This window comes from Nitrospirillum guanabarense, assembly GCF_034653355.1.
GTDB lineage: Bacteria > Pseudomonadota > Alphaproteobacteria > Azospirillales > Azospirillaceae > Nitrospirillum.
In genome coordinates this window covers 1,309,950-1,540,635 of the sequence record NZ_JAYEER010000003.1, presented here as the reverse complement: position 1 = coordinate 1,540,635, position 230,686 = coordinate 1,309,950, and the positions used below count along the sequence as shown (strand labels likewise).

The 230,686-nt window shown below is 68.3% G+C and carries 203 protein-coding genes and 1 riboswitch (2 of these 204 only partly in view); of the genes, 119 read left to right on the top strand and 84 right to left on the bottom strand.

The window, feature by feature from the left end; genetic code table 11:
- The 9 genes from UAA55_RS16105 to UAA55_RS16065 form a co-directional block, all read left to right on the top strand.
- Positions 1–2,138 carry the 3' portion of an Rne/Rng family ribonuclease gene (locus UAA55_RS16105; protein ID WP_322953983.1) on the top strand. 1,036 nt of this gene lie to the left of the window's left edge, so 2,138 of the gene's 3,174 nt are visible here — the last part of the coding sequence; its start codon lies off the left edge, out of view; its stop codon occupies positions 2,136–2,138.
- A 214-nt stretch (positions 2,139–2,352) separates the two neighbouring features.
- Entirely contained in the window at positions 2,353–3,012 is a 660-nt protein-coding gene (gene pncA / locus UAA55_RS16100) for a bifunctional nicotinamidase/pyrazinamidase (protein ID WP_322953982.1), read from the top strand.
- Between the two features lie 214 nt (positions 3,013–3,226).
- Positions 3,227–3,940, top strand: coding sequence for a glycosyltransferase family 2 protein (locus tag UAA55_RS16095; RefSeq protein ID WP_322953981.1), 714 nt, complete (start codon positions 3,227–3,229; stop codon positions 3,938–3,940).
- A 3-nt stretch (positions 3,941–3,943) separates the two neighbouring features.
- Positions 3,944–4,279, top strand: a complete 336-nt coding sequence (locus UAA55_RS16090) for a lipid-A-disaccharide synthase N-terminal domain-containing protein (RefSeq protein ID WP_322953980.1) — start codon at positions 3,944–3,946, stop codon at positions 4,277–4,279.
- A 162-nt stretch (positions 4,280–4,441) separates the two neighbouring features.
- Positions 4,442–6,088, top strand: a complete 1,647-nt coding sequence (locus tag UAA55_RS16085) for an ArnT family glycosyltransferase (RefSeq protein WP_322953979.1) — start codon at positions 4,442–4,444, stop codon at positions 6,086–6,088.
- A complete protein-coding gene (locus tag UAA55_RS16080; protein ID WP_322953978.1) occupies positions 6,085–6,759 on the top strand; it encodes a phosphatase PAP2 family protein in 675 nt (224 codons plus the stop codon). The genes UAA55_RS16085 and UAA55_RS16080 overlap by 4 nt, the downstream gene beginning before the upstream one ends.
- Positions 6,760–6,776: 17 nt before the next feature.
- Positions 6,777–7,244 carry a RidA family protein gene (locus UAA55_RS16075; protein WP_322953977.1) on the top strand — a complete coding sequence of 156 codons (468 nt, stop codon included), beginning with the start codon at positions 6,777–6,779 and terminating at the stop codon, positions 7,242–7,244.
- 85 nt (positions 7,245–7,329) lie between these two features.
- Positions 7,330–8,562 (top strand): GNAT family N-acetyltransferase, encoded by a 1,233-nt coding sequence (locus UAA55_RS16070; protein WP_322953976.1) that lies wholly within the window; start codon positions 7,330–7,332, stop codon positions 8,560–8,562.
- Entirely contained in the window at positions 8,559–9,299 is a 741-nt protein-coding gene (locus UAA55_RS16065; RefSeq protein WP_322953975.1) for an alpha/beta fold hydrolase, read from the top strand. The genes UAA55_RS16070 and UAA55_RS16065 overlap by 4 nt, the downstream gene beginning before the upstream one ends.
- On the opposite strand, the gene UAA55_RS16060 is transcribed toward UAA55_RS16065, so the two are convergent.
- Both UAA55_RS16060 and UAA55_RS16055 read right to left on the bottom strand, forming a co-directional pair.
- On the bottom strand, positions 9,296–10,069 hold the full coding sequence (locus tag UAA55_RS16060; protein ID WP_322953974.1) for a sulfite exporter TauE/SafE family protein: 774 nt from the start codon (positions 10,067–10,069) through the stop codon (positions 9,296–9,298). The two genes, UAA55_RS16065 and UAA55_RS16060, sit on opposite strands and share 4 nt — an antisense overlap.
- Positions 10,070–10,153: 84 nt before the next feature.
- A complete protein-coding gene (locus tag UAA55_RS16055; protein WP_322953973.1) occupies positions 10,154–10,921 on the bottom strand; it encodes a LuxR family transcriptional regulator in 768 nt (255 codons plus the stop codon).
- A 129-nt stretch (positions 10,922–11,050) separates the two neighbouring features.
- Here UAA55_RS16055 and UAA55_RS16050 point away from each other — a divergent pair, with 129 nt between their 5' ends.
- Together UAA55_RS16050 and UAA55_RS16045 are read left to right on the top strand one after the other, a co-directional pair.
- On the top strand, positions 11,051–11,662 hold the full coding sequence (locus tag UAA55_RS16050; RefSeq protein WP_322953972.1) for an acyl-homoserine-lactone synthase: 612 nt from the start codon (positions 11,051–11,053) through the stop codon (positions 11,660–11,662).
- 14 nt (positions 11,663–11,676) lie between these two features.
- Positions 11,677–13,005: a cytochrome P450 gene (locus tag UAA55_RS16045; RefSeq protein WP_322953971.1), complete on the top strand. Its 1,329-nt coding sequence runs from the start codon at positions 11,677–11,679 to the stop codon at positions 13,003–13,005.
- A gap of 12 nt (positions 13,006–13,017) precedes the next feature.
- Here UAA55_RS16045 and UAA55_RS16040 read toward each other — a convergent pair whose 3' ends face one another.
- The gene (locus UAA55_RS16040) at positions 13,018–14,247 is read right to left on the bottom strand and encodes a cyclopropane-fatty-acyl-phospholipid synthase family protein (protein WP_322953970.1); all 1,230 of its coding nucleotides are present in this window, start codon (positions 14,245–14,247) and stop codon (positions 13,018–13,020) included.
- A 13-nt stretch (positions 14,248–14,260) separates the two neighbouring features.
- Positions 14,261–15,124 (bottom strand): DUF1365 domain-containing protein, encoded by an 864-nt coding sequence (locus tag UAA55_RS16035; protein WP_322953969.1) that lies wholly within the window; start codon positions 15,122–15,124, stop codon positions 14,261–14,263.
- 120 nt (positions 15,125–15,244) lie between these two features.
- Here UAA55_RS16035 and UAA55_RS16030 point away from each other — a divergent pair, with 120 nt between their 5' ends.
- The 4 genes from UAA55_RS16030 (at position 15,245) to UAA55_RS16015 (ending at position 18,030) form a co-directional block, all read left to right on the top strand.
- Positions 15,245–15,967, top strand: a complete 723-nt coding sequence (locus UAA55_RS16030; protein WP_322953968.1) for a sigma-70 family RNA polymerase sigma factor — start codon at positions 15,245–15,247, stop codon at positions 15,965–15,967.
- A complete protein-coding gene (locus UAA55_RS16025; RefSeq protein WP_322953967.1) occupies positions 15,964–16,641 on the top strand; it encodes a ChrR family anti-sigma-E factor in 678 nt (225 codons plus the stop codon). Before UAA55_RS16030 ends, UAA55_RS16025 begins: the two co-directional genes overlap by 4 nt.
- Before the next feature lie 3 nt (positions 16,642–16,644).
- Positions 16,645–17,460, top strand: coding sequence for a DUF1295 domain-containing protein (locus tag UAA55_RS16020; RefSeq protein WP_322953966.1), 816 nt, complete (start codon positions 16,645–16,647; stop codon positions 17,458–17,460).
- An 81-nt stretch (positions 17,461–17,541) separates the two neighbouring features.
- Positions 17,542–18,030, top strand: a complete 489-nt coding sequence (locus tag UAA55_RS16015; protein WP_322953965.1) for a hypothetical protein — start codon at positions 17,542–17,544, stop codon at positions 18,028–18,030.
- On the opposite strand, the gene UAA55_RS16010 is transcribed toward UAA55_RS16015, so the two are convergent.
- The 3 genes from UAA55_RS16010 to UAA55_RS16000 all read right to left on the bottom strand — a co-directional run bounded on the left by UAA55_RS16010 (position 18,009) and on the right by UAA55_RS16000 (position 20,420).
- Positions 18,009–18,428 carry a DUF2177 family protein gene (locus UAA55_RS16010; RefSeq protein ID WP_322953964.1) on the bottom strand — a complete coding sequence of 140 codons (420 nt, stop codon included), beginning with the start codon at positions 18,426–18,428 and terminating at the stop codon, positions 18,009–18,011. The two genes, UAA55_RS16015 and UAA55_RS16010, sit on opposite strands and share 22 nt — an antisense overlap.
- A gap of 95 nt (positions 18,429–18,523) precedes the next feature.
- Positions 18,524–18,760 (bottom strand): hypothetical protein, encoded by a 237-nt coding sequence (locus UAA55_RS16005; protein WP_145610207.1) that lies wholly within the window; start codon positions 18,758–18,760, stop codon positions 18,524–18,526.
- A gap of 52 nt (positions 18,761–18,812) precedes the next feature.
- Positions 18,813–20,420 (bottom strand): DEAD/DEAH box helicase, encoded by a 1,608-nt coding sequence (locus UAA55_RS16000; RefSeq protein WP_322953963.1) that lies wholly within the window; start codon positions 20,418–20,420, stop codon positions 18,813–18,815.
- Between the two features lie 395 nt (positions 20,421–20,815).
- Positions 20,816–21,040: riboswitch (cobalamin riboswitch) on the top strand.
- A 136-nt stretch (positions 21,041–21,176) separates the two neighbouring features.
- Here UAA55_RS16000 and UAA55_RS15995 point away from each other — a divergent pair.
- Complete coding sequence (locus UAA55_RS15995) at positions 21,177–23,219, top strand: TonB-dependent receptor (RefSeq protein ID WP_322953961.1); 2,043 nt, start codon at positions 21,177–21,179, stop codon at positions 23,217–23,219.
- Here the strand turns inward: UAA55_RS15995 and UAA55_RS15990 are convergent, their stop codons facing one another.
- On the bottom strand, positions 23,220–23,939 hold the full coding sequence (locus UAA55_RS15990) for a 4'-phosphopantetheinyl transferase family protein (protein ID WP_322953960.1): 720 nt from the start codon (positions 23,937–23,939) through the stop codon (positions 23,220–23,222). It lies immediately after the preceding gene.
- A gap of 225 nt (positions 23,940–24,164) precedes the next feature.
- On the opposite strand from UAA55_RS15990, the gene UAA55_RS15985 reads away from it, so the two are divergent.
- On the top strand, positions 24,165–24,893 hold the full coding sequence (locus UAA55_RS15985) for a hypothetical protein (protein WP_322953959.1): 729 nt from the start codon (positions 24,165–24,167) through the stop codon (positions 24,891–24,893).
- Here UAA55_RS15985 and UAA55_RS15980 read toward each other — a convergent pair.
- The 3 genes from UAA55_RS15980 to UAA55_RS15970 form a co-directional block, all read right to left on the bottom strand.
- Positions 24,890–25,264 (bottom strand): hypothetical protein, encoded by a 375-nt coding sequence (locus tag UAA55_RS15980; RefSeq protein WP_322953958.1) that lies wholly within the window; start codon positions 25,262–25,264, stop codon positions 24,890–24,892. The two genes, UAA55_RS15985 and UAA55_RS15980, sit on opposite strands and share 4 nt — an antisense overlap.
- Before the next feature lie 18 nt (positions 25,265–25,282).
- Entirely contained in the window at positions 25,283–26,191 is a 909-nt protein-coding gene (locus tag UAA55_RS15975) for a hypothetical protein (RefSeq protein WP_322953956.1), read from the bottom strand.
- Positions 26,192–26,333: 142 nt separating this feature from the next.
- Positions 26,334–27,875, bottom strand: coding sequence for an acid phosphatase (locus tag UAA55_RS15970; RefSeq protein WP_416235197.1), 1,542 nt, complete (start codon positions 27,873–27,875; stop codon positions 26,334–26,336).
- A 16-nt stretch (positions 27,876–27,891) separates the two neighbouring features.
- On the opposite strand from UAA55_RS15970, the gene UAA55_RS15965 reads away from it, so the two are divergent.
- The 3 genes from UAA55_RS15965 (at position 27,892) to UAA55_RS15955 (ending at position 31,047) form a co-directional block, all read left to right on the top strand.
- A complete protein-coding gene (locus UAA55_RS15965; RefSeq protein ID WP_322953955.1) occupies positions 27,892–29,232 on the top strand; it encodes a cytochrome-c peroxidase in 1,341 nt (446 codons plus the stop codon).
- 209 nt (positions 29,233–29,441) lie between these two features.
- On the top strand, positions 29,442–30,500 hold the full coding sequence (locus UAA55_RS15960) for an EAL domain-containing protein (protein WP_322953953.1): 1,059 nt from the start codon (positions 29,442–29,444) through the stop codon (positions 30,498–30,500).
- A gap of 175 nt (positions 30,501–30,675) precedes the next feature.
- Positions 30,676–31,047 (top strand): catalase-related domain-containing protein, encoded by a 372-nt coding sequence (locus UAA55_RS15955; RefSeq protein WP_322953951.1) that lies wholly within the window; start codon positions 30,676–30,678, stop codon positions 31,045–31,047.
- Positions 31,048–31,086: 39 nt separating this feature from the next.
- On the opposite strand, the gene UAA55_RS15950 is transcribed toward UAA55_RS15955, so the two are convergent.
- The 3 genes from UAA55_RS15950 to UAA55_RS15940 all read right to left on the bottom strand — a co-directional run bounded on the left by UAA55_RS15950 (position 31,087) and on the right by UAA55_RS15940 (position 34,394).
- On the bottom strand, positions 31,087–32,586 hold the full coding sequence (locus tag UAA55_RS15950) for a DHA2 family efflux MFS transporter permease subunit (protein ID WP_322953950.1): 1,500 nt from the start codon (positions 32,584–32,586) through the stop codon (positions 31,087–31,089).
- A gap of 106 nt (positions 32,587–32,692) precedes the next feature.
- Positions 32,693–33,838, bottom strand: coding sequence for an HlyD family secretion protein (locus UAA55_RS15945; RefSeq protein ID WP_322953949.1), 1,146 nt, complete (start codon positions 33,836–33,838; stop codon positions 32,693–32,695).
- A 13-nt stretch (positions 33,839–33,851) separates the two neighbouring features.
- Positions 33,852–34,394: a winged helix-turn-helix transcriptional regulator gene (locus UAA55_RS15940; protein WP_322953947.1), complete on the bottom strand. Its 543-nt coding sequence runs from the start codon at positions 34,392–34,394 to the stop codon at positions 33,852–33,854.
- A 128-nt stretch (positions 34,395–34,522) separates the two neighbouring features.
- On the opposite strand from UAA55_RS15940, the gene UAA55_RS15935 reads away from it, so the two are divergent.
- The 3 genes from UAA55_RS15935 (at position 34,523) to UAA55_RS15925 (ending at position 37,099) form a co-directional block, all read left to right on the top strand.
- On the top strand, positions 34,523–35,023 hold the full coding sequence (locus tag UAA55_RS15935) for a MaoC family dehydratase (protein WP_322953946.1): 501 nt from the start codon (positions 34,523–34,525) through the stop codon (positions 35,021–35,023).
- A gap of 107 nt (positions 35,024–35,130) precedes the next feature.
- Positions 35,131–35,562: a 6,7-dimethyl-8-ribityllumazine synthase gene (locus UAA55_RS15930; protein ID WP_246134332.1), complete on the top strand. Its 432-nt coding sequence runs from the start codon at positions 35,131–35,133 to the stop codon at positions 35,560–35,562.
- A gap of 130 nt (positions 35,563–35,692) precedes the next feature.
- Entirely contained in the window at positions 35,693–37,099 is a 1,407-nt protein-coding gene (locus UAA55_RS15925) for an MFS transporter (protein ID WP_322953944.1), read from the top strand.
- On the opposite strand, the gene UAA55_RS15920 is transcribed toward UAA55_RS15925, so the two are convergent.
- On the bottom strand, positions 37,084–38,010 hold the full coding sequence (locus tag UAA55_RS15920; protein ID WP_322953942.1) for a Gfo/Idh/MocA family protein: 927 nt from the start codon (positions 38,008–38,010) through the stop codon (positions 37,084–37,086). The two genes, UAA55_RS15925 and UAA55_RS15920, sit on opposite strands and share 16 nt — an antisense overlap.
- 357 nt (positions 38,011–38,367) lie before the next feature.
- Here UAA55_RS15920 and UAA55_RS15915 point away from each other — a divergent pair, with 357 nt between their 5' ends.
- Complete coding sequence (locus tag UAA55_RS15915; RefSeq protein WP_322953940.1) at positions 38,368–39,117, top strand: SDR family NAD(P)-dependent oxidoreductase; 750 nt, start codon at positions 38,368–38,370, stop codon at positions 39,115–39,117.
- 27 nt (positions 39,118–39,144) lie between these two features.
- Here UAA55_RS15915 and UAA55_RS15910 read toward each other — a convergent pair whose 3' ends face one another.
- On the bottom strand, positions 39,145–42,204 hold the full coding sequence (locus UAA55_RS15910) for an ATP-binding protein (RefSeq protein WP_322953938.1): 3,060 nt from the start codon (positions 42,202–42,204) through the stop codon (positions 39,145–39,147).
- A 510-nt stretch (positions 42,205–42,714) separates the two neighbouring features.
- Between UAA55_RS15910 and UAA55_RS15905 the strand changes: the two genes are divergently transcribed.
- Both UAA55_RS15905 and UAA55_RS15900 read left to right on the top strand, forming a co-directional pair.
- Positions 42,715–43,359 (top strand): helix-turn-helix domain-containing protein, encoded by a 645-nt coding sequence (locus UAA55_RS15905; protein WP_322953937.1) that lies wholly within the window; start codon positions 42,715–42,717, stop codon positions 43,357–43,359.
- A gap of 327 nt (positions 43,360–43,686) precedes the next feature.
- A complete protein-coding gene (locus UAA55_RS15900) occupies positions 43,687–44,328 on the top strand; it encodes a YbhB/YbcL family Raf kinase inhibitor-like protein (RefSeq protein WP_322953936.1) in 642 nt (213 codons plus the stop codon).
- A 26-nt stretch (positions 44,329–44,354) separates the two neighbouring features.
- Here the strand turns inward: UAA55_RS15900 and UAA55_RS15895 are convergent, their stop codons facing one another.
- Both UAA55_RS15895 and UAA55_RS15890 read right to left on the bottom strand, forming a co-directional pair.
- Positions 44,355–44,810: an MFS transporter gene (locus UAA55_RS15895; protein ID WP_322953935.1), complete on the bottom strand. Its 456-nt coding sequence runs from the start codon at positions 44,808–44,810 to the stop codon at positions 44,355–44,357.
- Positions 44,729–45,652 (bottom strand): MFS transporter, encoded by a 924-nt coding sequence (locus UAA55_RS15890; RefSeq protein WP_322953934.1) that lies wholly within the window; start codon positions 45,650–45,652, stop codon positions 44,729–44,731. Before UAA55_RS15890 ends, UAA55_RS15895 begins: the two co-directional genes overlap by 82 nt.
- Before the next feature lie 405 nt (positions 45,653–46,057).
- On the opposite strand from UAA55_RS15890, the gene UAA55_RS15885 reads away from it, so the two are divergent.
- Together UAA55_RS15885 and UAA55_RS15880 are read left to right on the top strand one after the other, a co-directional pair.
- Positions 46,058–48,193, top strand: coding sequence for a TonB-dependent receptor (locus tag UAA55_RS15885; protein ID WP_322953933.1), 2,136 nt, complete (start codon positions 46,058–46,060; stop codon positions 48,191–48,193).
- A 12-nt stretch (positions 48,194–48,205) separates the two neighbouring features.
- On the top strand, positions 48,206–49,951 hold the full coding sequence (locus UAA55_RS15880; RefSeq protein WP_322953932.1) for a tannase/feruloyl esterase family alpha/beta hydrolase: 1,746 nt from the start codon (positions 48,206–48,208) through the stop codon (positions 49,949–49,951).
- A 5-nt stretch (positions 49,952–49,956) separates the two neighbouring features.
- On the opposite strand, the gene UAA55_RS15875 is transcribed toward UAA55_RS15880, so the two are convergent.
- The 4 genes from UAA55_RS15875 to UAA55_RS15860 form a co-directional block, all read right to left on the bottom strand.
- Positions 49,957–50,931 carry a DMT family transporter gene (locus UAA55_RS15875; protein ID WP_322953931.1) on the bottom strand — a complete coding sequence of 325 codons (975 nt, stop codon included), beginning with the start codon at positions 50,929–50,931 and terminating at the stop codon, positions 49,957–49,959.
- 92 nt (positions 50,932–51,023) lie between these two features.
- Positions 51,024–51,188 carry a type II toxin-antitoxin system RelE/ParE family toxin gene (locus UAA55_RS15870; RefSeq protein ID WP_322953930.1) on the bottom strand — a complete coding sequence of 55 codons (165 nt, stop codon included), beginning with the start codon at positions 51,186–51,188 and terminating at the stop codon, positions 51,024–51,026.
- Positions 51,121–51,516 carry a type II toxin-antitoxin system RelB family antitoxin gene (relB, locus tag UAA55_RS15865; RefSeq protein ID WP_322953928.1) on the bottom strand — a complete coding sequence of 132 codons (396 nt, stop codon included), beginning with the start codon at positions 51,514–51,516 and terminating at the stop codon, positions 51,121–51,123. The genes UAA55_RS15870 and relB overlap by 68 nt, the downstream gene beginning before the upstream one ends.
- On the bottom strand, positions 51,513–52,352 hold the full coding sequence (locus UAA55_RS15860; RefSeq protein WP_322953927.1) for an AraC family transcriptional regulator: 840 nt from the start codon (positions 52,350–52,352) through the stop codon (positions 51,513–51,515). The genes relB and UAA55_RS15860 overlap by 4 nt, the downstream gene beginning before the upstream one ends.
- Before the next feature lie 573 nt (positions 52,353–52,925).
- On the opposite strand from UAA55_RS15860, the gene UAA55_RS15855 reads away from it, so the two are divergent.
- Positions 52,926–54,518, top strand: coding sequence for a porin (locus tag UAA55_RS15855; protein ID WP_322953926.1), 1,593 nt, complete (start codon positions 52,926–52,928; stop codon positions 54,516–54,518).
- Here the strand turns inward: UAA55_RS15855 and UAA55_RS15850 are convergent.
- Positions 54,508–55,047, bottom strand: a complete 540-nt coding sequence (locus UAA55_RS15850) for a hypothetical protein (protein WP_322953925.1) — start codon at positions 55,045–55,047, stop codon at positions 54,508–54,510. The genes UAA55_RS15855 and UAA55_RS15850 overlap by 11 nt on opposite strands.
- A 341-nt stretch (positions 55,048–55,388) precedes the next feature.
- Between UAA55_RS15850 and UAA55_RS15845 the strand changes: the two genes are divergently transcribed.
- A complete protein-coding gene (locus tag UAA55_RS15845; protein ID WP_322953923.1) occupies positions 55,389–55,571 on the top strand; it encodes a hypothetical protein in 183 nt (60 codons plus the stop codon).
- A gap of 7 nt (positions 55,572–55,578) precedes the next feature.
- Here UAA55_RS15845 and UAA55_RS15840 read toward each other — a convergent pair whose 3' ends face one another.
- The 4 genes from UAA55_RS15840 to UAA55_RS15825 are packed head-to-tail and all read right to left on the bottom strand — an operon-like array spanning position 55,579 to position 61,589.
- Positions 55,579–57,675, bottom strand: a complete 2,097-nt coding sequence (locus UAA55_RS15840; protein WP_322953922.1) for a 3-hydroxyacyl-CoA dehydrogenase NAD-binding domain-containing protein — start codon at positions 57,673–57,675, stop codon at positions 55,579–55,581.
- A gap of 31 nt (positions 57,676–57,706) precedes the next feature.
- Positions 57,707–58,900 (bottom strand): beta-ketothiolase BktB, encoded by a 1,194-nt coding sequence (bktB, locus tag UAA55_RS15835; protein WP_322953920.1) that lies wholly within the window; start codon positions 58,898–58,900, stop codon positions 57,707–57,709.
- Positions 58,901–58,927: 27 nt separating this feature from the next.
- Positions 58,928–60,760, bottom strand: coding sequence for an acyl-CoA dehydrogenase (locus UAA55_RS15830; RefSeq protein WP_322953919.1), 1,833 nt, complete (start codon positions 60,758–60,760; stop codon positions 58,928–58,930).
- Between the two features lie 25 nt (positions 60,761–60,785).
- Complete coding sequence (locus UAA55_RS15825) at positions 60,786–61,589, bottom strand: SDR family oxidoreductase (protein WP_322953917.1); 804 nt, start codon at positions 61,587–61,589, stop codon at positions 60,786–60,788.
- Between the two features lie 295 nt (positions 61,590–61,884).
- Between UAA55_RS15825 and UAA55_RS15820 the strand changes: the two genes are divergently transcribed.
- The 8 genes from UAA55_RS15820 (at position 61,885) to UAA55_RS15785 (ending at position 70,144) form a co-directional block, all read left to right on the top strand.
- Positions 61,885–62,652, top strand: a complete 768-nt coding sequence (locus tag UAA55_RS15820) for a FadR/GntR family transcriptional regulator (RefSeq protein ID WP_322953915.1) — start codon at positions 61,885–61,887, stop codon at positions 62,650–62,652.
- Between the two features lie 653 nt (positions 62,653–63,305).
- Positions 63,306–64,202, top strand: a complete 897-nt coding sequence (cyoA, locus tag UAA55_RS15815) for a ubiquinol oxidase subunit II (RefSeq protein ID WP_322953913.1) — start codon at positions 63,306–63,308, stop codon at positions 64,200–64,202.
- A 3-nt stretch (positions 64,203–64,205) separates the two neighbouring features.
- On the top strand, positions 64,206–66,185 hold the full coding sequence (cyoB, locus tag UAA55_RS15810; protein ID WP_322953912.1) for a cytochrome o ubiquinol oxidase subunit I: 1,980 nt from the start codon (positions 64,206–64,208) through the stop codon (positions 66,183–66,185).
- A gap of 4 nt (positions 66,186–66,189) precedes the next feature.
- Positions 66,190–66,828, top strand: coding sequence for a cytochrome o ubiquinol oxidase subunit III (cyoC, locus tag UAA55_RS15805; protein ID WP_322953910.1), 639 nt, complete (start codon positions 66,190–66,192; stop codon positions 66,826–66,828).
- Entirely contained in the window at positions 66,828–67,205 is a 378-nt protein-coding gene (cyoD, locus tag UAA55_RS15800; RefSeq protein ID WP_322953908.1) for a cytochrome o ubiquinol oxidase subunit IV, read from the top strand. Before cyoC ends, cyoD begins: the two co-directional genes overlap by 1 nt.
- Before the next feature lie 238 nt (positions 67,206–67,443).
- Positions 67,444–68,772, top strand: a complete 1,329-nt coding sequence (locus UAA55_RS15795; protein WP_322953906.1) for an ATP-binding protein — start codon at positions 67,444–67,446, stop codon at positions 68,770–68,772.
- Positions 68,759–69,316, top strand: a complete 558-nt coding sequence (locus tag UAA55_RS15790) for a response regulator transcription factor (protein WP_322953904.1) — start codon at positions 68,759–68,761, stop codon at positions 69,314–69,316. Before UAA55_RS15795 ends, UAA55_RS15790 begins: the two co-directional genes overlap by 14 nt.
- A 63-nt stretch (positions 69,317–69,379) precedes the next feature.
- Entirely contained in the window at positions 69,380–70,144 is a 765-nt protein-coding gene (locus UAA55_RS15785; protein ID WP_322953902.1) for an SDR family NAD(P)-dependent oxidoreductase, read from the top strand.
- Positions 70,145–70,160: 16 nt separating this feature from the next.
- Here the strand turns inward: UAA55_RS15785 and UAA55_RS15780 are convergent, their stop codons facing one another.
- The 3 genes from UAA55_RS15780 to UAA55_RS15770 all read right to left on the bottom strand — a co-directional run bounded on the left by UAA55_RS15780 (position 70,161) and on the right by UAA55_RS15770 (position 74,120).
- Positions 70,161–70,682: a hypothetical protein gene (locus UAA55_RS15780; RefSeq protein ID WP_322953900.1), complete on the bottom strand. Its 522-nt coding sequence runs from the start codon at positions 70,680–70,682 to the stop codon at positions 70,161–70,163.
- Complete coding sequence (locus UAA55_RS15775; RefSeq protein ID WP_322953897.1) at positions 70,595–73,093, bottom strand: ATP-binding protein; 2,499 nt, start codon at positions 73,091–73,093, stop codon at positions 70,595–70,597. The genes UAA55_RS15780 and UAA55_RS15775 overlap by 88 nt, the downstream gene beginning before the upstream one ends.
- An 88-nt stretch (positions 73,094–73,181) precedes the next feature.
- Positions 73,182–74,120, bottom strand: a complete 939-nt coding sequence (locus UAA55_RS15770; RefSeq protein WP_322953895.1) for a LysR family transcriptional regulator — start codon at positions 74,118–74,120, stop codon at positions 73,182–73,184.
- A 149-nt stretch (positions 74,121–74,269) separates the two neighbouring features.
- On the opposite strand from UAA55_RS15770, the gene UAA55_RS15765 reads away from it, so the two are divergent.
- From UAA55_RS15765 to UAA55_RS15755, 3 genes are all read left to right on the top strand, one after another.
- A complete protein-coding gene (locus UAA55_RS15765; protein ID WP_322953894.1) occupies positions 74,270–74,968 on the top strand; it encodes a pirin family protein in 699 nt (232 codons plus the stop codon).
- Positions 74,969–75,216: 248 nt separating this feature from the next.
- A complete protein-coding gene (locus tag UAA55_RS15760) occupies positions 75,217–75,678 on the top strand; it encodes a Dps family protein (protein WP_322953892.1) in 462 nt (153 codons plus the stop codon).
- A 164-nt stretch (positions 75,679–75,842) separates the two neighbouring features.
- Positions 75,843–76,910 (top strand): alpha/beta fold hydrolase, encoded by a 1,068-nt coding sequence (locus UAA55_RS15755; protein WP_463667849.1) that lies wholly within the window; start codon positions 75,843–75,845, stop codon positions 76,908–76,910.
- On the opposite strand, the gene UAA55_RS15750 is transcribed toward UAA55_RS15755, so the two are convergent.
- A complete protein-coding gene (locus tag UAA55_RS15750; RefSeq protein ID WP_322953890.1) occupies positions 76,900–77,799 on the bottom strand; it encodes a helix-turn-helix transcriptional regulator in 900 nt (299 codons plus the stop codon). The two genes, UAA55_RS15755 and UAA55_RS15750, sit on opposite strands and share 11 nt — an antisense overlap.
- Positions 77,800–77,946: 147 nt before the next feature.
- Between UAA55_RS15750 and UAA55_RS15745 the strand changes: the two genes are divergently transcribed.
- Entirely contained in the window at positions 77,947–78,675 is a 729-nt protein-coding gene (locus UAA55_RS15745; RefSeq protein WP_322953888.1) for an SDR family oxidoreductase, read from the top strand.
- 85 nt (positions 78,676–78,760) lie between these two features.
- Here UAA55_RS15745 and UAA55_RS15740 read toward each other — a convergent pair whose 3' ends face one another.
- Positions 78,761–79,987 carry a glycosyl hydrolase family 28-related protein gene (locus tag UAA55_RS15740; RefSeq protein ID WP_322953887.1) on the bottom strand — a complete coding sequence of 409 codons (1,227 nt, stop codon included), beginning with the start codon at positions 79,985–79,987 and terminating at the stop codon, positions 78,761–78,763.
- Positions 79,988–80,758: 771 nt separating this feature from the next.
- Here UAA55_RS15740 and UAA55_RS15735 point away from each other — a divergent pair.
- The 16 genes from UAA55_RS15735 (at position 80,759) to UAA55_RS15660 (ending at position 100,937) form a co-directional block, all read left to right on the top strand.
- Complete coding sequence (locus tag UAA55_RS15735; protein ID WP_322953885.1) at positions 80,759–81,250, top strand: hypothetical protein; 492 nt, start codon at positions 80,759–80,761, stop codon at positions 81,248–81,250.
- On the top strand, positions 81,186–82,070 hold the full coding sequence (locus UAA55_RS15730) for a response regulator transcription factor (protein ID WP_322953883.1): 885 nt from the start codon (positions 81,186–81,188) through the stop codon (positions 82,068–82,070). The genes UAA55_RS15735 and UAA55_RS15730 overlap by 65 nt, the downstream gene beginning before the upstream one ends.
- Positions 81,997–83,541, top strand: a complete 1,545-nt coding sequence (locus UAA55_RS15725) for a sensor histidine kinase (RefSeq protein WP_322953881.1) — start codon at positions 81,997–81,999, stop codon at positions 83,539–83,541. The genes UAA55_RS15730 and UAA55_RS15725 overlap by 74 nt, the downstream gene beginning before the upstream one ends.
- Before the next feature lie 151 nt (positions 83,542–83,692).
- Positions 83,693–85,693 (top strand): sulfatase-like hydrolase/transferase, encoded by a 2,001-nt coding sequence (locus UAA55_RS15720; RefSeq protein ID WP_322953879.1) that lies wholly within the window; start codon positions 83,693–83,695, stop codon positions 85,691–85,693.
- A gap of 264 nt (positions 85,694–85,957) precedes the next feature.
- A complete protein-coding gene (locus UAA55_RS15715; RefSeq protein ID WP_322953878.1) occupies positions 85,958–87,421 on the top strand; it encodes a mannose-1-phosphate guanylyltransferase/mannose-6-phosphate isomerase in 1,464 nt (487 codons plus the stop codon).
- Between the two features lie 186 nt (positions 87,422–87,607).
- Positions 87,608–88,924 (top strand): outer membrane beta-barrel protein, encoded by a 1,317-nt coding sequence (locus UAA55_RS15710; protein WP_322953877.1) that lies wholly within the window; start codon positions 87,608–87,610, stop codon positions 88,922–88,924.
- Positions 88,925–89,118: 194 nt separating this feature from the next.
- Entirely contained in the window at positions 89,119–89,799 is a 681-nt protein-coding gene (locus UAA55_RS15705; protein WP_322953876.1) for a polysaccharide biosynthesis/export family protein, read from the top strand.
- Complete coding sequence (locus tag UAA55_RS15700) at positions 89,799–92,048, top strand: GumC family protein (RefSeq protein WP_322953875.1); 2,250 nt, start codon at positions 89,799–89,801, stop codon at positions 92,046–92,048. Before UAA55_RS15705 ends, UAA55_RS15700 begins: the two co-directional genes overlap by 1 nt.
- Before the next feature lie 110 nt (positions 92,049–92,158).
- Positions 92,159–93,430: a glycosyltransferase family 4 protein gene (locus tag UAA55_RS15695; RefSeq protein WP_322953874.1), complete on the top strand. Its 1,272-nt coding sequence runs from the start codon at positions 92,159–92,161 to the stop codon at positions 93,428–93,430.
- Positions 93,420–94,073 (top strand): hypothetical protein, encoded by a 654-nt coding sequence (locus UAA55_RS15690; protein ID WP_322953872.1) that lies wholly within the window; start codon positions 93,420–93,422, stop codon positions 94,071–94,073. Before UAA55_RS15695 ends, UAA55_RS15690 begins: the two co-directional genes overlap by 11 nt.
- Positions 94,070–94,681, top strand: coding sequence for a glycosyltransferase (locus UAA55_RS15685; RefSeq protein WP_322953871.1), 612 nt, complete (start codon positions 94,070–94,072; stop codon positions 94,679–94,681). Before UAA55_RS15690 ends, UAA55_RS15685 begins: the two co-directional genes overlap by 4 nt.
- Before the next feature lie 182 nt (positions 94,682–94,863).
- Positions 94,864–96,375 (top strand): undecaprenyl-phosphate glucose phosphotransferase, encoded by a 1,512-nt coding sequence (locus tag UAA55_RS15680; protein ID WP_322953870.1) that lies wholly within the window; start codon positions 94,864–94,866, stop codon positions 96,373–96,375.
- Between the two features lie 184 nt (positions 96,376–96,559).
- Complete coding sequence (locus UAA55_RS15675; protein ID WP_322953869.1) at positions 96,560–97,759, top strand: glycosyltransferase; 1,200 nt, start codon at positions 96,560–96,562, stop codon at positions 97,757–97,759.
- Positions 97,756–99,180 carry a hypothetical protein gene (locus UAA55_RS15670; protein ID WP_322953867.1) on the top strand — a complete coding sequence of 475 codons (1,425 nt, stop codon included), beginning with the start codon at positions 97,756–97,758 and terminating at the stop codon, positions 99,178–99,180. Before UAA55_RS15675 ends, UAA55_RS15670 begins: the two co-directional genes overlap by 4 nt.
- A gap of 60 nt (positions 99,181–99,240) precedes the next feature.
- Positions 99,241–100,671 carry a hypothetical protein gene (locus UAA55_RS15665; RefSeq protein WP_322953866.1) on the top strand — a complete coding sequence of 477 codons (1,431 nt, stop codon included), beginning with the start codon at positions 99,241–99,243 and terminating at the stop codon, positions 100,669–100,671.
- Positions 100,672–100,697: 26 nt separating this feature from the next.
- On the top strand, positions 100,698–100,937 hold the full coding sequence (locus tag UAA55_RS15660) for a hypothetical protein (protein WP_322953864.1): 240 nt from the start codon (positions 100,698–100,700) through the stop codon (positions 100,935–100,937).
- Between the two features lie 87 nt (positions 100,938–101,024).
- On the opposite strand, the gene UAA55_RS15655 is transcribed toward UAA55_RS15660, so the two are convergent.
- The 7 genes from UAA55_RS15655 to UAA55_RS15625 all read right to left on the bottom strand — a co-directional run bounded on the left by UAA55_RS15655 (position 101,025) and on the right by UAA55_RS15625 (position 108,548).
- On the bottom strand, positions 101,025–101,528 hold the full coding sequence (locus UAA55_RS15655; RefSeq protein WP_322953863.1) for a hypothetical protein: 504 nt from the start codon (positions 101,526–101,528) through the stop codon (positions 101,025–101,027).
- 2 nt (positions 101,529–101,530) lie between these two features.
- Positions 101,531–102,460 (bottom strand): hypothetical protein, encoded by a 930-nt coding sequence (locus tag UAA55_RS15650; RefSeq protein ID WP_322953861.1) that lies wholly within the window; start codon positions 102,458–102,460, stop codon positions 101,531–101,533.
- Positions 102,461–102,547: 87 nt separating this feature from the next.
- A complete protein-coding gene (locus UAA55_RS15645) occupies positions 102,548–103,345 on the bottom strand; it encodes an FkbM family methyltransferase (protein ID WP_322953860.1) in 798 nt (265 codons plus the stop codon).
- Positions 103,346–103,377: 32 nt separating this feature from the next.
- Entirely contained in the window at positions 103,378–104,922 is a 1,545-nt protein-coding gene (locus UAA55_RS15640; protein WP_322953859.1) for a lipopolysaccharide biosynthesis protein, read from the bottom strand.
- A 145-nt stretch (positions 104,923–105,067) separates the two neighbouring features.
- Positions 105,068–106,042, bottom strand: a complete 975-nt coding sequence (fcl, locus tag UAA55_RS15635) for a GDP-L-fucose synthase (protein WP_322953858.1) — start codon at positions 106,040–106,042, stop codon at positions 105,068–105,070.
- Positions 106,011–107,114 carry a GDP-mannose 4,6-dehydratase gene (gmd, locus tag UAA55_RS15630; RefSeq protein ID WP_322953857.1) on the bottom strand — a complete coding sequence of 368 codons (1,104 nt, stop codon included), beginning with the start codon at positions 107,112–107,114 and terminating at the stop codon, positions 106,011–106,013. Before gmd ends, fcl begins: the two co-directional genes overlap by 32 nt.
- 147 nt (positions 107,115–107,261) lie before the next feature.
- Positions 107,262–108,548: a glycosyltransferase family 4 protein gene (locus tag UAA55_RS15625; protein WP_322953855.1), complete on the bottom strand. Its 1,287-nt coding sequence runs from the start codon at positions 108,546–108,548 to the stop codon at positions 107,262–107,264.
- Positions 108,549–108,891: 343 nt separating this feature from the next.
- Here UAA55_RS15625 and UAA55_RS15620 point away from each other — a divergent pair, with 343 nt between their 5' ends.
- Together UAA55_RS15620 and galE are read left to right on the top strand one after the other, a co-directional pair.
- A complete protein-coding gene (locus tag UAA55_RS15620; RefSeq protein WP_322953854.1) occupies positions 108,892–110,262 on the top strand; it encodes a glycosyltransferase family protein in 1,371 nt (456 codons plus the stop codon).
- Between the two features lie 78 nt (positions 110,263–110,340).
- Positions 110,341–111,378, top strand: a complete 1,038-nt coding sequence (gene galE / locus UAA55_RS15615) for a UDP-glucose 4-epimerase GalE (protein ID WP_322953853.1) — start codon at positions 110,341–110,343, stop codon at positions 111,376–111,378.
- Between the two features lie 10 nt (positions 111,379–111,388).
- On the opposite strand, the gene UAA55_RS15610 is transcribed toward galE, so the two are convergent.
- Positions 111,389–111,577 carry a Rieske (2Fe-2S) protein gene (locus UAA55_RS15610; RefSeq protein ID WP_322953852.1) on the bottom strand — a complete coding sequence of 63 codons (189 nt, stop codon included), beginning with the start codon at positions 111,575–111,577 and terminating at the stop codon, positions 111,389–111,391.
- Positions 111,578–111,767: 190 nt separating this feature from the next.
- Positions 111,768–112,961: an amino acid aminotransferase gene (locus UAA55_RS15605; protein ID WP_322953851.1), complete on the bottom strand. Its 1,194-nt coding sequence runs from the start codon at positions 112,959–112,961 to the stop codon at positions 111,768–111,770.
- Positions 112,962–113,116: 155 nt separating this feature from the next.
- Between UAA55_RS15605 and UAA55_RS15600 the strand changes: the two genes are divergently transcribed.
- The 8 genes from UAA55_RS15600 to UAA55_RS15565 all read left to right on the top strand — a co-directional run bounded on the left by UAA55_RS15600 (position 113,117) and on the right by UAA55_RS15565 (position 119,457).
- Positions 113,117–113,587: an Lrp/AsnC family transcriptional regulator gene (locus UAA55_RS15600; protein ID WP_145610276.1), complete on the top strand. Its 471-nt coding sequence runs from the start codon at positions 113,117–113,119 to the stop codon at positions 113,585–113,587.
- 219 nt (positions 113,588–113,806) lie between these two features.
- The gene (hmgA, locus tag UAA55_RS15595) at positions 113,807–115,126 is read left to right on the top strand and encodes a homogentisate 1,2-dioxygenase (protein WP_322953850.1); all 1,320 of its coding nucleotides are present in this window, start codon (positions 113,807–113,809) and stop codon (positions 115,124–115,126) included.
- An 8-nt stretch (positions 115,127–115,134) separates the two neighbouring features.
- Entirely contained in the window at positions 115,135–116,442 is a 1,308-nt protein-coding gene (fahA, locus tag UAA55_RS15590; protein WP_322953848.1) for a fumarylacetoacetase, read from the top strand.
- Positions 116,443–116,462: 20 nt separating this feature from the next.
- Complete coding sequence (locus UAA55_RS15585) at positions 116,463–117,158, top strand: SDR family NAD(P)-dependent oxidoreductase (protein ID WP_322953846.1); 696 nt, start codon at positions 116,463–116,465, stop codon at positions 117,156–117,158.
- A gap of 11 nt (positions 117,159–117,169) precedes the next feature.
- Positions 117,170–117,454, top strand: coding sequence for a 4a-hydroxytetrahydrobiopterin dehydratase (locus tag UAA55_RS15580; RefSeq protein WP_322953844.1), 285 nt, complete (start codon positions 117,170–117,172; stop codon positions 117,452–117,454).
- Between the two features lie 92 nt (positions 117,455–117,546).
- Positions 117,547–118,137 carry an ANTAR domain-containing response regulator gene (locus tag UAA55_RS15575; RefSeq protein WP_322953842.1) on the top strand — a complete coding sequence of 197 codons (591 nt, stop codon included), beginning with the start codon at positions 117,547–117,549 and terminating at the stop codon, positions 118,135–118,137.
- Positions 118,134–119,165, top strand: coding sequence for a CmpA/NrtA family ABC transporter substrate-binding protein (locus UAA55_RS15570; RefSeq protein ID WP_322953840.1), 1,032 nt, complete (start codon positions 118,134–118,136; stop codon positions 119,163–119,165). The genes UAA55_RS15575 and UAA55_RS15570 overlap by 4 nt, the downstream gene beginning before the upstream one ends.
- A 127-nt stretch (positions 119,166–119,292) precedes the next feature.
- Complete coding sequence (locus UAA55_RS15565; RefSeq protein WP_322953838.1) at positions 119,293–119,457, top strand: type II toxin-antitoxin system CcdA family antitoxin; 165 nt, start codon at positions 119,293–119,295, stop codon at positions 119,455–119,457.
- Here the strand turns inward: UAA55_RS15565 and UAA55_RS15560 are convergent.
- A complete protein-coding gene (locus UAA55_RS15560) occupies positions 119,454–121,151 on the bottom strand; it encodes a protein kinase domain-containing protein (RefSeq protein WP_322953836.1) in 1,698 nt (565 codons plus the stop codon). The genes UAA55_RS15565 and UAA55_RS15560 overlap by 4 nt on opposite strands.
- A gap of 434 nt (positions 121,152–121,585) precedes the next feature.
- On the opposite strand from UAA55_RS15560, the gene UAA55_RS15555 reads away from it, so the two are divergent.
- The 10 genes from UAA55_RS15555 (at position 121,586) to UAA55_RS15510 (ending at position 132,409) form a co-directional block, all read left to right on the top strand.
- Complete coding sequence (locus UAA55_RS15555; RefSeq protein ID WP_322953834.1) at positions 121,586–122,797, top strand: nitrate/nitrite transporter; 1,212 nt, start codon at positions 121,586–121,588, stop codon at positions 122,795–122,797.
- Positions 122,798–122,842: 45 nt separating this feature from the next.
- The gene (gene nirB / locus UAA55_RS15550) at positions 122,843–125,314 is read left to right on the top strand and encodes a nitrite reductase large subunit NirB (RefSeq protein ID WP_322953833.1); all 2,472 of its coding nucleotides are present in this window, start codon (positions 122,843–122,845) and stop codon (positions 125,312–125,314) included.
- Positions 125,315–125,320: 6 nt separating this feature from the next.
- Positions 125,321–125,653: a nitrite reductase small subunit NirD gene (nirD, locus tag UAA55_RS15545; protein ID WP_322953832.1), complete on the top strand. Its 333-nt coding sequence runs from the start codon at positions 125,321–125,323 to the stop codon at positions 125,651–125,653.
- Positions 125,654–125,664: 11 nt separating this feature from the next.
- Entirely contained in the window at positions 125,665–127,239 is a 1,575-nt protein-coding gene (locus tag UAA55_RS15540; protein ID WP_322953831.1) for a molybdopterin-dependent oxidoreductase, read from the top strand.
- On the top strand, positions 127,233–128,351 hold the full coding sequence (locus UAA55_RS15535; RefSeq protein WP_322954470.1) for a molybdopterin dinucleotide binding domain-containing protein: 1,119 nt from the start codon (positions 127,233–127,235) through the stop codon (positions 128,349–128,351). Before UAA55_RS15540 ends, UAA55_RS15535 begins: the two co-directional genes overlap by 7 nt.
- A complete protein-coding gene (cobA, locus tag UAA55_RS15530) occupies positions 128,332–129,138 on the top strand; it encodes a uroporphyrinogen-III C-methyltransferase (protein WP_322953830.1) in 807 nt (268 codons plus the stop codon). The genes UAA55_RS15535 and cobA overlap by 20 nt, the downstream gene beginning before the upstream one ends.
- 23 nt (positions 129,139–129,161) lie before the next feature.
- On the top strand, positions 129,162–130,130 hold the full coding sequence (locus UAA55_RS15525) for a glycosyl transferase family protein (protein WP_322953828.1): 969 nt from the start codon (positions 129,162–129,164) through the stop codon (positions 130,128–130,130).
- 122 nt (positions 130,131–130,252) lie between these two features.
- A complete protein-coding gene (locus UAA55_RS15520; RefSeq protein WP_322953826.1) occupies positions 130,253–131,347 on the top strand; it encodes a hypothetical protein in 1,095 nt (364 codons plus the stop codon).
- On the top strand, positions 131,344–131,799 hold the full coding sequence (locus UAA55_RS15515) for a type II toxin-antitoxin system VapC family toxin (RefSeq protein ID WP_322953824.1): 456 nt from the start codon (positions 131,344–131,346) through the stop codon (positions 131,797–131,799). The genes UAA55_RS15520 and UAA55_RS15515 overlap by 4 nt, the downstream gene beginning before the upstream one ends.
- A 142-nt stretch (positions 131,800–131,941) precedes the next feature.
- Positions 131,942–132,409 (top strand): YybH family protein, encoded by a 468-nt coding sequence (locus UAA55_RS15510; protein WP_322953823.1) that lies wholly within the window; start codon positions 131,942–131,944, stop codon positions 132,407–132,409.
- Here UAA55_RS15510 and UAA55_RS15505 read toward each other — a convergent pair.
- Positions 132,377–133,285, bottom strand: a complete 909-nt coding sequence (locus UAA55_RS15505) for a sigma-70 family RNA polymerase sigma factor (protein WP_322953821.1) — start codon at positions 133,283–133,285, stop codon at positions 132,377–132,379. The genes UAA55_RS15510 and UAA55_RS15505 overlap by 33 nt on opposite strands.
- A 159-nt stretch (positions 133,286–133,444) precedes the next feature.
- On the opposite strand from UAA55_RS15505, the gene UAA55_RS15500 reads away from it, so the two are divergent.
- Complete coding sequence (locus UAA55_RS15500; RefSeq protein WP_145610290.1) at positions 133,445–134,080, top strand: glutathione S-transferase family protein; 636 nt, start codon at positions 133,445–133,447, stop codon at positions 134,078–134,080.
- Between the two features lie 39 nt (positions 134,081–134,119).
- On the opposite strand, the gene UAA55_RS15495 is transcribed toward UAA55_RS15500, so the two are convergent.
- Both UAA55_RS15495 and UAA55_RS15490 read right to left on the bottom strand, forming a co-directional pair.
- Positions 134,120–134,761, bottom strand: coding sequence for a GntR family transcriptional regulator (locus UAA55_RS15495; protein WP_322953820.1), 642 nt, complete (start codon positions 134,759–134,761; stop codon positions 134,120–134,122).
- A 278-nt stretch (positions 134,762–135,039) separates the two neighbouring features.
- A complete protein-coding gene (locus UAA55_RS15490; protein WP_322953818.1) occupies positions 135,040–136,632 on the bottom strand; it encodes an alpha-N-arabinofuranosidase in 1,593 nt (530 codons plus the stop codon).
- 127 nt (positions 136,633–136,759) lie between these two features.
- Between UAA55_RS15490 and UAA55_RS15485 the strand changes: the two genes are divergently transcribed.
- Positions 136,760–138,523, top strand: a complete 1,764-nt coding sequence (locus UAA55_RS15485) for an alpha-amylase family protein (RefSeq protein WP_322953816.1) — start codon at positions 136,760–136,762, stop codon at positions 138,521–138,523.
- A gap of 71 nt (positions 138,524–138,594) precedes the next feature.
- On the opposite strand, the gene UAA55_RS15480 is transcribed toward UAA55_RS15485, so the two are convergent.
- The 3 genes from UAA55_RS15480 to araD1 all read right to left on the bottom strand — a co-directional run bounded on the left by UAA55_RS15480 (position 138,595) and on the right by araD1 (position 144,621).
- Positions 138,595–140,010, bottom strand: coding sequence for an amino acid permease (locus tag UAA55_RS15480; protein ID WP_145615147.1), 1,416 nt, complete (start codon positions 140,008–140,010; stop codon positions 138,595–138,597).
- A 250-nt stretch (positions 140,011–140,260) separates the two neighbouring features.
- Complete coding sequence (locus tag UAA55_RS15475; RefSeq protein ID WP_322953814.1) at positions 140,261–143,200, bottom strand: TonB-dependent receptor domain-containing protein; 2,940 nt, start codon at positions 143,198–143,200, stop codon at positions 140,261–140,263.
- Between the two features lie 425 nt (positions 143,201–143,625).
- Entirely contained in the window at positions 143,626–144,621 is a 996-nt protein-coding gene (araD1, locus tag UAA55_RS15470; RefSeq protein ID WP_322953812.1) for an AraD1 family protein, read from the bottom strand.
- 337 nt (positions 144,622–144,958) lie between these two features.
- Between araD1 and UAA55_RS15465 the strand changes: the two genes are divergently transcribed.
- Genes UAA55_RS15465 through UAA55_RS15435 form a run of 7 tightly spaced genes read left to right on the top strand, consistent with a single transcriptional unit; the run spans position 144,959 to position 152,149 of the window.
- Complete coding sequence (locus UAA55_RS15465) at positions 144,959–145,912, top strand: ABC transporter substrate-binding protein (RefSeq protein WP_322953811.1); 954 nt, start codon at positions 144,959–144,961, stop codon at positions 145,910–145,912.
- Positions 145,912–146,631, top strand: a complete 720-nt coding sequence (locus UAA55_RS15460) for an ATP-binding cassette domain-containing protein (RefSeq protein WP_322953810.1) — start codon at positions 145,912–145,914, stop codon at positions 146,629–146,631. Before UAA55_RS15465 ends, UAA55_RS15460 begins: the two co-directional genes overlap by 1 nt.
- The gene (locus tag UAA55_RS15455; protein ID WP_322953809.1) at positions 146,628–147,443 is read left to right on the top strand and encodes an ATP-binding cassette domain-containing protein; all 816 of its coding nucleotides are present in this window, start codon (positions 146,628–146,630) and stop codon (positions 147,441–147,443) included. Before UAA55_RS15460 ends, UAA55_RS15455 begins: the two co-directional genes overlap by 4 nt.
- Complete coding sequence (locus UAA55_RS15450; protein ID WP_322953808.1) at positions 147,440–148,453, top strand: ABC transporter permease; 1,014 nt, start codon at positions 147,440–147,442, stop codon at positions 148,451–148,453. The genes UAA55_RS15455 and UAA55_RS15450 overlap by 4 nt, the downstream gene beginning before the upstream one ends.
- A complete protein-coding gene (gene yjfF / locus UAA55_RS15445; protein WP_322953807.1) occupies positions 148,453–149,523 on the top strand; it encodes a galactofuranose ABC transporter, permease protein YjfF in 1,071 nt (356 codons plus the stop codon). Before UAA55_RS15450 ends, yjfF begins: the two co-directional genes overlap by 1 nt.
- A gap of 25 nt (positions 149,524–149,548) precedes the next feature.
- Complete coding sequence (locus UAA55_RS15440; RefSeq protein WP_322953806.1) at positions 149,549–150,283, top strand: FadR/GntR family transcriptional regulator; 735 nt, start codon at positions 149,549–149,551, stop codon at positions 150,281–150,283.
- A gap of 57 nt (positions 150,284–150,340) precedes the next feature.
- The gene (locus UAA55_RS15435) at positions 150,341–152,149 is read left to right on the top strand and encodes an IlvD/Edd family dehydratase (protein WP_322953804.1); all 1,809 of its coding nucleotides are present in this window, start codon (positions 150,341–150,343) and stop codon (positions 152,147–152,149) included.
- Between the two features lie 309 nt (positions 152,150–152,458).
- Here the strand turns inward: UAA55_RS15435 and UAA55_RS15430 are convergent, their stop codons facing one another.
- The 3 genes from UAA55_RS15430 to UAA55_RS15420 form a co-directional block, all read right to left on the bottom strand.
- Entirely contained in the window at positions 152,459–152,953 is a 495-nt protein-coding gene (locus tag UAA55_RS15430) for a YybH family protein (protein WP_322953803.1), read from the bottom strand.
- 421 nt (positions 152,954–153,374) lie between these two features.
- On the bottom strand, positions 153,375–154,301 hold the full coding sequence (locus UAA55_RS15425; protein WP_322953801.1) for a Gfo/Idh/MocA family protein: 927 nt from the start codon (positions 154,299–154,301) through the stop codon (positions 153,375–153,377).
- Positions 154,302–154,372: 71 nt separating this feature from the next.
- Positions 154,373–155,950, bottom strand: coding sequence for an aldehyde dehydrogenase (NADP(+)) (locus UAA55_RS15420; RefSeq protein WP_322953800.1), 1,578 nt, complete (start codon positions 155,948–155,950; stop codon positions 154,373–154,375).
- Between the two features lie 311 nt (positions 155,951–156,261).
- Between UAA55_RS15420 and UAA55_RS15415 the strand changes: the two genes are divergently transcribed.
- The 4 genes from UAA55_RS15415 to UAA55_RS15400 are packed head-to-tail and all read left to right on the top strand — an operon-like array spanning position 156,262 to position 158,509.
- Positions 156,262–157,011 carry a hypothetical protein gene (locus UAA55_RS15415; protein ID WP_322953799.1) on the top strand — a complete coding sequence of 250 codons (750 nt, stop codon included), beginning with the start codon at positions 156,262–156,264 and terminating at the stop codon, positions 157,009–157,011.
- A 15-nt stretch (positions 157,012–157,026) separates the two neighbouring features.
- On the top strand, positions 157,027–157,365 hold the full coding sequence (locus UAA55_RS15410) for a PadR family transcriptional regulator (RefSeq protein WP_322953797.1): 339 nt from the start codon (positions 157,027–157,029) through the stop codon (positions 157,363–157,365).
- Positions 157,358–158,113, top strand: coding sequence for a permease prefix domain 1-containing protein (locus tag UAA55_RS15405; RefSeq protein WP_322953795.1), 756 nt, complete (start codon positions 157,358–157,360; stop codon positions 158,111–158,113). The genes UAA55_RS15410 and UAA55_RS15405 overlap by 8 nt, the downstream gene beginning before the upstream one ends.
- Positions 158,114–158,143: 30 nt before the next feature.
- Positions 158,144–158,509, top strand: coding sequence for a hypothetical protein (locus tag UAA55_RS15400; RefSeq protein WP_322953794.1), 366 nt, complete (start codon positions 158,144–158,146; stop codon positions 158,507–158,509).
- A 76-nt stretch (positions 158,510–158,585) separates the two neighbouring features.
- On the opposite strand, the gene UAA55_RS15395 is transcribed toward UAA55_RS15400, so the two are convergent.
- The 12 genes from UAA55_RS15395 to UAA55_RS15340 all read right to left on the bottom strand — a co-directional run bounded on the left by UAA55_RS15395 (position 158,586) and on the right by UAA55_RS15340 (position 170,081).
- Positions 158,586–159,437, bottom strand: coding sequence for a hypothetical protein (locus UAA55_RS15395; RefSeq protein ID WP_322953793.1), 852 nt, complete (start codon positions 159,435–159,437; stop codon positions 158,586–158,588).
- Complete coding sequence (gene gspD / locus UAA55_RS15390) at positions 159,434–161,689, bottom strand: type II secretion system secretin GspD (protein WP_322953792.1); 2,256 nt, start codon at positions 161,687–161,689, stop codon at positions 159,434–159,436. Before gspD ends, UAA55_RS15395 begins: the two co-directional genes overlap by 4 nt.
- Positions 161,686–162,468 (bottom strand): hypothetical protein, encoded by a 783-nt coding sequence (locus UAA55_RS15385; protein WP_322953791.1) that lies wholly within the window; start codon positions 162,466–162,468, stop codon positions 161,686–161,688. Before UAA55_RS15385 ends, gspD begins: the two co-directional genes overlap by 4 nt.
- Positions 162,446–163,021 (bottom strand): GspMb/PilO family protein, encoded by a 576-nt coding sequence (locus UAA55_RS15380; RefSeq protein ID WP_322953790.1) that lies wholly within the window; start codon positions 163,019–163,021, stop codon positions 162,446–162,448. The genes UAA55_RS15385 and UAA55_RS15380 overlap by 23 nt, the downstream gene beginning before the upstream one ends.
- Before the next feature lie 30 nt (positions 163,022–163,051).
- Positions 163,052–164,083 carry a PilN domain-containing protein gene (locus UAA55_RS15375; protein WP_322953789.1) on the bottom strand — a complete coding sequence of 344 codons (1,032 nt, stop codon included), beginning with the start codon at positions 164,081–164,083 and terminating at the stop codon, positions 163,052–163,054.
- A complete protein-coding gene (locus UAA55_RS15370) occupies positions 164,059–164,754 on the bottom strand; it encodes a prepilin-type N-terminal cleavage/methylation domain-containing protein (RefSeq protein ID WP_322953788.1) in 696 nt (231 codons plus the stop codon). Before UAA55_RS15370 ends, UAA55_RS15375 begins: the two co-directional genes overlap by 25 nt.
- Positions 164,751–165,173, bottom strand: coding sequence for a type II secretion system protein (locus tag UAA55_RS15365; protein ID WP_322953786.1), 423 nt, complete (start codon positions 165,171–165,173; stop codon positions 164,751–164,753). The genes UAA55_RS15370 and UAA55_RS15365 overlap by 4 nt, the downstream gene beginning before the upstream one ends.
- 16 nt (positions 165,174–165,189) lie before the next feature.
- Positions 165,190–165,627 (bottom strand): prepilin-type N-terminal cleavage/methylation domain-containing protein, encoded by a 438-nt coding sequence (locus tag UAA55_RS15360; protein WP_322953785.1) that lies wholly within the window; start codon positions 165,625–165,627, stop codon positions 165,190–165,192.
- A 9-nt stretch (positions 165,628–165,636) separates the two neighbouring features.
- A complete protein-coding gene (gspG, locus tag UAA55_RS15355; protein WP_322953784.1) occupies positions 165,637–166,098 on the bottom strand; it encodes a type II secretion system major pseudopilin GspG in 462 nt (153 codons plus the stop codon).
- On the bottom strand, positions 166,082–167,314 hold the full coding sequence (locus UAA55_RS15350) for a type II secretion system F family protein (RefSeq protein WP_322953783.1): 1,233 nt from the start codon (positions 167,312–167,314) through the stop codon (positions 166,082–166,084). Before UAA55_RS15350 ends, gspG begins: the two co-directional genes overlap by 17 nt.
- Before the next feature lie 4 nt (positions 167,315–167,318).
- The gene (locus UAA55_RS15345; protein ID WP_322954469.1) at positions 167,319–168,968 is read right to left on the bottom strand and encodes a GspE/PulE family protein; all 1,650 of its coding nucleotides are present in this window, start codon (positions 168,966–168,968) and stop codon (positions 167,319–167,321) included.
- 600 nt (positions 168,969–169,568) lie between these two features.
- A complete protein-coding gene (locus UAA55_RS15340; RefSeq protein WP_322953781.1) occupies positions 169,569–170,081 on the bottom strand; it encodes a hypothetical protein in 513 nt (170 codons plus the stop codon).
- A gap of 180 nt (positions 170,082–170,261) precedes the next feature.
- On the opposite strand from UAA55_RS15340, the gene UAA55_RS15335 reads away from it, so the two are divergent.
- From UAA55_RS15335 to pyk, 10 genes are all read left to right on the top strand, one after another.
- A complete protein-coding gene (locus UAA55_RS15335) occupies positions 170,262–172,085 on the top strand; it encodes a hypothetical protein (RefSeq protein WP_322953780.1) in 1,824 nt (607 codons plus the stop codon).
- Positions 172,086–172,142: 57 nt separating this feature from the next.
- Complete coding sequence (locus tag UAA55_RS15330; RefSeq protein ID WP_322953778.1) at positions 172,143–172,652, top strand: ester cyclase; 510 nt, start codon at positions 172,143–172,145, stop codon at positions 172,650–172,652.
- Positions 172,649–174,217: an MFS transporter gene (locus UAA55_RS15325; protein ID WP_322953777.1), complete on the top strand. Its 1,569-nt coding sequence runs from the start codon at positions 172,649–172,651 to the stop codon at positions 174,215–174,217. Before UAA55_RS15330 ends, UAA55_RS15325 begins: the two co-directional genes overlap by 4 nt.
- Positions 174,214–175,293 (top strand): HlyD family secretion protein, encoded by a 1,080-nt coding sequence (locus tag UAA55_RS15320; RefSeq protein WP_322953776.1) that lies wholly within the window; start codon positions 174,214–174,216, stop codon positions 175,291–175,293. The genes UAA55_RS15325 and UAA55_RS15320 overlap by 4 nt, the downstream gene beginning before the upstream one ends.
- A complete protein-coding gene (locus tag UAA55_RS15315; RefSeq protein WP_322953775.1) occupies positions 175,293–176,666 on the top strand; it encodes an efflux transporter outer membrane subunit in 1,374 nt (457 codons plus the stop codon). The genes UAA55_RS15320 and UAA55_RS15315 overlap by 1 nt, the downstream gene beginning before the upstream one ends.
- A gap of 339 nt (positions 176,667–177,005) precedes the next feature.
- Positions 177,006–179,258 carry a DUF3141 domain-containing protein gene (locus UAA55_RS15310; RefSeq protein WP_322953774.1) on the top strand — a complete coding sequence of 751 codons (2,253 nt, stop codon included), beginning with the start codon at positions 177,006–177,008 and terminating at the stop codon, positions 179,256–179,258.
- Between the two features lie 31 nt (positions 179,259–179,289).
- Positions 179,290–180,273: a phosphate acetyltransferase gene (locus tag UAA55_RS15305; RefSeq protein ID WP_416235196.1), complete on the top strand. Its 984-nt coding sequence runs from the start codon at positions 179,290–179,292 to the stop codon at positions 180,271–180,273.
- A 4-nt stretch (positions 180,274–180,277) separates the two neighbouring features.
- Positions 180,278–181,495 (top strand): acetate/propionate family kinase, encoded by a 1,218-nt coding sequence (locus UAA55_RS15300; RefSeq protein WP_322953773.1) that lies wholly within the window; start codon positions 180,278–180,280, stop codon positions 181,493–181,495.
- Entirely contained in the window at positions 181,492–182,286 is a 795-nt protein-coding gene (fabI, locus tag UAA55_RS15295; protein WP_322953772.1) for an enoyl-ACP reductase FabI, read from the top strand. The genes UAA55_RS15300 and fabI overlap by 4 nt, the downstream gene beginning before the upstream one ends.
- A gap of 216 nt (positions 182,287–182,502) precedes the next feature.
- Positions 182,503–183,921, top strand: a complete 1,419-nt coding sequence (gene pyk / locus UAA55_RS15290; protein WP_322953771.1) for a pyruvate kinase — start codon at positions 182,503–182,505, stop codon at positions 183,919–183,921.
- 100 nt (positions 183,922–184,021) lie between these two features.
- Here pyk and UAA55_RS15285 read toward each other — a convergent pair whose 3' ends face one another.
- The 4 genes from UAA55_RS15285 to UAA55_RS15270 form a co-directional block, all read right to left on the bottom strand.
- Positions 184,022–184,405, bottom strand: a complete 384-nt coding sequence (locus UAA55_RS15285) for a VOC family protein (RefSeq protein WP_145610327.1) — start codon at positions 184,403–184,405, stop codon at positions 184,022–184,024.
- 125 nt (positions 184,406–184,530) lie between these two features.
- Complete coding sequence (locus UAA55_RS15280) at positions 184,531–185,835, bottom strand: MFS transporter (RefSeq protein WP_322953770.1); 1,305 nt, start codon at positions 185,833–185,835, stop codon at positions 184,531–184,533.
- On the bottom strand, positions 185,832–187,328 hold the full coding sequence (locus UAA55_RS15275; RefSeq protein WP_322953769.1) for a M81 family metallopeptidase: 1,497 nt from the start codon (positions 187,326–187,328) through the stop codon (positions 185,832–185,834). Before UAA55_RS15275 ends, UAA55_RS15280 begins: the two co-directional genes overlap by 4 nt.
- Complete coding sequence (locus tag UAA55_RS15270; protein ID WP_322953768.1) at positions 187,325–188,974, bottom strand: serine hydrolase domain-containing protein; 1,650 nt, start codon at positions 188,972–188,974, stop codon at positions 187,325–187,327. The genes UAA55_RS15275 and UAA55_RS15270 overlap by 4 nt, the downstream gene beginning before the upstream one ends.
- Positions 188,975–189,232: 258 nt before the next feature.
- Between UAA55_RS15270 and UAA55_RS15265 the strand changes: the two genes are divergently transcribed.
- The 7 genes from UAA55_RS15265 to UAA55_RS15235 all read left to right on the top strand — a co-directional run bounded on the left by UAA55_RS15265 (position 189,233) and on the right by UAA55_RS15235 (position 198,885).
- A complete protein-coding gene (locus UAA55_RS15265) occupies positions 189,233–190,393 on the top strand; it encodes an NAD(P)/FAD-dependent oxidoreductase (protein ID WP_322953766.1) in 1,161 nt (386 codons plus the stop codon).
- A gap of 19 nt (positions 190,394–190,412) precedes the next feature.
- The gene (locus UAA55_RS15260; RefSeq protein WP_322953765.1) at positions 190,413–191,159 is read left to right on the top strand and encodes a helix-turn-helix domain-containing protein; all 747 of its coding nucleotides are present in this window, start codon (positions 190,413–190,415) and stop codon (positions 191,157–191,159) included.
- Complete coding sequence (locus UAA55_RS15255; RefSeq protein WP_322953762.1) at positions 191,135–192,673, top strand: cation:proton antiporter; 1,539 nt, start codon at positions 191,135–191,137, stop codon at positions 192,671–192,673. Before UAA55_RS15260 ends, UAA55_RS15255 begins: the two co-directional genes overlap by 25 nt.
- 60 nt (positions 192,674–192,733) lie before the next feature.
- Positions 192,734–193,642 carry an alpha/beta fold hydrolase gene (locus UAA55_RS15250; RefSeq protein ID WP_322953761.1) on the top strand — a complete coding sequence of 303 codons (909 nt, stop codon included), beginning with the start codon at positions 192,734–192,736 and terminating at the stop codon, positions 193,640–193,642.
- Positions 193,643–193,911: 269 nt separating this feature from the next.
- Positions 193,912–194,547 (top strand): TetR/AcrR family transcriptional regulator, encoded by a 636-nt coding sequence (locus UAA55_RS15245; RefSeq protein WP_322953760.1) that lies wholly within the window; start codon positions 193,912–193,914, stop codon positions 194,545–194,547.
- Positions 194,548–194,644: 97 nt separating this feature from the next.
- Complete coding sequence (locus UAA55_RS15240; protein ID WP_322953758.1) at positions 194,645–195,781, top strand: efflux RND transporter periplasmic adaptor subunit; 1,137 nt, start codon at positions 194,645–194,647, stop codon at positions 195,779–195,781.
- Positions 195,778–198,885, top strand: a complete 3,108-nt coding sequence (locus tag UAA55_RS15235) for an efflux RND transporter permease subunit (protein WP_322953757.1) — start codon at positions 195,778–195,780, stop codon at positions 198,883–198,885. Before UAA55_RS15240 ends, UAA55_RS15235 begins: the two co-directional genes overlap by 4 nt.
- A gap of 68 nt (positions 198,886–198,953) precedes the next feature.
- Here the strand turns inward: UAA55_RS15235 and UAA55_RS15230 are convergent, their stop codons facing one another.
- The 4 genes from UAA55_RS15230 to UAA55_RS15215 form a co-directional block, all read right to left on the bottom strand.
- A complete protein-coding gene (locus UAA55_RS15230; RefSeq protein WP_322953755.1) occupies positions 198,954–201,056 on the bottom strand; it encodes a S9 family peptidase in 2,103 nt (700 codons plus the stop codon).
- Positions 201,057–201,166: 110 nt separating this feature from the next.
- The gene (locus UAA55_RS15225) at positions 201,167–201,358 is read right to left on the bottom strand and encodes a hypothetical protein (RefSeq protein WP_322953754.1); all 192 of its coding nucleotides are present in this window, start codon (positions 201,356–201,358) and stop codon (positions 201,167–201,169) included.
- 74 nt (positions 201,359–201,432) lie between these two features.
- Positions 201,433–203,382: a methyl-accepting chemotaxis protein gene (locus UAA55_RS15220; protein WP_322953753.1), complete on the bottom strand. Its 1,950-nt coding sequence runs from the start codon at positions 203,380–203,382 to the stop codon at positions 201,433–201,435.
- A gap of 275 nt (positions 203,383–203,657) precedes the next feature.
- Positions 203,658–204,596, bottom strand: a complete 939-nt coding sequence (locus UAA55_RS15215; protein WP_322953752.1) for a GlxA family transcriptional regulator — start codon at positions 204,594–204,596, stop codon at positions 203,658–203,660.
- 107 nt (positions 204,597–204,703) lie between these two features.
- On the opposite strand from UAA55_RS15215, the gene UAA55_RS15210 reads away from it, so the two are divergent.
- Positions 204,704–205,396, top strand: a complete 693-nt coding sequence (locus UAA55_RS15210) for a DJ-1/PfpI family protein (RefSeq protein WP_322953750.1) — start codon at positions 204,704–204,706, stop codon at positions 205,394–205,396.
- Here UAA55_RS15210 and UAA55_RS15205 read toward each other — a convergent pair.
- Genes UAA55_RS15205 through UAA55_RS15185 form a run of 5 tightly spaced genes read right to left on the bottom strand, consistent with a single transcriptional unit; the run spans position 205,393 to position 213,186 of the window.
- On the bottom strand, positions 205,393–206,760 hold the full coding sequence (locus UAA55_RS15205; protein WP_322953749.1) for a sensor histidine kinase: 1,368 nt from the start codon (positions 206,758–206,760) through the stop codon (positions 205,393–205,395). The two genes, UAA55_RS15210 and UAA55_RS15205, sit on opposite strands and share 4 nt — an antisense overlap.
- 1 nt (position 206,761) lies before the next feature.
- A complete protein-coding gene (locus UAA55_RS15200) occupies positions 206,762–207,445 on the bottom strand; it encodes a winged helix-turn-helix domain-containing protein (RefSeq protein WP_004272521.1) in 684 nt (227 codons plus the stop codon).
- Positions 207,446–207,471: 26 nt separating this feature from the next.
- Positions 207,472–210,603 (bottom strand): multidrug efflux RND transporter permease subunit, encoded by a 3,132-nt coding sequence (locus UAA55_RS15195; RefSeq protein WP_322953748.1) that lies wholly within the window; start codon positions 210,601–210,603, stop codon positions 207,472–207,474.
- A complete protein-coding gene (locus UAA55_RS15190) occupies positions 210,600–211,808 on the bottom strand; it encodes an efflux RND transporter periplasmic adaptor subunit (RefSeq protein ID WP_322953747.1) in 1,209 nt (402 codons plus the stop codon). The genes UAA55_RS15195 and UAA55_RS15190 overlap by 4 nt, the downstream gene beginning before the upstream one ends.
- Before the next feature lie 4 nt (positions 211,809–211,812).
- A complete protein-coding gene (locus UAA55_RS15185; RefSeq protein ID WP_322953746.1) occupies positions 211,813–213,186 on the bottom strand; it encodes an efflux transporter outer membrane subunit in 1,374 nt (457 codons plus the stop codon).
- Positions 213,187–213,585: 399 nt separating this feature from the next.
- Between UAA55_RS15185 and UAA55_RS15180 the strand changes: the two genes are divergently transcribed.
- From UAA55_RS15180 to UAA55_RS15165, 4 genes are read left to right on the top strand one after another with little or no spacing between them, the layout of a single operon-like run.
- Positions 213,586–214,596 carry an ABC transporter substrate-binding protein gene (locus UAA55_RS15180; protein WP_322953745.1) on the top strand — a complete coding sequence of 337 codons (1,011 nt, stop codon included), beginning with the start codon at positions 213,586–213,588 and terminating at the stop codon, positions 214,594–214,596.
- Positions 214,597–214,601: 5 nt separating this feature from the next.
- Entirely contained in the window at positions 214,602–215,438 is an 837-nt protein-coding gene (locus UAA55_RS15175; RefSeq protein WP_322953744.1) for an ABC transporter ATP-binding protein, read from the top strand.
- Complete coding sequence (locus tag UAA55_RS15170) at positions 215,431–216,252, top strand: ABC transporter permease (RefSeq protein ID WP_322953743.1); 822 nt, start codon at positions 215,431–215,433, stop codon at positions 216,250–216,252. Before UAA55_RS15175 ends, UAA55_RS15170 begins: the two co-directional genes overlap by 8 nt.
- Positions 216,249–217,157 carry a TauD/TfdA dioxygenase family protein gene (locus UAA55_RS15165; protein ID WP_322953742.1) on the top strand — a complete coding sequence of 303 codons (909 nt, stop codon included), beginning with the start codon at positions 216,249–216,251 and terminating at the stop codon, positions 217,155–217,157. The genes UAA55_RS15170 and UAA55_RS15165 overlap by 4 nt, the downstream gene beginning before the upstream one ends.
- A gap of 4 nt (positions 217,158–217,161) precedes the next feature.
- Here UAA55_RS15165 and UAA55_RS15160 read toward each other — a convergent pair whose 3' ends face one another.
- From UAA55_RS15160 to UAA55_RS15150, 3 genes are all read right to left on the bottom strand, one after another.
- Positions 217,162–218,094: a DUF2268 domain-containing putative Zn-dependent protease gene (locus UAA55_RS15160; RefSeq protein WP_322953740.1), complete on the bottom strand. Its 933-nt coding sequence runs from the start codon at positions 218,092–218,094 to the stop codon at positions 217,162–217,164.
- 61 nt (positions 218,095–218,155) lie between these two features.
- A complete protein-coding gene (locus UAA55_RS15155; protein WP_322953739.1) occupies positions 218,156–218,785 on the bottom strand; it encodes a glutathione S-transferase family protein in 630 nt (209 codons plus the stop codon).
- A gap of 457 nt (positions 218,786–219,242) precedes the next feature.
- On the bottom strand, positions 219,243–219,881 hold the full coding sequence (locus UAA55_RS15150) for a TetR/AcrR family transcriptional regulator (RefSeq protein ID WP_322953737.1): 639 nt from the start codon (positions 219,879–219,881) through the stop codon (positions 219,243–219,245).
- A gap of 252 nt (positions 219,882–220,133) precedes the next feature.
- On the opposite strand from UAA55_RS15150, the gene UAA55_RS15145 reads away from it, so the two are divergent.
- Positions 220,134–220,949 carry an AraC family transcriptional regulator gene (locus tag UAA55_RS15145; RefSeq protein WP_322953736.1) on the top strand — a complete coding sequence of 272 codons (816 nt, stop codon included), beginning with the start codon at positions 220,134–220,136 and terminating at the stop codon, positions 220,947–220,949.
- 119 nt (positions 220,950–221,068) lie between these two features.
- Positions 221,069–221,758: an O-methyltransferase gene (locus UAA55_RS15140; RefSeq protein ID WP_322953734.1), complete on the top strand. Its 690-nt coding sequence runs from the start codon at positions 221,069–221,071 to the stop codon at positions 221,756–221,758.
- Between the two features lie 10 nt (positions 221,759–221,768).
- On the opposite strand, the gene UAA55_RS15135 is transcribed toward UAA55_RS15140, so the two are convergent.
- Positions 221,769–222,737, bottom strand: a complete 969-nt coding sequence (locus UAA55_RS15135; protein WP_322953733.1) for a sugar phosphate isomerase/epimerase family protein — start codon at positions 222,735–222,737, stop codon at positions 221,769–221,771.
- 267 nt (positions 222,738–223,004) lie between these two features.
- Between UAA55_RS15135 and UAA55_RS15130 the strand changes: the two genes are divergently transcribed.
- Complete coding sequence (locus tag UAA55_RS15130; RefSeq protein ID WP_322953731.1) at positions 223,005–224,012, top strand: LacI family DNA-binding transcriptional regulator; 1,008 nt, start codon at positions 223,005–223,007, stop codon at positions 224,010–224,012.
- A gap of 11 nt (positions 224,013–224,023) precedes the next feature.
- Here the strand turns inward: UAA55_RS15130 and UAA55_RS15125 are convergent, their stop codons facing one another.
- The 4 genes from UAA55_RS15125 to UAA55_RS15110 form a co-directional block, all read right to left on the bottom strand.
- On the bottom strand, positions 224,024–224,509 hold the full coding sequence (locus tag UAA55_RS15125) for a hypothetical protein (protein WP_322953729.1): 486 nt from the start codon (positions 224,507–224,509) through the stop codon (positions 224,024–224,026).
- Entirely contained in the window at positions 224,506–225,357 is an 852-nt protein-coding gene (locus tag UAA55_RS15120; RefSeq protein ID WP_322953728.1) for an FAD:protein FMN transferase, read from the bottom strand. The genes UAA55_RS15125 and UAA55_RS15120 overlap by 4 nt, the downstream gene beginning before the upstream one ends.
- Positions 225,338–225,859: an FMN-binding protein gene (locus UAA55_RS15115; protein ID WP_322953726.1), complete on the bottom strand. Its 522-nt coding sequence runs from the start codon at positions 225,857–225,859 to the stop codon at positions 225,338–225,340. Before UAA55_RS15115 ends, UAA55_RS15120 begins: the two co-directional genes overlap by 20 nt.
- A gap of 85 nt (positions 225,860–225,944) precedes the next feature.
- Positions 225,945–226,922, bottom strand: coding sequence for a DUF6662 family protein (locus UAA55_RS15110; RefSeq protein WP_322953724.1), 978 nt, complete (start codon positions 226,920–226,922; stop codon positions 225,945–225,947).
- A 445-nt stretch (positions 226,923–227,367) separates the two neighbouring features.
- Here UAA55_RS15110 and UAA55_RS15105 point away from each other — a divergent pair, with 445 nt between their 5' ends.
- The 3 genes from UAA55_RS15105 to UAA55_RS15095 all read left to right on the top strand — a co-directional run.
- Positions 227,368–228,366 (top strand): MBL fold metallo-hydrolase, encoded by a 999-nt coding sequence (locus UAA55_RS15105; protein WP_322953723.1) that lies wholly within the window; start codon positions 227,368–227,370, stop codon positions 228,364–228,366.
- A gap of 139 nt (positions 228,367–228,505) precedes the next feature.
- On the top strand, positions 228,506–229,738 hold the full coding sequence (locus UAA55_RS15100) for an MFS transporter (RefSeq protein WP_322953722.1): 1,233 nt from the start codon (positions 228,506–228,508) through the stop codon (positions 229,736–229,738).
- A gap of 3 nt (positions 229,739–229,741) precedes the next feature.
- On the top strand, positions 229,742–230,686 hold the 5' portion of the coding sequence (locus tag UAA55_RS15095) for an FAD binding domain-containing protein (protein WP_322953721.1). It continues 171 nt past the right edge of the window; 945 of the gene's 1,116 nt are visible here — the first part of the coding sequence; the start codon lies at positions 229,742–229,744; the stop codon falls past the right edge of the window.

The window sequence follows — 230,686 nt, the reverse complement described above, 5'->3', positions numbered from 1 at the left end:
GGGGCGGCGGCATCTCCCGCAAGATCACCAACCCGCAGGACCGCAAGCGCCTGAAGGAGTTGCTGGAGGAGCTGGACATCCCGAAGGGCATGGCCGTCATCCTGCGCACTGCGGGCATGGAACGGTCCAAGCAGGAGATCAAGCGCGACCTCGAGTACCTGATGCGCCTCTGGGACAACATCCGCGAGCAGACCATGCAGGCGGTCGCCCCGGCGCTGATCTACGAGGAAGCGAACCTCATCAAGCGGTCCATCCGCGACCTGTACGCCAGCGACGTCGACGAGGTGCATGTGGAAGGCGAGGCGGGCTACCGCACCGCCAAGGACTTCATGCGCATGCTGATGCCCAGCCACGCCAAGAAGATCCAGCCGTACAAGGACGACATTCCGCTGTTCCACCGTTTCCAGGTGGAAAACCAGATCGACGCCATGTTCAACCCGGTGGTGCAGCTGCGCTCGGGCGGGTACATCGTCATCAACCAGACGGAAGCCCTGGTCGCCATCGACGTCAACTCCGGCCGCGCCACCAAGGAGCGGAACATCGAGGAGACAGCGTTGCGCACCAACCTGGAGGCCGCCGAGGAGGTCGCCCGCCAGCTGCGCCTGCGCGATCTGGCCGGCCTGGTCGTCATTGATTTCATCGACATGGAGGACGGCCGCAACAACGCCGCCGTCGAGAAGCGCCTGAAGGAGGCCATGAAGGCCGACCGGGCGCGCATCCAGCTGGGCCGCATCTCGCCCTTCGGCCTGATGGAGCTGTCGCGGCAGCGCCTGCGCCCCAGCCTGCAGGAAATCAACTTCGAGCGCTGCCCGCACTGTGAGGGCACCGGCATGGTGCGGTCCCTGGAAAGCGCCGCGCTGGCCGTTCTGCGCGCCATCGAGGATGAGGGCATCCGCCGCCGCTCCACCGAGATCACGGTGACGGCCGCCAGCTCGGTGACCCTGTACATCCTGAACCAGAAGCGTGACGCCCTGACGGCCATCGAGCGCCGCTACGGCTTCCGCGTGTTCCTGTCGGCCGACGACAGCCTGGTGCCGCCGGACCACCGTCTGGAGCGTATCCGCGCCCGCACGGCCGCCGACGACCAGCCCGCCGCCGCCGTCAGCGCCGAGCGCGTCTACGCCGAGACCGACCGCGCGCTGGAGCATGTGGACGAGGTGGAAGACGAGGTCGCCGAGGACGAGGTCGAGGAGACCACGGCCGAGGCCACCCATGGTGAGGGCAATGGCCAGGATCGCCGCCGTCGCCGCCGTCGCCGCCGTGGCGGCGGCCAGGACCGGTACGAGGGCGCGCCACACGCCGGTGAAGCGGCCGAGGGCGAACAGCCCGCCGAGGAAGCCAGCCTGGCTGGTGGGGAGGACGCCGACGGCGAAGGCGCCGAAGCCGTGGAAGCGGCCGAGGGCGACGATGCCAATGGCGAGCGCAAGAAGCGCCGGCGCGGCAAGCGCGGCGGTCGCCGTCGTGGCCGCCACGGTGCCGAGGGTGAGGAGATCGAGGCCGGTGCCGAAGGCGAGGAGGGCGTTGGCGCCCAGGGCGTGACCGCCCCGGCCGACGGCGAGGCCGCCGTGTCCATCCCTGCCACCGAGCCGGTGGCGCAGGCCGCTTCGGCCGAAGCGGTCCTGGTGGAAACGCCGGCCGCCGAGACCCAGGTGGCGGACGCCGCCCCCGTGGAAGTGGCCCCGGCCGCTGAGCCGGTCGCGGAGGAAGCCCCCGCCAAGCCCAAGCGCGCCACCCGCAGCCGCAAGAAGGCCACCCCGGTGGCCGATGAGGCACCGGCGGTGACCGAGGCTCCGGTCGCGGAAGCCGCCCCGGCCGAAGCGGCCCCGGCCGCCGAGCCGGTCGCGGAGGAGGCCCCCGCCAAGCCCAAGCGCGCCACCCGCAGCCGCAAGAAAGCCGTCCCCGCCGCTGAGGAGGCGCCGGTTCAGACGGAGCCCGCCGCCCCCGAGGCTGCGGTGGCCGAGGCCGCCCCGACCGCCGAGCCGGCGGCCCCCGTCGCGGCGCCCGAGTCCGTGGTGGTCGAGCCGGTGGCCAAGGCCGCACCCGCCGAGGACGCCGCCCCGGCGGTCCATCCCTCGGTGGAGCTGAACCCCATGGTGGAACAGCCCAAAAAGGGCTGGTGGAACCGTATCCTGAAGTAAGCCCTCGCTGGACAGAGGGCCTAGTGCCATAATCCTAAAAGAATCAGCCCTCCCGAACTGCGGTTCGGGAGGGTTTTTTCATGTACGATGCGTTTCAGGTGAATGGATCCCGTGTGAAGGCGACAGCGCCTTTGGGCGTGAAAATCACTGAACGCCGTCCCGCGACCCTGCCCCCATCGCGGAAACCGCCCTTTTGAACGCCAGGTCGTCCTCCATGCACACTGACACCGATGCCTTGATCCTGATCGACATCCAGAATGACTTCTGCCCCGGCGGCGCCCTGGCAGTTGCGGACGGCGACGCGGTGGTGGGGCCGGCCAACGAGCTGGCCGCCCATTTCAATACCGTGATCCTGACCCAGGACTGGCACCCGGCCGGCCACCACTCCTTCGCCAGCGCCCATCCCGGCCATCGGCCCTACGACATGGTGCAGATGCCCTATGGCCCCCAGATGCTGTGGCCCGACCACTGCGTCCAGGGGACATCCGGCGCGGCGTTCCACCCCGGCCTGGCGCCGGCGATGGAAAAGGCGCAGCTGGTGGTGCGCAAGGGCTTCCGCCCCCAGATCGACAGCTACTCCGCCTTTTTCGAGAACGACCGGGTGACGCCCACCGGGCTGGCCGGCGCCCTGCGTGAGCGGGGTATCCACCGGGTCTACCTGGCGGGGCTGGCGACGGACTATTGCGTGGCCTACTCCGCCACCGATGCCGCCCGCCTGGGCTTCGAGGCGCTGATCGTCGAAGACGCTTGCCGCGCCATCGACCTGCACGGCTCGCTCGCCGCCGCCCGCCGAGACTGGATGGCGGCCGGCGTGCGCGGCGTCAGCGTGGCCGATGTGCTGGCCATGGCCACCCCCCTGGCCTCGGTGGCCTGACCGGCCCGTCCCTCACACGCCGGGAGATCCCGGGGCGGCGGCGTTGAAGGCGCCCCGCCGCAGGGCACCCCTGCCCTATGCGGCCGGCGGGACAAGGCCGCCCTTGTTGACGCTGGCGGCAATCTGTAGCTTTCTGGCCCAAACGATCCGGGCCGCCCTTGCCGGGCGGCGGCCCGGCCTATTTCTGTGCCCTTCGTGCCCCGAGGTGATGGGTTTGCGCTACACCATCCTGATTTCCGTCCTGAACGAGCAGGGGAACATCCTGCCGCTGCTGGAAGAACTGCAAGCCGTCGCCCCCTATCCCGGGGAATATGAGGTTCTGTTCGTCGACGACGGCAGCACGGACAACACGCCGGATGAGCTGCAGCGGGCCAAGGCCAAGTACCCCTTCGTGCGTGTCATCCGCCATGGCAGGCGGGCGGGCAAAAGCCGCGCCATCCGCACGGGCTGCCACGCCGCCAGGACCGACTGGATCATGATGGTGGACGGCGACATGCAGAACGATCCCCGTGACATCGCGCCCATGCTGGCGGCGGTGGAACGGGATGCGGAGGTGAAGGTGGTATGCGGCATACGCCGCCGCCGCGACGACACCCTGGCCAAGAAGGTCACCTCGCGCCTGGGCAATGGCATCCGCCGCGCCCTGCTGCGCGATGGATGCCCCGACACGGGCTGCGGTTTCAAGCTGGTGCACCGCGCCGCCATGCTGGAACTGCCGCAGTTCGACGCCGTGCACCGCTTCATTCCCACGGTCGCCACCTACAGCGGCTGGAAGATGGCCAACGTGCCCATCAACGACCGCAAGCGCCACGCCGGCCGGTCCAAATACACCAACATCGGCCGCGCCTTCGTGGGCTTCTTCGATCTGCTGGGCATGCTATGGATGCTGCGGCGGAACACCATGCCCGGCACGGCGCGGGAGGTCTGACCCATGGTATGGGACCACATCGCGCAGTTCCTGATGCACTGGTGGCAGGAAGCGCTGGGCAAGAACGGCTGGATCGCCGCCTTCGGCCTGTTCGGCCAGGCCATGTTCATGTCGCGCTTCATCGTGCAGTGGATTTCCAGCGAGCGGGCCGGCCGCAGCGTCGTGCCCGTCGCCTTCTGGTATTTCAGCCTCGCGGGCGGCGCCCTGGTGCTGCTGTACGGCCTGCTGAAACCCGACTTGGTCATCATCGCCGGCCAGTTGCCGGGCCTGGTTGTCTACACCCGCAACCTGCACCTGATCCACAAGCATAAGCGCGCCGAAGCCGCCACCGCGACCTGACGGGACCGCCTGATCGATGAACGACACCTTCCGCCCCGCCGTCCTGCGGCCCGTGCACTATGTCATCCTGGCGCTGCTGGCGCTGGCGACCTTCCTGCCGGGTTTCACCACCATCCCCCCTTCGACCGGGACGAGAGCCGTTTCGCCCAGGCGACGCGGCAGATGCTGGAAACGCGCGACTTCGTTTCTATCCGTTTCCAGGACGAGGCGCGGAACAAGAAGCCGGTGGGCATCCACTGGCTGCAGAGCGCCACGGTGACGGCGGTGCAGGCCGTCACCGGCGAGCATGACCCCGAGACCACGCCCATCTGGGCCTACCGCCTGCCCTCGCTCATCGGGGCCGTCGCCGCCGTGCTGCTGACCGCCTGGGCGGGACAGTTGCTGTTCGGCGCCACCGCCGGCTTCGGCGCCGCGCTTCTCATGTCGGTCTGCGTGCTGCTGGGCGTCGAGGCGCGCATGGCCAAGACCGACGCCGTGCTGCTGGCCAGCGTCGTGGCGGCCATGGGCGCCCTAGGCCGCGTCTATCTCGACCGGCGCAAGCCCATGCCCCCCACCTGGGGCCTGACACTGACCTTCTGGATCGCCCTGGGCGTCGGCATCCTGATCAAGGGACCGGTCATCCTGCTGCCCGTGCTGGGCAGTGTCGTCACCCTGGGCTTCGCCGACCGGGACTGGTCCTGGTTGAAGGGGCTGCGTCCCCTGCCCGGCCTGGCCATCGTGCTGGCCATGGTCCTGCCCTGGGCCATTCTGATCGCCATTGCCACCAAGGGGCAGTTCTTCGCCGACGCCATCGGGCATGAGTTCCTGGGCAAGGTGAATTCGGGGCAGGAGAAGCACGCCGGCCCGCCGGGCTATTACCTCATCACCTTCTGGCTCAGCTTCTGGCCGGGCAGCCTGCTGGTGGGCCTGGGCGCCGCCTGGGCGTGGCGCCGCCGCCATGACGACGCCGTGCGCTTCTGCCTGGCCTGGATCGTGCCCACTTGGCTGATCTTCGAGGCGGTGGCGACCAAGCTGCCCCACTACGTCCTGCCCACCTTCCCCGCCCTGGCATTCCTGGGCATGGCCGCCCTGCTGTCGCGCATCGACGCCAGGGCGGCGGCGGAAAAGGCGGCCAACCGCAACATCCCCCGGCAGGAACGTGCCCGGCCCGCCATCGCCGGCCGCATCGGCCGCTGGGCGATCATCGTCCTGTACCTGGCCGTCACCGGCGCCGTGGCCGTGCTGGGCGCCGGCGCGCCCCTGCGGCTGGAAGGCACCAACCTGCCAGCCGGCTTCGTCGCCGGCGGCCTGGCGCTGGCCACCGGCATCGCCTTCGTGGTGCTGGAGCGTATCGGCTGCCTGAAGCGGCTGACCCTGGGGGTCGCCGCCGGCGGCGCCCTCAGCATGATCACCATCCTGGGGCTGGTCATGCCAAGCCTCAAGGCCATGTGGCTGAGCCCCGCCATCGCCCAGGCCGTGGCCGATCACCGCCTGTGCCCCACCACCGTGCTGGCGGCGGCCGGCTACACCGAGCCCAGCCTGGTCTTCCTGGTAGGCACCAAGACCAGGCTGGGTGAACCCGACATGGTGGCCAACCACCTGGCGGACGACCCCGGCTGCGCCCTGGCGCTGGTACGTGACAAGGAGGAGCCGGCCTTCGCCGCCCAGTTGGCCGCGCGCGGGCTGTCGCCGGAGTTGATCAAGCACTTCCGGGGCTTCAACTACTCCCGCGGCAACTGGGCCAACCTGGCCCTGTACCGCGCCGGCGCGCCGGTCAACGCCCCCCAGCCGCCCGTGGACCAGCCGGCACCGGCGACGCCGCAGCCGTGAGCCGCAGTACGTTGATGATCTGGGCCGGCTTCCTGATGCTGGAGGCGGCCCTGATCCTGTGGGTCGACCGGCCCTTCACCCTGTGGGCGGCCGAGCTGCCGCCGTGGACCAGGGCCCTCAGCCACCATCTGACACGGACGGGCGACAGCCTGTACAGCCTGGTGCCCCTCGGCCTGGCGACCATCGCCCTGGTGACCGCCCGCGCCCAGGCGGAGGGGGCGCAGCGTGAACGGCTGGGCCGCTGGCTGGGTGCCGTGACCTTCGTCTTCCTGGCCGTCGCCCTGTCCGGCCTGGCGGTGGACGCCGTCAAGGCCATGGTGGGCCGTCCCCGGCCGGTCATGTTCCTGACCGAAGGCATCGTCTGGCCCCAACCCTTCCACATGGGCTTCCGCTATTATTCCTTCCCCTCCGGCCATGCCGACACGCTGGTGGCGCTGGCTCTGTCGGTGGGCATCCTGTGGCCGCGCGGACGACTGGGGCTGCTGGCGCTGGCCTTGGCGCTGTCCACCACTCGGCTGTGGGTGGGCGCGCACTATCCGTCCGACGTGTTGGGGGGCGCGGCCATGGCGGTGCTGACCACCCGATTTTTACGCGATAGCTTCACACGCCGCGGCTGGCTGCCGGCGCCCGATGGCGCTATGGTCCGGCCCCAAGAACCGTTTCAATCGTAGCCCTTTAGGAGGAAGACATGGCCGGCCGTATCGACGCCCGTCTGAAAGAACTCGCCATCGAGCTGCCGACCCCGGCCATTCCGGTGGCGGCCTATGTCCCGGCCGTGCGCACCGGCAACACCCTGTTCCTGTCCGGCCAGGTGCCGTTCTGGAATGGCGAGTTGCGCGGCGTCGGCAAGCTGGGCGACGGGTTCACCATCGAGCAGGGCCAGGAAGCGGCCCGCCTGTGCGCCCTGAACCTGATCGCCCAAGCCAAGGCCGCCCTGGACGGCGACCTGGACCGTGTGGTGCGGGTGGTGAAGCTGGTGGGCTTCGTCAATTCCACCGGTGACTTCACCGACCAGCCCAAGGTCGTCAACGGCGCCTCGGAGACCTTCGTCCAGGTGTTCGGCGACGCCGGCCGCCACGCCCGCTCCGCCGTCAGCGCCGCGGCCCTGCCGTTGGGCGTGGCCGTCGAGGTCGAGGCCATCTTCGAAGTGCTCTAAAACCGCGCACTGGTTCGCCCACCCTTGTTAAATGCCGGCCGGCACCCGACTATTAACGTCGGTACCGGCCGGAATGGATTTAGCGATGGCGGATGGAAGCAGTGACTGGACAGCGGGTCTCAAGGTGGCCGTGGCCCCGCGCATCGACGCGCTGGACGCGGCGGATTGGGACCGCCTGGCGGCCGGCGACGCCTATCCCGGCCATCCGTTCACCCGTCACACCTTCCTGCGCATCCTGGAGGACAGCGGCTCCGTCGGGCGCAAGACCGGCTGGCTGCCGCAGCACCTGACGGTGCGCGACGCCCAGGGCCGCCTGGTGGGGGCCGCGCCCCTGTACCTGAAGTCCCATTCCTATGGCGAATACGTGTTCGACCAGGGCTGGGCCAACGCCTATGAGCGGGCGGGCGGGGAGTATTATCCCAAGCTTCAGGTCTCCGTCCCCTTCACGCCCGTGACCGGGCCGCGGCTGCTGGCCGATCCCGGCTGCCCCGACCCCGACGGCGTCCGCCGCCTGATGGTGGCGGCGTTGCGCAGCGCGGCGGTGGACAACAAGCTGTCGTCCGTCCATGTCACCTTCCCCACGCCGGAGGATCGCGCCACCCTGACCGGCGCCGGCTGGCTGGACCGCCACGGCATCCAGTACCACTGGGAGAACCGGGACTATCGCGACTTCGCCGACTTCCTGGCCGCCTTCAGCAGCCGCAAGCGCAAGGCGGTACGCAAGGAACGCCAGGCCGTGGCCGACAGCGGCGTGGAAGTCCTGACACTCACGGGCGCCGATCTGCGGGAGGAACACTGGGACGCTTTCTTCCGCCTGTACAACGCCACCAGCGACCGCAAATGGGGCTGGGCTTACCTGACGGAGGATTTCTTCCACCGGCTCGGGGCCGAGATGGCGGACAGCGTCGTTCTGGTCATGGCCCGAGACCCCGCCCGCCTGGACGATGGGGGCAAACCCACCTGGGTGGGCGGTGCGCTGAACCTGATGAGCGATGACACCCTGTACGGCCGCAACTGGGGTTCGGCCGGCGACTACCCCTTCCTGCATTTCGAGGCCTGCTACTACCGCGCCATCGAATTCGCCATCGAGCGCGGGCTGAAACGGGTGGAGGCGGGCGCGCAGGGGGAACACAAGGTGCAGCGGGGATACCTGCCGGTCACCACCTACAGCGCCCACTACATCGTCGATCCCGCTCTGCGCCGCGCCGTGGCCGATTTCGTGGAACGGGAACGGGAAGGCGTCGCCGCCGATATCGGGGCGCTGATGGCCGAAAGCCCCTACCGCCAGGGCGACGGCGGGTGCGGCGGTTCGGAATGAACCTGGTTCACCGGCTGTCCGTCGGTGTCCACGGCCTGAGCGTCCTGGCCGCCGGGCCCGACCCGGTGGAACAGGCCGCGCGCCCCATCATCATGGTGCACGGCACGCCGGGCAGCGCGGGCGGCTGGCGCTGGTTCCTGGGCCACGGGCCCCAGGGCGTGTCACTGCTGGCGCCGAACCGGCCGGGCTTCGGCCGCAGCGAGCCGAAACAGGCGCTGATCGGCCTGAAGGCGCAGGCGGGACGCCTGGCGCCGCTGCTGTCGCTGAACCCCGCGAACCCGCCGGCCATCCTGGTGGGCCATTCGATGGGCGGCCCGGTGGTGGCCCGCCTGGCCCTGGAGCAGCCCCACCGCGTGGCGGCACTGGTGCTGGTCGCGACCTCCTTCGATCCGGACCTGGAGCACCAGCACCCGCTACAGCCCTGGGCGAACCGGGAGCCGTGGCGCCGCCTGCTGCCCCGCCCCCTGCGCAATGCCAACCGGGAACTGTTGACCATCGTGCCGGAGCTGCGCGCGCTGGCGCGCGACCTGGGCCAGTTGCGCTGTCCCGTCGTCATCCTGCACGGCACCGCCGACCGGGAATCGCCTTACGGCAACGTCGCCTATCTGCAGCGCCACCTGACCCATGCCATGGTGGAGGTGCGCACGCTGGAGGGGGCCGGGCACTTCTTGCCCTGGACCCGGCGGCGGGCCGTCCTGGCCGCCATTGAGCGGGCGCGCGCCCTCTGCGCCGCTTAAAATGGCGACCGGTCCAGCACGCCGAAAGCCAGGCTGAACAGCAGGGCGGCGTTCAATAGCATGAGCGGCGGCGTGACCCAGGCGGCCAAGCCGGCGAACTGCCGGCCCACCGCCCGCCCCGCCACCGCCACGGTCACCAGGCTGGGTACCGTACCCAGCGCGAAAGCCGCCAGGACCAGGGCGCCGCCGGCGGCGGACCCGCTGCTGACCGCCACCGCCAGGGCGGCGTAGACCATGCCGCAGGGAATGAAGCCCAGCAGCACGCCCAGGAAATAGCCGTTGAGCCCGCGCGGGTCGGCGAACAGCCGCCGCAGGGGCCGTGCCAGCACGGCCGTCAGACGGGCGGCCCCGGTCGTCCCCAGGCTGAACCGCCCCGCGGGAACCAGGCGCAGCAGCCGCGGCGCCATCCGGCCCAGGCCCGCCAGCCCTTGACGCAGGAACAGCAGCGCCGCGATCCCGAGGAACAGGGCCAGCAGCCAGCGGTACTCGGTTGCCCGCATCACCAGGGCGGACAGGCCGCCCGCCACCGCGCCCAAGGTGGCATAGGTGGTCATGCGCCCCAGATGATAGGGCAGCAGCAGGGCGCCGCCAGGCCGCGCCAGCGTCGGGCCGGACGCCACCCCCGCCGCGCCCACCTGGGCCAGCACGAAGGGGCCGCACATCCCGACACAATGGCCAAAACCGCCGGTCAGGCCGGCCATGAACACGGCGGCCATCAGCGCGGGCAGGCTGAGGGGGGCGGATTGCAGCATGGATAGATGGTCGTGCATGGGCGACGTCCGGATCAGGATCTGCCTCCAGCCATAAACCATGCGCCGGCCGCATCACTTGATCCGGATCAGTCGCCGCCCTTTTTAAGGCGCGATCAGCCGCAACTGCACCGCGACCGCGATGGCGTGATACTTGCTGTGCACCCCCAGCTTGCGCATGGTGTTGGTCAGGTGGAATTCCACCGTGCGATCGGAAACCCCCATGATGTCGGCGGTTTCCGCCCGCGTCTTGCCTCGGCAGGCCCACACCAGGCATTCCCGCTCCCGATCCGTCAGCGAGGGCGGGACCAGCGGGGGCGGCGACATGTCGCGGCGCAGGTCCAGCGCCCGCTCATGGTAGAAGGAACCGGCCAGCCGCAGCCAGGTCGGCCGGTGTTCCGACCGGTCCAACAGGTCCGGGTCCTGCCGCCAGAACAGGCTGATCAGGGCGGAGGCGGGGAAGCCATGACCGTCCACCGCGTGCAGCGGCAGCACGAAGCCCTGGCGGTAGCCGAAGTCCCGGGCGATATCCATGACCTGCCGCGCCCGGTTGCGCGCCCCACGACCGCCACCCCTGGCCGGTCGGAATTCAGGAACATCGGCCCAGGTGAAGGGTGAATTGGTGGTGGCCGCCCGGGTGACCACGGGGTCGTACCCCAGAAGATCCTCTGCCAGATACGTCTCTAGAAAGTCCGCCCGTAACGACGTTTGGTAGAACGGAACAGGCTCATCGGCAATCGGAAGGCGTCGCAAATCAACATAACTGGTGGCGGCGAAGCCCAAATCGGCGACCTGCCGATCCAGGGCATTTTTCAAATCGGCCAACGTTCCGGCGGATGTGAAGGCCGACAACATATCCTCGATCTTTCGCATGGCCATCTCTTCATCGTGGGTGGATGCCTCGACACGGCCGGCGCGAGGGAATACCCCGGCATTTGCCCAGCTTTTTCGAGACCCCTAACGATGTCGTACTGACCCCGGAAAAACGGGCGGAGTTGGACCATGTCATCGTTGCGCGTCGTGAGTTTTTCAGGACCGGAGTCGCCGGAACTGCTGGCCCAAGCCTGGCGGTTGCGGCACCGGGTTTTTCGTGAAGGCTTAGGCTGGGACGTGGCCTCGGTCGACCTGCTGGAGTTCGACGGATTCGACCGGAAGGCCTGGCACTGCGCGGCCCTGCAAGGGGGGCGCATGGTGGGCTATTGGCGTGCCCTGCCCACCACCGAACCCTATCTGCTGGAACGTGACTTTCCCATGCTGTTGGGGGATAGACCGGCCCCCCGGGCCCCCGACGTGTGGGAAATCAGCCGCTTCGTCATTTGCCCCGACGTGACCAATCGGCGCGCCGTGGGCAAAGTGCTGGTGCAGGCCATCGGCGCCTTCGGCGTCGCGCGCGACGCCAACCGCCTGATCGCGGTGGTGGAGCCCGCCTTCGGCCGCTTCGTGCGCCTGTGCGGCTTGCCGGTGGCGGAGGAGACGGCCCCTGTCCATGTCGGACAGGGTCACAAGGGCGACATCCACGCCGTGATCATCGCCCTGGACGTGCCGTCCTACGCCGCCAGCCATGCCCTTCCCTCACCCGAGATCACCACCGGCGCCGACCCGCGCGCCGCCTGACGGAGACCAATCCCATGAGCCTCATCACCCGCCTGCGGCGCGTCCTGCTGGGCGATCTGCCCGATTTCGCCGCCGATCCCATCGGCTTCGTCGAGCGCCACGGCATCGGCGCCGATGCCCCCGTGGCCCTGCGCCTGGGGCCCAAGCCGGCCTTCCTGATCAGCCACCCGGCGGGTTTCCAGCGCGTGCTGGTGGAAAACCGTGAGGCCTATGGCAAGGGGGCGGAACAGGCGCGCCTGCGCCCCCTGTTCGGCGATGGCCTGGTCACCGCCAACGGTCCGCGCTGGGAAGCGGCCCGCCATGCCGCCAAGGCCGCCTTTTCACAAAGCCGCCTGAACCATGGCCTGGAACTGGCCCTGTGCGTGCTGGCGCAAGAGGCCGGGCGCCTGGCCCGGATGAGCGGGGCGGAGGTCGACCTGCACGGCCTGATGGGCCGTCTGACCATGCGCATGGTGGTGGCGGCGCTATTCCATGAACGGCTGGAGAATGAAGCGGCCGCGGACGCCATTTATCAGGCGGGCTGCGTCGCCCACCGCCATCTCAGCCTGTCCATGTGGCGGCTGGTGGACCTGGACATGCACCTGCCCACGCGCGAGGGTCGCGCCTTCCGCGGCGCCATCGCGGAGATGGAGCGCCAGATCGCCGGCTTCGCCCAGGCGCCCAAGGGCTTCCTGGCCGCCCTGCACCCCCTGGTCGAGGCGTACGGCCCGGCGGTCATGCGGGACGAGGCCATCACCGCCCTGGTGGCGGGGTTCGAAACCACGGCGACCGCCGGCTGCTGGCTGGCCTACGCCCTGGCCCAACGTCCCGATCTGGCCGCTTGGCTGCGCCAGGAGATTGAGGAGAAGTTGCCTGCCGATGGCGAACTGCGCCCCGGCCTGTTGCGCGACCTGCCCCGCACCCGCGCCATGGTGCAGGAGGTGTTGCGCCTCTATCCCAGCGCCTGGTGGTTCGCGCGCACGGCCCTGACGGACGACACGGTCTCCGGCGTCGCCATTCCCAAGGGGGCCTCGATCCTGCTGTGCCCCTGGACGCTGCACCGCCAACCTGACCAATGGGCCGATCCCCTGGATCTCGAGCCCGCCCGCTTCCTGGACGGCGCGCCACAGGACAAGTTCGCCTATGTGCCCTTCGGCGCCGGCCCGCGCACCTGCATCGGCGCGCAATTGGCGACGGCGGAGCTGACGGCCCTGGCCGCGATGCTGGTCACCGCCTTTGATATCGAGGCGCTGTCCGGTCCGCTGGCGGCCCAGATGCCGGAGGGCGGCATCACCCTTGGCGCCCCCCGCGCCGGCATGAAGGTGCGCCTGTCTGTGCGGGAGCCCTTGCGCAAGGTGGCTTGACGCCCTTGTATTTCAAACGCCCGGCGCCGCCGGAACCAGGCGGTAGAGCCCGACATCGATCAGGCCGGCGCGGAAACCCGCCTCGCAATACGCCAGGTAATAGTCCCACAGCCGGCGGAAGCGGGGCGGGAATCCCTGGTCCTGGATGTCGGTCCAGGCGGCGTGGAAGCGGCGTCGCCATTCCGCCAGCGTACGGGCGTAGCTGTCGCCGAAGGTTTCCACCCCGTCCAGTCGCAGGCCGGCCGCCGCCGCCTCCCGTTCCAGGCGGGTGGGCGACGGCAGCATGCCGCCGGGAAAGACGTGGCGCTGGATGAAGTCGACCTCGCGGCGGTACTGCTCGAAGCGGGCGTCGTCGATGGTGATGACCTGCAGGACCGCCACCCCCCGGTCAGCCAAGCGCTGGCGCAAGGTGCGGAAATAAAGCGGCCAGTACCGTTCCCCCACCGCTTCCAGCATTTCGATGGAGACGACGCGGTCATAGGTGCCGGTGACATCGCGATAGTCCTGCAGGCGCAGGTCGGCGCGGCCGCCCAGATCGGCGTCGACCAGCCGGTCCTGCGCCGCCGCCAACTGCGCGGGCGACAGGGTCAACCCGGTGACGTGGCAGCCTTCGCGCGCGATCCGTTCCGCCAGGCCACCCCAGCCGCAGCCGATCTCCAGCACCCGTTCCCCGCCGCTGATGCCCAGCAGTTGGACGATGCGGTCCAGCTTGGTCCCCTGCGCGGCCTCCAGCGACTGGTCCGGGGCGGTATACAGGGCCGAGGAATAGGCCATGCCCCGGTCCAGCCAGCGGGCATAGAAGTCGTTGCCCAAATCATAATGGGCGATGATGTTGCGCCGGCTGCCAGCCCGCGTGTTGGCGCGGCCGCGGTGCACCAGCCGGTTCATCATGCGGGCCAGCGGCGTGCCGGCCATGGCGCCGTCCAGCCAAGAAATGTTGCGCGCCGCCAGTTCCAGCAAGGCCGGCAGGTCGGGACTGGACCAGTCGCCATCGGCGTAGGCGTCGGCAAAGGCGATGTCGCCGCCGAGGGCCAACCGCCGCACGGCGCGCCAGCGATGCAACTCCAGCACCCCCTCCGGTCCCGGCCGCGCCGCCCGCCGCGTCAGCCGGGTGCCGTCCGGCAATCGCACCGTGACCTGCCCCACGGCCAGCCGTGCCATCATGCGCGACAGCAGGACGGCCGCCAGGCGCCGCAGGGGTAGGAACGAGGCCAGAGGGGTCGGGGAAACATCCAGTGACATGGGTGGTGAAGTCCTAGAGGCCCGGATCGGCGGAGGTGACGATGGTGACGAAACGGGGCGGTGGTGGCGGGCTGGGCCGGAAGCCCACACCCTTCAGCCACAGCTTCAGGGCCTGCCAATGGATGGCGGCCACGACCTTCCAGGTCAGCAGCGGCTGCGCCGCCCAGGCGGCCAGGATGCCGGCATCGCTCAAGGCATGGCGCCGCCCGCTGAAACAGGCGGAAAGAATGGGCGCGCAAGGCCCATCCCGGCCGTCACCTGGGCGCACCTGGACCGCCACGGTCAGGCCGTCCGCCGGCGGCGACACGCGGAACTCGTAGCGCGCGTCCATGTCCAGGAAGGGGGAGACGTGCAGGCGCTTGGCGCAGCGCTGGCGCACCACCCCGCCGGCCGCCGCCTGGCCATCCACGGGAATGACGTAGCTGTGCCGTAGGCCGAAGGTGTTGTTCACCTCATGCACCAGGGCGCACAGCGTCCCGTCGCGGCGGTGGCAGAAATAGATGCTGATGGGATTGAAGACGTAGCCCAACACGCGGGGCATGCACCACAGCCGGATGGCGCCGCCGTCGTAGCCGGCGCCGGCCTCGGCCAGCAGACCCGCCACCTGGTCGGCCAAGGGCCGGCCGGACCCGTCGCCATGGTCGGCGTCGTGGAAGGACAGCAGGTTGAACCGGTTGTGGGAGAAAAGGCGCAGCCGCAGGTCAAGGGCCGGCAGTTCATCCAGGTCCAGCAGCATGGACCAGACGCGATACCGCAGGTGGTGGCGGCGCGGCCAGGCGCGGCGGTGGGCCACCCACCCCCGGTAGAAGACGCTGTGGCCGGACGATGGGGCGAGGGGTTTCCCCGCAACCGCCATGTCCGTATCCATGTCCGACATCCGCCCCATGCCTCCCACGCCCGGCAGTAAACGCTTGCGGTCCCTATACGCGCCAGGGTGAATACTGGATCAGTCGATACGGCGACTGATCCGAACCCGTCGTGGTTCGTATAGGATGGCATGCATGATGCCCGCACCCTTCGAAGCCCATCCCCCCGCCGCCGGCCATCACCCGGCCGGCTGGGCGCGTCCTGGGTTCGGCCCAAGGGTGGCCGCGTGAACAGCGGCGGCGACGGAAGCGCGCCGGAAGGCCGTCCGGCGGCCGGGGCCGCGCCTGGCACGGTGGTGTTGGAGGATGTGCACGCCCGCCATCTCCGGGCCATCGCCACCCAGGGCGACCGCGCCGCCTTCTCGGCCTTGTTCCGGCACTACGCCCCGCGCATCAAAAGCTATCTCCTGACCACCGGCCTGCCGGCCATGGAGGCCGAGGAACTGGCGCAGGAGGCCATGCTGATCGTCTGGCGCAAGGCCGCCATCTTCGACCCGTCCCGCGCGCACGCCGCCACCTGGATCTTCACGATCGCCCGCAACCTGCGCATCGACGCCGCCCGGCGCAGCCGCGCGGCCGAGGCCGCCGTGGCGCAGGAAAGCCTGACGCCGCCCGAACCGGAGCCGGCGGACGATCTGGTGTTCGCCACGGAGGCGGCGGACCGCCTGCGCGCCACGCTGGACACCTTGCCGCCGGATCAATTGGCTGTGGTGCGGCTTTCCTTCTTCGAAGACGCGCCCCATCCCGACATCGCCCGCCGCCTGGGCATCCCGCTGGGCACGGTCAAGTCGCGCCTGCGCCTGGCCATGGTCCGCCTGCGCGGCCTGATCGATCCGACGGGAACCGAACCATGACCGCCGCCCTGCGCCCGCCGCCGCCGCCGCCCTGCCCCACCCACCATCCCGATGCGGATCTGCTGTCGCGCCATGCCGCCGGCACGCTGCCCGATGGCCCGGCGCTGGTGGTCGCCACCCATCTTGATTTCTGTCCCGCATGCCGCCGCCAGGTGCGGGCGTGGGAGGCGCTGGGCGGCGCCCTGCTGAACAACCAGCGCCCGGTGGCCCTGGCCGACGACGCGCTGGAGCGCACGCTGGCCAAGCTGGATGGGGTCCGGCTAGCCGGGGCGCCGCCGGATGCGCCGGCGCTCGACCCCGATCCCGTGCTGCCGCCCACCCTGCGCCGCCAACGCCTGGGCCCGTGGCGGTTCGTGGCGCCCGGCATCCGGGGACGTGCCGTGCGGGTCGACCCCGCGGAGGGCTACAAGGTCATGCTGTTCCGGGTGGCGGCGGGCATGACCATTCCCAAGCACGGCCATCGGGGCCAGGAATACACCTGCGTCATCGACGGCGCCTTCAGCGACACCTTCGGCCGCTTCGGCACCGGCGACATGGCGGCGGTGGACGCCAGCGTGGAACACCAACCGCTGGCGGCGCCTGACGGCGATTGCCTGTGCTTGATCGCCGTGCGCGGCCGGCTGCGCATCCACAGCCTGTTGGGCCGCCTGGTCCAGCCGCTGGTGGGACTCTGACCCTTGGCGCCGGCCATCCCGCTGGCGGCCATCACGCTCGGGCAGTGCGCCGTCATGGCCCTGGCCTGGGTGGTCCAGCGGCGGACCCGCCAATCGGGCTGGGTGGATGCCTGCTGGTCGCTGGCCGTCGGCGCGGGCGGCCTCGCCGCCGCGCTGGCGCCCTTGGACGGAACGCCCCCCAGCGCCCGGCAGATACTGGTCTCCACGCTGGTGGGGATATGGTCGGCGCGGCTCGCCGCCCACATCGCCGTTCGCACCCGGGGCGGCGGTGATGATCCGCGATATGCCCAGCTGATGCGGGTATGGGGATCGCGGGCCGCCATCCGCCTGTTCTGGTTCCTGCAAAGCCAGGCGCTGGCCGCAGCCTTGCTGACGGTTGCCGTTTACGCCGCCGCCCGCAACCCGGCACCCGGCCTCGGCGGCTGGGACGTGTCGGGCACGGTGGTGCTGTTGGTGGGGATCGCCGGCGAAGGGGTGGCCGACGCCCAACTGGCCCGCTTTCGCCGGCGGCCCGATGCCCACGGGCGGGTGTGCGATGCCGGCCTGTGGCGCTGGTCGCGCCATCCCAACTATTTCTTCGAATGGCTGGGATGGCTGGCCTACCCCTGCTTCGCCCTGGCGCCGGGACCGGAAGGCGTCTGGCCCTGGGGCTGGCTGGCGCCCGGCGGCCCCGTCCTGATGTATGTCCTGCTGGTCCATGTCTCCGGCCTGCCGCCGCTGGAGGGGCATATGGCGCGGTCGCGGGGCGCCGCGTTCGCCGACTATCGCCGGCGCACCAGCGCCTTCTTCCCGTGGCCGCCACGGCGGGACACGGAATAGATCCTTGACCCTCCGCCGCCCCTCGGGCGATTAGCTGACGTGGGGATCGACCGCCCCGGGGACACCACATCGGGGGATGGCATGCGAAACGGGATGAAGATGGGGGCCGCCCTGGCCCTGGGCGCCGGCCTGGCGCTGGGTGGCTGTTCCAGCGAGGACCCGATGGGTCCCGGGCCGGACCAGAAGATGCTGCAGGCCGCCTGCGCCCTGGAACTGCACACCACCCGCCCCACGGGCACCGACGTGCTGACCATGTACCGTATCGAATTGCCGCTGACGCCGGTGGACGTGCGCCGCGTCGAATCCACCGTCCTGGCCGATGGGCGCGATACCTATTACGTGCGGGCCAAATTCAACGGCCAGGACTGCATCGGCGGCGACGTCACCCTGGTGTCATTGGCGGGCGGCAAGGTCCATGTGCATTATGAGATCGCGGACCTGGCGCATCTGGACATGATGGGCAAGCCCATTTTCGTGCGCCTGACCCTGGACGACACCTTCGACTACACCCCCGGCCAGACGGTCAACCGCACGGCCGGCGGCCGCCACTACGGATTCCTGCTGAAATAAAGGGCGGCGACGCAGCCGGCCGCGGCGGCCACGCCAGTCAGGACCGCCCCCCAGGCCATGTCCAGCGCGCTCAGCCGCGCCGACCACAGGCGCAAGGTGGCATGTTTGGTCAGGTCGTAGGTGCCGTAGGTGAGAAGGCCGAACAAGGCGCCGCGCAGCAGCGCCTGCACCACCGGCGCGTCCGTACGCGTCGCGGGTTCCACGCAGAAGAAGGCGATGCCGCCCGCCATCAGCAGATAGAACAGGGCCGCCGGCCCCAGGCGCGGCTGGGCCGCCACCATGTCGCCCATGACCTGGCGATAGAACCCGACCATGCGGGTCAGCCAGACGGCGTCCAGGGCGACGAAGGCGATGAGGGTCGCCGCGTAGATCGCGGCCTGGCGTAGCACCGGTCCCATGGGCTCTTCCCCCGCCACACAGCCAAAGAAAAACGCCCCGGGCTTGCGCACGGGGCGTTTCTCAATACGCGTCAGCGATCCGGACGGATCAGCCCTTACCGAACCGGCGAGCGGGTCAGCGACTTGATGCGGCCGCGCGGGTTGCCGGACATGGCAGCGATTTCGCGGTCCTGCGCCTCGATGATGGCGCGGGCGGGCTCATCGCCGTCCAAGCCGCCCAGTTCGGACGAGGGAACGCGGCGGTTGGACGACCGCGAACCGTCGTCGTACAGGACGTCAAACAGGACGAATTCGCTGACGGACTTGGATTTCGGCTTGCTGCTGCGGCCCATGGGGACCTCCTCTTCCTAAAGAACCATCAAAACTCAGGCGTAGGGGTACGGCTCAGCGGCGGCGGCGCGGACGGTTGCGATCCTCGCGCGCCGGCTGCTGCTGGTCTTCGTTGGCGTTCAAGGCCGCCACGAAACTGGAGAACTGGGTGCCGCGGCCGTCCTGCGCCGGACGCGGGGTGTTGGGCCGCGGGGCGTTCGGACGGGCGGCGTTGGGACGCTGGCCCTGCGGCGGCTGGGCCGGGCGCTGGCCGTGGGGGCGGGCCTGCTGCTGCGGGCGGCCGCCCTCGGGACGCGGACCCTGGCCCTGCGGACGGTTGCCCTCGGCGCGAGGCGGACGCTGGCCCTCATTCCGGGCGGGCCGCTGGCTCTCATTCCGGGCGGGCCGCTGGCCCTGGGGCCGAGCCTCCGCCTGGCCCTCGGAGGCACGCTGGGCACGGGGCTGGCCACGACCGCCATTGCCATTGCGCGGCGGACGGGCCGGCAGCGGCGGACGGCTGACCGGGGCGGCGGCGGCCTGGGGCGTGGCCTCGGGCCGCTCGCCCACCGGGATGGACTTGCGGATCAGCTTCTCGATGTCGCGCAGGTAGGCGCGCTCGTCCCCATCGGCGGTGCACAGCGACACGGCGACGCCGGAGGCGCCGGCGCGGGCGGTGCGACCGATGCGGTGAACATAGGTCTCCGGCTCGTTGGGCAGCTCGAAGTTCACCACATGGGTGACGCCATCCACGTCGATGCCGCGGGCGGCGATGTCGGTCGCCACCAGCACGCGCACGGTGCCGGCGCGGAAGCCGTCCAGCGCCTTCTGCCGCGCGTTCTGCGACTTGTTGCCGTGGATGGCGGCGGCCTCGATGCCCGCCTGCTCCAACTGGGCCGACACGCGGTTGGCGCCGTGCTTGGTGCGGGTGAAGACGATGCTGCGCTGCATGCCGGCGTCACCCCGGATCAGGTCGACCAGCACATGGCGTTTTTCCGCCGCCGGCACGAAGATGACCTGCTGCGTGATGCGCTCCGCCGTGGTGGAGACGGGCGTGACCTCGACCCGCAGCGGGTCGCGCAACATCTTGTTCGCCAGCTCCGACACATCGGCCGGCATGGTGGCGGAGAAGAACAGCGTCTGCCGGTTGGCCGGCAGCTTGGCCATGATCTTCCGCAGGCTGTGGATGAAGCCCATGTCCAGCATGCGGTCGGCCTCGTCCAGCACCAGCACCTCGACCTTGTCCAGGCGCACATGGCCCTGGGTCATCAGGTCCAGCAGGCGGCCTGGCGTGGCCACCACGATGTCGATGCCGCCGGTCAGCGCCTTCACCTGGCTGCCCTGGCCGACGCCGCCCAGGATGACGGTGTGGCTGAGCTTCAGGCCCACACCGTAGTTGGTGATGCTCTCGCCGATCTGCACCGCCAGCTCACGCGTCGGGGTCAGGATCAGGGCGCGGGGCATGCGCAGCGGCAGGGCCGATGGGGCGGCCCCCAGGCGCTGCAGGATGGGCAGGGTGAAGGCGGCGGTCTTGCCGGTGCCCGTCTGGGCGATGCCCAGGATGTCGCGACCCGCCAGCGCATGGGGAATGGCCCGCGCCTGGATGGGGGTGGCGGTGTGATGGCCCAGCTGGGCCAGGGCGGCCTGAATCTCAGGCCGCAGGGAAAGGGTGTCGAAAGCGGTCAATGTCTTGGAATCCCAGGGCGACGCGCCGGCCGCGTTCGTTTCTCGCGGCCGCGGATCGCGGTCAAGCCCTTGCCCGGGCGCGTGCCGGCAGGCATGTGTCAGAAGGTCGAGTATGCCCTGGGTGCTACAGGGGCGATTTGGTCGCCACCGCTACGCGCCACCCGGGGGATACCGCCGGGCCCAGCGGCCCGGCATGGGAACGGATGATGCCATCCATTCCTTAAGACCGCATAAGTGGCTGTGACCGGTCCCAGGTACAAGGGAAATCGCACAGGCCGCCCCGAATTGCTGCCATGCCCACGCATGGGTGGGCGTTGTCACACAACCGCCAAGCTTGTGAGCCAGGGTGCTTACCCCCGCGCCGCGACAGGGCGTTTGCGCCCGTCCGCAATTCCTCGTAGAAAGACGGCGACGGTTCCAGACCCTGGACGGGCTGGATGAAAAGGGAACGCGGAACGGGGCATGTCCCCTAAGCCGCGGCTGCCCCCGCAACTGTGAACGGCGAGCCCGACACCACCCTGCCAATCATGCGGCAGGGTCGACGCCACTGGGAAACCGGGAAGGCGGTGCCAGGGCCAGGACCCGTGAGCCAGGAGACCTGCCGTCACGCCGTGGTCACGCACGGGCACATTGGGCGGGGTGCACCAATGGGGACTGGCGCCCGCCATCCGGCCATCTGGGATATCCAGGCCGGCGGGGGGGTGATCCATTCTTTGGCCCGTGGTGACGTGTCACGTTGCCAAGAGGCCAACAATCATGGGTCGTTTCGTTCCCAGAATAATAATATCACTACTGTCGCTGACCAGCTCGGCGGCCCTGGCCGCCGGTATGGAGGGCGACGCGTCATCCCCCGCCACCCTGGACGATGTGGTGGTCACCGCCGCCCGCCGCGACCTGATCGGCACCGCCGCCACCTCCAGCCAAGGCGTGGTCGTGAAGGAAGAGCTGGACCTGCTGCCCGCCTACCGCGTGGGCCAGATGCTGGAAACGGTGCCCGGCCTGGTGGTCACCAGCCACAGCGGTGAAGGCAAGGCCAACCAGTATCTGTTGCGCGGCTTCAACCTGGACCACGGCACCGACATGGCCACCAGCGTGGACGGCATGCCGGTGAACATGCGCACCCACGCGCATGGCCAGGGCTACACCGATTTGAATTTCGTGGTCCCCGAACTGGCCAGCGGGATCAGCTATACCAAGGGCCCCTACTTCGCGGCCCAAGGCGACTTCTCCGCCGTCGGCTCCATTCAGATGGGCTACAGTGACCAAGTGGCGACTCAGGTGGCGCTGACCGCCGGCACGCTGGGCTACCAGCGCGTGTTCGCCGCCGGGGGGGCCGACGTGGGCGCCGGCCACCTGATGGCGGGTGGGGAACTGGTGCACTACGATGGCCCCTGGGACCATCCGGACAATCTGCGCAAGGGCAACGCCGTGCTGCGCTACAGCCAGGGCGCGCGGGACGACGGCTTTAGCGTCACCGCCATGTATTACCGCGCCCTGTGGAGCGCCACGACCGACCAGCCGCAGCGCGCCATCGATGCGGGATTGATCGGCCGTTACGGCACCCTGGACCCGACGGACGGCGGCCAGGCCCGGCGCATGAGCCTGTCGGGCACCTTTGCCACGCCGGTGGAGGCTGGCTGGCTGGCCGGCGGCCAGGTGACGGCCAACGCCTATGTCATCAACAACCAGCTGACGCTGTGGAACAACTTCACCCATTTCCTGGACAATCCGGTTCAGGGCGACCAGCACGCCCAGGATGAGAACCGCATGGTGGCCGGCGGGGCCGTCAGCTACAGCCGGCCGCTGAACTTGCTGGGCCTGGACCATGAGGTGGTCGCCGGCCTGGACACCCGCTTCGACGATGTGCATGTCGACCTGCGGGCGACCAGGGCCCGCGTGGCCTATGCCCTGCTGAGCAACGACAACGTTCAGGAGGCCGGTGGCGGCGCCTATGTCCAGGCGACCAGCCATTGGACGCCTTGGCTGCGGACCGTAGTGGGCATGCGCGAGGATTACCTGGCCGCCACCGACCACGGCAGCAACGCCGGCGTGGTGGCCGCCCGCCTGTTCCAGCCCAAGGGCAGCGCCATCGCCACCCTATGGCAGGGAACGGAGGTCTACCTCAGCGCCGGCCGCGGCTTCCACAGTGACGACGTGCGCGGAGCGGCGCGGGGCGACGCCCCCCTGCTGGCCAAGGCCAATGGCGAGGAGGTGGGCATCCGCAGCACCATCCTGCCCAATCTGACCGCCACGTTGACGGCCTTCCAGATGGATTTCGTGTCGGAGCTGACCTACGACGCCGACGTTGGCCAGACGGAAGCTGGACGCCCCAGCCGCCGACGCGGGCTGGAGCTGAACACCACCTACACCCCGTTCGGTTGGCTGGAACTGTATGGCAGCGTCGCCTTCAGCCACGCCCGCTATACCGACAATGATACGGCCGGCAGCTTCATCCCCGACGCGCCCAAGCTGATCGGCTCGCTGGGCATCTACCTGCGCGACCTGGGCCCGTGGTCGGGTGGGGTGGAATACCGCTATTTCGGTGCCCACCCGCTGATCGAGGACAACAGCGTGCGGTCGTCCGGCAGCCAGGAATGGAACCTGACCGCCAACTACATGCTGGAAAGCGGCCTGCGTTTCGGCATCGGCCTCTACAACGTCTTGGACAGCAAGGATGACGCGGCCGACTACTACTATACCGACCGCCTGAAGGGTGAGCCGGCCGAAGGCGTCAGCGACCTGCATCTACACCCGCTGGAGCCCCGCTCCGTCCGTTTCACCCTCGGTCAGAGTTTCTGATCACCAGAGGTCGGCCAGCCCCTCCTCCATCACCAGATCGGTGGAGGGCTGGCCGTCCCCTTCCATCCAGGCCGGCCCCATCCAGGCCACGGCGGCCTTATGACCGCTGGGCAGGTCACGGGTCCACAGCCGGCATTCCCGCCCCGCCGGCAGGGCCCCATCGTGACGGACCAAGATCGGACCGTCGGGGGCAATGGCGAAGCTGTCGGTGGGCAGCGACAGGCCCAGGCCCAGGGCCTTGATGTAGGCCTCCTTCAGGGTCCAGAAGGTCACCAGGTCCGGCCCGCTACGCCCGGTGGGACGGGCATCGAGCCAGGCCAGTTCCTCCGCCGCGAACATGGCCGTCGCCACCTCCACCCCGATACGGCGGTCGCCGCGCTCCACATCCACGCCCACGCGGGTACCGGCCTCCAGGGTCATGGCGCAGGCGACCAGGCCATCGGTGTGCGACAGGTTGAAGTCCAGCCCCGCCGGCGCGTCCACCAGGCCCGGCTTGCCCTGCGGCGTGAGGAGGGTGAAGGCCAGCGCCGCCGGCGACCGGCCCAGCACGCGGCCCAGCCACAGCCGCGCGAGGCCGTGCGCCGCCACATATTCCCGCCGGTTGGCCTCGAACACGAAGCGTCGGGCGCGTATCTGCTCCCCCTCATCCAGCAGGGGCCACAGGCGGGCGTAGGCGGCCTCGTCCAGCAAAGTCAGGGGCAGGGTCCGCAGCAGCGGCATGGGCTTCCGTTCGGGCAGGTTGGGGCCAAGGGTCTGGCCAGATCAGGCGCCCCGCCGTTCCCTGTCAAGGCCTTGATTCGGCGCCCTTCAACCGACGCGGTACCCCCATATCGCTCCGCTACGGCTTCGGATATCCGCATCGCCAAAGGTATTGCCGCCCTATCCGGAAAATGATCCCCCAATCCCCAAGGAACACGGCGTGCGGCCAGCTGATTGAAGCGCAGCATGACCGTGACCGGAGCCCCGACGCCGATGTCCAACCGCCGTAACACCCGCCGCATCCTGGCCGCCACGCTGGCGCTGGCGACCGCGTCCTTCACCCTCGCCACCCAGGCGCAGACGGCCGATCCGGCGGGCTGGGGTCCCTTGCTGAGCGTCGGGCCGGAGGTCAGCACCCTGGGCCTGGGGGCCGAGGTCGACGCCCGCTTCGATGATCGTTTCGGCCTGCGCCTGAACGCCAACGGCTTCAGCTTTTCCGCCAACCATACGGTGCGCGACGTGCGCTACGACGGCGACGCCACGCTGGAGTCCTTCGGTCTGTTGGCCGACCTGCATCCCTTCGGCGACGGCTGGCGCGTGACCGCCGGCGCGCGCCTGAACCTGAACGAGGTCGACCTGAAGGGCACGCCGCGGAACGCCACCTACACCATCCACGGCATGACCTACACCGCCAGCGAGGTCGGCAGCCTGAACGGCAAGATCGCCTTCAACCGCTTCGCCCCCTACGTCGGCGTCGGCTATGAGGGCGCGGTGGCCGACCACTGGCACTTCGGCTTCGACCTCGGGGCCATGTACCACGGCACGCCCAAGGTCTCCCTCGACGCCAGCGGCCCCGTCACCACCACCCCCGACTTCGAAAGCCGCCTGGACGCCGAGCGCCAGGAACTGCGCGACGATGTGAAGGACTACAGCTGGTACCCGGTGTTGAGCCTGACGGTGAAGTACGTGTTCTAACGCTCCTCTTTCTTCTTGGCGCTGCGGATGATTTCCGCAATGCCATGGACAACCGGCACCCTGGTCTCTTGCTTATACATGAGGATCCGTCCGTCCTGCTTCGCAATGGTGACGCGATAGATCGACGGCGCCCCGTCCTCATCCTCATCAGCGGCGACGCCACTGGTCACCTCCCAAGTCTTTCCCTTGTCTTCCGCAGTCCAGGGACGATACCGCGCGGCCTGTTCCTCGCCATGCCGATGCCTAATCAGCAAATCGGCATAGTCCTGAGCGAAATCGCGGGAGACGATCATATCCCCCAACATAGACATAAGGATTTCGTCGCGCGTCCAGACGCGCTTCTGGTTCCCATCATCATCAGATGAATTCATTTCATTCTCCATCTTAATTCAGTGGAATAAATCGTCCCAAGGCTTCGATCCCGGGGTAAATTCGTTGTAATGAGGCCAACTGTTGGCGTTTTTCTGGTACAGGCACATGACCGTTAATGCCGGAAAGGGCATTCCTGGCTTAAGGCCCAGATCACGCACTCGCTGGTCGTATGATGTGACATGCCCACCAATCTGGGCCAGCGGGTACACCTTCTTTTGACGGTAGGTATAGGGAGGATGACGTCCCGTCTTCACTTCGATCAGCGTCGGAAATTCCTCCCCTGGGAATAGAGCCAGGATGTCAGCCCGAGTAACCAGGCCATTCACACCGAGGATCCTAACCTCCGTGATGACGATTGCTCCCCTACTCCGCAAGAGCGCCGCATGCTCCTTCACCACCTTGTCGTGGAAGGTGCCGGGATAGTCGATATCCCAAAGTGCTTCGTCGGGATCGTTGTCATAATCTTCGTTGCCGGCGAGCCAGGCCGCGAAAGACAGGCCGACCTCTTCGGTACCTTCCGTTTCGCTTCCGTCACTCGTCCAACGCCCATGCCAGTCCCTGGGCTGGGCAGGATCGTATTTGCCCAAGTCCGCGCGCATGCCTAACAACCGGTCAATGCCAACGTCATCAACATCCGGCAACGCCAAGTGCACTGCGGCGATCTTGGCGCGAACGCCGTCCTGGTCGTTCAGCGCCCGCGCGACGACCCTCAGCCGGCCAATCAGTGGCGCCACATCCGGATCGGAGACGCCATAGGCGGCGGCGATCAAAGGCTGCAGAATGGCGGCCGGCTGAGGTTCAAAGCCCACCGCCGTCTGCCGGAGCAATGGAATGCCCGCCAGGCTCACGCCATTGTCATTACACGCCAAGCCACGGGCCGTCGGTTGATCCGATACCCTGAACCATCGCTGCGCCAACGCCGCCATGCCGCCTTCCCTTTCCGGTTGTCATATTCGGCGGCCATGATGTTCTTGATTTGTTCTTAACGCAAGCGCAACCTTCCCGCGCGTGCAAAACGGGACCGGGCGCTGGCGGCGCCCGGTCCGCTAACCCCTATCCAGCGCCCGCTTACTTCTGGGCGAGATCCAGCGCCCCGGTCAGGTCGCCCAGGGCAGGGCTGCCGTTGGCGGCCAGGGCGGCGTCGCGCTGCTTGATGCCTTCCAGCTTGGGCAGGTCGAAGCGGCGGGTGATGAAGCGCAGGATGGAGGTGGTGTCGTAGAAGGTGTGGTCGATATAGCCCCTCTTGGCGTAGGGCGAGATGATGATGGCAGGGATGCGGGTGCCGGGGCCCCAGCGGTCGGCCTTGGGCGGGGCCACGTGGTCCCAGTAGCCGCCGTTCTCGTCGTAGGTCACCACCACCAGCATGTTCTTCCACTGCGGCGAGGCCTGCAGGTGCTTCACGATGTCGGCGATGTGGGCGTCGCCCGAGGCCACGTCGGCATAGCCGGAGTGCTGGGTCAGGTTTCCCTGGGGCTTGTAGAAGGTGACGGCGGGCAGCGTGCCGGCGTCGATGTCCTTGATGAAGGCCTTGCCCTCCAGCCCGCCGTCGCGCAGGTGCTCCTTGCGCGCCTTCGTGCCCGGGGCGGTGCTGGCGAAGTAGTTGAAGGGCTGGTGGTGGTACTGGAAGTTGGGCACCGGCTCGGCGTTGCCGTGGTCCAGCGTGGCCTGCCAGGCGCCGCTGTACCAGGCCCAGCTGACCTTCTTCTGGCTCAGCAGGTCGCCGATGTTGGTCATGGTCTGCGGCGGCAGCGTCGTGGGGTTGGCAGGGTCCGCCAGCACGGGGTCGCCGCCCTGAGCCGGCTTGTTGGCGCTGGGCTGGTAGGGCGGCTGCATGGTGTTCACGGCATAGAAATCGGGCGTCAGGTTGCCGCTGTTCACGAACTTCGGCACGCCCTCGATGGCCGACTTGGGCGAGTTCGGCGCCAGCGTCAGGCTGACGCGGTCAGGCTCCACCACCGAGATCGAGCCCTTGGCCGGGCCCTGGTCGGCATGCGGGTAATAGGGCGCGCACGAGCAGATCAGGACGAAGTGGTTGAAGAAGGAACCGCCGAAGCCGCCCATGAAGAAATTGTCGGCCAGCGTGTATTCCCGCGCCAGCGTCCACATGGCCTGCTTGGCACCGTCATAGTGGCCCATGACCAGGGCGCCGCTGTCGGCATAGGCCACGAACTTGTCGTTCCTGCCGCCGTCGATCTGCATCTGGTTCTCATAGAACCGGTGCACCAGATCACGGGTCACGACGCCCTGGCCCAGGTTGAAACCCTTGGGGTCGTCGATGGCGAAGGGCTGGTTGGGCAGGTGCTCCGTCTGGGCCTGCGTCACCTCCGGCGTCACGCCACGGGCGGTCAGGCCCTTCCAGATGGGGGGCAGTTCCTTGAGCACCGATCCGTCGCGGTCGCGCTGCGCCAGGCTGTCCTGGGGCGCGTCGGCGATGCCGTTGGCGCCGGGGAAGGTGCCGTACAGGTTGTCGAAGCCGCGGTTTTCCGCGTAAATCACCACCACGGTCTTGATCTTGTCCAGGTCATCGGCCGGCTTGGCCGCCATCGCCCGGTCACCGAACCCTGCCATGATGCCGGCGGCCAGCGCCACCGCGGCCACACCCTGACGCAAGCTTCCGCTCCGCCCCATGCCCACTGCCATGATGTTCCCCTTCTTCGTCGTTTCGCTTTTGCTGAAGGTCTTATACGCGGACACGAAAAAACACATCCCCCGACGCGGCCGCGTCGCGCTGGGTGCGGCGATTTTCCTGGGCCTGGGGGCCGTCTGGCTGATGGGGGCGCCCCCCGCCACGGCGCAGGGCCTGAGCCGGGAAGAGGTGCGCCGCCAGGCGGCGGCCCTGGCGGAGGTGGGGCGGCGGCTGTTCTTCGACCCCGGCCTGTCGGCCAGCGGCACCCTCGCCTGCGCCAGCTGCCACGACCCGGCGCACGCCTTCGGCCCGCCCGACGGGGCGGCCGTGCGCCTGGGTGGCGCCGACGGTAGGACCCCGGGCCTGCGCGCCGTGCCGTCCCTCATGTACTTGCAGGACGTGCCCCCCTTCGCCGAGCACTACCGCACGCCGGAGGATGAAGGGGATGAGAGCATCGACAACGGCCCCACCGGCGGCCTGACCTGGGACGGCCGGGTGGACGGCCAGCGGGAACAGGCCCGCGTGCCCTTGTTCAGTCCGTTCGAGATGGGCAACACCGATCCCACCGACCTGGCGGGCCGGCTGGAGCGGGCGGGCTATGGCGCCCAGCTGCGCGCCGCGATGGGCGTGACGGCGGGGGAACAGGCGGACGTGGTGGACCTGGCGCTGCGGGCGCTGGACGTGTTCCAGCAGGATGGAGCCCTGTTCCATCCCTACACCAGCAAGTACGACGCCTTTCTGGCGGGCAAGGCGACACTGACGGACGAAGAGCGGCGCGGGCTGGACGCGTTCGAGGATCCGGCGCGGGGCAACTGCGCCAGTTGCCATGTCAGCCGGCGGGGCAACGACGGCACGCCACCGCACTTCACCGACTATGGCTTGATCGCCATCGGGGTGCCGCGCAACCGCGACATTCCGGCCAACGCCGACCCTCGCTATTTCGACCAGGGCCTGTGCGGGCCGCTGCGCACGGATTTCACCGGCGTCGCCGATTATTGCGACCGCTTCCGCACCCCCACCCTGCGCAACGTGGCGCTGCGCCAGGTGTTCATGCACAACGGCGTCTTCCATACCTTGCGGCAGGTGCTGGAGTTCTATGCGGAGCGCGACAGCGCCCCGGGCAAGTGGTACCCGCGCCGGGCCGACGGAAGCGTCATGAAGTTCGACGACCTGCCGGTGGCCGCGCAGGGCACGGTGCCGGCAGCCATCAACATGGAAGCGCCCTTCGGCCGGCGGCCGGGCGACCCGCCAGCGCTGAACGAACGGGACATTCACGACATCATCGCCTTTCTGGGCACCCTGACGGATGGCTGGTCGGCCCCCAAAACGGCCGGACCATAGTCCAGACGCATCTCAAGATGATGACAGTTGGCCGCACTTGGGCGGTGGGCGGCTAACACCTAGGTAGGGATTACGAGACTGGGGTGGTGCCCCCATGATCAGACCCGTCGGTGACGGGGATGACGGGGCAACCAGCGATGGCCATCACAGCGAGATTGCAACATTTGAGGCAGACTGTGGGGCATGCCCGCACGAGCCACGAGCATCCGATGTTCCTGCCCCTTCTCTCCCCCACCCGGCACGACAGCGGTTTGTTGAACCTGCTGGCCGGCGGCGCCCTGCTGATCATCCTGCTGGCCGTGCTGACCTGGGACGGCTTGCGCGATGTGGTGGCGGAGGCGACGGGCCTCAGCATGGCGCGGGGGGAGATGCTGAGCCTGCTGGCCCTGGCGGCCATCGCCGCCCTGGTCCTCCACTTGGCCCGCCGCATTTGGGACCTGATCCCCCACACCCGCTTCTCGACGGAGGAGCGGCGCATCCTGCGCAGCCTGCCCCAGGCGCTGGCGCGTGGCGAGATTCAGCCGCACTTCCAGCCCGTGGTGGACGCCGACAGCGGCAAGGTGGTGGCCGTCGAGGCGCTGGCCCGCTGGGTCAAGGCCGACGGCACCATGCTGTCCCCGGGCCAATTCATCGGCCTGGCGGAGCGCGGTGGCCTGATCCGCCTGCTGACCAAGGCCATCGTGGAACACGCGGTGCGCACCGCGGCCGCCTGGCGCGAGCTGCACGACCTGGACATCCCCATCTCCATCAACCTGTCGGTGGAGGATCTGGAGGCCAGTGACCTGGTGGACCACCTGATCGCCTTGTGCGACCAGTACGGCGTGCCCCATGGCGCCATCCGGGTGGAATTGACGGAAACCCAGTCGATCGTGCACTTCGATGTGGTCAACAAGGCGGTGACCACCCTGCGCCAGGCCGGCATGGCCGTGTACCTGGACGATTTCGGCACCGGCTACGCCTCGCTCAGCGTGCTGCACCGCATCCCCTTCACGGGCATCAAGCTGGACCAGAGCTTCATCCGCACCTTGCGCGACGACCCCCGCGCCGACGCCATCGTGCGGGCCAGCGTGGCCATCGCCCGCGATCTGGGACTGTCGCTGGTGGCGGAGGGGGTGGAGGATTGGGAGACGCGCGACCGCTTGGGCCAGATGGGCGTGCGCCACATCCAGGGCTATGTCTACGCCCGGCCCATGCCGGCACCCGACCTGATCGCCTTTGCCCAGCAGGCTCAGCCGGCGGCCCAGCCGGCCCTGACCTTGTCGCTGTAAGCGGATCTTTCCAGGCCGGCCCGGCGCGGCCCAATGTCGCCACACAGACGAACAAAAGGCCGCTGCCCCGTACAATCCAAGGGCGCCGGCGACGATCATGCTGGGCACCGTTTTGGATCAACCGGCCGCCCGGTCCCCGTGTCCGCGCGTGCCCAGCCCGTAGGAGATGACGTGAATGGCCCGCTATCCCGCCCTGTTCTGCATGACCTGCGGCCGCGTCGAATCCGTCCCCGGTCTGGCCGACGTCAGCCATCAACCCGCCGCCAATGACCGGGCGATGATGGCCTCAACGCCCAGCAGCCCAACGCTCAATGAAGGAGCACGCATCATGGCCAGCATGAACGCCCTGTTCCGGCTGTTGAGCCCGGCGCAGCGGGCCATCCTGATGGACGATGTCGCTGCCAGCATGCGGGGCATGCCCGTCGCCCTGCAACAGCGCCAGCTAGCCCATTTCGGCCGTACCGACCCGGCCTACGGCGCTGGCGTTGCCGCCCGCCTGGGCGTATCGCTGCCCACCCTGGTGGATGCCGGCAACCAGGCCGGGTGAGAACCACCCGGCCCGGTCCCTCCATAAAGTTCCACGGTATCAATGCGCGTCGGCGGATGGCCCCTTGGGCGGCCCCACCTTGCGCATGGCGGGCACCAGCAGCGTGGCGATGACGAAGCACACCAGGATGACCAGGAAGGCGTCCGCATAGGCCATGGTCTGGGCCTCGCGGTAGGCCAGGGTCCACAGCTGCTTCAGCGCCGCCTCCTGCCCCCGCAGCGCGTCCCCGCCCAGGGTCGCGACGTCGGCCGCCCCCACCCTGGCCACCAGCGCGCGCATGGGGTCGCTGGCGGGCGTCAGATGTTCGGCCAGGCGTTCGAAGTGCAGGTTGGTGCGATCATTCAGGATGGTGCCGCACACGGCGATGCCAATGGCGCCGCCCAGGTTGCGCATCAGGTTGAACAGGCCCGATGCCTGCTTCAGCCGCGCCGGCGGCAGGCCGCCCAGGGTCAGGGTGACGATGGGCGCCACCGCGAATTGCTGGGAGAAACCGCGGAAAGCCTGGGGCAGCAGCAGTTCCCGCCAGCCCCAGTCATGGGTGATGGGGGTGAAGTTCCACATGCTGAGCGCGAAGCCGGTCAACCCCACCATCATCAGCCAGCGCAGGTCCACCCGCTTGGCCAGGATGGTGTAGAGGGGGATGGCGCTGACCTGGAACAGGCCGGTGGAGAACACGGTGAGGCCGATGTCCAGCGCGCTGAACCCCCGCACCCGGCCCAGGAACAGCGGCGTCAGGTAGATGGTCGCGAAGATGCCGATGCCGGTGATGAAGGAGAACAGGCAGCCCAGAGCGAAGTTGCGGCTTTTCAGCGCCCGCAGATCCACCACCGGGTTGGCGTAGGTCAGGCTGCGGACGATGAAGGCGACACCGGCGACGGCCGAGATCCAGGCCGTCAGGCGGATGGTATCGTCGTCCAGCCAGTCCCAGCGCGGCCCTTCCTCCAGCGTGTATTCCAGGCAACCGAGGAAGATGGCCATCAGCAGCATGCCGGGATAGTCGGCACCCTTCAGCAGCGACCAGTCGGGTTCGTCGATGCGCACCATCAGGGGCACGGCGATGGTGACGAACAGGCCCGGCACCAGGTTGATGAAGAACAGCCAGTGCCAGGAGTAATGGTCGGTGATCCAGCCGCCCACGGTCGGCCCCAGGGTGGGCGCCAGGGAAGACAGGGCCCCCACCGTGGCGGCGGCGACCACGACGCGCGGGCCGGCGAAGAAGGCGAAGGCGGACGTGAAGACCATGGGGATCATGGACCCGCCCAGGAAGCCCTGCAGCGCCCGGAAGGCGATCATGCTCTGGATGTCCCAGGCCCAGCCGCACAGCAGGCTGGTCAGGGTGAAGCCGGCGGCGGAGACGGCGAACAGCCAGCGGGTGGACATGACGCGCGCCAGCCAGCCGGACAGCGGGATGACGATGATCTCGGCGATCAGATAGCTGGTCTGGACCCAGGCCGTCTCGTCCGTGCCGGCCGACAGGCCGCCGCCGATGTCACGCAGCGAGGCGGAGACGATCTGGATGTCCAGCAGCGCTATGAACATGCCCACGCACATGATGGCGAAGGCGATGATCTTGCCCCGGGGGAGAGTTCCTTCCTCCGCGGGGCGGCTACCGCCACCCCTGGACCCCCGGTGGCCGTGGCGGCGGTCACGGCGCCGTCTTTCCGGCGGCGGCGACCGCCTTGCCCGAGGCGGCGGCGCCCTCCTTGGTGTCGATGGCGGCGGTGACGGACAGGCCGGGGCGCAAGCTGCCCAGCAGACTGCCCTCGCCATCCAGCAGGATGCGGACGGGCACGCGCTGCACGATCTTGGTGAAGTTGCCGGTGGCGTTTTCCGGGGGCAGCACGCTGAACTGCGCGCCGGTGGCCGGCGCCATGCTGACCACCCTGCCGTGGAACCGCCGGCCCGGCAGCACGTCGGCCTCGACCGACACCGGCTGGCCCGCCTTCAGGTCCGCGATCTGGCTTTCCTTGAAGTTGGCGTCCACCCACAGGCCCTGCGCCGGCACGATGGCGATCAACTGCGCGCCGACGGTGGCATAGGCGCCGGGCCGGGCGCTGCGGTTGCCCACGGTGCCGTCGATGGGCGCGCGCAGCTCGGTATAGCTGAGATTCAGCTGGGCGGTGTCGCGGTCGGCGATGGCACCGGCCAGCGCCGCCTCCGCCTGGCGTTTCTGGGTGTCGATGACGTCGATCTGGCGCTGGGCCGCCTGCAGGGTGGCGGTGGCCTTCTCGCCGTTCGCCACGGCCTGCTTGTAGGCGGCATCCGCCTTCTCGAAGGCCTGGATCGAGGCGGCGGCTGTGGCCGACAGGGCGCGGTAGCGGTCCTGGTCGTACTTGGCGCGGTCGGTCTCGGCCTTGGCGGCACCCACCCCGGCGGCGGCCTGGTTGATGACGGCCTGCTGCAGGCGGCGCTGCGCCTCCAGGTTAGCCAGCGTGGCCTCCTGCGCCTCCACCGCCGCCACGGCCCGGGCAAGGGCGGCGCGGTAGTCGCGGTCGTCCAGCTTCAGCAGCAGATCGCCGGCGTGCACCGCCTGGTTGTCGGTCACCGCCACCTGGGCGATGAAACCGGACACCTTGGGCGCGATCACCGTGACGTCGCCGCCGACATAGGCGTCGTCGGTGCTTTCGATGAAGCGGCCGCTGGTCCACCAATCATAGCCGTAGGCTGCGGCGGCCACGCCTAGGCCGAGGCCCAGGACGGAAAGGAGGAGCGTGCGGCCCAGGCGCCGCGACTTCACCGGGCTGCCGGCAAGCCGGCCGTCCTGCTGCTGTTCATAGGTCTGGCTGGACATGGGATCGCATCCTTCAAGCGGCGGCGCCGGTCGGGGCGTCGGCGGATTCGGTGGGGTTCGGCGTGGGCGTGGTGGCGGGCCAGGTGGGATAGCGCGACTTGGTGCGGGCGTCGGCGGCCGGCCCGGTCACGACACGGAAGGCCGGGTGGGTCAGCGGCCGGCCGGTGTGGCGGTCGACCAGCATGGGTTCGGCGGGGGCGCCGGTGGCGCTATCCACCAGCTGGATGGCCGGGCCCTCAGGCGCGAAGTGCTGGTTGCCCCAGGCCATGATGGCCCACAGCACAGGGCGGAAGTCCTGGCCGGCGGGGGACAGCACATATTCATGGCGCAGCGGCCGGGTGCTGTAGGGCCGCTTTTCCAAGAGGCCATCGGCCACCAGGGTCTGCAGCCGGCGGGTCAGCATGTTGGGCGCGATGCCCAGATTCTTCTGGAACTGGTCGAAACGGCTGGCGCCCAGGAACGCCTCACGCAAAATCAGCATGCTCCACGTCTCCCCCACCCGTTTCAGGCTGCGGGCGATGGGGCACTGTGGATTGATCGGACTGCTATCGTGCATGAGGGCCATCCTTGTGTTACTTTCATAATGAAAGCCACAGGACGCCATATAGACCTAGTTACTTTCACGATGCAAGTAACAAAGTCGATCGATCTGGACCGCCCCCCTGCGAATGGAGCAAACCACCCATGCCCGAAACGGCGACCCACCCCGCCCCCGACGCCAACACGGCCAAGCTGTACCTGGACGATCTGCAGCCCGGTCAGCGGCATGTGACCGGCACACGGACGCTGGATGCCGATGCGATCAAGGCCTTCGCGGCACAATTCGATCCCCAGCCCTTCCACCTGGATGAGGGGGCGGCCAGCCGCAGCTTCTTCGGCGGGCTGGCGGCCAGCGGCTGGCACACCGCGGCCATCACCATGCGGCTGATGGTGGACGGCCTGCCCATCGCGGGCGGGGTCATCGGCGCCGGCGCCGACATCACCTGGCCCGCCCCCACCCGGCCCGGCGACACCCTGCAGGCGCATTGCGAGATCCTGGAGGTGAAGCCCTCCCGCTCCCGCCCCGACCGGGGGATGATCACCATGCGGACCGAGACGCGGAACCAGCGGGGCGAGGTGGTACAGCTGATGACCACCAAAGTGGTGGTGTTCCGCCGGCCGGGGACGTGGGGTGCGGAAGGCTGAGGGCGATGTCTTTCCGCCGTGCGCTCTTTTCGCCATAGTGGGCCGCCTTCACATTGGGGGTGATGGCGCCGCGCGGCGTCACGCCTTATTTTCAGGAGTAGCATCCCGTGCCCAAGAAAAGCGGAGTCGCCATCGTCGTCGGCTCCTTCCATAAGAACGAATGCGAGACGATGCTGGCCGCCGCCGCCGGGGCCATCAAGGAACGCGGCATGACGTTGCGCGCCGTGGTGCGCGTGCCAGGCTCCTATGAGAAGCCGCTGGCCACCAAACGCCTGCTGCAGCGCGACGACGTGGACGCCGTGGTGGTGCTGGGCATCATCGAGCATGGCGAGACGGCGCACGGCCGCGTCATGGGCCAGTCGGTCAGCGACGCCCTGGTCAATATGCAATTGGAATTCATGAAGCCCATCGGCATCGGCATCATCGGGCCTGAGGTCTTCCCCACCCAGATTCAGCCCCGTCTGGTGGGCCACGCCGTGGCCGCCGTGGCCGCCGTGGAGGTCATGCTGATCGGTGCCGAATCCCCCTACGAGGTCTAATCATTCAAGCCCGCCGCCCTGGCTTGGCTGGGGCGGCGGCATGGCACGCCAGCGCTTTCGGCGCGCCTGGACAGGGCCGACTTCGACTATCCCGGAAGCGGATCGATGACCGGAAGCCTGGGATAGGCCGATGACCGCAGACGTGATGGACACCCCCAAGCCGACGCAGACTGACGGCCTGCCCGACCGGCCCCGGTTCTGGGCCATGGCCGCCATCCTGACGGCCGTGGGCATGGCCACATTGGACACGGCCATCGCCAACACCGCCCTGCCTACCATCGCCGGCGATTTCCAGGCCACGGCGGCCGATTCCGTCTGGGTGGTGAACGCCTACCAGCTGGCGGTGGCCGCCGCCGTGCTGCCGCTGGCCTCGCTGGGCGACCTGCTGGGGCAAAAGCGCGTCTACCTGGCGGGCCTGGCCCTGTTCGCCCTGTCGTCGCTGGCCTGCGGGCTATCCCCCACCCTGCCCCTGCTGGAGGTGGCGCGCGTGGTGCAGGGCCTGGGTGCGGCCGCCATCATGAGCGTCAACATCGCGCTGATCCGCCACATCTATCCCGCCCGCATCATGGGCCGGGGCTTCGGCCGCAACGCCCTGGCGGTCGCCATCTCCTTCGCCATCGGGCCCACCGTCACCTCCACCATCCTGTCGGTGGCGACCTGGCACTGGCTGTTCCTGGTGAACGTGCCCTTCTGCCTGCTGGCCTTGGGCCTGGCCACCATCACCCTGCCCACCATCCCACCCCTGGGCCACCGTTTCGATGGCGTGGCGGCACTGCTGACCGCCGGCCTGTTCGCCCTGCTGGTGCTGGGCATGGGCGAGGCGGCGCACGCGGCGTCCTGGCCGCAGGTGGGGGCGGAGCTTGCGGGGGCCGCCCTCTGCGGTTTCCTGCTGCTGCGCCGGCAGCAGGGCCACCCCGCCCCCATGCTGGCCATCGACCTGTTCCGCAACCGGGTTTTCGCCCTGTCGGCCCTGACATCCGTCTGCACCTTCATCGCGCAAGGGCTGGCCTTCGTCGCCCTGCCCTTCCTGTTCCAGTCGGTCATGGGCCGGACGGCGGTGGAGACGGGGCTGCTGATCACGCCCTGGTCGGTGGTGGTGGCGGTGATGGCCCCCATCGCCGGCAAGCTGTCCGACCGCTATCCCGCCGGCATCCTGGGCGGCCTGGGTCTGGCCATGCTGTGCCTGGGCATGGCGCTGGTGGCGCTGATGCCGGCCCATCCGTCCAGTCTGGACATCGCCTGGCGGCTGGGCGTCTGCGGCGCCGGCTTCGGCTTTTTCCAGTCCCCCAACCTGAAGGCCATCATGAGCAGCGCGCCCCTGCACCGCAGCGGTGGGGCCAGTGGCATCGTCGCCACCGCCCGCCTGCTGGGCCAATCGACCGGGGCCGCCCTGACGGCCGCCTGCTTCGGCCTGCTGGCCAACCACGACCTGACCTATGGCGCCACGCTGGCCCTGTGGCTGGGCGCCTTCGCCGCCGGGGCCGCCAGCGTCGCCAGCTTCCTGCGCCTCACGGTGAAGCCTCAGCCGGCGGTCTGAACCTGCTGGACCACCGTCTCGCACAGGCGGTGGGTCTCCAACGCGTCGCGGGCGCTCAGGACGCGACCGGCGCGCAGGGCGCCCAGGAAATGATCCACCGCCTGGCGGATGCCGCGCTGGTCGGACACGGGCGTCCAGTCGCCCCGCCGGGTGCTGGTATGGGTGCCGGCCTCGGCAATGTAGATGTCGGCCATATCGACGACACGGTGGCGGACCGCCTGGCCATCGCGGCCCTGGCCGGAAACCTCCAGCACCTCTTCATTCACGCCGGCCACCCGGTTCATGGTGCCGATGGCGGTGCAGGCCGTGGCGCCGTCGCCCCCCACCAGGGTCAGCACCACATGGTGCAGCAGGCCGTCCCGCACGCGGGCATCCACCCGCATGTCCCGCACCGGCGCCGGCAACAGGAAGCGCAGCGTGTCCACGACGTGGATGAAGTCATCAAACACCACCGTGCGCGGAGTGTCGGCCAAGTCCACGCGATGCTTCTGCATCAGCACGAGATCGCGCGGCGCCGCCGCCAGGGCGGCGTAGGCCGGGGCATGGCGGCGGTTGAAGCCCACCATCAGGCTGATCCCGCGCGCCTCGGCCAGATCCACCAGGCGTTCCGAGGCGGCGGCGGTATCGGCCAGGGGCTTGTCGACATAGGTCGGGATGCCGGCCGTCAGCAGGCGGGCCACCAGTTCCTCATGCGCCGATGTCGCGGCATGGACGAAGGCGGCGTCCGGACGATCGCGCAACAGCGCGTCAAGGTCGTTGTAGGCGTGGGCCACGCGCCAGTCGGCGGCGATGGCCCGCACCTTGTCCGCGTCGCGGGACATCAGCGACAGGATGACATCGCCGCGCGCGCCCAGGACCGGCAGGTAGGCCTTGCGGGCGATATCGCCCAGACCGATCATCGCCACACGCATGCATCCCCCTGTAGTGCCTGGATATCCGGCGGGAACCTTAGCGCCGGGCGGGCCGAAAAAACCAGCTGCCCGCAGGCGTGATATCGCATGCAATTTCAAAATAGAGGGCGAATCGTACAATCGGCGGCGCCGGAACAGCGGCACCCTGCGCCTTAAAACGGCCCCCGACGGGGACCTGACCGACGGGAGCCCCAGTGTCCATGGAAGCCGATTTCCATCCCAGGAAAGCCCCCTGCTGGAACGGTTCCGTCCCGTCGGCCCCCCTCCGTGGCCCAATCCTGAAAACAGGAACATCCCGGAAAGCCCGCCATGACGGGCACCTTCCGCGGCCCCCCTTCATTCCCGGAAATGGCAGGCATGACGAAGAAATTGGCGGGCAAGGTGGCCCTGGTCACCGGCGGTTCGCGCGGCATCGGGGCCGCCACCGCGAAAGCCTTGGCCAGCGAGGGGGCGGACGTGGCGATCAGCTACCTGGCCTCGTCCACCCTGGCCGACACCGTGGTGCGCGACATGCGGACGGTGGGCGCCCGCGCGGCCGCCTTCAGGGTCGACCAGGCCAATCCCCGCGAGGTCGAAGGGCTGGTGCGTAGCGTCGTGGCCCAGTTCGGCCGCCTGGACATCCTGGTGAACAACGCCGGCATGTTCGCCACCGGCGACGTGGATGATCCTGACAGCGATATCGAGGCGCTGACCCGGCAGTACGCCGTGAACATGGCTGGGGTGGTCACCGCCATCCGGGCGGCATCGCGGGTATTGGCGGACGATGGCCGGATCATCACGGTGGGCGCCTGTGTGGCGGCCCGCGTGGGGTTCCCCGGCCTGGCCGACTATACCGCCGCCAAGGCGGCCGTGGCCGGCTATTGCAAGGGAGCCGCCCGCGACCTGGCCCCCCGGGGCATCACCGTGAACGTGGTGCAGCCCGGATCCATCGACACCGACCTGAACCCCGCCAACGGGCCCTTCGCCCCCGTGCAGGCCGCGATCAACGCCCTCGGGCGCTATGGCCGGCCGGAGGAGGTGGCGGCCGGCATCGTCTTCCTGGCCAGCCCCGACGCCTCTTTCGTCACAGGCTCCGTCCTGACCATAGACGGGGGTTACGGGGCCTAACGCCCCGGATGCCGCGCACAGGTCCACTTAGCAGGCCACACCGGGGAAGGGAATGACCTCCCCCTCCCGCCCGTCGCGAACCGATGGCGGCCGCGCGGGACCGATGGCGCCGTCCAGCAGGCCGGACACCAGCGGACAGGCCATGTCCTGCACCAGGGTCACCATCAGGTCGCGGGCGGCCGACAGGTCGGCGGTCATGAAGCCCTCGGTGAAACGGCCATAGACGCCCTGCACCAGCGCGTGGGCGTCGGCGACCCGGCCCTGGCTGCGCCACAGGCGCGCCAGACTGAGGGCGGCGCGCAACTCCCAGGACAGGGCCTCCTGCCGCCGCGCCCAGGCCAGCGCGTCTTGGAAGTGGACCTCCGCCGCCTGCGCGGCCCCCGCCCGCGCGATGCCGGAGGCGTCCCCCCGCAGCAACAGCTCACCCTTGACGCGCAGCAGTTCCGGCATGACCCAGCGGATGCCGCGGGTCTCGGACCGGGCCAGCGCCTGGCCGATGACCTCCAACCCCTCGCGCGCCTGGCCGTCTTGGCCCAGCGCCTCCGCCCATTCGCCCAGATAACCGATGTAGCGCAGGGCGAAGTTTATGGCTTCGAGTTCCCCGATCGCGGCGCGCATACCGGCCAGGCCCGGCGCGCTCTCCCCCCGCGCCACCTGCAGGCGATGCTTGAAATACCGTCCCAGCACCCCCCACGGGCCCAGGCCATGCCGCGCGGCTTGATCCTGCAGCATGCCGACGTAGCGGTCGGCGGCCGCCAGGTCACCCACCAGCAGGGACACCTGGCAGGCGGCGGTGGCCAGGGCGTAGCCCAGCGTCAGGACATGACCCACCAGTTGCCCTTCCTCCACCGCCATGGCCACCATGGCCGCCGCCTGGTCGGGAAAACCCTGGATCCACAGGATGACGGACAGGGGCACGCAGGCCGCCACCCGCTGGTCGTACTGGTAGCGCACCAGGTGGCCGCGATGGTCGGGGCGGACGTAGCGGCGCAACCCGTCCTCGATATAGCGCCGGCCGGCGGCATGGTCGCCGATCAGGTGCAGGGCGAAACCACGCAGGCGGTCGGCGGCCATGAGATCCACCGGGTCGGCAGACCGCACCGCCACGGCGCGGAACTGCTCCGAAATCTCCAGCGCCTGGCTGTAGCGGCCTTCGTTGAAGATTTCGACATACAGGCCCCACAGGGCGCGCAGCTGATAGTCGACATTGTCCAGATGGCGCGCCAGCGTGAGCGCCTGGCCCAGCACCGCGCGGATCTCCGGCGCCGGCCCCTTGGTGTAGATCAGCGACAATCCCAGCGCCGACAGCAAGCGCAGCACCCGTTCGGCATCCGGCCCGGGCACCAGTTCCGCCGACAGCGACGGCGCCGCCACATCCAGCGCGCGGCGCACCGCCTCACGGCATTCGTTCATCAGCGACAGCTGCATCCACAGCGGCACGGCCGCGGCGGTAAGGGACAGGCCCAGGCTGGCATCCCCGTCCGGGCCGAAGGCCCAGATGAGGGCGGCGCGCAGGTTGTCAATCTGACGGCCATAGACATCCAGCCATTCCCCTGTGGGGCGACGGTCCCATTCCTGTTCCGCCCGCACCAGCAGGTCGCGGTGGCATTCCGCATGCCGGCGCAGCAGGCGCGGCAGATCCCCGCTTTCCGTCAGTTTTTCCAGGGCATAGGCCCGTGTCATGTCCAGCAACTTGTAGTGGACATAGTTACCGCTAACATCCGCGATCAAAAGTGATTTGGCCACCAGGTTCGACAACGCCACCAGGATGTCGGTCTGTCTCAGCAGGGTGTCCCCGGCCACGGTCGCCGCGGATTCCATGGTGAATCCGCCGGCGAACACCGCCAGGCGATGCAGCACCGCCCGCTCCGCCGAGGGTAGCAACTCATAGCTCCAGTCCAGCATGGCGCGCAGGGTCTGGTGCCGGGGCAAGGCGGTGCGCCGGCCCCGCACCAGCAGGGCGAAGCGGTCGTTCAGACGGGCGGCCAGGCCGCGCAGTCCAAACAGGTCCAGGCGCGCGGCGGCCAATTCGATGGCCAGGGGAATGCCGTCCAGGCCCCGGCAAATCTCGGCCACCAGCGGCACTTCGGCGTCGCCGAAGGTGAAGGTGTCGACACAGGCCGTCGCCCGTTCCACGAACAGGGCCACGGCGGAATAACCCAAGGCCTGGGCGGCATCGGCGGACGCCGTCACCGGCGGCGTTTCCAGCGAGGCCAGGCGCTGCACCCATTCCCCTTCGGCGCGCAACGGCTCGCGGCTGGTGGCCAGGATGTGGACGCCGGAGGCGCCCCGCAGCACGGTCTCGGCCAACACCGCCGCCGTCCCCACCACATGCTCGCAATTGTCCAGGATCAGCAGCAGGTTCTTGTCCTGTAGGATGGCGCCCAGGTCGGCGATGGAATCGACGGAGACGCCCAGGGCCCCGGCCAGCACGCTGGCCGCCAAGGTGGCGTCGCCCAGGGTGGCGTCCGTCACCGGCGCGAAATCCACGAAGCGCACGCCGTCGGCGTACCCGGCCGCGGCCGCCTCCGCCAGGGCCAGCGCCACGGTCGTCTTGCCGATGCCACCCGGCCCGACGAGGGTGATGAAACGGCGGGCAGGCAACTGTTCGGACAGGGTCTGGATAAGGGCCTCGCGCCCCACGACGCGGGTCAGTCGCACGGGCAGGTTGTGGGCCGCCATCACCGCCCCCGCGCCGCTTGGCGCGGGCGGCGGCGCCAAGGCCGCCGGTTCGGCCACCGTGTCGGAGCGGATCACCGGCGCCACGAAACAATAACCCCGGCCGGGAACATTGGCGATGTAGCGGGCGCCGTCCCGCCCCTCGCCCAAGGCCTTGCGCAGGGCGGCGATGTTGACCCGCAGGTTGGCGTCGTCGACAAAGGTGTCGGGCCAGACACTGGCCACCAGGTCGTCCTTGGCCACCACCTGCCCGGCGCGATCCACCAGCACGATCAGAATGTCCAGGGCCCTGCTTCCCAGGCGCAGGGGCGCATCACCGTCCAGCAGGATCTTGCGACCCGGCAAAAGGCGGAAAGGACCGAACGCGAGCAACCGTTCGGAGCCTGAACCAACCGTCCTATCGGTCATGCCATGCCCCCCACGGTCCCGCCCCCTTTCCGCAAGGAGCCGCGTCCAAGCGCCCCCGAGCAAATAGTGAAATCTGCCGGCACTCCGCTTTTCACCGCCTCAGCCCCAATGAAACCCGCCAAGCGCCCCCTTGCGGACAGAAATGCCCAGAGGGACCGGAACAACAGGCGGAACCGCCCAGATATACCGGCATATCCGCGAGAGACGGCTGATGGAACGCCCGCCGGCCGCCACCAGCGCAACGAAATGATGCTCGCGCATGAGATCGCGGTCGGCAATCCTCCAAGAGGCAATACCCCAACGAGACAGCGGGATTTTAAAAAATCCCGCAGTTTTTGCCTATCTGCGTCATGTCCATGTCCCTTTCGTTACTGAATTGGGTGCGCATTGACGGCAACTTACAACAAATTACAGCGCTTAATTCGCCATCACGGCGGGCCAGCGGCAGACTTCCCCCATCGCAAGAACGGTCTTCCGCCTGAAGCGGGGGCACCCATGACGGGGGCAGCCATGATGGACGCAAGCCAAGGGAACATCGAAACGCCGGTCGCCACCGACAGCGGGTGGATCGCCGCCATGGTGGTGAAGTTGCTGGATGACGCCGGCGACATCCTGGACAGCGATCGCGACGCGGCCCGCGCCTGCATCGCCCGCGCCGCCGCCTTCCTGAGAGGCGGGGCCGCCGCCATCCAGGTGGATGGGACCGGCCCCTCTTCCCGCCCGAGGGCGGAAGGCCACCCACCTGTCACCCCGTCGCCACCAAAGACGGCCGAGACCTTGCGCGGCGGCCTGGCGCCCTGGCAGATCCGACGGGTCATCAGTCACATCGACGCCAACCTGGCCGGCACCATCCGCATGGACGATTGCGCCAACGTCACGCGGCTCAGCACCCGCTACTTTTCCCGCGCGTTCAAGAGCAGCTTCGGCGTGCCGCCGCACACTTATGTCGTGCAGCGCCGCATCCAGCAGGCGCAGCACCTGATGCTGACCACGCCGGAACCGCTGTGCCAGATCGCGCTGGCCTGCGGCCTGTGCGACCAGGCCCATTTTTCCAAGCTGTTCCGCCGCGTCGTGGGCCTCAGCCCCAGCACCTGGCGGCGCCAGTGGCGGGACGCCCCGCTGGAATCGGTGGCCTGCCCGACCAAGGCGGCCTGATCCCTCGCGACAGCGTCGGAGCATCGGATTGCTGGTCCGCCGCGTCTATTATCCGGCGCCGCCCGCGCCCTCCCCGCGCAATGACCTTTGCCCCTTGATTCGCACGCCGTTTACAACATTTCACTGCACAACCGCCCCCAACGGCGCCACCATCGTCTCCCGACAGGTTCCCTCCCGTGCGGCCGGGTGGCGCCGTAGCGCTTGGAATGCGTGGGTGTGCCGCGGGCCTGATGCCATCGCCCGCCCATCCAATTGACCCAAAGATTGAAAACAACTTGAGTTTTGCACGCGAGATCGCGACATATTGCTGGGGCAAGAAAGGACCCCATGCAGATCACCAGCAACAGCTTCCGTGACGGCGGCCGCCTACCCGATGCCTGCGCCTACGCCGTCACCTCCAGCATCGGCCGCGTCCGGCCGGGCCCTAACCGCAATCCCCATGTGGCGTGGAGCGACCCGCCGGCGGGGACACGGTCCTTCGTGCTGACCGTGCACAGCCCTGATGCCCCGCACCGCTGGACCGATGCCAACCGGGAAGGCAGAACCCTGTCGCCGGACCTGCCGCGCGTGCCCTTCTATCACTGGATTCTGATCGACTTGCCCGCCCGGACTCGGGAGGTCAAGGAAGGCCGGCACAGCGCCGGCATCACCAACCGCGGCAAGCAGGGCCCTTCGGCGCCCGAGCCGGCGGGCGCCCGCCATGGCATGAACGACTTCACCATCCTGTTCCTGGAGGACAGGGCGCGGACGGGTGACTACTACGGCTATGATGGTCCCTGCCCGCCGTGGAATGACAGCATCTTCCACCGCTACATCTTCACCATCCACGCCCTGGACATCCCCCGTCTGCCGGTGGTGGGGCCCATCAACGGCACCTCCACCCTGCTGGCCATGACGGGGCATGTTTTGGAGCGGGCCAGCATCGTGGGCGGTTATTCCCTGAACCCGGCCCTGCTGGGTGCCAGTTGACACCGGTCACCTTGGGACGCCGCCCCTCAAGGGCCCGGCGTCTCCACCGCCACGCCGGCCGTCCGACCCCGTAGCGGATACAACGCCGCCAGGCTTATGAGGGCGGCACCAGCCAAATAGGCGCCGACATAGGGCAGCCCACCCGACTGGGCCAGGGACTGCGCCAGCACGGGCGCGATGCCGCCACCCAGGATGCCGCCCAGGTTGAAGGTCATGGACGTGCCGGTGTACCGCACCCGCGCCGGGAACAAGCTGGGCAGCCAGGCCCCCAGGGGACCGTAGACGAAGCCCATGACCAGCAATGCCAGGCACAGGAACAAACCCACCACCGTCAGCGAGCCGCTGGCCATCATCGGGGCCAGGGCCAGGCCCACCAGCGCCGTCATGACGCAGCCGGCCATCAACACCCGTCGAGGCGAGGCCAGGTCCGCCCACCAGCCGGCCGCGATGATGCCCACGGCCAGGAACAGGATGGCGCCCAACTGCACTCCCAGGAAGGCCGTACGGCTGTAACCCAGGATGGTGGTGCCATAGCCCAGGGCGAAGGCGGTGGCGAGATAGAACAGCGCGAAGCAGGCGATGGCGGCGAAGGTGCCGCCCAGGGTCTGGCGGGGGTAATCGCGCGCCACCTCGGCCAAGGGCACGGCGGGGGCGGCCCCTCTTCCAGCGCCTTGGCGAAGGCCGGCGTCTCCGTCAGCTTCAGGCGCACCCATAGGCCCAGCAGCACCAGCACGGCGCTGCCCAGGAACGGCAGGCGCCAGCCCCAGTCATGGAACTGGCCCGGCGTCAGGAATTCCCCCAACAGCAGGAACAGGCCGTTGGCGGCGATGAAGCCCACCGGCGCGCCGATCTGCGGGAACATGCCATAGCGGGCGCGATGGCTGGACGGCGCGTTCTCCACCGCCAGCAGCACAGCCCCGCCCCATTCCCCACCCAGGCCGAAGCCCTGGCCGAAGCGCAACACACACAGCAGGAAGGGCGCCAGCCAGCCTATGCTGTCATAGGTGGGCAGCAGGCCGATCAGCACGGTCGACCCGCCCATCAGCAGCAGCGACGCCACCAGCGTGGACTTGCGCCCGATGCGGTCACCGTAGTGGCCAAAGACGATGGAGCCCAGCGGCCGCGCCAGGAAGGCGATGCCGAAACTGCCGTAAGCGGCCATCAGCTGGGCGGAAGGCGACGCCACGGGAAAGAACAGCGGCCCGAAGACCAGCGAGGCGGCCGTGGCGTAGATATAGAAATCGTAGAATTCGACCGCCGTGCCCACCAGGCTGGCGATAAGGATACGCGCCGAAGACGGGGCACCGCCCGCTGCGTTTGACATTTTCTGCTCGCCCCAGTTTTCAGACATTCTTATCCGTTTCTTCGGGTATGGCGGGCGGGCACCATGAGGTCAAGGCCAAGTCCGCGACATTCCTGCAAACGGGACCGTTGACAGAAGTTATTAAATATAACAGTGTTGACCAAGCACGGTTCGCAGAAGACCGGCGGGGAGGATACCAAGCATGGCTCCAGCACCAGACCGCGTCTGCATCTCCGACGGATCCGCCGCACTCTATGGCGGCCCACACCGCATCGGCACCGCGCAGCTTTAAGCACCATCTGTACCCAAGCATCAAAACGTCGGCGCCCCGGGGCAATCCGGAGGCCGCCCAATAAAATCCGAGGGAGGCATCATAAAATGGTAAAGGTTACTTTACAGGCGGCTTCCGCGACCATGGCGACAGCCATGGCTTTGTGCCAGTCGGCATCGGCCCTCGCGCAGTCGGTGCCTCAGCCCGCAAGCGACACGCTGCAGGAAATCGTGGTGACGGCCGAACGGCGCACCGAGAACCTGCAGGACGTGGCCATCGCCGCCATGGCCATCAGCGGCGACAAGCTGGCCGACAAGGCCGTGACACGCCTGTCGGACCTGCAGTTCGCCTCGCCCGCCTTGACGGTGACGGATGCCGGCCTGACGCAGTCGGTCAACATCCGCGGCATCGGCCTGGCCAGTGGGTCGCCCCAGGTGGCCAACGGCGTCGCCACATACATCGACGGCCTGTTCCAGCCGCCCATCGTCACCACCAACAGCTTCTACGACATCGCCAATGTCGAGGTGCTGCGTGGTCCCCAGGGCACGCTGGTGGGGTCGAACTCCACCGGCGGCGCCATGTTCATCACCAGCAAAAACCCAGAACTGGATCGGGTGGAGGGCTATGGCGAGGTGGCCTACGGCAACTACGCCACCGTGGCGACGCAGGGTGCCATCAACATCCCCCTGACCGATACGCTGGCGATCCGCCTGGCGGCCAACCATCGCGAGCACGACAGCTACTATGACGACGTCGGCCCCTATCACAACCAGCCCGGCGGCCTGAACGAGACGGACGGCCGCCTCGGGGTGCTGTGGCGGCCCGGTGCCTTCCAGGCCCTGCTGAAGGTCGAGGCGGCGAACAAGAACACCGGCGGTTACGCCTATCGCCCCGTTCCGGGCACCCAGTATGCCGCCTACGCCGTGCCCGGCATCCGCAACCTGGACTACAACGCGCCGACGCAGAATTCCGAGCGCGCCATCATCAACAGCCTGGAACTGCGCTACGAGTTCGAGGACGGCATCACCCTGCGGTCGTTGAGCGGTTTCCAGAACAAGCGCATCAACAACCTGTACGACACCGATGCCACGGAAGCGGCGGCCCAGACCCAGCAGCAGTACGTGCGCGAGCGTGAATGGACGGAAGAGGTCAACATCCTGTCCCCCACCGACGGCGCCTTCAACTGGATCGTCGGCGGCTATTACCAGCGCAACAAGATCGATGTCGACATCCTGAACGAGAACGCGGGCTTCCCCACCAACGTCGGCACCAAGAACAACAAGCTGACCACCGGCGTCTTCGCCCAGGGCGGCTACAAGATCACGCCGGAGCTGGAGTTGCAGGTGGGCGCCCGCGAAAGCTGGTTCCGTGTCACCGGCGACGGCGGCGTCTACATCGGCCGTGGCATCCCCATCTTCCCCGCCAACGGCCTGCAGGTGGCCGATACCGCCGGCCGCCACGACGACAGCATGCCCACCGGCAAGGTGGCGCTGAACTGGAAGCCGGACGCCGACACCCTGTTCTATGCCTTCGCCGCGCGCGGCTACAAGCCGGGCGGCTTCAACTCCTCAACCTCGCAATTCAGCCCGGAGACGGTGTGGGATTACGAGGTGGGCTGGAAGACCACCCTGCTGGACGGCCATCTGCGCACCCAGCTGGGCGCCTTCTACAACGACTACAAGGGATTCCAGTTCGGCCGCATCGACCTGACCAACGGCCAGAACGGCGTCGTCAACATGGCCGACGCCACCATCAAGGGCGTCGAGGGCCAAGTGCAGGCCAAGTTCGGCGCCTTTGGCGCCGATGCCGGCTTCGCTTATGTCGACAGCCAGTTGGGGTCCATCACCGTGGTCGACCAGCGCCTGCTGCCGCCCGGCACCCTGGGACCGCAGTGCCCGGCGGGCACCGCCAGCAACCCGCCCGTCTGTTTCAACTACACCGGCTACCTGCGCACCGGCGGCGGCGGGCCCAACCTGTTCTCACCCAAATGGACCGGAAACGCCGGCGTCGACTACACCATCGACCTGCCTGGCGGCATGACCCTGACGCCCCGCCTGAACCTCGCCTATGTCGGGCCCAGCTATACCGACATCCTTTATTCCCGCGTGACCGACTATCTGGCCGCCCGCACCCTGCTATCCGCCCTGGTCACGCTGCGGTCGGGGGACTGGACGGTGGAGGCCTATGCCACCAACCTGACCGACCGGAAGTATGTCACCGGCCAGTCCGGCAACAATGAGTTCTATGGCGCGCCGCGCGAATACGGCCTGCGCCTGCACCGCGAGTTCTGACGGAGAACACCTATGCCCCTGTATTCCCGCGCAGCCCTGGGCCTGGCCGCCGCCACCAGCCTGCTGGCCCTTTCCGCTGGCGCCCGTGGTGCGGCGGAACCCGACCTGAAGGGCCGTTGCCTGGCGCTTGAAAAGACCATGGCCGGCCATTGGCCGGACGCCAGCACCCACATCGTGTCCGCCACGCCCCAAGCGGCTGGCCCCTACACCCTATCACCGACGATGCCAGGCGCGTTGGGCGGTCCCGTGCAGTTGCCGGAACACTGCGAAGTCTACGGCGTGATGCATGAACGCACCGGCGCCAACGGCCAGGCCTACGCCATTCACTTCCATGTCCGCCTGCCCGCCGCCTGGAACCAGGGCTTCTTCTTCCAGGGCGGCGGCGGCACCAACGGCGATGTCGGCAACGCCATCGGCCCAACGGGCTCGGACACGATGCCGGCCATTCTGCAAGGCTATGCCGTCGTCAGCCAGGATTCCGGCCATGACAATCAGCGCAACATGGATCCGAGCCATGGCGGGATCGCCGCCTTCGGCTTCGATGCCCAGGCGCGGGCGGACTACGGCAACGCTTCACTGAAGCCCGTGGCCGACGCCGCAAAGGCCCTGGTGGCGGCCTTCTATGGCGCCGCCCCGCACCGCTCCTACTTCGTCGGCTGTTCCAAGGGCGGTGAGGAAGGCATGGTCTTCGCCCAGCAGCATCCGGAGGAGTTCGACGGCATCCTGGCCAGCGCCCCCGGCTTCGCCCTGCCCCGCGCCGCCCTGGCCCAGGCCTGGGACGTCCAAGCCTTTGCCCCCCTGGCCAAGGGACCGGACGGTCAACCAGCCCTTTCGCGATTGCCTGTGGCCTATAGCGAGGCCGATTTGGCCCTGGTGAACGACGCGGTGCTGGAGGCGTGCGACGCCGATGACGGTGCCAAGGACGGCATCGTCGGCGCCTTCGCCCAATGCACAACGGCCAAGGTGATGCCAGGCCTGAAGGCCCGCACCTGCGCCGGCGCCAAGGCTGATGGCTGTCTAAGTCAGGCGCAGGTAAGTGCTCTGGTCCAGTCCCTGAACGGCCCCCGCACCAAGGCGGGCCGGCCGATCTATAGCGACTGGCCGTGGGACAGCGGCATCGCAGCCCGCGGCTGGCGCGCGTGGAAGCTGGGCTTGCCGGAGCAAGGCATGGGCCCAACCCTGAACGTGGCCCTGGGCGGCGTCTCTCTCGCCTCCATCTTCACGACACCGCCCACGCCCCTGCCGCCGGATCCACAGGCGCTGCTGCGCTGGCAGCTGGGCCTGGACATCGACCAGGCGGCGGCGCAGCTGACGGCCACCAGCGCCGCCTTTCCCCGCTCCGCCTGGCAGGACGTGTCGGCGCGCTCGCCCGACCTGTCCGGCCTCAAGGCGCGGGGCGCCAAGCTGATGGTGCCGCACGGCGCCTCCGACCCCGTGTTCTCCATCAACGACACCCTGACCTGGTGGCGGGAGGTGGACGGTCGGGAGGGGGGCAAAGCCGCCGCTTTCGTGCGCGTCTTCCCCGTGCCTGGCATGAACCACTGCGCCGGCGGCCCCGCCACCGCCCATTACGACGCCTTCAGCGCCCTGGTGCGCTGGGTGGAGCAAGGCCAGGCGCCGGACCGCATCCTGGCCAGCGCCGGGCCCGACACCCCCTGGCCCGGCCGCACCCGGCCCCTGTGCCCCTATCCCAAGGTGGCGCGCTACAAGGGCGCGGGTGACCTCAACAGCGCCGACAGCTTCGACTGTGCGTTGTGAGGGCCTTATGTCGCCTCCGGGGCCACGGCCTCGGAGGCGGCGTCTTCCGGCCGGCGATGGTGCCGCCGGACGCACAGGACCACGCTGGCGACCAAGGCGATGATGGCCAGGGTCTCCAGTCCGGTGGGCCAGCGCCCGTCCCATAGGAAACCATAGAGCAGAGCGAACAAGGTCTCGAACAGGATCATCTGTCCCATGAGGGTCAGGGGCAGCAGGCGGCTGGCGCGATTCCAGAAGGCGTTGCCCACCACGCTGGCGCCGATGGCCACGCCCGCGCTGACGCCCCAGAACAGGGCCCAGTCGCCCCTCGCGTGCGCTGTCGCGGTCCAGAGGAAGGCGGGGGCGGCCAACAGCAGGGCCAGGGCGCCGGTGGCGACGCCGGTCAACAACGACCAGTCGTGGGACGACACGGCCGGCAGGCGGGCCAGCCAGCGGCTGTTCAGCACGGCGTAGATGGTCCAGGACGCCAGCGCCCCGCCGGCACAGGCCAAGCCCAGAAGTCGTTCCGGTACCGAAATGGCGCCGTCGCCCGGCCGCCCCATCAGGTCGACTCCGATCAGAAGCACGCCGGTGGCGCCCAGGGCCAGGGGCAGGATCAAGGCCCGCACCGGCACGGCGCCCCGCTCCCGGCTGCCCACCAGGGTCACGGCCATGGGCAAGAGACCGATGACCAGCGAGGTGGCGGCGACATCAGCCAGATGCACGGCGCTGGCCAGGAAGACGTAATAGACGATGTTGCCCAGCAGGCTGAGCCGCAGAAGCGCCGACCATTCCGCCCTCCCCACCCGCGACTTGAGCACCCGCCAGCGCGGCAGGATCAGCGCCACGGAGATCAGGCCGTACAGCAGATAGCGCGACGCCGCCAATTGCAGGGGCGAGAACGCCTGCAGCATCCGGGGGCCCAGGAACACCACACCCCAGAACGCCCCCGCCAACATCCCGCAGCCGATCCCGGCCAGTATGGTCCTATCCGTCTTCATGCCCCTCGCCCTTTCGTCGCCCTGAAAATGGCGACGGGGCAGCCAAACCTATAGACGGATCCTCCCATTGTTTGGGCTCGGACTATTGCCGCTCAAGGATAATCCTGCCGCGTGTGCAGAACGGCCAGCACCTCAATGTGCGTGTCCAGCACCTGATAAATCACGATGTAGTTCGGATGAGCGACGATCTCACGTGTGCCAGGAACCCCGCCGGGACGGAAAAGATACGGATGCTCGGCTGCCGGTAAGGACGGCATCCTCAATGATCTGCCGCACCCGACGGGCAGCGAAAGGGTTACGGTCGGCAATGAATTGAATGATATGCGCCAAATCATTCCGGGCTGAATCACGCCAGGAGATGATCAGCATCAGAAGGGCCCACGTTGCAGACGTGGCATTGCGCTTGGCGACACGCTCTTCAGCGCGGCGGATAATCTCATCCATCTCCGCCATAACAGCGTCATGCGGAATAAGTGGGCGGCCGTCTTCCTGGCTAGCGCGCACCTTCTCCCGGAACCAGTGGTCGTAGCGGGCCGCTGCTTCTTCGGATTCATGTTCCGACACAATGGGAGATAGAGCGCTCATGGACACAGAACAACAGAATTCTGGCCGGGGCACAGGCCGTCTTTGGAACCAGGCGCGTCCCTTAACTGTCCCCGCCCATGCTGGCGGCGATAGGCGGCGGGTGTCAGGCCCACGGCGCGGCGCAGCGCGCGGGTCAGCGCGCTCTGGTCGGCATAGCCGGACTGATAGGCGATCTGGGCGATGGGCAGGGTGGTGCCGGCCAACTGGTCCATGACGCGGGCCAAGCGCAACGACGCGACATAGGCCTGGGGCGTCTGGTCCAATTCCTCCCGGAACAGGGCGTGTAGCCGGCTGGCACTGAGGCCCGCCGTTCGGGCCATGCTTTCCACCGTCCAGGGTCGCTCGGGTGCCGCCTCCAGCCGGGCCAGCAGGGCATGCAGGCGGGACGCCGGGCGGGCCGGTTCCGCCATCAGCGTATCCAACAGCAGGGGTGTCCAGTGCCGGGCGAGGCCGTCCAAGCGCCGGCCGCCGCCATCGGCATTGCCGGCGGTCAGGGTGACGAAATCCAGCAGGCGGCGCACGGCCGGCGTCATGGGCAGGAAAGTACGGCGGCCCAACCGTTCCAGCATGCGCTCGTCCGGCGCATCGGCCCCCTCACCGCCGGCGCAGTCCACGATCAGGAAGCGATTATCGCCGTCAGCCCGCTGGCAATGCACTTCCCCCGGCAGGACGAAGGCGGCGACGGCCGCATCCACCCGTCCCCCACGTCCGCCGACCTCCATCTCCAGGGTTCCCTGGCAAGGCAGCACGATCTGGGCATGGTCATGGGCATGGCAAAACCCTGCCGACCGATACCGGCGGAAGCTGAGATGGCTGTCGGCGGAGGGGGTGGTCATGGCATGCCGGTATTGGGGGGACGGCCCATTCGAGTTGAGGGATCAACGCATCGTGTCACGGTTGGCGGGCGTGGGGAAGCACCACCAAGACCGTTCCCTCGTGCTCCTCCGTCGTGCCTGTCCGGAATGCCCAACCGGGAACTCCAACAACCGAAAAACATGTCGCGCAAAGGGCGGCGACAATGCGGATGCCCGCTAGGCAACCGTCCGTTAACCAAAAATTTTTGCCCGATATTCGGAGAGTTCAGCGACTTATTGTGTATTAAAAATAAATTTAAACTCCTGAAAGCATATTTAATTTCTTAAAACAACATCAGACCCTCTAATCAGACGATCATGAATATTGATCTGATACGGCGATGGAAAAGGACATCCCGACAGACGATAGGGAAACGCCATCGATTTCTCAAGAACTAGTCTTTGGGAAATGCACCCTATCGGCCGGAATTCGGCCGGCGGGCGCGGTCCATCCATGCCGCGAGCAAAGAAAAACCAATATTTGTGGGAGGGTCTTTCGTGATCTTGACGATGAACCATGCCCTGGCGCCGACGTGCCGGGGCGCTCGTAGGCGCATGTCGCCCCTAGCCATGACCGCCGTTTGTGGCTTGCTGACCCTGGCGCCGGCCACGGCCCGCGCCAGTGACGCCGACGAGCTGCGCAAGCTGCGCCAGCAGATGCAGGAGGCCCAGGCCCAGGTGGCGGCCCAGGCCAAGGCCATGCAGGCGATGCAAGACCGGCTGAACATGCTGGAGGCGCAGCAGACCCAGACGGCGGGCCAAACCGCCGCCGGCACCCAGGCGGCGGCGCAGCAGGCGCAGGCCGCACAGGCGGCGGCCCAGGCTGCCCAGAAGGTGGCGGACGCGGCGGCCCATCCCACGCTGTCCAAGGATGGCAGCCTGACCTTCTACGGCATCACCCTTTACGGGACCGTGGACATGGGCTTCTCCTACCAGTCCCACGGCGCGCCGCTCAGCCCCTATTATCCGCCGGGGCTGGACTATCTGGTCAGCAAGAACGGGAACAAGGGCATCGCCTCACTGGCCCCCAACGGGCTCAGCCAATCCAAGGTCGGCCTGCGCGGGTCGGAGGAATTCGCCGACGGATGGTCGGCCCTGTTCAAGGTCGAGACGGGCTTCAATCCCCAGTCGGGCCAGTTGGCCGATGGACCGCGTTCCATGGCCGCCAACAATGGCCTGGCGCTGACCAAGCAAACGGCGAACGGCGATTCCAGCCACGCCGGCCAAGCCTTCAACCGCGCCGCCTATGTGGGGGTCAGCTCCCGGGAGTGGGGCACCGTCACCGTCGGCCGCCAGAACACACTCCTGGCCGACAACATCTTCGCCTATGATCCGCTGCAGGCCTCCTACGCCTTTTCCGTCATCGGCTTCTCCGGCCTGACGGGCGGTGGGGGCAGCACGGAGGATTTCCGCCTCGACAACTCCGTCAAGTACACGAACCAGTTCGGCCCCCTGCGGGTTGGTGCCCTGTACCAGTTCGGCGAGGACAATGGCGGCATGCATGGCAATGCCCTGCAACTGGACGCGGGCGCCGATATCGGCGGCCTGTCGTTCGATGCCACCTACGCGCAAAAGCAGGACATGGTGTCGGCCGGCAGCCTGACCGCGGCGCAGATGACGCAGGCGACGGCGCTGGGCTACAACCCCGGCAACGCCCTGGCGGCCACCATTTCCGACAACACCTCGTACGCGCTGATGGGCTCGTACACGCTGGACCCGCAATGGAAGCTGTTCGCGGGATATGAGTACATCGACTTCGCCAATCCTTCCGTCCCCTTGCGCGCCGGCTCGACCGACATCGGTGGGTATACCCTGGCCTTCGTGAACAACAGCGCCTTCGTCCACGACAAGATCGTCCAGGTCACCTGGGCCGGCGCCCGCTACGCCGTCACGCCCAAGGTGGATTTGTCGGCGGGCTACTACCACTATGGCCAGAACAGCTTCGGCGCCAAGAGCTGCGCCGACGCCAGCGTCGCCACCTGCTCCGGCACGCTCAATGCCTATTCCCTGGTGGCGGATTATCGCTTCGCCCGCCGCTTCGACGCCTATCTGGGCGTCATGTACTCCGAGGTCGCGGGCGGCTTGGCGGCGGGTTACCTGCACACCGACAACATCTCCCCCACCACGGGTGTCCGGTTCAACTTCTAGGACTTGTCCCTGGGCGAAGCGGGCGGCGGAAGCCGCCGCCCGCACGCCGCATCATCAGTAGCGGTCCTCGTCGATCCGCTTGTCCATGATGGCGTGCTCCACCGCGTGCCGCGCCTCTTCCAGATGATGGAAGGCGGCATTGCGCCAACCCGCGGCGTAGGGATTGTCTTCCTCGGACCGGCAAGTCGCGCTCGGCGGTCGCGATCAGGTCCAGCGCCTTGCTGAGACGGCCCCGGTGGTTGATGTTGGTGTCGATGGGCGGGTTCCAGTTGGGGTCCTTGCCATCGTCATAACTGGCGTGGCGGATTTCGCCGATGGCGCCGTTCACATGGTCGATGGCGGCGAACTGGTCACGCACCACGTTGTATTCCGCCGGGCGATCCAGCAGGGCGCGGGCCATGCGCAGATCCGACAGGGCGTGTAGGTAAGCGGGGTGGGCCGGCTGCGCGTGCGCCGGACCGGGTGCGGTGGCGCAGGCCGACGCGGCCATCAGGACCAGGGCGGCGCCCAGGACTTTGACATGCTTCATGATGGTTTGCTCCTTCCTTCCAGGCGGCGGTTACCCCCAACCGGGCCCGTCCGTCCTTTGGTCCGCCCACGGTCGCGGCGGATTGGAGCCTAAATGGGGCGCGGCGGCGGCGTGTCCACGGCGCGCCCCGCGCCAAAACCGCGCACCCGAAAGGTGCGTGACCTATCGGTCAATACGCCGCCGACCATATTAATTATTTGAAATATATAGATAATTTATAATGGCTCAGGCCATGCCTGTCGCAGCGGCCAGGCTTCAAGCGCCGACGGGTCGCCCTTTTCCCGCCGTATCACCCAGCGAGAACCGGTCCAAGACCTGATCAACGCGAGGTGCCCGGCACCATGGAAAGCACTGTAATATTGGGCAGCCTGTCCGGAATAATGAGCGCCTACAACCTGTCCCAGGGCCAGCTGGGCTGGTCCATGCTGCTGGCCCTGAAGCAGACCCTGGACCGGCACCTGGTCCAGGATGAAGCCGAGGACGGAGCGCCCGTCGACGACGGGCTGCCCGGCACGCCCTCTTAACCCTCGCTCAGGCGGTCAGGCGACCGCCGGCGCTGGCCTTTTCCCACAACAGGGGTGCCGGCTTCCAGAACTGGCCCTGATAGCCGTCCAGGAAGCCCTCCATCAGGCGCAGCACGTTTTCCAGCCCCAGGCTGTCGGCGTGGAACATGGGCCCGCCCTTGTGTGCGGGAAAGCCGTAGCCATTGAGATAGACGACGTCGATGTCCGATGCGCGCTGGGCGATGCCCTCGCCCAGCAGGGCCGCCCCCTCGTTGGCCAGCGCCAGCAGGCAGCGGGCCACGATCTCCTCATCCCCGATGACACGGGGGCTGAGGCCGAATTTCTGGGCAACCTCCTTGGCGTGGGCTTGGGCCAGGGCATCGACCTCCGGGTCCGTTTCCCGCGCCCGGGTGGTCGGGTCGTACTGGTAATAGCCCTTGCCAGTCTTCTGCCCGAACCGGCCCAGCGCGCAAATCTTGTCGGGGAAGGTGGAATAGGCGCGTTCATCACCCAGCGCCTTGCGGCCGGCGCGGATGGCGCGGCCGATGTCGTTGCCCGCCAGGTCCATCATGGCGAAGGGGCCCATGGCCATGCCCCAGCGCTCCAGCGCGCCGTCCACCTGCCAGGGCAGCACGCCTTCATCCACCAGGAAATAGGCCTGTCGCAGGTATTCCTCGACCATGCGATTGCCGATGAAGCCGTTGCAGACGCCGGCGACGACGCCGACCTTGCCCAGCTTGCGCGACAACGCCATGGCCGTGGCCAGCACCTCGGGCGCGGTCTCGGCCCCCCGCACCACCTCCAGCAGGCGCATCACCGGCGCCGGGCTGAAGAAGTGCAGGCCCACCACGCTTTGCGGCCGGCTGGTGATGGCGGCGATGGCGTCCAGGTCCAGGGTTGAGGTGTTGCTGGCCAGGATGGCGTCCGGCCCGCAGACCTTGTCCAGGGCGCGGAAGATGTCCTGCTTCACGCCCATATCCTCGAACGCGGCCTCGATCACCAGGTCGACGGCGGCACAGGCGGCGAGGTCGGTGGCGGTACGCAGGCGGCCCAGGCGCCGGTCGCGTTCGGCCGCGTCCATGCGGCCCTTGGCCACGGCGGCGTCATAGCCCTTGGTGATGCCGGCCAAGCCCTTCTGGACCGACGCCTCGTCCCGGTCCAGAAGGATGACCTCCAGCCCGGCGTTGACGGCCACGGTGGCGATGCCGGCCCCCATGGTGCCGGCGCCGATGACGGCCACGCGCTCGATGGTCCGGGGCTGCACGTCGGGGCTCAGCCCATCGATGCGGGCGGCGCGGCGCTCGGCGAAAAAGGCGTATTGCAGCGCCTTGGATTCCGGCGTCACCACCAACTCGCGGAACAGGTTGAATTCCTTCTGCAGGCCCTGGCTGAAAGGCAACTCCACCGCCGCCCGCACCGCCTCGATGCAGGCCAGCGGCGCCGGCAGCGGTCGCTTCAGCCCATCGATCTGACGCTGGAACCAGTCGGCGCCGGCGTCGGCCGGCATCTCCGCCCGCTGCAGGGACAGGCGCGGCCTGGCGCCGTCCTTGGCCGCCTGGCGCGCCACGGCCACGGCGTCCTCGATCAGGTCACCGGTCGACAGGGTCGCCAGACCCAGCTTGGCCGCCCTGGCGCCGTTCACCGGGGCACCGGACAGGATCATGTCCAGGGCGGCTTTGACCCCGATGGCGCGCGGCAGGCGCTGGGTGCCACCGGCGCCCGGCAGGATGCCCAGCTTCACCTCCGGCAGGCCCAGGGTGGCGTTTGCCGCCACCACGCGGTGGTGGCATCCCAGCGCCACCTCCAGCCCGCCGCCCAGGCAGGTGCCGGCGATGGCCGCCACCACCGGCTTGGCCGCCTGGTCCAGGTCGATGATCACATCGGGCAGGGTGGGCACTGCCGTGGCCCCGCCCCGCGTGCCGGCCGCGAACTCCTCGATGTCCGCCCCGGCCGAGAAGTGGCGGGGGCCGCCGGTCAGCACCACGGCCTGCACCTCCGGCTTGGTCATGACCATGGCCAAGGCGGCGCGCAGGTCGCGGCGCAGCGCCAGGTCGAAGCTGTTGACCGGTGGGCGGTTCAGGGTCAGGACGGCGACGCTGTCCCGCAGGTCGATCTGCACCGGCATGGCGCGGCTCTCCTTCTTGGTGAGGGTAGGCTCAGACGGACTCGATCAAGGCGGCGATGCCCTGACCGCCACCGATGCACATGGTGACCAGCGCGCGGCCGCCCTTGCCACTTTCCTGGGCCCGGCGGCGCAGCTCATAGACCGCCTTCACCGTGTTGATGGCGCCGGTGGCGCCCACGGGATGGCCCAGGGAAATACCGCTGCCGTTAGGGTTCACCCGGTCGGGGTCGAAGTCCAGTTCCCGCGCCACGGCGCAGGCTTGCGCCGCGAAGGCCTCATTGGATTCGATGACGGTCAGGTCCTGCACCGACAGGCCGGTGCGGGCCAGCAGCTTGCGCGTGGCCGGGATCGGGCCGATCCCCATGTAGGCGGGTTCCACGCCGGCGTGGGCATAGCCCACCAGCCGGGCCAGCGGCGTGAGACCCAGGCGTGTCACCGCCTCGCCCGACGCCAGCACCAGGGCGGCCGCACCATCGTTGATGCCCGAGGCGTTGCCAGCGGTGACCGTGCCGTCCTTCTGGAACACGGTGCGCAGCTTGGCCAGATCCCCCGGCGCCAGGTCGGGGCGCACATGCTCGTCGGTGGCGAACTGCACCAATTGGCGCTTCACCGTCACCTCCACGGGCAGGATCTGCTCGGCGAAACGGCCCTCGGCCTGGGCGCGGGCGGCGCGGCGGTGGCTTTCCAGGGCCAGGGCGTCCTGATCGTCACGGCTGATGCCGTAGCGCTGGGCCACGTTCTCCGCCGTCACCCCCATGAGGGTGCGGTCGAAGGGATCGGACAGGGTGCCGTTAAGGGCATCGACCACCCGGGCGTCGCCCATCTTGCTGCCCCAGCGGGCATCGGGCAGCAAGTAGGGCGCGCGGCTCATGTTCTCCGCGCCACCGGCCACCGCCACGTCGCAGTCGCCCAGCAGGATGCTTTGCGCCGCCGACACCACCGCCTGCAGGCCGGAGCCACAGAGGCGGTTCACGGTCAGGGCCGGCACCTCCACCGGCAGCCCGGCGCCGATGCCGGCCACACGGGCGAGGTAGGCGTCGCGCGGCTCCGTCGGGATGACCTGGCCGAAGACGACATGGCCCACGGCGTCGTTGGCGACGCCGGCGCGGTCCAGCGCGGCGCGGGCCACCTTGGCCGCCAGTTCGCCGGGGGCGATGTCCTTCAGCGCGCCACCGAAATCGCCGATGGCCGTGCGCACGCCGGAAACGATGAACACCTCGGTCATGGTAATTTTCCCCTATCTGGGCCGGTGTCAGAAGCCGGCGGGATCGAAGGTCTGGGTCAGGTCGCTGCGCCGGCCGACAACGCCCAGCCAGACATCGACGCGCGGCACCTCGGTCTCGAAGAAGAAGCGGCAGGCGGCCAACTTGCCGGCGCGGAAGGCCGTCTCGTCCGGGTCATCGGTGGCGGCCAGGCTGCCGGCCACCACCGCCTGGTCCAGCCACTGCCAGGCCACCACGGCATGGCCGAAGGCCGACAGGAAGGAGGTCGCCTGGGCCAGGCTGGCGACATCGTCGCCGGCGGCCTTCAGGTGACCCACCAGGGCGCCGATGCGGGCCCAGGTGACGTCCAGCACATGGGCGAAGTCGGCCAGGGCCGGCAGGTGCCGCGCCCGCTCCACCGTCGCTGTCACCCGGTGGCGCAGGATGGCCAGGGAGGCGCCGTCGTCCTTCAGGGTCTTGCGCCCCATCAGGTCAAGGCCCTGCACACCGGTGGTGCCCTCATGGATGGGGTTGAGGCGGTTGTCGCGGTACAGCTGCTCCACATCGAAATCGCGGGTGTAGCCATAGCCGCCGTGCACCTGGATGGCCAGATCGTTGGCGGCCAAGCCCCATTCCGATGGCCAGGTCTTGGCCACCGGGGTCAGCAGGCCCAGCAGGCTCGCCGCCTCCCTTCGACCCTCATCCGGCCCGTGCAGTTCCTCATCCACCAGCCTGGCGCAGTACAGCACCAGGGCCAGCGCGCCCTCGGCATAGGCCTTCTGCGCCAGCAGCAGGCGGCGCACGTCGGGGTGGTCGATGATGGCGATGGGCTCTCCCCCTCTTGCCGCCAGTGGCCTGCCCTGCTTACGGTCGCGAGCGTAGTCCACCGCCAGGCGGTAGCCGCGATAGCCCAGCATGGCGGCGCCCAGGCCGACGGAGATGCGGGCGCTGTTCATCATCTGGAACATGATGGGCAGGCCCTGCCCCACCCCGCCCACGCGATAGCCCACGGCCCCGGCGCCGCCGCCCGGGCGGTGGTGCGCGCCTTCACCAAAGTTCAGCAGGCAGTTGGCGGTGCCGCGATAGCCCATCTTATGGTTCAGGCCGGCCACCACCACGTCGTTGCGCTGGCCGGCGTATTCGGAACCCTCCACCAGCACCTTGGGCACGACGAACAGGCTGATGCCCTGGGTGCCGGGGATCAGCTTGCCGTCCGGGCCCGGCACCTTGGCCAGCACCAGGTGGATGATGTTCTCGCTGGCGTCCTGGTCGCCGCCGGAGATCCACATCTTGTTGCCGAACAGGCGGTAGCGGGCGCCCAGCCCGTCATCGCCGTCCGGCACGGCGCGGGTGGCGATGTCGGCCAGCGACGACCCGGCCTGCGGTTCGGACAGGCACATGGTGCCGAAGTAGCGGCCCTCAATCTCCGGCAGGGCGCAGGCCTTGACCAGCGCCTCGTTGGCGTAGCGCACCAGCAGCTTGGCGTTGCCGGTGGTCAACATGGGATAGGCCGACGTCGCCACGTTGGCCGCCATGAACTGGGCCATGGCGGCGCTGTAGGCCAGTTGCGGCAATTGCAGGCCGCCGACCTCGGCATCGAAGGGGGCGGCGAACATGCCGACCTCCGCGAAGGCGGCCAGCGCCTGGTGGATGGCGGGCAGGATGCGCACCTGCCCCTCCACCAGATGGGGCTCGTGGCTGTCGGCCGCCTTGTAGTGGGTCAGGAAGGTGTCCGCCGCCACCCGGCCGGCGATATCCAGCATGGCGTCCACGGTTTCCACGCTGTGATCCTGGAAATGCGGGTAGGCCAGCAGGGCCTCCAGGTCCAGCCAGTCATGCAGCAGAAAGCCGAGGTCGCGGGCGCGCACCGGGGGCGTGGTCATGGGGGCGGGTCCTCTCCAGCCGGGCTCAGATGACGCTGACGCCGCCATCCACGGCCAGGATCTGGCCGGTGATGTGGCCACCAGCGGAAGAAGCCAGCAGCAGGGCGGCCCCCTTCAAGTCCTGGTCGTTGCCCAGCTTGCCCAGGGGGGTGCCCGCCACCAGGTCGGCCTCATGCTTGGCCAGGGTGCCGCGCGTCATCTTGGACGGGAAGAAGCCCGGCGCCAGGGCGTTGACCGTGATGCCATAGGGACCCCACTCCGCCGCCAGCACGCGGGTCATGTTGACCAGGGCGCCCTTGGTGGTGCCATAGGCGACGGTGCCTATCATACGCGGGTGGTGACCTTGCAGTCCGGCGATGGAGGCGACGTTGACGATGCGCCCCCGCTTCAAGGGCAGCATGGCGGCCCGCGCCACGGCCTGGGTCAGGAAGAAGACGGCGTTCAGGTTCAGGTCCACCACCTTGGCCCACTGTTCCGGCGTGTGGTCCTGCGCCGGCGCCCCCCAGGTGGTGCCGGCGTTGTTCACCAGCACGTCGATGCGGCCCAGGTCCGCCATCACCTTCTCCACCAGCGGGGCCATGGCCTCCTGCCGGCTGAGGTCGGCGGGAATGGCCGTCGCGGCGATGCCCTGGGCCGCCAGGTGGGCCACGGCGGCCTCCAGCTCTTCCGTCTTGCGTGCCACCAGCACGGGATGGACGCCGAACTCGCCCAGCGCCTCCGCGATCTGCAGGCCCAGGCCGCGCGACCCGCCGGTGATCAGGGCCACCTGGCCGGACAGGTCGAACAGGCGATGCAGGGCATCAGTCTTGGTGGGGGCAAGCGAAGACATGATGGGCGTTTCCTCCTGTCGTTCGGCATCCCGGATGCGTTGCCGGGACCGATATTCTCTGCGGCCCGGCCCCTACGGGGTGGTTGCCGCGCGGGGGCACTGTATGCCATTGTTCGTTTGTTGGACAATTGAAATATCAACCTGAAAACACAAGCCCAATTCCGGCACGCGGCGGCTTGTGCTAGAGGGGCTTTCACAAGGACGGGCCGCAGTGGACTGCCGCCTGGGGTTTCATCATCCGCACGGGACCAGTGTCGGGCCAATCCGGCACAGCGGGCAAAGGGGCATTGGGCGCATGGCGTTCGCACGGCTGGCCATCCTGCCCACCTATAAGGTGGTCAGCGACACCATAGAGCGGGAGATCCTGGCCGGCAGGTTGAACGCCGGGGATATCCTGCCGACGGAGACGGAACTGGCCGACCAGTTCGGCGTCACCCGCCACACCGTGCGCGAGGGCATCCGCATCCTGGAGCAGAGCGGCCTGGTGCGGCGGGAGGCCGGGCGGCGCCTTTATGTCGCCGAACCCCACTACGGCGACCTGGCGCCCCGCCTGTCCCGCGCCATGGTGATGCAGCGCGTCACCTTCCGCGAGTTGTGGGAGGTATCGATGGATCTGGAGCCCAGCGCCGCCGCCCACGCCGCCGGCCGCCTCGACGCCAGCCGCCTGGCGCAGCTGCGCGCCAATGTGGTGGCGACGGAGGAGGCCATAGCCGCCGGCGCTTCCATCATCCCGCTGGACGTCGCCTTCCATATCCTGGTGGCGGAGGCGGCGGGCAACCGCGCCCTGCTGCTGGCGCGCGAGCCGGTGACCCAGCTGTTCTACCCGGCTCTGGAACGGCTGTTCCGGCACCCCAAGACGGCGCAGGTCGGCCCCCGCCGCCTGGTGGACGCCCACCGCCGCATCGTCGAGGCCCTGGCCGACGGCGATGCGGCGGTGGCGCGGGAATGGATGCGCAAGCACATGGTGGATTTCCGCCGCGGTTACGATACCGCCGGGCTGGACCTGGACGAGGCCTTGGACTCCACCGCCGCCCTGCCCGCGGTACCCCCGCCGCGACGGTGAGGTCATCGCCGTGAAGCGAGATATTTTCCCGCTTCGCGCACGCAGCAATTGCGATCACAACCTCGGCGCCGGCACTTAACCCGCCGGTAACCATAAACCGTTGGTGGTGCTGATAAATTCCGAATCGGAAGACCGTTTCGAATGGAACGGACGCCGATCCGCCACTTTAACCATGAACGGCGGTTGAACCCGGGGCACGGCTGGCCTACGCCATACGCATGTCACAGGACGGCAAACTTGTGCCCAGCCGGACAATTCGCCGGACGCACCTGGAATAACGCAACCAAGTCAGCGCATTAGTGCGATCTATGGATCGACGCGCCCGCGCGTACGCGGACCAGCCGGATGCGCGCCCTTGGACCAATTGTCCAATCCCCCCTGCATAATGAACTCGATAAATGACGCGGCGGAGGTCTAGTTCTTTTGCAGTGCGAAACCTCACACGGCGCGGCGGGACGACGTGCCTTGCGTGGAGACCGGCCTGGCCTCCCGACACGCAAGCGATGTCACAACCCAGGCGCGCCGCCGGTGCGTCGCCCAAAAATTAGAATTCATGTGTTGACGATCAATCACGGCTTTACGTGGACGGAATGACTGCGACCCTTAGAATTTTGCGGAGCCTTCGCGGCCGCACAAAATCCCTGGCGGCACTCATGGCCGCAGCCCCCCTGCTCAGCGGCTGCGACATGGCCCTGCTGGACCCGGCGGGCCCCATTGGTGCCGAGGAAAAGTCGATCATCATCCTGGCCACGTGCCTGATGCTCATCGTCGTGCTCCCCGTCATCGCCATGGTCTTCCTGTTCGCGTGGCGCTACCGCGCCTCGAACAAGGCGGCGACCTTCAAGCCGGATTGGGATCACTCCTCCAAGATCGAGATGGCGGTGTGGGGCATCCCCTGCGTCATCATCGCCGTGCTGGCCTATGTCACCTGGGTGTCCTCGCACACCCTGGAGCCCAGCCGTGAGCTGGTCGCCGACAAGAAGGCCGTCGAGGTCGAAGTCGTCTCGATGGACTGGAAGTGGCTGTTCATCTACCCCGAGCTGAACATCGCCTCGGTGAACGAGCTGGCCTTTCCCGCCGGCACCCCGGTCCACTTCAAGCTGACCTCGGCCACGGTGATGAACTCCTTCTTCATCCCGCGCCTGGGCAGCCAGATCTACACCATGCCCGGCATGGAGACGAAGCTGAGCCTGCTGGCCGACGCCGCCGGCGATTTCGACGGCCTGTCCGCCAACTACAGCGGCGGCGGCTTCTCCGACATGCATTTCGTGGCGCACGCCATGACCGACGACGCCTTCGCCCAGTGGGTGGAGAAGGCGCGCGCCGGCGAGGGCAAGCTGACGATGGCCAAGTACCGGGACCTCGCCAAGCCCAGCGAGAAGGACCCGGTCTCCTACTACGCCGAGGTCGAGCCCACGCTCTACCACGACATTCTCAACAAGTGCTCGGACGGTTCCACTTGCATGGACGCGGCGGTCAGCCTGGCGATGGCCAAGGAAGTGGCCGGCGGCGACCTCCAGCTGTGCAATCCCGCCAAGCCGAGGGGTTAATCCATGTTCGGTAAACTGACTCTCGAGGCCATTCCCTACCATGAGCCCATCATCATGGGCGCCGTGGCGATGATGGTCCTGGGTGGCGCCGCCCTGGTGGCGGGCATCACCTTCTTCCGCCTGTGGGGCCCGCTGTGGTCCAAGTGGCTGACCTCGGTCGACCATAAGAACATCGGCATCATGTACATCATCCTGGCGCTGGTCATGCTGTTGCGTGGCTTCGCCGACGCCGTGATGATGCGCACCCAGCAGGCGATGGCCTCCACCGGCGCCGCCGGCCCCCTGCCGCCCGAGCACTTCGACCAGATCTTCACCGCCCACGGCGTCATCATGATCTTCTTCATGGCGATGCCCTTCATGGTCGGCCTGATGAACGTCGTGGTGCCGCTGCAGATCGGCGCCCGCGACGTGGCCTTCCCCTACCTGAACAACCTCAGCTTCTGGCTGACGGCCGCGGGCGCGCTGCTGATCAACATCTCGCTGGCGGTGGGTGAGTTCGCCCGCACCGGCTGGCTGGCCTACCCGCCCCTGTCGGAGCTGCAGTACAGCCCCGGCGTCGGCGTGGACTACTACCTGTGGGCCCTGCAGATCTCCGGTATCGGCACCCTGCTGGCCGGCGTGAACATGATCACGACCATCCTGAAGATGCGGGCCCCGGGCATGACGCTGATGCGCATGCCGATTTTCACCTGGACCACGCTCTGCTCCAACATGCTGATCGTGGCGGCCTTCCCCATCCTGACGGCCACGCTGGCGATGCTGTCGCTGGACCGTTACCTGGGCATGCACTTTTTCACCAACGACGGTGGCGGCAACGCCATGATGTACGTGAACCTCATCTGGGCCTGGGGCCATCCTGAGGTGTACATCCTGGTCCTGCCCGCCTTCGGCATCTTCTCCGAAGTCATCTCCACCTTCTCGTCCAAGAAGCTGTTCGGCTACACCTCGATGGTCTACGCCACGGTCTGCATCACCGTGCTGTCGTTCGTCGTGTGGCTGCACCACTTCTTCACCATGGGCGCCGGCGCCAACGTGAATGCCTTCTTCGGCATTTCCACGATGATCATCTCCATCCCCACCGGCGCCAAGATCTTCAACTGGCTGTTCACCATGTACCGCGGCCGGGTGCAGTTCACCGTTCCGGTGCTGTGGACCCTGGGCTTCATGGTCACCTTCGTCATCGGCGGCATGACCGGCGTTCTGATGGCGGTGCCGGCGGCCGACTTCGTGCTGCACAACAGCCTGTTCCTGATCGCCCACTTCCACAACGTCATCATCGGCGGCGTGCTGTTCGGCTACCTGGCCGGCTTCACCTACTGGTTCCCCAAGGCCTTCGGCTTCAAGCTGAACGAGACCCTGGGCAAGGTGTCGTTCTGGTGCTGGCTGGTCGGCTTCTATCTGGCCTTCATGCCCCTGTACGCCCTGGGCCTGATGGGCATGACCCGCCGCATGAACCATGTCGACAATGTCGTCTGGCACAACTACCTGCTGGTCGCGGCCCTGGGTGCGGCGGTCATCGCCTGCGGCATCGGCGCCTTCGTCCTGCAGATCCTGGTCAGCGTGCTGAACCGCAAGGCGCTGCGCGACCTGACCGGCGACCCGTGGAACGGCCGCACCCTGGAATGGGCCACCTCCTCCCCGCCGGCCTTCTACAACTTCCCGGTCGATCCGGTCGTCACCGGCCGTGACGCCTTCTGGGAGCAGAAGCAGACCACCGGCGCCGGTCTGCGGCCGCTGCCCGCCTACGGCAAGATCCACATGCCCCACAACACGGGCACGGGCGTCATCCTCGGCGGCTTCATCGCCGTCCTGGGTTTCGCGCTGATCTGGCACATCTGGTGGCTGGTGGTCGCGGCCTTCGCCGCCGCCGTCGCCGTCGGTATCGGGCACACCTTCAACGAGAACCGGGACTACTACGTCCCCTCCGAGACGGTGGCCGAGACCGAGGGCAAGTACTTCAAGCAACTGACGTCGCAGGTCTAAGACGATGAGCAACGCACATTCCGTCGCGGCCGCCGACGCGGCCCTGCTTCAGGCGGTGGAGGCTCATGACGAGCACCACCACGACGATGGTTCCAAGACCACGCTGGGGTTTTGGATCTACCTGATGAGCGACTGCATCCTGTTCGCCGCCGTGTTCGCGGCGTTCGCGGTGCTGCGCGGACAGACGGCCGGCGGGCCGGACGCCAAGGAGCTGTTCAGCCTGCCGTACGTGGCCGGTGAAACCGCCTTCCTGCTGGTGTCCAGCTTCACCTACGGCATGGCCATGATCGCCGCCGAGAAACAGAAGCAGTCGGCCACCCTGCGGTGGCTGGGCGTCACCCTGCTGCTGGGCCTGGGCTTCATGTTCATGGAACTGCATGAGTTCGCCGAGCTGATCGGCGAGGGTGCGGGCCCGAACCGGTCGGCCTTCCTGTCGTCGTTCTTCACCCTGGTCGGCACCCACGGGCTGCACGTCCTGTCCGGCATGGTCTGGATGGTGACGCTGATCGCCCACGTGCTGCGCCGCGGCCTGACGCACGCCAACATCGTCCGCCTGACCTGCCTCAGCCTGTTCTGGCATTTCCTGGACATCGTCTGGATCGGCGTGTTCACCATCGTCTACCTGTCGGGAGTGGCCGCGTGATGGCTACCGCACACACCTCCGCTCACGGCCATGACCATGGCCATCACGGCCACGGCGAGGGCGCTCACGGCAGCGTGAAGTCCTACATCGTCGGCTTCGTCCTGTCGGTCATCCTGACCGCCATCCCCTTCGGCCTGGTCATGTCCGGCGCCCTGCCGGCCGAGACCGCCATCCCGGTGTGCTTCGGCCTGGGCATCGTCCAGATCGTCGTGCACCTGGTGTACTTCCTGCACATGAACAGCTCATCGGCCCGGTCCTGGAACATGGCCGCCTTCCTGTTCACGCTGCTGATCGTCGCCATCCTGGTGGTCGGTTCCTGGTGGGTCATGCTGCACCTGAACGCCAACATGATGCCGGGCGCCATGCCCATGGAGTAAGGCGTCTTCCCCGGGGGCCAGGGGTGGATCACCATCCTCCCCTCCCCCCGGGGGCGCTTCCCCACCAAACCCGCGCTGTTGACCACCCGTGCCATTGAGCACCGTCAGGGCGACCACGAGACCACCCCGGCCCCTGTGGCGGGATGGTCCCGTGGTCGCCTTCGTCATTGCCGGCCCCCCATTGAACCGTTAGTCCTACCGGAAAAGACATCCGTCACCGGGGAGGACTAGGGACAGGATGGAAGAGATTTCGATCCAGGACACCACCAACAAGAAGAACCTGCTTCTTCTTGTCACCCTGCGATGGCTGGCGGTCGGCGGCCAGGTGGCGACCATCGCCATGGCCCAGGCCTGGTTCGATATCGAACTGCCCCTCATCCCCATGGCCGGGGTCGTCCTGTTCCTGGTGCTGCTGAACCTGGTCGGCCTGTATCGCAGCCGCACCAGCCCGCACATCGCCAATGGCGAACTGTTCCTGGGCCTGCTGCTGGACGTGGCCGCGCTCACAGTTCAGCTGTACCTCAGTGGCGGCGCCACCAACCCCTTCATCTCCCTGTTCCTGCTGCAGGTCATCCTGGGCGCCGTGCTGCTGCAGCCGGCCCTGACCTGGACCCTGGTGGGGCTTACCAGCGCCTGCTTCGTCGGGCTGACCGCTTATCACCGAGACATCGCCCTGTTCTCCCAGGGGCTGGCCTCGGCCGGGGGCGCCTGGCCCCGGGTGTTCGACCTGTATCTGGCCGGTACCTTCATCTGCTTCCTGCTGGCGTCCGTGCTGGCGGTCAGCTTCGTCACCCGCATCAACGGCAATCTGCGCCAGCGCGACGCCCGCCTGTCCGATCTGCGGCAGAAGTCGGTGGAGGAGGACCACATCGTGCGCATGGGGCTGCTGGCCTCGGGTGCCGCGCATGAGCTGGGCACGCCGCTGGCCACCCTGTCCGTCATCCTGAACGACTGGCAGCACATGCCGGCCAACGAGCGCGACGCCGAGCTGCTGGACGACGTGGCGGAGATGCAGGCGGCGCTGGCCCGCTGCAAGGAGATCGTGTCCCGCATCCTGCTGACGGCGGGCGAGGCGCGGGGCGAAGGGGCGGAGCGCACGACCCTGGTGCGGTTCCTGGACGCCGTGGTGGCGGACTGGCGCCGGGCCCACGCCGACCGCGCCATCGATTATGCCAACCACATCGCCGACGATGTGGCCATCGTGTCCGACACCGCCATCAAGCAGAGCCTGTTCAACGTCTTCGACAACGCGTTGGAGGCCAGCCCCGCCTGGGTCGGCATCGATGTCGCCTGTCATGACGGCCTGCTGACCGTCACGGTGCAGGACCGGGGGCCGGGCTTCGCGCCGGACATCCTGGCCCGTTTCGGCAAGCCCTACCAGTCCACCAAGAACAAGCCTGGTCGGGGCCTCGGCCTCTTCCTTACCGTGAACGTGGCGCGCAAACTGGGGGGACGGGTGGTCGCCGACAACAACCCCGCTGGCGGCGCCACCGTTGAGCTGCGTTTGCCCATCGAATCGCTGATAATCGCGGATGGGGTGATTGAGGATGCCGATGACGGACGATAACCTTATTGCCGACGAGGACGCCCCCGTCCTGCTGATCGTGGAGGACGACCCCTCCTTCGGCCGGGCGCTGAAGCGGTCGTTCGAGCGGCGGGGATATCATGTGGTGAGCTGCGACCGGGCGGAGGCCCTGCCCGACCTGCTGGCGAATGAGGCGCCCGATTTCGCCGTGGTGGACCTGAAGCTGGCCGGCGCCTCCGGCCTGGAATGCGTGAAGACGCTGCACGCCCACGATCCGGAGATGAAGATCGTGGTGCTGACGGGCTTCGCCAGCATCGCCACGGCGGTGGAGGCGATCAAGCTGGGCGCCTGCCACTACCTGGCCAAGCCATCCAACACCGACGACATCGAGGCCGCCTTCGGCCGCACCGAGGGCGACAGCGGCGTCAGCCTGACCACCCGCGCCACCTCCATCAAAACGCTGGAGTGGGAGCGCATCCACGAGACCCTGGCCGACACCGGCTTCAACGTCTCGGAAGCCGCGCGGCGCCTGGGCATGCACCGCCGCACCCTGGCCCGCAAGCTGGCCAAGCAGCGCGTCAGTTAATTCCGGTTGACGGCGCAACCTTGCCCGGTTGGAAATGGGTCCCACCAGAAAACGGGAGGGGGCATGGATCTGTTCAGCCTGGCGGGCAAGCGGGCGCTCATCACCGGATCGACACGGGGCCTGGGGCACGCCATCGCCCTGGAAATGGCGCGCGCCGGCGCGACGGTGGTCATCTCCAGCGAAGTACCGGACGATTGCGTCCGGGTGGCGGCGACGTTCGGACCCCAGGGCTTGAGCGCCCTGGCCATCCCCTGCGACGTCAGTGACGACGACGCCCTGGACGATCTGGCCGCGACCGTGGAAGCCCGGCTGGGCGGCGTGGACATCCTGGTGTGCAACGCCGGGCTGAACCTGCACAACGGCCCCAGCGCCGCGACGCCGGACGATGCCTACGACCGCGTCATGGCCATCAACCTGCGCAGCGTCTTCCGGCTGTGCAATCGCATCGTGCCGGCCATGGTCGCGCGGGGCGACGGCGCCGTCATCCTTATGTCCAGCCTGTCCGGCCTGCGCGGCAACCGCGGCCTGGGCGTCTATTCCATGACCAAGGCGGCCCTGGCGCAGATGGCGCGCAATATGGCGGTGGAGTACGGCCCCGGCAACGTACGGGTCAACGCCCTCTCCCCCGGCCTGATCGACACCGACCTGTCGGCTGTGTTCAAGGCCGACCCGGCGCGGTTCGAGAAGCGCATGGCCCAGACGCCTCTGCGGCGCATGGGCACGCCGCGCGAGATCGCGGGCACCGCCGTCTACCTGGCCTCCGCCGCCGGCGCCTTCGTCACCGGCCACAACCTGGTGGTGGACGGCGGCACGCTGATCACCGACTGAGCGGCATCGGGGATATTCAAGCCGCCAGCGGGCCGCCAGCGGGCCCCGCCGGCCCGTCCAGCACGGCGTCCGGCGCCGCGCGTCCCCGCAAATGACCCAGCACGGCACCGGCGATGTCCAGTTCCGCCGTCTGAGGCCCGGCGTCGAAGCGCCTGAAGAAGCCTGTCAGCAAGTCCGCCGCGTCGGTGGCCCCTCCCTGACGGATCTGCAGCCGGGCCAAGCTGATTCCCAGCCGCAGTTGCCAGGACAAGGTCCCTTGACCATCCGCCATGGCTAGGGCTTGGCGATAAAGGGCTTCTGCGGCATCCCCCTCGCCGAGGCGCACCAGCATCTCACCGCGCAGGCGCATCAGTTCCGGTTGGCCCCAACCTTCCTGGTTGGCCTGGGCACGGGACAGCGCGGCCTCGACCATCGCCAGCCCGCCGGCCACATCTCCCGCTCGAGCAAGCGTCAACGCCGCCTCACGCACCAGGAGGCCGTGGCGGGGGTGGGACAGGTCCCCCAGGGCGGCCATCCGGCCGCGCAAATCATCCAGCATGGGGGGCGTCCCCCCTCCCTGGCGAATTTCAGGCGCAGGATCAAGTCCAGGCACCGCGCCCAGGGCTGCCAAATCATCAGGCCATGCCGGTTCGCCAGCGTCAGTAGCTGGTCGTTGTGTCGCCGCGCCGCTTCCCAGTCGCCCATCAGCATGGCCAAAGGGCAAGCCGACTGCCCCAGCACCAGACAAGAAGTATAGGCATGATCCATCGCCGCCGCCTGCTCCATGCAACGGCGCAACTGCTCCATCCCCTGACGCACGTTCCCCTGCAGCCAGAGCATGCCCGCCAAGGTGCTGCGCGCCGCGATTTGCTGGTCCAGCTGGAAACGGATGCGCTGCCCCGTGGCCGGTTCGCCTTCCGCCAGGTCCAATGCCGCCTCCGTATGGTGCCGGGCGGCCGTCTGGTCCCCCAGCACGTGAAACGCGGCGCCTACCATGCGCTCCGCCGCCGCCAGCGCGAACCGGTCGCCACCGCTTATCGCCTCGATCCGCATGGCCGCGGCCAAGTCCAGCGCCTGGCGCACATGCCCCTGATCAAAATGGATGGAATAGAGTCCCACCTGGGCCTGCTGCCGGGCATTCTGATCGCCCAGCGCGGCGGCGGCGGCCAGGACCGCCACCCACATTTGGGTCACTTGCGGGGGCGGCTCGGCACCCGTCACGGTGATCGCCGCGGCCTGCAGCACATGCAAGTCCAGGCTTTGCCGGTCATCGGCGAAGGGCTGCGGGGCCGCCAGCGCCCGAGCCGTCCAGCGCTGGCATTCCGCCCACAGGGACTGGCACTTCCATAACGGCGCCACCGCCAGAACCAGGGCGCGGCCCATGCCAATGCCGCCGTCGCCGGCCTCCCCGAAGAACCAATCCAGGGCCTCGCGGACATTATCCAGCTCCGCGCCGTGGCGGGGCAGCATCTCGTCAGCCGGACGGGCCGCCCATGCCGGCAGGATCGCCTGGAACCGGCGCAGGTAATGGGTGGCATGGGCCGCGCGTGTCTCGGCCCCCAGGCCGCTGGCCTCCAGCCATTCCCGCGCGTAGGCCCGAACAGTGTCCAACAGGCGGTAGCGCACCTCCGCCCCCCGCCGGTCAGCCAACACCAGGGACTTGGCCACCAAGTCGTCGACGACGTACCCACTGGTGCCCTCGCCGTCCATGTCGGCTGGAGGCACGACCGCCATCGCGGCGGCCGCGTCAAAGCCGCCGACGAACACCGACAGCCGGTTCAGCGCCGCCCGCTGCGCGCCGGACAGCAGGGCATAGCTCCAATCGAAGGCCGCCCGAAGGGTTTGATGGCGCGGCGGGGCCGTGCGGCGTCCGCGCACCAACAAGCCCAGGCGGTCGTCCAGCCGGCGTGCCACGCCGGCGATGCCATAGGCGGCGACCTGACCCGCCGCGAGTTCCAGGCCCAGGGGAATGCCGTCCAGGCGCTGGCATATCTCCGCCGCCGCCGGCGCATCGGCGTCCGTCAGCGTGCCGCCGGACGCCGCCATCCGCGCCGCGAACAGCTGCACGGCGGAATGCGCGAGCGCCTGGCGGGCGCCCAAACCTTCGGCCCGGATGGGCACCGCCAGTGGCGCCAGGCGGTGGACCTGCTCCCGCGCCAGCCCCAACGGTTCCCGGCTGGTGGCCAGGATGTCGAGACCGGACGCGCCTGCCAACAAGGTGTCGGCCAGCGCCGCCGCCGACGCGATCACCGGCTCGCAACTGTCCAGCACCAGCAGCATGCGCCGAGGCTTCAGGAAGGCCAGCAAGGCCGGAACCGGGTTGGCGGCTTGGATATGAGGCGCCAGGCGGGCGGCCACGGTGGCCGGCACCAGATCGCCCTCCCCCACGGTGGAGAGGTCGACCAGGGCCACGCCGTCGGGGTATCGCCCGGCCACGGCGGCCGCCACGGCCAAGGCCACCGTCGTCTTGCCCATGCCGCCGGCCCCGGCGACGGTCAGCAGACGCTGCCGGCCCAGACGCGCCGCCAGGATGGTTATGGTGTCATCCCGACCCAGCGGCCGAGCCAGCTGCCGCGAGAGGGCGAAGGCGGCAAAGGCCGGGGAAGACGGCGGAGCCCTGCCCGCGCCCTCTTTCAACACGTGGGCAACGAAGCGGTAGCCCTGACCCGGCACCGTGCTGACATAGGGACCGTCGTCGCCATCCTGGCCCAGGGCACGGCGCAGATTCGCCATCTGGACCCGCAGATTGTTTTCACCCACATGCAGGCCCGGCCAGACGCGGCTTTCCAGTTCCGCCCGGCCCATCACCTCCCCCGCCCGTTCCACCAGCGCCAGCAGCAAATCCAGGGCGCGGCCGCGCAAATCAATGGGCTGACCCGCCGTCAGCAGTCGGCGGGCGGGATAAAGGCTGTAGGGGCCGAACCGGTAGATGGTTTCGGCCGATGGCGTTGTCGTTGCTTGTTCAGGCATGGACCAAGCCGGGAGTGGGCTGCGGCGCCAATCCGAACAAAGTTGGTTAATAAAGGCAACAATTCCCCGGTCACCCTATACGCCTGCCTTAGATGGAACCGCGTTCAGCCAGTTCCAATGTCCAGGGGGCGGAGCCGGCGGTAAAGCGGTGCGCCAGGAAATCCAGTAGTACCGCCACCCTGGCGGCGCGCGGGCCGCCCGCCGGCGTCACCAGGTTGATGGCCAGGGGCGGCGGCGCCCAGTCGGGGCAGGCGACCACCAGGCGGCCGTCGCGCACCGCCTCCCACGCCAGGAAATCCGGCTGCATGGCCACGCCCAGTCCGGCCAGCAGCGCGTCCTGCAGCGCATCGGCGTTGGTCGCGCTCAACGGGCCCTTGACCCGTACCAATTCCTCGGTGCCGTCCAAATGGATGAAGCGCCACGTCTCCCCGGTCGCCAGATAGCTGTAGACCAGGCAGGCGTGGTCCTTCAGGTCGCGCGGCCGGGCGGGCATGCCGCGGCGGGCGAAATAGCTCGGCGCCCCGACCACCCAGCGCCGCACGGGGCAAAGACGCCGGGTCATGAGGCTGGAATCCGCCAGTTCGGCGATGCGCAGCGCCACGTCCACCCCACCCGCCACCAGATCGACAAGACGGTCATCCAGTTGCAGATCCACCGTCACGTCGGGGTAGGCCGACAGGAAATCCGGCAGGGCCGGGGCCACATGGCGCACGCCGAAGGACATGGGGGCGGCCAGGCGCACACGACCGTGCGGCTGGCTGGATTTGGCCTGGGCCTCCGCTTCCACGGCCTCCCCCTCCGCCAGGATCTGGGCGGCGCGCACCGCCAGCACCCGCCCCGTCTCGGTCAGCGAGAACCGGCGGGAGGTGCGATGGATCAGCCGTTCGCCCAGCCGTTCCTCCAGCCGCTTCATCGCCTTGGAGACCGTGGCGTTGGAGACGCCGAAATCACTGGCGGCGGCGGCGAAGGACCCGGTCTCCGCCACCTTGGCGAAGATGGCCCAGGCCTCGAGGTCGGGGATGGGCATGGGGCGAGACCTCCAGCGTCATGATGTCAAAAATGGAAATTATGAAGTTCCATAGTTTCTATTTTCGCCAGCGTCAACCAGGGCCATCTTAGGTCCTGTCAGCGGCGCCCACCGACGCCGCGCCAAAGATGAAAGCAAGGAGCTTTGTCATGATTGAACGTCGTCCGTTCGCCAAGCTGGGTGGCGCCAACCATGGTTGGCTGAAGGCCAAGCACCACTTCTCGTTCGCCAGTTATTACGACCCGGCCAACATGGGCTGGGGCAGCCTGCGGGTCTGGAACGATGATGAGATCGCGCCCAAGTCTGGCTTCCCGCCGCACCCGCATGCGGACATGGAGATCATCACCTATGTCCGTGACGGCGCCATCACCCACCAGGACAGCCAGGGCAACGAGGGCCGGGCCGAGGCCGGCGACGTGCAGGTGATGTCGGCCGGTTCCGGCATCCGCCACTCGGAATACAACCTGGAGAATGAGACCACCCGGATCTTCCAGATCTGGATCCAGCCGGAGACGCGGGGCGGGACGCCCTCCTGGGGGGCCAAGCCCTTCCCCAAGGCCGACCGGTCCGGCAAGTTCGTGACCCTGGCCAGCGGCTTCACCGGGGACGAGGGCGCCCTGCCGATCCGCGCCAAGGCCCGCGTCATGGGCGCCACCGTCAAGGCGGGTGAGCGGGTGACCCTGACCGTCGACCCCAGCCGGCATGTCTACCTGGTTCCGGCCAAGGGCGTGGTGGAGATCGACGGCGTCCGCATCGAGGCCCGTGACGGCGCCGCCATCACCGACCAGACCACGATCGAGGTGGTGGGGGTCGAGGACGCCGAGGTGGTGCTGGTCGACGCCGCCTGATGAGAGACGGGGCGCCGCCGCGGCCAGCGGCACCCCGTCCTTCGGCCCTATATTGCCCGGCCGAGAACCAGCCCGCGGGCTTGGAACGGCGCGGCGTCACCCTAAATGCTTGATGCCGGCCGTCAATACCGGCGGCCCCTGGCGATAGTCGCGCAACCGTTCAAGACGGGAGCAACCCTACAAGACAGGAGCGGAACGGGCTGCTACGCCCCATGCTTCCTCACGACCCAAGACGGGAGTTCCGACCCATGAGCACCAAGCCGAATTTCCAGGGCGTCCCGGGCGCGCTGACGCCGCTGCTGGCCGACATGTTCGCCCTGTACCTGAAAACCAAAAATTTCCACTGGCATATTTCCGGCCCGCATTTCCGCGAGTACCACCTGTTGCTGGACGATCAGGCGGCCGAGATTTTCGCCACCACCGACGCCATCGCCGAGCGGGTGCGCAAGGTGGGCGGCACCACCCTGAAGTCCATCGGTCAGATTTCGAAGCTGCAGCGCATCAAGGACAACGACGCCGAAAAGGTGGGCGCCCTGGACATGCTGCGGGAACTGCACGAGGACAACGTCACCCTGGCCGGCATCTTGCGCGAGGCGCACGAGGTCTGTGACGAGGCGGGCGACGTCGCCTCCGCCAGCCTGCTGGAGAATTGGATCGATGAGGCGGAACAGCGCGCCTGGTTCCTGGCCGAGACCATCGCCAAGGACTGATGCCCTTGTTCCGGCCCGCTTTTCCTTCGGCCGGTTCATCATTTCAGCGCACAAACCGCCAAATCGCGTTCAACCCTGCAAGTCACCGGCCCCCGGTCGCCCCTACCTTGGGCGCCGCCGGGGGCCCGGTCCCGGTTCCGAACACTTCAAGGAACAGCAGGGTCATGACTCTGAACGACGACATTCCCCAACCTTCAGCCTGCGATACCCAGCCGGCCGCGGATGGCCGGCCGGCCGCGGATGGCCGGCCGGACGCCGGCCGTCGCGCCGTGCTGGTGGGCGGCGGCGCCCTTGCGGCGCTGGCCATCCTGCCCGCGGGCGCCGCGACGGCCCTGGCCGCCCCCACTGAAACCGCTTCCCCCGCCACCGGCCCGCACGCGGCCGACAAAGGAACCCACGCCATGAACTTCATCACCACCAAGGACGGCGTCCAGATTTTCTACAAGGACTGGGGCCCCAAGACGGCGCAGCCGATCGTCTTCCATCACGGCTGGCCGCTGAGCGCCGACGACTGGGACAACCAGATGATGTTCTTCCTGGCGCATGGCTATCGCGTCATCGCCCATGACCGCCGCGGCCACGGCCGATCCACCCAGACCGACACCGGCAACGAGATGGACACCTACGCGGCCGACGTCATCGCCCTGGCCGCCGCGCTGGACCTAAAGAACGCCGTCCACATCGGCCATTCGACCGGCGGCGGCGAGGTGGCGCACTATGTGGCCCGCGCCGAAAGGGGCCGCGTCGCCAAGGCCGTGCTGGTCGGCGCGGTGCCGCCCATCATGGTGAAGTCCGACAAGAACCCGGGCGGCCTGCCGCTGGAGGTGTTCGACGGCTTCCGCACCCAGTTGGTGGCCAACCGCGCCCAGTTCTACCGGGACATTCCGGCCGGCCCCTTCTACGGCTTCAACCGCGCCGGCGCCAAGGTGTCCGAGGGGGTGATCGACAATTGGTGGCGTCAGGGCATGATGGGCGGCATCAAGGCCCATTACGACTGCATCAAGGCCTTCTCGGAAACCGACTTCACCGAGGATTTGAAGAAGATCGACGTGCCCGTGCTGATCATGCACGGCGACGATGACCAGATCGTGCCAATCGCGGACTCTGCGCATCTGGCCATCAAGCTGGTGAAGAATGGCGCCCTGAAGGTCTACAAGGGCCTGCCGCACGGCATGGCCACGACCCACGCCGACATCATAAACGCCGACCTGCTGGCGTTCGTTAAGGGCTGATCGGCTTTGTGACGGCCCCGGGAAGGGGGGTGCGGCCCGTGCCGCGTCCCCCTTCACCCGTCCCGTCGTCCGCCGCCGCCGGGCGCACCAGATAGACCATCAGCGACGCCCCGGGCATGGACGGCAGCAACAGGGGCACGAAGTCGTATTCCTGCCGGCCCCGCACCGGATGGTTCACCCATTTTCGCCCCGCGCACAGGGCCCGCACCTCCTGCCCCGGCCACACCCGGCGGAAGGTGTCGCTGGCCGCCAGCAGGTCGTCGATCAGGGTCCGGAATCGCGGATCGTTGGCATGGGCGGCACTCTGCCCCCGGAAGATGGAGGCCAGCGCGCGGGCGGTGGCGTTCCAGTCCACCCGTTCCTCCGGCGTGGGCGAGCGGGTGAAGTAGCGCCACAGCATGTTGCGCCCATAGGCTGGTGCCTCGGTGTCGAAGCGGAACAGATCCGCCGCCCCTTGGTTCCAGGCCAGCACATCCCAACGCGCATCCACGATATAGGCCGGATCCGGCTCCAGGCGGCGCAACAGCGCCAATGACTGCGCGTCCACCCCATCGCCCGTGTCCTCCAGCCGCGCTGGGGGGCGGCGGCCAGCCAGGGTGAACAGATGGTCCCGCTCCACCGCCGTCAGGCGCAGGGCGCGTGCCAGGTTGGCCAGCACCTGGTCGGACGGGCGCACGTCCCGCCCCTGCTCCAGCGCCGTATACCAGGCGGTGCCGATGTCGGCCAACTGCGCCACCTCCTCCCGCCGCAGGCCGGGGGTGCGCCGCCGCCGACCCGCGGGCAGGCCGACCGAGGCCGGATCCAGATGCCGGCGCCGGTCACGCAGGAAAGCGGCGAACGCCAGGTTGCCGCCGTTGGCGGAAACACCAGGCGGTGAGGGGCTGTTCATAGGCTGATAGTCTCAATAGTAGGATAACTAAATTCTTCTTATAGGATACAGCACCCGTCATTCTCCGGTCCAGACTGGGTGGCGCACGGGCGCCCCATTTCCGGATTGGAGAATGATCATGGCAAATTCCCTTCCCCCGATTCGCGCGTGGCCCTCATCACCGGCGCCAACAAGGGCATCGGGCTGGAGATCGCCCGGGGCCTGGGGCGCCAGGGCATAACCGTGCTGCTGGGTTGCCGCGACGAGGCGCTGGGCCGCGACGCCGCCGGCCACCTGACGCAGGAAGGCCTGCATGCCTACGCCCTGACCCTGGACGTGACCGACGCGGCCTCCGCCCTGGACGCGGCGGGACGTATCGCCCAGCGCTTCGGCCGGCTGGACATCCTGGTGAACAACGCGGGCATCGCCGCGCGGGAAGAGGCCGACGCCGCGCGCGAGGGCAAGCCCCTGGTGGACGTGGAGGTGATGCGCCGCGTCTATGAAACCAACGTCTTCGGCCCCGTCGCCGTGACCCAGGCCATGCTGCCGCTGCTGCGCCAAGCGCCCGCCGGCCGCATCGTCAACGTTTCCAGCGGCCTGGGCTCGCTGACCAATATGAGCGATCCCCAGCACCCGTACGCCGGGCTGGCCGTCCCGGCCTATGCGTCATCCAAGGCGGCGCTGAACGGCGTCACGGCGCAGTTGGCCAAGGCGCTGAAGGACACGTCCATCAAGGTGAACAGCGCCTGCCCCGGCCACTGCGCCACCGACCTCAACCGCCACAGCGGGCCGCGCACACCGGCGCAAGGGGCGGCGACGCCCATTCGCCTGGCGCTGCTGCCGGCCGATGGGCCGACCGGCGGCTTTTTCAACGACGCGGGCGCCTTGCCCTGGTGATGGCCCCCCGGTGAGGCGCGGCACCGGACCGGCGGGCGACGATCCCTCCGGTCCATCCAGCTTAACCGGAATCCGGCTAAGCACCTCAGCCGGAGGTCACCGTGGTCTTCAGGCTCAGCGTGCCGACGGGTGACGTGCCGTAGCAATTCTCGGCCGCCCAAGTGCAGCCGGTGCCGCTGACCATGTCGAAGCCGCCGCCGGACTGGCGCATCAGCACATGGCCGGCGGCGTTGCCGTTCACCTGGGCCAGCCGGGATTTGCCCGTGGTGGCCATGGCCCCGCCAGACGACTGGTCGCAGTTGTCCAGCACCGTCAGGTTGCTGAACCAGCCCCGCACCATATAGGTGGCGCCGCCGCCCTCGTTGTAGCCGGTGCAGTTGCGCAGCCGCATCTGCACCAGGCCGTAGACATGGGCGCCGTTGGGGTCGCCCGGCGACAGCGACCGGCAATTGTTCTCGAAGCCCACCTGCTCGATGGCAGCACCGCTGGAGGTGCCGTTGTTGTAGTAGAAGCCGTAGCTGCCGTTGTCGCGGCAGTAGCCGCCGAAGATCCGCACGTCGGTGGTGCCGCCGTATGTTGAATTGAAGTTGGTGGCCATCATGCCGCACTTGGTGTTCTGGGCGAAGAAGCAGCCCACCACGGTGATGGCGGAACAGACACCGCCCTTGGATTGGGCGAAGACGGCGCCGTTCTGCTTGCAGTCCTGGAAGAAGCAGCCGACCAGCAGGGATTCGAAGACATTGCCCTCGAACAGCAGGCCGTTCAGGCCCGCGCCCTCGATGCACAACCCATCCAGCGTGACGTTGTAGAAGAAATAGGAACTGCCGTAGGCGATGATGCGCAACCCATTGCCGTCCCTGCCGCTGCCCAGGATTTTCATGGCGCCCAGGATGCGGAAGTAGCGGACGGTGTTGACCGCCTGCAGGCTCATGATGTCGGTGCCGTTGGTGATGGTGGACACCAGCGTGGCGCCCTGCGCCTGCAGGCCCCAAGGCTTGCCCGCGTCCTGGGTGGACACGAAGGAGATGGTCTTGGCGATGGCGTAGGTGCCGGCCGGCACGATGACCATCAGGCCCTTGGTGGCCGCCGCCGCCAGGGCCTTGGAAAAGGCGGCGCTGTCGTCGGTGACGCCGTCACCAACGGCGCCGTAGTCATAGATGGTGGGGGTTGCCTTGGCCGTGGCGGTCTGCGCCACCTGGACTGACCCCTCGCCCTCATCGGGGGCCGGTGTCGCGTCCGCGCGCGCGGCGGCCACCGCGGACAAGCCGAAGGGCAGCGCGGCACCGGCCGCGATCAAGTGTCGGCGATCCATGATTTACCTCGCTGAAGAACAACGTGTCCCGCCGCCGCTCCTGTTGAAGCCTGAATTTCCTGGCCCTTTGGGAAGTTCCAGCTTAAGGAGCGCTAAACCTATGGGGGAATAGGGTGGCAGGTCTCTTTCGGCGGTGCCGTATCAGAATTCACCGACATGTACAGTCTCGCAAGACCAAAACGGCACAAAGAGAAGTAGCATCCGATATACCTCGGACAGCAAATATCCTGCCATTTTATACCGATTCCACGCACCACTGGGGACATAGGCGGGTTTTAGTCATATACCGCACTGCAATAGACATATGCCACCCGCGCCATGTGACGAAACTGTGTTCGCCAAATGCCCAATGGCGGCCACACGCCACTGCAAGGCATTGTTCCCGTGCTTGCAAACGGCACCAATCCGTTTGATAGATTGCCTTTATGTTAAATTGTATGTAATCACCACTTGCTCAATCGGTATCGACCAAACCAAGCAGCTCTGTCCAACCCAGTGCCTTTCGGTAGGGAATAAGCGGCCGGCCCACGCCATGGTGATGCCATGATCCCGTGCGACTTACAGGGGCGGACGACTTCTTAACCATAAAAAAGGCGGCGGCCCCAACCTACCGGGGACCACGCCTTCGAAGGCAGGCTCCCCGGGAGGGACCACCCCATAGATGCGCGTGACCGGCCCCTTGGCTTCGCAGCCGGGGGGCGGGCCGACGGAGGTCGTCCCTTATGGAGGTTTTTTGTGGTGTGCGCAAAACTTTGGCATCGGGCAGGCCTCGTGGGGCTGACGCTGCTGTCGGGCTGCACCGCCTGGTTGCCGCCCTGGGAGCAGGCCAAGCCCGCCCCCCAGAAGATCGCGGTCACCCGACCGGCCCCGACCCGCGCCAAGGCCCCGGCGGCCCCCGCCACCGGGACAGCTGACGCCGCCCGCGTGGCGGCCGCACGACGCACGCCCCCCTCCCCCACCCCATCTCAGACGACACCGGCGGCCAACACCGCCGCGCTCGGGTCGTCCGACATCGATCTGGTGGGTATGGACGAATCCCAGTTACAGGCCCTGATGGGTCCCCCTTCTTCCCAGCAGGATCTTTCCCCTGGGAAGGAATGGCTTTACCGCCATGGGGCATGCACCGTCGACCTGACACTGTACCCCGACATCAAGACGCAGGCTTACCGCGTCCTAAGCTATGAGGTGACAAGTGACAATGACATCGGCGACCGCAAACGCTACTGCCTGGCCGACCTCCGGTCCGTGGCTCAAGCCAAATGACGTCCTGCCGGCCGTGCCGGCCCGCGTGGTCCTTGTCGACGATGACGAGGCCTTCCGCGAGGCGGCCACGGGCGAGCTGGAGGATCTCGGCTTCACCGTCACCGGCTTCCCCGACGCGAAGTCGTTGATCACCCACCTGACCAGCGCGGACGGCTCGGGCCTGGATGACGGCGCCGCCGACATCCTGGTCATCGACTGGTGCCTGGAACGGACCCTGGGCATCGACCTGCTGCCCGACCTGCGGCGGCGCGGCTGCCGCATCCCGGTGATCTTCCTGACCGGCATGTCCATGCCCGCGAACGAGACGCTGGCCCTGGATCGCGGCGCGGTCGACTTCATCGACAAGACCCGCGGCATGTCGGTGCTGGCCCGGCGCATCCGCCTGATCCTGCAACCGCCCGCGGCGGCGGCCCTCACCCCCACGACCACGGCCGGTGACGAGATCATATGTGGAAAGCTTACCCTTAAGCCTAAGGTCAACCGAGCCTTTTGGCAGGGTCGCGACGTGATGCTTACGGTTACCGAATTTAGTATCGTCGAGTTCATGGTGGCCAATCTGGGCGAGCACGTCACCTACAGGGCCATCTACGACCGCGTGCACTGGAGCGGCTTCGTCGCCGGCAGCGGCGAGGATGGCTTCCGGACCAACGTGCGCTCGTCGATCAAGCGGATCCGGAGCAAGTTCAATGCTATCGATCGTGGCTTTGCGGAAATTGAGAATTTCGCGGCCTTCGGCTACCGATGGCGTGACCCGGCAGCCGTCGACGCCACAGCGTCTGACGTGGGCCGCCCGCAGGATATCCGGATCACTCACGGTTAGACTGGGCTTCCTGCTCGTCATCTTCGCGGCCCTTCCCTTCATCCTGTATGGCCAATTCGAAACGGCGAACCGCAAGGAAAGGGAGATTGTCACCAAGAACCTGAGGTACAGCAGCTGGCTGATCGCCCAGGCCCTGAAGCCGCTGCTGAACCGCGAAAGCGGCCCGCCCACCGCGTCCTTGAACGAGGAGCTGGCCAAATACGACGGTGACGGCACCAACCTGAAACTGATGTTCCAGCCCAAGGGAGGAGCCGCCGGCCAGGACGGCGGCTTCTACTTTTTGGCCTCGGCGCCCAAGGTCGGCATGGCGGATCTGGGCGCCACGCTGGACAACCTTCAGCGCCACGGCATCGTTTCCCAGGTGGCGGAGAGTTGCACTTGGGACAAGCCCGTGGACATCCGCTACACCCAGCCGACGGGCCATGAGGAGATACTGACCTCCGTCGTGCCCATCCAGAGCCGCTGGGGCTGCTGGGTCCTGGTCTCCTCCCACGTCACGTCCGAACTGCTGGCCACGGCCATCGGTCGCCCTTATTGGCAGACGCCGCAAGTGCGGCTGTCGCTGATGCTGTACCTGGCCGTGGCCGTCATCGCCCTGCTGACCGCCCTGTCCGTGCGCCGTCATATCCGCCATTTCCGCCATGTCGCGCGTGAAATCCGCCAGGGCCGGGTGGCCGGCAACACCTTCGCCAGCCGCAACGCCATCCCCGAGCTGGACAGCGTGGCCCATGACTTCGACGGCCTGGTCCACGACCTGCACCATGTGGCCGGCGTCATCCGCCAGACGGCGGAGGACAACGCGCATTCCTTCAAGGGACCCGTCGCCACCATCCAGGCCTGCCTGGAGCCCCTGAAACGCCTGATCCCGGCGGAGCACGCGCGGGGCAAGCGCGCCGCCGAGCTGATCGAGCTGTCGCTGGACCGGCTGAAGGCCCTGATCTCCGCCTCGCAGTGTTTGGACAACACCATGGCGGACATGATCGAATCGCCGCGCGAGGCGGTGGACCTGACGCAGATCGTGGCCGACATCCTAAAAAGCTACCGCGAGGTGCTGGTGGCCCGGCAGATCCGCCTCAGCCGCCAGCTGCCGCCGGACGTGTTGGTCCGCGCCGGCAAGGTCGCCCTGGCCGTGGTGGTGGAGAACATCCTGGACAACGCCGTCAGCTTCACCCCCGACGCGGGCGCCATCGCCGTGCGCCTGCAGGAGGAGGACGGTGTCATCAACCTGACCATCGAAGACAGCGGCCCCGGCATCGACCCGGACAAGATCGACAACATCTTCGACCGCTATTTCTCCCTGCGCCCGCCCGACCACGCCCGCCGCGACGCCAAGGCCGGGTCGCCCGGCCATGCCGGTCTCGGCCTGTGGATCGTGAAGCGCAACGTCGAGGCGTTGGGCGGCACGGTCACGGCCACCAACCGCATTGGCGGCGGCCTGAAGGTCCATATCGTCCTGCCATCCGCGACCTAAGTAGCAACAATAACAATCTCTGGGTGAAAATTCTTGGCGAAATGAGCCGTTTTCGTTATAGTGATCCGCCGCTAAAACGCGCATTAGTTGCGGCCTCGTGACAGGGGAGCACCGGGACAGGCGGCGTCCAAAACGGGAGGGACGTATCGCCATGAGCACGAGCCCCAACATCCTGCTGGTCACCAGCGATCAGTATCGCTTTCCCCGCTTCTCCTACGGCCCCGAGGGCGGCTTCGCGGAGGCGCTGAAGCAGATCCTGGGCTTCCAGGGCGCGGTGGACGCCCACAACCCCTATGCCGCCTTCTTCCCCGGCCTGCTGCGCCTGCGCCGTAACGCGGTCGTGCTGCGCAACCACACCATCGCCGCCAGCGCCTGCACCCCCAGCCGGGCCACGATCTACACCGGCCAGTACGGCACGCGTACGGGCGTGACCCAGACCGACGGCCTGTTCAAGAACGGCGACGCCGCCAATTTCCCCTGGCTGGCCCCCGATGGCATCCCCACGCTGGGCAGTTGGATGCGGGCCGCCGGTTACAGCACCCACTATTTCGGCAAATGGCACGTCAGCAATCCGCCCGACCATAGCCTTCAGGCCTACGGCTTCGACGACTGGGAAGAATCCTATCCGGAACCGCACGGCGCATCGCCCAACAACCTGGGCACCTACCGCGACATCGGCTTCGCCGACTCCGTCTGCACCTTCCTGCGGCGCAAGGCGCTTGGGCTGGACTACGACCGGGCCGCCGCGGTCAAAAGCGAGAAGGCGCCCAACCAGTCCGCACCGGACGCGTCCAAGGCGCGCCCCTGGTTCGCCGTCGCCTCCTTCGCCAATCCCCATGACATCGCGACATATCCGGCGGTGATCGCCCAGGCCTTGCCGTCGGACAGCGGCACGCCCGTCACCCTGCCCAACGGCCAGACGGTGGGCGCCACGCAATCGGTCTTCGGTCCCCTGACCGTGCCCCTGCAAGGCGACCGCACGCCCCCGCCCACCGGCGGCACCCTGCAGGTCGCCCTGAACCCCTTGGGCTTCCCGCAAGCCTGCGCCCACAACCCGCCCACCCTGGACGAGGATTTGGCGGCCAAGCCGTCCTGCCAATACGACTACGCCTACAAGATGGGCCTGGCACTGTCGGCCAAGGTGGGCACCGGCGCGGGCGGCGCCGTTCCGGCCGACAAGATGGACGCGGCCGTGGCGGTCACGCTGAAAAGCTGCATCCCGTTCCAGCTGGCCGACGACCCCGGCGCCTCGGCGCGGGACTTCATTCAGCTGTACGCCTATCTGCATGCCGTGGTGGACGCTCAGATCGACCGCGTGTTGCGCACGCTTGAGGAATCGGGTCTGGCGGAGAACACCATCGTCGTCTTTCTGGCCGACCACGGCGAATATGCCGCCGCCCACGGCATGATGATCGAGAAATGGCACACCGCCTATCAGGAGGCGCTGCACGTTCCGGTCGTGGTGCAGTTCCCCAGGTCGGCGCACCAGGTGCCAGGCGGCCTGCGGCAGTTGGACCAGGTGACCAGCCACATCGACATCGTGCCCACCATCCTGGGCCTGGCCGGGGTGGACCAGGAGCAGACCGCCCGCCGGCTGGCGGCGGCCCGCGGGCCAGTCCCGCCGCTGCCGGGCGCCAATCTCGCCCCCCTGATCCGGGGGGAAACCGACGTGGTGACGGAACCCGACGGCCTGCCGCGCCGGGGCGTGCTGTTCATCACGGATGATGAGATCACCAAGCCGCTGCCGCCGATCGGCGACCCGCATGAGACCGCGTCCTACGCCCAGTTCGCCGTGTTCGACGCCACGGTGGCCGCCGTGCGTGAGGGGTCGCATGGCAAGGGCCCCGTGCCCGGCCTGACGCCGGGGCCGGTGCGCCAGCCCAACCATGTCCGCTGCGTGCGCACCCCCGATTTCAAGCTGGCGCGCTATCACGACCCCGATGGCCGCGTGCCCCAGGAATGGGAAATGTACGACCTGCGGCACGATCCGAACGAGACCGTCAGCCTGGTCCAGGTGCGGACCTCGCCCCCCACGGCGCGCCATGACCTGCCGGGCTGGACCACCCGCGCCGCCGTCCAGGCGGACGCCGACAGCCTGGCCGACCTGCTGGCCCGGCTGGAGGCGCGGGACCTGCCGCCGCTGGCGCCCTGACCCGTCACAACATCGCCGATAACGTGCAGCGCCGCTCCGAAACGGGCGGCGTTGCCGTGTTTGCGCCGACACGCCACACCCGCCCTTGAAAGCGGGCGCCACCGTCCTACCCTTTCTGAGCGCAAAGACGTACACCCCATGCGCCCGCCGATCCCGGTTCCCAATGCCCGGATCCCCGGCCACGGCTTGGTCACTGGCCCCCGTAAAGCCTGCCCCGTAGCGTGATCTGCAAAGGTTCCCACCCTGAAGCGGAGCATTCATAAAATGCATGACGTGACGGAGCGCGTGTCCACCCGGGCCCTGCGGACCACGCAAATCCATCCGGTTCTCCTGTCCGGCGGCGCCGGCACCCGGTTATGGCCCCTCTCCCGGGCGATCCATCCCAAGCAGTTCCTGGCGCTGACCTCGGACCGGACCCTGTTGCAGGAGACGGCCGCGCGCAGCCTGGGCGACGCCGGTTTCGCCGACCCCGTCGTCATCTGCAACGAGGAACACCGGTTCATGATCCACGAGCAGCTGCACGGGATCGGAATCCAGCCCCAGACCATCATCCTGGAAAGTGCCGCCCGCAACACGGCGCCGGCCATCGCCGCCGTCGCGCTGTGGCTGATGGATCGCGACCCCGACGCCCTGATGCTGGCCCAGCCCTGTGACCATCTGATCGGCTCGCTGCCCGACTTCTACCTGGCGGTGGCCAAGGGCGTGCCGGCGGCGCAGGCCGGTCACCTGGTCACCTTCGGTGTCGTGCCCGACAAGCCCGAGACCGGCTACGGCTACATCCGCACCGGCGCCCCGCTGGCGGGCGTGGACGGTGTGCGCGCGGTCGAGCATTTCGCCGAAAAGCCCAACGCGGAGACGGCGGAACGCTACCTGGCCAGCGGCAACTACCTGTGGAACAGCGGCATCTTCCTGATGTCCGCCCGACAGTATATCGCCGAGCTGGAACGCCTGCAGCCGGACATGGTGACCGCCGTGCGCGAGGCCATCTCCGCCGGCAAGGAGGATAACGGCTTTTTCCGTCTGGACGAGGCCTGCTTCACCGCCGCCGCCTCGCTGTCCATCGACCACGCGGTCATGGAACACACGGACAAGGCCGCCGTCATCCCGGTGGAGATGGCCTGGTGCGACGTCGGCTCCTGGCGGTCGCTGTGGGATGTCAGCCACAAGGACGACGACGGCAATGTCGAGCAGGGCGACGTCATCCTGCAGGACGTGAAGAACAGCTACGTTCATTCCGACGGCCGCCTGGTGGCCGCCATCGGCGTGGAGAACCTGGTGATCGTCGCCACCGACGACGCCCTGCTGGTCGCCGACGCCGCCCACGCCAAGAACGTGGGCAAGGTGGTGGAGCAGTTGCGCCGCCGCAACCGGTCGGAGGAAACCCACCACACCACGGTCTACCGGCCGTGGGGCTATTACCGTGCCGTGGACATCGGTTACCGCTTCCAGGTGAAGCGCATCATGGTGAAGCCGGGCGCGCGCCTCAGCCTGCAGAAGCATCACCACCGCGCGGAACATTGGATCGTCGTCCAGGGCACCGCGTTGGTGCAGCGCGACGGCGAGAACCGCCTGGTGCGGGAGAACGAGTTCGTTCACATCCCCATCGGCATGGAGCACCGCCTGGAGAACCCCGGCAAACTGCCCCTGCACCTGATAGAAGTGCAATCTGGCGCTTATCTGGGCGAAGACGACATCGTGCGTCTGTCCGATACCTACGGCCGCGCGTGAGCGCGGCCCCATTTCCCGGGACCCAACCCGGGAGAGGGAGCCAATTGACGCGGAAACGGGCGGGGAACGGGGGGCAACCCGTTTTAAACCAAGACGCGGTCCCGCAAGGGCAACGCGCCAAGCCCGAGGTCAAATCCGATGCCTGCATACCATCGACGCCATTCCATCCCGTCGTTCGGGAAGGTGATGTACGATCGCCCTCTCGCCCGCCTCCACCCGGCCGCAGAGACGACGGAGGCCGACGGCCTGAAACGGCGCCTGCTGTTGGCCGCGGCCGGGCTGGCGCTGACCGGCGGCCTGGCCGCCGTCCCCGCCAACGCCCAGACGGAAACGTCGCCGGACGAGACGGTGGCCACCCGCCAACACCCGGAATTCGACCCGCCGGGCATCCGGGTGGGCGGCTTCATCCTTTATCCCAGCGTCACGCTGGATGAGGTGTTCGACAGCAACATCTATGCGACGCAGGGGCATGACACCAGCGACCTGATCACGGTGCTTCAGCCCAAGCTGGAGCTGAAGTCCAACTGGAACGTGCACCAGTTGAACCTGCACGCCAGCGGCGACATCGACTGGTACGCCCAGCACAGCCGCGAGAACTACGCCAACTATGACATCGGGGCGGACGGCCGGCTGGAGGTCTACCACGACGCGTGGATATCCGGCGGCGCCGATTACAGCCTGTGGCACCTGCCCCGCACCTCGCCCAACAACATCGTCGGCCAGGCCGACCCGACCGAATACAACCAAGCCTCGGCCAACGTGGTCGGGCACAAGGAATTTGGCAACCTGTTCGTCGAGCTGGGCGACAGCTACAACCGCTACGACTTCACCAACGCCCAGACCTTCGATGGCCGGGCCATCATGTGGGAACGCCAGAACCATGATGAGAACGAGGTCAGCGTCCGCACCGGCTATACCATCCAGGGCCTGTATGAGCTGTATGTAAAGGGCGCCTACAACACCCGCAGCTACGACAGCACATCGGACATGAGCGGATTCAACCGCAATTCCAACGGCTACACCGTCCTGGTCGGTGGCAAGTACAACCTGACGGGCATCACCTCGATCGATCTGTTCGCCGGATATCGCTCGCAGGACTACGACGACGCGCGCCTGGGTACCTTCTCCGCCCCCACGGGCGGCGCCAAGATAACCTGGAACGTGACACCGCTGACCACCGTGACCGGTGAGATCACCCGCGACATCCAGGAGACCATCGTCGTGGGTGCCGCCGGCTACTTCGCCACCAAGGAAACCGTGGCGGCCGACCACGAATTGCTGCGCAACCTTATCCTCCACCTGCAGCTAAGCCATGAGGCTGACGATTTTCAAAATATAGGCCGAACTGATGATGTCTATGGCGTTGGTCTTGGCGGAAAATACATGATGAATCAAATGACCGCCATCAACGTACGTTACAACTACCAAATCCGGTCGTCTAATGGCACCGGAATTGGCTATGCGGACCACAACATCTTGGTCGGCTTAACCCTTCATCTTTAAGGGAATACTGGCTGTATCCATCGCGATCACAGCGCAGGTGGGGGCGGCCCCCGTTTGATCACAACCGCCGCCCCCCACTTTTGATAAAACTATCGTGTGAGCCCCACGAAAACGGGCCGTCACCACCAGACCCACAAACGAGAGCCCGGCGCCTTGGCGGCCGGGCCGCCTCCGATCAAGCAGAAGGTGCCGGAATGCTGCCTTCCCGCCTCTCCCGCAAATCCTCACCCCGGCTGGCCGTCCTGGCCGTCGTGGCCGGGGCCCTAGCGCTTCCCTACACGGCTTACGCCCAGAACGCCGGCCAGCCGCCGGCGCCGAACGTCACCGCTGGGGGCGCTGTCGCCAGCAACGACCCGGCGTCCAAGCCCGGTGCGCCCGCCAGCCCCGGTGTGGGTGGTGGTGGCGTCGCCGCCGCCGACTATCAGCTGGGCCCGGGCGACCGGGTTCGCATCACCGTGTTCGGCCAGCAGGACCTGTCCGGCGAATACGCCGTCGATGGCACCGGCACCCTGTCCTTCCCCCTGGTGGGCCAGGTGCACGCCGGCTCGCTGACGGCGGGCCAGCTGGGCAAGGCGCTGGAAGGCAGCCTGTCCCCCAACTACATCAAGAACCCCCATGTGAGCGTGGAAGTGCTGAGCTACCGGCCCTTCTACATCCTGGGCGAGGTCAAGACCCCTGGCAGCTACGCCTACGTCTCCGGCATGACGGTGCTGAACGCCGTCGCGCTGGCCGGCGGGTTCACCTACCGCGCCCGCGACGATGACTTCCGTCTGCAGCGCACCGCCAAGGACGGCAGCAAAACCCAGGTCGACGCCGAACCGACGACGCCGGTCCAGCCCGGTGACGTCATCACAGTCCGGGAGCGCTATTTCTGATGACTTTGCCCGAGCAGCCCCGCGCCCTGGGTGGTGGTCCCATCCTCCCCCGGCGCCTCACCGCCGCCCCGCCGGCCCCCCGCCCCGTCTATATGCCTCCGCCGCAGCAACAGCAGCGGGACGTGCTGGACACCTATCGCAAGATTTGGGCGCACCGGCGCCTGGTCCTGGCCTGCACCATCGGCACCGCCCTTCTCGCCGGCATCGTCGGCTGGAGCATGCCGTCGCGCTACACCTCGGAGTCCCGGGTGCTGGTGGGCGTGCCCCAGCCCTCGCTGGAAGGCATCGGCCCCACCATGGCGTCCATGACCTTCAACGCCGAGCGGGTGCAGAGCGAGGGGCTGGTGGCCCAGTCGCGCGAGCTGGCCCAGAAGGTGGTCGACCGGCTGCACCTGAACGACGATCCGGAGTTCAATCCGGACGCCAGGACAGCGGCGCCGCAGATCCCGGCCTGGGCGCGGCTGCTGCCGACCAGCGTGGCGGAATGGCTGACCAAGCCCAAGGCCAAGCCGCCGGAAACGCCGGACCAGCAGGCCCGCACGGCCGCCATGATCAACAACCGCACGGTCGACATCCTGCTGTCCAAGCTGGACATCGCCACGGTCGGCCGTTCGGATGTGCTGAAGATCCAGGCGACGACCCGTGATCCGGAGACCGCCGCGCTGGTGGCCAACGCCGTCGCCGACGCCTATCTGGCCGAGCAGCGCGACGTGAAGGTCGGCACCGCCAGCCGGGTTGAAGAGTATATGGAGGGCCGCATCGCCGACCTGCGCAAACAGGTCGAGGACAGCGAGAAGGCCATCGAGGATTACCGCAAACAGTACGGCCTGTATGATCAGCAGAACGGCACCGGCATCATGGGCCAGCGCCTGACGGAGCTGAACACCCAGCTGATCACCGCCCAGACCGCCAAGGCTGACGCCGAAGCGCACCTGAACGACGCCCAGAACCTGATGCGCCAGGGCATCACCGGCGACAGCGTGCCGGAGGTGCTGAACAACCCGCTGATCCAGTCGCTGAAGCAGCAGCAGGCCGCCGCCGAGCAGCGGCTGGCCCAGCTGTCCGCCACCTACGGCGACAAGCATCCGCAGGTCACCGACGCCAAGGCGCAGATCGCCGACGCCCAGCGCAAGATCAAGGCGGAGATGCAGGGCATCATCAATGGCCTACAGAACGTGGCCCGCACGGCCAACGCCCGCTACCAGGCCGTGCTGCGCGACTTCAACGAGGCCAAGGGTTCCCTGGGCTCCGACAACCAGAACGCCATCCATCTGGAGGCGATGGAGCGCGACGCCGCCGTCAACCGGCACCTGCTGGAAACCATGCTGACGGAAGAGAAGCGCCTGATCGGCCGCCAGCAGCTGGAGGCGCCGGACGCCCGGGTCATCTCCCGCGCCACCCCGCCGGTGTCGGCCAGCTATCCGCCCAAGGCCCTGATCCTGCTGTTGGGTACCCTGGTGGGCGCCGTGGCCGGCATGCTGATCGCCCTGCTGATGGAGGAAGCCGACCAGACCTTCCGCCAGAGCAGCCAGATCGAAAGCGCCACGGGCATCCCGGTCGTGGCCCTGGTGCCGGAGGTGAAGGGCAAATCGCCCACCGCCCAGGTGCTACGCGAGCCTGTGTCCCCCTTCGCCGAAACGCTGCGCAAGATCCACATCGCGCTGGAGCTGTCGGAACTGGAGTACAGCCCCCGCACCGTGCTGCTATCCTCCGCCGCCCCCGGCGAAGGCAAGAGCGTCATCATCGCCGCCCTCGGCCGGCTGCTGGCCAGCCACGGCCGACGCATCCTGATCGTCGACTGTGACTGGCGCTCCCCCTCGCAGCACAAGCTGTTCAACGTGTCGAACAAGCACGGCCTGGCTTCGCTGCTGACCGATGACAGCGTGGTGCTGGACGATTGCATCCACCACGACACCCTGTCGGGGCTGGAACTGATCACCGCCGGCCACTGGACGTCCAAGGACACCCGCATGCTGACGTCCGACCGCATGCGGGTCCTGCTGCAGACCTTCGCCAAGAACTACGACCTGGTGCTGATCGACACGGCGCCGGTGCTGGTGGGGGCCGAGGTGCTGGCCATGTCGCGGATGGTCGACAAGGTGCTGTTCACCGTGCGCTGGGACCACACCCGCCGCAACGCCGCGCTACAGGCCCTGCGCCAGCTGGTGGAAGTGCAGTGCGACCTGACCGGCGTGATCATGTCCCGGGTCGACCCGCGCCGCTACCGCCAGTACGGCTACGCTCGCTGAACTACGACTACGCCCGCCCCCTGGCCGATCACTTCGGCTGATCCACATTAGAGGACAGCGCCATGGAGCGAGAGGCCCTGCGTGACTTGCCGCCGGAGGGGGTGAAAGGGATGGATCTTCCTCCTTCCTCCGTCCCCTCCCCCCAGGCGGCCCTTTTGACCCGCGCCTACCCGCCGGAACTGATCGGCTCCGCCCCGCAGTGCGCCGATCTGGCGGAATGGCTGACCCGGCTGGGCTGTGAGACCACGGTGTTCACCGGCCTGCCCTATTATCCGGGCAACGAAGTCTTCACCCAGTACAAGGACTTCAAGGGCGGTCACGAGGTGCTGAACGGCGTGCGGGTGGAGCGCCTGCGGGCCATGATCCCCCGCAAGGGGTCGGCCAAGGCCCGCATCCTGGCCGAGGCCAGCTTTCTGCTGGCGGGGCTGTGGGCCCGGGCCTCCGGCCGGTTGCGCCCCAAGCCCCTGGTCATCAGCCTCTGCCCCTCCATCCTCACCGTCGCCTTGGGATGCCTGGTCCGCCGGCGCGACGGCCGCCATGTCGCCATCATCCATGACATCCAGTCCGGCATGGCCCGGGGGTTGAACATGGTGTCCAGCGGCGGCCTGGTGAGGGCGATGCGCTGGTGTGAGCGCACGGTGCTGAACCGGGTGGACCTGATCGTCGTGCTGACGGACCACATGGCGGAACAGTTGCGGGAGCTGGGTGTCACGCAGGATATCGAGGTCGTGCCCATCTGGGTCGACACTGATCGCCTGTACCCCGACGCCCCGATGGTGGCGGCCAACGACAGCCCGGCCATCGCCCCGGCGCCCAAGATCGCCGCCCGGCTGCTGTACAGTGGCAACTTCGGCCTGAAGCAGGGCCTGGGCCAGGTGCTGTCCATGGCGGAAGAGCTGCAGCGCCAAACCGATGACGTGGAGATCATCCTGCGGGGCAGCGGCACCATGCGGGCCACCCTGGAGGAAGAGATCGCCGCGCGGGCGCTGCGCCGGGTGCGCGTCACCGGCCTGCTTCCGCCCGACCAGCTGCGCCAGGGCCTGACCGAAGGCGACATCCACCTGGTGCCACAGGAACCGGAGGCCGCCGCCTTCGCCATCCCATCCAAGATTTTCAACATCATGGCCGTGGGTCGCCCCTTCGTCACCACGGCCAACCCGCACAGCCCCCTGTGGCATCTGCGCGAACGCAGCGGCGCCTTCATCTGCGTGCCGCCCCACGACACCGCGGCCTTCACCGAGGCCGTGCTGCGCCTGGTGCGGGACCCGGGCCTGCGCCGGGAACTGGGCGCCCGGGGCCGGCGTTTCGTGGAACAGCATTATTCCCGGTCCCACGTCCTAGGGGGATTGGTCCGGCGACTGGATGCGCTCTATGCCAAGTAAGTACCCAGCGGGGACCCACGCCGGACCCTCGGCCGGCGGCCCCCACTCCTTCGTCATTTTCGAGCCGGACGCGGAAGGCCATCCCTGCGAATGGCTGAAACACCTGATGCACTTCGCCGTCGCGGACAAGCGGGACTACCGCGTCTCGTTCGTCGTGGCGCGCGAGCTGTATGACGAGCTGGTGGCCGACGGCGCCGCCAGCCGCCAGGATCGCGTCCAGGTTCTGGCGCTGGAACCGTCGGAGCAGGCGTTGTGCCGCCATCCCCTGTTGCCCGTGCGCGGCTTCGCCCGGTGGTGGGTCATGCGCCGCTATCTGGAGCGCACGGGCTCAGAAGCCGGTCACTTCCTATCGCTGGACCACCTGACCCTGCCGCTGGCCCTCTCGCTGGGCGCACGGGGCCGCCGCCTCTGCGGCATCCTTTTCCGGCCGTCCGTCCATTATCGCGCCCTGGGCAGTTACGAGCCCAGCCTCAAGGAATGGCTGCGCGACGCGCGCAAGGCCCTGCTCTACCCTCTCATGCTGCGCAATTCCTCGGTCCACCGGGTGCTGACGCTGGACCCCTATTTCCCGACATACGCCCAGGATCATTACGGCCAGGGGGGAAGGTGCGCACCGTGGTCGACCCGGTACATCCTTTCGTGAACGAGACATCGGAGGAGCGGGCCCTGGCCGACAGCATGCCCACCGACCGCGTCACCCTGCTGCTGTTCGGATTCTTGAGCGAGCGCAAGGGCGTGCTGTCCCTGCTGGACGCGCTGCGCCAGCTGCCGGCGGAGGCGGCGGCCAAGGTGGCGGTCATGATCGCCGGCAAGGTCGACCCGGCCTTGCGCGACCAGGTGTACGCGGCGCTGAAAAAGGTGATCCAGGACCAGCCCAACCTGTGGATACACCTGGAAGACCGGCGCCTGACCAGCGGCGAGATCAACGCCCTGATCAAGGAGGCGTCGGTCGTGCTGGCCCCCTACCAACGCTTCGTCGGGTCCAGCGGGGTGCTGCTGTGGGCGGCGCAGGCGGGCAAGCCGGTCTTGACCCAGGATCTGGGCCTGTTGGGCTGCCTCGCCCGCACCCATCGTCTAGGTCTCGCGTTGGATACGACGGATAGCGAAATCCTCTCTAAAGGTATAGAATATATATCTGAGAGCGATACGCGCAGTTATTTCGACCAAGAGGCGGCGGCCAATTATATCCGCCATCAGAGCCCGCAGAACTTCGCTTCCGAAATATTCTCCAGCCTCATGGGCACCACCTGATTGAGGTACGCCCGGCTTTGATTGCCGCAGGTGCGAGAAAGTCCCAGCTTGGTCACAGGACTTCTTGATTCAGGCATGGCCTGATTTAGGCGAACTCGGCTGATGATCAGCCACCCTTGGCCTGCCGCCGCACGTGCGTGGGCGGCCATGGCCACCGGTCGCCGCATTCAGGAACCCAACCCATGCCCCCAGCCCTGTCCGAAGCCCTTTCCACCCCACTCGTCACCCTGCGGGAGACCCAGACGGTCACCGCGCCCGTGACGGAAGCCCAACGCCTGCGCAGCGGCCGCCCCGTGGCGCCGCAGGTGATCACCGGCACCGCCGCCGCCGTCGACGCCCTGGCCATCCTGGCCACCGGCCTGGTCGCTGGCGCCCTGGCGGATGGCACCGTCGCCCGCCCCCTGTTCGGCCTGGTCATGATCATCGGCCTGGCGCTGGGCATGGTCGCCCTGCGCTGGACCGGCGCGCGCCAGCTGAACCGCCTGTGCAAGCCCGCCGACGGCCTGCTGCCGTTGGCCCTGGCCTGGGCCGCCGCCGCCGGCGGCCTGGTGGCCCTTTTGTACCTGCTGGGCGCCTTCGATCCGCCCATGACCAGCTGGCTGGCCATCTGGTCGCTGCTGGCGCTGGGCGCCCTGCTGGCGGGTCGCCTGGCGACTTATCTGGCCGTGGGCGCCTGTCAGCGCGCCGGGCGTCTGACCCAGGCTGTGGCCATTGTCGGCACGGGGCCGGAAGGCCAGCGCCTGCTGCGCCGCTACCGTGCCAATCCACGCGATGACCGCCATGTGGTGGGCGTCTATGACGACAACTGCGCCAGCCATGCCCGCTTCTGCGTCGGCTATCCCATCCGCGGCGGCCTCGACGACCTGCTGACCGAAATCCGCGAGGGCCGGGTGGACCGGGTCATCCTGGCCATGCCCCTGTCGGACGAGAACCACGCGCTGGCCGCGGCCCTGGCCAAGCTGAGCCTGGCGCCGGTGGACGTGGGCATCAGCCTGGACCAGGTGGAAATCCACCGCCAAGCGGGCGGATGGCGCGAAGGTGCTGGCGATGAGCCGCCGGTGCTGGACCTGCTGAGCCACCCGCTGACCGGTTGGCGGGCCATTGCCAAGACGGTCGAGGACCGGGTGCTGGCCGCCATCATCCTGGTCATGATCTCGCCCATCATGTTGGCCATCGCCGTTGCCATCAAGCTGGAGAGCAAGGGCCCCGTCTTCTTCAAGCAAAAGCGCCACGGCTACAACAACCAACTGATCGAGGTGTACAAGTTCCGCTCCATGTATCACCACATGGCGGACGCGAACGCCGAGAAGCTGGCGCAGCGCAACGACCCCCGCATCACCCGCCTGGGCCGCATCCTGCGGCGCACCAGCCTGGATGAGCTGCCGCAGTTCATCAACGTGCTGCGGGGTGAGATGTCCATCGTCGGCCCGCGCCCCCATGCCCAGTCGGCCAAGGCCGGCGGCCTGCTGTACCGCGACGCCGTCGCCCACTACGACAGCCGCCACCGCATGAAGCCGGGCATCACCGGCTTGGCCCAGGTCAGCGGCTGGCGGGGTGAGACCAGCACGGTGGAACACATCGTGAAGCGGGTGGAGCACGATCTGCGCTACATCGAGACCTGGACCGTGCTGGGCGACCTGAAAATCATCGCCCGCACCATCACCAGCAGCATTTTCACCAAGAATGCCTACTGACACCAACGGTATCAGGCTTCGCCTCGTGCCGTTGTGGGACGCGCCCCGTTCACATGAAGACGCGTCCGCCGGAAGGTTCCGGGGAACGCAGTGGACTGGAAACTGAGGAAGCCAAGCGGGCGGATGCCCGCGCCCGGCGCCCGAGGGGGCCGGGGATATACCACCACAGAAGGGACCGTAGCCCATGCGCTGCCTCTGGATCACGCTGGCCGACCCCGACCCGCCCCATAACGGACAGTACATCTATTCCGGGGGGCTGATCGGCAGCCTGGCGCAAGCGGGCGCCGACATGGCGGTGCTGGGGCTGAGCCGTCCGGACGGCAAACGCGCCGACGGCGTGAGGGAAACGCCCGGTGCCGGCGCCATCGCCTGGCACCTGGCGGAGCACAAGCCCCGCTCGCGCTGGAGCAGCCTGCGGTCCCCCCTGCCCAACATCGCCCACCGCTGCGGCACGCCGGACATGCACGCCCGGCTGCGCCGGCTGCTGGCCACGCAATCCTGGGACAGCGTGGTGCTGGACGGCGTGGGGTCGGGGTGGGCGTTGGCGGATTTCCTGCGCCAGTACCCGAACCGGCACAAGCGGCCCAAGCTGGTCTACGTCTCGCACAACCACGAGGAGTCGCTGCGGGCGCAGCTGGCGCACAACCAGTCCAACCTGCTGAAGCACCAAGCCATGCGTTTCGACGCCGCCAAGGTGACGCACCTGGAACGCGCCATCGTGAAAGAGGCGGACCTGATCACCGCGATCACGCCCGACGACGCTGACCTGTACCGCGAACGCTGGCCCGACAAGGCCATGGCCGTGGTGACCCCGGGCTATCGCGCGACGGAGCGTGAGAAGAAGCCCATCAGCCGCGACCTGCCCCGCCGCGCCGTCATCGTCGGCAGCTTCGACTGGATCGCCAAGCGCATGAACCTGGAAGAGTTCATCAGCGTGGCCGACGCCATCTTCGCCGCCAACGGCGTGGAGTTGGAGGTGGTGGGCAGCGGCGACGCCACCTTCCTGGCCAGCATGCGCAAGCGTGTCCTGGCCACCCGCTTCACCGGCACGGTGGACGACGTGCGCCGCCACATGGATGCGGCCCGCATCGCCCTGGTGCCGGAACGCAACGGCGGCGGCTTCAAGCTGAAGGTCCTGGACTATGTCTTCAACCGCCTGCCCATCCTGGCCCTGAAGGGCTCGGTGGCCGGCGTGCCGCTGGAACAGGAGGAGAGCATCCTTCTGTACCCCGGGCATGAAGACCTGGCCATGGGCGTGGTCCAGTCCATCGACGACCTGGACCGCCTGAACAACCTGCAGGACGCGGCCTATCGCGCCTGCCGCGACAGCTTCCACTGGACCAGCAGGGGGCCGCAGCTGCTGACGGCCATCAGTGCGGCATGACGACCTGGACCGAATGGGCGGGATACGGCGCCGTTCCCCAAGACAGCACCGCGCAGCGGCGGCCGCTGGGGGTCATGGATTGGGTGTTGCTGGTGGGCTTCCTGCTGGGCATCTACACCGGCTTCGCCATCCAGATCACACCCAACGTCCCCTTTCCCGCCGCCATTTCCGGCATCACCGGGGTCATCCTCCTGTGGCGCCGGCGGCACCGCATCTCACCCGCCGGCCTGGCCGCCTTCCTGGGCGTGACCCTGCTGCTGCTGGCCTCCATCCTGTACGCGCCAGGGCTGGACCTCTTGTCCAAGCGCACCACCGGCCTGCTGCAGATGATCTATTCGCTGGCCATCTCCTACGCCCTGTTCCTGACGGTGGTGGAGGCGGGACCGGCGGCCTTCTGCCGGCTGATGCTGGTCTTCATCCTGTCCATTATCGTCGGCACCCTGCTGGAGACCTATGCCGGCCTGGCCGCGGTCAGCGACGCCGTGCGGCAGAAGATCTACACCTCGGGCGTCTATGACGCCGACATCCGGGACGAGTTGCTGTATGGCAAGGTGCGGCCCAAGCTGTTCACGTCGGAACCATCCGCGGTCACCTTCTCCTACACCTTGTTCTCCTTCTGCTGGCTGCTGACCAGCACCTGGAAATACAAGCGCTTCGGCTATCTCGCCATGATGGCGGCGGCCATGGTGGCCATGCCCGGCCCCACCTTGCTGCTGATGCTGTTGCTGCTGGGCCTGCACGAGATGGTACCCAAGGGGGAGGACCACGCCCCCACCCTGCTGAGCGTGCGCCTGATCAAGATCGGCGCCGTCGCCGCCCTGGCCCTGATCGCCTTCGCCATCATCGCCAGTTCGGTCTACGCCGCCCGCCTGGACAACATCACCAACGGCGACGACGAAAGCTTCTTCTACCGCGTCATCGGCCCCTTCCTGGTGACGGTGGAGGTGCTGAAGAACCATCCCATCCTGGGCATCGGCCTGACGGGCGAACAGATGATCGCCGACAGCATCGCCACCGTCTTCCTGCGGTCCGGTTCCTTCTCTCCGCTGTGGAACATCCCCGACCCGCAGGAGGTAATGACCAATTACTTCTGGCTGCACTGGGTCTATCTGGGCATTTGCGGCGGCGTGGTGCTGATGCTGGCCATCACCGGCTGGCTGCGCAGCCTGGGTGTCCATGCGCTGGCGCTGTGCTGGCTGGGCTGGGCCATCCTGGGCCAGGCGTCCGGCGCCTATGTCAGCCCCAAGACCTGGACCGTGCTGATGCTGATCGCGGCCTGCAGCATCCTGCATGCCGAGGCCCACAAACGGAAGATGGCGCCGCCGGCGCCCATACCGGCCCCACCCCCGCCGCCACGGCCCTATCCCCCCGGCACGCTGGTCGCCATCGGCGGCAACAGCCGGCCCCGTTACCGACCCTAGCCGGCGCACCGTGACAAGACCGGCCCTGACACCGTAGCCACCAAGCCCCGAGGCAGAGTGATGACCCTTGCGACCCAGTGGACGGCCCCTGACATCGGCGCGTGGGCGCCGCAGCGATCCTGGGGGGTGGAGGCGCCCGGACCGGGCATGGCCCGCACCGACTGGGTCCTGCTGGTGATCTTCCTGCTGGGCATCTACACCGGCTTTTCCATCCAGATCACGCCCAGCGTGCCGTTCCCCGCCGCGATCGCCGGCATGGCCGGGGTCATCCTGCTGTGGCGCCGGCGGCACCGCGTCTCCCCCACCGGCCTGGCGGCGTTCCTCGGGGTGACCTTGCTGCTGCTGGCCTCCATCCTCTACGCGCCAGGCCTGGATTTGCTGTCCAAGCGCACCACAGGCCTGCTGCAGATGATGTATTCGCTGGTCATCTCCTACGCCTTGTTCCTGACGGTGGTGGAGGCGGGGGCGGCCGCGTTCTCGCGCCTGATGCTGGTGTTCATCGTCACCATCGTCATCGGCACCCTGCTGGAAAGCTACGCCGGCCTGGACCGCATCAGCGATGCCGTGCGCCTGGCGATCTATCACCAGGGCATCTACGAGTTCGACATCCGGGACGAGATGCTGTACGGCCGCGTGCGGCCCAAGCTGTTCACGACCGAGCCATCGGCCGTCACCTTCGCCTACACCCTGTTCGCCTTTTCCTGGCTGCTGACCAGCGACTGGAAATACAAGCGCCTGGGCTATCTGGCCATGACGGGCGCCGCGATGGTCGCCATGCCCGGCCCCACCCTGCTGCTGCTGGTGCTGCTGCTGGCGCTGCATGAACTGGGCCCCAGCGATGACGCCAGCCAGTCCACCGCCACCCGCATCCTCAAGCTGGCGGCGGTGGGCATCCTGGCCATAACCGCCTTCGCCATCGTGGGCAGCACGGTCTACGCCAATCGCCTGCACGAGATCGCCTCGGGCAACGACGAGAGCTTCTTCTACCGCGTCATCGGCCCCTTTCTGGTGGCGGTGGACGTGGTGAAGCACCACCCCATCCTGGGCGTGGGCCTGACGGGCGAGCAGCTGGTCAGCGACAACATCGCCGATGTCTTTCTGCGCTCCGGCGCGTTCAGCCCGCTGTGGAACATCCCCGAACCCAACGAGGTGCTGATCAACTACTTCTTCCTGCACTGGGTCTATCTCGGCCTGTGCGGCGGCATCGTCATGATCCTGGCCATCAGCGGCTGGCTGCGCGCCCTGGGCGTGCGCGCCGTGCTGATGTGCTGGCTGTCCTGGGCGGTGCTGGGCCAGGCGTCCGGCGCCTATGTCAGCCCCAAGACCTGGACCGTGCTGTTCCTCATCGGCGCCTGCAGCGTGCTGCACGCCCGGGCCAAGCGCGCGGCGGAGGCTCCCGTCCCCGCCCCGCTGGAGCCGCCCGTGATCCTGCCGGCTGCGGCCCTGCCGCCCGCCCCGCCCACCATCCCGCCCCTGGCGGCCCTGCACTAATCCAACCCGAAAGAGGGAGCCCCCCCATGGACCTCTGGCCCGACGCCCCCTCCCCCGCCACCGATCCAGACTTTCCGGGGGTCGCGACCACCGCCGTGGCGGAAGCATCCCTATCACCATCACCGTTCGAAATCGCCAGCGGCATCATCGACCTGCCGCCCAGCCCATCGGAACTGCTGGCCGCGGCCGCCATGATGCGGGCGGCCTACGCCCTGTCCGCCACGATAGCTGATAAAGTCCCCCGGGCGCCGAAGGTGTCCGCTTAGGCCGGCTGGCAAAGGGCCGGACAGGAGGTTCTTCACACAGGGGCAAATGTCATGGGATAACTATCTCTGTACAGTGTGTGCATACAATTAATCTTCAATTATTTTAGTTTCTAATGAACAATAACTCATATGGCTTTTCAACAGAAGCCATCTACCCGCAATTTTCACGACGATACCTCCACCGCCACTTAAATTCTTCGTAAAATCTACCAGCGCGACATCTTCTATCGGCTCATCTTTAAATTCCGCACGGAGGATTTTCTTTTCTTCGCATGATGGATCCTGCTTCCGATCATCAGATACGTTACATTCCGGAAGTTCGCTCAAATTGCGCAGTATGAGATTGTTATTCGCAATGGAATTTCTAGTCTTTTCGTCAATATCGTGCCCATTGATTGAGACATAAAAGTCTCCCCTCTCTCCCTTTAAGTATTCACGCGCCAACACAGCAGCGGCCGCATCTGCATCATCCACAAAAACCCCGATTGATGGAGTGTATATCTTATATATTATTAATATAATCGCCAGAAACGACGCCGCGCCAATCAAATTGGCCGCCATCTTAATCGAAATTATTGTCAACTTTTTCACAATCACTTCTCCGGCATGTTAGCAATTGCGAAAGCGTCGGCGCAGCATTCTTCATCACCCGCACAGGTTCCACCGTGCTGCTGATGAAATAACTCGTGCCGAAGCACATACTGCATAGTCCGTCTAGCATCAGTCTTTCCCAGCCCTGGTATTACGGCGCCAGCGGCTGCAGACATATAAATCTTCGACGTATTGGTTCGCGGGTCGGTTAGCCCACCGGCGACGAATCCACCCGTCAATCCGTTGGCTTGCGAAAGGGCCGCCCGCATTGATCCTGATAGCAACGGATCATTCATTTTCCTCGTAGTCGCCGCGAACCACGGAACAAAGGAAAACCTATCAAAATCTTGTTTTGAAATAAGGCCAGCCCTCAACATATTCTCCAATTCTTCATCGAACATCTTCTTGGCGTCAGCCTGACTAAGTATCCTATTTTCATATATAGGATATTGCCCGCATACTTTCCGCGTATTTTGCGAGTTCTTGTCTTCGGGTAGGATGGAAGGCTTATTCGGCGCACCCCCGGCCTCCATCTGCTTAACCTTGACGGGTTCCGGCGATGCCCCGCCCTCATCCGTCCAGCACCCATGATCGTCCCGCGCCTGGTCAGGGCTGTACTTCGCCAGGTTGTCGTTGGCCCGCGCCAGCCGGACGGCGGCGTCCCAGTCCAGCTCGGGCAGGCGCAAATGCACGGCGCGGATCAGCGCGTCGGCGATCTTGGTGAGGCCGGGCAGCACGGCGGCGTCCGGTTCAGCGCCGGGATAGGCGCGCTTGAGCAAAACCGCCACCTCGGCCGCCGGGCGGACCTGGTAGCCGCCGGCGCCCTTGGCCAGCAGGGGCACGCCGGCCAGGGCCAGGCCCTCGTCCGTGCAGCTGAGGCCCAGGCCGCCGGGGCCGTTGCTGAGGCGGTAACGACGCTGCCAACCATCCATGTTCGCTCTCCCTGTTGCTGGAAGAGCACCGTATGTTCTTTGTTTGTTCTTGTCAACCTGCGCGCGAACACCGGCCGGCGCGGGCCGCTACTCCTGCGCCAGCTCGGCCGCTATGTTGGCCAGGGTGCCGGGGGATTCCTGGCGGGGCAGGAACAGGAAGTTGTTCACATAGTCGGCGAACTGGCTCCGGGCCAAGCCAGGGCGGTAGTCCTGGATGTCCTCCGGCCGCTGCATGGTGGCCACGTCGAAGTCATCCAGGGGGCGCAACTTGTTATGGTAAAGGAAATAGCCCTGGTAATCGATGGCGTCGAAGAAGCGGGCAATGCGGCCGATGGAGCCACGGGCGTGCCGCTCCTCGATCTCCACCAGGATGCGGGGGCGGGAGCGGGCGATGGTCCCGCGGCCACCTTCCAGCACCGCCTCCTCATGCCCTTCCACATCGATCTTGATGAAGGCCACGTCGCCGGAATAGACGGCGTCCAGGGGGGCGGAGGTCACCTTCAGCTCACGCTGCGCCGGCTGGTCGGCCAGCGCGGTGGGCGACAGGGTGGATAGGCCGGTCTCCGCCTGACCCGCGACCACCGGAATGTGCAGGCGGGCGATCCCTGAGGCCTGCGACAAGGCCGTGGGGTAAACCACCACGTCGTCACCGAACTTGGCCGCCAGGCGCTCCGCCAGCCAGGGCACCGGCTCGAAGGCGTACACGCGCCGGGCATGGGGTCGCATGAAATGGATGTAGCAGCCTTCATTGGCGCCCACGTCGATGGCGTCGCGCCCAGGCTCGCAGAGATGGCGCACCAGGCGGGTTTCGGCTTCACCGAAATGCTCGAAATACTTGTGTTCAAGCCACAGCATCATCGGCGTGGGACAGACGGTGCGAACCAACTGTTTCGCACCGCGTCTCAACGCACCGGGTATCATTCAGCCACCTCCTTCGCGAAGGCCGTCGGTGCCGGTTGCGGCGCCTGCCGGGAAAACAGGGAGCGGACCACGCTGGTCATGGCGTCCCGGCTCGGCCGCATCAGCAGGAAGGCGACCCCGGCGGTGAGCATGCCCACCACCGTGGCCACCGCCAGCGCCACCAGGGGCGTCGCCAGCAGGCTCTCGGGCATCACGCCGTTCCTCAGGATCCAGACGACGCCGGCGACGGCCAGCGAGGCCCCGACCGAGGGCATGATGCGCAGGTATAGATCGCGCTGGGTGACGGGCTCCTGCCCCGCCGCCAGGTAGAAGCAGACGGGCAGGCGCACGACCAGGCCGATGGCGGCGTAGGCCCCCGCCACGCCCACGGCGCCATAGGGGATGCCGGCGACGAAAGAGGCGATGGCCAGGCCCACGTCGATGGCGGTGGAGCGCAACAGGTCGCGCGACCGCCCCTGGGGCAGGTAGATCAGGCCGGCCGTCATCAGCGTGGGCTGCACGGCCGCCACCAGGGCGAAACAGGTGATGAGGGGCGACATCGCCTCCCACTTCGGGCCGAACAGCAGGTTGGTCACCCAGTCGGAGGCGACGGCGGCACCAGCGGCGGCCGGCATGGTGACCATGGCCACCCGCTCGATCAGGGTGCCGAACGCCCGGCGGAAGCGCTGCGGCTCATCCACCAGGCGGCTGAGGGCCGGCATGGCCACGGAATAAAGCGGCGCGTTGATGCTGTTGATGGGGACCAGCACCAGACGCGCGGCGCGTTCGTATAGCCCCAGAGTGGCGGCGCCAAATAATCGACCCACCAGTATCTGGTCCACGCTGCGGGCCAGGGTGGCCAGGATACCGCAGCCGGAGACCGACAGGCCGAAGCCCAGCAGTTCCGGTATGCCCGGCGTCCGCCGGGGCGGCGACGGCCGCCATCGGCACAGGATCCAGCAGCCGGTCATGACCAGCAGCGGGGCGGCCAAGCGCTGCGCCACCAGCGCCCAGTGACCCCAGCCTTGGAAGGCCAGGACGACGGCGACGACGAAGGCCATCAGCTCACTGCCCGTCTCGGCGATGGCGATGGCGGAGAAGCGCATTTGCCGGCGCAAAAGGGCCCAATGCTGGACCGTGGCGCCGCTCATGACGAAGCCCAGGGCCAGCCAGCGGGTGACCGCCTCCAGGTCGGGCTGCCCGTAAAAGCGGGCGATGGCGGGGGCGCCCAGGGCCAGGCAGGCGGCGATGAGGCAGCCGGCGCCGGTGTTGATCCAGAACAGGGCGCTGACCTGTTCGTGGGTGATGTCCGTTTTCTGCATGGTGGCGGCGGACAGGCCCAGTTCCTTCACGATCTCGAACAGGGCGGTCATGGCGCCGACCATGGCGATAAGGCCGAACTCTTGCGGGGCCAGCACCCGCGCCAGCACGATGACGGAGCCGAACTGGGCAACCAGCTTCACCACCTGGGCCCCCAGCATGACGGTGCCCCCGCGGGTCGCCCGGCGGCCGATGTCCCCTATCAGGTGGGCGGTATTCAGATCGCCGTTCCGATCACGCATTAACACCTCTCACCGGTGGCCCGGACGCACGGACCGCCGTTGTTGGGGTGGAACCAATGCCCGGCCCGGCGAGGGCAATCGCCGAACCGGGCATTGGCGGCGACGCCCCGGCCGCCGGGGAGAGCCGGCGCCCGACGGCTCGCTGTCAGGCATGGACAACCGGCGCGCCCCGGACGGAGCCGATGTTTTCCACATACCAGCGGTAGGTCTGGGCAAGGCCGTCGTCGATCGACGTCGGCGCCCGCCAGCCCAAGGCTTCCAGGCGGCTGTTATCCATGATCTTGCGCGGCGTGCCGTCGGGCTTGCTGCGGTCGTGGACGATCTCGCCCTGGAAACCCACCACCCGGCAGATCCGTTCCGCCAGTTCGGCGATGGAGACCTCCTGGCTGCTGCCCAGGTTCAGCGGCCCCTCCTCGGAATAGTGCTTCATGACGAAGACCATGCCGTCGGCGGCGTCATCGACGAACAGCAATTCGCGCAGGGGCGTGCCGCTGCCCCAGATTTCCAGGGTCTTGGCCCCTTCCTGCTTGGCCTTGTGCGCCTTGACCATCAGGGCCGGCACCACATGGCTGGCCATCAGGTCGAAGTTGTCGCCGGGACCGTACAGGTTGGTCGGCATGACCGAGGTGAAGTCGCAGCCGTACTGGCGGCGATAGGCCTGGCACAGCTTGATGCCCGCGATCTTGGCGATGGCGTACCACTGGTTGGTGGGCTCCAGCGGGCCGGTCAGCAGCGCCTCTTCCGGGATGGGCTGGGGCGCCATCCGCGGATAGATGCAGGAGGATCCGAGGAACAGCAGCTTCTCCACGCCCGAGCGGTGGGCGCTGTCGATGATGTTCGCCTCGATCATCAGGTTGTCGTAGATGAACTCCGCCGGCCGGGTGTCGTTGGCATGGATGCCCCCGACATGGGCCGCCGCCAGGAAGACGGCGTCCGGACGCAGATCCTTCATCCACTTGTCCACCTGGCCGCTGTTGCGCAGGTCGCAGTGGTGGCGGCCCACGGTTAGGATGTCGCATCCCTCCCGCTCCAGCCGCCGCACCAAGGCGGAGCCCACCAGGCCGCGGTGACCCGCGACCCAGACGCGCTTATTGCGCAGCTCGTAAGGGGGCTTGTGCATCGTGCTGTCCTTCCCACTGCTTGACGGGGGTGCGATCCAGAAGGGCGCGGTCGGCGTTCACCATCTCGAACACCAGTTCCTCGAAGGCGATGCGGTGCTGCCAGCCCAGGACCGATTTGGCCTTGGCCGGATCGCCCAGCAGGAAGTCCACCTCGGCCGGGCGGTAATAGGCGGGGTCGACCGCGACCAGCACCTTGCCCGTGCGGCGGCAGTAGCCGCGCTCGTTGACGCCTTCGCCACGCCACACCAGCTGGCGGCCGATGCAATGGAAGGCCAGCTCCACGAACTCGCGCACCGAGTGGGCCTCGCCGGTGGCCAGCACGTAGTCGTCCGGCTTGTCCTGCTGCAGCATCAGCCACATGCCTTCGACATAGTCGCGGGCATGGCCCCAGTCGCGGCGGGCCTCAAGGTTACCCAGGTAGAGGCAGTTCTGCAGCCCGCGCTCGATGGCCGCCACGGCGCGGCTGATCTTGCGGGTGACGAAGGTCTCGCCGCGCTCCGGCGATTCATGGTTGAATAGGATGCCGTTGCTGGCGTGCATGTTGTACGCCTCACGGTAGTTCACCGTGATCCAATAGCCGTACATCTTGGCCACCGCGTAGGGGCTGCGCGGATGGAAGGGTGTCGTCTCCGACAGCGGCTCGCTGCTGATGCCGCCGTAGAGTTCGGAGGTGGACGCCTGGTAGAAGCGCACGTCGTCCTGCATCTTCAGCGACCGCACGGCCTCCAGCAGGCGCAGGGTGCCGGTGGCGTCCACATTGGCGGTGTATTCCGGCATCTCGAAGCTGACGGCCACGTGGCTCATGGCGGCCAGGTTGTAGATTTCGGTCGGCCGCGTCTCGGCGATCAGGCGGGTCAGCACCATGCTGTCCGTCATGTCGCCGTAGTGCAGCGAAAACTCGAACCCACCCTCATGGCGGTCACGGTAGATGTGGTCCAGCCGGTCGGTATTGATGGACGACGAACGGCGCTTGAGGCCGTGGACCACATAGCCACGAGCCAGTAGGAACGAGGCCAGGTAAGACCCGTCCTGGCCGGTGATACCGGTGATCAACGCGGTTCTATTCGACATACGCTGCTCCGTTCATCAAAAGGTTGATCGCTGTGTTCAGCAAAATCTTGGGAGTTCTGTTCTTTCAGGGTTTTTTGGTTGCGGGGGCGCTTCTTTCCCTTGTTCTAGACGCCCCTTGCCCGGGTGACCGGCGGCCCCTCCGCTCGCTCAGGGAAACAGCACAGCGCGGGCGACACGGTCCCAGGTGTAGGTTTCCAGCACGTGGTTCTGGCCGCGCGCGCCCATGACGGCCAGGCGCTGCGGGTCGGACATCGCGTGGATGATAAGGTCGGCCAGCACCAGCGGATCGGCGCGCGACGCGAGGAAGCCATATCGGCCGTCGCCGGTGATCTCGGGCAGCCCGTTGCGGTGCAAGCCCAGGACAGGCGTGCGGGATATCAGCGCCTCCAGATAGACCTGCCCCCACGGGTCGTTGAGCATGGGCTGCACCAGCAGGGAGGACCGGCGGTACAGCTCCTGCAATTCCGCCCACGGCAGGCTGGAGCGGAAGTCGATGGCCGGATGCTCCGGCACCCGGTCGCGCACGGTGGAATCGGCCACGATGGTCAGGGTCAGATCCGGCCGGCGCAGTACCGCCTGCTGGAAGGCCTCGATGACCAGTTCGCCGCCCTTTTCCCGGAACAGATGCTTGCAGACGAACAGCAGCTTGGGCTTGGCGTAGTCCTTGGGCCCGATATAGGGCTTGATGTCGCCCATGCCCGAACCCACCGCCGTCACCCGCGCCGCCGGCACGCCGTAATGGCTGATGATGTGGTCACGCACATAGCGGCCGAAGGTGAAGATATGGTCGACGCAGTGCAGCGATCGCCGCTCCAGCTCCTCATAGGCTTCCAGGGCGCGGGCGCTGTAGCCGGCGATGTCCGGCCGGTGCTCCGCCGCCAGCGCCCAGGTGTGATCGCAATAAAGATAATGGTGGACGCGGTGCGCCCGGTCGAACATGGGATCGGCCGTCGCCTGCGCCTCCACCGCCGGCAGGTCGAGCGCACCGGTGTGGATGATGTGGCGGGTGCCGCGCTCCGCCGCCTTGGCCGCCAGCTGGCGGGCCAGGTGGCGCCGGGCGGGCTCGGCGCGGTACAGCTGTTCGGACGTCATCAACTTGCCGTAGCCGCCCATCACGTGGCGCGCCGCCAAACCCATCTTGAAGGTCTTGGACAGGTGGGGGTGGAAGCCTTCCACCGTGACGCCCAGCTTTTCCAAGGCCACGCCCAGGTTGCGCGGGGCGCCCGACCAGGTGCGGGGATGGGCGGGATCGCCGAAAACCGAGGTGATGGCCACGTGATCGAAGCGCCGCTCGCCGACCCCGCCCTCCACGAAGGATGGATGGACGGGCGGCTCCTCCCCAGAAAGCCCACCGAAAACCGGCGGCGGCTGCGGGGGACGCCCGGACGGATGCGATTGGGACAGGGGAATGTGCGCGGCCACGGCCTTGGTCACTCCGGTCGGTTAATCCGGCGGCGGTTTCGCGTCCTGGAACCTGTCCGGCCCCGAGGCGTTCCGGACAGGACTTGGGGCCGAGCGAACCCGCTGATGTCGTGATTGAAATCAAACAAGACCGACGTCTAACCCGCCAGTGACCAACCTGTGACCGGGGGTGGTTCATCTGCCTCATTTCAATCACAGGGGCTACCACTGCGGAAAAAAGACATACGCCCTTTAATGATAAGGCGGCCCTGTTTTGTCACAGCACGGAAAATCCGCCCAGGTCCATGATGAATTACTTCGCAATGGCCGCTAATGGGGACGCCCCGTGACGTCAAGAATTCCCAGCGCAGCATTCATGGAAAATAGTCAGGCTGCCACCGCCGCCGTTTCACCCGCCGACACCCCCGCCCCGCCGCAGACGGGCGCCTCTGAAGGCGAGGTTCCGGGCGATTGGATGACCCAGCGCGTGGGGTCGGGCGCCGCGCCGGCGGACAAGGCCGGCGTGGTGTTCCTGACCCAGGACATCACCGACGTCAGCACGATCAAGCGGGTGCGGGAATTCCTGGACAACGGCCTGCCCGTCCTGGTTCTGGGCTTCGAGCGCGAGCGGTACAACAGTGGTTATCGGCCGCCCTGGCCCCATGTGCTGCTGGGCCGCACCGTGGACGGCAAGTACGCCCATCGCCTGCAGGCCTTGGCGGGCGCCCTTCGCGTCATCTTCCGCCACCGCGCGCGCCTGACCGACGCCACCATCCTGTACGCCCGCAACATCGACCAACTGCTGCTGGCCCTGGTGATGAAACTGTTCATCAGCCGGCGGGCGGAGGTGGCGTATGAGGTGCTGGACATCCAGCCCATGTTCGTGGCCCACGGCCTGCGTTCCTTCATGTTGCGCCTGGTGGAGCGGCTATGCCTGACCCAGGTGAAGCTGCTGGTGCTGTCGTCCCCCGGTTTCCATCGGCATTACTACGCGCCCACGCAGAAGTTCCGCGGCCCCTGGCTGCTGGTGGAGAACAAGCTGCCCCGCGTCGGGCTGCCGGCGCGGCCGAAACCGGTCGCCGCCCCCGCCACCATCGCGGCTGACGCCAGGCCCGCTGGCGCCAAGCCCCTGATGCCGCACCGCCCCTGGGTGATCGGCTATTTTGGCCTGATCCGGGGGGAGCAAACGGTGGACCTGATGCACCGCCTGGCCCAGCGCCTGCCCGACCGGCTGCAGATCCGCTTTCGCGGCGTGCTGACCACGGTGGATGAGAAGCGCTTCTTCAAGACGCTGGAGTCCTGCCCCAACATCGTCTATGGCGGCCGCTACGACCATCCGGGCGAGCTGGCCGACATGTACGCCGGCGTGGACTTCGCCTGGGCGCTGGACTTGGAGAACACCCAGCACAATTCGCGCTGGCTGTTGCCCAACCGCTTCTATGAGGCCGGTTATTTCGGCGTGCCCTGTCTCAGCGTCCAGGGATTCGAGGTCGACCGCCTGGTGCGGCGCCACGACGTGGGCTGGGGCTTCGACCAGCCGCTGGAAGAGACCATGGTCCGCTTCTTCCAGGAGCTGACCGTGGAGGACTACGAGCGCAAGCGGCAGCGCCTGCTGGCCCTGCCCGACGAGACCTTCGTCGCCGGTGAGGAGATCCGGGCCCTGTGCCGTTTTTTCGCCCGGCGGGCCGCGACCCCGATGGAAAAGCCGCCCGTTGAAAAGGGGATGCAACCGCACCCCGCCTCCTGATCCGCCGCCCCCGATTTATCGCGGACCCATCAAAAGCCCCCCGAGTTGTCGGGGAGAAGACTGTGAAGGGAATAGGCTATGAGCGACACCGTTGTGGTGACCGGCGGCGCCGGCTTCATCGGCAGCCACGCCTGCAAGGCGCTGGCCCAGGCTGGGTTCAGCCCCGTGACTTATGACAATCTCAGCCGCGGTCCTCGGGAGGCCGTGCTGTACGGCCCGCTGGAGGTGGGCGACATCGGCGATGTGGACCGGCTGACCGCCGTGCTGCGCGACTATGATCCCTGCGCCGTCATGCATTTCGCGGCCTATGCCCATGTGGGCAAGTCCGTCTGCGACCCGTTGCTGTATTACCGCAACAACGTCTCCGGTTCCGTCGGCCTGCTGGAGGCCATGCGCGACGCCGGCGTCACCAACCTGGTGTTCTCCAGCACCTGCGCCGTCTATGGCGTGCCACAGCGCGTGCCGATCACGGAGGGCCATCCCCAGGCGCCCATCAACCCCTATGGCGCCAGCAAGCAAATGATGGAGCGCATCATCGCCGACTGCGAACCCGCCTGGGGCCTGCGCGCCGTCGTCCTGCGCTATTTCAACGCGGCCGGCGCCGACCCGGACGGTGATTTGGGCGAGAATCACGACCCCGAGCCGCACCTGATCCCCAACGTGCTGGACGCGGCCCTCGGCCGCAAGGACGGGCTGACGGTCAATGGCGCCGACTACCCAACGCCGGACGGCACCTGCATCCGCGATTACATCCATGTCAGCGACTTGGCCCAGGCCCACATCCTGGCGCTGAAGCACCTGCTGAGCGACGGGACCTCCATGGCCCTGAACCTGGGGAACGGCAACGGCTATTCCGTACGTGAGGTCATGGAGGCGGCGGAGCGGGTGACCGGGCTGCCCATTCCCTGGCAGGTCGGACCCCGCCGGCCGGGCGACCCGCCCTCCCTGGTCGGCGACGCCACCCAAGCCCGCCGGATCCTGGGCTGGACGCCGGAGCGTGGCGGCCTGGACGTGCAGATCGCCGACGCCTGGCGTCGTCGCCTGCGCGAGCTGCAGGCCCCCAGGGATGTGGGTGTGGCCGTTGGCGAAACCCCTCCGGCGCGTAAAACCGCCTGATCGGGGTCCCCTAGGCCGTCTCGACGAAACCGTCGCGCACCGCCACCGGCCAGGGCAACAACCCCTGGCCGGGGCAGGGGCCGGCGACACAGCGTCCGGTATCGATGTCGAACAGGGCGCCATGCCAGCCGCAGCGGATGACGTCGCCGCCGGCCAAGTCCTGGCCAAGGTAGTCGTCCAGGGTAAAGGCCAGGGGCACGCCGGCGTGGGGGCAGCGGTCGACATAGCCGGTGACCGCCGCACCACGAAGCCATGGAAGCGGTCGCCCTGGATCTCCAGCACGAAGTTGCGGGCGCCAAGCGGCGCCAGCTCCGCCATCGCGCACAAGCGCACCCCGGCCGGCGTCCGGGTCAGCCGCGGGCGGATGCCACCCGGCGCGGGCGCGTCGCTCAACGGACGGCCCGCAGCGCGTCGATGAACTGCGGCACGGTGGCCAGCGTCAGACCGGCCAGGTTGGCGCGGCCGTTGCCCACCATGTAGACGGCATGGTCGCGCCGCAGCAGGCCCACCTGCTCCGGCGACAGGGGCAGCAGCGAGAACATGCCGCGCTGGCGCCCCAACGGGGCCAACCAGGCGTCACCGGCGGCCAAGGCCTGGCGCACCTGGTTGATGCGGGTGCGCATGGCGTCCAGTTCCGTCCGCCACTCGGCGGTCAGGCCGGCGTCATCCAGGATGACGCGCACCAGGGCGCCACCGTGGTCGGGCGGCATGGACCAGTTGACGCGGGCCAGCAGCAGGATGTTGGAACGCATCAGCGCGGTGCGCGCGGGCGTGCCGCCCTTGGCGTAGAGGGCGCCCACGCGTTCCCGGTAAAGCCCGAAATTCTTGTCGCAGGAATAGGCCACCAGGGCATCCGGGGCGGCGTCCAACACCAGGCGGGCGCCGGCGGCATCCTCTTCCAGCCCGTCGCCCAGTCCCTGGTAGGCAAGATCGATAAGCGGGATCAGGCCGCGCTCGGCCACCACCTCGGCCACCGCCCGCCACTGGGCCTGGTCCAGGTCGGCACCGACGGGGTTATGGCAGCAGCCGTGCAGCAGCACCACGTCGCCGGCGTCAGCACCCTTCAGGGCCGACATCATCTCATCGAACAGGATGGTCTGCGTCGCCTGGTCGTAATAGCGGTACGTGGCCACGGTCAGACCGGCGGAGGTCATGATGGGCGCGTGGTTGGGCCAGGTGGGTGTGCCCAGCCAGACCTTGGCCCCAGGCTTCTTGGCGTTTTTCTGGGCGGCGTTCACCAGCTCCGCCGCCAGGCGCAGGGCGCCGGTACCACCGGGCGTCTGCACCCCCACCGTCGTGTCGGCCGGCATGGCCTTGCCGAACACGATGGGCTGCAGCAGTTCGGTGTAGCGGATGTCGCCCTCAGGCCCCAGGTAGCTCTTGCTGGCCTGCGTCTCCAGCAGCCGGCCCTCGGCCGCCTTGACCGCGCGCATCACCGGTGTGGCGCCGCTGTCGTCGCGATAGACGCCGACGCCCAGGTCCAGCTTCCCGGGCCGCGGGTCGTCGCGGTACAGGGCGATCAGGGACAGCAGGACATCGGCGGGCTGCGGCGTCAGCGCGTCGAAAGGCGTCGGGGCGGACATCGTAAAGACTCCCTTATAGGCGGGGCTGGATCCGCCCCCAGTGGCGGCACCCCTATCGTTGCTGAATGATTTTATGCGAAAGCCATGACAATGTCCTTTCATTGACGCCGAACCGGGGACCATTATGGGAAGCGTGTTTCGCAGGATCGGAAAAAATGAAAGAGATTGATCAGTTCGATGAAATCGACCATCGCATCCTGCGCGCCCTGCAGCGCGATGCCAGCCTGAGCCATGCCGCCCTGGCGGAGGAGGTCGGCGCCTCCCCGGCCTCCTGCTGGCGGCGCATCAAGGCGCTGGAGGGGGCGGGCATCCTGGGCGCCACCGTGCGCCTGGTCGACGCCGCCAAGGTGGGTCGCGGCGTCAGCGTCATGTGCCAGCTGCGCATGAAAAGCCACGCCACCAAGGACAGGCAGGAATTCGAGGCCTTCATCCAGACGCGGGGGGAGATCATGGACTGCCACAGCATGTCGGGCGAATGGGACTATCTGATGCGGGTGGTGGTGGCCGACGTCGCCAGCTATGAACGCTTCCTGATGCGCGAGTTGCTGGCCCACCCGGCCGTGGCCGCCGCCGCGTCGCACTTCGCGCTCAGCCAGGTGAAATACACCACGGCGCTGCCCATCTGATCTTTTCCGTTTTCGGGAGCTTCCTTTCACCAGCGGCGCTTTCGCCGCGAAACCTTTTCAGCGCTGTCGGGTTCCGCCAGCGCGATTGAAAGGTTTTCGCGGAGGCCGCCGGCCATCCGGGCCGGGAGCCAAAGTCCGGCGGCGTTTATCCATTTGACAAGCGGCGGACATCGCCCCTTATATCGTTTCAAATGAAACGATCTGGTGGAGGCAGCGGCCATGACCCAGGACAGCATCCGAGACAACGCGCCCTTTGACATGATGAGCGGCTTCGGTAACAGCTTCGCGACCGAGGCCGTGCCCGGCGCCCTGCCCGTGGGCCGCAACTCGCCGCAGAAGGTGCCCTTCGGCCTGTATGCCGAGCAGCTGTCGGGCAGCGCCTTCACCGCCCCGCGCACGGAGAACCGCCGCTCCTGGCTGTACCGCCTGCGCCCCACCGCCAGCCATGCGCCCTTCACGGCATATGGGCGGGCCAGCCTGCTACGGTTCGGCCCGTTCGATGAGGTGCCGCCCACCCCCAACCGCCTGCGCTGGGATCCGCTGCCCCTGCCCGACGCGCCGACCGACTTCGTCGACGGCCTGGTGAGCTATGGCGGCAACGGCGACGTGGCCGCCAACACCGGCATCGCCATCCACCTCTACGCCGCCAACCAGTCCATGACGGCAAGGGTGTTTTACAACGCGGATGGCGAATTGCTGCTGGTGCCGCAATTGGGCCGCCTGCGCCTGGAGACGGAGCTGGGCCGGCTGGAGGTGGCGCCGGGCGAAATCGCCGTGGTGCCGCGCGGCGTGCGTTTCCGCGTCCTGCTGCCGGACGGCACCGCCCGGGGTTATGTCTGCGAGAACTACGGCGCGCCGTTCAAGCTGCCCGACCTGGGCCCCATCGGCGCCAACGGCCTGGCCAACCCGCGCGACTTCCTGACCCCCGTCGCCTGGTTCGAGAACGTGGATGAGGCGACCGAGGTGGTGCAGAAGTTCCAGGGCCGCCTGTGGACCACCACCCTGGACCACAGCCCCCTGGACGTGGTGGCCTGGCATGGCAACCTGGCGCCCTACAAATACGACCTGGCGCGGTTCAACACCATCAACACCGTGTCCTACGACCATCCGGATCCGTCCATCTTCACGGTGCTGACGGCGCCATCGGAAATCGCCGGCACGGCCAACTGCGACTTCGTCATCTTCCCGCCGCGCTGGATGGTGGCGGAGGACACGTTCCGGCCGCCCTGGTTCCACCGCAATGTCATGAATGAATTCATGGGCCTGATCCATGGCCAGTACGACGCCAAGGCCGGCGGCTTCGCGCCCGGCGGCGCCTCGCTGCACAATTGCATGAGCGGCCACGGCCCCGATCGCACCAGTTACGAGCGCGCGGTGGCGGCGGACCTGAAGCCGCATAAGATCGAGAACACCATGGCCTTCATGTTCGAAAGCCGCTGGGTCATTCGACCCACCCGTTTCGCCACCGAGACCCCGCTGATGCAGTTGGACTATGATGACTGCTGGGCGGGCTTCACCAAGGCCGAGCTGCCGCGATGAACATTCCCTTGATCGATGAAACGCACAACCCGGTCCTGACCAGCTGGGTCAGCAGCGCCAACGGCCACGCCGACTTCCCCATCCAGAACCTGCCCTTGGGCGTGTTCAGTACCCGGAACGAGGCGCCGCGCGGGGGTGTCGCCATCGGTGACTGGGTGCTGGATTTGGCCAAGGCCAGCCGGTCCGGCCTGCTGACGGGCGACGCGCTGGACGCGGCCATCGCCGCCAGCGGGCGCACGCTGAACCCGCTGCTGGCCCTGGGGGCAGGCCCGCGCCGGGCCCTGCGCCGCCGGCTGTCGCAGCTGCTGGCCAACGGCAGCGATGATCAGGGCATCGTGGAAGGTTTGCTTTACCACGCGGCGGACTGCACCCTGCACCTGCCCACAACCATCGGCGGCTATACCGACTTCTACGCCGGCATCCACCATGCCCTGAACATCGGCCGGCAGTTCCGCCCGGACAACCCGCTGCTGCCCAACTACAAGCATGTGCCCATCGGCTATCACGGCCGCGCCTCGTCCGTGCGCGTGACCGGGGCGGAGGTGCGCCGGCCCAACGGGCAGCGCAAGGCCCCGGATGCCGAGGCGCCGACCTTCGGCCCCAGCCAGCGCCTGGATCTGGAACTGGAGCTGGGCATCTGGATCGGCCCAGGCAATGAGCTGGGCACGCCCATCGCCATCGGTGAGGCCGACAGCCACATCGCCGGCTTGTGCTTGCTGAACGACTGGTCGGCCCGCGACCTGCAGGCCTGGGAATACCAGCCGCTGGGCCCCTTCTTGGCCAAGAACTTTCTGACCACCGTGTCGCCCTGGATCATCACGGCGGAGGCGCTGGCTCCCTTCCGCACCCGTCAGCCGGCCCGGGCCGCCGATGATCCCAAGCCCCTGCCCTATCTGTGGGATGAGACGGACCAGGAGCGCGGCGCCTATGGCATCGAGCTGTCGGTGCTGATCCGCACCCCCAAGATGCGCGAGGACAAGCAGGCCCCGCACCGCCTGGGTACCGGCCCCGCCACCAACCTCTATTGGACGGCGGCGCAGCTGGTGGCGCACCACACCTGCAACGGCTGCGACCTGAACCCCGGCGACCTGCTGGGCACCGGCACCATCTCCACCTCCGATGACAGCGGCGTGGGCAGCCTGCTGGAACTGACGCGGGGCGGCAAGGCGCCCATCACCCTGCCCAACGGCGAGACGCGCACCTTCCTGGCCGATGGCGATGAGCTGATCCTGGCCGGCCGCGCCGTGGCCGACGGCTATGTCTCCATCGGCTTCGGCGACTGCCGGGGCCAGGTGACGCCCGCGTTGAACGTCTGAGAAACGAAGAGGGGATTATCATGACCCAGCAGAAGGTCATCATCACCGGCGGCGCCGGGGTTCTGGGCACCGCCGTGGCCCAGGCCTTCCGGGCGGCCGGTCATCACGTCGCCGTGGTCGATCATGCGCCGGCACCCGTCGCCGTGGCGGAGGGCGTGCTGCACCTGGGCGGCGTGGATCTGACGGATGAGGCCGCCGCCCGCACCGCCTTCAGCCAAGCCAAGGTCGCCATGGGCGGGGCCGACGTGCTGGTCAACGTCGCCGGCGGCTTCCGCTGGCAGACGGTGGCGGACGGCGATCCCGCGGCGTGGGAGAAGCTGTTCGCCATCAACGCCCGCACCTGCCTGAACATGTGCCGGGCCGCCATCGTGGCCGAGGCGGATGGCGGCCTGTCCGACGGCGGCGCCATCGTCAACGTGGGTGCCGCGGCGGCGGAAAAGGCCGGCGCCGGCATGGGCGCCTACGCCGCGTCCAAGGCCGCCGTGGCCCGCCTGACCGAAAGCCTGGCGGCGGAGCTGGGCGGGCGCATCCGCGTCAACGCCGTGCTGCCGTTGATCATGGACACGCCGCGGAACCGGGCGGACATGCCGAACGTCGATCCCAAGAGCTGGACGGCCACGGCGGCGGTGGCCGACGCCATCATCTTCCTGGCCAGCCGGGCCGCCCGGGCCATCAACGGCGCCCTGGTTCCCGTCACCGCCCCCACCGCCGACTGAAGAGGTCCATCATGGTCAAGCGCCTGAACGCCGCCGATCTTCCCTCGCTGCCCGGCTGGACCGTGACGCCGGAGGGCGACGCCATCACCCGCCGCTGCGTCTTCACCGACTTCCGCGCCGCCTTCGGTTTCATGACCCAGGTGGCCCTGCTGGCGGAGAAGGCGGACCACCATCCGGAATGGTTCAACGTCTACAACCGCGTGGACATCCGGCTGACCACCCACGACGCCGGCGGCCTGTCTCAGCGCGACGTGGACATGGCCCAGGCCATCGACCGATTGTTGCCCGTTCTCTAACCTGACGGACACAATCGGCATCACCGCGCTTGCATGACAGCCCGGTTGGCGATTAAGGGTGTTCCCCCGCCAACCAGCTTCATGGGCCGCCGGTGAAGGTTCTGATCGCCGACACAGTCCATTTGAACGACCCGGGGCGCATCGTGGAGGCCGACCTGGCCGCCGCCGGCGCCACGGAGATCGTGCGCCTGGCCGCTGGCGAGCTGCTGGCGGACGCCGTGCTGCGCACCGCCCCCGACCTCGTGATCGTGGACATGGCCCGCCCCGACCGCGACGGGCTGGAGGACATTCGCGCCATCTCGCGCCACGACCCGCGCCCCATCGTCATGTTCGTCGACCAGGACGACCCGGCCTTCATGGAGGCGGCGATCGAGGCCGGCGTCAGTTCCTACAACGTGGTCGGGGCCTCGCTGCCCGCCATAAAGCCGGTGGTGCAGGCGGCCGTGGCCATGTTCCGCCGCTATCGCCAGGTGGAAACCAGCCTGCACAAGGCCGAAACATCCTTGCGCGAGCGTGAGGTGGTGGACCAGGCCAAGGCCCTGTTGATGCGCCAGCGCGGCATGGCGGAGCCGGAGGCCTATCGCTGGCTGCGCCGCCAGGCCATGGAGCAGAGCCGCAAGCTGGCCGCCGTGGCCGCCGACATCGTCGCCGCCGCTGAACCGAAAAAGGGAGGCGGCTCATGACCGTTTCACGCCCCGTCCGCATCGGCCTGCTGCGCCTGACCGACAGCGCCCCGGTCATCCACGCCCAGGCCTCCGGCCTGTTCGCGGCAGAGGGCTTGGACGTCACCCTGTCGGTGGAGCCCAGCTGGGCCAACTTGGCGGACAAGCTGTCCTACGGCCTGCTGGATGCCGCCGTGATGCTGCCGCCCCTGGTGCTGGCCATGGCGCTGGGCCTGCGGCCGGCGGCGGCCCGCCTGATCATCCCTATGAGCCTCAGCCAGCACGGCGACGCCGTGACCCTGTCCAATGAACTGGCCGGGCCCATCCTGGCAGGGGGGCGCCCCAACGCCGCCAAGGCCGGCCAGCGCTTGGCCGAGTTGTTGCGTGGCCGGCCCCGCGTCACCCTGGCGGTGGTCCATGCATGGTCCACCCATGCCCTGCTATTCAAAAGCTGGCTGCACAACGCCGGCATCGACCCGCAGGCCGATGTCGACTGGGCCATCGTGCCCCCGGCCGACAGCGTGGCCGCCATCGAGTCCGGCCGCATCGACGGCTTCTGCGCCGGCGCCCCTTGGGGTGCCGTGGCCGCGGCCGCCGGGGTGGGCCGCACCGTGGCCCTGTCATCCGACATCATGCCCGGCCATCCGGAGAAGTGCCTGGCGGTGCGCGAGGCCTGGGCCGAGGAGCAGCCCGATGCCCTCCAGGCTATGCTGCGCGCCCTGCTCCGTGCCGCCGCAGATTGCGCCGACCCGCCCAACACGGCCGCCATCGCCGCCACCTTGGCCCAGCCCGCCTTCCTGAACCTGGCGCCCGAGATCATCGCCGCCTCCCTCCCCGGCGGGGCGCGCGATGGCCTGGGCCAGGACACCGACGTCTGCGTCTTCGGCAACGCCACCCGCCCCACCCTGGATCAGGCCCGCTGGTTCCTGGACCAGATGGCCCGCTGGCGCGACCTGCCGGTCAGCGGCGTCGAGGCGGAGGCCCTGACCGCCCACATCTACCGGCCGGATTTGTATGAGATAGCGGCAATCGTCGGCATCTCGACATGACCACATTGGCCGGCCTTCCAACCCAAGCACTGGCGCAGAACATTGACGCCGTCCGCGCTTGCCTCGAAGCTACGGGGGAAGCAGTTTGCTCTTGAACAAACGACGCGCGCTCTGCGGGTGATTGGCCATGTCAGATGAAAAACTTCCGTGCGACCGTCAGACAACGACGCGCACGCCAATGAACAAAGAGCAAGCCGCTCGATGGCTGGTCGAGAATCAAGACGCCATTGCCGATTGGAACGCCTTCGTCGAGAAGAACGGCCTTCCGCTCGCCAACTACCGCCAGTTCTAATCCCGCACCAGCGACAGGATCAGCAGGACCAGCAGCACCAGGGCCGTCAGCTTCCAGAATCGCACCGGGTCGCGGTCGTAGAAGGAGCGGCGGCGGGTGGGGCGTGGCGCGGGATGGGCGGCGCCGGCCTCCAGTTCCAGGGCGAATTCCAGCACGTCGCCGTGGCGATCAGCCGGGTTGGCGGCCACGGCCTTCATGACCGTGAGGTCCAGCCAGGTGGGCAGGTCCGGCCGGCGCTGCTGCAGCGGCACGGGCGCGCCGAAGCGGGGGCGCTGGAAGGGTTCGACCTCGCCATAGGGGTAGGCGCCGGTGAACAGGTGATAGACGGTGACGCCCAAGGCGTAGAGATCGGTGCGCTCATCGCCCGGCTCCCCGGCCAGCAGTTCCGGCGCCATGTAGCTGGGCGTGCCGGGGATCTGCTCGGCCGGAAAATCCTCCATTCCGGGCAGGCGCACCACGCCCAGGTCGATCAGGCGCAAGGACCCGGCGCCGTCGATGACGACGTTGTCCGGCTTGATGTCGCGGTGGATGATGCCGGCACGGTGCAGGGCCGCCACCGCCTTGGTCAGCTTCACCGCCAGGGACACGCCCTCCGCCACGCCCACGCGCGGTGGCGCCGCCAGGCGCTGCGTCAGGGTTTGCCCCGGGTAATAGGGCATGACGGTGTATAGCCGGGTCTGCCGGCCGGGCGGCACCTCCACCACCTCCCCCAGCCAGGGGCTGCGCACCCGCGCTGCCACCCAGCCCTCGCGCACGAAGGCCAGGCGGTAGACGGCATCCTCCGCCACCGTGGGCTTGGGGAACTTCAGCACCAGCGGTGCCTCCTTCCCCGCCGGCTCAGTCAGGAACAGGGCGCTGTAGCGGCCATCGGACAATTGGCGGCCCACGCGATAGCCGTCGACCACATCGCCCGGCTTGGGCACGGGCAGGATGGGCAGTTCCGCCGTCAGGTCGGCCAGTTCGCCCTGGTCGGCCGGCGGCAGCGCCACCACGTCGATGACCAGGGCGGTGGCGTTGTCGTGGCTGCCGGCGGACAACGCTGCGGCCACCATCTCCTGGCTGGCCGCCTCCGGCGTCGGTTCGGCGGCCGTCAGGCGGGCCAGGTCGCGGGATGACAAGACCCCGTGCACGCCATCGGTCAGCAGCACCAGGCGATCGCCCTCGCGCAAGGGTTCGGCCGTGTAGTCGGCGCGCAGCGCATCCTCCAGCCCGATGGCGCGGCGCAGGATGTGGCGTTGGTCCGGGCCGCTGTGCACATGGTCCTCGGTCAGCTGGGTCAGCCGACCGTCGCGCAGGCGGTACAGGCGGGTATCACCCACGTGCAGGATATGGGCGCGGCGGTCGCGCAGGATGACGGCGGTCAGGGTGGTGGCCATGCCCGTGCGCTCCGGGTCCGCCCGGCCCTGGGCGTGGATCCAGCGGTTGATGGCCTCCGCCGCGTGCGCCGCCGCCCGGCGGATGCCCAGGGTCTGGCGTTCGCCCAGATAGAAATCGATGAAGCCGCGTACCGCCAGTTCCGCCGCCACGCGGCCGCCCGGCGCCCCCGACACGCCGTCGGCGATGGCGGCCACCGCGCCCTGGCGGGCCCGCTGGGTGGCGGTACCCAGGCACACGCCCACGTAGTCCTCATTGCGCGGGCGGCGGCCCGTTTCACTGCACCAGCCGACGCGCAGTTCGATCTGCCGTGCCTCCATCCCCAATTCACCTCAGTTATCGCCTATATTTTAATCATTTGCGCCGTCAACTTGGCGATTGCTCAGGGATTAGGCATGTAGGTCGCCCGCCATTTTTCCAAAACCCCAGGTTTTCCGCGACAGCGAAATTGGCACGGCGGTTGCGAAGATCATTACACGAGCAGGGGGCCGAAAGGTTCTTTTCTGCATCGGGACGGCCCCAACGGCGGGGCGGTCCCGCCTCCGGGATGGCGCAACGGTGCGCGTCCCTTGTGGTCTGATCGGCGGGTCAACGGCGGCCTGTCAGCGTCCGGTTCCACCGGGCCCTACCCCACCACCGCACAGGCCCATCGCGGCCTGGTCCCGATCCACCACCCCTTCTGGTGATAGGCGGCGCCTGCCCCATGGCCGGCCCCATCGCCAAAGGCCCACGGCCCTGCCCGGAGGCGCACCCGATGAACAAGAGTTTCCTGAAGGCTGGACATCTGCCGACCCTGTTCGCGGCGTTTCTCTACTTCGACATGAGCTTCATGGCCTGGGTGATCCTGGGCCCGCTGGGCGTGCTGATCGCCAAGGATCTGGGCCTGTCGCCGGCGCAGAAGGGCCTGATGGTGGCGGTTCCCGTCCTGGCAGGCGCCTTCTTCCGCGTCATCAACGGCATCCTGGTGGATCACCTGGGGCCCAAGCGCACCGGCCTCCTGGCGCAAGTGGTGGTGATCGCCGGGCTGATCGCCGTCTGGTATTTCGGGGTGCACAGCTTCAACGCCACGCTGCTGACCGGCGCCATCCTGGGCGTGGCCGGCGCCAGCTTCGCCGTGGCCCTGCCGCTGGCCTCGCGCTGGTATCCGCCGGAGCATCAGGGCACGGCCCTGGGCCTGGCGGGCGCCGGCAACTCCGGCACTGTGTTCGCCTCCCTCTTCGCGCCGGCCCTGGCCGTGGCCTATGGCTGGAACAACGTGCTGGGCCTGCTGGCCATCCCGCTCGCCCTAACGCTGTGCGTCTACACCGTGCTGGCCAAGGACAGCCCGGAATGCCCGCCGGCCAAGTCGCTGGCTGAATACCTGGCCGTGCTGAAGATCGGCGACGCCTGGTGGTTCATGTTCTTCTACAGCGTCACCTTCGGCGGCTTCGTCGGCCTCGCCTCCTCCCTCACCATCTACTTCAACGACCAGTACGGCCTCAGCCCCATCACCGCCGGCTATTTCACCGCGGCCTGCGTCTTCGCCGGGTCCCTGGTGCGACCCATCGGTGGTGCGGTGGCCGACCGCATCGGCGGTGTGCGCTCGCTGACCGTCATGTACACGGTCGCCGCCGGCGCCCTGGTGGTGGTCAGCTTCGCCCTGCCGCAGGCCTGGATGGCCCTGGCCGTCTTCGTCGTCGCCATGCTGGCCCTGGGCATGGGCAACGGCGCCGTGTTCCAGCTGGTGCCGCAGCGCTTCCGCCGCGAGATCGGCGTCATGACCGGCCTGGTCGGCATGATGGGCGGCGTCGGTGGCTTCTACCTGGCCTCCAGCCTCGGCTACTCCAAGCAGCTGACCGGCGGCTACCAGGCGGGCTTCCTGCTGTTCGCCCTGCTGGCCCTGGCCGCCCTGGTCGGCCTGACCGGCGTGAAGCGCCGGTGGCGCACCACCTGGGGCGCCACCGCCCTGGGCGCCGCCCGCGTTTGACTGACAGCACTCCAAACTCAGCGATTTCAAGGGAAGGGTTCCCCCATGGACACGCATATGCCCCCGCGCCAGAAGCTGGTGGTTGTCGGCAACGGTATGGCCGGCATGCGGACGGTGGACGAACTGCTGAAGCGCAACCCGCTGAAGTACGACATCACGGTCTTCGGTGCCGAACCGCACGTGAACTACGACCGCATCATGCTGTCGTCCGTGCTGGCCGGCGAAAAGGACCTGGAGCAGATCGTCATCAACCCCCGCTCCTGGTACGAGGAGAACGGGATCAATCTCGTCACCGGTGACGCGGTGACGGCCATCGACACCCAGGCCCGCACCGTGACATCGGCCAGCGGCCGGGTGGTGGCCTATGACAAGGTCCTGCTGGCCACGGGGTCCCGCCCCATCGCCCCGCCGGTGCCGGGCCTGGACCTGCCCGGTGTCTGCGCCTTCCGCGACATCGCCGACGTCAACACCATGATCGCGGCGTCGGAAAAGCATAAGCGCGCCATCGTCATCGGCGGCGGCCTGCTGGGGCTGGAGGCCGCCAACGGCCTGCTGCGCCGGGGCATGCAGGTGGCCGTCGTCCACCTGATGGGCACGCTGATGGAACGCCAGCTGGACAAGGCGGCGGCCGAGCTGCTGCAGCGCGAGCTGGACGAGCGCGGCATGAACTTCTTCACCAACGGCCAGACCGAGGAGATCTTCGGCGAGGGCCGGGTGCAGGGCGTGCGTCTGGCCGATGGACGGGAGATCCCGGGCGACCTGGTGGTGCTGGCCATCGGCATCCGTCCCAACATCGACCTGGCGCGGGCCGCCGGCCTGGCCATCAACCGCGGCATCGAGGTGGGCGACGACATGCGCACTTCCGTCCCCGACATCTTCGCGGTGGGCGAGTGCGTGGAGCATCGCGGCAAGACCTATGGCCTGGTGGCCCCGCTGTGGGACATGGCCAAGGTCTGCGCCGACCATCTGGCGCGCGAGGACGCCACCAGTGACTACGTTCCCGCCGCCATGGCCACCCGGCTGAAGGTCACGGGCATCGACGTCTTCTCCGCCGGCGATTTCATCGGCGACGAGACGACGGAGGAGGTGGTCTTCCGCGATGCCGCCCGCAACACCTACAAGCGCCTGGTGCTGCGCGACGACAAGTTGGTGGGCGCGGTGCTGTATGGCGACGCCCAGGACGGCGGCTGGTACTTCCAGCTGCTGCGCGAGGACAAGCCGCTGGGCGAGCTGCGCGACACCCTGATCTTCGGCCAGGCCTTCGCCAGCCTGGCGGCCGGCGCGCCCGCCGCCGACCCCACCGCCGCCGTGGCCGCCCTGCCCCTTGATGCCGAGATCTGCGGCTGCAACGGCGTGTGCAAGGGCAAGATCATGGGCGCCATCGCGGAGCATGGCCTGACCACGCTGGAGGGGGTGCGGGCCCGCACCAAGGCGTCCGCCTCCTGCGGCAGCTGCACGCCCCAGGTGGAACAGCTGCTGGCCCTGTCGCTGGGTGACAGCTACGCCAAGCCCACGGGGGAGAAGCCGCTGTGCAAATGCACGACCCACAGCCACGACCAGGTGCGCCGCGCCATCGTGGATCAGAGGCTGCGCACCATGCCGGCGGTCATGTCCACCCTGGGCTGGTCCACGCCCGACGGCTGCCATGTCTGCCGCCCGGCGCTGAACTTCTACCTGCTGGTGGCCTGGCCCGGTGAGTACCAGGACGACCAGCAATCCCGCTTCGTCAATGAGCGCAACCACGCCAACATCCAGAAGGACGGCACCTATTCCGTGGTGCCGCGCATGTGGGGCGGCCTGACCACGGCGGATGAGCTGCGCGCCATCGCCGACGTGGTGGACAAGTATGCCATCCCCACCGTGAAGGTGACGGGCGGCCAGCGCATCGACCTGCTGGGTGTGACGCGCGAGCAACTGCCCCATGTGTGGAAGGATTTGAATGACGCCGGCATGGTCTCCGGCCATGCCTACGGCAAGGCGTTGCGCACGGTGAAGACCTGCGTGGGGTCGGAGTGGTGCCGCTTCGGCACGCAGGACAGCACCGGCATGGGCGTGAAGCTGGAGCGCATGACGTGGGGATCCTGGCACGCGCACAAGGTGAAGCTGGCCGTGTCCGGCTGCCCGCGCAACTGCGCCGAGGCCACCATCAAGGACTTCGGCGTCGTGGCGGTGGACAGCGGCTGGGAACTGCATGTCGGTGGCAACGGCGGCATCCACGTCCGCGTCACCGACCTGTTGTGCAAGGTGACGACGGAAGGTGAGGTGCTGGAGTACTGCGGCGCCTACCTGCAGCTCTACCGCGAGGAGTCCCGCTATCTGGAGCGCACGGCGCCCTGGATCGAGCGGGTGGGGCTGGCCCATGTGAAGCAGCGCATCGTGGACGATGAGGTGGGCCGCAAGGCGCTCTACGCCAAGTTCCTGTACGCCCAGAAATTCAGCCAGGACGACCCCTGGGCCGAGCGCGCGCCCGGCAAGGCGGCGGCCGCCCCCTTCCGCACCCTGGCGACGGTGGAGTGAAGCGCCATGGACAACGTTGGTATCGAAAGCCGCTGGGTCGAGGTGGGCGCGGTGGAGGACATCCCCCGCCAGGGTGCGCGCGTGGTCGCCACCCCCCGGGGCGACGTCGCCGTCTTCCGCACCCTGGATGACGCCGTCTTCGCCGTGGATGACCGCTGCCCACATAAGGGTGGCCCGCTGTCGCAGGGCACGGTGCACGGCCATGCCGTCACCTGCCCCCTGCACAACTGGGTGATCGACCTGGAGACGGGCGAGGCCTGCGCCCCGGACGAGGGCTGCGTCACCCGCATCCCTGTGCGGGTGCAGGACGGCCGCATCCTGCTGGTCATGGTGGCGTGATGCCGGAGGGGATGGCACGGGACGCTGAAGCCGGTGCCCTCACCGGCACCGTCCGCTCCACCTGCCCCTATTGCGGCGTGGGCTGCGGCGTCGTGGCCCAGGCCGATGGCCGGGTGGTGGGCGACACCGACCACCCGGCCAACCGGGGCCGCCTCTGCTCCAAGGGATCCGCCCTGGCGGAAACGCTGAAGGACGGCGAGCGGCTGACCCGCCCCCTGATCGACGGCCGGGCGGCGGACTGGACCCAGGCCCTGGATCTGGTGGCCCAGCGGTTCAAGGCCACAATCGCGGAGCATGGCCCCGACAGCATTGCCTTCTACGTCAGCGGCCAATGCCTGACGGAGGATTATTACGTCGCCAACAAGCTGATGAAGGGCTTCATCGGCAGCGGCAACATCGATACCAATTCGCGGCTATGCATGGCCTCCTCCGTCGCCGGCCACAATCGCGCCTTCGGCGCCGACGTGGTGCCGGGGACGTATGAGGATTTGGAACTGGCGGACCTGGTGGTGCTGGTGGGCAGCAATTCCGCCTGGTGCCACCCGGTGCTGCACCAGCGCCTGCTGGCCGCCAAGGCCAAGCGCCCCCTCCGCATCGTCGCCATCGACCCCCGCCGCACCGCCACCTGCGAGGATGCCGACCTGCATCTCGCCGTGCGCCCCGGCGCCGACGTCGCCCTGTTCAACGGCCTGCTGGCCCACCTGGCCGACCAAGACCAACTGGACCATGCCTGGATGGCGGCGCATGCGGAGGGGTTTGAGGCCACCCTCGCCGCCGCCCGGCAAACGGCCGACCGGACCGCCGCCCTTACCGGCCTGGACCCGGCGGACCTGGCCCGCTTCTACCAGTGGTTCGCGTCCACCCCGCGCGTCGTCACCGTCTATTCCCAGGGCGTGAACCAATCGTCCGTGGGCACGGACAAGGTCAACGCCATCATCAATTGCCATCTGGCCACGGGGCGCATCGGCAAGCCCGGCTGCGGCCCCTTCTCCATCACCGGGCAGCCCAATGCCATGGGCGGGCGCGAGGTGGGCGGCCTGGCCAACCAACTGGCGGCCCACATGCGCTTCGAGCAGCCCGAGGCCATCGACCGCGTCCGCCGCTTCTGGCGGGCGCCCAACCTGGCGACCACGCCGGGGCTGAAGGCGGTGGAGATGTTCGACGCCGTGCTGGACGGCCGCATCAAGGCCCTGTGGATCATCGCCACCAACCCCGCCGACAGCCTGCCCCGCGCAGCCCTTGTGCGCGAGGCGTTGCGCGCCTGCCCCTTCGTTGTCGTGTCCGACTGCTGGCCCAACGACACCACGGCCCTGGCCGACGTTGTGCTGCCGGCGGCGGGTTGGGGGAGCGGGACGGTACCGTCACCAACTCCGAACGGGTCATCAGCCGCCAGCGCCCCTTCCGCCCCGCCCCGGGCGAGGCGCGGGCCGACTGGCGGGTGCTGGCGGCCGTGGGCCAGCGCATGGGCTGGAAGGACGCCTTTTCCTGGACCAGTTCGGCGGCGGTGTTCCGGGAGCATGCCGCCCTGTCCGGCTTTGAGAATGCCGGCAGCCGGCCCTTCGACATCAGCGGCCTGGCCATGCTGACCGATGGGCAGTACGACGCCCTGGCGCCGGTGCGCTGGCCCGTGCGCTGGGCCGGGGATGAGGGCGGGCGGCTGTTCGGCCAGGGCGGCTTCGCCACGCCCAGCGGCCGGGGCCGCCTGGTGCCCACGCCCTGGCGCCCGCCCGCCGGCCGCACCGACGACGCATACCCCCTGGTGCTGAACACCGGCCGCATCCGCGACCAATGGCACACCATGACCCGCACCGGCCGCGTGCCCCGCCTGCTGGCCCACACGGGTGAGCCGCGCGCCGCCCTGTCCCCCAGCGACGCCGCGCGCCTGGGCGTCACCGACGGCGACCTGGTGCGCATCGAAAGCGTCCACGCCGGCACGGTGGTGCGCGCCACCGTAGATGCTGGCCAGCGGGTGGGGGAGCTGTTCCTGCCCATGCACTGGACGGATGAGTTCTGCTCCGCCGGGCCCGCCGGCCGCCTGGTCAACGCGGCGCTGGACCCCATCTCCGGCCAGCCGGAGCTGAAGCTGACGCCGGTGCGGGCGGAGGCGGTGCCGGTGGCCTGGCGCGGCCTGCTGCTGCACCGCGCCGCCGTGCGACCCCAGGGTGTGGCCTATTGGTCGCGCGTGCCGCTCAGCAACGGCCACGCCTTCGAGCTGATGGGGTCGGACCCCCTGCCGGACGGGATGGCCCTGACCCGCTTCGTCGAGGGCCTGCTGCATCCGCCAGCGGGTGCGGAGTGGCTGCAGCTGACCGATGCCGGGCGCGGCCTGCTGCGCGTCGCCATCCTGGTGGACGGCCGGCTGGAGGCCTGCCTGTTCCTGGCCGCCGGCGACGGTACCCAACTGCCGCCCCGCGACGTGCTGGCGGCCCTGCTGGGTGACAAGGTGACAGACGCGGCGCGGCCCATCCTGCTGTCCGGCCGCGCCCCCGGCGGTTCAGGGGCCGCGGGCGTGAAGCCCGCCGGCCGCACCGTCTGCGCCTGCTTCTCCGTCGGCCTGGTCACCATCCGGGACGCCATCGTCGCCAACCGCCTGACCTCGGCGGAGGAGATCGGTGCCTGCCTGAAGGCGGGCACCAATTGCGGGTCCTGTATTCCCGAACTTAAGGAGATCCTGCGCGATGTCCATGCCTCAGCCTAACGTCACCGGCCGCGCCAGCCTGGTGGGCGCCGGCCCCGGCGATCCTGAGCTGCTGACGGTGAAGGCCCTGCGCCGCATCGAAAGCGCCGACGTGCTGCTGTACGACAAGCTGGTCGACCCGCGCATCCTGGACCTGGCCCCCGCCCATGCCCGGCGCATCGACGTGGGCAAACGCTGCGGCCAGCATGAAATGAGCCAGGCGGCCATCAACCGCCTGATCGTCGCCCATGCCCAGGCGGGCGCGCATGTCGTGCGCCTGAAGGGCGGCGACCCCATGGTCTTCGGCCGCGCGGGCGAGGAGCTGGAGGCCCTGGCCGCCGCCGGCGTGGTGGCGGAGGTGGTGCCCGGCATCACCGTGGCCTGCGCCGCCGCCGCCGGCATGGGCATGCCCCTGACCCAGCGCGGCTATAGCCGCAGCCTGCACGTGATCACCGGCCATGCTTGTCAGGAAGGGGACGCTGATGACGTCCTGCCCGCCCACGACTGGAACGCCCTGGCCGCCTGCGACGGCACCATCGCCATCTATATGGGCAGTCGCACGCTGGGCCAAGTCACTCAGCGCCTGCTGGCCGCCGGCCTGGACCCCGGCACCCCGGCCATCGCCATCGAGAACGCGACCCTGGCCAGTGAACGCCGCCTGCCCGGCACGGTGGCCGACATCGCCGCCTTGGTGGCGGCAGCGGCGGTGAGCGGCCCCACCCTGGTGCTGGTGGGACGGGTGGTGGCATTGCGGCGGCAGGACGCGGTAGAGTCCGCAATGACCGAGGTGCGCTCCCACGCCGCCTGATCCTGCCAGAGCCTGCCCGCCCCATGACCGATGAACATGTCTTCGCTCAGTACGTCCGCACCCTGGGGCGCGGCCCCGGCCGCTCCCGCTCCCTGACGCGGGAAGAGGCGCGTACGGCCCTGGGCATGGTGTTGAGGGGTGAGGCCGATCCCCACCAGGTGGGCGCCTTCCTCATGCTGCTGCGCTATCGCGGGGAGGACCCGGATGAGGTGGCGGGCCTGGTGGAGGCCGCGCGCGACGCCGCCGGCATCAGCGACGGCGCCTGCACCGGCGCCGCCGACCTGGACTGGCCATCCTACGGCGCCGGCCGCACCCGCGATGAGCCCTGGTTCCTGCTGTCCGCCCTGGCGCTGGCCCAGGCCGGGCACCGCGTCATCATGCACGGGTCCAACGCCTTCACCCAGGGCCGCGACGTGCCCGACGCCCTGGGGGAGCTGGGCCTGCGCCCGGCCACCAGCCGCGCGGACGCCAAGGCCCTGGTGGCCGAAACCGGCTTCGCCTACCTGCCCCTGTCGGTGCTCAGTCCAACGCTGGACCATCTCCTGAACCTGCGCCACCTGCTGGGCCTGCGCAGCCCCATCAACACCGTCTGCCGCCTGCTGGACCCGTTCGACACCCGCGCCGCCGTCGACGGCGTCTTCCACCCGCCCTACATCGACCTGCACTTAGACGTCGCCCAGCGCCTGAACCGCCCCCGCCTGGTGGTGGTCAAGGGCGGCGGCGGCGAGGTGGAACGCAATCCCGCCAAGCCCACCACCGCCTATCTGCAAGTCGGCGCGGAGCGCCGGGAACTCCCCCTCCCCGCGCTGAGCGCCAGCAAGGCGGAGGTGCCGGGCCTGCTGCCCGTGTGGCGCGGCGAACCGGGGCGGGAGGCCGAAACCGCCACCGTCATCGCCACCATTGCCCTGGGGGTGCTGGCCCTGGGGTTGGCGGATGAGCCGGCCGAGGCCGACAGGGTGGCGACGGAGATTTGGAGAACACGTCAGAAATGACGTAGGGCAGCTCAAAGAGTTTAGGTAATGCAACGATGTCAGCTTGCGCAACGCCCCATCTAAGCTCAGAATAACAACCTTTGCGCGTTTACCGCTAAGGACGGAGCCAGAGATTAAGCGCAATGCCTGCTGAAGCGGAAATTTGGAAGCCGGGAAGCTTCACTAAGAACTTTTCGTGGGGCCACGAAACGGGGCTGCGCCGCCTCCATGAGAGCATCAAGTTAGGCTTCGATAATAAACTCGAAAATGTTCCTCGGGAAATTTTCCGTCAACGAGCAAGCATCCTTCCAGGTTCCCCTCTCATCCCTATGAATTTTTTTCTTTTTAACAAGAAAATAGATGGGGAAGATCATATATTAGTCGACGAGCTTGTTTTCCAAGGAATTACTAGCGAACATTCCGATCGCTTCGATAAACTAGCCATATTCGCATTTAATTTCAGCTATGCCGGAAAGTTTAGCAGAGCCTCTAGGGAACAACGTCGCCCCGCCCTTTGGGCCCTTCATTATATAAAAGAACGCGTTTCGCAAGATTATGGGTGGGATACTGCACGCATTAACGCGGACGACATTCAAAATTTTATCGAAAACGACAATCGCTATAAAGCTCAAACCGCCCGAAAGCTGTCCACTAATCTTGCTCATCTCTACAAAATCGGAAAAATTAAGAACATCTCTTCCGACAAAATCGAGAGATGGTGGGTAGATGCATTGTTCCTAGCGCTCGATCGATTAATAAATAATCGCCTGATAGATGGACACCAAACATCAGGGGCTGAATATCTCGATCTAATCAGGCAATCTGATTTCTTTGCCATGACAGGGAAGAAAAGCCTTGAGAAAGATCTAGCCGCAAAACATCTTGTCAGACTTTATTCTGCATGTGGATCTGTCGAGCGCTTTTCCGAAGAGGCTGTCAAAGCTCGAACACAAATCGTCATTAAGGATTTCGACCAATGGATCAGCCCAAATAATGATGAACCTTGGTCCGCCTTTCATCCGAGCAACCCCCGAATTCTAAAAACTATACCAAACATTTGCGCAATGTTGGCTGTTTATGCGGGCTTTGAAGTCCTTAACCCCTTGCAAACTGTTGATTTTGATCCAGACGAATTTATCCGGACACGAACACGAGAGACTCTCAGAAATTTACGCAGCAAAGGCATAAGCCCCACCATGACCGCTGAAGAGGTCCTCAGGTTGACGAGGGAAAAATGACAACCTTTTTCGATACCAGCGTCCTCTTCTCGGCACTCAATGAGAACGAAGCTGACCATGAGTGGTCAAAAGAGCAACTTGAGTCAGCAGAGCGGCCAATAGTTATTGTTGACATTGTATATGCGGAATTTTCGGTTGGCATGCCATCTATCTCTGATGTCAATGATGCCCTAACAGGGCTATTTATCGAAAGGTACCAAGGAGATGATCGCATTCTTTTCCTTGCTGCAAAAACATTTCTTAAATATAAGAGAGATAACACTGGACCAAAATTGGGATTGCTCCCTGATTTCCTAATTGGTGCGGCCGCCGCTATTACCAACTCCCCTCTTGTCACCATCAATTCTCGAGATTTTGTGAAATATTTCCCAACGGTGCGCTTAATTGCCCCCCCGAGAATGATTAACCCACCTCAAACGGGCAATATCACATCAGCCGCAAGGCCAAGATAGTTATGCATGCGGACTATCCGATGGCCATTAAACTTCCATCGAAAAACTAAAATTGTTCTTGCTCCAAAAAAACCCAATCGCCCCTGTATCCTTCAGCCCTTGTCGTTCGTCTTCCAGGCTCAACGCTCATAGGAGAAGCGATATGGAAGAAGAGGTGAAGTCGGTTCTGGAGACCTACCGCCAGGCGGTGTGGAACCGGGACGCGGCGGCGCTGCTGGCGCTTTATGCCGAGGATGTGGTGGTGTTCGACACCTGGGATACCTGGTCCTATCCCGACCGGGCGGCTTGGCGCCAGTCGGTGGAGGCCTGGCTGGGCGGGCTGAACGACGAGCGGGTGCGGGTCACGGCGGAGGCGGTGCGGGTGGTGGGCGGTGGTGAGGCCGCGGGTCTCAGCGCCTTCCTGACCTACACCGCCCTGACGCCGGAGGGGGCCAAGCTGCGGTCCATGCAGAACCGCTTAAGCTGGCAGTTGGTGAAGCGCGAAGGCCCCCAGGGAAAGATGGCGTGGCTCATCGCGCAGGAGCACACCTCCGTCCCCATCGCGCCCGAAAGCCTGACGGGGCACCTCAGCCGGGAGTCAGATCTGGATGGCCCCACCCTCCGGGAATGAAGCCATCTCCAGGGGACGGGCGTCGGCTATGCCGCGCGCCACCGGGCAGTGGAAGAAATCCCGGATGCGGGTGATGCGCCCGTCCCGCCAGCTGATGAAGATGAAATTGGCGATGGCACCGTCGCGGTAGGACAGCAGGCCGGGCTGGCCGTCGATGGTGCCCGGCACCAGGTGCCAACCCAGCAGGCGGCTGTAGTTGCCGAAGTAGGGCTCGACGCCCGCGCGGCCGTGGCGGGTGAATTCGCCCATCAGATCCAGGCGCACGTCATCGGCCAGCAGGGCGCGCACGGCGTCGAAGTCGCGGGCGTTGAACAGGGCGACATAGCGGGCGAGGTGCGCCCGCTCCTCCGCCGACAGCGTCAGGAGCACCGGCTCCTCCAGCGTGGCGGCCAGGGCGCGCAGCTTGGCCCGGCCCCGGTGCAGGGCGGCCTTCACCGCCGGCACGCTCATGTCCAGCATGGCCGCGATCTCCGCCAGGGTGTAGCCCAGCACGTCCATGAGGATGAGGCAGGCGCGCTGGGCGGCCGACAGCTTCATGAAGGGGCGCAGGCCGAATTCGGCCAGCTCACGCTGGCTGAGCGCGTCCGTCGTCTCCACCGCCAGATGCTCATGGTCGTCCAGCGGCTCCGTCCGGCCGCCGCGCTTCAGCGCATCAAGCGCGGCGTTGCGGGCGATGCGGAACATCCAGGCCTCAGGGCTTTCCAGCCGCTCGATCCCCGGCCAGGCCTGCAGCGCCTTCAACAGCGTTTCCTGCACCACGTCCTCCCCCTCCACCACCGAGCCCACCATGCGGGCGCAGAAGGTGTAGAGCCGGGGGCGCAGGTCGCGCACCAGGCGGTCGAAATCCGTCTGGGGCCGGGGATGGATCTGAAGCATGGGAAAGACGCCTTCCGCGGGGGTGCATCCCCCAAGGACGATCCAGGTCGGCGAAAGGCTACAGGGGGTGCGAAAAATATTTGCCGGTCCGGGTCCGTATCTTTTGCAGCGCCGCCGGCGTCTTAGCGGTGTTCCCCAAACCCAAGGAGCATACGCATCATGGAACTCTACACCCTTCCCGGCTCCCCCAGCGTCCGCAAGGTCCTGGCCGTCGTCCACCACCTGGGCCTGACGGTCGAGGTCCGCACCCTGGACTTCACGAAGCAGGAGACGCGGCAGCCCGGCTTCCTGGCCCTCAACCCGAACGGCATGGTGCCGGTGCTGGTGGACGGCGGCCTGACGCTGTGGGAGAGCTGCGCCATCAACCAGTACCTGGTGGCCAAGGCCGGCGGCTCATCCCTGTTTCCGGACGATCCCGCCGTGCGCGCCGACATCACCCGCTGGCAGTTCTGGGAGCAGGCGCATTTCAACAAGGCCTGGGGCACCCTGATCTTCGAAAGCATCATCAAGCCCCGCAACGGCCTGGGCGAGCCGGCGGCCGAGGTCATGGCGTTTTTCCAGCAGGATCTGGCCCGCTTCGCCCCCGTGCTGGAAAGCCACCTGGCCGGCCGCACCTACCTGGTGGGCAACGGCGTCACCCTGGCCGACTACGGCCTGGTCTGCCTGGAGGGCTATCGCAGCGTGACGCCCTTTGACTGGACGCCCTTCCCCAACATCAACCGCTATCTGGACCACATGCGGGAACAGCCCGCCTGGGTGAAGGCGGCACCGAAGGTGACGGCCGTGGCAGCGTGAGACGTCAAGCGCGGCGGGGTCACACCCGCCGCGTTCCGGTCAGCCCGCCAGTTCACGCTGAAGATCGTCCAGCGTGCCCTGGATGTGCCGGGCGGTCAGCGTCTCCACCACCGCGGCGTCGCCGGCCATCCAGGCATCGAACAGGGCGCGGTGCTCATCCCGCGCCCTGTCGTCACGACCCTGGGGTTCCAGGTGCGCCCGGACGTAGCGTTCCGACAGGATGTGCAGGCGTTCCATCAACTGGCTGGTGATGCCGCCCGCCGGGCGGATTAGCGCCATGTGGAAGGCGCGGTTGTGGGTGACGTGGCCGGTGCCGGCGGTCCCCTGCTCCCGCTCCAGCGCCAGCAGCTCGGCCCGGGCGTGCTCCCGGTCGGCCGGGGTGGCGCGCCGGGCGCCATCCGCCGTCGCCCCGGGTTCCAGCTTCAGGCGCAGGGCGAACACCTCCGTCGCCTCTTCCGCCGTCAGCGTGTTCACCACATAGCCCCGGTTGGGGAAGGAGGTGACCAGGCCATCCTGCTCCAGCCGGCCCAAGGCCTCGCGCAGGGGGATCTTGCTGATGCCCAGCTGGCTGGCGACCGCCGCCTGCTGCACGGCGGTGCCCGGCGCCATGGTGCCCAGCAGGATGTGCTCCCGCACGATTTCATAGGCCTGGTCGGGCAGGCTGCGAACGATGATGCTCATGCGGCGGATTCAGTCGGAAGGCGGGGATAGGGCGGAACGCCTATCCCCACCATAGCATTTCCCGGACAAAAATGCCCGAGGCGATGTTAACGCTACCACCTGCGGCGTTACGCGAACGTGCCACACAGGCCGAACGCATCGCGGCGGAAGACCATCCTGGTAAAGCGAGGGAAGGCCCAGTCGCCCATCAGGTCAGCGCCCCACGCCTGGCCGGTGAGAAGGACACCGGCCAGGACGCCAAGGACACGCTCAAGAACACGCCCAAGGGCACGGCTTGGTCATTTCAGTTCCAGAACGACCACCGACTTGGCCGGCAGGGTCAGGCTGACTGTCTCACCCGACACGGTGGCATCGCTGAAGGCCGTCGGCACGATGGCCTGGGGATGGTCGAAGCTGTTCAGGCTGTTCATGGCCGGGCCGGTCAGGATGCGGCCGGTGACCTTGCCCGCCTTCAACCCGGCCAAGGTCACCTGCACGGGGGCCGCCTTGTTGGGGTCGACGTTGGTCAGGGCCAGGCGGGTGACACTGTCCGTGCCCCGGCCGGCCGAGGCGCTGACGGCGGGGACGGTGCGGCCGCCCTGGCTGTAATCCGGCCCCGTCACCGCAACGGGCAGGCTGGTGGCGCCCTGGAAGCCCTTGTACATGTCGAAGACATGGTAGGTGGGCGTCAGCACCATGCGCGGCCCGTCGGTCAGGATCATGGCCTGCAGCACGTTGACCATCTGGGCGATGTTGGCCATGCGCACGCGGTCGGCATGGGCATGGAAGATGTTCAGGCTGATCGCCGCCACCACCGCGTCGCGCAGGGTGTTCTGCTGCTGCAGGAAGCCGGGGTTGCTGCCCGGCGTCGGGTCGTGCCAGGTGCCCCATTCGTCCACCACCAGGGCGACCCGCTTCTCCGGATCGTACTTGTCCATGATGGCGCTGTGGTGGCTGATATAGGTGCCGATCTGGTAGGCGCCGAAGATGCTGGCGAACCATTCGGTCTCATTGAAGTCGGTGGCGGAGCCCTTCACCTTCCAGGTGCCCTTCGGCACGCTGTTCAGCGAGGCCACGTCGTAATAGTGCATGGACAGCGCGTCGATTTCCTTGGCCGCCCGCGCCATGATGGTCTCGGTCCAGGCGGTGTCGTCATCGCTGGGACCCACGGCGATGAACTTCGTCGGCTGGCCGGCGCCCGGCTTCAGGAAGGTGCGGGTCTGGCGCAGCAGGTCGGCGTAGTAATCCGCCGTCATGTTGCCGCCGCAGCCCCAGACCTCGTTGCCCACGGCGAACCAGTTCAGCGTCCAGGCCTTGTCGCGGCCGTTGGCGCGCCGTTCCTGCACCAGGCTGCCGTGGTTGTCCGCCGTCATGTAGGCGACCCAGTCGGCCATCTCGCGCACGCTGCCGCTGCCCAGGTTGCCGTTGACGTAGGTGCCGGCGCCGATCAGCTCCGAGAAGTCCATGAATTCATGGGTGCCGAAGGCGTTGTTCTCTTCCACCCCGCCCCAGTTGGTGTTCACGATGACGGGGCGGCGCTCCTTGGGGCCGATGCCGTCGCGCCAATGGTATTCGTCGGCGAAGCAGCCGCCGGGCCAGCGCACCACCGGCACATGCAGGGCCTTCAGCGCCTCCACCACGTCCTTGCGGTAACCGTGGATGTTGGGGATGGGGCTGTCGGGCCCCACCCAGATGCCGCCGTAGATCTGCGTGCCCAGATGCTCCGCAAACTGGCCATAGATCTCCTTGGCGATGACCGGGCCGGGATGGTCGGCCTGAACGGTCACCGTGGCCGAGGGGGCGGCGGCGAAGGCCGTCGTACCGCCCAGAGCGGTGCCCGCCAGCAGGACGGCGGCGGCGAGGCGCCCGGCGGGGCGAAGAGCACGGATCATTCCTGGAGGCACTCCCTGTGGTATTTTTAAGTCGTATAATAGTACTATCCGGCGGCAGCGAGGTTGTAAACCATTCGCGGGCCGGCCACCGCCGGAAAAGAATAAGCAGGAACAGGAGACGTCATCCGTGCCCCATCCAGTGACCCGCCGCGCCTTCCTGGCCAGCGGCGCCGGCACCGCCGCGGCGCTGGCCGCCACCGCCCCGGCGGCAGCGGCGTCCGGCACGCCCAGCCCGGACTTGCAGCTGCTGACCTCGCGCAGCGGCGTCTACACCCCGGCCAGAGGCGAGGCGGTGCTGCAGTTCAGCTTCGATTTCCCCGAAGCGTCGGTGCAGGTGGGCCCTTTGCTGATGGGCTTCCGGGTACAGACGTATGAGAACGCCTACGCCATCGACCCCACGGTGACGCGCGTGGTGCGCGACGGTAACCGCACCATCCTGACCTGCGACGGCCTGCTGTGGGCCGGCGGGCAGGAGAAGGCGCCGGGCACGCTGGTGGCCGAATTCACGGTAGAGGCGGACGGCACGGTGCAATGGACGGCCAAGGCCGAGGCCCAACACCCGGTGAAGTCCATCACCACCGTGGTACGCGGCCTGCCGCGCGGTGAAATCTCCGTCTCCGGCCAGGATTTCACCGATTTGAAGGATGACGAGAAGGTCTTCGAATATCCCAACTTCTTCCATGGGGTGGCGACACCCCTGGCCGTGCTGAAGGCCGCCGATGGCCGTCACTTCGCCCTGTCGGCGCGGCAGACGGCAGTGCGCACCTGCCGCTTCTTCTTCCAGCCGGGGCCGGATGGCTATCGCATCGAGCTGATCCATGAGGGCGAGGGTTGGGCCAAAGCCACCAGCCTGGCGACCCCGCCGTGGCGGGTGGGCCCTGCGGCGGATTACGCGGCCGCCGTCGCCCCCCACTTCGCCCATGTGGAAAAGACCTACGGCATCCCGCCGCTGGCCACCCGGCCGGACATGCCCGCCTGGATGCGGGAGGTCGACCTGGTACTGAGCATCCACGGCGCGCATTGGACCGGCTACATCTTCAACGACTATGCCCGCATCCTGGAGATCCTGCGCTGGGCCGCCACGCAGATCGACCCGAAGCGCGTCATGGTGTTCCTGCCGGCCTGGGACGGCCGCTATTACTGGAATTACCCCCTGTACCAGCCCGACCCGCGCATGGGCGGGGCGGAGGGCTTCAAGCGCCTGGTCACCCAGGCGCAGAAGCTGGGCTTCCGTATCGTTCCCATGTTCGGCACCAACAGCGCCAACAAGGTGTGGGAGGAGTTCAAGCTGTTCGCCGACGCCACGACGGAGCGGGTGGACGGCGATTCCTTCGACCTGAACTGGGTGGACTGGGACAACGACCGGTCCGGCGAGGGCTGGATGCCCTTCATGAACCTGGGCGTGGACTCCTGGCGCCGCTGGTTGGGGGAGCGCATCTCCGCCACCATCCGGCAGTTCGGCGTGGACGGCTATTTCCTGGACATCGCCGGTGCGGCCATCAACAACACCAAGGCCGACATGCATGAGGGCACGCGCCTGCTGGTGCAGGATCTGGCTCAGCGCCACCCCGGCATCCCGCCGGTGGGGGAGATGCTGTACGACGCGCAGATGGCCTTCATCCCCATGAGCCATGTGACGCGCTACGCCCTGGCCCCGGCCGCCTACGACGGTCACGTGCGCAGCTATCAGCATCTCAGCCGCCCGGCCCCCGGCCGGGGCAGCACCGGCGTGCACGAGGCGGGCTTCGGCACCTACAAGCCCGAGATCCCGCCCCACCAGCGCGCCATCCCCACCATCACCGTCGTCGACGACACCTTCACCAAGGAACGCGCCGCCATGGCGGACTACATCAAACAGGCCAAGGCCTGGGGCGAGGCGCGGCGGAAATAAGGGCGCCAGTCGACAAAGAAAAAGGCCGCCGCCCCGGGGGTTGACGGCCTTTTCGTTTACGGGGCAGCGCCTTACACAGTCTTGTTCAGCAGGCTGGCCCGGCGGCTGTAGCCCAGGTAGATCACCAGGCCGATCACGTGCCAGATGGCGAAGTTGCGCAGCGTGGTGCCGGGCAGGGAGTACAGGAAGTAGAGGCAGCCGATGACCGCCAGCGGGGCCACCACCCAGACGGCGGGGCAGCGGAACAGGCGCGGCATGTCCGGCTTCGTCACGCGCAGGACCATGACGCAGACCGAGACGGAGATGAAGGCCGCCAGCGTGCCGGCGTTGGATAGCTCCGCGATGGTGGCCAGCGGCAGGAAGCCGCCGAACAGGGCCACGAACAGACCGACCAGCAGGGTCACCTTCACCGGCGAGCGGCGGTCGGGGCCCAGATCGCTGAGGCCGCGGGGCAGCAGGCCGTCACGCGACATGACGAAGAACACGCGGGTTTGGCCGAACATCATCACCAGGATGACGCTGGGCAGGGCCACGATGGCGGCAGCCCCGATGGCCCAGGCAGCGCCAGGATGATTCAGGCTGCGCAGGATGAAGGCCAGCGGCTCGCCACTGGCGGCGAACTCGGCGAAGGGCCAGGCGCCCACGGCGCAGGCGGCCACGATCATATAGATGATGGTGGAGATGACCATGGAGCCCAGGATGCCGATGGTCAGGTCGCGGCCGGGATTCTTCACCTCTTCCGCCGAGGTAGACACGGCGTCGAAGCCAAAGAAGGCGAAGAAGACGATGGCCGCCGCCGCCATCACGCCGCGCACATGGCCGGCGTCGTCCATGTGGGAGACGAAGCCATAGGGCATGAACGGGGTGAAGTTTTCCGGCACCAGGCTGAACACCGTCAGGCCCACGAACACCGCCAGGGCGATGATCTTGATGGCGACCAGGGCGATGTTGACCGTGGCGCTTTCCTTGGCGCCCTTGGCCAGCAGGGCCGTGACCAGCGCGGTGATGACGATGGCCGGCAGGTTGACGATGCCGCCGGCATAGGGTCCCGCGATGAGGTCCTTGGGCAGATGGATGCCCATGCTTTCCAGCAGACCGACCATATAGCCCGACCAGCCCACCGCCACGGCACTGCAGGTGACGGCATACTCCAGCACCAGGGACCAGCCGATGATCCAGGCCAACCCTTCGCCCAGTACCGAGTAGGTGTAGGTGTAGGCGCTGCCGGCCGCCGGCATCATGGTGGCCATTTCGGCGTAGGTCAGGGCCGCGAAGGCGCAGAGGATGCCGCAGGCGGCGAAGGCCAGGATGACGGCGGGGCCAGCGCGCTCGGCACCGATGCCGGTCAGGGTGTAGATGCCCGTGCCGATGATGCCGCCGATGCCCAGGGCCACCAGGTGCGGCCAGCTCAAGGTCTTGCGCAACTGCCGGCTTTGGTCCACGTGCGCCAAAGCGTCCAACGCCTTACGGCGCGTCCAGAACGTCATAAAGCAGTCCCCATCTAGAACGTGTTTTAGCCCCCGCCGCCGACCTTTTCCCCTGAGGGGCACCGCCCCCTTGCCCTGGGGCGACGCCTGTCGGCTGGAAGCTGTTTGGACACCGATCAGCGCGGGCGTCAACACCTTAACTGCCCTAGCCGTTTCAAACGACATTTTGTGGCGCGGAAGGCCCGCTTTCCAACAAAAAACCCCGCCCGGGACCACCCGGGCGGGGATATCTCCGTTCCAGGCCCAGGCCTTAGAACTCCACCGTCGCACCGACGAAAATGGTGCGGCCCAGCGGGTCGTAGACACCCGGGTAGGTGTTGCCGTTGCCGAAGCTGCTGAGCAGGCTGGAGGCGATGGCCGGCGGGTCGCGGTCGAGGATGTTGTTCACACCCGCGCGCAGCGACAGGTAGTCGGTCATCTTGTAGGTCATCGCCAGGTCGAAGTAGCTGTACGACGGCAGCTTGGCGTTGATGCCGACAAAGTCGGAGGCCAGGAAGTCGTTGGCCGTGTTGCTGGACAGCGACGTCGGGCCGATGAAGCGCCAGTTCAGGGACACCGTGGCCGGGACCCAGGGGCTGGACCAGGTGGTGCGCAACTGGTGGCGCCACCGCGGGTTGGGCTGGCCGCAGGTCGGCCCGAACAGACCGGTGCAGTCATAGGTGCCCAGGCTGGGCAGCGGCTGGGTTTCACGGGTCAGCAGCACGCTGCCCGTCAGGTTGAAGTCCAGGTCGCCCCAGTTGCGGTTGACGACGTCTTCCAAGGCCAGCTTGTAGGACACGTCGATGTCCACGCCCGAGGTCTGCAGGTGACCGGTGTTCTGGTTGCCGGCGATGATGTAGCCGTCGGTGCCGAACAGCACGCCCGAACCCTTGGCGCGGTGGAACAGGCCGCAGAAGTACGGATTGGCGGTCTGGACGCACTGGTTGATGACCGTCTGGGCGTCCAGCGCCGAGATGTAGCCGTCAACCTTGATGTTGTAGTAGTCCAGCGTGGCGGAGAAGTTGGGAATGAAGGTCGGGGTCAGCACCACGCCGGCGGTGAAGGTGTCCGCCGTTTCCGGCTTCAGCGCGCTGTTGCCGCCACCCTGGGTGACGCAGACGGCCGAGGGACAGTCGGCGATGTGGCCGTACTGGGCCGAGGTGACGCCGGTCAGGGCGCACTGGGCCGCCGAAGCCGTCGGGCTGGAGCCGGAGCAGGGATCCACCGCCGCGACGTTGCCCAGCGTGGTCGGCGCGAACAGTTCGGAGATGCTGGCGGCGCGGACGGCGCGGTTGTAGCTGCCGCGGAAGCGGACATCGCTGACCGGGGCGTACTGCAACTCGAACTTGTAGGTGCTGACACCGCCGTCCAGGTAGTCGTACTTGGAGTAGCGGTAGCCGGTGTTGAACAGCAGTTCCTCGACCAGGGGCTTGTCCTGGATGATCGGGAACTGCAGTTCGCCGTAGCCTTCGTCCACGCTCAGGCTGCCATGCGACGGCAGGGTGCCGTTGGCCTGGGCCACCTGGTCCGCCTCGAACAGCAGTGTTTCCTCGCGGTGTTCATAGCCCAGCGCGATGGCCGCACCCTTCTTGGCCCACGGGCTCTTGATCCCGTACTGCTCCAGATCGCCGTTGATGGACAGGCTGCCCACCTTTTCCGTCTGGGCGCCATGGGTGTGGCTGGGCGAGTAAAGGTAGGTATACCCGGCCTGGCTGATGCCGTTGTACTGGAAGACATTGATGGGCACGCAGGTCGGATCGGTGCCGTCGATCACCGACTTGCAGGTGGGCACGCCGTTCACGTTGACGACCTCCAGGGCGCGCTGCGCCTTGGTGTTGTCGACGTTGTTCATGTAGGTCTCGTTCAGGATGGCCTTGGACCACAGGAAGTTGGCGTCGTAGCTCCAGCCGTCCCACACCTCGCCGCGGAAGCCGCCGGTGAAGCGGTAGTCGATGTGGCGCAGGTCGTCGCGGCGCGGCTGGCTGCCGGGGCCGGTCAGGCGGTAACCGATGAAGGTCTGCGCGTCGGTGTTGGTGCCGGCGTCGGCGCCGCACAGCGTGGACGCCTGGGCCGACGACATCAGCGGGTTGTTGCAGTTGATGTTGAACGTCGTGCCCTGGAACAGGGCGGACGGTGCCGCCTGCGAGAAGCTGTGGTCGTTCATGTACATGAAGTTGCCGTAGGCTTCGATTTCCTTGGCAAATTCATAGTGGGCGGCCAGGCCGCCGGTCTCGCGCTTGTCGGTGCGCTGGATGTAGTTGGTGGGCGTGTAGTTGTAGGCGAAGCTGCTGTTGTACGGCACCCAGGTCTTGCTGCCGTCCTTGGCGTTCACCAGGGTGGTGTTCGCGTTGGGGCCGCTCAGCGGATAGAACAGGCCATAGGCGTTGTTGCTGGAGCCGCCGCAGATGAAGGTGTTGGCGTCCTTCAGGTTCAGGTCGCAGTTGGAATAGTCGCGCTTATTCTGCGTCACCGGCATGGAATAGTGATAGCCGGCGAACAGCGTGACGTTGCCCTTCTTGCCGTCGAAGTTGGTGCCGGCGGCGACGCTGACGTCCTTCTTGATGCCATCCCACACCTCGCTGGGGGCGGTGGTGAAGTTCTTGGCCTGGCTGAGGGACCGCAGGGCGGTGTTGCCGTTGTCGTGTTGCGCGATGGTGTACTGCACGTCGGCGCGCACGCCGTCCAGATTCTTGCGCAGGATGAAGTTCACGACACCTGACACGGCATCGGAACCGTAGACCGCCGAGGCGCCGCCCGAGACCACGTCCACCCGGTCCACCATCGCGGTGGGGATGAAGTTGATGTCGGAGGTTTCCGGCGGCAGCATGCGCTGGCCGTCGATCAGCACCAGATTACGGTTGGAACCCAGGTTGCGCAGGTTGACGCGCGAGGTGCCGTCGGCACCGTTGGACACATTGTCATTGGCGTCGGCCGTCACCTGCGGCAGACGGTTCAGGGCATCCACCATATTGGTCGTGCCCTGATACTGCAGGTCCTGCGACCCCACCGTGGTCAGGGGGCTGGCCGTCGTCAGGTTCGCCTGCTTGATGCGCGAACCGGTGATGACGATTTCCTGCAAATCGTCGACGGACTGCGCCAGCGCCTGGCCACCCACCATCAATGCCACCATGGCGGCCCCCGCCGCCAGGACCGACGCGCGGCCCGAGCGGAGCACCGACCCGGGGGCGGACTTCGCATGAATCTCTTGCATTTTTATCTCCCAGACCGCGCACCCCCGTTAGTGCGCGCTGCACAACCGTCCCGCAAATGCCACGGACCTGTCAAATATCTTATATCGTATATCGTATGATTTATTCGAAAGTGTGTCGCCGACGCATCAGCGGCGACCAAACTTTGCGCTACTTCAAATAGTTAAGTCGTTTTACGACGGACAAACGCCAAAAGCCGCCCTCCCCAGGTGGGAAGGGCGGTTGCAAAGGTGTCGCCGTAAAAATCACCCATCCGGCTTAGGATGGGCGCCGGTGCGCGGGCGTGGCGCTTATACGTGCGGCATTTGATCGTGACCGCTCAAATGCCCCCTCAGGCGCCGGGCGGCCACATCCGTGGCCTTGGCTTGTCCTCGATTTCCAGTCCGCCTTCGGCTCCCCAGAAATCTCCGGCACCCGCAGTCGCGGGCTACAGCGCCGTCACGGTCACCGCTTCCGCTTCCTTCACCGTCAGCGGGTTGCGCAGGGGCAGGCCGAAGGGTGCGGCCTCCACCTCGAACTGGTCGCCCGGCCGGGTGGTGAAGCCATCGCTGAACGACAGCGTGGCAGTGCCGAAATAGTGGGCGTGGGCATCACCAGCACGGCGGAAGCCGGCGTACTTGAAGTGATGGTGTTCCAGGTTGGCCAGGCTGTGGCACATGTTGGCCTCACCCGACAGGAAGGGCTTCTCCCACGCCACCTGGCCATCGCGGACGATGCGCGTCGTCCCCCGGATGTCGGCCGGCAGCGGCCCCACCAGTAGTTCCGGCCCGAAGGAGCAGGGGCGCAGCTTGGAATGCGCCAGGTAGAGATAGTTCTGCCGCTCCGTCACATGGTCGGAGAATTCGTTGCCCAGGGCGTAGCCCAGGCGGAAGGGCGTGCCGTCGGGCCCGATGACGTAGAGGCCCACGATCTCCGGCTCCTCCCCGCCATCCAGCGCGAAGGCCGGGGAGGCCAGCGGCGCCTCGGGCGCCGTGACGATGCTGCCGTCCCCCTTGAAGAACCATTCCGGCTGCGCCCCCACCTGCCCGGCGGCCGGCTTGCCGCCCTCCAGCCCCAGGCGGAACATGCGCATCGAATTGGTCTGCTTGGCGGGATCGGCCAGATCCTTGTGCATCTTGTCCCGGCCTTCCGCCGACCCAAGGTGGGTCAGGCCCGTGCCGGTGACCAGCAGGTGCGCGGTGTCGGGATGGTCCAGCGGCGCCAGCAGGCGGCCCTCGGCCACCAAGGCGGCCAAGTCCACGGTACCGCCCACGCCCGCCGCCTCGACCACCGCCGCCAAGCCCGTGCCCGCAGCGATGGCCCGCTGCGCCAGCTCATAGACGCTGGCGACACCCGGCACCGTGTGCGCCGGGCCATCATCGTGGCGGGCGGCGACGGCACGAGCGCCCGTGGCGTCGACATATTGGAGGAGACGCAGGACCATGGGTGTTTCCCTGACGATTGTTTTGCGTGACTGTGGTCCGCCCGGCCGGGATGACGGCACCAGGGGGCTGGACGTGCTCATTTAATAATACTATTTCTGTCTAGTCCAAGCCCTTTTCGGGGGCAAGCGACTTCGTCACACGGGGACGACGTTCGGGGATGCAAAGGGGCTTGAGTAGCCCCCATAAATAATATCATATGACCCATAACAAACGGCCGCCATCTCCTGGATAAGGATAGTCGGCGGACGGCCCCGACAGGGTCAACATGAGACAGGGATGGATATGAAAACGCTGCTGGGAAGCCGGAAAATCTCTCGCCAGGGTCTGGCGCGTCGGATGCTGGGTATCGGAACGGCGGTGCTGCTGGGCAGCCTGGCGGCCGGATGCGACAGCGGCGACAAGAAGGGCCTGACGGTGGGCTTTTCCCAGATCGGGTCGGAATCCGGCTGGCGCGCCGCGGAGACCAAGCTGGCCCGCCAGGGGGCGGAGCAGCGGGGCATCACCCTGAAATTCTCCGACGCGCAGCAGCGCCAGGAAAACCAGATCAAGGCCGTGCGGTCCTTTATTGCGCAGGGCGTGGACGCCATCCTGCTGGCCCCCGTGGTTTCCAGCGGCTGGGACGAGGTCCTGGGCGAGGCCAAGGCCGCCAACATCCCCGTCATCCTGCTGGACCGGCAGATCGACACGCCCAACGTCGACCTCTACCTGACGGCCGTCACCTCCGACACCATCGAGGAGGGGCGTGTGGCCGGCCGCTGGCTGGCGGGCAAGGTGCAGGGCCGCGATTGCCGCATCGTGGAAATCCAGGGCACGGTGGGCGCCAGCCTGGTGGCCAACCGCAAGAAGGGTTTCGAGGAGGCCATCGCGACCGCCCCCAACCTGCACCTGGTGCGCACCCAGTCGGGCGAGTTCACCCGCGCCAAGGGCAAGGAGGTCATGGAGGGCTTCCTGAAGGCCGAGGCGCCAGGCAGCATCTGCGCCGTCTATTCCCACAACGACGACATGATGATCGGCGCCATCCAGGCCATCAAGGAAGCGGGCCTGAAGCCGGGCACCGACATCCTGACCGTGTCCATCGACGGCGTGCCCGACATCTTCAAGGCCATGGCCGATGGCGATGCCAACGCCACCGTGGAACTGGCCTCGGACATGGCGCCGCGCGCCTACGACATCCTGCTGGCGTACCGCAAGGACCACGCCCCGCCGCCCAAGTGGGTGCAGACGCCGTCCAAGCTGTATGAGCCCGACACCGCCGCCGCCGAATACGCCCGTCGCAAGGATCTGTACTGATGGCGGTCACCCCACCCCCGGTGGTGCTGGCGGCCCGGGGCCTGACCCGGCAATACCCCGGCGTGCGCGCCCTGGACGGCGTGGACCTGACCCTGCGCGCGGGGGAAATCCATGCCCTGCTGGGGGAGAACGGCGCCGGCAAGTCCACCCTGATCAACCTGCTGACGGGGGCCCAGCCGCGTGACGGCGGCACCATCACCGTGGACGGCGTGGCGATCGACCCGGACGGGCCCGGCGGTGCGGTGAAGGCCGGCATCGCCGCCGTCTATCAGGAGATCACGCTGCTGCCCAACCTGTCGGTGGCGCAGAACCTGTACCTGGGACGGGAGCCCACGCGCTGGGGCCTGGTGCACCGGTCGCGCATGAATCGGGAAGGCGGCGCCTTGCTGCGCCGCTTCGGCCTCACCATCGACGCCAGCCGGCCGCTGTCGGATTTCTCCACCGCCGTGCAACAGCTGATCGCCATCGCCCGCGCCGTCGACCTGTCGGCCAAGGTGCTGATCCTGGACGAGCCCACCGCCAGCCTGGACACGGCGGAGGTGCAGACCCTGTTCACCCTGCTGCGCGTCTTGCGCGACCAGGGCCTGGCCATCGTCTTCGTCACCCATTTCCTGGATCAGGTCTATGCCTTGACCGACCGCATCACCGTGCTGCGCAACGGCCGCTTGGTGGGGGAGCGGCGAGCGCCGACCTGCCCCGTCTGGACCTGGTGGCCATGATGCTGGGCAAGGCGCCCACGGCGGAAAGCCATCTGAGCCGCCGGCCCGCCACGGCGGCACCCAGCGGCGCCCCTCTGGTGCGGGCGGAGGGTCTGGGCCGCCGCCGGCTGGTGGGGGCGTTCGACGCCGAATTGCACGCCGGCGCCGTGCTGGGGGCTGCGGGCCTGCTGGGTTCCGGCCGCACCGAAACGGCCATGCTGCTGTTCGGCGTGGAAACGGCGGATCAGGGCCAGCTGGTGGTGGACGGCAAGCCCGTCACCCTGCGCAGCCCGCGCGACGCCATCCGCCTGGGCTTTGGCTTCTGTCCGGAGGACCGCAAGCTGGACGGTATCGTCGCCGGCCTCAGCATCCGCGAGAACATCGTGCTGGCCCTGCAGGCCAAGCGCGGCTGGTGGCGACGGCTGTCCACGGCGCAACAGCATGAGTTGGCCGACCGCTACATCAAGCTGCTGGATATCCGCACACCGGATGCGGAAAAGCCCATCCAGCTGCTGTCGGGCGGCAACCAGCAGAAGGCATTGCTGGCCCGCTGGCTGGCCACCGAACCCCGCCTGCTGATCCTGGATGAGCCCACGCGCGGCATCGACGTGGGCGCCCATGCCGAAATCGTGCGCCTGCTGGAGGACCTGCGGGACAGGGGCATGGCCCTCTACGTCATCTCGTCCGAGATCGAGGAAGTGGCGGCCTATTCCGACCGGGTGCTGGTCATGCGCGATCGCGCCCCCGCCGGCCTGCTGGAGGGGGACTCCATCACCCCCGCCGCCATCGTCAACGCCATCGCGGCGGACCATCACACCCAAGGTGCGGCATGAGCGCCTTTATTCTGATCCGCCTGAAAGCCGCGCGGCCACAGCTGGCGCTGCTGGTGCTGGCCCTGCTGGTCAATGTCTTCGTGGCACCGGGCTTCCTGGATCTGCGCCTGCAGGACGGGCGGCTGTTCGGCGGCCTGATCGACATCCTGAACCGGGGGGCGCCCGTCATGCTGCTGGCCGTGGGCATGGCCCCGGTCATCGCCACGCGCGGCATCGATCTGTCGGTGGGTGTCATCATTGCGATATCCGGCGCCGTCGCGGCGGCGGGCGTGAACGCCGGCCTGGCCTGGCCGCTGGCCATCCTGGCGGCGCTGGCCACCGGCCTGGTCTGCGGCCTGTGGAACGGGCTGCTGGTCGCGGTGTTCCGCCTGCAGCCCATCGTCGCCACGCTGATCCTGATGGTGGCCGGACGCGGCATCGCCCAGCTGATCACCGAGGGCCGCATCCTGACCTTCACCGAGCCGCACCTGATCGCCGTGGCCGGCGCGACGCTGGCGGCCCTGCCCCTGCCGGTGGTGGTGGCCCTGGCCGCCGCGGGCCTTACCGGCCTGCTGGTGCGGGCGACCGCGCTGGGGCTGTTCGTCGAGGCGGTGGGCACCAATCCGCGCTCAAGCCGCCTGGCCGGCGTCCATACCAGCCTCGTGCTGGGCGCCGTCTATGTCTGGTCCGGTCTGATGGCGGCGCTGGCCGGCCTGATCGCCACGGCCGACATCAAGGGGGCCGACGCCAACAACGCCGGCCTGTGGCTGGAGCTGGACGCCATCCTGGCTGTGGTCATCGGCGGCACCAGCCTGTATGGCGGGCGGTTCAGCATTGGCCGCTCCGTCCTGGGCGCCCTGGTCCTGCAGGCCATGCGCACCGCCATCCTGCGGGCGGGCCTGCCGCCGGAGCTGAACCTGGTGCTGATGGCGCTGGTGGTCGCCGCCGTGCTGACCCAGCAATCCCCCGCCTTCCGGCCGTTGGCCCAGTCCCTGGTGCGGCGCTTCAAGAATAAGGAGGCCCAGGCGTGATGGGCCGTTTCGTGAACACCCGCACCCTGCCGCTGCTGGCGACGGTGGTGGTCTTCGTCCTGATCTATGCCGTCTGCGCCGCGCAATATCCGGCCATGCTGGGCCTGCGCGTCATGGGCAACCTGCTGACCGACAACGCCTTCCTGGGCATCCTGGCGGTCGGCATGACCGTGGTGGTGGTGGCCGGCGGCATCGACCTGTCGGTGGGCGCCGTCATGGGCTTGACCACGGTGGCGCTGGCCCGCCTGATCGAGGGTGCCGGCCTGTCCCCGGCGCTGGCCTTCGCCCTGGTGCTGGCGCTGGGCGGCCTGTTCGGCGCCGGCGTGGGTGCCGCCATCCATTACCTGAAGGCGCCGGCCTTCATCGTCACCCTGACGGCCATGTTCCTGGCCCGGGGCGGCGCCCTGCTGATCAGCACCGATTCCATTCCCATCCACAACACCGCCTACGACACCCTGGCAGCGGCCGCCGTGGCCCTGCCCGGGGGCGGACGGCTGACGCTGGTGGCCGGCATCATGCTGCTGACCTTCCTGGCCGGGGGTATCCTGCTGCACGGCACGCGCTTTGGCGCCCGGGTGTTCGCCCTGGGCGGCAACGGCCATTTCGCCCAGTTGATGGGCATCAACACCGGGCGCACCACCATCCTGGCGCACGCCTTCTGCAGCCTGATGGCGGCGCTGGCCGGCATCGTCTTCTCCCTCTACACCCGGTCCGGCTATGCCCTGACGGGCACTGGGGTGGAGCTGGACGCCATCGCGGCGGTGGTCATCGGCGGCACGCTGCTGACCGGCGGCGTGGGCGGCGTGGCCGGCTCCTTCATCGGTGTGCTGATCCAGGGGCTGATCCTGACCTGGATCACCTTCGACGGCACGCTGTCCAGCTGGTGGACCAAAATCGCCATCGGCGCCCTGCTCTTCGTGTTCATCGCCGTGCAACGCTTGATTTTGGTGGCCTCCGCCCGGTATGGCCGGTCGGGGGCGGGTCCTGCGGCCCCCAACACGCCCAATCAGGCCGCCTCGACCCCGCCTTCCCGCTCCTCCTCCGGCGCCGCCGCGCCATCCGCCCCCTGACCCCCGCCCGCACGAGCCCGCGCCCATGACCCTCTCTACCTGGTCATCGCCTGAACGTCCCCTGTCGCACCACGAACAGATCGTGCGCACCCTGGGCATGGAGATCCTGAGCGGCGCCCTGCCCGTGGGCGTGAACCTGCCGCCGGAACCGGACCTGCTGGTCCGCTTCCAGATCTCCCGCACCGTGCTGCGGGAGGTGATGAAGACCCTGGCGGCCAAGGGCTTGGTCGTCTCCAAGACGCGGGTGGGCACCAAGGTGCAAGACCCGACGCATTGGAACTTCTTCGATGCCGACCTCTTGTCCTGGCGCGTGAGCTTGGGCCTGGACGACGCCATGCGCCGCCACCTTTATGAGATGCGCAGCGCGGTGGAGCCGCGCGCGGCCGCCCTGGCGGCCAAGCGCCGCACGCCCGAACAGCTGGCGGACATGCGCCGCGCCGTCGCCCGCATGGCAGAGCCGGGCCACAACCGCCGCAGCTTCGCGGAAGCGGATCTGGCCTTCCACGTGGCAGTCAGCGCCGCCTCCGGCAATCCCATGATGCGGTCGCTGGCGGCGGTGATCGAGGCGGCGCTGCTGGCCTCGTTCTCGCTCTCGTCCCCCGTGGATGAAAACGCCCTGCAGCAGGAGGTGGTCGACAGCCACGCCGCCATCGCCGACGCCATCGAGGCGGGCGACAGCGCGGCCGCCGCGCACGCCATGCTGGCCGTCATCGATTCCGGGTTCGGCCGGCTGGACCTGCCCGACCCCGACGCCGCCTGAAGTTACCCTCGCCTTCCCATTCAACGCCTTGACCGCATTCCTGAAGAAAGCTCTGCAATGACGTCGTCCGACCCTTCCAACGGCAAGCCCAAACTGCGGTCCCGCGCCTGGTTCGATAACCCCGACAACCCGGACATGACGGCGCTGTATCTGGAGCGCTACCTGAACTACGGCCTGACCCTGGATGAGCTGCAGTCGGGCATGCCCATCATTGGCATCGCCCAGACGGGGTCGGACCTCAGCCCCTGCAACCGTCACCACCTGGTGCTGGCCCAGCGCCTGCGCGAGGGCATCCGCCAGGCCGGTGGCATCGCCATCGAATTCCCCGTCCACCCCATCCAGGAAACCGGCAAGCGTCCCACGGCCGGCCTCGATCGCAACCTGGCCTATCTGGGCCTGGTGGAGCTGCTGCACGGCTACCCCCTGGACGGCGTCGTGCTGACCATCGGCTGCGACAAGACCACGCCCGCCTGCCTGATGGCCGCCGCCACGGTCAACATCCCGGCCATCGCTCTGTCCGTCGGCCCCATGCTGAACGGCTGGCACAATGGCGAGCGCACCGGTTCCGGCACCATCGTGTGGAAGGCTCGCCAGATGCTGGCGGCGGGCGAGATCGACCAGCGCAAGTTCATCGAGCTGGTGGCCAGCTCCGCCCCCTCGACCGGCTATTGCAACACCATGGGCACGGCCACGACCATGAACAGCCTGGCCGAAGTGCTGGGCATGCAGCTGCCGGGCTCCGCCGCCATACCCGCCCCCTACCGCGAGCGCCAGCAGATCGCCTATGAGACGGGCAAGCGCATCGTCGAAATGGTGAACGAGGACCTGAAGCCGTCGGATATCATGACGCGCGAGGCCTTCCTGAACGCCATCGTGGTGAACTCCGCCATCGGCGGTTCCACCAACGCCCCCATCCACCTGGCGGCCATCGCCCGGCACATCGGCGTGGATCTGGAGCTGCAGGATTGGCAGACCCATGGCCACAAGGTGCCGCTGCTGGTGAACCTGCAGCCGGCGGGCGAGTACCTGGGTGAGGATTATCACCACGCCGGTGGCGTACCGGCCGTGGTGGCGGAACTGATGAAGCAAAGCCTGATCCACGAAGGCGCGCTGACCGCCAATGGCAAGACCGTCGGCGATAATTGCCGCGATGCCGAGATCAAGCTGCCCGACGTCATCCGTCCCTTCGACCAGCCCTTGAAGAAGGATGCCGGCTTCCTGGTGCTGCGCGGCAATCTGTTCGACAACGCCATCATGAAGACCAGCGTGATCTCGGATGAGTTCCGCGACCGCTACCTGTCCAACCCCGACGACCCCGAAGCCTTCGAGGGCCGGGCCGTGGTGTTCGACGGGCCGGAGGATTACCACCACCGCATCGACGACCCGGCCCTGGGCATCGACGCCCACACCCTGCTGTTCATGCGCGGCGCCGGCCCGGTGGGTTATCCCGGCGCGGCCGAGGTGGTGAACATGCGGCCGCCCGCCTACCTGATCAAGCAGGGCATCACCGCCCTGCCCTGCATCGGCGACGGCCGGCAGTCCGGCACCTCCGGCTCCCCCTCCATCCTGAACGCCTCGCCGGAGGCGGCGGCCGGCGGCACCATCGCCCTGCTGCGGACGGGCGACCGGGTGCGCATCGACCTCAAGGCCGGCACCGCCAACATCCTGATCAGCGACGCTGAACTGGCGGCCCGCCGCCAGGCCCTGGAAGCCGCCGGCGGCTACCAGTACCCGGCCAGCCAGACGCCCTGGCAGGAGATTCAGCGCGGCATGGTCGGCCAGCTGGGCGACGGCGCCGTGCTGGAACCGGCGGTGAAGTACCAGCGCGTGGCCCAGACCAACGGCATCCCGCGCGACAACCACTGAGGCGTCGACAAGGAAAAGGCGGCGGCGCCCAGGGAAGCGTCGCCGCCTTTTCCTTTTTCCCATTGGGGATGGCCAAGTCCGCGGATGCGGTTGTATTCCGCCGCGAGCCACGGATTGAAGGACAGGTCCGGCGGCAGGCTGATGGCGACGCGATTGCGCCAGCTATCTTTGAACCTCCTGCGACGACAGCCGTGCGAGATGCTTGCGCAATGTTTCCGGATTGGCACTGCCGTTCTGTTCGGCAAGCGCAATCCCTTTATCAAAAGAGGCGATCACCTTTTTTATTAAAGCCAGGAGCCGTTCACGAAATTACAGCTTTTTCGGATCGTAGACCGTGAAAATTTGCTCTAGAATTTTCCACACAGATGCCTCGCGCCGAAAAATGAAAAGGTAATCACCACTGAAGTGCATCACAGACCCACCTTTTATTGGCAATAATACTTCCTCGTATTGCCCGCTATCGTAAGCGAGATCACCGGACGCTTCGCAGACAAGGCTCTTCAGATGAATGTCAGGTGCAAATTTTTCCTGCAGGGCCGCGAAGTTCTGACGAATTTCCGTAAGACCGGCCCAACGCTCATGCGAGCTAGGCAGAAATATCGCATCCGACGAATACAACGCCAACACATTTTCCAGATTTTTACCGCTCCAATCTGATGCCCAGTCAGCGCTCAATATATTAGCACCTGCACAGTTCTCTTCAGCCATTGCGGCGGAATTTAAAGTCAATAATCCGCATATTGCCACGATTCGTTTCGCGAACCCGCAAACGAGATTTGACAACTGTGCTGGCTGATTGCTCATGAGGTCCCGCTCTTCATGGCACCGCACTTGATCCTAGCGGCCAGCCGCTGGGAGGACGCCCTACCCGCCATGCATGAGGCTACGCCGTTGCTGCCGGCCTGTCACCAGTTCCGGGCAAAGTGTGGAACCCCCACGTCGACGGCGGGAGCTTATCGTCCGAAGTATGAGCGCTGGCGATCATTACGACCTTGAGCGAAGACGGCTGAAAAAGATCAGCATCATAGGTCGGAAAGACCGTGCCATAGCCGCCGACAGCACGACGGTTCTCGCATTCAACTGGATCGTAGATGTCACGGATAGTCCCGACACCTTCCAGAAGTCGTCGATGGCTCCAACGCTCTATCCAAGCGCTTTCACACCTGTGGAAAAGCCGGCGGGGGCGCCGCCGGCTTTCTCGGACCCTGGAACCGCAACGGCCGGCCTAGTCGTGGAACTCTTCCACCAGCACGCGATGACCGCAGAGGAAGGCGTCGGCCACATGGCTGAGCGGGGCCAGGTCCACATCCACCTGGCGGTCGCGCACCAGGCGACTGAACAGGGCGTAGAGGTTGGCATACTCCGCTTCCGGTTCTTCCAGATGGGCGACGCCGTCGATGCTCATGGCAGCACCACCACGGTTCAGCGCCAGAGTGCCGTCCGTGGTCTCCACCACGATGTCCCAGCTCTGCGGGCCGGTCTGGCGCCAGTCGAACTCCGCCCGCACCGGCACGCCGGACAGGTCCTGGAAGTCCAGCTGGGCCGCGATGGGGGCCTGGCGGTTGGCCGGAAATTCCAGCGTGGCGGACTTCAGCACCAGGGCGCGCGGCAGGATGTGGGTGATGATGGACAGGGCGTTGATGCCGGGATCAAACACGCCCAGGCCACCCGGCTGCCAGATCCATTCCTGGCCCGGGTGCCAATGGCGCACATCTTCCTTCCACGACACCGACACCGATTTCAGCGTGCGGCCCGCCAGCCAGGCGCGGGCGGGTTCCACCGCCGGAGCGTAACGGGAATGCCAAGTGGCCAGCAGGGCCAGACCCTTTTCCTTGGCCAGGCCAACCAGGTCGTGCACCTCGGCCAGGGTGGCCCCCGGCGGCTTTTCCAGCAGCACGTGGACGCCACGCTCCAGCGCGTGGCGGGCCAGGGCATGGCGGCCCTGTGGTGGAGTGCAGAGGGCGACGGCCTCGACCTCCGGCCGGGCGTCCAGCAGGGCGTCCAGGCTGCCGTAGCTGTCCACACCGTCCAGCGTGGCGTTGCGGCTGGCCACCGCCACCAGGTCATAATCCGGATTGGCGGCGATGACGGGCAGGTGTTGGTCGCGGGCGATCTTGCCCACGCCCACCAGGCCGATCTTGATCGGTGACATGCGCTCTTGAGCTCCCCTGATTTTTATAAAAAAGGGGCGGGCCGGGTTTCCGGCCCGCCCCCCGTGGCGACTTACTTGCCGGGCTGCACCACACCATCGACACGGCGGTTCAGACCCAGCGGATTGCCATGCTTCACCGCCGTCGGCAGCAGCGCGTCCGGCAGGTCCTGATAGCAGACCGGGCGCAGGAAGCGGTCGATGGCCAGCGTACCCACCGAGGTGGTGCGGGCGTCGGAGGTGGCCGGGTACGGGCCGCCATGCACCATGGAATGGCAGACCTCGACGCCCGTCGGCCAGGCGTTGGCCAGGATGCGGCCGACGCGGCGTTCCAGCGTGGGCAGCAAGGCGGCGGCGGCGTCATAGTCCCCCTCGTCCAGCTGCAGGGTGGCGGTCAGCTGACCCTCCAGGCCTTCCAGCACCGCCTTCACCGCGTCGATGTCCGGGCAGCGGACGATGACGGAGGAAGAGCCGAAGACCTCGTGCGCCAGGGCCGGGTCGGCCAGGAAGTCGGCCGCCGTCACGCTGAACAGCACGCCGGAGCAGGCGTTGCCCTCACCCTCGGCCGCCTGGGCCAGGATGGTGGTGCTGGGGCTGTCGGCCAGGGCCTTCACGCCCTGCTTGTAGGCCTTGGCGATGCCGGGGGTCAGCATGACCAGGGGCGTGGTCTTGGCCACGGCCTCGGTGGCGGCGGCGATGAAGCGCTCCAGGTCCGGGCTCTCGACGGCGATGATCAGGCCGGGGTTGGTGCAGAACTGGCCGGCCCCCATGGTCAGGGAACCGACGAAAGCCTGGCCCAGGGCCTCGGCGCGCGCCTTCAGGGCGGCGGGCATCAGCAGCACGGGGTTGATGCTGCTCATTTCCGCGTAGACGGGGATGGGTTCCGGACGGCTCTGCGCGATGCGCACCAGGGCCAGGCCGCCGGCGCGGGAGCCGGTGAAGCCCACGGCCTTGATGCGCGGGTCGGCGACCAGCGCGCCGCCCAGCTCATTCGTGGTGCCGCTCAGCAGGCTGAACACGCCCTCGGGCAGGCCCAGTTCCTTGACGGCGGCGGCGATGGCCTCACCCACCATCTCGCTGGCGCCGGGATGGGCGGGGTGGCCCTTCACCACAACCGGGCAGCCGGCGGCCAGCGCCGAGGCGGTGTCGCCCCCGGCGACGGAGAAGGCCAGGGGGAAGTTGCTGGCGCCAAACACGGCCACCGGGCCCACCGGGATGTGGCGCAGGCGCAGGTCGGCGCGGGGCAGCGGCTTGCGCTCCGGCATCGCCGGGTCGACGCGCACGCCCAGCCAGTCACCCTGGCGGACGACGCTGGCGAACAGGCGCAGCTGGCCCATGGTGCGGCCCCGCTCGCCTTCCAGGCGGGCGCGCGGCAGGCCGCTTTCCTGGCCGACACGGTCCAGCAGGGCGTCACCCAGGGCCAGGATGTTGTCGGCGATCTTTTCCAGCAGGCTGGCGCGCAGCTCCAGGCTGGTCTCGCGGAAGGTGTCGAAAGCGCTCCAGGCCAGCGCGCAGGCCTGGGCCACATGGTCGGGGCCACCCTGGGCGAAGGCGGTATCCAGAGCTCCGTTGGTGGCGGGATCGATGGCGGTGAAGGTGGCGTCGGTGGCGACGCGGGCGCTGCCGATCAGCAGCTTACCGTGCAAAGACATCTGGTGTTCCTATCCCTCTGGGTGGCCTCCCGACGGGTGGCCTGTTGCCGGGGCGCCGCCCCTTGTTAGCCAAATTTGTACGATAAATCCACACTTCCCCGGCAAGCTTGCCCTTGAAGCTTGGCCGACCGGGGCGCGCGGTATCGATGATCGCGATCGGAATGTAGGCCTGATACCGGTAACATGCAATGGCGGGGCAGCCATGGCGCGACCCCCTTGCCATACCTCGCGACACAAGGCATTATACCTCGGCACGCAAGGTATGGCTCTGGCACCCGGTTCCACGGCACCTCGCCTTACAGGAGACGCCCATGCCCGACCTGTTCCGCGCCCTGGGTGAGCGCCTTCTGACGGCCGGCATCGCCCCCCGCCACGCACGTCGCTACGTCATGGAATTGCGGGAGCACGCGGCCGACCTGACGGCGGAGGAAATGGCCGCGGGCCTGCCCTTGCGGCAGGCGGAGGCCCGCGCCCTGGATCGCCTGGGCGGAGAGGATGTCCTGGCCCAGGCACTGCTTCGGCGCGGCGATTTCCGGTCCTGGGGCGCCCGCGCCCCCTGGGCGGTTTACGGCATCGCCCCGCTGCTGGGTGTCCTGGCCACCTACGGCCTGGCCTTGGGCGCCATCGTCGGTATCCTGGTGACGCATCGCCCCGCCCCCGGCGCCCATCCCATGCTGCCCCCCTGGTTTGGTGCCGCGACGATGACCCTGGGCTATCTGCACAACCTGGTCTTGCCGTTGATGATCGGCGGCGCCCTTGCCGGAATGGCCACCCGCCAGCGCATGCCCGCCCTGTGGCCCAGCGTGGCGCTGCTGATCGTCGGCATCGTCGGCGGCGCCGGCGTGGCGGAGGTACAGCTGCCCAAGGTGCCCGACGGCTATGTCGAGCTGGTAGTCGGCTGGTCCTTCATCTGTCCTTATGTGAACCTCGACACGGCACTCCGGCACATCGCCGTGATCCTGCTGCTGACCCTGGTGCCCTACCTGGCCTGGCATGTCTGGCGCAAGGCCGTCCCCCAAAACCCTGGCGGCCGTGACCCCGGCCACCTGATCGAGACCTGAGACGAGAGACGCCCCATGGCAGAGAACAACTCCAACTTCATGAGCGGCGTGCCCGAGTTGCTGATCCTGCGCCTGGTGCGGGAGAAGGAGATGTACGGCTATGAATTGGTCCAGGCCATCCGGGAACGCAGCCATGACGCCATCGCCTTGGGCGAGGGCGTGATCTATCCGGTGCTGCACGCGCTGGAGCGGGACGGCGCCCTGTCCTCCAGCCGCAAGACGGTCAACGGCCGCAGCCGCGTCTACTACGCCCTGACCGCCGCCGGCGCGCAGCGCCTGGACGACCTGGCGGGCAACTGGTCGCGTCTGACCGACGCCATCCAGTCCATTTTGATTGGGGTGCAACATGCCTGAGATGTTCGGCCCCCTGCGCCACCGGCTGCTGACCGCTGGCATCGCCCCGCGCCACGCCCGTCGCTATGTCGCGGAACTGCGCGACCACGCCGCCGACCTGGCGGAGGAGGAAAGACGCGCCGGCCTGGCGCCGGATGAGGCGCGCAGCCGCGCCCTGGCCCGCCTGGGCACGGCCGACGACCTGGTGCGCGCCATGATCGCCCGCGGCGATTTCCGCTCGTGGGGCGCCCGGGCGCCCTGGGCGGTCTACGGCCTGGGATCGCTGCTGGGCCTGGCGATGATTTACGGGCTGGTCATCGCCACCGTCGCCATCATCGTGGAAACGCACCGGCCGTCGCCGGACGCCCGTCCCGTGCTGCCCATCTGGTTCGACAGCGCCTTCGCCACCATCACGTACGTCCATGGCTTGGCCCTGCCCCTGCTGCTGGCCGCCTTGTTCGCCATCATGGCCACCCGCCAGCGCATGGCGGCGCTGTGGCCCAGCATCGCCCTGCTGGTGGTGGGCGTCATCGGGGGGGCGGGCACCTTTGACTTCATCCGCCCAGCCGACCCCGATGGCATCATGGAGCTGGAATTGCGCTTCACCCTGGCGCCGCCCTGGCCCGGCCTGGGCGACACGTTGCGGCACATCGCCATCAACCTGCTGCTGACCCTGGCGCCCTACCTCGCCTGGCGTGCCTGGCAGAAGGCCCTGGCGGAATGCTCCGATGGTGGGGACGACGCCGGCTTCCCGCTGACCCAAAGCTGACCCAAGGGGCTGAACATGACGTGCAGATCCATGAGAAGCGCGGCCCGCCTCGCGCTAACCCTGGCGGTCGCCCTCTTGCCGGCCGTGTCCTGGGCGCAGAACACCACCACCCCCGTGGCAGCGGGACCGGCGGCGACCTCGGGCCCGGATGCCATGATGGGCGAGGACATCATCGTCACCCCCGGCTTCCTGCCTTCGCCAGAGGAGGTGAAGGCCTTCCATGACGAGGAATACCGCCGGCTGAAGGGCATCTACGCGCCCGAGCCGCCACCCGTCAGCCGGGGCGACCGCCTGACCCGGAACAACACCCTGAACACCGGCACCGTGGCCGGCGCCCAATCCCTGAACTGCGCCAACGTGGGCGAATGCCGCGCCGCCTACACCGGCGACAAATGAGCGCCGCAGGCTGGAGTAGGCCACGGTGTAAAAGGTGAGCGGGACAGCCGCCCACAGGGTGTCGTCAGGGCCACCATCATGAGGCCCCGTCCCGGTCGGTCATGAGGCAGATGTCGCGCCCGACCAGGACGGGCCGCTGCCATTCCAGGGGCAACCAGGGGGATTCGGCCCCCGTGCCCGCCCCAGCCGCCTGCCGGCCGACACCCCGGTACAGCACGACGCTGCGTCGCAGCTGGGGCCGACCCTCCTCCACCACGGTCACCCGCACCATGCCGCCGGTGACCAGGCCCAGCGGGCCCTCCCCCCGCTCGTCCCCCGCCGCCGGCCTGTCCCCGGGCCGGCGGGTCAGCGGTTCCAGGCCATGAAAAGGCCCCCGGGCGTAGACGGTGCCCCAGCGGCGCAGGCAGGCGGCCACGTCGGCGTCCAGGCCGGGGATGGCGTCCAGATCCTCCAGCGACCACAGGGCCCGCACGGGATCGATGGTGAGTTCCAGGCCGCTGGCCCCCGGCGGGTCCATGCCGCGCCAGGCCGTGATGGCATCGGCCGCCCTCAGCGCCTGGCCTTCCGGGAAGCCCAAGGCGTGGATGGCCTGGGCCAGCGCCTTGCGTGACAGGCCGTTGAGGTCGATGCGGCCGGTTTCCGGCACCACCGTGACGGTCACGGTCTGGCCATCCAGCACCAGGCGGCGGGGTGGGGGAATATCCGTGTTCCCTTGTGTCAGCAGCGCGTCCAGGGCGATCCAGGTGGCCGCCGCCGCCCGCTGCTCCTGCCCCGCCGCGATGGAGGCCACGCGCGCCAGCCTGCGCGCCGACAGGCCGTTGCCCATGACCACCAGCCCCACCGCCGTGGCCATGGCCAGCAGGAACAGCACCAGCAACAGGGCGTAGCCCTGCTGGCCCGCCCCCTTGTCGACGGTCTTCGCCATCATTGGCTTGGCGGCGACGTCGGCTGCGGAGTCGCCGGCGGGATCGCGGGCACGCCGCTGGTGGCCCCGGCGAAGATTTCCAGGCGGCCCATGCTGGCGCGCAAGGCGTCCGTCACCTCGCGCGCCCGGGTGGCGTCGCGCACGATGACCGGGCGTAGAAACACCAGCAGTTCCGTCCGGCCCTTGGTATGGCCGTCGGTGCCGAACAGCTTGCCCAGCACCGGGATGTCGCGCAGGTAGGGGATGCCGGCGCCGTTATGGCTGGACGTGTCGCTGATCAGCCCGCCCAGGGCCACCGTCTCGCCGTCCTGGACGTTCACCACGCTGGTGATCTTGCGCTGCTGGATGGTGGGGCTGTCGATGCCGGACGTGGTGGTGGTGGCCACGGTGCTGACCTCCTGGTTCACGTCCAGCACCACGGCCCCGCTGCGGTTGATGCGGGGCGTCACCTCCAGGATCACGCCGGTGTCGTGATATTCGACGGAGTTGACCACGGCGCTGTCGCTGGTCAGCGTGCTGGTGGCCGACTGCACCACCACGGGCACCTCGTCACCCACCTGCAGGCGCGCCGTCTCGTTGTTCAACACCATCAGCCGCGGGGCGGACAGCACCTGCACGTCGGTGACGCTGGACAGCGCGTTCAGGACCACCCGGGTGTTGGGTGTCAGGAAGGTGTAGTTGAAGTTGGGGTAGCTGGCCCCCACGGTGGCGCCGTTGGTGTTGGAAAAGCCCGCCGTGCTGCTGCCCCGGTCCAGGAACCATTGGACGCCGAAGTTCAGCTGGTCGTTCAGGGTGACCTCGGCGATCGTCGCCTCGATCAGCACCTGTTCGCGGGGCGCGTCCAGGCGGGTCAGCACCTGTTCCAGCAGGGCGTACTGCGCGCCGGAACCGAAGATCAGCAGGGCGTTGCGCCGCTCGTCCGCCACCACGCGGACGCCTTTCAGTTCCGACAGCCCGTCGTCCTCTCCGCCACCCTCACCGCCACCGCCGGCGGGCAGGGTCGCGCCACTGGCCAGGGGGCTGGGCGGCGCGCTGGCGGCGGAGCCGGAGGCGCCGGTGGCCGCGCTGCCGCTGGGCGGGCCGCCGCCGGCGGCCAGGCCGGCCCGGCTGGAGGAGGAGGTGGTGGTCGTCGCCATCGAGGAGCGGCCGCCGCCGCGGCCCCGCCCCTGCTGTTCGGTCGATGGCTGCTGCTCGGCGCCGGCACGGCCGACCAGGCGGTTCAGGGCGTTGGCCAGTTCCACGGCGGAGCCGTTCTGCACCTCATAGAAATGAACGACCTTGCCGCCGTCGGGGCCAGGCCGGTCCAGCCGGTCGATCCAGGTGCCCACGGTGGGCAGCAATTCCGGCCGCTTGGCCACCACCAACAGGGCGTTCAGCCGGTTGATGGGCACGAAGTCCACCATGCCCTGCAGGGGGCCGGCATCCAGTTGCAGCACGCGGCGCAGTTCCGCCTCCAGCCGGGCGGGTTCCACCGACTGCAGGGTGTGGAGGGAAAAGGACAGCCCGGCCAGCCAGTCGACATCGAAGCTGGCGACCAGTTGGGTGAAGGACTCGATCTCATGTGCCGTTCCGTTGACGATGAAGATGTTGCGGCCGGCATCCGCCAGCTGGATGAAGCCCTGGCGGGTCAGGGGGTGGACGATCTTGTCCAGTTCCGCCACCGAGACGTGGCGGATGGGCACGATGGCGGTGCTGAAGCCCGCCGTGCGTTCCGCCGCCGAGGTGGTCTGCACCGGCGCCTGGCCGGCCGCGTCCGCCGCCGGCACCACCTGATAGAAGCCGTCGCCGCCGATGATGGCGAAGCCCTGGGTGCGCAGGGCCGCGTCCACCGCCGCCAGCGCCTGCCCCCTTGCCAGCGGACGCGTCGTGCGGATGGTCACCTGGCCCTGCACCTTGGGGTCGATGGTGTAATTGAGGCCCAGCATGCCGCCCAGAACGGCGTCGAGGACGGAGCGGACATCGGCGTTGACGAAATTCATCTCCACCGGCTCCCCCTCGCCCGCCGCCGGGGCCGCGCCCGACACGGACCGGGTTTGCCGCACCAGCTGGCCCGTGCCCGTCACGGTCTGCGCCGGCACGCGGGGCGGCGGGGCGCTGGAGCCGATGACGCTGCTCACCGGCGCCGTGGTGGCGGGCGGCGAGGACGGCAGCGGCGTGCCCGGCCCGCGCGTCACGGCGCTCTCCGAACAGCCGAACAGGGTCAGGCAAGCCGCAAGCAGCACGCGGGGCGGGGCGCTGGGACGGGATCGGTTCATGGCTGCTGCCTGGGTGTGCCATCAGGAGGGGGCCGGGAGGGCGGATGGTTGGGCTGGGCATCCAACTGCCGGGGATCGGGCGGCGGCGGATTGGTGGGGGTGGGGCCGGCCGCCGGCGGCGCCCCGGACGGCTTGGCCGAGGGCGCGGTCGGCCCCGGCACCGTCCCGGCCGGCGGCGGCGCGCCGGTGGCGGGGGGCGCCGCCGTGGGGGGCGCGGCCGGCAGGGGCGCCGGCCCGGCGGAGGTGCCAGGCGCGGGCGTCGCCGGGAGCGCCTTGGGTGGCGCGGGCACGATGGGCGTACCGGCCGCGGGCGGTGGCGGCAGGGCCAGGGGATAGTCGCGCACGGCCGCCCCCCGGCGCAGGCGCAGGCTGGACCGGCCGATAGCCTCCACCGTCCAGCCCTGCAGCTCATCGCCCAGGCGCACGCTGAACGGCTTCTGCGCCTTACGATCCAGCCCGGTGGCCGCGCCGCCGCCAAGGCCCGTCACCACGCCTGTCACCTGCAGATCCGGCCCATCGGGCGCCACCGGCCCACCCCCTTTCAACGGTGGGCGCCGGTCAGGCGTGAACAGGGGGCGCCGCGCCGCCTCCCCCGGCTCAGCCGACAGGCCCATGGGGGTGGGGCCGGCCATGGCCGGGACCGCCGGCAGGGGAGTCCCCACCCGCGCCGGCTGGTCCGACGCGCCCACGGCCACCGCCAGCGCCAGGGCGGCGCCAACCGCCAGGCCGGTCACCGCCAGCACCAGCGCGGATCGGTCAAGAGGCGGCCAGGTCGGCATAGACGTCGATCTCCAGCTCCAGGGTCACGGGACGATCCTCTCCGGGCGCGGGACCACGCGCGGCCCGGCCGAAACCAGGCCCGGGCGCCGGCGGTTCCGACGCCTCCGCATGGATATGCACGGATCGCAGCAACAGGCGCGGACGCACGCCATCCAGCGCGGCGACGGCATTGGTCACGGCCACCGCGTCACCCTCCGCCGCCACGGACAGATGGATGCGGCGGTAAGGGCCCCGGCCGGCATCCGTTTGCGCCGTCAGGGCGCGGACGGTGACGCCGGCCTGCCGCAGGGCGCCGCGCACGTCACCCTCGGCGTCGGCCTGCACCGCCGCCACGTCCGCGCCCTTGCGCAACAGGGTGTGGACCCCCAGCGCCCGGTCGAACAAGGCGGCGCGGCGGCTGAGATCGTCGCGCTGGGTCAGCAGGACGCGGGCGCTTTCCAGTTGCCCCAGGCGGGCGACGCGGCGGGTGGCCGCCGCCTGCACCTCATCGACCAAGGGGGCCAGGTAAAGATAGGGCGGCAGCGCCAGCAGGCATAAGGCGATGGCCAGCACGAAGACCGGGCGGGGGAGGCTGCCGCCATCTCAGGGGCTCCCCACCGCGAGGGAGGTCGCCAACGTGAAATCACGCACCGCGCCGCCGGATTGACTGGGCACGGGAGCGGCCGCCGCATCGGGGGGGTCGGTGAAATGCGGATCGGTGAAGGGGCCGGCGGCGCGGACGCGGGCCAGCACGTCCGCCAAGTCGGCGGCGCGGCCCTGCAGTGTCACACCCCGAGGCGCGAGCGTCACATCCTTGAGCCAGACACCGTCGGGCAGTGCCAGCGCCAATTCGTCCAGCACCTGGCCCCGTCCCGGCTGGGCCAACAGCACGGCGGTGGCGGTGGCGTCGGGGCTGAGAAACAGCATGCGGTCACGCATGTCCTGCACGGCCCGCGCCTCCTTGGCCACCCCCGCCAGCTTCCGCTCCACATTGGCGGTCTGCTGGTCCAGGATCCAGATGGCGACGGCGAACGGGATGGGCAGGGCCAGCCAGAACAGGCCGGCGACCAGGAGCATACCCAAGGCCCGCCGCCGTACGCGCACGGGATTGAAGCGCAGGAATTCCGGCGCCGGCCCGGCCGGCACCGCCGCCGTCACCCCCGCCAGAGTCAAACCGGCCCCCACCGCCGAAGCCAGCACGGCCGACAGCACGGTCCGCCGCACCATGTACACCCGCGCCATGCCACCCCCTTTCCTCAGGCCACCGTCGGTGAACGGCAGGGTCACCACATCCCAGGCCAAGAGGTCGGGACGCAGGGGCATGAAGCGGTGGGCCTGCATCTCGACGAAGCCCCGGGCATCCACAATGGCCCCGCCCAGGCCGCCCTTGGGCAGGGGCACGTCGACCGTGTGCACATCCACCGGGTCCAACACCAGACGCACGGGCATCAGGCGCACGGGCCCACGATCGGCCGGCACGCGCAGCCCGACGCCGCCGGGCGGCACGAACAGGACCGGCACCTCCAGCCCCAAGGGCCGGCGCCAGCGGCGGGGCAAGGCGGCGATGACGCCGTCGGCCAGCCCGTCCATGGCCAGCACGGCCAGACGTTTCAGGCGGTGGGGCAGGGTGGGCATCTAGGCCCCCCCGGCCGGCAGCCGCCCTGCACCGGATCATAGGCGCACAGGACGCCGCCGCGCGCCACGGGGGCGGCGATCATGGGTGGCCAGGGCGCTTCCTCATCCGCGAGCACCACGTCCAGCCGCACCAGGGCCGGGGCGCGGCCGGCATCCGTCCAATGATCGGTCCAGGCATGGGCCTTCGCGTCGAAATAGGACCAGGCGATGCGTGACGCGCCATCAACCAGCACGCCGTCGCCCGGCGGCGGACCGTCCGGGCGCAGGGGCGCCACACGCAGGCGCAGGGCCTGGTGGCCGGCCGGCCCCTCCACCGTCAGAGCCATGCGGTAGAGACCACCCCGGCCCAGGCCAGGGGGCAAGGGCCCCAGCACGTCGAAATGCCGGGCGTCGCGCTCCAGGGGCGGCATGTCCGATCCGGCCGCGCCCAGGTCGGCGGGGGTCAAGGCGTTGGTCACCAGGAAGCGGGTGAAGTCATGCACCCGGCCCAGGTCGGCGGCGGCGCGCTGCAGGGCGCCGCTGCGATCCGCCATGCGGTTCATCAGGGGCAGGAGGCCGACCGCCGCCACGGCCAGCATGCCCAGCAGGGCCAGGGCCACCAGCGCCTCCACCAAGGTCATGCCCTGGCGACTGTCAGCGGGACTGCGGATCGCGCGGGCCGATGCCGTCATCGCGTGTCGTCCACCACGGCACGGCTGGTGAGGACCGCCAGCACGGGCCCTTCCGTTCCCCGCGCCGTTCCGGACACGGCGATTTCGGACGCGCCGGGAATCATCTGAGGCGGGGTCATGCCGCGCACTTCTACCCGATAGTCCCGGTCACCAGTCGGGGAAACCGCGCCCGGCACAATTTTGACACGGTAGGGCAGGTTCGGTTCCGCCACCTCCGTGGGCCGGTCGGCAAGGGGTATCGCCACGCCCGCCTCCGCCGCCACGGATTGGGCCAGGCGCAGGGCCGCCGTCTCCCCCCACGCCTGGCGCGCCGCCCAGGCGCCGGACCAGGCCGACTGCGTCAGCAGCGCCGTGCCCAGGCCGAAAATGGCCAGCGCGATCAGCATTTCCAACAGGGTGAAACCGGTGGCGCGACGCATGGTGTTCCCTTCGCCATCATTCCCGGTGGACCGTGCCCAGGGGCCAGTCGACCCGCACGATGGCGGCGCGATCGCCCTGGCCGAGACGGATCCGGGCGCCGGGGGACCAGCCGCCGGCCAGGAAGACCACGGCGTCCGGCCGGCTGCCGTCGGCGCCGTCGATGGTCAGGGCCACCGCCGCGATGCGCCGCAGCCGGCGGCCGGCGGCCCCGCCGGCGGGGTGTTTGAGGTCATCCAAGGAAAACGCCACCGGCTGGCCGGTGACCATGGCCTCCACCTGACGGCTGCGCAGCTCATCCTCCAGCGCGGAGACGGCGGCGCTGAAGCGCAGCCCGGGCAGACGATCCTGGATGCCCAGCGCCAGTGCCGCGCCCAGAATGCCCAGGATGACCAGCACCACCAGCACCTCGACCAGCGTGAAGCCGGCCTGGCGTGGTGGAACCCCGGCCCGCATCGTGACCCCCTACCAGCTGGTGACGTCGCGGGCGTCGCCGTCGCCGCCCGGGGCGTTGTCGCTGCCGAAGGTGAAGATGTCATAGGCGCCGTGGTCGCCCGGCACCTTGTAGCGGTAGGTGTTGCCCCAGGGGTCGACCAGGGCTTGGCGCTTGCGCAGGTAGGGCCCGCGCCAGCTGGCCTCGCCGGCCGGCGCCGTCACCAGCGCCTCCAGCCCCTCTTGCATGGTGGGGTAGCGGCCGACATCGACGTAGAACAGGTCGACGGCCGCCACCAGGGTATTGATCTGAGCCTGCGCCGCCTCCCCCTTCGCTTTTCCCAAGCGGGCGACCAGGTTGGGGGCGACCAGCAGGCCCAAGAGGCCGATGATCACCAGCACCACCAACACCTCGACCAGGGTGAACCCCTGCTTCCCACCGCGGCGATCACGGAAGGAAGGGGTTCGGTCCAGGGTGTCAGAGGGCGATGTCATTCAGGCTGAGGATCCCCGCGATGAGGGCGGCGAAGATGCCGCCGACCATGCCGCCGAGAACAAGGGTTAGGACGGGCGTCACCAAAGACAAGGCCCTATCCAGCGCTAAGCCCCTTTCGCGCTCCAACACTTTCGACAGATCCAGCAGGCCCTGCGGCAGGCTGGCGGTCTGTTCCGCCATGGTCAGCATGCGCGACAGGCGGCGCGGAAACAGCGGTTCGGCCTGCACCGCGCGGCTAAGGTCGGATCCGCCGCGCACGGCGACGCGCACCCGGTCGGCGGCCCCCGCCAGGGCGCGGTTGGCCACGCAGCCACCAGCGGTGGCAAGAGCGGAAGCAAGCGGCACACCGCCGCTGAGCAGGCTGGCCAGCGTGCGGGTGTACAGCGCCAGCTGGGCGTCGCCGATCAGCCGGCCCAGGGGACCCGTCCCCACCAGCAGCATCCGGTCCATGCGCAGGCGCAGATCGGGTTGGCGGTAGGCGCGCAAGATTCCCAGCACGGCCAGGGCGCCACCGGCCAGCAGGCCGGGGCCGAAGTGGCCCAGCAGGTCGCCAATGGCCAGCACGGCGGCGGTTGCGGCGGGTAGCTTGGCTTTGCTACCGGCGAACAGATCCTGGAACTGCGGCAGGACATAACCGGCCATCAGCGCCAGGGCCGCCAGGGTCAAGAGACCGATCAGGGCCGGATAGGTCATGGCGCTGACCAGGCGCTGGCGGAACTGGGCCCGGTCCTCTTCCAGGGCCGCCAGGTGGCCGAGGGCGGCAGGCAGGGACCCGCCCTGCTCACCCGCCGCGACCAGGCCAATGAACTCCGGCGGGAAGGCCGGCCCTTGCGCCGCCAGGGCGGCCGCCAGGCTATCGCCGGCGCGCACCCTGGCGCGGATCTGGCCCACCAGGGCGCCGGCGGCCGGGCGCTGCATCTGGTCGGCGACCAGGCCCAGGGCCGGTTCCAGGGCGAACCCGGCGGAAACCAAGTTGGCCAGGTCGCGCACCAGGGACAGCCGTTCCGCCCGCTTCAAGCCCTTGCCCCCGCCGCCGCCGCCGCCGCCGAGGGTGCGCTTGGCCTCTTCCGCCTTGACCGACAGGGGCGTCAGGCCGCGCTGCATCAGCTGGTCGACGGCGGCGTGGCGGTCGGCCGCTTCAATGGTGCCCCGACTGGCGCGGCCATTGGCATCGACGGATCGGTAGGTGAAGCTGGTCATGGCCATCGTCGTCATTTTCTCAATCCGCCTTGGTGACGCGCAGGATTTCCTCAGGGGTGGTGACGCCATCCAGCACCCGCTGCAGGCCGTCCTGGTACAGGGGCACCATGCCGCCGCTCTCCACCGCCGCCGCCTCGATCTCCGCCGAGGAGGCGCCCTGGCGGATCAGCGTCCGCACCTGGTCGTTGATGGGCAGCCACTCGGCGATGGCGCAGCGGCCGCGGTAGCCCGTGCCGTTGCAGGCGGGGCAGCCCACGGCCCGGTGCACCGTGGTCATGCGCGCCGGCAGGCCCAGGGCCGCCGCGGCCGCCGCCGACAGGGCGTGGGGCTGGCGGCAGTGGGGGCACAGGGTGCGCACCAGGCGCTGGGCCAGCACACCGTTCAGGGTCGAGGCCAGCAGGTAGGGGTCCACCCCCATGTCCATCAGGCGCGGCACCGCGCCGGCGGCGTCGTTGGTGTGCAGGGTGGACAGCACCAGGTGGCCGGTCAGCGCCGCCTGCACCGCCACCTTGGTGGTCTCGCCATCGCGCATCTCGCCCACCAGGATGACGTCGGGGTCCTGGCGCAGGAAGCTGCGCAGGGCGTGGGCGAAGGTCAGGCCGATGCCCGGCTTCACCTGGGTCTGGTTGATACCGTCCAGCAGGTATTCCACCGGGTCCTCGACGGTCAGGATCTTGCGGCGGGCGGCGTCCATGCCCCGCAGGCCGGCGTAGAGGGTGGTGGTCTTGCCGCTGCCGGTGGGGCCGGTCACCAGCACGATGCCGTGGGGGCGGTCCAGCTCGGCCGCCAGCGGGTCCGCCACCCAGGCGGGCAGGCCCAGGCTGTCCAGCCGGCCGCCGGCGGTCTGCTGGTCCAGGATGCGCATCACCACGTCCTCGCCATGCACGGTCGGGGTGGTGGAGACGCGGAAGTCGATCTCGCGGCCCTGCAGGGTCTGGCGGATGCGGCCATCCTGGGGCAGGCGCCGTTCCCCGATGTCCAGGCCGGCCATGACCTTGACGCGGGTGATGAAGCCGGCGGCCACGCGGCGGGGCAGCACCTCCGCCTCGCGCAGGATGCCGTCGACGCGGTGGCGGACGACCAGGCGGTCGGCCATGGGCTCGACATGGATGTCGGTGGCGCCGGCGGCCAGCGCCGCCTGGATGGCGTTGCCCACCAGGCGCACCACCGGCCCCTCGCTGGCCAGATCGCGCAGGCGTTCCGCATCGCCCTCCAGCAGGTCCGGCATCTCATCCTGGTTGGCCGCCGGCTGCGCCGCCTCGTACAGCCGGTCCAGCGCCGCGGCGATGGCGGTGCCGGTCATCACCACCGGGCGCACCGGCCGGCCGGCCAGGAAGGCGGCGGCCTTCAGCGCCTGGGCGTCCAGCGGGTCGGCCACGGCGAACACCGCCTGGGTGCCGTCGCCCGGGGTGCCGCCCGCGCTCAGGGGCAGCATCAGATTGGTCTTCAGGAAGGCCAGGTTGGCCGTTTCCATCATCACCGGCGCCTCGGGCAGGTGGTCGGCCGGCCACAGCGCCAGGCCCAGGGCCCGGGCGTAGGCCGCCGCCATATGCTCTTCCGACACCAGGCCCAGATCCACCAGCCGACGGTCAACCCGGCCCCCAGCCGCCTGCGCCCGGCCCAGCCCGCCATTGGACAAATGGCCCGCCGACGCCAGCGCGGACAGCACGCCGCTCAAGGGGTCGTCCTGATGTTCCCGCTGCGGGGTGGTATCGGTAACAGCACGGGCAGCTGAGTGATGATGGGCCGTCACGTAGTATACCCTTTAAAACTGGATGTCGAATATGCCGGGCTCTTTGTGTGGGAATAGTTCTAGGTCGTAAAGGTTAATATATCGCGAAGGGCCTAGGTCTCGAAACCTACCTCCAAAGAGGTAATACCAGGACCCCTAGTCTGGAGGCGGCCGTTAACTCCTTGAAAAATATTGAATCCCCTCACGATAACCGCTCGTGAATGGACAACGCGGTGTGGCGATTCGGCCCTTGCCCACCCCTTTCATCCAAGCGGCACCTATGCCGGACGATGGATCGTCGCTTACAGTCAAAAGCAATATTCATAAAATTTTAGATTTAACGAGCCGCGCCGATTTACCAGGCACAGTGCCCAGTCATCTGAATCCCTTCGGATTTTATTCAAATGGCCAATTCATGGGCGGCTTTCTTAAGCAACCACAAGTGAAAGATCGCAATAAAAGGTTGATGGCCCGCCGCCAGCGAAGGTCACCATTGCCATATGCGCATTGCTGGTCGGATAAGGCCGGAACCGTATCCTAAATGCGGTCCAGACTTTCCAGCAGCTTGCGCGACCGGGCCAGCAGGTCGATGAAGGCGGCGTCCTGGATCTTGGCCAGGCGCACGGCGAAGGCCACGGCATCCGGGTCGCGCTGGCCCGACAACTCATGCAAGGCGCGCGCCCGCTCCAACCCCGCCGCCAAGCTGGTGTACCAATAGACCAGGTCACGCGGCAGCGGCGTGGGCAGGATGCCCACCGTGCTGCCCAGGGCGCGGAACACCGGCATGTAGTCGCGGTCGCCGCGGAAGGCGTGATGAACGACGGATGGGGCCTCGCCGCAAGCCTGCAGGTCGGCGCGCAGCATGGACAGGTAGTTCTCCTCGATATGCTGCGACAGGGCGCCGATCTCCCCGATCAGGGCGCAGGCGATGTTGCGCTTGGCGCGGCGGCGCACCTGGCGCTCGTGGAACGTGTTGGCGATGAAGCCGGAAAACCCACCCACGACGCCGCCGGCGACGGCGCCCGATATCTGCAGCCACGGCAATTCCATCGCCCGTTCCCCTTCCTCGCCCTGTCACAGCATAGCCGCGCGCCTGCCCCAAGGGGCCGTTAGCGCACGCACGCTAACGGTTAGACCAACCTGTGAGACGGGGCGCCTGCCTTGACCGGCCCCGGCGGCGCCCCTCATAAATTGCGGCACATTCAAATTTCTCAAAAGGACAGGGCCCCCGTGGATCCCACCAAGACGCCGTCGCCCTGGGCCGTGCGCGAACAGGTCGACCGGCTGCGGGCCAGCCCCCAGTTCGCCGGGTCGGAACGGCTGCTGGCCTTCCTGCATTTCATCGTCGAAGAGACGCTGGAGGGCGGCGGCGCCACCTTGAAGGAAGCGGTGATCGGCAACGCCGTCTATGGCCGCGAACCGCCCTATGATCCCCGCATCGACAGCACCGTGCGGGTGGAGGCGCGGCGCCTGCGGCGCAAGCTGGAAGACCACTACGCCGGCCCCGGCCGGACCGATCCGGTGGTCATCACCCTGCCCACCGGCGGCTATGTCCCCCTGTTCGCCCTCAACGCCGCACCGCCGGCGGAAGCGGACGCGCCCACCCCGCTGGCCGAAGGCCCGACCTACACCCCCGGCTTCGGCGCCGCCGTGGCCGTCATGCCGCTGCGCGCGCTGAGCCGAACGCCCGAGGACGACAGCTTCGCCGACGGCCTGACGGATGAGCTGATCTACGCCCTGGGCCGGGCGCAGGGCCTGCGCGTCACTTCACGCGCGGTCGCCTTCCAGGCGCACGACCAGGGCTGGACGGTGCCGGCCCTGGCGCGCGAGCTGGGGGTGGACGCGGTGCTGCAGGGCACGGTGCGCCGGCAGGACGGCATGCTGCGCGTGACGGTGGAGGTGTCGAATCCCAAGGGCTTCGTCATCTGGTCCGATCGTTTCGACGCGCCTGACCATGAACATCTGAGCCTGCAGGAGCGCATCGCCGCAACGGTGCTGAGCCGTGTGCGCCTGGACACCAGCGCCATGCGCGCCTCGCGCATCTCCCCCGGCCCGGTGGCGCTGGAGGCGCACGCCCGCATTTATCGCGCCCGCCAGTTGCTGGATCAGCAGACACCCGCCGCCCTGTATGAGGCGCAAGAAATCTTCCAGCGGGTGGCTGAAGGGGCGGCCGACTACGCCCGGGGCCATTCCGGCGTGGCGGACTGTCAGTGCGACCTGTTTCGCCTGGGCCTGGTCGGCCATGCCGAGGCCAGGGCGACGGCGGAGGCCGCCGTGCGCCGGGCGCTGGAGATCGACCCCCAGTCGGTGGAGGCGTTGGCCGCCCGCGCGACCGTGGCCGCCTGGCTGGACCGCGACACCACTGCGGCGGAAGCGGACTTCACCCGCGCCCTGCGCTTGGGCGATCATGCCCGCGCCGCCCGCCTCTACGGCGTCTTCCTCACCATCTTCGACCGGCAGGAGGAGGCGGAGCATCTGTTCCGCGAGGCCCGCGCCATCGAGCCCTTTTCCGCGCAGCAGGACATCGCCGAGGCCACCAGCCTCTACCAGGCCCGGCGCCATGCCCGGCTGATCGCCGCCGGGGCCCAGGCGGGCGGGTCGGCGGAGGTGCTGGTCTGCCGCGCCCTGGCCCATGTCTTCGGCGGTGAGCCGGAGGGCGCCCGCGGCCTGCTCGACGCCATCGAGCGGGTGGCGACCAAGCACCCCGACCTGACCTACGCCCGGGCGGAGATCGAGGCCTGGCTGGGCGAGCCGGAGCGGGGCTGGCGCCTGCTGGCCACCACCGACACGGTGCCGGCCACCGCCTTCGCCCGCGCCACCCTGGCGGCCGCCCTGAACGACGAGGCGCGGGGCCTGGCGGCCCTCAACCGCGCCATCGACCGGCGGGAGCTGTCGACCGTGTGGCTGCGTACCGACAGCCGCTTCGACGCCTGGCGCGACCGTCCGGGATTCCAGGCGGTGATGGACCGGTTGCGTCCCCCAAATCCGCCGCGCAAGCCGGCTAACGGTAAGCGCCGCCCCGCTCACTCCATCCCCACCCGCGCCCGCCCTTAGGATCGGCCATCGAGATGGGCAACCCGATGGGCGGGGAGATGGGGATGGGGCCGGAGCTTGGGATATCACAGCGCCCGTCGCGCGCCTGACATGGCGGTGCGCCGCACGCTCGACCGGATGCGCGCCCTGGATCGCGCCTGGAACGACCGGCGCTGGCACGACTATGCCGAGTTCCTGGGCGAGGATCTGGTCGCCCACGGCGACGGCGCCATGCCGCCGCTGGGCAAGCGGGCGCACATCGACCAGGCCGTGCGCTTCTGCGCCGCCTTTCCCGATGCCCGCATCCATCTCGACCCGTATCTGGAGCTGTTCAGCAGCCACGACGGCCACCGCAGCTGCGCCATCGCCCGGCTGACCGGCACCGCCACCGGCGGCCTGACCCTGCCCGCCGACCTCATCGACGGTCCCGACACCACCGCCCTGCGCCGGGCCTTCGACGTGCCCCGCTTGGCCGTCTGCCGTTGGGAGCGGGGCTGGATCGTCGATTACCGCGTCCACCTGGACACGGCGCTGATGCTGCACCAGCTGCGCGATGCGACCATTGGCATATCGACGGGGACGGCGTGAGCGTCACCGGCGACTACTCGTTCAGGCCGGAGGAACGGCCGACCTTCGCCGGCTCGCCCGCCGCCCCGGCGCATCCCCTGGGCCGGCGGCTGGGCTACGCCGCCGTGGCCGTGCTGGTGGGGGTGGCCTCCACCCTGGGCAACGCGTTGGTGAACGTGAACCTGGCCAACCTGTCGGGCGCGCTGGGGATTTATATCGACCAGGCCAGCTGGCTGCCCGCCCTCTATGTCGCCTTCAACGCCAGCGCCAACCTGACGCTGGTGAAGGCGCGGGCGCAGTTCGGCATTCCGGCGGTGACCTGCACCCTGCTGGTGGCCTATGCCTTGGCCGGCCTGCTGCAATTCATCCATCCCGGCTTCACCGCCGCCGTGATCATTCGCGCCGTCAGCGGCATGACGGCCGCCGGCCTGACCACCATGACGGTGTACAATCTGCTGCAGGTCTTCCCCGGCCGGTTCCGACCCCTGGCCCTGATCACCGGCATCGGCCTGACCCAGCTGGGCACGCCGCTGGCCCGCCTGGTGCCGGTGGAGATGCTGGCGCTGCACCAGTGGCAAGGCCTGCACCTGATGGAGATCGGCATCGCGCTGGCGGTGCTGGCCGCCATCACCGCCCTGCCCCTGCCGCCCAGTGAGCGCGCCCCCGCCTTCCAGCCGCTGGACTTCCTGGTCATCGGCCTGATGCTGCCCTGTCTGGTGATGGTCTGCGGCGTGCTGGGCCAGGGTCGCCTGCTGTGGTGGGTGGACACGCCGTGGCTGGGCTGGGCGCTGGCGGCGGCCGTGCCCCTGTTCACCCTGGCCTGGCTGATCGAACGGCGGCGGGAACGGCCCTTGGTGCAGGTGCGCTGGCTGACCTCGCTGGACATGGCGCGCTTCGCCGCCGCGGCGCTGCTGGCGCGCGTGTCCCTGGCCGAGCAGACCTATGGCGCCGTGGGTCTGCTGACGGCGGGCGGCCTGATCAACGACCAGTTGCGCCCCCTGTTCGCCCTGGTGGTCCTGTCCATGGTGGGCGGCATCGCGGCGGCGGCGTTGACGGCGTCGGAACGGCGCCTGCCGTTCCAGGTCATCACGGCCTGCCTGGCGATCGCCGCCGGCGCCTGGCTCGACAGCGACGCCACCAACCTGGTGCGGCCGCCGCAGCTGTACCTCAGCCAGATGCTGCTGGGATTCGGCACCACGCTGTTCATCGGGCCGGCCCTGGTCCTGGGCCTGGCGCGCATGCTGGCCAAGGGGCCGGACCATCTGGTGACCTTCCTGGTGCTGTTCAGCATCACCCAGAACGTGGGCGGGCTGGCGGGGTCGGCCCTACTGGGCAGCCTGCAGGTCGCCTCCACCCATTGGCATTCCCAGTCCTTGTCGGAACACCTGGTGGCGTCGGACCCGCAGGTGGTGGCCCGCCTGGCGGCGAGCGGCGGCGGCGCGCTGGGCCAAGCCCTGGGACGCGAGGCGGCGGTGCTGGCCTTCAACGATGTCTTCCTGTTCGTGGCCGGCCTGGCGCTCCTGAACGCGCTTTATGTCGGCTACGTCACCCTGTTCAACACCCTGCGCCGGAGACGCGGATCATGAGCGCCCCCGATACCCACCATTACTGGCATCCGCCCCGGCGCGGCTGGCTGGGCGTCCTGGCCATCGTGGCGGTGGCCGTGGGCGCCATCCTGGCCCTGCTGGCCGCCTGGCGCCTGCCGCCCTTTGCCGGTGCGGTGGAGGTGACGGAGAACGCCTACATCCGGGGCCGCACCACGGTGATCGCCCCGCAGGTCAGTGGCTATGTCGTGGAGGTCGCCGTGGGCGACTACGCCCATGTGACGGCCGGCCAGGTGCTGGCCCGCATCGACGACCGCATCTACCGCGCCCGGGTGGACCAGGCGCGGGCGACGCTGGCGGCCCAGCGCGCGGCCCTGGCCAACAGTGAGCAGGCCCACGCCGCCCGCACCGCCGGCCTGGCGGGCCAGGTGGCAAACCTGGCCAACGCCCGCGCCCAGCTGGCCCGGGCGCGCGCCGACATGGCCCGCGTGACCGACCTGGTGCGCGACGGCTCCGTCTCCATCCGTGAGCGCGACCAGACCCAGGCGGCCCTGGCCCAGGCGGAGGCGCAGGTGCGCCAGGCCGAGGCGGGCGGGGAGATCGCGCGCCAGGACGTGCGCACCGTCGATGTGGGCCGCGACGGCCTGCAGGCCCAGGTGGAGGCGGCGCAGGCCCAGCTGACGCTGGCGGAGATCGACCTGGAGCACACCGTGATCCACGCCCCCGAGGATGGCCAGGTGGGCGAGGTGGGCGTGCGCCTGGGCCAGTACGTCACCAACGGCACCCAGTTCCTGTCCCTGGTGCCGGGCGACCGCTGGATCATCGCCAATTACAAGGAGGCGCAGACCGCGCACATGGCCGTGGGCCAGCCGGCGCGCTTCACCGTCGACGCCCTGGACGGGGCGGAACTGACGGGCCGGGTGGAAACCCTGTCGCCGGCGGCCGGCTCGGAATTCGCCGTGCTGAAGCCCGACAACGCCACCGGCAATTTCATCAAGGTGCCGCAGCGCATTGGCGTGCGCATCGCCATCAGCCCCGGCCAGCCCCTGGCCGACCGCCTGCGCCCCGGCATGTCGGTTGAAACGCGGGTGGACACGAGCCCCGGCGGGCCCCAGTGATGAACCGGCTGGCCTATCCCCTGGCGTTCCTGCTGCTGGCCGCCTGCGCCGATCCCAAGCCGGAGGCGCCGTTGACCGCTACCGTGGAGCCGCCGCCGGCCTGGCGGGGCGCCACCACCGGCGATGGCGCGGTCGAGGCCGCCTGGTGGCGGGCCTTCGGCGACCCCGTGCTGACCCGCATCGTCGACCAGGCCCTGGCCAACAACACCGACGCCATGGTGGCGGCGTCCCGCGTGGCGGAGGCGCGGGCGCAGTACCGCCTGGCGGAGGCGCAGCGCCTGCCCAACGTCGCCTTCGCCGCCGGCGGTGGCCGGCAGCGCGACGTCAGCCCTTTCGGCCAGCCGCGCCAGCAGACGGCCGGACAGTGGCAGGCCACCGCCGCCTATGACCTGGACCTGTTCGGCCGGCTGGAGGACGCCAGCGAGGCCGCCCGCGCCGCCCTGCTGGCGACGGAGGCGGCGCACGACGCCGTGCGCCTAGCGGTCGCGACCTCGGCCGCCGCCGGCTATGTCGGCTTGCGGGCGCTGGACGCCCGGCTGGAGGTGGTGAAGCGCACCCTGGCGGCGCGCGAGGCCTCGCTGCACCTGGCCCGGCGGCGGGCGGAGACGGGCTACGCCGCCCTGCTGGATCTGGCACAGGCCCAGGCCGAATATGAGGCCACGGCGCAGTTGATCCCCGCCACCGAACTGGCCATCACCCGGCAGGAGGATGGCCTGAGCCTGCTGCTGGGTGAAAGCCCGCGCGCCATCGAGCGGGGGGTGGCGCTGGACGGTCTGACACCGCCGCCGGTACCTGCGGGCCTGCCCGCCGCCCTGCTGCGCCGCCGGCCCGACATCGCCCAGGCGGAGCAGCAGCTGGCGGCGGCCGACCATGGCCTGGATGCCGCGCGCGCCGCCTTCCTGCCCGACGTGCAACTGAGTGCGGCCGGCGGCACCGTGGCCAGCAGCCTGATCGACCCGGTCAACATCTTCACCCTGGGCGGCAGCATCCTGGCGCCCCTGTTCGACAGCGGCCGCCTGCGGGCCCAGGTCGACAGCGCGGCGGCCCGGCGGGACGCGGCGGCATTCGGCTACCGCAAGGCGGCCCTGACGGCCTTCCGCGAGGTGGAGGACGGGTTGGCCACGGTGCGGCGCAGTGCCGAACAGGAAGCGGCGCTGCTGCGCCAGCGCGACGCCCTGGCCCGCACCCTGGCCATCGCCACCGGCCGCTACCGCGCCGGCTATTCCCCCTATCTGGAGCAGCTGGACGCCGAGCGCGGCCTGCTGGCGGCGGAGCTGGCCCTGGTGCAATCGCGCGCCGACCGGCTGACTGCCGCCATCACCCTGGCCCAGGCGCTGGGCGGCGGCTGGCGGCCACGGACAACCCCGCCCTGAAGGACCGGCGTGGGGCGAGGTGTGGCCCATGCCGTCCGGGACGTCTATTTTCCGATAGATCGTTGACATAGATCATAAATATGCGGCAACCGAACGCTTTATCCTGGAATGCGCTGGCGCCTGAGATGTCTTTAAGTATTATTGGTTAATAATCCGGCTGATATTCATTATTAAATGAAACAGAATCAATCAAATCATTAAAACATCTCGCCAGATTAGTTCTGGTGCCGAACTAACGTGAACCTCCGGAATAGCTTCTCCTATCCTTCATATTTCTCGCTTACAATTGCCGCGATGCAGCATTCTCCCCGAACAATGAACTTCATGGACACGGCACGAATGGCGAGCACGACGATCCCCACACGAACGGAACCGGCCCTTTATCCCGCGCCCTGGGCCCACCTGGCCCAGCAGGCCGTGGACTATTGGGTGGACGCGGGCCAACGTTCCCTGCTGTTCCTGGATGTGCTGCGCCAGCGCGGCAACGACCATTTCCAGCATATGGACGAGGCCTGGCCCAACGTCCTGAGCTTCCCCTATGAACTGGTCATGGACGGGCGGATGCTGGACCGGCCGGTGAACTACTGCCTGGTGCGCATCCTGCCCCCGGCCGACCGGCCCGCCAACCTCCGCCTGCGGCCCTTCGTCGTCTTCGACCCCCGGGCCGGCCACGGCCCCGGCATCGGCGGCATGAAGCATGACAGCGAGATCGGCGTGGCCATCGCCGAGCGGCACCCCTGCTACTTCGTCGGCTTCCTGCCCAAGCCGGTGCCGGGCCAGACGGTGGAGGATGTCTGCCGGGCGGAGGCCGCCTTCGTGGAAAAGGTGGCCGCGCTGCACCCCCAGGCCGACGGCAAGCCCACCCTGATCGGCAACTGCCAGGCGGGCTGGCAGGTCATGATGATGGCCGCGACCCGGCCGGATCTGACGGGGCCCATCGTGCTGGCGGGTTCCCCCCTCTCCTACTGGGCGGGGGTGCATGAGAAGAACCCCCTGCGCTACCTGGGCGGGCTGCTGGGCGGCACCTGGCTGACGACGCTGAGCGGCGACCTGGGCAACGGCATCTTCGACGGCGCCGCCCTGATCGCCAACTTCGAGAACATGAACCCGGCCAACACCCTGTGGAAAAAGAACTACGCCGTCTATTCCAAGGTCGACACCGAAGGCCCACGCTTCCTGGAGTTCGAGCGTTGGTGGGGCAGCCCCATCCTGCTGAACGCCGGGGAAATGCAATACATCGCCGATGAACTGTTCCTGGGCAACCGCCTGACCCGCGGCGGCATCGCCCTGTCGGACGGCACCAAGGTCGACCTGCGGGCGATCAAATCGCCCATCATCGTCTTCTGTTCCTGGGGTGACGACATCACCCCGCCGCAGCAGGCGCTGGACTGGATCCTGGACCTGTACGGCAGCGACGCGGATCTGGAGGCCGGCGGCCAGACCATCGTCTATTCCCTGCACCCCAGCATCGGCCACCTGGGCATTTTCGTCTCCGCTGCCGTGGCGACCAAGGAACATGACGAGTTCACCCGGACCATGGACCTGATCGACATGCTGCCACCCGGCCTTTATCAGGCCGTGTTCACGGAAAAGACGGGCGTGGCCCATGCCGAACTGGTGTCGGGACGATATCTGACGCGGTTCGAGCGGCGGGGCCTGGACGACATCCGGGCGCTGGGCGGCAACGACGCGCGCGACGACCGCCGGTTCGCCACCGTGGCCCGCGTCTCCGCCATCAACGGCGACCTGTACGCCCAGACCCTGCGCCCGGTGGTGCGGCAATTGGCGACGGATGAAAGCGCGGAGTGGCTGCGCCGCCTGCATCCCAACCGCCTGCGGTTCGAGGTGTTTTCCGACAAGAACCCCCTGATGCTCCCCATCGCCGCCCTGGCGGAAACGGCCCGCGCCCACCGCCGGCCCGTGGCGCCCGACAACCCCTTCCTGAAAGTGCAGGAAGCCGTGTCGGACAGCGTCATCCACGCGCTGGACACCTGGCGTGAGCTGCGCGACCGGGCGACGGAAACCTTCTTCCTGACGGTCTATGGTTCCGCCTTGTTGCAAGCCGCCATCGGCGTGGAGCCACCCGCGCGACAGCCAACGGACAGCCCGCCGCCAAACGAAAACAGGGGGGCCGATGCCGGCCACGACAAGCTGGCGACCGCCGTCACCCGCGCCTTGCTGTACGTCATGCAGGCGGACGCGCATCCCGGCGCCGATGAGCGGCGCTTCACCGTGTTGCGGGCCCTGCGCCATCACACCCCGGCGGACCAGCGGCTGAGCCTGGCCCAGTTCAAGGCCCTGGTCAGGGAACAATCGGCCCTTCTGCACCGGGACGAGGCGGCGGCCCTGGCGGCCCTACCCGCCCTGCTGCCGCCGGACGCGGAAATCCGGACCACGGCCGCCACAGCCCTGCGCCGCCTGGTGGAGGCCGGCGATCCGCCCAGCCCCGCCGTGTCGGCGCGGCTGGACCAGGTGATGGCCCTGTTCCAATCCACCGACACGCCGGCATCCGCAGCCGCGCCCGCTGCGGCGCCCAGCGCGGCCCACGCCCCGGCCAAACGGCGGCGTGGACGCGCCGGCGCCGCCGCCTGACCGCCTTCGACCGCCCGTACTGGAGACCGCCATGGACAGCCCCACCGCCGCGACCACCCCCCGGGTGCAGACCGACCTCGCCCGCCACAAGAAGTACCAGCGCCTGATCGCCGCCGCGCATCAGGCCGGCCCTCCGCCGACGGCCGTGGCCCATCCCTGCGACCAGAGCGCGCTGGAGGGCGCGGTGGACGGCGCCCGCCTGGGCCTGATCGCCCCCATCCTGGTGGGGCCGGAGGCGCGCATCCGCGCGGTGGCGGAGCAGGCGGGCCTGGACATCGCGTCCCTGCCCATCATCGACACGCCGCACAGCGTGGCCTCCGCTCAGCGGGCGGTGGAACTGGTGCGCGAAGGCAAGGCGGAGGCCCTGATGAAGGGCAGCCTGCACACGGACGAGCTGATGGGTGCGGTGGTGAAGACGGACACCGGCCTGCGCACCGCGCGCCGCCTCAGCCATTGCTTCGTCATGGACATTCCCGGCCATGACGACCCGCTGATCATCACCGACGCCGCCGTCAACATCACGCCCACGCTGGCGGAAAAGGTGGACATCGTCCAGAACGCCATCGATCTGGCGCTGATCCTGGGCTTCGGCGAGGTGCGCGTGGCCATCCTGTCGGCGGTGGAGACGGTGAACCCCAAGATCCCCTCCACCATCGAGGCGGCCGCCCTGTGCAAGATGGCAGAGCGTGGGCAGATCACCGGCGCCATCCTGGACGGCCCCCTGGCCCTGGACAACGCCATCAGCCCCGAGGCCGCCACCATCAAGCACCTGACATCCCCCGTCGCCGGGCATGCCAACGTGATCCTGGTTCCGGACCTGGAGGCCGGGAACATGCTGGCCAAGAGCCTGACCTTCCTGGCGGGGGCGGACGCCGCCGGCATCGTGCTGGGCGCCCGCGTGCCCGTCATCCTGACCAGCCGGGCCGACAGCGTGCCGGCGCGCCTCGCCTCCTGCGCCGTGGCGGCCCTGATCGCCCGGCACCGCCGCACCGTCTCGGCCATGGCGGTGGGGTGAGCCCATGCGCCGCAGAAAGATCAGCAACGCCATCATCGTCATCAACGCCGGCTCCTCCAGCATCAAGTTCTCGCTGTTCGCGGATGAGACCCGACAGTTGGAACTGTTCCTGAAAGGGCAGATCGAGGGGCTGCACACCAACAACGCCCACTTCATCGCCCGGCACCCCACCGGCGATGTGGTGGGGGAACAGCGCTGGACCGGCGCGGAGGCCGGCGCCTTCGACCATGACGCCGCCACGCGCTTCCTGATGGCGTTCATCAACACCCACCTGGAGGGCCACAAGGTGGAGGCGGTGGGCCATCGCATCGTCCACGGCGGCGGCGACTTCACCGCCCCGGCGGCGCTGAACGCCGCGGTGCTGGACCGGCTGGCGACCTTGGTGCCCCTGGCGCCCCTGCATCAACGGCACAACCTGGCGCCGGCGCGCAGCATCCTGGCCAGCACGCCCGGCCTGTTCCAGGTCGGCTGCTTCGACACCGCCTTCCATGCCAGCCAGCCGCCCCTGGCCCAGGCCTTCGCCCTGCCGGCGGAGATCACCGACCGGGGCGTGCGCCGTTATGGCTTCCACGGCCTGTCCTACGAGTACATCGCCTCCCACCTGGGCGAACTGGGCCTGGACGGCGCCAAGGTCATCGTGGCCCACCTGGGCAACGGCGCCAGCCTGTGCGCCATGGACAACGGGCGCAGCGTCGCCAGCACCATGGGCTTCACGGCGGTGGAGGGCCTGCCCATGGGCACCCGCAGCGGCACGTTGGATCCCGGCGTGCTGCTGTACCTGATGGATGAAATGCACATGGGGCCACGGGAGCTGGAAAAGCTGCTGTACCAGCGGTCCGGCCTGCTGGGGGTGTCCGGCCTCTCCAGCGACATGCGAACGCTGGAAACCTCGCCCGAACCCCGGGCCAAGCTGGCGGTGGACCTGTTCACCTACCGCATCGGGCGAGAGATCGGGTCGCTGGCGGCGGCGCTGGGTGGCCTGGACGCCCTGGTGTTCACCGCCGGCATCGGAGAGCATAGCGCCGGGGTGCGGGCCGCCGTCTGCCACCACGCCGGCTGGCTGGGCGTGACGCTGGATGTCGAGGCCAACGCCCGGCCCGAGGCCGGCGCCACCCGGATCAGCGCGCCCGGCAGCCGCGTGGCCGCCTGGATCGTGCCGACGGATGAGGAACAGATGATCGCCCGCCACACGCGGCGCCTGCTGACGGACGCGACCCCATGACCACGGACATCCATCCCCCCACCCCCCACCGCATCCTGGCCGGCAAGCGCGCCCTGGTGGTGGGCATCGCCAACGACCAGTCCATCGCCTATGGCTGCGCCAAGGCCTTCCGCGAGGTGGGGGCGGAGCTGGCGCTGACCTACCTGAACGACAAGGCCAAGCCGCATGTGGAGCCGCTGGCGCAGGAGCTGGGCGCGCCCCTGTTCCTGCCGCTGGACGTGACGGCGCCGGGGCAGCTGGAGGCGGTGTTCGACGCGGTGCGCCATACCTGGGGCGGGCTGGACATCCTGGTCCATTCCATCGCCTACGCCCCCAAGGAGGATCTGAAGGGCGGCCTGTTGGACTGCTCGGCGGAGGGCTTCGCCCGCGCCATGGACATCTCCTGCCATTCCTTCATCCGCATGGCCAAGCTGGCAGCGCCCTTGATGACGCACGGCGGCGCCATGTTCGCCATGAGCTACCTGGGTGCCGACCGCGTGGTGCCCAATTACAACGTCATGGGCCCGGTCAAGGCGGCGCTGGAGGCGTCGTGCCGCTACCTGGCGCATGAGCTGGGGCCGCAGCACATCCGGGTGCACGCCCTGTCGCCCGGCCCGCTGATGACCCGGGCGGCATCGGGCCTGAAGGACTTCGACCGCCTGCTGAATGACGCCATAAGCCGCGCGCCGGTTGGGGAATTGGTCGACATCATGGATGTGGGCTACACCTGCGCCTACCTGGCCAGCCCCTTCGCCCGCCGGCTGACAGGCAGCACCCTTTATATCGACGGGGGTGCCAACATCGTGGCATGACCGTCCCACGCCCCCTGCTAGCGCCCGCCTGTCATGTAGTAAAATTACCGCCCTTAACGGGAATTTCGCATATCCCCATGTTGTTGTCGACGGACGAAGCGGTTACCATCGCCGCCAACCGGACCGGGCAACCGTTGGCCATGCCGACGATGCGCCCGGGCACCGTTTCCAACCGGCCTTCACTTCTGGGGCGGCCCGCCAGGGCCGAAAACAACAATGCGTCGCCACCGCCGTGCCAAGATCGTCGCCACCGTCGGACCCGCCAGCAACTCGCCCGAGATGCTGAAGGCGCTGTTCCTGGCGGGCGTCGACACCTTCCGCCTGAACTTCAGCCACGGCACCCATGAGGACCATGCCAAGGTCCATGCCCACATCCGGGCGCTGGAGAAGGAGGTGGGCCGGCCCATCGGCATCCTGCAGGATCTGCAGGGTCCCAAGATCCGCGTCGGCACCATCAAGGACGGCAAGATCACGGTGGCCAAGGGCGACACCATCCGCTTCGTGCTGAAGGGCCAGGACGGCGACCGCGACGCCATCCCCCTGCCGCATCCCGAGATTTTCGCCGCCGTCCTGCCGGGCCACCACCTGCTGATCGACGACGGCCGCGTGCGCGTGAAGGTGACCAGCCTGGGCGACGACGCCATGACGGCCGAGGTCATCTTCGGCGGTGTCATCTCCAACCGCAAGGGCGTGAACCTGCCCGGCACCCTGCTGAACCTGTCGCCGCTGACCGCCAAGGACCGCGCCGACCTGGAATTCGGCCTGAACCTGGGCGTGGACTGGGTGGCCCTGTCCTTCGTGCAGAAGCCCAGCGACATGATCGAGGCGCGCGGCCTGATCGGCGACCGCGCCGGCCTGATGGCCAAGATCGAGAAGCCGCAGGCCCTGGACCAGATCGACGACATCATCCGCCTGTCGGACGCCATCATGGTGGCCCGCGGCGACCTGGGTGTGGAAATCCCGCAGGAGGAGGTGCCCGGGCGCCAGAAGGAACTGGTGCGGGCCTGCCGCCTGGCGGTGAAGCCGGTCATCGTCGCCACCCAGATGCTGGACAGCATGGTGGCCGCCCCCACCCCCACCCGCGCCGAGGCGTCGGACGTGGCCACCGCCATCTATGACGGCGCCGACGCCGTCATGCTGTCGGCGGAATTGGCCAGCGGCGCCTATCCACTGGAAGCGGTCTCCATGATGGACCGCATCATCGCCACCACCGAGCGGCACAAGCTGTACCACTCCCTCATCCGCGCGTCGGAGCCGGGGGAGGAGCAGACGCCGCCGCACGCCGTTGCCGCCGCCGCCGCCGACCTGGCGGAGGCCGTGCGCGCGCCGGTCATCGTCGCCTTCACCTCCAGCGGCACCACCGCCGCCCGCATCGCCCGCAAGCGCCCGGAAGTGGCCATCCTGGCCATCACCGCCGACCAGGCCGTGTCGCGCCGCCTGTGCCTGCTGTGGGGCACGCACAGCGCCCTGTCGGAGGACATCCACTCCTACGAGCAGATGGTGGATGTCGCCACCGCCGTGTCGCAGAGCGCGGAATTCGCCAAGCTGCACGACCAGATCATCGTCGTGGCCGGCATCCCCTTCGCCCAGGCCGGCACCACCAACAACCTGCGCATGCTGCAGATCGGGGGGTAAGGGCCTCGCACGCGGAACGCGGTCGCGTCCTGCGGCAAGCGTTCAAAGACAAACGGCGCCGCAGCGATGCGGCGCCGTTTTCATTTGGCCGCGGGGACGGTCATTCGGGCTTGAAGCAGTAGGCCGCCAGCTTGTTGCCGTCCAGGTCACGCGCATAGGCCGCGTAGGCGTTGGGCGCCCAGCCGCGGGGCCCCGGCTTGCCCTCGCACACGCCGCCCTTGGCCAGGGCCTCGGCATGGAAGGCGTCGACCATGGCGCGGTTGGGCGCCTCGAAACTCACCGTGACGCCATTGCCGACGGTGGCGGGCTGGCCGTTGGCCGGCTTCAGCACGAAGAAGGACGGCTTGTCCTCACCCCAGATTGAACCGTTGTCACCCAGGTCAGCCACCCGTTTCAGGCCCAGCTTGCCCAGCACGTCGTCATAGAAGCCCCGGGCCTTGGCCAGGTCGTTGGTGCCGACGGAAACGTGGGTGTAGATCGCCATAGTCTTTCCTCCCCTCAATTCTTCGCGGAATGGGTAGGATGACTATAGACAGGCGGCAAAACTCAACAATGCTGCCATATGACGATTGACTTTTTCCCCTGAAAAACAATTCAAGGGTTTATTGTCTACGCCCCTTCAGACCGCGCCACGCGCATGGCCCGCCAGAAGGTCGACACCCCCGCCAGGCTGGCCAGCGCGCCCTCCAGCGCCAGGGCGGCGGGCAAATGTTCCTCGCCCCCCAGTCCCTGCGCCAGCAGGCTGACGACGCTGGGCGCCAGGCCCAGGCTGATGAAAACCCCGAGCGCGCTCATGAGGCCCAGGCACAAGCCGCGCAGATGGTTGGGCACCAGCAGGGTCATGGCCGACGCCACGCCCACGGCCACGATGGCGCCCGCCACCATCAGCAGGGCCAGCAGCAGGGCGAACACCGGGACGCCGGGCGCCAGGGCGAACAGGGCGGCCGGCACCGACAGGGCCGCCCCCAGCAGCGCCCCCCACAAAATGCCGCCCCGGGCGTCCCGCCGGTGTCCCCAGTCGGCCGCCAAACCGCCCAGAACGGTGCCGCCAATGCCAGACAGGCCCAGCAGCACACCCATCCAGCCGCTGAAGTCCGCCGGCTGCAGGCCGAAGGATCGCGTCAGCACCGGCACCGCCCAGACGGTGGCGGCGGCGTCGCCCATGTTGACGGTGATCATGCCCGCCATCAGGGGTGCCACCAGGCGGCGCAGGCGCCACAGCTCCGCCAGGGCGGGCGCCAGCTTGGGCGATACGTCCGGCACCGTGTCCGCCGCGCTTCCCTGCCGGGTGGGCTCGGGCAGCCAGAGCAGCAGGGCGGTGGGAACCAGCATCAGCAGGGCCACCAGCAGCATCGTGGCCCGCCAGGCCGTCAGGCCCAGCCACCCGGCCTGCCCCACCCCTGGCGTCAGCGTTCCCACCAGGGCTCCGCCCCCGGCGAAAGCCGCCGCCATCCCCGCCGCCTGGCCGATCACCATGACCATGACGGCCCGGCCCCGCCGTTCCGGCGTGGACAGGTCGGCGGTCAGCGACAGGATGGCCGGCACGGCGCCGGCCGCGCCCAGCCCCACCAGCATGCGGCCCACGAACAAGCTGCCGAAACCCCAGGCCAGTCCCGACAGGACCGTGCCCGCGATCCACAGCGCGGACAGGGCCAGCAGCAGGGTCACCCGCCGGGTGCGGTCCACCAGCCGGCCGATGGGCACCGCCAGCGCCGCCACGGGCAGGGCCAGCGCCATGCCCTGGATCAAGCCCACCTGGTTGTCGGACAGACCCATATCGGCCTTGGCCAGTTCCTGCACCGGCGACAGCAGGGTGCGCGCCACCATGCCCGCCAGCATGGCCAGCGCCAGGACCGCCAGGGCGCGGAGGCGCCCCCATGGCGCCGCCGGCATGGGCACCGCCGCATCGGTCACGACATGGGGTCCAAAGGCCAGATGGGCCGGCGCAGATGGCGGTAGGGCAGCGCCCCCAGGTTCATGTTCAAGGACCCCGGGGCGTCGCAATAGACGGTGGCCGAAGATATGGCGTCGAAGGTGGCCCGGAAATGCTGTGTGGACTTCACCACCACCAGGGCCTTGGCCGAAAGGTCGATGCCCAATTCGGTGAAGCAATCGGGCGAGAAGGTCTGCTGCCGGATGCTGTTCAGCACGATGTCCCAGGTGCCAGCGCGCAGGGCCACGGCCAGGCCGATGGGGTCGTCGCCGTCCGTGGCCAGGCCGCGCTGGCGGATGTCGTCGCGCACCGCCGTCACCGTGACCTCCAGGTCGACCGGATCGCCGGACAGGGGGCCGACCTTGCCGCCGATGCGCAAGGGCAGTTGGGCGCCCACGCCGGCGTCGGCCGCGATCAAGGCCGCCTGCGGGTCCCAGATCATGCCCAGCGCCACGTCCTGGACGCCCCGGTCCAGCAGCGCGCGCAGGACGAAGGTGCTGTCGCAGGCGGCGCCGCCACCGGGATTGTCGGAGCTGTCGGCCAAGACCACCGGCTTGCCGGATCCCATCAGGCCCACGGCCTTGTCCACCGCCTGGTCCAGGGGCAGGCGCTCCTGCAGGGGTGCGGCCGTGACGATGGCCTGGAAGTCGGCGGCGATGGCGGCTAGCACGCGGTCGACAGCGGCGAGGTCGCTGCCGTCCGACACCACCAGGACGGCGGCGCCGGTATGTTCAGTGTCGGCCCAGATGAAGCCGTGCATCATCGAGACGGACAGCACGCCGTCCCGCCCCTCATAGCCCGCCAACCGGTCGACGAAGCCGCGCATGGGCTGCTCCGTCGTGCCGAACAGGCCCATCACCGGCACCTTGCGGATGTGGGTCCTGGCCCTTGGGCCGCCGCGCGCCATGGCGGACAGGATGGTGTACAGTTCCCCCATGCGGGCCAGGAAATCGGTGTGGGGATATTCCTTGCAGGCGATGATGACCGCGCCGCTGTCCATCATGGCCTGGGTGGCGTTGCCGTGCAGGTCCAAAGTCACGCCCACCGGCATCTCCGGCCCGACCAGGGCGCGCACATGGGTCAGCAGGTCGCCTTCGCAGTCAGGGTAGTCCTGCCCCACCATGGCGCCGTGCAGGGCCAGCACCACCATGTCCACCCGCTCCGCCGCCATGGCCGCCTTGAGATCGGCCAGAAGGGCGTCGCGCAGGCACTCATAGACGCCGCGCGGCACAAGACCGGAGGGCTGGGCCCCGGCGGTCGGACCATCGATCACCCGGTCGCCGTGCCCCTCCGCCACCGTGAACAGGTCGCCGTAGGCCGGCAGCACCCGCGCGCGGGCCAGGGTGGCGGGGTCCCGCCCCACGTGCCGCAGGTCGTTGGTGAAGGACCGCATGGACGTCGGCAGGGGGGAGAAGCTGTTGGTCTCGTGCACCAGGCCGGCGACATAGACCGTGAGGGGATCGGCGCGCGTCATGCCACCACCTTGCGGAAACGCAGCCGCCGGGTGCGGCCGCTATTGAAGGTAAAGCCCTGGTTGTCGAAGGCGATCAGTCCGCCGACGATGGGCACGGCCAGATCCAGGGGCTTGGCATCCCATAGGCCGGGCGCCAGGTTCACCAGACAGTGGCGCACGGTGCCGTGGCGGCCGGTGAAGACCAGGCGACCCGCCTTGCCATCCCCGTCGGCCTCCACCGCCGCCGTCGTGCCCGACGCGGCGGCGGCGTACCGGCCAGCCACGGCGCGCAGATCGGCCTCCGGATCCGGCTCCAGCAACACCAGTTCGCGGTCCACCCCGAATTCCACGGCGCGCAAGGTCTTGGGCGCCTCCTGCGTTTCCGGCACATCCAGGCCCATGTGGAAGACGGCGACGTTGGGGCGCAGCAGGCCGTCCGGCGTCCGCACCAGCGGCAGCCTCATGCCACTCATGCTGATGATGGCCCTGCCCTCATGCCGCGCCAGGCCGAAGGTGCCGCCGTTGTGCGGGCTGTAATAGGTACCGGCGGGGATGACGCCCTGATACGGCTCAAGCTTGGGACCCAGGCCCGGCACGCAGGCGTCGATGATCCTGGCGGCCAGATCCATGGGGTCGAGGCCGGCACGGTTGGCCATGATAATGATGTCCAGCCCATGGTCGGGCAGGGTGATCATCTGACTGGACCCGCCCATGACGCCGCCGGCGTGGTGCACGGTGCGCACCCCGCGATAGGGTGTGTCCATCAGGCCCAGGCCGTAGCCGGTGACATAGCCGTTGGCCAGCACCGCCGGCTCCACCATGCGGCGCCAGGTCTCGGCGCTACCCACCGTCGGCCGGCCGGCCAAGCCCGCGCGCAGGTGCGCCAGCCAGCGCAGCATGTCGTCAACGGTGGAGACGATGCCGCCCTCGGCCGCGATCTCCGCGCCCAGGGGCTGGCGGTAATAATCGCCCTTGCCGTCCACCATGTGCAGCGACGCGCTGTTGGGAACATAGTCGGTATCGACCAGGCGCAGCAGGGTGTCGTTCATGCCCAGGGGGCGGAACAGGTGGTCACGGAAGAAGTCGCCCAGCCTCATCCCCGACAGCCGCTCGATGGCCAGCGACAGCAGGACGTAGCCGCCGTTGTTGTAGCACCACTCCTCCCCCGCCTGGAAATTCACGTCGTCATCATCGGCCATCAGCCGCATGCAGTCGGCGGTGGACAGGTATCGGCCGAGGCCGCTGAGCTGCAGCGCCAGTTCCAGGCTGCAGCGCAGGCCACCGACGTGGTTCATCAGCTGGCGCATGGTGACATCGGCCGCCGCCCGCGCCATTTCCGGCACATGCCTGGCCACCGGGTCGTCCAGGCCAGCCAGCCCTTCCTCCACCAGCAGCATGTAGGCCAGGGCGCCGAAATGCTTGGTGGTGGACCCGATGCGCATGCGGATGGCGGGTGACAGGGTGACCGGCAGCTCCAGGCTGGCCAGGCCGAAGCCCTTGCGGTAGAGGGGCACGCCGTCCAGCGCCACCCCCACCGCCACGCCCGGCAAATGGGTGGTGTCCAGGGCCGCGAAGATCGCGTCCAGGGCGGCTCCGTCCACCGCCGCCTTCGCCTCTTCCGTCGCGGCCGGGACCAAGCCCGCGCCGTCGCCCGTTCCCCTGCCCATCGCAGCCCTCCCGCCGTTGACGGGATAGTTCGCGACGGCCGCGTTTCCTGTCAAGAGACTATTTCTCCAAATTGAGAACAATTCGTCAGAAATCGGGTCGGTGTCCCTATATAATATATTGTTTAATATTAATTTTTTTATGTTTCTTTCGTGAAACAATATCTGAAACACCGCGGCCCGAGAGCCGGCTTGGCGCTGGACAGCCGCAAGCCGGCGTGCCACATTTTTCTCTAATTGGAGAATATCGCGGGCTGAGAGATGGAATTGGACAGGTACGACGTCATCGTCATCGGTGCCGGCATGGGCGGTGCCGCCCTGGCGGCGGAGCTGAGCCCCCACGCGCGTGTGCTGGTGCTGGAGGCGGAAGCTCGGCCGGGCGTGCACTCCACCGGCCGATCCGCCGCGCTCTATGCCGCCGCCTATGGCGGGCCGGACGTGCGGGCGCTGACCCGGGCCAGCCGCGCCTTTTTCGATGCGCCGCCCGAGGGCTTCGCCGACCATCCGCTGCTGTCCCCGCGCGGCCTGCTGTACGTCGCCACGGCGGAGCAGGCGCCCCGCCTGATGGATTTCCTGGCGGAGATCGGCGACAGCGTGCGGACGATACCCATGGCCGACGCCATGGCCCAGATGCCCCTGTTGCGGCCGGAGTACGTGGCGGTGGCCGCGCTGGCGCAAACGGGCAGCGCCATGGACATCGACGTCGACGCCCTGCACCAGGGCTATCTGCGCCTGGCCAGGCGCGGGGGCGCCACCCTGCTGACCGACGCGCCCGCCACCGCCCCGCGCCGCGAGGGTGATCTGTGGGTGCTGCGCGTGGGCGACCGCGAGGTCGCGGCTCCCAAAGTGGTGAATGCCGCCGGCGCCTGGGCGGAACGGGTGGGCCAAGCCTTCGGCGCCGCCCCCCTGGGCCTGACGCCGCTGAAGCGTACCGCCCTGCTGGTCGATCCACCGCCGGGCCACGACACCGACCGCTGGCCCGGCGTGTTCGACACCGATGAGCAGTTCTACGTGAAGCCGGACGCCGGCAAGCTGCTGCTGTCCCCGGCGGACGAAACCCCCAGCGAGCCCTGCGACGCCCAGCCGGAGGAGCTGGACGTGGCCATCGCCGTGGATCGGGTGCAGCAGGCGCTGGACCTGCCGGTGCGCCGCGTCACCCACGCCTGGGCGGGCCTGCGCACCTTCGTGTCCGACCGACAGCCGGTGGTGGGCCCGGATTCCACCGTGCCCGGCCTCTATTGGTGCGCCGGCCAGGGCGGTTACGGCATCCAGATGGCGCCCGCCCTGGCGCGCCTGGCCGCCAGCCTGGTGCTGGATCGGGCGGTGCCGGACGACATCCTGGCCGAAGGGCTGGTGCTGGCCAACGTGTTGCCCCACCGTCTGACCAGCACCGCTTGCGCGCCGGACAAGCCGCTGGAATAAAGGGCGGATCACGTCCCCCATGAGCGACAGGATGAAGAAGAACGCCACCTTGGGCCAGTTGATCGGCGCGCTGCGCCAGCGCAACGGCTGGACCCTGAAGCAGATGAGCGACAAGGTGGGCATCCCCTTGTCCACCCTGGCCAAGGTGGAGGGCGACAAGCTGTCGCTGAGCTACGACAAGCTGGAGCAGTTCACCAGCCGGCTGGGCCTGAGCATGGCCGAATTCCTGGCGCAGGGCCAAGGTCACGGCGCCGCCGCCAGTGACGGCCCGCCCGTCATCACCGGCAGGCGCAGCCTGACCAGCGACAGCAATTCCGTGCGCATCCACACCGGCGCCTATGATTACGAATACCTCTGCACCGACCTGCGGCGGAAGCGCATGGTGCCCATCCTGACCCAGGTGCTGGCCCACACCCTGGACGAGTTCGGCGACCTGGTGCGCCACCAGGGGGAGGAGTTCATCTACGTGGTGGATGGCACCATCGAGGTGCACCTGGAGTTCTACGCCCCCGTGACCCTGCGCCAGGGCCAGGGCATCTACATCGACAGCATGATGGGCCACGCCTACCTGGCCAAGGACTGCGAGCGCGCCCTGGTGCTGGGCGTCTGTTCCAGCGACGACGGCAACCTGCAGGGGGACTTGATCACCCTGGCGGAAAATCGGCGGAGCGTCCCGCCTGACGGCTGCCCTTACGCCGGCGAAATGCTAGGTTGCCCCGGCTTGGGAAAGGCGGGGACAACGTGGCGCTGTTTGAAAGCATGCTGACGCTGGTGGTGGCGGCCATCCTGCTGCTGCAGGTGTCGCGCCGCCTGGCCCTGCCCTACCCCGCCCTGCTGGCCCTGGCCGGCGGGCTGGTGGCGGCCCTGCCCTGGTCGCCGCAGATCAGCATGGACCCGCGGCTGGCGTTGACCCTGTTCATCGCCCCCACCCTGCTGGACGCGGCCTATGACCTGCCGCCGCGATCCCTGCGGCCCTTGTGGATACCGCTGGTGGCGCTGGCCGGCCTGGCCGTCGTGCTGACCACGGCCGCCGTCGCCTGGGCCGGCGTGGCCCTGGCGGGCATGCCCCTGGTGGCGGCCGTGGCCCTGGGCGCCATCGTCGCCCCGCCGGACGCGGCGGCGGCCACCACCATGCTGGGCCGCTTCAGCCTGCCCCGCCGCACCGTCACGGTGCTGAAGGGCGAAAGCCTGCTGAACGACGCCGTGGCCCTGCTGATCTTCGCCACGGCGGTGGGCTGGGCGCGGGACGGCAGCCTGGAGAAGTTGGCGCCGGAGGTGGCGCTGGCCGTGCCTGGCGGCCTGCTGCTGGGCTACCTGACGGCGCGCGCCTACATCGTGCTGTCGCGGCCGCTGGAAGGCACGCTGGGCGGGACCATCGCCAGCTTCGCCGGCACCTTCACCGTCTGGGTCATCGCCGACCGGCTGCACCTGTCCGCCATCCTGGCCGTGGTGGCCAACGCCATGACCCTGGCCCACCACGTGCCCTATCGCCAGCGGGCTCGCGACCGCGTCAACACCTACGCCGTGTGGGGCACGGTGGTCTTCCTGCTGAACGTCCTGGCCTTTCTGCTGACCGGCCTGCAGGCCCGCAGCATCCTCAGCCACCTGGGCGACGGACAGCTGGACCGCGCCCTGGCGTTCGCCGGCACGGTGCTGGCCGTGGTGGTGGGCGTGCGGCTGGTCTGGGTCATGCTGTACAACCGCCTGGTCAACCTGATCGCCCGCTGGGGCTGGTACGACCAGCCGCCCACCCTGGCCCAGGGCCTGGTCGTGTCCTGGTGCGGCATGCGGGGACTTGTGACCCTGGCGACGGCGCTGGCCTTGCCCGAGGGCTTCCCCGAGCGCGACCTGATCGTGCTGTGCGCCCTGGCCGTGGTGCTGGGCACCCTGGTGGCGCAGGGCCTGACCCTGGGGCCATTGATCCGCCTGTTGCGTTTCCCATCGGACGACAGCCTGTCCCATGACCTGACGTTCGCGCGCGGCGCCCTGCTGGATGCCGCTCTCGCCACCTTGCGGGACAAGGACGGCGACGGCGCCCGCCTGATGCGCGAGATCTATGAGCGCGACCGCGCCGCCATATCCTCCGGCCGGCACCCGCGCGAGGCCAGCGAAACCGCCCAGCTGCGCCGCGAGACCATCGCCGCCAAGCGCCGCGCCCTGGCCAACCTGCGGCGCGGCGGCCGCATCGACGACGACGTGTTCCATACCCTGGAGCAGGAGCTGGACTGGGCTGAGCTGGCGGCGGCCTTGCCTGATGAGTTGGAACTGGCCGAAAGCTGAGCATCGGCTTATGCAAAGCTTGCATCACCGCCGGCAACCGGCTGGGGGCATGCTGGCGGCATGAACGCGATCTTCGTTGAGCGGGGCCCCAGCCCCTTCCTGGCCGGATTCCGCCTGGCGGACGTCACCGTCGATACCGGCGTCACCCTGCGGGCGGCCCTCGCCGGGAACGGGCCGCCCCTGTTGCTGTTGCACGGTCACCCGCAGACCCATGTCACCTGGCGCAAGATCGCCCCGGCCCTGGCCCGGCGTTTCACCGTGGTGGCGGCCGACCTGCGCGGCTATGGCGACAGCGCCAAGCCGGAAAGCGACGCCGAGCATGCGCCCTATGCCAAGCGGGCCATGGCGCTGGACATGGTGCTGATGATGCGGGCCCTGGGGCATGACCGTTTCGCTGTGGCGGGTCATGACCGGGGCGGCCGGGTGGCGCACCGCATGGCGCTGGATCATGCGGACGCCGTCACCCGCCTGGCCCTGCTGGACGTGGCGCCCACCGCCACCATGTACGCCCTGACCAACCAGGAGTTCGCCACCCGGTATTTCTGGTGGTTCTTCCTGATCCAGCCGGCGCCCCTGCCGGAACGGCTGATCGCCGCCGACCCGGAATTCTTCCTGCGCGGCCACATCGACCGGCAGAACAAGATCGCCGGCGCCACCGAACCGGCGGCTTTCGCCGAGTATCTGCGCTGCTACCAGGACCCCGCCACCCGCCACGCCATCTGTGAGGACTATCGCGCCGCCGCCACCATCGACCTGGCGCACGACTCGGCCGATGCCCACCGGCGGGTGACGGCGCCGCTGCTGGCCCTGTGGGGCGCGCACGGCACGGTGGGCCGGCTGTACGACGTGCTGGCCACCTGGCGGGAGAAGGCCACCGACGTGCGCGGCCGGGCGCTGGACTGCGGCCACACCCTGCAGGAAGAGCGGCCGGACGAGGTGTTGGCCGCCTTCCTGGACTTTTTCGCCTAATCCTTTCCAGTCGTGGGATCAAAGGGGGCGGACTTGTCGCCCTCGCCGGCCAACCCACGCTTCCGGTGGGGCGGGGCGACGGCCCGATAAGGATTGCATCCTAATAATTATTCTATACACTGTCCGAGTGACGATATTGTCAATGTGTCAATTGTCACATACATAGGGACCTTCGGACCCATCATCCGCAGGGCTTGCCGCCCGGCACGGCCATAGGGCGGCAAGCGGATCGGTTCGCGCCAGGTCCCTTTTTTGAAGGTCGCACGCCCATGACCACCGCAGCGCGCCCCACCCCCGCCAGCCCGGCCTCCGCCGGCCAGCGCGGCCCCCTCGACCATGAGCGCCGCGCCCAGATCGTCGAAGCCGCCGACCAGCATTTCCGTTATTACGGCTATCACAAGACCACGGTGGCGGACCTGGCCAAGGCCATCGGCCTGTCCACGGCCTACATCTACAAATTCTTCAGCAGCAAGCAGGCCATCGGCGAGGCCATCTGCGCCCGCTGCCTGAGCGAGATCACCGCGCAGTTGCGGGTGATCATGGGTGAGCCCGCGTCCGCGGCGGAACGCCTGCGCCGCGTCTATCCCACCCTGGCGCGGGCCGGCGCCGCCCTGTTCTTCGAGGAACGCCGGCTGCACGACATCGTCGTCACCGCCGTCACCGAGAACTGGCACGCCGGCACGACGTACGAGGAAGAGTTGCGGGACATGGTGCGCGCCCTGGTCGTCGCCGGCCGCGAGGCCGGGGAGTTCGAACGCGAGACCCCGCTGGACGAGGTGTGCCTGGCGATCGAGGAAACGCTGTGGCCGTTCGCCCACCCCCTGATGCTGGAAGAGAAGCTGGACATGTTGGACACCACCACGGCGGCGGTGGCGGGGTTGGTGTTGCGCAGCCTGCGGCCCTGACATGTGATAAGTGATGTATGAAACATGACGAGTGACGGATTGACGAAATCGTCACTCGTCTGTATGGTCGAGGCTCCTTCAGGGATGGAGCTTCGCCATGCGGCACCCCGTATCTTCCCGCCTGCTGACCCTGGCCGTCCTGGCCCTGGCGGGCGCCTCGCTTTCCGCCTGTGACAAGCCTGTCCCCGACCCGCGCACGGCCGAGCGACTGGTGCGCGTGGCCACGGCCCAGCCGGCGGCGCGCGACGAGCGCGCCTATGTCGGCGTCGTCACCGCCAGGGTGCAGAGCGGCCTGGGGTTCCGCGTGGCCGGCAAGGTCACCCAACGCCTGGTGGACCCTGGCCAGGCCGTGAAGGCCGGTCAGCCGCTGATGCGCATGGACAACACCGACTACGCCCACGCCATCACCACCCAGCAGGGCCAGGTGGCCATGATCAAGGCCACGCTGACCCAGGCCCGGGCGGATGAGGCGCGCTACCGCGCCCTGGTGGGCAACGGCGCCGTCTCCCCCTCCGCCTACGATCAAAAGAAGGCCGCGGCCGACGGCGCCCAGGCGCAATTGGACGCGGCGCAGGCCCAGCTGCGGGTGGCGCAGGACGACAGCGCCTACACCACCCTGGTGGCGGACGCCGACGGCACCGTGATGGACACGCTGGCCGAACCGGGCCAGGTGGTCACCGCCGGCCAGATCGTGGTGCGCCTGGCCCACGCCGGCCCGCGCGAGGCGGCGGTGAACCTGCCGGAAACCGTGCGGCCGGCGGTAGGCTCCCACGCCACCGCCACCCTGTACGGCAGCGCCATGCGGGCGCCGGCCACCCTGCGCCAGCTGTCGGACGCCGCCGACACGCAGACCCGCACCTATGAGGCCCGCTACGTCCTGGATGGCGCCGCCGCCCAGGCCCCGCTGGGCGCCACGGTGACGGTGCGCCTGTCCCTGACCGGCGACGACACCCCGCCCGTTTCCGTCCCCCTGGGCGCCCTGAACGACGAGGGCAAGGGCCCCGGCGTCTGGGTGTTGACCCCTGAAGCCGGCGGCGACCCCGTCAGCGGTGATCGGGCAACCATCGCCTTCCGCCCGGTGATCGTAGGCCAGCTGGGCGCGGAAGAGGCCACTCTGCTGGGGGGGGTCAAGGCCGGCGAACGAGTGGTGGCCCTGGGCGGCCACTTCCTGCACGAAGGCGAAAAGGTGCGTGTGGCGCAGAACGCGGCCCCCGCCCAGGCGGTGCTGAAATGAGCGGCTTCAACCTGTCGGCCCTGGCGGTCCGCGAACGCGCCATCACCCTGTTCCTGCTGATCGCCATCACCCTGTCCGGCGTCTACGCCTTCCTCAAGCTGGGCCGCGCCGAGGACCCCGCCTTCACCATCAAGGTGCTGACCGTCAGCGCCGTCTGGCCCGGCGCCACGGCGCAGGAGATGCAGGACCTGGTGGCGGAACCCCTGGAGAAGCGCCTGCAGGAACTGCGCTGGTACGACAAGGTGGAGACCTTCACCCGGCCCGGCATGGTCCTGATGACCCTGTCGTTGCAGGACAAGACCCCGCCCTCGGCCGTGCCGGAACAGTTCTACCAGGCGCGCAAGAAGCTGGGGGACGAGGCCCGCACCCTGCCATCCGGCGCCCTGGGCCCCTTTGTGAATGACGAGTACTCCGATACCGACTTCGCCGTCTACGCGGTCAAGGCGCCGGGCATGCCCGCCCGCCAGCTGACGCGCGAGGCGGAAACCCTGCGCCAGCGCCTGCTGCATGTGCCAGGCGTGAAGAAGATCGACATCCTGGGCGAACGGCCCGAGCGCATCTTCGTCGATTTCACCTACGCCCGCCTGGCCACCCTGGGCATCGGCGCCCGTGACATCTTCGACGCCCTGGCCCGCCAAAACACGGTGACGCCGGCCGGGTCCATCGACACCGACGGCCCCCAGGTCTTCATCCGCCTGGATGGCGCCTACGATGACCTGGAGAAGATCCGCAACACCCCCATCGTCGCCGGCGGCCGCACCTTCAAGCTGTCGGACGTGGCCGAGGTCAAGCGCGGCTATGAGGACCCGCCCACCTACCTGATCCGCCACGACGGCGACCCGGCCCTGGCCCTGGGCGTGGTCATGCAGGACGGCTGGAACGGTCTGGAACTGGGCAAGGCCCTGGACGCGGAAGAATCGAGGATCGCCGCCGAACTGCCGGTGGGCCTGACCCTCAGCAAGGTCAGCGACCAGGCGGTGAACATCCACGAGGCGGTGGGTGAGTTCATGCTGAAGTTCTTCGTGGCCCTGGGCGTGGTGATGTTCGTCAGCCTGGCCAGCCTGGGATGGCGCGTGGGCATCGTCGTGGCCGCCGCCGTGCCGCTGACGCTGGCCGCCGTCTTCGTCATCATGCAGGTCACCGGCCGCGCCTTCGACCGCATCACCCTGGGCGCGCTGATCATCTCGCTGGGCCTATTGGTGGACGACGCCATCATCGCCATCGAGATCATGGTGGTGAAGCTGGAGGAAGGCTACGACCGCATCAAGGCCGCCGCCTACGCCTGGAGCCACACGGCCGCCCCCATGCTGTCCGGCACCCTGGTCACCATCATCGGCTTCACGCCCGTGGGCTTCGCCAGGTCCACGGCGGGCGAGTATGCCGGCAACATCTTCTGGATCGTGGGCTTCGCCCTGATCACCTCATGGGTGGTGGCGGTGGTGTTCACGCCCTACCTGGGCGTCCAGCTGCTGCCCAACATCCGGCCCATCCCCGGCGGGCACGCCGCGATTTACGCCACCCCGCGCTATCAGCGCCTGCGCCGCCTGATCACCTGGGCGGTGGATCATCGCGGCCGGGTGGCCCTGGCCGTGGTCGGCACCTTCCTGCTGGCCGGCGTCGGCATGGGCTTCGTCAAGCAGCAGTTCTTCCCCACCTCCGACCGGCCGGAGATCATGGCGGAGGTGCAGATGCCCGAGGGCACCAGCATCGAGGCCACCAGCGCCGCCGCCAAGAAAGTGGAGGACTGGTTGCGCCGGCAGCCGGAGGCGAAGATCGTCTCCACCTATGTCGGCCAGGGCGCCCCGCGCTTCTTCCTGTCCTACAATCCCGAGCTGCCCGATCCGTCCTTCGCCAAGATGATCGTCCTGACCCCGGACGACAAGGCGCGCGACCGGCTGAAGGACAACCTGCGCCAGGCCATCGCCGATGGTTTGGCGCCGGAGGCCCGGGTGCGCGTGTCGCAGCTGGTGTTCGGCCCGCCCTCGCGCTTCCCCGTCATGTTCCGCGTCAGCGGGCCCGATGTGGCGGTGCTGCGCGGCATCGCCGATGAGGTGCAGGCCGTCATGCGGACCAACCCCGACACCCGCCTGGTGAACCAGGATTGGGGCGAGCGGGCGCCCACCCTGCACTTCGTGCTGGACCAGGATCGCCTGCGCCTGATCGGCCTGAACCCCACCGACGCCGCGCAGCAGCTGCAGTTCCTGCTGACCGGCGCCCCGGTGACCCAGGTGCGTGAGGACATCCGCGTGGTGCAGGTGACGGCGCGCAGCGCCGGCCCCGACCGCCTGGACCCCGCCCGCCTGGGCGACATGACCCTGACCAGCGCCGACGGGCGCCTGGTGCCCTTGAGCCAGATTGGCCATGTGGAAGTGCGGGCGGAGGAGCCCATCCTGCGCCGCCGCGACCGCGTGCCGACCATCACCGTGCAGGCCGACATCGACGACGCCCTGCAGCCGCCCCAGGTGTCCATGGCCATCGAGAAGGCCCTGGCCCCCATCATCGCCAAGCTGCCTGCCGGCTACCGCATCGACATGGGCGGCAACATCGAGGAAGCGGGCAAGGCCAACGCCGCGCTGGCGCCCATGTTCCCCATCATGGCGGCCCTGATCCTGCTGGTGCTGGTGCTGCAAACCCGGTCGCTGTCGGCCATGGCCATGGTGTTCCTGACGGGCCCCCTGGGCCTGGTGGGCGCGGTGCCCGTCCTGCTGATCTTCCACCAGCCCTTCGGCTTCAACGCCATCCTGGGCTTGATCGGCCTGTCGGGCATCCTGATGCGCAACACCCTGATCCTGATCGGCCAGATCCACACCAACCAGGAGGAAGGGCTGTCGCCCTATCACGCGGTGATCGAGGCCACGGTGCAACGCGCCCGCCCCGTCATCCTGACGGCCCTGGCCGCCGTGCTGGCCTTCATCCCCCTGACCCAGTCGGTGTTCTGGGGGTCCATGGCCTATGTGCTGATCGGCGGCACGGCCGTGGGAACGGTGCTGATCCTGGTCTTCCTGCCCGCCCTCTACGCCCTGTGGTTCCGGGTGAAGGCGGACGGGGCGGCGGCGGCGCATGAGGAAGCGCGCCACTACCCCAGGGCGGTGCCGGCGGAGTGACGGCGACCACATGAAAAAAGCCCCGGCCAGGGCGACCCGGCCGGGGCTTTTCCTTGTAAGGAGGCCGCCTACTTCGCCTCCGCGTCCGTGCGGTACTTCTTGAACCAGGCCAGGATGGCGTTGGTCTCGCCCACCAGCTGCGACGGGCGTTCTGCCAGGCCGCCGTGGCTGGCGCCGGGCACGCGGATCAGGGCCGTGGGGATGCTGCGCAGCTGCAGGGCGGCGTAGTACTGCTCCGCCTCGCTGGGCGGCGTGCGGTGGTCTTCCTCGCCCACCATGACGGCGGTCGGGGTCTTGACGTTGCCCACCAGGCTCAGCGGCGACCGGCGCCAGTACTGCTCCTGATCCTCCCACGGCATCTTGCCGAACCAGTACTTGGCCATGAAGGTGTAGCCGTCGACGGTCAGCACCTCGCTGGTCCAGTTGATGACCGGCTTCTGCGTCACCGCCGCCTTGAAGCGGTCGGTCTTGCCCACGATCCAGGCGGTCAGCACGCCGCCACCGGAGCCGCCGGTGACGAACAGGTTGTTGGGGTCGACCGAGCCCCTGGCGATGGCGGCGTCCACCACGCTCATCAGGTCGTCGAAATCCTGGCTGGGATAGTTGTGGTGGATCTGGTTGGCGAAGCTTTCGCCATAGGAGGTCGACCCGCGCGGGTTGGCATACACCACGATATAGCCGGCGGCGGCGTAGAGCTGGTCCTGCGTCGACCAGACAGGGCCGTAGCTGGCGAAGGGTCCGCCGTGGATTTCCAGCACCAGCGGATACTTCTTGGCGGGGTTGAAGTCCGGCGGCGTCACCATCCAGGCGTCGATGGGCAGGCCGCCGGCGCTGGAGGTGGTGGGCAGCGGCTGCACCTTGGCCAGCGTCTTGCCGGCGAAGAGGTTGGCGTTCAGGGTGGTCAGGCGCTTCTGCTCCCCCGGACCGGTGCTGAGACCGACGTCGGCCGGGTGGGTGGGATCGCCCCAGGGAAAGGCCACCGCGCCATCCTTGGACACGCTGAAGCCGCCGCCGGAATAGGGACGGTCCAGCTCACTGCCGGCCAGGCCCTCGGCCACCGTGGTGATCTTGCCGTCCAGGGTGACGCGGGCGACCTTGGTGACGCCGTGATCGGTGTAGGTGGCGTAGATGGACCGGCCATCCGCCGCCCAGCGCGGGCTGCCCAGGTCGCGGTCGAAGCCGGCGGTCAGGGCCCGCACCTCGCTGCCATCGGCGTTCATGACCGACAGCACGCTGTTTTGGTAGCCCAGTTCCTTGTCGTCGAAACCGACGAAGGCGATGTGCTTGCCATCCGGCGACGCCACCGGTTCCTGGTCGGGACCGTGGCGGGTGGTCAGCTGGGTCAGGCTGCCGGTGGTGGTGTCGACGGAGAAGACGTCGGAGTTCAGGGGATCGCGTTCCCAGTCCTTGCCGTGGTTGGTGCTGAACACGATGTGGCGGCCATCGGGCATCCACGACAGGGCGCCGCCATCATCATACTGACCGTTGGTCAGCTGACGCGGCGCGCCGCCATCGGCGGGCACCACGAAGATGTGGTTGAAACCGGGACGGACATAGCCCTCGCCATCCTCGCGATAGTTGATCGAGGTGATGACCTTGATGGGGTCGGCCCACTTCGCCCCTTCCGGCGCCGCCAGGGGCGAGCCTAAGCTGCTGCCCTCCTCCGGCACGAACATGGTGAAGCCGATCTGCTTGCCGTCCGGCGACCAGGCGATGTCGGACGGGCCTTCCGGCAGGGCGGTGATGGCGGCGCTGTTCCCGCCGCCGGGACCACTCAACCAGCGCACCCAGATCTGCGGCTTGTCGCCCGGGCCCTTGGCCACATAGGCCAGGCGGGTGCCGTCCGGCGACCAGCGCGCCCGGCTGCTGCCCGGGACGCCCAGCGGGGTCTGCTGGCCGCTGGCGACGTCCACCAGCCAGACCTCGCTGCGGGCGTTGTCGGTCATGATGTCTTCGGACGAGCGGGTATAGGCGATGCGCTTGCCGTCCGGGCTGATCTGCACGTCCTTGGCCTGCGACAGCGCGAAGGCGTCGCGCGCCGTCAGGGTGTGGGCGGGGGTGACCGCCTCGGGCGTGGTGCCGGTGGGGGCTGGGGAAACCGCCAGCGCGCAGGGTGCGACGCCCAGCGTGAGGGCCAGCGCGAACGCCGCCCGGTGCAAACGTGAAGTCATGTGGGTCCCATCTGCATTGTTCTTCTGTCGGCCCGGGCCCCGCTCCCGGTACAGGCGCACAACCTGTCACGTTTGCGCGCCGGCCGCCAGACGGGACCTGGCGATGACCTCTAACCGCCGCCCACGGGCGTCACCACCCGTCCCGTACCGCCACAATCCGGACAGGGCGCGCCGTCCGCCTTGCCGGTGCCGGCGCAGCGGCGGCAGATGTTCTCACCGGCACCGGGCGTGCCGGGGGGCACAGCGTCGGGGTTGGGGTCGGGGCGTCCGTGCTTGGGCTGGTCCTTGGGTTCCGGTGCCATGGCATCCTCCGTCCGGTGGGGGTTGGGTCGCGTTCGAACCACAACCCCCGACCGGCGAATTGGATGCGGTTCCGTCACGCCGCCCGCACGGCGGTGACGAAGCGGCTGACCTGTTCATCCAGGGTCTTCAGTTGCTGCGCCAGTTCCCCGGCCGTGCCCAGCACGTGGCTGGCGCGGTCGGCGCTGTCCACCACCACGTCGCTGACGGCGTGGATGTTGGTGGTGACGGCGCGGGTGCCGCGGGCGACGATGCTGGCGTTCTGCGAGATTTCCCGCGTCGCCGCCCCCTGCTGTTCCACCGCCGAGGCGATGCCGGCCGCCACCTCCTGCGCCTTGGCCGAGACCTGGGCGATGGTGCGCACCTCGGCCACCGCCCGGCCGCTGGCCTGCTGCGTCGCCTCGATCTGCGCCGTGATCTCGTCCGTCGCCTTGGCCGTCTGGTTGGCCAGGTTCTTCACTTCCGACGCCACGACGGCGAAGCCCTTGCCGGCCTCCCCCGCCCGCGCCGCCTCGATGGTGGCGTTGAGCGCCAACAGGTTGGTCTGGCTGGCGATCTGGGTGATCAGGTTCACGATCTCCGTGATCTTTTCCATCTGGCCGGCCAAGTGCTCGATGGTCTGGCGCGCCGTCTCCGCGCGCGACGCGGTGTCGGTGGCGATCTCGGCGCTCTCGGTCACCCGGGTGGCGATCTCGCCGATGGAGGCGGACAGTTGCTCCGCCGCCACCGCCACCGTCTCCACGCTGCTGGACGTCTCGTCCGTGGCCGCGCGCACGGCGTCGCTGCTGCGCCGCGCGTCGGCCAGGCCGGCTGCCAGGTGGTTGCTCTGCGCGTCCACCTGGCCGCTCGCCTGGGACACCAGCCTCAGGACGGAAGAGACGTTGGCCTCGAAATCATTGGCCAGCCGTTCCGCCGTGGCGCGGCGCTCCCGCTCCGCCGCCTCCTGCAGCTGGGTACGCTCCTGGTGCAGCTTGCCCACCTCGGCCGCGTTGCGCTTGAACACCTCCAGCGCGCGGGCCATGGCGCCGATCTCATCCCGCCGGTCCAGCGCCGGCGTGGGCACGTCGATGGCCCCCTCGCTAAGCGCGATCATGGTGTCGGTGATGGCGTCGATGGGCCGGGCCACCAGACGGTAGGTCAAGGCCCCCAGCAGCAGCACCAGCACCGCCACCGTGACGCCCGTGGCCACCATGATCAGCATGCCCAGGGAGCGCAGGGGCCCGAAGGCCTTGGTCGCGTCCATGGTCACGCCCACGTACCAGCGGGCCGAGGGCAGGTCCTTGATGGGGTAGAAGGAGGTCAGGGTGTCGCCCTGCTGCTCCGGCGTGCGGCCCAGATGCTGCTGGATGTCGAAGCCCTCAGCCAGCTTCTTCATCACCCGGTCCTTGTCGGCATGGACCAGCACCGTGCCGTCGCCGTCGATCAGGAACACCTGGCCGTTGCCGCCCAGGTCGAAGGACTTGAGGAAGGTCTTGACCATCTCCAGGTCCAGGTCGCCGGCGGCCACACCCGCCAGCGCGCCATTCTTCATGACGGGGCTGGCGATGGTCAGCACCAGGTTGCCGCCCGACGCGCTGACATACGGCTGCGTCATGATGGTCTGCCGCGCGGCATCGGCCGCCTTGTACCATCCACGCTGGCGCGGGTCGTAGCCCGGTGGCAAATCCAAGGCCGGGACCATGGTGAAGACGCCGGCGGTGTCGCCGTAATAGACGGGGCTGAAGGTGCCGCTCAGCGTCGGTCCCTGCAGCAGGCCCATGACATGGGCGCCGTCGCCGGCCGCCACGTCATCGGCCAGGTTCCGCACCAGCGAAACCCGGCCCATCAGCCACTTCTGGATGCCGTCGGCGGCCGACTTGCCGGTGGATTTGATCTGCGTATTGATTTGCGTGGTTAAAGTATCACTTGAGACGGAATAAATGACGTACCCCAGGACGCTGAAGGCCAGCGCCACAAATATTGCGGTGAAAGCGACAATTCTGTAGACGAACTTTGTTCTTTTGCCCGTCTGCTCAATTGAGCGCATGCCAGAATACGGTCTGGAGTTCATTGCCCCCTCGCACTGTCATGTCTGTTTATAGGGACGGTCAAGGCCAGCCCCGTTAAGGAACAGACTAGATCAGATTTCAAAGAGGTCAAACGCCAAATTTTTGCATGTGCGAGAAGTTTTCCGCATCTGCACCTTTAAAGGGCAACCGCCTTCGACCAAGGCAGCGGACGCCCATAAAATTCGCCATTGCCGCGAACCTTGCTGCCGGGCACGTCCCCGGAATTCCGTGCTTGTCCGTCTCCCGGGCGACACTAGGCCGATCGGCGGATGGATTGGGGCGGCGCGCCAAAGGTACGGACAAAGGCCCGCCGCATACGCTCGGTATCACCGAATCCCGTTTCGATGGCGATACGATCCAGCGAAGCTGGACTTTCCTCCACCAAGTCCCGCGCCACCTCCAGCCGCAGCTGCTCCACCGCCTTGGCTGGGGTCAGGCCCTGCTCGGCGACGAAGGCGCGGGCGAAGTTGCGCGGGCTCATGGCCGCCTGCGCCGCCAGTTCCTCCACCGTCAGGGGCCGCGCCAGATTGTCGCGCATCCAGGCCAGCAGATCGCCGAAGCGGCGGCTGGTGCCCTGCATCTCCAGCAGGGTGGAGAATTGTGACTGTCCGCCCTGGCGGCGGTAGGGCACGACCAGCTGGCGGGCGGTGCGCCGGGCGATGGCCTCGCCCTGGTCCTCCGCCACCAAGGCCAACGCCAGGTCGATGCCGGCGGTGATGCCGGCCGACGTCCAATAAGCGCCATCACGGATGAAGATGCGATCGGCCTCCAGCCGCACCTGGGGAAAGCGCCGGGCGAAAGAGCTGGTGCGGTACCAGTGGGTCGTGACCCGCCGCCCGTCCAACAGGCCGGCGGCCGCCAGCAGGAAGGTGCCGGAACAGACGCTGGTGACCCGCCGGGCGTGCCCCGCCACGGCACGGGCGTAGTCCAGCAAGGCGGGCACGGCACAGGCGGCGTTCACCCCCTCGCCCCCCGCCACCACCAGCGTGTCCACCTGCGCAGGGTCCGCCAACGGCCCCGCCATCAGCAGGGCGCCGGAGGAGCTGGCGACCGGCCCCGCCTCCAGCGCCATGACGCGGATGTCATAGGGTTGGCGGGCGTAGCGGCCCGCGATCTCAAACGCCGCCAAGGGCCCGGTGACGTCCAGGATCTGGAAGCCGGGATAAGCCAGGAAAGCGATGGTGCGGGCCATGGGCGTTGTACCGGCATTGGCAGGAAAGGTGGGATTTATGGCATTGCTGCCAAGGCCTGTCGAGGGCACCGTTGGGCTATCCGATGCCGTCAGCCTGGAGCTTTCCCATGAGCCAGCCCGCCTTCACTGTCGTGGAAGTCGTCTTCCCCCTGATGACCCAACTGGACTTCACCGCCCCGCACCAGGTGTTCAGCCGCCTGCCCGGCATCACCACCCGCGTGGCGTCCGCCACCGGCGGCACCATCGCTTCGCACGAGGGCCTGCGGTTCGAAGGGACGGAGCGGCTGGCCGACATTGCGACCTGCGACCTACTGTTCATCCCCGGCGGCATGGGCATCGCCGCCGTGCTGAACGACGCCGAAACCATGGCCCAGATCCGCCGCCTGGCGGGGGGTGCCCGCTACCTGACCTCGGTCTGCACCGGGTCGCTGGTCCTGGCCGGGGCCGGCTTGCTGAAGGGCAAGCGGGCGGCCTGCCACTGGGCCTGGCGCGGCCAGCTGGCCCGGTTCGGCGCCATTCCCGACGCCGGCCGCGTGGTGCGCGACGGCGACATCATCACCGGCGGCGGCGTCACCGCCGGCCTGGACTTCGCCTTCACCGTGGCCGCCGAGATCGTGGGGCCCGACGCGGCGGAGGCCCTGCTGCTGATGCTGGAATACGCGCCGGAGCCGCCCTTCGCCGGCGGCCGCCCGGAACTGGCACGGCCGGAGGTAAGGCAGCGGGTGGACGAGATCTACGGCGCCATTCTGCCCAAGCGCATGGCGGAGGTGGAGGAGTACGCCCGCCGCATGTCGCCCTAAGCCAACCGCATCCGCGCCTTAAGCCCCGGGTGGTTGTCCGCCAGGTCGAAGGTGCCGCCGTGCAGTTTGGCGACGGCGCTGACCAGGCTGAGGCCCAGGCCCACGCCGGGGGTGCCACGGCCCATGTCGCCGCGATAGAAGCGCTCCGTCACCCTTGGCTTTTCCTCGTCCGGGATGCCGGGGCCGTTGTCGTTCACCGACATCTCGACCTTGCCATCCGCCCCGCTGCCGACCTCCACCGTGATGGCGCCGCCCTCGGGCGTGAACTTCAGGGCGTTGTCGATCAGGTTGCCCACCGCCTGGGCCAGCAGCACGGGGTCGCCCAGGATGGTCGCCATGCCCTGGTCGCCCCGGAAGGTCAGGGAAACGCCCTTCAGTTCCGCCGCCGGCAGGTAGAATTCCACGGCCCCGGCCGCCACCTCCGCGACATTGACCTCGGCGAAGCCGGAGCGGCGGGCGCCGGTGTCGATCTCCGCCAGGCGCAGCAGGGCGTTGAAGATGCCGATGACGCGATCGACGTCGGCCACCGCCCCGTCCACCTCGGCATAGGTCTCGGCCAGGGGTGGGCGGGTGACGCTCACCTCCTCCAGCCGCGAGCGCAGCTCGGCCAATGGCGTACGCAAATCGTGGGCGATGGCGTTGGAGACGTTGCGCACGCCGTGCACCAGCTGCTCGATCTGGTCCAGCATGCCGTTGATGGTGCGCGACAGGGTGTTGAACTCGTCCTGCCCCCGGGTGGTGGGCAGGCGGCGCGACAGGTCGCCCTGGACGATGCCCGTGGCGGTGCGGCTGAGATCGTCGATGCGCCGCAGCACCGCCCGGCGAATGAGGAAGCCGCCCAGCATGCCCAGCAGCAGCAGCACGCACATGGCCGCCAGCAGGCTGTACCAGAAGCGCTGCTCCAGGGGACGGAAATGGGCCATGTCGCGCGCCACCACCAGGTGATAGCCGCCGGGCAGCACCACATGCACCAGGCGCGCCTGCACCGTCCGGCCGTTCAGCTTGATGGGGGCGTTGTAGACGCCCTGCCGTTCGGGGAAGTCGCCGGGCCAGGCCGGGAGGTTACCCGCCAGCACGGTGTGCGCCGCGTCCGTCAGCAGCAGCAGGCGCTCCGCCGCGATCTGCATGCTCATGCGCTCATTGAGGAAGGCCACCAGCCCATCGGGCCCGCGCTGGCGGAACACCTCGGTGAAGCGCTGCGCGTCCTCCTGCAGAATCTCAGTGCGGCCGTCGTCGATGGTGACCCGCCAGGCATAGCCCAGGGGGGCGGCGAACAGCACCAGGGTCACCAGGCCCAGCAGCACATAGCTGAACGCCAGGGTGTAGGCGGAGGAGCGCAAGGGCGAGGCTGGGGCCGGCGCCATGTCAGCCGCCCGCCGTCATCATGTAGCCGGCGTTACGCACCGTGCGCAGCAGCGGCGGCTCCCCCTCCCCCTCGATCTTCTGGCGCAGCTTGCTGATGTGCACGTCGACCACGTTGGTCTGGGGGTCGAAGTGATAGCCCCAGACACCTTCCAGCAACATGGTACGGGTCACCACCTGGTCCACATGGCGCATCAGGTACTCCAGCAGCTTGAACTCCTGGTTCTGCAGGGTGATGACCCGCTCGCCCCGCGTCACCTTGCGCGACAGCAGGTTCATGCGCAGGTCGCCCACCGCCAGGCTGGTCTCCGGCACGGCGCCGGTGGGCGACCGGCGCATCAGCGCGTCCAGCCGGGCCAGCAGCTCGCCGAAGGCGAAGGGCTTGGTCAGGTAATCGTCGCCGCCGCTGCGCAGGCCCTTGATGCGCTCATCCACGCTGCTGAGCGCGCTGAGGATCAGGACCGGCGTCTGCGTGCCCATCTTGCGCAGGGTCTCGATGATGGTCAGGCCATCGATGTCGCCCGGCAGCATGCGGTCCATGACGATGACGTCGAAGGGTTCGCCCGTCGCCAGGAACATGCCGTCCCGCCCGTTGTCGACATGCTCCACGGTGTGTCCCGCCTCGCGCAACCCCTTCACGACGAAGCGCGACACCCGTTCGTTATCCTCGACCAGTAGCACCTTCATGGCAGCACCTTCATGGCGCGTCCCCCTCAATCGCCCGTGCCCAGGGCCGCGTGCGGCCGGGCGGGCACGTGTTCCGCCTTGGCCTTGCCCCGGCGGTTCAGCCAGTCGTTCACCCGGTCCAGGTAAAGGTAGACCACCGGCGTGGTGAACAGGGTCAGGATCTGGCTCAGGATCAGGCCACCCACCATGGTGATGCCCAGCGGCTTGCGCAGTTCCGAACCCGTGCCGTTCTCCAGCATCAGCGGCAGGGCGCCCAGCAGAGCCGCCATGGTGGTCATCATGATGGGGCGGAAGCGCAGCAGGCAGGCCTGGCGGATGGACTCGATGGGTTCCATGTGGTGTTCCCGCTCCGCCTGGATGGCGAAGTCCACCATCATGATGCCGTTCTTCTTCACGATGCCGATCAGCAGGATGATGCCGATGAGCGCGATGACCGACAGGTCGTAGTGGAAGACCATCAGCATCAGCAGGGCCCCCACGCCCGCCGACGGCAGCGTGGACAGGATGGTCAGCGGGTGGATGTAGCTTTCATACAGCATGCCCAGGATGATGTAGACGGCCACCAGTGCCGCCGCGATCAGGTAGGGCTGGGTCGCCAGCGAGGCCTGGAAGGCCTGGGCCGTGCCCTGGAAGGTGCCATTGACCGAGGAGGGCATGCCCATCTCCGCCTGGGCCTGCTGGATGACCTGCACCGCCTCGCCCAGGGACACGCCGGGCGCCAAATTGAACGACAGGGTCACCGCCGGGAACTGGCCCAGATGGTTGATGGACAGGAAGTTCACATGGTTGGTGTCGTACTTCACGAAGGTGGACAGCGGCACCTGCTGACCCGTCACGGGTGACTTGATGTACAGCTTGTTCAGGGTGTCGGGGTTGGACTGCAGCTCCGGCGTGATCTCCAGCACCACGTGATAGCTGTTCAGCTGGGTGAAGTACTGGGTCACCTGCCGTTGGCCAAAGGCGTCATAGAGCGTGCTGTCGATCAGCGAGGGCTGGATGCCGAAGCGGGCGGCCTGGTCGCGGTCGATCACCAGGTTCAGTGTGGTGCCGTTGGTCTGCTGGTCGGTGGCGACGTCGCGCAACTGCGGCAGGCCCTGCAGCTTGGCCAGCAGCTTGGGCGCCCAGTCGTTCAGCTCGCCCAGGTCGGCGTCCTGCAGGGTGTACTGGTACTGGGTGCGGGCCAGGCGGCCGCCCACGTTCAGATCCTGGCTGGCCTGCAGGAACAGGGTCGCCCCCTTGACCTTGGCCAGCTTGGGCCGTAGCCGGGCGATGATCTGGTCGGCGGTGGCGGTGCGCTGGTCGCGCGGCTTCAGGCCGATGACGATGAAGCCGTTGTTGATGGGCCGCCCACCGCCGCCGACCGAGGTGGCCCAGGCGGCGACGTCCGGATCCTGGGCGACGATGTCGGTCAGCTGGTGCTGCAGCCGCACCATTTCGTTGAAGGACACGTCCTGTGAGGCGTCGGCCAGGCCGGAGATGATGCCGGTGTCCTGCTGCGGGAAGAAGCCCTTGGGAATGGCGACGTACAGCACGCCCGTGGCCGCCACCGTGGCGAAGAACACCATCAGGGTCAGGCGCTGGTGCCGCAGCACGAAGTCCAGGCCCCGGCCGTACTTGGCCACCAGCCAATCGAAACAGCCCTCGATGAACAGATAGGCGCGGCCGTGACTGGCGTGCTTCTCATCCTTGAGGAAAAGCGCGCTCATCATCGGCGACAGGGTCAGCGAGACGAAGGCGGAGACGGCAATGGTCATGGTGACGGTGATGGCGAACTCACGCATCAGCCGGCCGACGATGCCGCCCATCAGCAGCAGGGGGATGAACACGGCCACCAGCGACACACTGATGGACATGATGGTGAAGCCGATCTCGCCGGCGCCCTTCAGCGCCGCCTCCTTGGGCGACATGCCCTCCTCGATGTGGCGGTAGATGTTCTCCACCATCACGATGGCGTCGTCGACGACGAAGCCCACGGCGATGGTCAGGCCCATCAGCGACAGGTTGTCCAGGCTGAAGCCCAGCAGGTACATCAGCGCCGCGGTGCCGAACAGGGCCAGCGGCACGGTCACGCCGGGGATCAGCGTGGCCCACAGGTTGCGCAGGAACAGGAAGATGACCATGACCACCAGGAAGATGGTCAGCAGCAGGGTGAACTGGACATCCTCCACCGAGGCCTTGATGGTGGTGGTGCGGTCGATGACCTTGTCCATCTTCACGCCTGGGGGCACCGCCGCCATGACCTGGGGCAGCATGTTTTCCACCCGCGACACGATGTCGATGATGTTGGCGCCGGGCTGCTTGAACACCTGTAGGATGATGCCGGGCCCCTTGTTCTGCCAGGCCAGCAGCTGGTTGTTCTCCGGCCCGTCCACCGCCACGCCGATGTCGCGGATGCGCACCGGCGCCCCGTTCTTGTAGGCGACGATGACGTCGTTCCACGGCTCCGCCTTCAACAGCTGGTCGTTGTTGTAGATGACGAAGTTGTGGGCGATGCCGTTGATGGAGCCCTTGGGCGCGTTGATCGTGGCCGTGGGGATGACGGCGGCGATGTCCTCAAGCTGGATGCCCAGGGCCGCGATCTTGGCCGGGTCCACCTGCACGCGCACGGCCGGCTTCTGCTGGCCGCCGACGGAGACCTGGCCCACGCCCGGAATTTGCGACAGGCGCTGGGCGATGACGTTCTCGGCGAAGTCGTCCACCGTGGTCAGGGGCAGGTTGTCGGAGTGGACCGAGTACACCAGGATGGAGCTGTCGGCCGGATTGATCTTGCGGTAGGTGGGCGGCGACGGCAGGTTCTTGGGCAACTGGCCGCCGGCGGCGTCGATGGCGGTCTGCACGTCCTGCGCCGCCGCGTCGATGTTGCGGTTCAGGTCGAACTGCAGCGTCACCTGGGTGCTGCCCAGGGTGCTGGTCGACGTCATCTGGCTGACGCCAGGGATGGCGGCGAACTGGGTTTCCAGCGGTTGCGCCACACTGGACGCCATGGTTTCCGGACTGGCGCCCGGCAGGTTGGCCGACACCTGGATGGTGGGGAAGTCCACCTGCGGCAACGGCGCCACCGGCAGCAGCGGATAGGCCACCATGCCCACCAGCAGCACGCCCAGCATGAGCAGCGAGGTGGCGATGGGCCGGGTGATGAAGGGGCTGGAGAGGCTCATGGCTGGGTGCCCCCGGCATTGGCGGAGGTGGCGTCGGCCGTCTTGGCCTCACTGGTCACCGAAACCTTGGCACCCGGCTGCAGGCGGTAGGCGTTGCTGGTGGTGACGCGCTCACCGGCCTGCAGGCCCTTGGCCACGACGACCGTGTCGCCGGTGGTCTCCGCTGTTTCGATGGGCCGCATCTCCACAGTGGAATCCGGCTTCACGACATAGGCGTAGAGGCCGTTGGGCCCGCGCTGCAAAGCGGCGCTGGGGATGGTCAGCGCCCCGCGCTGGGTTTGTTTCAAGACCTTCACGTTCACGAACTGGCCCGGCCACAGATGCTCATCCGCGTTGGGGAATTGGGCCTTCAGCCGCACGGTGCCGGTGGTGGGGTCGATCTGGTTGTCGACCAGCATGACGGTGCCGGTGGCCAGGTTGGTCTTGCCGTCGCGCGATACGGCGGTGACGGTCAGGGGCCCCTGGGCCATGGCCTGGCTGACGGCCAGGCGATCCTCTTCCGGCAGGGTGAAGATGACGGAGATGGGCTGCATCTGTGTCACCACCACGATGCCGGTGCCGCTGGCGGCGTGCAGATTGTTGCCGGGGTCGACCATGCGGATGCCCGTCCGCCCCTGGATGGGGGAGGTGATGCGGGTGTAGTCCAACTGGGTCCGGGCGTTGTCGATGGCGGCCTGGTCGCTTTTCAGCTGGGCCACCAGCTGATCCACCTGGGCCTTGGCCGTGTCCACCGTCTGCTTGCTGGCCAGGTTCTGCGGCGCCAGGCGGGTGTAGCGTTCGAGGTCGGCGCGGGCGTTGGCCAGCTGCGCCTCATCCTTGGCCTTGGTGGCCAGCGCCTGATCGTAGGTCGCCTGGTACAGGCGGGGATCGATCTGCGCCAGCAGGTCGCCTGGCTTCACCGTCTGGCCCTCGGTGAAAGCGATCTTGTCCAGAGCGCCGTCCACGCGGGTGGTGACGGTCACCGTGTTCAGCGACTGCACGGAGCCCAGCCCCGCCAGATAGACGGGGGCGTCGGCCGGGGTGGCCACGGCCGTGTCCACAGCGACGGCGCCGCCGCCCTTGGCTGTCGGCGGGGCGGCCTTGCCGGCGCTGCTGGGCAGCAGCTCGGCACCGGCCGCGGCGAGGATGAAGACGCCGCCCAGGCCGGCCATGACGGCGCGGGTGCGGCTGATGCGGATAGGCTTCAAGATGGGGTTCTTGCTCATGATGTCAGCTCTGCTTCCAGCCGCCGCCCAGGGCGTTGTACAAACTGACCAAGGCCTGCAGGCGGGCGAAGCGGGCCTGGACCAAGGCATCGTTGGCGGTGAACAAGGCGGTCTCGGTGTTCAGCACCGTCAGGACGGTGATGGTCCCGGCGGCCATTTGGGCCTGCGCCAATTCATAGGCGTGACGCGCCGTGGCGGTCGCCTGCTCCTGCCGCGCCAGCTGCTCCGTCGTCTCGCGCACGGCGGTCAGCGCGTCCTCCACATTCCCGAATGCGGCGCGGACGGACTTGCGGTATGTCGCCACCAGTTCGTCATAGCGGGCCTGGGCGTTGGCGTACTGCCCTTCCAGAGCCCCGCCCTCGAAGAGGGGCTGGGTCAGCCCGGCGGCCAGGGAGAATAGGGCGCTGCCCGGGTCGAACAGGTGCGACAGGGCGGTGCTGGCGTAGCCGCCCGACGCCGTCAGGTCGATGCTGGGGAAGAAGGCGGCGCGGGCCACCGTGATGTTGGCGTTGGCCGCCTTCAGCAGCGCCTCCGCCTGGGCCACGTCGGGCCGGCGGGCCAGCAGCTCGGACGGCAGGCCCGGGGTCACCTGGGGCAGCGACAACTTGGCCAGGGTGTCGTCCTCCGGCAGTTCCACCGCCTCCGGCATCTGGCCCAGCAGGATGGCCAGGGCGTGCACCGACTGGCGGTACTGCTGGCGCAGGGGCGGCACCTTGGCGTTCAGGGTGGAGACGGTGGTTTCCTGCTGCGCCACGTCCAGGGCGGTGGCGATGCCCGCGTCGGCTTGGCGGCGGAGACCGTCCAGCGTCGCCTGGCCGTTGGCCAGGTTGTCCTCGGCCACCCGCACCTGCTCCCGCAGTTCCATGGACTGGAAATAGCTGGTGGCCACGCTGCTCAACACCGTCAGGCGCACGGTTTCCAGGTCGTAACGGCTGGCGTCGGCCGTGGCCAGGGCGGCGTTGGCCGTCGCCCGGTTCTTGCCCCAGAAGTCCAGCTCGTAACTGGCGTTCAGGCCCACGCTGTGGCCGGTGGCGGTCTGGGCCGCGCCGGCGCTTTTGGCCCGCTGGTGGTCGACATCGGCGCTGGCGCCCACGGACGGCAGCAGGGCGGCGCCCGCCACCTGGGCCTGGGCGTCGGCCTCGCGCACCCGCGCCATGGCGGCGGCCAAGTCGTCGTTGGCCGTCTGCGCCTGGGCGATGTAAGCGTTCAGCTGGGCGGAGCCGAAGCCCTTCCACCAGTCGGCCGCCGGCCAAGCGGCAACGGGACCCACGGAAGGCCGGGACGCGCCCGCCTGCTCTTTCCACACCGCTGGCGGCGGGGTGTCGGGGCGCTGGTAATCCGGCCCCACGGAACAGCCGGCCAGCATCAGCGTGGCCATGCCCGCCAGCCAGCATCCCTTGAGGGCGCTAAGCCGGATGGCGCGAGGAGGGAGAGGGGGAGACATCGGCAGCATCGTCCAAGTCGCAGGAAGCCAAGGGTGGGGGCACCTTGGGCGGGACGCTAACGCCGGCGGGATTTAGCCAGCGTGGGCGATTTATTAACTCCGCTTAATCTGGCCCATCCTCATCCCCTACCTAAGTTTACCCCGGTTCGGGCGGTGCGCCGCAGTCCCGCCCGGATCATAGACAAAACTGCTACTTTCATATTTTACATTCTATGAATGTTATTTCATGTTATTTACACTTGACGGTCGTTAACGATTCACTCCACCATTTCGAATACTGAGCGTCGCCTCTGTGAAATAGCGACGCCCTTCAACCCAAAGGCAGACCACCCCATGCCCCGCCCCTCCCGCCGCCTGCTGATCGCCGCCCTGGCCGTGGCCGCCCTGTCGACCCTGGCACCGCGGGCGCGGGCGGAGACGAAAGATCTGCGCATCGCCCAGCAGTTCGGCATCGGCTACCTGCCCTTCATCGTCGCCAAGGAGCGCCGCCTGATCGAAGGCCAGGCGGTGAAGGCCGGCATTCCGGCGCCACAGGTGGAGTGGATCCAGCTGTCGGGTGCCGCCGCCATGAATGAGGCGCTGATCGCCGGCAGCCTGGACATCGCCAGCGCCGGCATCGCCCCCATGATCCTGACCTGGGACAAGACGCGGGGCATCGCCGACATCATCGGCGTGGTCGCCCTGGGTTCCATGCCCAACGTGTTGACCAGCAACAACCCGGCCGTCAAAAGCCTGCGCGACTTCACGGAGAAGGACCGTATCGCCCTGCCGTCGGTGAAGGTGGGCTTTCAGCCCATCGTGCTGCAGATGGCGGCCGACCAGACCTTCGGCCAGTACGACAAGCTGGACCACCTGACCGTCAGCCTGCCCCATCCCGACGCCACCGCCCAGCTGCTGTCCGGCCAGTCGGAGATCACCGCCCATTTCACCGCCCCGCCCTTCGTGCAGCAGCAGCTGGCCAGCGGCAAGGCGCACGCCGTGCTGAACAGCTACGACGTGCTGGGGGGACCGCACACCTTCAACGCCGCCTATTCCACCAAGAAATTCGTGGAGGCCAACCCCAAGACCATCGCTGCCCTGGTGGCGGCGCTGGACGAGGCCAACGCCTGGATCGCGGCCAACCCGGCGGAGGCGGCCAAACTGTACATCGCGGCGGAGAAGTCCAAGCTGGACCCGGCCTTCGTCGAGGCCATCATCCGCGACCCGCAGGTGCGCTTCACCACAGCGCCAGAGCGGGCCACGGTTTTCTCCGCCTTCCTGTTCAAGATCGGCCTGATCAAGCGGAACCCGGCCAGCTGGACGGAATTGTTCCAGCCGGGCCTGGCCACCAAGGCGGGGAGTTGATTCCTATGAACACCACTGGGAACGCCATTGGGGCTGTGACACTCCGCATCACGGACACCGAACCGCTGCTGAGCCTGGAGAACGTGACCCTGCGCTATGGACAGGGGCCTGCCGCCGTGACCGCGGTGGAGGACGTCAGCGTGGACCTGACGGCCGGCGACCGGCTGGTGCTGCTGGGCCCCTCAGGCTGCGGCAAATCCAGCCTGCTGCGCGCCGTGGGCGGCTTCCAGCCGGTGGATGCCGGCACCATCCGCCTGCGCGGATCGCCGGTGGGCAAGCCCGGGCCGAACCGCATGGCCGTCTTCCAGGAATTCGACCAGCTTCTGCCCTGGCGCACCGTGCTGGGCAATGTGCGCTACGCCCTGCAGCGCGGCCGGGGGCTGGACCGGGCCGCGGCCGACGCCCGGGCGCGGGACTGGATCGGTCGCGTCGGCCTGGCCCGGGTCATGGACGCCCATCCCCACACCCTGTCCGGCGGCATGAAGCAGCGCGTGGCCATCGCCCGCGCCTTCGCCTTGGAACCCGATCTCTTGCTGATGGATGAGCCCTTCGCCGCACTGGACGCCCTGACCCGCCGGCAGATGCAGGATGAGCTGCTGTCCTTGTGCGAGCAGACGGGTGCCACCGTGCTGTTCGTCACCCACGCCATAGACGAGGCCGTGCGTGTGGGCACCCATGTCCTGACCCTGTCGCCCCACCCCGGGCGCATGAAGGGCCTGGCCACCATCCCGCCCGCCGCCCGCCAGCGCGGCACCGCCGCCTTCGCCCAGTTGGAGGCGGCCTTGCAGGCCGGCCTGTTGGGCGAGGACAATCCCGCTGCGGAGGGGCGCCGCCATGGCTGACGCGACCATCGCCAACCCGTCCGCCCCCTTGGCCACCCCCCGCCGCCTGCACCTGGCCGGCTGGCGCAAGGGCGTGCTGCTGCTGATCCTGGCGGCAGTATGGGAGGGCTATGCCCGCCATCTGGACAACGCCCTGCTGCTGCCCACCTTCAGCGCCACGGTCATCGCCCTGGTGCAGGGCTTCGCCTCGGGGGAGCTTCTGGCCCGCACCGCCACATCCCTGCAGTTGCTGGTCACCGGCTACGCCTGCGGCCTGGCCGCCGCCGCCGCGCTGACCGCCTTCGCCGCCCTCAGCCGCTGGGGGGCGGAGCTGCTGGAGCTGCTGACCGCCATGCTGAACCCGCTGCCGGCGGTGGCCCTGCTGCCCGTCGCCCTGCTGTGGTTCGGCATCGGTGCGCCCAGCCTGGTGTTCGTCATCACCCATGCCGTGCTGTGGCCGGTGGCGCTGGCCTCCTACGCCGGTTTCCGGGCCATGCCGCGCACCCTGCGCATGGCCGGGCGCAACCTGGGCCTGTCGCCCCTGCGCTTCGTGGCCGAGATCCTGATACCCGCCGCCCTGCCGCAAATCCTGGCCGGGTTGCGCCTGGGTTGGGCCTTCGCCTGGCGCACGCTGATCGCCGCCGAACTGGTGTTCGGTGTCAGCGCCCGATCCGGCGGCATCGGCTGGTTCATCTACACCAACCGCGCCCAGCTGGAGACGGCCAACGTCTTCGCCGGGCTGCTGACCATCATCCTGGTGGGCCTGATCGTGGAAACGCTGCTGTTCCGCAGCGCCGCCCGGGCCACCGTTCAACGCTGGGGACAGGAACAATGACCGCCGCCGCGCGCACGCCTGATATTTCCGCCGATACCTTCGAAATCCGCGATATCCCCGGGGTGCTGGGGGCGGAGGTCATCGGCCTGGATCTGAGCCAGCCCTTGCCGGAGTCCGACTTCCTGCGCATCCGCCGCGCCTTGGCGGAGCGCCAGGTGGTGGTGGTGCGCGGCCAGGGCGACCTGACGCCGGAGCAGCACATCGCCTTCAGTCGCCGCTTCGGGCCGCTGGAGATCCACATCCAGCACCATTTCCACCTGCCCGGCCATCCGGAGATCCTGGTGGTGTCGAACGTCATGGAGAACGGCAAGCCCATCGGCCTGGCCGACGCCGGGCGCTATTGGCATTCCGATCTGTCCTACATGGCCCTGCCCAGCCTGGGTTCTCTGCTGCATGCCCGCGAGATTCCGGAAGGGGCGGGCGACACCCTGTTCGCCAGCCTGGCCGCCGCCTATGAGGCCCTGCCGGAAGAGACGCAGCGCCGCCTGCAGACCCTGACGGCGGAGCATGGCTACGCCGCCCGCAACCGCGCCCAGCAGGCCGTGACCGGCGCCTTGCGTCCCGGCCTGACGGCGGAACAGGAGGCCAAGGTGCCGCCCGTCATCCACCCGGTGGTGCGGGTGCATCCCGAAACCGGTCGCCGGTCCCTGTTCATCAGCGAAGGCTTCACCAGCCGCATCGTGGAATTGCCGGAGGAGGAGAGCCGGGCCCTGCTGGCGGAACTGTTCGCCCACAGCATCCAGGACCGCTTCATCTATCGCCATCGCTGGCGTCCCGACGATCTGGTCATCTGGGACAACCGCCAGGGCATCCATCTCGCCACCGGCGTCCCGCCGGACGTGCGCCGCACCCTCTACCGCACCACGGTGCAAGGAGACAAGCCGCGAGGAATTGCAGCGGCTTAAGGGATCACCGTGACGGCAACGACACTTTCTCAGGCAAAGCCATGCCCGGCGTCCAGCCGCTGTCGGCCAGGAAGGCTTTGGCCGTGTCGGCGTCGATGGTCAGGATGCGGGCGATGGCCGCGCGCTTGTCCTGGGCCTGGACGTAATAGGCCTTGGTGATGCGGTAGCCGACCCAGTAGGCGAGGTCGCCGGGCCGCGCCTCCGTGCCGACGCCGTTGTACAGCCACGGCTTCAGGTTGGTGGTGTCCAGGTCGGCGGCGAACTGGGTCTCCACCTCCTTCTCCCGGCCCCGGGCCCAGGCCTTGAGGCGGACGTAACCGACATCGCCGGAGATCAGCTCCGCCAGGAATTCCGCCCCACCCTCGATCAGGGATTGAAACAGCAGCACGGGGTGTTCCGGATCGGCCTGCGCCGCCGGCTGCTGCACATGCACGTACTCATGCGCCACCAGGTGGACGAAGCGGTCCTCGGCATTGGGGTCCATCCAGCTGGCGCCGCACAGCGCCTCCAGCCCCACCAGGACACCGGACGCGCTGGTCGTGCCGCCGGTGTTGCCCTGCCCCACCAGGATGGTGATGGGCGGGAACTTGGCCGCCGGGTAAATCTGGCCCAGGCGGGGCAAGGCCTGCGTCAGGCGCCGCTTCACCGCTGGCAGCACGTCCAGACAGGTCTTGGCGTCGGCGAACATCTTGGGGTGCTTTTCCATGGCGGCGGCTATGGATTCGCCCGTCAGGTGGCGCAGGATCGTGAACTGGCGCAGCCCATCGCTGCCGTGGTCCAGATAACCCTGCAAGGCAGCCGCCGTGGGCCCGCCCTGGCCGGTATCATAGACGCGGTAGAAATCGATGACGTCCTGGATGCGGATCTCGGGCGCCGCCGCCCACGCCGGACCCGCCAGGGCGAACAGTCCCGCCAACGTCCATGTCCAGAAGCGCATGCCCATCCCCCGCCCGTTCGTTGGCAGGGATGATGGGTGGCGGGGGCGGGGCGCGCAAGCCTCACGGAACGCCGGGCCCGACCTCGATGGTGAAGCCCGGCCGGCCGGCCAGCCCCGTCAGCCAGGCATCCACTGCCGGGCAATCGGCATGCTCAATGGGCGTCAGACGCCAGCGGTTGGCGGACAACGCCAGCACGATATCGGCCAGGGTGAAGGTGGGGCCGGTGACATGCGCGCCCGTGCGCTCAAGCTGCCGGTCCAGCAGGACCATGGCCTTGTTCCAGGCGACGACGCTGGCCGCGATCTCGTCGGCATGGGTGAAGGCCGGCATGCGGCGCACCAAGGCCAGGTAGGCGTAGCGCCAAGCCTGGTTCAGGTCGCTGACCTGCCAGTCCATCCACTGTTCCACCAACGCCCGCGCGCGGGGGGCCGTGGGCAGCAGATCTTCCCGGCCCGCCACCGTCGCCAGGTGGCGGCAGATGGCGTTGGACTGCCACAGCGACCAATCCCCCTCGACCAGCACCGGGAACTGGCCGTTGGGATTCAACGCCAGCAGCTCATCCCGCCGACGCACCGCCGCCTCACCCACCCAGTCCTTGTCGAAAGTGTAGTCCAGGCCGATCTCGGCGCAGGTCCACAGCACCTTGCGCACGTTGATGGAGGTGGCGCGACCGATGAGGGTGATGGGCATGAGCGGGTCTCCGGGACAGCGGGTTCGGCCCCCAGTCTTCCCCGGAATTCACGGCCGCGCATGCCCGATCATGTCACCGGGACAATTACGCCAGGCCACCGGTGGTCGGCACACGGACTTCCGCCACCTCGCCGAAGTTCCAGCGGTCCTGGTACCCGGTTTCCATCTCCTCCAGGCTCCAGCCACGGCCACGGCCACGGCGACATCCTCCACCATGGACAGGCCCAGGAACGTCAGCACCTGCAGGGCCGTGCCCTTGGTGCCCGCGACGCCGCCAGGAAGACACAGCGGTAGCCATAAAGATCACCCAGCCCACTGCGCCGCCGCCGGCCCCTGCGGCCTTATTCCCAAGAACCAGAACAGTGGTTCTTGTCGGTCAATGGTTGTTCATGTAACGATATCAAAAAATTGGTTTCGGCGATTCCGCGGGCTCTCCGCCCCGGCCGGCGCGCCGTCGTCAGGGGACGGGCCGGTATTTCAGGAAGCACAAGGCCATCAGGCTGACGTCGCCCTTCAGGGCCGTCCAGTCGCCCTCCCCCGCCACTTCCATGGATGAACCCAAGCCCAGGTAACGGGCGTAGGAGGCGTAGGCCATGGCGAAGCTGGCGTGCACCGCCCGCTCCGGCTCCGGATGGCTGATTTCATTCCGGCGGGACAGCAGCAGGGTCTCGAACCGCACGGCCATGGCCTCATGCGAACGCTTGCCGGTCTGGGCGATCATCGGATCCATGGGCGCCCGCACCATGAAGGCGCGCAGCAGGGGACTGTTTTCTTTCAGGAATTCCCCAAATTCCGACAGGACGCCAGGCACCAGCCTGTCCAGGCCATAGCCCTGCCAGCGCGCCGGGTCGGTCACGCGCCGCTCCCTCTCCTCGATATGCACCAAGGCGCGGGCCTGCACCGTGCGGATCAGCGCGTCCTTGCTGTCCACCCGGCCGTAGATGGAACCGATGGAAACACCGAACCGGCGGCTGACCTCATTCAGGGTGAAGTCCTCATACCCGCGTTCCTGCAACAGGGCGGTCGCCGCCTCCAGCACGCGTTCGAACGACGCGTGACTGCGGTTCTGCTTGGGCGCGCGCGCCAACGTTTCCATCACTTCCCCCGACAAACGCAGCTAGAACACCGATGATCGAATCCGCCGTTCCCGTCTTAACCGCGGGCGGAGTCTTCACCCCCCGATGGCGGGCCACGAACCGGACCTGCGGAACAATAGAATTACTATTCTTATTCCCGACGTCCATCGTAACACAGACGACCCGCTCCCGCGCACGCCAAAGTCCGTTGAAAATCGCAATCATTGGCAGGCATTGTCAGATCCGGTCACCCCATCGGAGCAGCCACCCGCATGCCTTTTTACAGCGAAGGCGACCCCGACCCGGGAAAGGCGGGGGATTTCGAGCCAGAGACCCTCCCACGCGCCGTCGCGGGCTTTGGCGGCACCATGGTCACCGCGGGCCTGGAGATGCCCCTCCATGTGCATCGGAAGGCGCAGCTGGTCTTAACCCTGCGCGGCATCGTGCGATGCGAGGCCGAGCAAAGCGTCTGGATCGTGCCCCCGCGCTGCGCCGTCTGGATCCCGGGCGAGGTGCCCCACAGCGTGACCGTCGCCGGCAATGTCGAGGTCTATTGCCTGTTCGTGGAACCGGACGCGGCGCCGGGTTTGCCCGGACGGTGCTGCGCCCTGTCGGTCTCACCCTTGCTGGAGCGACTGATCCTGCACGCCAGCCAGATGCCGGCCCTGTACGATACCGACGGGCCCGACGGCCGCATCGCCACCGTGCTGCTGGACCAGCTGTCCCTGGCGCCCATTGAGAAGCTGCACTTCCCCATGCCGGCCGACGCCAAGCTGCGCAAAATCGCCGCCGCCCTGATGACCGACCCGTCCGACCGGGCGACGATAGAGGACTGGGGCCGGCGCATGGCCGCCGCCCCGCGCACCCTGACCCGGATCCTGAAGCGCGAGACGGGCATGAGCTTCGGCCGCTGGCGCCAACAGCTGCACATCCTGATCGCCCTGCAGCGCCTGGACCAGGGGGTGTCGGTGCAGAACGTGGCCCTGGACCTGGGCTATGAGGGCGCCAGCGCCTTCGTCACCATGTTCCGCAAGGCCCTGGGCAAGCCCCCGGCCCGCTATCTGGCGGAGCGCCGCGCCGCTCGGTGATCGCGCGACCGGATATAGCAATATATTGTCTAGTTTGCGGAATACGGCCAAGCCCCCATTCCCTATCCTGGTTCCGACGCCGGCCCTCCGCGCCGGCGGGCTTTCAAAGGAACCAAATCGTGGACTCACTCAGCAGCGGCGTGGTCGCCGATGTTCTCGCACGCCTGCACCAGGAAGCGGAAGCGGCCGACGGGCCGATGGCGCCAACCCTGGAGGAAGCCGGTGGCGCTGAAAACCTGATCAACCAATTCATCGACGCCGAGAACCAGGATCTGCACGGCGTCTATCGCGGGCTGGCGGACAATTTCCTCAGCGTCTCGCCCCAGTTCGGCCGCCTGCTCTACATGTGCGCCCGCGCCTGCAAGGCCCGGCGTATCGTCGAGTTCGGTTCCTCCATGGGCATCTCCGCCATCTATCTGGCGGCGGCACTGCGCGATAACGGCGGCGGCCACCTGATCGGCACCGACCTGGAACCCGGCAAGGCCGCGCGGGCACGGGCCAACGTCGCCGCCGCCGGTTTGGCCGACCTGGTCGAGTTCCGGGTGGGCGATGCCCGCGACACCCTGAGGGACGGTATCGGCGGCGACATCGACCTTGTGATGCTGGACGGGGCCTTCACCCTGTACCTACCCATCCTGAAACTGCTGGAGCCGCACCTGAGGCCCGGCGCGTTCATCATCGGGGAGAACGCGTTCCGCCAAGCGTCAGGCTACATCGACCACGTGCGCGATCCAAGCAACGGCTACCTTTCCCTGCCGTTGTCCTTCGATCCTTGGCGCGGCAACGAACTCACCGTCAGGACGGTGTGATCCCCGCGGATCAAGCCGCCAGCTTGTCCAGGTACCGCGCGCTGATGCGCGCCGCCTCCAGCCTTGGAAGGGCGAAGGGCGGTTCCTGTTCCACATAGAAGTTGCGGACCCCGGCGGCGAAGGCGGCGGGCAGGATACGGCGCCAGTCCATGGTGCCGCCGCCAACCTCCGTCGGGTCCATCTTCAGCCGGGTGTTGGGGACGGTGCCGGCCTTCAGGTCCTTCACATGCATCAGGTGGAAGCGGCCGGGGTGGGCCTGCAGCAGCGCCACCGGGTCCAGGCCGGCCGCCGCCACCCAGCCCGCATCCATCTCCATCCGCACGAGATCCGGGTCGGTCTCGGCCAGCAGGATGTCGTAGCCGGTGACGCTGCCGCCCGAGACGGTGGCGAATTCCGGGTTGTGGTTATGGTAGGCCAGTTGCAGGCCGGCCTTCTTCAGGGCGGCGCCTTTTTCGTTCAGGAAGGCGGCTTGGGCCTTCCAGTCGTCGGCGGTGAACCGCGACGCGACGCGGGCCAGGAAATCACCGAAGCCCTCGCCCGCTTGCGCCCCACCCAGGCGCGCCGGCACGGTGAACATGGGCATGACGATGAACTTCAGCCCGATGGTGTGGGCGTCGCGCGCCAGGGCATCCAGGTCACCGGACAGGCTGGGCGCCGGCACGGCGCCTTGCGCGTTGATGTGGGCGCTTTCGCACACCAGGCCGGCCATCTTCAGCGCCGCCGCCAGTTCACCCGCCGTGTGGCCGTAGAAACCCGGCAGCTCCACCGCGCGATAACCCATGTCCGCCACGGCCTTCAGCGTGCCGGCCAGGTCCTTCTCCACCAGATCGCCCAGGGTGTAGAGCTGCAGGCCGATGGGCAGGCTGTTGCCCTTGAAAAATGGGCCCGGGGCGGCGACGGACAGGCGCGCGAGGTCCAGGCCAGCCATCGCCGCCGCCCCGCCGATGAAGGCGCGGCGGCTGGTTTCCATCGTGATCATGGGTGTTTCCTCGGCGTGTTTTGTTATAGGCCCGCGGATGGTGGTTCACCCCATCCAGGAAACGTTCGAAGGTGGCACCGTCGAATAGATCCTTCCCCGGATGCAGTTCGAAGCATGCGGATCACACCGCCTGACATCACCATCCCTCCCCTGCCGCCCGGTTTGAATCCTGGCGAATGGGGTGAAATCGATTACATAATCTTAGCGATGAAGCCATGTCCTCGCAACTCTTGCAGGCGGCGCGGATCGAAAGCACCCTCCCATCCCATGCCGACCATCCAAGACGTGGCCCGCCGGGCTCGGGTTTCCACCGCCACCGTTTCCCGCGTCCTGAGCACCCCCGGGATGGTCAGCGAGGTGACGCGCGAGCGGGTCATGGCCGCCGTCGACGCCCTGGGTTATGAGCCCAATTACGCGGCCAAGAGCCTGCGCACCCTGCGCACGGCCAAGATCGTGGTGACGGTGCCCGACATTTCCAACCCCTTCTTCTCCAGCGTCATCCGGGGAGCGGAGGAGGCGGCGCAGGCGGCAGGTTATTCCGTGCTGCTGGGCGACACCCGCCACAGGGCGGAGCGGGAGGAGCAGTACGCCGGCATGCTGCGCCGGAAAGAGGCGGACGGCCTGATCTTCCTGGGCCACCGCCTGCCCGACACCCTGGCCGAGCTGATCGCGCGCCAGGGCGCCAAGGCGCCGGTGGTCAACGGTTGCGAGTTCAGCCCCGACCTGGGCGTGTCCAGCGCCCATATCGACAACACGGCCGCCGCGGCGGAGGCCATGCATCTGCTGTACGGCCTGGGCCACCGCACCATCGGCGTCATCACCGGCCCCCTGGCCAGCCCCATCAACCGCGACCGCCTGGAAGGTGTGCGGGCCGCCGCCGCCCGCCATGGCGCCAAGGCGACCCTGCGCATCGCCACCGGCGACTTCTCCGTGGAATCAGGGGAGCGGGAGGCCCACGGCCTGCTCGCCGGCCGCGACGCCCCCACCGCCCTGTTCTGCTTCAGCGATGAAATGGCCATGGGCGCCCTGGCCGCCGCGCGCCGGGCGGGCCGCCGCTGCCCCGACGACCTGTCGCTGGTGGGCTTCGACGACATCCGCTTCGCCCGTTACCTGGACCCGGCGCTGACCACCGTCAGCCAGCCCATGGAGGATCTGGGGCGGGCGGCGGTGGCCCTGCTGCTGGACATCCTGGCTGGCCGGCAAGCCACCCCCCGCTCCGTCATCCTGCCGCACCAGCTGATGGTACGCGACAGCACGGCGCCGGCGCGACGTTAGTCGGCGCGACGTTACCGGGTGCGGCGGCCGGAGCGTAGATGGATCACGCAGGCGGCCACGGCCGCCACCGCCAGCACCTGGTGGCCCCAACTGGCATAGTCGTGCCAGTCCTCATCCCCCAGGTAGTAAAGACCATAACCGGTCAGCACCAGGGTCAGCACGGCAGCGATCAACCCGCCGCCCGACAGGCGGTGGCGCCGCGCCCGCCAGGCCAGGCGGACGTGGTGCGGCAGGACGGAGCCGAAGGCGACCAGCGCCGCCATGACGGCCGCGCCGTGCAGCTTCATGCACCAGGCCTCCACCGACCGCGCGACATGGCCGTCCAGCCCCAGCGGCCCATGCCCATAATGCGCCAGCATCCAGATCAGACCGGTCAGGGCCACCGCGATCATGGCGCGGTGCAGCCACCGCCGATGCCCCCGGCTGAGGCCGAAAGCGGCCCCGCGCACGGTGTGGACCGACGCGGCGGGAACCGTGGCCCCCGTTTGCAGGGTCATGCGGCCATCCTTCCGTCCAGGCGTACCGCTTGGGCCCCGAAATCCTTAAGCCAGGCCGACAACTCCGTGCCGGACAGCATCACGGCCTTGGTCAGCGCGTCCGCCGTGGCGCATTCATCCGCCAGCACGGTGACGCTGGGGCCCACCGCCACGGCCCGGCCGTCGCGCGGGTCGATGATGGGCATGACCAGCCCGTCCAGTGTTGAGCGCGCCGCGTAATAGCCGGCGCTGGTGGCGATGGCGACGTCGGTGAACTCCCCCAGGGACCAGTGACGGCCGGGATCGGCCGGGTCCCGCACCATCACCGGCTGGGGCGTGTCGCCGAACAGGCGCAAATCGCCGCCGGCGTTGACCGCCCCGGCCCGCACACCAGCCAGCCGCAGGGCGTCAACCGCCCGGTCCACGGCATAGCCCTTGGCGATGCCGCCCAGATCCAACCACAGCGGCCGGCCGCTGCAGGCCATGCCGTCGCCCACCACCAGATCGGCGACGCTGCCGCCCCGGGGGGCCACCGCCAGGGGGACCGGCAGGAAGTCCAGCGCCGTCAGCGCTGGCGCCACCGCCGGATCGAACAGGCCGCCCGTCGCCCGGTGGAGCGCCTGGGCGCGGCGCAGCACGTCCGCCGTCCACGGATGCAGGCGGACCGGCAGCCGGTGTCCCAACCGGTTCAGGCGTGACAGCTCGCTGTCCGCGTCATGGAAGCTCATCAGCGCCTGCACCTGGGCGACTGCCGCGAAGGCGGCCGCCAGCGCCGCCTGAACGTCACCGTCACAGGCATCGATGCGCACCTCGACCAGGGTGCCCAGCAGGGGACGGGCGCGGCGCGCCTCAGGGCTTGAGGGCGACATTCCAGGTGGCCAGCAGGCGGCGCACGCCGTCCGTCACATGCTTGGACGACAAGGTGGCGCCGGAGATGTTGGTGATGTCGCGATCCAGCTTCAGCGGGCTGGCGGCCGTCTTGCCGGTGAACTGCGCCCGCCAGTCGTCACCGCGCACCTCATGGCCATAGCTTTCCTTGTATTCCAGAATCTCCAGCCCTTGCACCGCGCCCGCCTTGGTGATGGCCAGGGCGATGGTGATGTACTCGTGCTTGCCCAGCACCTCATCGACGATGAAGGTGCCGCCGTCGGCGGCCCGCCAAGCCTGCACCGTCTTGCTGCGCACATCCACGCCACTCTGGCTTTCGATGGCGTCGGCCTGGGCGCCGGTCAGGGTGACGGGCAGCGCCGTCAGCGCCTGGCCGGGGAAGAGGGCCGCCTGGGCCTGCTCCGTGCTGAGGTAGACGGTGGCTGCCGCCGGCTGGGACAGGACCAAGGCAGGCGCCGCCAGGGCCAGGAGGGGGGCACGCATGGGCAAGGACACTCCCGCGAGGAAACAAGGCCGGCCCCCGGGGATGCCACCATCCCCAGGGCCGGTGGATAGTGGAACGCCGCTGTCAGAAGGTCACGCCGACTTTAAGCCGCAGCCGGCGCCTTTCGAAGTCATCGGCATAGTTCCGGCCGCTCTTCACGACGCCCGGCGACGGGTTGGCCAGATCTTGGGCGAAGGGCAGCTGTTCCAGATAGGTCAGGTTCACGAAGAAGCGCTCAGCACCATAATGGATGGTGGGGCCGGCGTAATAGGCGACGTTGGTGGCCGAGCCCGATGTCCAGAAATGGAAGTTGGAAAACTCGCGCTCATTCTGAAATTCGACGCCGGCGTACCAGTTGGGCGCGAAACGGTAGGAGGCGGCGAGGCCGAAATTGACGTCGGTCTCATGGTCCCAATGCTCCGACGCGTCGTTGGACAGCGGATCGGCGTCCGGGTCGCCGTTCAGACGGCGCAATTCCTGTTCGACCGTGATGTTCGCGGCCACCACCAACTGATCGTCCAGGAAGTTCTTCTGCACGATCAGGCGGGATTCCAGTTCCCGCGTCTTGGGCCCCACCAGGGGTTCCACATACACCGCCAGGCCGATGGGATCGGTGTAGGGGCTGAGCAGGCGCCAGATCACCTCAACCGACGTACCCTCATACTTGGTGCCATGGAAATTGGCGCTGTCGCTGGCGGGGGTGTATTCGGCGAAGGTCTCGGGCACGGCGGTGCTACCGTCCACGCCGTCCTGACGGGCGTGGGTCCAGGCGTAGTTGGCGTAAGCCGCGATTTGCAAATTGTCGCTCAGGCCGTATTCAACCTCCGTCCGGCCCTGCCATAGGCTGAAGTCACCCCCGGCCTTGCCCAGGCGGCCCGTCAGCCACTGCTCCGCCTCGACCTTGCCGGCGGGCAGCAGATCGGTGGTGTAGATGTAGCCGAACAGCGGCTCCCCCGCCTTCGCCAGCGGCGCCATGCCCAGGGCGGCGCCGGCAAGGGCGCAGGCCAGCGCCATCCCGCGCATGCGGGGATGGGACGCGGGGCGCGTCGTCTTGCGCGACATTCTGCCAGGGCTCCTTAAAAGTGCGAATAAGTCGCAGGAGCAATGAATGCATGGGGCGCCGCTGTCAACATCCAGTTTGATATCGCGTCATATTGTCGCAATAGAATGATCTTGCCATCGTGAACGACCCAGGCGGGCGGCGACCAGGTTGGCGACCGCGCGGCCGTTCGGAATGGCGGCCAGCACCTCCGGCGCCAGGGTCCTCGCGTCTTCAATCACGCATCCCCGACAGGGGCGCGGCATTCGCCGCCGCCAGGACGTGGCCACGGTAGCTCCGGCAGCCGACGACGCAAATGTCGCGGTTGCCGCCTTTTAGGACGCGCCCGCCCATGGGCGATCCGCCAACGACACCCAACCGAGCGACAAAAGGACGACGAAAGCGCCAAGACGGGGCCCGGGTTCGCCGTCATCTTCCGCCCATCCCTTCCGTCAATGAGACCACATCATGGCCGGTTCCCCCACGCGCGCCTTGGCGTCCCTGCTTCCCCTGGCGCTCACCACCGCCCTGGCGCTGACAATTCCCACCCCGGCGGCGCGGGCCGCGGCGCCACAAACCCGCACCCAGGCGCCGGGGTTCTATCGGATGATGCTGGGCGACATCGAGGTGACGGCCCTGCTGGACGGCACCCACCCCTTCCCCGTTCATGAGGTCCTGACCGGCGTCACCATGACCGAGACCGATGAATTGCTGGCGGCCGCCGACCTTTCGGCGCCGGTGGAGGGGTCGATCAACGCCTTCCTGATCAACACCGGGACCAGGCTGATCCTGATCGACGCCGGCGCCGGCGTGTTGTACGGCGCCGACGGCGGCCATCTGATGGCCAACCTGCGCGCCTCGGGCTACACGCCCGACCAGGTGGACGAGATTTACCTGACCCATCTGCACCGCGACCATGTCGGCGGGGTGGACCAGGCCGGGCGCATGGCCTTTCCCAATGCCACCGTGCGGGTCAACCGGCGCGACGCCGACTTCTGGCTGAACCCGGCCAACAAGGCCAAGGCGCCAACCTTCCTGGGCCCCATGTTCGACGGCGCCATCGACAGCCTGCGAGCCTATGTCGACGCCGACCGGGTGCGGCCCTTCGACGGCGAGGCCCAGTTGGACCCGGTTATCCAGGCCCTGCCCAGCCCCGGCCACACGCCGGGCCATACCGCCTACCGCGTGCGCGCCCGGGACGGCCAGGCGCTGCTGGTTTGGGGCGACATCGTGCATGTCGCGGCCGTGCAGTTCGCCGACCCTACCGCCACCGTGAAATACGATAGCGACGGGAACGCGGCGGCGCGGGCCCGCGACCGGCTGATGGCGCAGGCGGCCCAGGACGGCAGCTGGATCGCCGCCGCCCATATCGCCTTCCCTGGCCTGGGCCATGTCACCCGTCAGGACGGCACCTATCGCTGGCTGCCGGCCAATTATACGACCGTAGGGTTGACGCAGGCGCGCTGACCCGCAGCGGTGCCGGCCGCGGCGGCGCGCGCCCGTCACCATCCGAGGCACGTTCAAATCCGGCGTGGGGTGTCCAAGCCGCGCGGGCGTGGTTCAGGCATCGTTCGACCATCCGCCCCTTCCCATTCAAGAGCCCCCGATGACCCAAGCCCCCACCCCGGATCTGTCGACGGCGTCCCCGCCGCCGGTCACCGCCGCGCCCGCCCTGACCGGCGCGCTGACCCTGGCCATGGCCGCCGCCTGCGGCATCGCCGTGGCCAACATCTATTACAACCAGCCCATGCTGGGCATCCTGGAGCGGGAATTCGCGGGCTCCCGCCTGGCGGACTTCGTGCCCACCGCCACCCAGCTGGGCTATGCCGCCGGCCTCTTGCTGCTGGTGCCGCTGGGCGACTTGGTGGACCGGCGGCGCTTGATCGTGCTGCAGCTGCTGGCCATCGGCGTCATGCTGGGCCTGGCCGCTCTGGCCCCTTCCGCCACCGGCCTCATCGCCGCCTCGCTGTTCATCGGCCTGCTATCCACCGTGGCGCAGCAGATCGTGCCCTTCGCCGCCACCCTGGCGGCGCCGGAGAAGCGAGGCCATGTCATCGGCGTGGTGATGAGCGGCCTGCTGTGCGGCGTGCTGTTCAGCCGCACGCTGGGCGGCTTCGTCGCCACCCATCAGGGCTGGCGGTCCATGTTCTGGCTGGCGATGCCGCTGGCCTGGGGAACCGCGGCCCTGATGGCGGCGACCCTGCCCCGCCATGCCCCCACCAGCACCCTGGGCTACGGCCAGGCGCTGGCCTCGCTGGCACAGCTGTGGCGGCACCGGCCTGCCCTGCGCGCCGCCGCCCTGACCCAGGGCGCCCTGTTCGCCTCCTTCTCCGCCTTCTGGACCGTGCTGTCGCTACGGCTGGAGCAGCCGGTCTTCAATCTGGGTGCCGACGTGGCCGGCCTGTTCGGTATTATCGGCGCCGTGGGCGTGGTGGCCGCCCCCATCGCCGGCCGCCTGGCGAACCGGCGCGGATCGCACCTGGTGGTGGGCCTGGGCACGGTCGTCACCCTGTTGTCCTGGCTGCTGTTCGGGGCCTGGGCCAACGTCTGGGCCATGGTGGCCGGCGTGGTCATCCTGGATTTCGGCATGCAGAGCGCGCTGGTCTCCAATCAGGCCATCGTGTTCGCCCTGGATCCGCAGGCGCGCAGCCGGCTGAACACCGTCTTCATGGGCAGCATGTTCTTGGGCGGCGCTCTGGGATCCGCCGCCGCCACCGCCGCGTGGAAGGCGGGACAATGGCCCGCCGTCTGCACCCTGGGGGGCGCCCTGGCCATGCTGGCCTTCACCATCCAGGCCATGCTGACCCTACGCCGCCGCCGCGGCCGAAAGGGGGCCTGAGCCATGGCCTCCTTGCGCATCCGCATCGTCGGCGGCTCCATCGGCGGGCTGTCGGCAGCCGCCCTGCTGCGGCAGGACGGGCACGAGGTCCGCATTTACGAGCGGTCGACCAGCGGCCTGACCGGCCGGGGCGCCGGCCTGGTCAGCCAGCGGGAACTGTTCGCCCTGCTGCGTGCCGTGGGATGCGAGCATGTGGCCCGCATCGGCGTGGTCGCGTTCGAGCGCATCTACTTCGACCGTGACGGCGCCATCGCCGAGCGCCACGCCACGCCGCAGACCCAAATCTCCTGGGACCATCTGTACCGCACCTTGCGGGCCGAGGTGCCCGAGGACGATCACGTCCTGGGCCGGGCCGTGAGCGCCGCGACGCAAGGACCGCGGGGCGCCCGCCTGCTGTTCGACGACGGCGGGGACGAAGGGGCCGACCTGGTCATCGGCGCCGATGGCCTGGGATCGGTCGTCCGTCCCGTGGTGACCGGCGGGCCGGCGCCCAACAGCTATGCCGGCTATGTCGCCTGGCGCGGCCTGTTCCCCGAGGACCGGCTGCCGGCGGAGGCGGCCGTGCTGCGTGACCGGTTCGCCTTCTACATGATGCCCCGGTCCCACGCCCTGGGGTACCTGGTGCCCGGACCGGACGGCGAGACGACACCGGGCCGGCGGCGATACAACTGGGTCTGGTACCGGCCGGTGCCGGCGGCGACCCTGGAGGCGACGCTGACCGATACGGAGGGCCGGACCCACCCCCATTCCCTGGCCCCGGGCCAGGTGCGGGCGCAGGCGGCGGCGGCCCTGAGGGCGGACGCCGCGCGGCTGTTGCCGCCGCCCTTCGCCGCCGTGGTGGCGGCGGAGCCGGAGCCCTTCATCCAGGCCATTTTCGATTACGAGGCGCCGGTGATGGCCACGGGCCGTGTCGCCCTGCTGGGCGACGCCGCCTTCGTGGCGCGGCCG

Coding starts and splice junctions, on each gene's coding strand:
- UAA55_RS16060 (WP_322953974.1), bottom strand. CDS start 10,069: ATGCACGACCATCTATCCATGCTGCAATCCGCCCCCCTCAGCCTGCCC.
- UAA55_RS15375 (WP_322953789.1), bottom strand. CDS start 164,083: ATGCCCACCCTGCCCCACCGCCTGAAACGTCTGGCCGTGCTGGCCATG.
- UAA55_RS15385 (WP_322953791.1), bottom strand. CDS start 162,468: ATGCCGACCTGGCCGCCTCTTGACCGATCCGCGCTGGTGCTGGCGGTG.
- UAA55_RS15580 (WP_322953844.1), top strand. CDS start 117,170: ATGGTCAAGCGCCTGAACGCCGCCGATCTTCCCTCGCTGCCCGGCTGG.
- UAA55_RS16070 (WP_322953976.1), top strand. CDS start 7,330: ATGGCGGATGGAAGCAGTGACTGGACAGCGGGTCTCAAGGTGGCCGTG.
- UAA55_RS15250 (WP_322953761.1), top strand. CDS start 192,734: ATGAACGCGATCTTCGTTGAGCGGGGCCCCAGCCCCTTCCTGGCCGGA.
- UAA55_RS15170 (WP_322953743.1), top strand. CDS start 215,431: ATGGCTGACGCGACCATCGCCAACCCGTCCGCCCCCTTGGCCACCCCC.
- UAA55_RS15600 (WP_145610276.1), top strand. CDS start 113,117: ATGAAAGAGATTGATCAGTTCGATGAAATCGACCATCGCATCCTGCGC.
- UAA55_RS15435 (WP_322953804.1), top strand. CDS start 150,341: ATGACGTCGTCCGACCCTTCCAACGGCAAGCCCAAACTGCGGTCCCGC.
- UAA55_RS15875 (WP_322953931.1), bottom strand. CDS start 50,931: ATGAAGACGGATAGGACCATACTGGCCGGGATCGGCTGCGGGATGTTG.
- UAA55_RS15525 (WP_322953828.1), top strand. CDS start 129,162: ATGACCGATGAACATGTCTTCGCTCAGTACGTCCGCACCCTGGGGCGC.
- relB (WP_322953928.1), bottom strand. CDS start 51,516: ATGAGCGCTCTATCTCCCATTGTGTCGGAACATGAATCCGAAGAAGCA.
- UAA55_RS15845 (WP_322953923.1), top strand. CDS start 55,389: ATGGAAAGCACTGTAATATTGGGCAGCCTGTCCGGAATAATGAGCGCC.
- UAA55_RS15695 (WP_322953874.1), top strand. CDS start 92,159: ATGGATCTTCCTCCTTCCTCCGTCCCCTCCCCCCAGGCGGCCCTTTTG.
- UAA55_RS16075 (WP_322953977.1), top strand. CDS start 6,777: ATGGCCGGCCGTATCGACGCCCGTCTGAAAGAACTCGCCATCGAGCTG.
- UAA55_RS15350 (WP_322953783.1), bottom strand. CDS start 167,314: ATGACGACGATGGCCATGACCAGCTTCACCTACCGATCCGTCGATGCC.
- UAA55_RS15990 (WP_322953960.1), bottom strand. CDS start 23,939: ATGCCGCTGCTGCGGACCCTGCCCCTGACTTTGCTGGACGAGGCCGCC.
- UAA55_RS15185 (WP_322953746.1), bottom strand. CDS start 213,186: ATGGCCACGCTGATGCTGGCCGGCTGTTCCGTGGGGCCGGATTACCAG.
- UAA55_RS15100 (WP_322953722.1), top strand. CDS start 228,506: ATGACCCAAGCCCCCACCCCGGATCTGTCGACGGCGTCCCCGCCGCCG.
- UAA55_RS16035 (WP_322953969.1), bottom strand. CDS start 15,124: ATGTCGGACATGGATACGGACATGGCGGTTGCGGGGAAACCCCTCGCC.
- UAA55_RS15315 (WP_322953775.1), top strand. CDS start 175,293: ATGAACCGGCTGGCCTATCCCCTGGCGTTCCTGCTGCTGGCCGCCTGC.
- cyoA (WP_322953913.1), top strand. CDS start 63,306: ATGGCCGCAGCCCCCCTGCTCAGCGGCTGCGACATGGCCCTGCTGGAC.
- UAA55_RS15915 (WP_322953940.1), top strand. CDS start 38,368: ATGACGAAGAAATTGGCGGGCAAGGTGGCCCTGGTCACCGGCGGTTCG.
- UAA55_RS15265 (WP_322953766.1), top strand. CDS start 189,233: ATGGAATTGGACAGGTACGACGTCATCGTCATCGGTGCCGGCATGGGC.
- cobA (WP_322953830.1), top strand. CDS start 128,332: ATGTCCATGCCTCAGCCTAACGTCACCGGCCGCGCCAGCCTGGTGGGC.
- UAA55_RS15175 (WP_322953744.1), top strand. CDS start 214,602: ATGAACACCACTGGGAACGCCATTGGGGCTGTGACACTCCGCATCACG.
- UAA55_RS15200 (WP_004272521.1), bottom strand. CDS start 207,445: ATGAAGGTGCTACTGGTCGAGGATAACGAACGGGTGTCGCGCTTCGTC.
- UAA55_RS15320 (WP_322953776.1), top strand. CDS start 174,214: ATGAGCGCCCCCGATACCCACCATTACTGGCATCCGCCCCGGCGCGGC.
- UAA55_RS15665 (WP_322953866.1), top strand. CDS start 99,241: ATGACCCTTGCGACCCAGTGGACGGCCCCTGACATCGGCGCGTGGGCG.
- UAA55_RS15430 (WP_322953803.1), bottom strand. CDS start 152,953: ATGAGCAATCAGCCAGCACAGTTGTCAAATCTCGTTTGCGGGTTCGCG.
- UAA55_RS15515 (WP_322953824.1), top strand. CDS start 131,344: ATGACAACCTTTTTCGATACCAGCGTCCTCTTCTCGGCACTCAATGAG.
- UAA55_RS15555 (WP_322953834.1), top strand. CDS start 121,586: ATGAACAAGAGTTTCCTGAAGGCTGGACATCTGCCGACCCTGTTCGCG.
- UAA55_RS15870 (WP_322953930.1), bottom strand. CDS start 51,188: ATGCCGTCCTTACCGGCAGCCGAGCATCCGTATCTTTTCCGTCCCGGC.
- UAA55_RS16045 (WP_322953971.1), top strand. CDS start 11,677: ATGAGCCTCATCACCCGCCTGCGGCGCGTCCTGCTGGGCGATCTGCCC.
- fcl (WP_322953858.1), bottom strand. CDS start 106,042: ATGCACAAGCCCCCTTACGAGCTGCGCAATAAGCGCGTCTGGGTCGCG.
- UAA55_RS15975 (WP_322953956.1), bottom strand. CDS start 26,191: ATGGCGGCGTTGGCGCAGCGATGGTTCAGGGTATCGGATCAACCGACG.
- UAA55_RS15570 (WP_322953840.1), top strand. CDS start 118,134: ATGACCGTTTCACGCCCCGTCCGCATCGGCCTGCTGCGCCTGACCGAC.
- hmgA (WP_322953850.1), top strand. CDS start 113,807: ATGACCCAGGACAGCATCCGAGACAACGCGCCCTTTGACATGATGAGC.
- UAA55_RS15980 (WP_322953958.1), bottom strand. CDS start 25,264: ATGAATTCATCTGATGATGATGGGAACCAGAAGCGCGTCTGGACGCGC.
- UAA55_RS15210 (WP_322953750.1), top strand. CDS start 204,704: ATGAGCCAGCCCGCCTTCACTGTCGTGGAAGTCGTCTTCCCCCTGATG.
- UAA55_RS15105 (WP_322953723.1), top strand. CDS start 227,368: ATGGCCGGTTCCCCCACGCGCGCCTTGGCGTCCCTGCTTCCCCTGGCG.
- UAA55_RS15535 (WP_322954470.1), top strand. CDS start 127,233: ATGCTGACCGATGGGCAGTACGACGCCCTGGCGCCGGTGCGCTGGCCC.
- UAA55_RS15960 (WP_322953953.1), top strand. CDS start 29,442: ATGTTCCTGCCCCTTCTCTCCCCCACCCGGCACGACAGCGGTTTGTTG.
- UAA55_RS15640 (WP_322953859.1), bottom strand. CDS start 104,922: ATGCGTGATCGGAACGGCGATCTGAATACCGCCCACCTGATAGGGGAC.
- UAA55_RS15560 (WP_322953836.1), bottom strand. CDS start 121,151: ATGGAGGCACGGCAGATCGAACTGCGCGTCGGCTGGTGCAGTGAAACG.
- bktB (WP_322953920.1), bottom strand. CDS start 58,900: ATGACCGAGGTGTTCATCGTTTCCGGCGTGCGCACGGCCATCGGCGAT.
- UAA55_RS15955 (WP_322953951.1), top strand. CDS start 30,676: ATGGCCCGCTATCCCGCCCTGTTCTGCATGACCTGCGGCCGCGTCGAA.
- UAA55_RS15775 (WP_322953897.1), bottom strand. CDS start 73,093: ATGCCTGAACAAGCAACGACAACGCCATCGGCCGAAACCATCTACCGG.
- fabI (WP_322953772.1), top strand. CDS start 181,492: ATGACCACGGACATCCATCCCCCCACCCCCCACCGCATCCTGGCCGGC.
- UAA55_RS15495 (WP_322953820.1), bottom strand. CDS start 134,761: ATGAGCATCATCGTTCGCAGCCTGCCCGACCAGGCCTATGAAATCGTG.
- UAA55_RS15770 (WP_322953895.1), bottom strand. CDS start 74,120: ATGCCCATCCCCGACCTCGAGGCCTGGGCCATCTTCGCCAAGGTGGCG.
- UAA55_RS15925 (WP_322953944.1), top strand. CDS start 35,693: ATGACCGCAGACGTGATGGACACCCCCAAGCCGACGCAGACTGACGGC.
- gmd (WP_322953857.1), bottom strand. CDS start 107,114: ATGTCGAATAGAACCGCGTTGATCACCGGTATCACCGGCCAGGACGGG.
- UAA55_RS15500 (WP_145610290.1), top strand. CDS start 133,445: ATGGAACTCTACACCCTTCCCGGCTCCCCCAGCGTCCGCAAGGTCCTG.
- UAA55_RS15410 (WP_322953797.1), top strand. CDS start 157,027: ATGGCAGAGAACAACTCCAACTTCATGAGCGGCGTGCCCGAGTTGCTG.
- UAA55_RS15395 (WP_322953793.1), bottom strand. CDS start 159,437: ATGATGGCGAAGACCGTCGACAAGGGGGCGGGCCAGCAGGGCTACGCC.
- UAA55_RS15195 (WP_322953748.1), bottom strand. CDS start 210,603: ATGAGCCTCTCCAGCCCCTTCATCACCCGGCCCATCGCCACCTCGCTG.
- nirB (WP_322953833.1), top strand. CDS start 122,843: ATGGACACGCATATGCCCCCGCGCCAGAAGCTGGTGGTTGTCGGCAAC.
- UAA55_RS15795 (WP_322953906.1), top strand. CDS start 67,444: ATGGAAGAGATTTCGATCCAGGACACCACCAACAAGAAGAACCTGCTT.
- UAA55_RS15160 (WP_322953740.1), bottom strand. CDS start 218,094: ATGCGCTTCTGGACATGGACGTTGGCGGGACTGTTCGCCCTGGCGGGT.
- UAA55_RS15245 (WP_322953760.1), top strand. CDS start 193,912: ATGACCACCGCAGCGCGCCCCACCCCCGCCAGCCCGGCCTCCGCCGGC.
- UAA55_RS15660 (WP_322953864.1), top strand. CDS start 100,698: ATGGACCTCTGGCCCGACGCCCCCTCCCCCGCCACCGATCCAGACTTT.
- UAA55_RS15730 (WP_322953883.1), top strand. CDS start 81,186: ATGACATCGGCGACCGCAAACGCTACTGCCTGGCCGACCTCCGGTCCG.
- cyoC (WP_322953910.1), top strand. CDS start 66,190: ATGAGCAACGCACATTCCGTCGCGGCCGCCGACGCGGCCCTGCTTCAG.
- UAA55_RS16050 (WP_322953972.1), top strand. CDS start 11,051: ATGTCATCGTTGCGCGTCGTGAGTTTTTCAGGACCGGAGTCGCCGGAA.
- gspD (WP_322953792.1), bottom strand. CDS start 161,689: ATGAACCGATCCCGTCCCAGCGCCCCGCCCCGCGTGCTGCTTGCGGCT.
- UAA55_RS15125 (WP_322953729.1), bottom strand. CDS start 224,509: ATGACCCTGCAAACGGGGGCCACGGTTCCCGCCGCGTCGGTCCACACC.
- cyoD (WP_322953908.1), top strand. CDS start 66,828: ATGGCTACCGCACACACCTCCGCTCACGGCCATGACCATGGCCATCAC.
- UAA55_RS15455 (WP_322953809.1), top strand. CDS start 146,628: ATGATGCTGGGCAAGGCGCCCACGGCGGAAAGCCATCTGAGCCGCCGG.
- UAA55_RS15155 (WP_322953739.1), bottom strand. CDS start 218,785: ATGCCCATCACCCTCATCGGTCGCGCCACCTCCATCAACGTGCGCAAG.
- UAA55_RS15935 (WP_322953946.1), top strand. CDS start 34,523: ATGCCCGAAACGGCGACCCACCCCGCCCCCGACGCCAACACGGCCAAG.
- UAA55_RS15225 (WP_322953754.1), bottom strand. CDS start 201,358: ATGGCACCGGAACCCAAGGACCAGCCCAAGCACGGACGCCCCGACCCC.
- UAA55_RS15235 (WP_322953757.1), top strand. CDS start 195,778: ATGAGCGGCTTCAACCTGTCGGCCCTGGCGGTCCGCGAACGCGCCATC.
- UAA55_RS15715 (WP_322953878.1), top strand. CDS start 85,958: ATGCATGACGTGACGGAGCGCGTGTCCACCCGGGCCCTGCGGACCACG.
- UAA55_RS15855 (WP_322953926.1), top strand. CDS start 52,926: ATGTCGCCCCTAGCCATGACCGCCGTTTGTGGCTTGCTGACCCTGGCG.
- UAA55_RS15850 (WP_322953925.1), bottom strand. CDS start 55,047: ATGAAGCATGTCAAAGTCCTGGGCGCCGCCCTGGTCCTGATGGCCGCG.
- UAA55_RS16090 (WP_322953980.1), top strand. CDS start 3,944: ATGGTATGGGACCACATCGCGCAGTTCCTGATGCACTGGTGGCAGGAA.
- pyk (WP_322953771.1), top strand. CDS start 182,503: ATGCGTCGCCACCGCCGTGCCAAGATCGTCGCCACCGTCGGACCCGCC.
- UAA55_RS15425 (WP_322953801.1), bottom strand. CDS start 154,301: ATGTCACCGATCAAGATCGGCCTGGTGGGCGTGGGCAAGATCGCCCGC.
- UAA55_RS15540 (WP_322953831.1), top strand. CDS start 125,665: ATGGCACGGGACGCTGAAGCCGGTGCCCTCACCGGCACCGTCCGCTCC.
- UAA55_RS15830 (WP_322953919.1), bottom strand. CDS start 60,760: ATGACCACGCCCCCGGTGCGCGCCCGCGACCTCGGCTTTCTGCTGCAT.
- UAA55_RS15920 (WP_322953942.1), bottom strand. CDS start 38,010: ATGCGTGTGGCGATGATCGGTCTGGGCGATATCGCCCGCAAGGCCTAC.
- UAA55_RS15180 (WP_322953745.1), top strand. CDS start 213,586: ATGCCCCGCCCCTCCCGCCGCCTGCTGATCGCCGCCCTGGCCGTGGCC.
- UAA55_RS16025 (WP_322953967.1), top strand. CDS start 15,964: ATGACCGCCGCCCTGCGCCCGCCGCCGCCGCCGCCCTGCCCCACCCAC.
- UAA55_RS15705 (WP_322953876.1), top strand. CDS start 89,119: ATGCTGCCTTCCCGCCTCTCCCGCAAATCCTCACCCCGGCTGGCCGTC.
- UAA55_RS16065 (WP_322953975.1), top strand. CDS start 8,559: ATGAACCTGGTTCACCGGCTGTCCGTCGGTGTCCACGGCCTGAGCGTC.
- UAA55_RS15275 (WP_322953769.1), bottom strand. CDS start 187,328: ATGACGCGCGCCGATCCCCTCACGGTCTATGTCGCCGGCCTGGTGCAC.
- UAA55_RS15675 (WP_322953869.1), top strand. CDS start 96,560: ATGCGCTGCCTCTGGATCACGCTGGCCGACCCCGACCCGCCCCATAAC.
- UAA55_RS15880 (WP_322953932.1), top strand. CDS start 48,206: ATGCCCCTGTATTCCCGCGCAGCCCTGGGCCTGGCCGCCGCCACCAGC.
- UAA55_RS15215 (WP_322953752.1), bottom strand. CDS start 204,596: ATGGCCCGCACCATCGCTTTCCTGGCTTATCCCGGCTTCCAGATCCTG.
- UAA55_RS15120 (WP_322953728.1), bottom strand. CDS start 225,357: ATGTCGCCCTCAAGCCCTGAGGCGCGCCGCGCCCGTCCCCTGCTGGGC.
- UAA55_RS15750 (WP_322953890.1), bottom strand. CDS start 77,799: ATGAACAGCCCCTCACCGCCTGGTGTTTCCGCCAACGGCGGCAACCTG.
- UAA55_RS15565 (WP_322953838.1), top strand. CDS start 119,293: ATGTCAGATGAAAAACTTCCGTGCGACCGTCAGACAACGACGCGCACG.
- nirD (WP_322953832.1), top strand. CDS start 125,321: ATGGACAACGTTGGTATCGAAAGCCGCTGGGTCGAGGTGGGCGCGGTG.
- UAA55_RS15700 (WP_322953875.1), top strand. CDS start 89,799: ATGACTTTGCCCGAGCAGCCCCGCGCCCTGGGTGGTGGTCCCATCCTC.
- UAA55_RS15790 (WP_322953904.1), top strand. CDS start 68,759: ATGACGGACGATAACCTTATTGCCGACGAGGACGCCCCCGTCCTGCTG.
- UAA55_RS15465 (WP_322953811.1), top strand. CDS start 144,959: ATGCTGGGTATCGGAACGGCGGTGCTGCTGGGCAGCCTGGCGGCCGGA.
- UAA55_RS15270 (WP_322953768.1), bottom strand. CDS start 188,974: ATGGGCAGGGGAACGGGCGACGGCGCGGGCTTGGTCCCGGCCGCGACG.
- UAA55_RS15765 (WP_322953894.1), top strand. CDS start 74,270: ATGATTGAACGTCGTCCGTTCGCCAAGCTGGGTGGCGCCAACCATGGT.
- UAA55_RS15760 (WP_322953892.1), top strand. CDS start 75,217: ATGAGCACCAAGCCGAATTTCCAGGGCGTCCCGGGCGCGCTGACGCCG.
- cyoB (WP_322953912.1), top strand. CDS start 64,206: ATGTTCGGTAAACTGACTCTCGAGGCCATTCCCTACCATGAGCCCATC.
- UAA55_RS16055 (WP_322953973.1), bottom strand. CDS start 10,921: ATGCGAAAGATCGAGGATATGTTGTCGGCCTTCACATCCGCCGGAACG.
- UAA55_RS15230 (WP_322953755.1), bottom strand. CDS start 201,056: ATGACTTCACGTTTGCACCGGGCGGCGTTCGCGCTGGCCCTCACGCTG.
- UAA55_RS15420 (WP_322953800.1), bottom strand. CDS start 155,950: ATGTCTTTGCACGGTAAGCTGCTGATCGGCAGCGCCCGCGTCGCCACC.
- UAA55_RS15110 (WP_322953724.1), bottom strand. CDS start 226,922: ATGTCGCGCAAGACGACGCGCCCCGCGTCCCATCCCCGCATGCGCGGG.
- UAA55_RS15165 (WP_322953742.1), top strand. CDS start 216,249: ATGACCGCCGCCGCGCGCACGCCTGATATTTCCGCCGATACCTTCGAA.
- UAA55_RS15825 (WP_322953917.1), bottom strand. CDS start 61,589: ATGTCTTCGCTTGCCCCCACCAAGACTGATGCCCTGCATCGCCTGTTC.
- UAA55_RS15905 (WP_322953937.1), top strand. CDS start 42,715: ATGATGGACGCAAGCCAAGGGAACATCGAAACGCCGGTCGCCACCGAC.
- UAA55_RS15480 (WP_145615147.1), bottom strand. CDS start 140,010: ATGACGTTCTGGACGCGCCGTAAGGCGTTGGACGCTTTGGCGCACGTG.
- UAA55_RS15910 (WP_322953938.1), bottom strand. CDS start 42,204: ATGACCGATAGGACGGTTGGTTCAGGCTCCGAACGGTTGCTCGCGTTC.
- UAA55_RS15585 (WP_322953846.1), top strand. CDS start 116,463: ATGACCCAGCAGAAGGTCATCATCACCGGCGGCGCCGGGGTTCTGGGC.
- galE (WP_322953853.1), top strand. CDS start 110,341: ATGAGCGACACCGTTGTGGTGACCGGCGGCGCCGGCTTCATCGGCAGC.
- UAA55_RS15150 (WP_322953737.1), bottom strand. CDS start 219,881: ATGGAAACGTTGGCGCGCGCGCCCAAGCAGAACCGCAGTCACGCGTCG.
- UAA55_RS15240 (WP_322953758.1), top strand. CDS start 194,645: ATGCGGCACCCCGTATCTTCCCGCCTGCTGACCCTGGCCGTCCTGGCC.
- UAA55_RS15405 (WP_322953795.1), top strand. CDS start 157,358: ATGCCTGAGATGTTCGGCCCCCTGCGCCACCGGCTGCTGACCGCTGGC.
- UAA55_RS15680 (WP_322953870.1), top strand. CDS start 94,864: ATGCCCCCAGCCCTGTCCGAAGCCCTTTCCACCCCACTCGTCACCCTG.
- UAA55_RS15670 (WP_322953867.1), top strand. CDS start 97,756: ATGACGACCTGGACCGAATGGGCGGGATACGGCGCCGTTCCCCAAGAC.
- UAA55_RS16010 (WP_322953964.1), bottom strand. CDS start 18,428: ATGGGACCGGTGCTACGCCAGGCCGCGATCTACGCGGCGACCCTCATC.
- UAA55_RS15785 (WP_322953902.1), top strand. CDS start 69,380: ATGGATCTGTTCAGCCTGGCGGGCAAGCGGGCGCTCATCACCGGATCG.
- UAA55_RS15400 (WP_322953794.1), top strand. CDS start 158,144: ATGAGAAGCGCGGCCCGCCTCGCGCTAACCCTGGCGGTCGCCCTCTTG.
- UAA55_RS15840 (WP_322953922.1), bottom strand. CDS start 57,675: ATGCCGGTGCAGATCGACCTGCGGGACAGCGTCGCCGTCCTGACCCTG.
- UAA55_RS15505 (WP_322953821.1), bottom strand. CDS start 133,285: ATGCTTCAGATCCATCCCCGGCCCCAGACGGATTTCGACCGCCTGGTG.
- UAA55_RS15605 (WP_322953851.1), bottom strand. CDS start 112,961: ATGTCCGCCCCGACGCCTTTCGACGCGCTGACGCCGCAGCCCGCCGAT.
- UAA55_RS15885 (WP_322953933.1), top strand. CDS start 46,058: ATGGCTTTGTGCCAGTCGGCATCGGCCCTCGCGCAGTCGGTGCCTCAG.
- UAA55_RS15740 (WP_322953887.1), bottom strand. CDS start 79,987: ATGGATCGCCGACACTTGATCGCGGCCGGTGCCGCGCTGCCCTTCGGC.
- UAA55_RS15135 (WP_322953733.1), bottom strand. CDS start 222,737: ATGATCACGATGGAAACCAGCCGCCGCGCCTTCATCGGCGGGGCGGCG.
- UAA55_RS15755 (WP_463667849.1), top strand. CDS start 75,843: ATGACTCTGAACGACGACATTCCCCAACCTTCAGCCTGCGATACCCAG.
- UAA55_RS15860 (WP_322953927.1), bottom strand. CDS start 52,352: ATGACCACCCCCTCCGCCGACAGCCATCTCAGCTTCCGCCGGTATCGG.
- UAA55_RS15780 (WP_322953900.1), bottom strand. CDS start 70,682: ATGCTGGATGATTTGCGCGGCCGGATGGCCGCCCTGGGGGACCTGTCC.
- UAA55_RS15305 (WP_416235196.1), top strand. CDS start 179,290: ATGGACAGCCCCACCGCCGCGACCACCCCCCGGGTGCAGACCGACCTC.
- UAA55_RS16005 (WP_145610207.1), bottom strand. CDS start 18,760: ATGGGCCGCAGCAGCAAGCCGAAATCCAAGTCCGTCAGCGAATTCGTC.
- UAA55_RS15940 (WP_322953947.1), bottom strand. CDS start 34,394: ATGCACGATAGCAGTCCGATCAATCCACAGTGCCCCATCGCCCGCAGC.
- UAA55_RS15145 (WP_322953736.1), top strand. CDS start 220,134: ATGCCTTTTTACAGCGAAGGCGACCCCGACCCGGGAAAGGCGGGGGAT.
- araD1 (WP_322953812.1), bottom strand. CDS start 144,621: ATGGTCCTGCGTCTCCTCCAATATGTCGACGCCACGGGCGCTCGTGCC.
- UAA55_RS15520 (WP_322953826.1), top strand. CDS start 130,253: ATGCCTGCTGAAGCGGAAATTTGGAAGCCGGGAAGCTTCACTAAGAAC.
- UAA55_RS15945 (WP_322953949.1), bottom strand. CDS start 33,838: ATGTCCAGCCAGACCTATGAACAGCAGCAGGACGGCCGGCTTGCCGGC.
- UAA55_RS15900 (WP_322953936.1), top strand. CDS start 43,687: ATGCAGATCACCAGCAACAGCTTCCGTGACGGCGGCCGCCTACCCGAT.
- UAA55_RS15415 (WP_322953799.1), top strand. CDS start 156,262: ATGCCCGACCTGTTCCGCGCCCTGGGTGAGCGCCTTCTGACGGCCGGC.
- UAA55_RS15890 (WP_322953934.1), bottom strand. CDS start 45,652: ATGTCAAACGCAGCGGGCGGTGCCCCGTCTTCGGCGCGTATCCTTATC.
- UAA55_RS15340 (WP_322953781.1), bottom strand. CDS start 170,081: ATGGAATTGCCGTGGCTGCAGATATCGGGCGCCGTCGCCGGCGGCGTC.
- UAA55_RS15300 (WP_322953773.1), top strand. CDS start 180,278: ATGCGCCGCAGAAAGATCAGCAACGCCATCATCGTCATCAACGCCGGC.
- UAA55_RS15820 (WP_322953915.1), top strand. CDS start 61,885: ATGGCGTTCGCACGGCTGGCCATCCTGCCCACCTATAAGGTGGTCAGC.
- UAA55_RS15720 (WP_322953879.1), top strand. CDS start 83,693: ATGAGCACGAGCCCCAACATCCTGCTGGTCACCAGCGATCAGTATCGC.
- UAA55_RS15460 (WP_322953810.1), top strand. CDS start 145,912: ATGGCGGTCACCCCACCCCCGGTGGTGCTGGCGGCCCGGGGCCTGACC.
- UAA55_RS15450 (WP_322953808.1), top strand. CDS start 147,440: ATGAGCGCCTTTATTCTGATCCGCCTGAAAGCCGCGCGGCCACAGCTG.
- yjfF (WP_322953807.1), top strand. CDS start 148,453: ATGGGCCGTTTCGTGAACACCCGCACCCTGCCGCTGCTGGCGACGGTG.
- UAA55_RS15115 (WP_322953726.1), bottom strand. CDS start 225,859: ATGCGTGCCCCCCTCCTGGCCCTGGCGGCGCCTGCCTTGGTCCTGTCC.
- UAA55_RS15130 (WP_322953731.1), top strand. CDS start 223,005: ATGCCGACCATCCAAGACGTGGCCCGCCGGGCTCGGGTTTCCACCGCC.
- UAA55_RS15690 (WP_322953872.1), top strand. CDS start 93,420: ATGCCAAGTAAGTACCCAGCGGGGACCCACGCCGGACCCTCGGCCGGC.
- UAA55_RS15475 (WP_322953814.1), bottom strand. CDS start 143,200: ATGCAAGAGATTCATGCGAAGTCCGCCCCCGGGTCGGTGCTCCGCTCG.
- UAA55_RS15260 (WP_322953765.1), top strand. CDS start 190,413: ATGAGCGACAGGATGAAGAAGAACGCCACCTTGGGCCAGTTGATCGGC.
- UAA55_RS15510 (WP_322953823.1), top strand. CDS start 131,942: ATGGAAGAAGAGGTGAAGTCGGTTCTGGAGACCTACCGCCAGGCGGTG.
- UAA55_RS15995 (WP_322953961.1), top strand. CDS start 21,177: ATGGGTCGTTTCGTTCCCAGAATAATAATATCACTACTGTCGCTGACC.
- UAA55_RS15285 (WP_145610327.1), bottom strand. CDS start 184,405: ATGGCGATCTACACCCACGTTTCCGTCGGCACCAACGACCTGGCCAAG.
- UAA55_RS15310 (WP_322953774.1), top strand. CDS start 177,006: ATGGCGAGCACGACGATCCCCACACGAACGGAACCGGCCCTTTATCCC.
- UAA55_RS15365 (WP_322953786.1), bottom strand. CDS start 165,173: ATGCGTCGCGCCACCGGTTTCACCCTGTTGGAAATGCTGATCGCGCTG.
- UAA55_RS15370 (WP_322953788.1), bottom strand. CDS start 164,754: ATGACGGCATCGGCCCGCGCGATCCGCAGTCCCGCTGACAGTCGCCAG.
- UAA55_RS15950 (WP_322953950.1), bottom strand. CDS start 32,586: ATGTTCATAGCGCTGCTGGACATCCAGATCGTCTCCGCCTCGCTGCGT.
- UAA55_RS16040 (WP_322953970.1), bottom strand. CDS start 14,247: ATGTCACTGGATGTTTCCCCGACCCCTCTGGCCTCGTTCCTACCCCTG.
- UAA55_RS15710 (WP_322953877.1), top strand. CDS start 87,608: ATGTACGATCGCCCTCTCGCCCGCCTCCACCCGGCCGCAGAGACGACG.
- UAA55_RS15440 (WP_322953806.1), top strand. CDS start 149,549: ATGACCCTCTCTACCTGGTCATCGCCTGAACGTCCCCTGTCGCACCAC.
- UAA55_RS16015 (WP_322953965.1), top strand. CDS start 17,542: ATGCGAAACGGGATGAAGATGGGGGCCGCCCTGGCCCTGGGCGCCGGC.
- UAA55_RS16030 (WP_322953968.1), top strand. CDS start 15,245: ATGCATGATGCCCGCACCCTTCGAAGCCCATCCCCCCGCCGCCGGCCA.
- UAA55_RS15220 (WP_322953753.1), bottom strand. CDS start 203,382: ATGCGCTCAATTGAGCAGACGGGCAAAAGAACAAAGTTCGTCTACAGA.
- UAA55_RS15965 (WP_322953955.1), top strand. CDS start 27,892: ATGCCCACTGCCATGATGTTCCCCTTCTTCGTCGTTTCGCTTTTGCTG.
- UAA55_RS15985 (WP_322953959.1), top strand. CDS start 24,165: ATGACCGTGACCGGAGCCCCGACGCCGATGTCCAACCGCCGTAACACC.
- pncA (WP_322953982.1), top strand. CDS start 2,353: ATGCACACTGACACCGATGCCTTGATCCTGATCGACATCCAGAATGAC.
- UAA55_RS15205 (WP_322953749.1), bottom strand. CDS start 206,760: ATGGCGCCGGCCCCAGCCTCGCCCTTGCGCTCCTCCGCCTACACCCTG.
- UAA55_RS15490 (WP_322953818.1), bottom strand. CDS start 136,632: ATGATCCGTGCTCTTCGCCCCGCCGGGCGCCTCGCCGCCGCCGTCCTG.
- UAA55_RS15650 (WP_322953861.1), bottom strand. CDS start 102,460: ATGGATGGTTGGCAGCGTCGTTACCGCCTCAGCAACGGCCCCGGCGGC.
- gspG (WP_322953784.1), bottom strand. CDS start 166,098: ATGACATCGCCCTCTGACACCCTGGACCGAACCCCTTCCTTCCGTGAT.
- UAA55_RS15620 (WP_322953854.1), top strand. CDS start 108,892: ATGGAAAATAGTCAGGCTGCCACCGCCGCCGTTTCACCCGCCGACACC.
- UAA55_RS15190 (WP_322953747.1), bottom strand. CDS start 211,808: ATGAGCAAGAACCCCATCTTGAAGCCTATCCGCATCAGCCGCACCCGC.
- UAA55_RS15360 (WP_322953785.1), bottom strand. CDS start 165,627: ATGCGGGCCGGGGTTCCACCACGCCAGGCCGGCTTCACGCTGGTCGAG.
- UAA55_RS16085 (WP_322953979.1), top strand. CDS start 4,442: ATGCTGGAAACGCGCGACTTCGTTTCTATCCGTTTCCAGGACGAGGCG.